Below are 230686 nucleotides of genomic sequence, written 5' to 3' on the forward strand. Positions count from 1 at the left end.
AATTAGTTAAAGTTAATGGGAATCATAAGTTAGTTCCATGTACTGCAGATGGCAATGAACATCCAGATGGTATGCCGGTTAATTTAACAGATGAATACAGGTATATAGATCCTATTTTTGCTCATACTTTTGAAATTCAGTCCTATTCAAATAAGAGTAAAAGTATTGGTTTAGTAAATTTTGATCAGTATAAGGAAGGATCTTTGTTTAAATTGCAGCATTATAGTGATGATTATCATATTGTTAAAGATGAACATGGTAATGTGATAAAATCTCCTAATTCTCATCATGCAACTAAAGTAGATTTAGTATATGATGGAAAAGTTATTGGTATGCTTTCTGATAATATTAACCAATTTCAAGGTGATGTTTTTATTGCTGTAAGTCGTAATTATAGTCATAGTGATTTTCTTGCATCTAAATATTTTCAAAAAGTAGATGTTCATGAATTAGAGCCTGGAGTATATTATGGACAATATCAAAGAGATGGAATAGGTGATCTTGGTACTGATAGAGGATATACTGATCATACTGTTTTTTATTTTACTGGTAATGACTCATCTGCTATGCAACATAGTGATTCGACAGTGCATAATTCTTCTAGTATTACTCCATATCATAATGATTTTTAATATAGTAAAAGAAGACAGCTGCAACTATATGCTGTCTTCTTTTTAATTAGTTTGTTATAGCTAAAAGTTTTTTATGTATAAAAGATGATAATAAATATTTATTTCAGGGCTTTCGGTAGTTGTATTATTTAGCATTATCCTAAAAAATAATTTTCCCATTTATAGAAACTTCAAGTTATTTATTATAGTTAGAATGTAAATCGGTACTATTAACTCAAGTTTTGTATAATACATATGGGCTAGGTTTGTGTAATTAATATTCTATTTTTGGGTAATAAAAATACATAGGACTATTGATAGTTTGTGTCATATAGTTTGTTTAGTATAGATAAAACTATTCTGATGTACTTTAATGGTTTTTTTATTGCGTAGTATTGTAGCATACGATTCCTAAATTTATGGGAAATGACAGCTATTTATACGTTAGAAGCTAGTATTATTTGTACAGTTTTTTATATGTAATATAATATGCATTAATGGAAACAATATTAATGATTGTTTTTTTAGATGATAGATAATACATACTAAGTATTTTTCATAAGTTTCTAATATAACCTTAGTATTTGGTGTATAGATAAATACTAATACTGATATTAAGTAGAGAACTATGTATTATCTAATAAATCTTAAATATGTAATTTAAGACTACTTCTTAAATGATGATATATATAATTTGGAAATAGTAATAAACTTGTGAATCAATTACTTCTTGTGGTTTTTAATATAAAATCATCATTAATATTAACTTTAAATTTTTATTATCTAGTGTAAGGGTATAAGTGATAGATTTGTTAATTGCAGATATAAGTTAAATATTTTTTATAACGAAAATAACAATTATTTATTTGTAATATTGATGTTAAAAGTCTGCTATTAATGGCTATTTGATACATTATTAATGTAATAGTAATTGACGTTGCATTTGTTTTTTGACATTGTATAATTACTTGCGTTTTTTACATTTTTACTATGGTAAAATTATGAAGAAATTACTAGGTAGTATTATTATTATTGTAGCCGTTATTTTAGGATTTAATTTTCTTAATAGGCAAGATAAAGACTTTAAGGATTCTTTACAAGAAGTACATGTTTATTCCTCTCGTAAAGAAGAGCTACTGCAAGATTTATTTGAAAAATTTACTAAGGAAACTGGTATAAAGGTAAAATATATTATTGATGAAGCTGCTCAACTAATTAATAGAATGGAGAATGAGGGGGAAGCTACATCAGCAGATGTGTTTTTAACTGCTGATGCTGTAAATCTAATTTTAGCAAAAAAGAAGGGACTTTTACAACCTATACAGTCAGATGTTTTAACTAGAGCAATCCCGAGTAAATACAGAGACCATGATGGATTTTGGTTTGGGTTGACTAAACGTGCAAGAGTTATAGTTTATAATAAGAACTTAGTTGAAGATAAAGAACTAAGTACGTATGAGCATCTTGCAAATAGGAAATGGAAAGATAAGATTTTAGTTCGATCTTCTAGTAGTCCATATAATCAGTCATTGATTGCTTTTATGATAGCAAATGATGGTATAGAAAATGCGAAAATTTGGATTAGAGGACTTGTTGATAATATGGCAAGAAAGCCTAGTGGAGGAGATACAGATCAAATCTATGCAGTTGCTGCTGGTGAAGGTAGTGTAGCTATAGTTAATAGTTATTATTTTGGTCGGATTATTGCATCTACTAAAAAGAGAGATCAGGCTATTGTTGAAGATATTGGTATATTTTTTCCTAATCAAGAGACTACTGGTACTATGATAAATATTAGTGGTGGTGCTGTTACTAAAAATGCAAAAAATAAACTAAATGCTATAAAATTATTAGAGTTCTTATCTAGTAAAGAGGCCCAGAAGGTTTATGCTCAAGTAAATCAAGAATACCCTGTCGTGCAAGGTGTAGAGCTTTCAGAAGTATTAAAGGGTTTTGGTCCATTTAAAGAGAGTAATCTACCATTACAAGAATTAGAAAAGCATCTAGCTGATTCTGTTAAAATTGCTGATGAAGAAGGTTGGAAGTAATTTATTAGTTGAGTTGTTATTTAGATATTGTGATCAGTTTGCCTATTGTTATGGTTTAGTGATCATAATTATAAGGTTTATGATATGTTTTTTGATGTTGTCTTTAAGTAGATTGATCATATAAGAATGTAAAAAATTTGTTTTATCTAGTGCTAATACAGGGTAATGTTTATTATTTAAATTAATGGTGTTTTATATTATTGTGTAATAACTTTGTGTATTTATATAAATGCAATATGTGCTGAGATAGTAGTTTATCATGAGTATGCTTTATGTTATTTAAGTGTATTTAGTTATGAGTAAGTTTTTATGGTTTTGATAGAGCAAAATTATTTGTATAATTATAGTAGAACTATCTGTAGTTAATAAGATAAAAGAGGTGTATGTAGGTCCAATACACTTTAAATATGCTTTATTGTAATAATAACATTAAATTAACGTGGCACTATAATTATATTGATTCAAAAATACCTGATATACATTAGGAGAAATACCTTATATTTTTTAAATTAATTAGTATTCTTTAAATTTAGAACACATGAAAAAAAGTAACATTCTAAGATTTTTTTTGAATTATAGAATATTATTAACTGTAATACTAATAACAAACTACCTGTTTTAATTCAATAGGTGAACAACATAAAGACAACAACAGCTTACTACAAACACCAAGAAGACATTAAGTCAACATGAAACGTATATAACAAACTACAAAAATACCTGAACCTAAATAGGGCTTATAAATTATTATCCAGCTGGAAAAATCACGCAGCTTCAGTACTGATAAGACCCTTTTTGATAAACCAAGAAATTCTTTCAGTTGGTTGTGCTCCTACACTGAGCCAATATTTTAACCTATCAACTTTTACTTTTAAGAATGATGGATGCTCTTTAGGAAGCATTGGGTTATAAAAACCTAATAGCTCAATAAACCTGCCATCTCTTGCTACCCTAGAATCAGCAACAACTACCCTATAAAAGGGGCGCTTCTTAGCTCCAAATCTTGCTAGTCTTATCTTTACAGACATGAAAATATAACCTTAAAAAGTTTTAGCATGGCATACATTTTACATGTAATAAAACTGAGAGTCAAATTGAAAATATATTTGTCATTAATATAATTAAGAACTTCCTTTAAATCTTTTTGAAAAGGATAAGAGAATTTGCAATATTCTATTAAAAATAATATGATTAGCAATATAAGGCTTGTAAACATATATATAAATAATAGAAAAATGTCCTGTAAGCAGGAGAATATATCATCAGTGAGGAGGATAGTTAAGTAGAATGAAATTGAAAAAAGCGGTATTGACTACAATTATGTGTAATACCTTGGTATGGTATGATTATGTGTTATTTGGTAATTTAGTAAGTGTTATCAGTAAGTTATTTTTTCCAGCAGAAGATAGATATTTAAGTCTTGTGATGACATTTAGTATTTTTGCGATAGGGTTTTTAATGAGACCTTTTGGTGCAAGTGTTTTTGGTTATATTGGAGATAAATACGGAAGAAGAGCAGCTCTGACTTTGTCAATTATAGCTATATCTGTTCCTATTGCTTTCATTTCTATTTTGCCTACTTATCAAGAAATAGGTATATTATCCCCAATATTACTAGTTGTTTGCAGGTTAATACAAGGTATATCTTTAGGTGGGGAGTCTGGTAATGCTACTTTTTTAATTGAGCATTCTAAAAATGGAAGAAATATTGGATTTTTAGGTAGTTTTGAGACATTAAGTGCTGTTTTAGGGTCTATAATAGCATTATTTGTGACTTTAATATGTCAATATTTTACGCAAGATAATTTTGAAGTATGGGGTTGGAGGATACCTTTTGTTGTTGGATTATTGTTAGGTTTGATTAGTATTTATGTAAGGCGTGTTACTGGTGAAAGTCCAGCATATGATACTCATAAAGAGAATGATAATTTATCTCAATCACCTTTTATAGAATTGTTTAAAAGTTATAGAAGACCTTTAGTACTGGCTACGTGTATAGATTGTATAGAAAATTGTTCTTTCCATATTTTTATGGTCTTTTTTATTACATTTATTAGAGAATTTTCTGATATTCATTTAAATTTGGATGCTAGCAGTGTTAGTATTATTGAAAGTGTCAATATAATCATTTTGGGAATTTTAAATGTATTTTTTGGCTACATTTCTGATTATGTAGGGCGTAAAAAAGTTATGTTGTATGCATCTATAACATTGTTTTGTGTGGCAGTACCAGTATTTTGGTTATTAAGTCAAAGCAGTTATGTTAGTTTAGCAATAGCATATTTGATATTTGTCATTCCATTTGCTGCTTCTCTTGGTCCTGCAAGTGGGGCTATGTCTGAATTGTTTCCTACGAAGGTGAGATATACTGGGTTTGGATTATCTCGTAATATGGCTTCAGCTATAGCTGGTGGTATGGCTCCTGTGATATGTACATGGCTTATAAGGTTTACTGGATTAAAATTTGTTCCAGGACTTTATATTATGTTTTGGGCAATAGTTGCAATTATTGCTTTATGTAAAATAAACAAAAAAGATATACATGTTGACTGGTAATAGTATAGTATATTATATTATATTAATATTTTAATATTATTCTGTGGTTAGTATATGTTACGTCGGTTTTTATGTAAGCTATGTTTTATTATTTTTGATATGGTATCTACTATTATTGCTGTAGTTTGGCGTTAATAAGCTAACTTAATTAATTATATATAGGTTATTTGGATAATCTTTAAGTTTAGGGTGTTTGTTCTATAGTTATAGGTTTTTAGGGTTGGTGTATCTATAGAAGGTAGGTTTTATCAAGTGTTAGTTTTAATGTCGGATTGTTTTTTTTAATCATCATACTGTATGTTAATAAATATATAGTTTTAGGTAGAAGTTATATTTTTTAATTTTTAATGTTTACATAAGTAATTTTGTGTATCTGTACTTATTTTATGTAAAGTACCTATTGTTCTACTTGCTATTTTCTAGCATTATCAGAGCTATTAATTGATATTAGTGGTTCTGGATGGTTGTTTATTTTAATTATTTATCTATCATGTAGGAAAGTTTTGTGTTGTGTAAACTGTACTTATGTTTTTCCTATATTGCATGAATGAGTATTAATAGTAGTAAAATATTATTAATCTATTTTCCTTTCTTGTAATTTATTTTTTTATTTCTAAGCATTATTAAGTCTTAATTGTTAATATCATTTTTTTTCTAATTGTTTATTTATAATTAAAACAGAAGGATTATGTCTTAATGAACTTTAAGCGTTTTTTTTATATTGTGATAATTGTTATTAATTTTATCTTGCCAATGTAATTTGAATTTTTTGTTTACTATGCCTTATTTATTAATGTTTTTTAAAATAGAATGTTAATTCTTCCTAATACTTTGTTTGTATAATTCGCAAAGAAATGTTTTATTTTATAGATTCTAATGAAATTTTTGTGTTTCAGTAGTAATGCAATATGGTAATGAAAATATTATTAGTGCAATTTATTAATATATTTAAATAATTTCCTGTAAAATATTTTGCTATTATAGAATATTAACTTGTTGATTGTTGTTTATTATAGTGATGGTATAAAAAATGCTTTTTATATTATGTGTATAATGTAAAATGTATGCGACCCACTATTCTAGTTTTCTTGCTTCATCTACTAGCATGATTGGAATGCCGTTACGTATTGGAAATGCTAACTTAGCTTTTTGACTAATTAGTTCATTAGTGTCTTTGTTGTATTCTAGTTTCTCTTTTGTTAGTGGACATACAAGTATCTCAAGTAATTTTTTGTCAATCATGTGTATTTTGATAAATTAATTTTGCCTATATGAAAGATTATAACATTTGAATTGTAATAGGACTAATTAAATTAGTTATTGTACGATAAAAAATATAATTTTAATCTTAAATACAAGGTTTTAATTATATTGATACTAGTTGATATTGTGGGGTCTGTGTTATTTTTAGTATTTGTTATAGATATATATTGATGTTAAAAAATTATGACATTAAAAAGGAATATAACTACTAAAGAAATGTTCTATGGTATAGTAAAGTTTTTTAACAAAATATTTGTATTAAATAATGTAACATATATATATTTAGTAATAGTTTCTGTAATAGTATTAATTAAATTGTAATTTTAGTAGTTATAATGTTAAATTATATTATATAAATGAGGTTGATAATTGTATCTTAACTATTGAATGAAAACTTTGTGTTAAAAATAAATGTTAGAGCTTATCGTTGTTGATTGGTATGTATAAGTTATTTTATGCTTAAATACTATATGTTTATTAGTGATATTTATTTTATAGTAGCAAACTATACAAGTTTAAAATAAATTTGAACATTTTTTATTATTTTAAAATATAGTTATCATAATGTGTTATCTGAAATCTCTTATTATCTAATGTCTTTTATATTAAATTAATTATATACTTGTGGTTAGTAATTTGTGAGTATTTTAGGAATATATTATGTTTATACAAAGTTAATAGTGCCAGTGTAGTTATTATTTACGTCAAGTAATTGTTCCAATTTAATCAAAACTTCTACTACTTCTTTGTTATTCATCATATTATAATAGTCAATATTATTTAAAAAGTCATTTGAGATTATTCTAGGACCTATAGCATTAACTTTGATCTGTGGTGATAATACTCCTGCAGCTGCTTTTGTAAAATCTGATAGTGATTTTTTTGATAATGTGTATGTGAAGTATTTTATAGGATTTCTTATAACCATTTCATCAATCATATTGATGACATGCCCTATGGTACTACACTTCTGTGCGAAATATTGAGTTAGAAATAATGGTGCCTGTACATGAAGATTGTAATTTTGCGTAAAAGTTTCAACTGTGGTGTTGATAAAAGTCTGTGGGTAAAAGACAGAAGCATTATTAATTAAACAATTACAATAAGGCATGAATTGAAACGTCTCATTTATCACATAACTTAATGATTCAAATTTTGTTAAATTGGCTTGTATTAAAATACACTTTTGATTGCAAAGATTTTCAATAATATCTTTAAGCTGTAAAGCATGTTCTTTAGAGCTATTGTAGTGTACAGCAATATCATATCCTTTTGTGGCTAGAAATATCGCCATAGCTCTACCTAGCCTTCGTGCACTACCTGTGATTAATGCTCCATTTTTATTAGGTTGAGTGAACATGTTATATAGTTAAATGAGTGAAGTGAAACCCGTAATGATCTAACCATTGCAGATTATTAGTGTAAAACTTACGTAAGTCACTAATATTATATTTTAACATAGTAATTCTTTCTATACCAATCCCAAAAGCAAAACCACTATATTGATTTGGGTCAATATTAACGTTTGTCAAGACATTACTATGAACCATACCACAACCTAAAATTTCTATCCAATCATTCTGATTGCATTTTATGTCAACTTCAGCTGATGGTTCAGTAAAGGGGAAATAACTGTTTCGGAATCTTATTTGAACATTTTTTCCAAAGAATTTATTCAGGAAATAATTAATACAATATTTTAAATGCCCCATATTAATATTTTTATCAATATATAATCCTTCAATTTGATGAAACATAGGACTGTGTGTTGCATCCCAATCATTTCTATAAACTTTTCCTGGAGCAATAACCTTAATTGGATAAATTCCATCATTATTTTCCATTGTCCTAATTTGTACAGAAGATGTATGTGTACGTAGTACAACCCTTTTGTTATTCACTAATGTTTTTAAATAGAAAGTATCATTTTCTTCTCTTGCTGGATGGTTTTTATTGGTATTGAGTGCATCAAAAACATGGAATTCATCTTCTAGTTCTGGTCCATCATATAGTTTAAATCCTAAAGAAAGGAATATACGTTTTACCTCATTTAAAACATTCGAAATAGGATGTAACTTTCCTATTTTTTGAGGACGAATTGGTAGGCTAATATCAACTTTATCTTGAAGTAATTGGTTATCGATCTGTATCTGATGTAATTTTGTTCTATGTGAATTAATTAAGGATTTTAGCTCAGAGTAAATCGTATTAACAACATTTCCTACAGATTTTCTCTCTTCTAGGTTTTTGATTGTTGAAATATTCCTTAAATATACTGTTATAAAACCTGATTTTCCAAAGTAAGCTGACCTGATATTTTCTAACTCCTCAAGAGAAGAAGTAGACAATATCTTATCGGTAGCTTCTTTATGTAAGTTATGTATATTATCCAACACGAGACTTAGTTAAAGCTTCCTTAGTTAAATCTACAATCTGCTTAAAGTTATCTTTATTATGCACTGCCATATCTGCTAAAATTTTTCTATTTAGCGTTATATTTGCTAAAGATAACCCATAAATAAAATCTGAGTACAAAAGCCCATACTGTCTTACAGCAGCATTAATACGCATAATCCATAAGCTTCTAAAAAACCTTTTACGATTACGTCTATCACGATAAGCATACTGTAAAGCTTTTTCTACCCTCTGTAGAGCAACTCTATAACAATTCTTAGAACGTCCTCTATAGCCTTTTGCTAATTTAATAACTTTTTTATGCCGTGCTCTTGTTGTAACACCACGCTTAACTCTAGCCATCTATAACCCCTAAGTTCACATACTTTATCTGCTATATGGCATAAAGAGCTTGATTATACGTGAATCAGACTGATTCATTACGGTAGTACCACGTTGAACACGAATACTTCTTTTACTTCTTTTTGTCATACCATGTCTTTTTGCAGATTGAGTAGACTTTATTTTACCCGTTGCTGTAACACTAAACCTTTTTTTTACAGAAGATTTAGTTTTTAATTTTGGCATCTCTATCCTAAAACTGTCGCAGAAAGCTACATCTTAATCTATTCATATGTATGAGTCAAGTATATTTTCTAGGTTCTATACTGAGAATTTTATGTGATATTATTAATAAAGTTTTAAAAGTATTGTAGTTTAATACGTAGAAACTATTGGTTGACTAATAGTTTACTAATTTATTTAAATTGATTATCAGAATAGAGGTCAGTTTTTACATAATTATTGCAAAATGCACGTCAATAATTTATAAGTGTAGGTATTATATTTTGTGATGTACTTTATTATTAAGGTGTATAGCTTTTGTTTTACAGTAGGAAATTGGAGATAGTATATATGTCAGGTAGTAATAATTCTTTAGCTTCTAATAATAAAGAATCTTCTATGCTGGAGGAGTCTGGTCCTTTAATGCCTAGAGCTGTTGCAGTGTGGTTAGTAGATAATACTATATTGACTTTTGAACAGATAGCTAAGTTTTGTAACTTACATATACTAGAAGTTAAAGGTATTGCTGATGGTGAGGTTGCAAAAGGTGTAGTTGGGTGTAATCCAATTACAATGGGGCAGGTCACAAAGGAAGAAATTGAGTATTGTCAAAATGATCCTACTAGGGTGCCTAAATTAATAAGTTATAGAAACTTTAAGAAAAATAAGAAACGTACAGTAAGATATACACCTGTTGCACGTCGTAGAGACAAACCTGATGCTGTATCTTGGATTTTAAAATATTGTCCAGAAATGCAAGATGCATGTATAGCAAAACTTATAGGTACCACAAAATCTACCATTGCTGCTATTAGAAGTAAAGAGCATTGGAATTCTAGTAATATTAAGCCTAGAGATCCTGTGTTATTGGGATTATGTACTCAAGTGGATCTTGATGAAGCGATTATGAAAGCTCAAATAGTTGCGGAAAGGGAAAGAAGAGTGAAAAATATTAATGAATTTTCTACATCTGAACCGCTGTAATTATTTAAGGTTTATACAGAACATTTTCTATGTGTATAATGTGCTTATGATTGTTACTGTTTTCTAGATAGTATAATGTATTATATTGAGAATAAGTGGATTTTATGTTATATAATAATGTATAATATTCTATTGTAGAATAATGTATGTTATTTTACTATCTTTTTCTTTGTATTTTATGAGTAATTAATACGAGCTTAATGTAATGTAGGGTGCTTCTTAAGTAAAATGTGAAGTTAAGTTCTATAAGTTACTTAGATTGAGCACATTAATTCTTAATTAAGAGAGATATGAAGATTTTGTAACTAGTGTGACATGTTACTGATTAGAAGTAGTAAAACTTAAATCTTAGTTTTCTGTCAATAATTAGAAATAAAGTATGTTTGGTATTTATAATTTTATTTATGTAGTGATAGGTTTGTAGTGTTAAGTGATAGAAAGAGACGTGTAAGACGTACTGGTAGTAGGAAAAGTAATAAAAGTGCTACTACTGAATCTTCTGTTGTTTTAGTGAAGGAAGAGGAAGTAATAGAGGGTATACAAAGTGAAGAAGAGGTTAAGGTACCTGAGGATAAAGGAGGAGAGGTTAAGGTATTAGATTTAAGTGAATTAAAGAAGAAGAGTATAGAGGATCTGCTAAAGATAGCAGAAGAGCTGGGTGTGGTCAGTAATGGAAGGATGCTAAAACAGGAAATAATATTTCACTTAATGAAAAAAGTGGTAAATGATGGAGGAGCTGCAATAGGAGGTGGGGTAGTAGAGATATTATCCGATGGCTTTGGATTTTTAAGATCTCCTGAAGCAAATTATGCTGCTAGTAGTGATGATGTATATATTTCAGCAGGACAAATAAAGAAATTTAATTTAAGGACTGGTGATATAGTAAGTGGGGAGATTAGAGCTCCAAGTGAGAAAGAAAGATATTTTACATTAGTAAAGGCACATAGCATTAACTTTACAGATATGGGGAAGCTACAGAGATATGTGCATTTTGATGACCTAATACCTTTATATCCAGAAGAAAGGATACTATTAGAGTGCAATGACCCTATAAGCTTAAGTAAGAAAGATATAAGCATGAGAGTAATAGATATAGTAGCACCGTTAGGTAAAGGACAGAGGGCATTGATAGTTGCGCCGCCAAGGGCTGGGAAAACAATAATATTACAGCAAATAGCGCATTCAATATCTGTAAATCATCCAGATATTGAATTAATAGTATTATTAATCGGTGAAAGGCCGGAAGAAGTGACAGATATGTGTAGATCAGTGAAGGGTGAAGTAGTGAGTTCAACATTTGATGAGCCTGGATATAGACATGTACAGCTTGCAGAGATTGTAATAGAAAAGGCAAAGAGAATGGTGGAGCATAGGAAAAATGTTGTAATATTATTAGATTCAATTACAAGATTAGCAAGAGCATATAACTCTGTAATACCTTCATCTGGGAAGGTATTAACAGGTGGGGTAGATTCTAATGCCTTACAAAGACCTAAGAGATTTTTTGGTGCTGCAAGAAATATAGAGAATGGAGGGTCATTAACAATAATAGCAACTGCACTGATTGAGACAGGATCAAAGATGGATGAAGTAATCTTTGAGGAATTTAAGGGTACTGGAAATTGTGAAATAATATTAGATAGGAAAATATCAGATAAGAGAGTGTATCCTGCGATAGACATTTCAAAATCTGGTACAAGAAAAGAAGATATGTTAATAGATCATGTGTGTTTAAAGAAAGTATGGTTATTGAGAAGATTATTATCATCTATGGGTTCTGTTGAAGCTATGGAGTTTTTAAGAGATAAGTTATCAATAACGAAAGATAACAATGAGTTTTTTGATATGATGAATAGCTAGTTAGCAGATAGTAAAGTATAGTTTTATATACCTGTAATTTAGGTTATATTTATCTATAGATATGTTAGCGTATAACAATTAAATTATATAAATTTTTTATTATAAGATTTGTGTTAAGTAATAATATGTTATCTTGATTAAAAAACATACTATTCTGTCATTTGATATGTGAATTGCATGATTTGTAGTTTTGGTCATACATGAGCTATGTTCTATTATATTCTTAATGTGTAAGTAGTAATTATTTAAATATGGTAAATATATATACTGATTAATATGGTTTTGAATGTAATAGATCTTCTAGTTTGTTATTTTATATTTAATATGTGAATTATATAATTTGTAGATTAAATTATATTAATAACTGATATATAATCTAGAACTACGATAATGGAGTTCTAATATTAATGGGTACTGCTTACAAGAATATGTATTTAATTAGCTATAGGTTTGTGTATTGAGCTATATACAATGTTCTAATGCTAATTTGCGATTGAAATTTTTTACTTAACTTACCTGAAATGGATTTGTAATACTGATATTGTTAAAATTACATATAGTAATTACCTGAAGCTCAAAAATTTATAGCAACTACTATATTTTTAACTAGTTATAAATTAATGATATTTGAAATCATGTTATTTTTTATACATAAACTATATCCTTGTTATATTCTTGGTATGTGAGTATTGCGATTGGTAGCTATATAACTATGGCTATGCTGTTTTGTATGTAGTACTACTTAATTTATCAATACTGTATTATGTATAAATTATATAATTGTTAGCTTTGGTTATGTGTATCTGTTAGGTAATATCTAGATAATGATTATTTAACATTAGAACTTAATTAGAGAAAATAACTTTCTTTAAGTGTAGTTTAATAATATGAGCATTTGTATATAGATTGCGTAGTTTACTCAGAGTGGAAAACAGTTATTTGATAGGTATGTATTATTGATTATATCTTATGTATGAATTATATTAGTGAATATATAACTATGTATCTATTAGCTAATCTCTAAATAATGATTATTTAACATTAGAACTTAGTTAGAGAAAGTAATTTTATTTAAGTGTAGTTTATAATACTGTAAGCATTTATGTGTGTACTGTATATTTACGTAGAATAAAAAACAGTTATTTGGTAGGTGTGTATTATTGATTATATCTTATGTATGAATTGTATTAGTTATATATAACTATGTATATATTAGCTAATCTCTAAATAATGATTATTTAACATTGGAACTTAGTTAGAGAAAATAATTTTATTTAAGTGTAGTTTATAATATAAGCATTTATATATAGATTGCGTAGTTTACTCAGAGTAGAAAACAGTTATTTGATAGGTATGTATTACTGTTTTAGTAGTGTATCACGAGCTTCATTTAATTTTTGAGCTAGGTAAGGAGAACCACCTCTGTCAGGATGTATCGATTTCATTAATTTGTGGTATGCTGCATTAATTTGTTCGTGAGTTACACCATTTTGTAGTCCTAATATTTCAAGTGCTTCCTGTCTTGATAGCTTGCTGCCTGTACTTTTAATGTTAGTGTAAGTATTTGCTTCATTTAGTACTTTTATCAAGTGAGGAAACACTATGTCATTTGTTCTTAGATATTATTATAAAAAATTACCTGTATAACAGTAAGTATGATAGAGAATATGGTACTATCAATTTTAAGTGCCTATTTAAACATCTCTTACTATGTATAAAATGTATGTGTGCTAACTATTCAGTGATTCATTATTTGATGCAAGTACTGCTTCGTGAATCATTTCTGATAATGTTGGATGTGGAAAAATAGATGAAATGATATCACGATCTGTTGCTTCTAATTGTTTGCCTATAATGTATCCATTAATCATTTCTGTTACTTCTGCTCCAATCATATGTGCACCTAATAATTCTCCAGTGGTTTTGTTAATTATAACTTTTACGAACCCTTCTGTTTCATCTATAGCTATAGCTTTCCCACTACAATTTGCATTGAATTTTCCTATTTTGATATCATATCCCATACTCTTTGCTTGATGTTCAGTTAATCCAATACTAGCTATCTGAGGTATTGAGAATATACAACTGGGTATGTTCTCTTTATTGATATGATGTATATTACGATCTGTTATTTTTTTTTCTTGTGCTGCTATATTTTCAACACATAGTATTGCTTCATGGCTTGCTTTGTGTGCTAAACATGGTGGACCTGCAACGTCACCGATAGCATAAACTCCTGATTCAGAAGTACAACAGTATTTATCTGTAATAATGAATCCTGCTTGATCGATTTGTATTTTTGTGTTATCCAGGCCAAGATTATCAGTATTAGGTTGTATGCCAACTGCTAATATGACTTTATCTACTTCTAAATCTATTGTATTTGATATTTGAATTCTGGCATTATTATTGGATTTTTCTAGTTTTGTTACAGAACTTTTTGTGTAAATTTTTATTCCTTTTTGATTTAAAATTTGATGCATTGATTTAGATACTTCGTGATCTTCAAGTGGTAGTATATTATCTCTGAGTTCTATCATTGTTACTTGAGTACCGAATGTGTTGTAGAAACTTGCAAATTCTATACCAATAGCTCCAGTTCCTATTATTGCTAATGACTTAGGAAGGATATTTGGTGTCATTGCATTTTTAGCATTCCATATTATGTTATTATCAAAATTTATGTTCGGTAAATTTCTAGGATGAGATCCTGTTGCAATAATTATGTGTTTTGATGTGATATTAATTTTATCATTATTATTATCTAAAACCTCTACTGTTCCTTCTCCTAGTAATTTTGCAGTTCCAGAGTAAACTTTTATATTGTTTTTTTTCATTAGCCCACTAATTCCATTTGATAGTTTTTCTACAACATTACGTGAGCGTTCTATTATTTTAGTAAAATTACATGTTACATTTGTTACATTGATACCAAAAACATCTGCTTTTTTTATGTTATGATAAATTAGTGCAGAATGTAATAGAGATTTTGTAGGAATACATCCCCAATTTAAACATACTCCTCCTAACGTATTCTCTTTTTCTATAATAGCAACATTATATCCTAGTTGTGCTGCTCGAATAGCTGCTATGTACCCACCTGGTCCACTTCCGATTATGAGAAACTCATGTTTGTTCATGTTTATTACTTTAAATGAGAATTCTGTAATGATAAAGAACAGAACTGTTGTTTGCAAGTGTAACATTTTTATGTAATCACTATATGATGTGATTTGTTTATTTATGAAATATTTAATAATAATTATTGATTTGTTAATTATTTGTAATAGTATTAATAATTATTAATTTTTTTTGCATAAAATCATGCTTACATCACTTAAAACTACAGTTACTGATAATAAACTAAGATCTAGTATTATTAATGGATCTAGTGTTAATTTTTTTAAAAAAGGCAACATTATTTTTTCTGTATATTATACAAGAAATAATGTTAATGGATATGATGTAATATGTGAGATTCAACATGGTGCTTCTATTTATTATATGAAAATTAATGATCATGCAATTATTGATCGTCGGACAACAAATTATCCACCAGAGATGTTATTTGTAAAGAATAGTAATGATGATTTGATATTTATTGTTATTCCTGAAGAAAGTAAAGGTCGTAAAGCTTTAGTTATCAAAATATATAAGATAAATTATAATCCTAATGTGTCTTTATCCAAATTACATGACTTACAATTAATTAGTTGCAATAACTATCTCAAAGAAGAAGTGAAATATCCTATTATTTTACATCAGGATACGGGTGGTAGGATTGTTGTTATTGCAAGAGTAGATAATGACTATCGAGGTGATGTTACAGATAGATTGTATGTGATGTGGCAATTGAGATATCATAATAATAGATTTGAAATTATAGGTTTAAGTAATGGGTATAGGCAATTTAATGCTGCCTATTTATTTAAGCATTCTGGTTATATTAATCGTGGTAAATGTCATGATAGACTAATTGTTAAATTAGGATCGGATAGTTTTATAAATTTTCTTTATGTTGGGAAACATATTTCTAGAGATTACAATTTTTTTTCTAGTATATATGATTTATCTATAAATTATAATATGCATCTTGATCCAGAAGAATGTTTGGTGGGTTCTTTTTATGGTTGTAATGCTAGTAGTGGTAGGAAATATAATATTCCTAATAGCTGTATTCATGTTATTGATATTTTTCGTGATGATGGGAATGTATATATAGCATATATTGGTACTGTATTTAATAGTACATTTAAGAATAAAAAGCAGTTGGTTATTGTTTATACTATGGGTGATGAACAATCGCCTGTGTATGATTTTATGCAGATTACAGAAGATATTAGTGCCATATATATAAATTCTACTGAAAATATTTTAGCAATAACGACTATGGGAAGTGATTATCTTGTAAAATATGAGATTTCAAAATTACAGTTAAAATTAGGGATTGTTGATCATGTTGATGTTATAAAAATTCCACGTAATGTAGTGAAAAATATTGCTAATTTTACATATGTTGTTGATACAGTTTTAGGGTTTGATAGTGTTGAACATATTAATATTCGTAATGTATTAGCTACAAAATCAACTGTTAATGATAAAGTATCTCAGTTTTTTTTAAATATTAGAGAAATGGAATTTGGTGATTTATTTAAGAGTTGGAGTGGTGAATATAATGACTTGTTAATAGGTTATACTATGCCTGCTAGTTATGGTGTAAATTATACTACAGAATATTTAAGCGATGTTATAACTGTTTCAGGTAATGCAGGTTTTGTAGAGAAGTTCATATCAACTAGTAAAATGGGTGATGTATTTAAGATTACAGATAACTTAATTAATTATACTAGTGTAAACCCTACTAATCATATGGCACATGTGACATTGCAATCAAAATTATCAGATGGTGAGGGTATTACAGAGCGTGCGGGTAATAGATCAGATAATTCTGTAAGTGAAAGTTTAGCTACAGGATTGGTTCTTACTAGTAAAAGTGATGATTTGTTTAAAAGTACGGCTAGTCCTATTAATCATGCTTTTGGTTATGTAATAAAGCCTACTATCCACGTAACGCATGTTACATTGCAACCGAAGTCACCATATGGTAAAGAGGTTGTGAGGCATATAAATCCTAAAACGGATAATTCTATACATACAAGTTCAATACCAAGATCAATACTGACTAATAGAAGCGATGGTGTATTTAAAAGTACAGCTAGTCCTATTAATCATGCTTTTGGTTATGTAATAAAGCCTACTCGCCATGTAACGCATGTTACATTGCAACCGAAGTCACCATATGGTAAAGAGGTTGTGAGGCATATAAATCCTAAAACGGATAATTCTATACATACAAGTTCAATACCAAGATCAGTACTGACTAGTAAAAGCTATGATGTATTTAAAAGTACGGCTAGTCCTATTAATCATGCTTTTGGTTATATGAAACCTGCTAGTTCTGTTGTAGTGCCATTAGGTGATACTGATGTTTCAAAGCAAGTGGAAAGTGTTAGTAATGTTCCAGTACATCTTACTCCTACAGTAAGATCAGTATTAGTAGGTGATGCGTATCATGTATCTGGCAGTGAAAAAGATAGTGTTGGACATGAACAAGATCTGGGTCATGGTGATGTTAGTACTGATGTTGTATTGAAACTAATGAGTGATAATGTATCCAACAATATTAGTAGGCATGTGAATAATTCTTTAGCTATAAAACATAAGATATTAGGTAGAAAAGTAAAGTATAATATAAGGCGTAGTACTGTTAGATCTGGTGTTAATATTCGCAATAAAAGTACAGTGAGTACAAGATATACATCTCATGGCATACAAGAGGCTAATAATATGAATGTTACATTGTTTAATCCTACACAGCATAATATTAGTAGTTATAATGGTAGTTTATTAAATAGTAATTCTGCTTTTAATACTGAAAGTTCTGTTGATTATAAAGTAGTAATTGCAGTAATATCTAGTATACTGCTTATCTTTTTATTATTAGGTGGATTTAAATGTATAAAGTGGTATTTAGCAAAGTTGAATAGAAGAAGGATGTCTAATAATGAACAGGGATTTGTGATTTTTAATTTGGATAGTATTCAAAGTAGTGTTTCTGGTGTGCAAGTGACAAAAGGTACCACATCTCGAATAGAGAGTCTATTCTAGTTATGTATGTGTTGTTTGTTTATAAAAATAGTGTTAATTTAAAAATTATTTCATGTTGTGTGTCATATTTTTGATTAATGTTTCTTTATTGATTGTTGTTTAATATTGACTGATTAGATTATTCTAACTACTGTTCATCCTGTGTTTTATGTAAAAAATCATGTTGTTTTTTTCTAAAGTGCCTAAGAATAAGATAATTATATCCGTAGGAGATCATGGCGCAATAGTGTTGAACATTGTAGATGCTATAGTGCAGGATAAATATTTTATTGAAGGAATACATGATGTGGCTATGTCAAAAATTATTTCATGTATTACTGAATATAAAAAGTCATCGATATATCTTGTGTTAAATCATTCTGATCAAGTTTATACTGAACATAAATTACCGGCAAGTAATAAGATTACTGCAAAGTCTTTAATGAAGATCAATCTTAACAAGATAATGAGTGATTATGATGTTGGGACTGCATTTTTGTTAACAGAACCAAATTCTACAAATAAGAATTGGCATTATATGTATGCAACAAGTAGACTAAATGAATTGTCTAAAAGTATACTAGATACTATTCTTAGTAATTCAGGAAATTTTTGTGGTATACTATTATTACCAATTGAAATGGCATCACTTTGCAATAAGTTGTTAACAGTTCAATGTAAGAGTTGTGATGGATGGACAGTATTTGTAGCTTATACTAAGACTAATGATTTTAAGCACATTGTTTTATATAAAGGGAAAATAGTTTATGTTGGTAATATTATGCTTTCTGATGATGATACATCACCAGGCATTATTGCAGGCAAAATTTATCAGGAAGTACATGATATACTTTTATCACTTACTAAGCTTGGAGACACTAAAGAGTCAGTAATTAACCTATATATTATAACATCTAGTAGTATCAAGACTAGTTTATTATCTTGTGATTTTAAGAATATGGATAGTAATATTTTAACACCATATGAATTATCCAAGATTTTAATGGTAAATCAATCTGCGAATATCATGAGTGAGTTTTGTGATACTGTGGTATTATCTGCTGTTATGGAACAATGTTCATTTATGATTCTTCATACTAAGTATACTCGTCTATTGTGTAAGATTGGTTTTATCAACACATATTTGATCCCATTTTTACTATGTTTTATTACTGTAATATCCTTGTTGAATGTTGGGTATATGCTTAGGATAGATAGTCATTATGATGAAAGAGTGAGTATGCTTCTTCATCATGAACAACTAATATCTAATATTGAAAAAATTGACAAGGATACTAGCCTTAGGCAAGTTAATGAGATGTATGAGACAATGGATGTATATAAGTCGCTTTTAGCTAGCGATTTTTTTTCTCTTGATTTGATATTTAAATTGCACAATGTAGATTTAACAGGATTTGTTATTAACTATATATCATTACATGTAACGGATAATGGTCTTAAAGTTAAATTATTACTTAAGTTTAATAAGGAAAAAGAATTTTTAGACTATTATAATAACTTGCAACTTAATATAAAGAATGAATTTAAAGAATATAAGGTAGAAGTCATAGATTCGCTACCTGATGTTTTAGATAATCATAAGATTGTTGTAGTTAAATTGGAGAAATAATTAGGTGAGTAGCAAATTATTAAAATGGTTGTGTGCAATAAAAGTTTCAATATGTTTAGTTTTGTTATGTATTTTATCTATTACATTATACTATCTGTATCACTCTAATGCTTCAGTAGTACGGTACAATACCAGTATTATGAATGAAAATCGTAAGTTAAGCTTTAAAATTGTAGATGTACATAAGCATGAAGCAATGCTGAATAATAGTGGAAGTTTATGGCAAGAGATATCGAATTCAAATATATATAGTACTTCTTATGAAGAAAATTTAGGTGCGTTAATTAGTAATTTATGTAAGAAATATTATTTGTTTAATTCTCAAATCAGCATGTCTACTCCTGAGGTAATTAACAATGTTTTTGATAAACAGTATATAAGTGTGATTAAAAATCGTATTAAGATTAAATTTTCCTCTATAAGTGATGAGCAAGTATTTTTGTTTATTAATGCTATACGTCATGATATTTCAGGATATGTTAAAATTATTAATGTTAGTATTGGAAAGAATACAGATATTACAAATGAAGTATTACAATCTGCCTTAAAAGGTGAGCCTGTATCTACTGTAAGAGGTAGAATTGTATTTGATTTGTATAGTATAATGGGTAAATTTATTGATGAAAATTAGTATATTGTTAGTGATAATTTTATTTACTATACATAATGTATGTCAAGCTAGTCAGCATGACTGTATTGGTCTTATATATGCTTTAAATCATTGTGAAAGTTATACTTGTGATATAGATTTTATTGATGATAAGATTCAATATACAGTGTTTGGTATGCGTAATGGTCGTTGTAAATTTTTTGAGCAGGATAGTTCTAGTGTTATGTTGTGTCATTTACCTAAAGAAAAGTTGGAATACATGTCTGAGTATTTAGTCAAGGTAGTTACTAATAATGTAAATGTGGATATTGATAAAGTTGGTAATATGTTGTCTAGTGTATGTGAATTTTATTCTGTAGTACAAGAAAGTGTAATACCAGAAAATGAAGAAGTGACTGAGGAAAATGCGTTAGAAATTGAGCGTACTGCTGGATTAAAAAAGAGAGAATCTGATATTAGGAAAATTAAGAGTATATTTTTTCCTAATAAGGATGTAGAAGCATTACATAGTATATATATGCAAAATACTAGAAAGAGCGAGCATCATTAAGATTATAAGTCAGATAAGGGTTTATGGATTATATCGGTAGTTTTATATTTTTGTTAGATTTAAAGTCACCTGTTATCTCTATATATTATATATATTTGACATAATAACATATTAATCTGATGTTGAATATGCTGTACTCATCTTTCTATATGATAAAGTTTATAAATGATTCTAGAAATTTATATTTTTGTAATAATAGGTAACAAGTAATAAAAAGTTAAGTATATAAATTTTAATATATTAGTTCAATAAAGTGTAGTTTTATAATTTTACTACGAGCTTATGTATCATATAGTAGATGTGCTAGTTTATAATGTGATCCTTGTTAACTTTATATGCAATTTAATCTAAATAATAAGATGAGTTATATAGTGCTGTAGTAAATATAATGACTTTTTTGATTAAATAAAATAAATTTTAAAGACTTACAAACAGAGTCATAGTACAATCAGTCTAAGAAGTGATATTAAACTTTTAGTATTATTAATTCTTAATGTTAAATAAGTAAAGCAACAGCATGTCCATTAAGATAAATGATAATAAGACCTTACAAAACTACTGTAGCTGTTTAGTTTGTTTTTTGTAATATGAGGTACTTTTGTCTCTTTATGTTCTTTATACAGATAGCATACTTCAAATATAAATGTATCAAATAAGTATATATATGTTCATAATACTTTAGACATAGTCTATTAAGTAAAAAGTGAATTATGCTCATTTTAGTATCATATGTGATATAATAATCTGATTTTGTGGTAGGAAAAAAGTCAAGCTGATAGTTGATAATTTATGTACTTGACTAATAATAAGACAAATGATATTGATCACATATAAGGGTATAAGTGTTTTATGAAGATAACAATTCTTGGTTCTGGTTCATCTAGTGGCGTGCCAATTATAGGATGTGATTGTAGTGCATGTAAGTCGCATTTACAATATAATAAACGTACAAGAGCTTCAGCACTTTTTGAGAATAATGGAACTAAGCTGCTAGTTGATACTACTCCTGATTTAAGGATTCAAGCATTACAACATAATTTATCATCTGTTGATGGTATACTTTATACTCATTTTCACTCAGATCATTGTGATGGTATCTCAGATCTTCAACCTTTTGTGCCTACTAACGAATTAAATACCGTACATATATATAGTGATGTAATGACTTTATGTTCACTTGTTGCAAGTAATTCGTATTTCTTTATTCGAGGAATTGTTTCTAAATGGAAAAAATGTCATTATTTAACTCCTAACATTATGTATTATTATCAGGAATATAATATCGGAAGCTTTCGTATATTGATGATAAAGCAAGACCATGGTGTTGCTGATTGTAATGGATTTATATTTAATAATCAGGTGGCGTATTGTACAGATGTTAAGTCTTTTCCAAAAAAATCTTTTGACTTGCTATATAAGATAAAGGTCCTAATACTAGGATGTTTAAAATATGAAGAATCTTTTGCACATTCTAGTGTTAATACATGTTTAGAGTGGGTAGCAGAGCTCAAGCCAGAAACTACCATTTTTACCCATATGAGTCATGATTTGGAATACTATTCTTTAATTGATTATATAAAAAGTCGTATTGATGCTAATGTTATTGTTGGTTATGATGGCTTACAGTTTGTAATATGATGTTAAATTGAAGTTATTATCTGTGTTGTATTATCTCATAATATTTATTAGTTGACACTCTATAATACGTATTTATTGTATGTATGTTATTAATTCTGCTTTATATCTAGTATAAGAGCGGAAATATTGTCAAGTTACTAAAGACCATATAATTGTGTATATGTGTTGTTATTAGGTTTCTCTGATATGATGATATTGTTTAGTTGAAAGTTTTATAGTGGATATTTGCACATAATTATTATTTCAGTTATATTTTCCTTGTAATATGTGGTGTTCCTTAATCATTGATATATTGATATTGTTTAATATTAATTATGTTAACCAAAAATCAATTTGTATAACTATAATTTGTTTGTAACGTGATTACATAGTGAATATTGGTAATAATATCATTATTACTACTTATATATTAGGATATTTTTATTGTGTTGATCTAATATCAATTTATCTGACTCTTTGTAGTACAGTTTATGTATTATTGTTTGAATTATATTATTGATATGATCATCATGTGAGAAGTATTAATGGTGGTAAAACAGTATTTATTGGTTAATTAATATAACTTTGTTTGTAACGTGATGACATAGTGAATATTGGTAATAATATCATTATTACTACTTGTATATTAGAATGATTTTTATTGTGTTGATCTAATATCAATTTATCTGACTCTTTGTAGTACAGTTTATATATTATTGTTTGAATTATATTCTTGATATGATCATCATGTGAGAAGTATTAGTGGTGGTAAAACAGTATTTATTGGTTAATTAATATAACTTTGTTTGTAATGTGAGATTATATAGCCAATATTGATAGTACTATGAATTATAGTTACTTAATGTGTTTAGGTATTATTTAATTATGTTGAACTAATGTCTATGAGGAAATTATCTGACTAGCCAAGACTTGTGTGTGATCATCACTTGGTTAGTATTAATTATGGTAAACTATATTTATGGTAGTTTCACCTAATTAATAGCTTATTTATAATAGCATTAATTAATATTGATAATAATGTAATGTTGTTCCTTATATGTTTATACGTGATTTTTTGATTATATTTTTAACTAAATATCTATTAATAAATTTATATCACTGACTCTCGTTGTTGTGTTATGTATGTATACTAATAACTTGTTGTATTGTGTAATAGTATAACAATTAATATTAGGTGAATTCTAGTGGTGATTGGTGATTGAAATTTGTGTGATGGATTTAGAATTATTATTGATGCTTTTATTTAATTATGTAGTGTAAAAAAAAAAATGAACAAGTATATACTTGATAATACTAGAAGCACATCTTTTTTATCAGATTCTAATAAACAATAGCCGTTTAAATACTATGAGATTTTAGATTGTATAGTGATTAAATATTAAATTTAATTCTGTTAATATGGTATTAATTTAATGTTTATAACTTATTAGTATATTTTCTTGGTAAAAATTTACACATAAATAGTTGTTAGAATTTTGAATCGAAAGTAATAAGAATGCATGATGAAATCTAAAATTATATATATTTATAGGTGTAGAACTTGTAATAGGAAATGTTAATATATAAGACCAAGAATTTTTATGTGAGCTTGTAATAAATGTTTAACTAATTTATTGGATTTTGATAAAAAATAGCAAAAATATGACTAGAGATCTGATTAATATATATGGCAGTGAAATTTATCAAAAGGATATTGTGTATATAAACTCAAAAAAATCCTTGTGTTGGTTTATGAGGGTATTTAATAGAAAGTAATAAGAATATGATGATAGCTATATTATTTTATGGATAATAATATAAGCTTCAAAGTTCTTATTGTAAGTCTGTAATGAAGTATTTGATTGATTCATCTAAACTTAATGGTAATTTTTCTAGGTTATATTGTAAATCTGATGCAATTCCATAGGTTCTAGGAATAGGTTGTATTTTGTTTTGTATTCCATGAATTAATCCCTGTAAAATAGAAGTGATTACTTGTTTATGATTGCAATCTGAACCAGCTACTCTGTGTTCTATTCTACATCTATTAGGATTGTTTGTAGTGTTTGGTATCCTTATAGCAGTGCTTCTATTATTTCCTCCCCAGCTGATAGTTGTAGGAGTATCTATATCAGCATGTATATATCTTAAATATGAATCACTATATGGTGCAAAAAATATCATATGTTTTTTCATTAATGTGCATAAACCTCCTATGCTGTATAACAAATATGTACTTACTTCGTTATTTTGTTGGAAAAATAGATTGTTTGCATTTTTATCAAGTAAGTTTATGTGCACATGAAATGCACTCCCTGGTTTATCTAAATATGGTTTTGCAGAAAAATTAATGGTTCCTTTATGGTTTTGTGCTGTATTATGCAAAATTTCTTTGATTGTATTAATTTCAGATATAAGTCTAGAAATATTAGTGGTATATGATGTTTGTATTTCATATTGTAATTTGCTTTTTTCTTGTATTATATTACAGTTAAAGCAAGATAGTTTATTTTTTATGTTATTAATAACTAATTTCAAATTGTCTAATGATATATGGTCAAAGTAAAACTCTAGTTCTATACCTATTACTGGAGTTATATTTAGATTATTAGTAAGATAATTTAGTGTATACTCTAACATATGTACTAATTAACTTTAATTGGTTTTACTGTCTTTTTTGTGATATGTAATGCAAGTATATTGAGAAACCATGTAATTATGAATAGGGTAAGTCCTAAAGCATATGCAGATGATGTTTGAATGCTATTGAAATTTTGATCACCTGTTAAGATTGTTGCAATCTGTACTGTAATAGTCGTGACGGTTTGCAATGGGTTAAAAGTTAGATGTGCTGTGATTCCAGCAGCCATTAATACAATCATTGTTTCTCCTATTATTCGTGAGATTGATAATATAATTGCACTAATGATATTGGGTAAAGCATATGGAATTATAATATTCCATATGGTATCTGCTCTTGTTGCTCCCAGTGCCATAGAGCCATATTTTATAGTTTTTGGTACAGATCGTATAGCATTTTCCATTAAAGATGTTATTAATGGTAAAATCATGATACCTATGACTAATCCAGCAACTAGTGCATTTTCTGATTGAGCATTAAGGTTATAATATTTTGCTAAGCTTCTAATTGATGGTGATAAAAATACTACTGCAAAGTATCCATATACTACTGTAGGGATACCTGCTAATATTTCGAGAATTGTATTAATAGTATATCTTATTCTTTTATTTGCATATTCACTAATGTAAATTGCAGATAATAATCCTAAAGGTACTGCTATCGTAATAGCAACAATAACAATTAGTAATGTGCCACTCAATAGTGGTAATATGCCAAATGATCCTGCTAGTTTTTCATTGATTATTTCTGGATTTGGTTGCCAAGTAACACCGAATAGGAAGTCTGTTAGTGGTATTTTACTGAAAAATAATGCTGAGTTATAACCTAGGCATACTACTATACATATTACGATAAGGAATAATATTCCTACAGACAAAAACATAATGAATTTCAATAATAAGAATTCTTTATCTACATATGTTACTATTAATATAACAGCTAATGTGATGAATATAATGCCAATAAATATCATGCTAAAGTTTTGTAGATACAATGAATAGCAGATGATTACTGGAGAGATAACATTCAAGGAAGTTATAATATGAAACTTATCTTCAAAAATGAGTGTAATTTTGTAGTAATTTCCTATTAGTAAAGCAATAAATAATAATATTGTAAATAGTATCATAATTATTTAAAAAATAGATTTCACAAGTTTTTACATTATATAAATTAAAAATTATACCTTTATAGTATAAGTTAATATATATGATTTTATCACTTTTATAGTGCTTTGTAATATCAAATGTGTATTTTTATTATATAGCCTGTATTTAAAAAGAATTAATGTATGATTAAACATAACTTAGTTAGTGATCTTAGAAGACTATTTATAGATTTTTTTGTTAAAAATGGTCATCAGTTTTTTCCATCTTCTCAGCTAGTAATAAAGGATGATCCTTCGTTGCTATTTACTAATGCTGGTATGGTACAGTTTAAACAGAGATTTACTAGTGTTGATGATAGAAGTATCAATACTGCCGTATCAAGTCAAAAATGCTTAAGAGTTGGTGGTAAGCATAATGACTTAGAGAATGTTGGACATACAAATAGGCATCATACATTTTTTGAAATGCTTGGTAATTTTAGTTTTGGTAGTTATTTTAAAGAACGTGCAATAGAATTAGCTTGGGATTTTGTAACTAAAGAACTGGCTTTGGATAAAAAAAGACTCTATATTACTGTGTATCATGATGATCAAGATGCATTTAATTTGTGGAAAAAGATTAGTAGTTTTTCTGACGATAAAATAATTAAGATTAAAACTAATGATAATTTTTGGAGTATGGGAAATGTTGGTCCATGTGGTCCTTGCTCTGAAATTTTCTATGATTATGGTGAATCTGTAAAAGGTGGTTTACCTGGTACTCCAGAAGAAGATGGAGCAAGGTTTACAGAAATTTGGAATTTAGTGTTCATGGAATATAATAGAACAGAAGAAGGTGAATTATCTGTATTACCAAGGAAATGTATAGATACTGGTATGGGGCTTGAAAGAATTGCTGCTGTTATGCAGGGTGTGCATGATAATTATGACATAAATTTATTTAAAGCATTAATTGCTATGTCAAAAAAAGAATCAGGTAATAGTTCTTGTGAAATTGCGCATAGAGTAATAGCAGATCATGTACGTTCAGCTGCATTTTTAATAGCAGAAGGCTTGACTCCTGGTAATGAAGGACGTGATTATATCTTACGTCGTATTATTAGGAGAGCTGCGCGTTATGTATATATGCTGAAATACACAGATTCTTTAATGTATAAAATTTTCCCTGTATTAATTGATGAAACAAGTAACGCATATATGGCGGATTATTATCCAGAGTTATTTAAAGCGAAGGATCTGATAATATCGATTTTAAAGACTGAAGAAGAAAATTTTAAAGATACTTTAGTTAGAGCATTACCATTGCTTGAAAAGGAATTAACGTATTTGTCTACTGGTGATGTATTATCAGGTGATATTATTTTTAGATTATATGATACTTATGGATTCCCAGTAGATATTACCTTAGATATTATCAAAGAAAGAGGTATTAGATTTGATGAGAAAGGCTTTTATGATAATATGGAACAACAAAAAACTAGGTCCAGACTCAGTCATTTGATAAAGTCTACAGAGCAACTGAATGGGAAAATATGGGAAGATATTAGACAAAATTATAATAATACAAGGTTTGTTGGATATGATAATTTCCAAGTTCAGTCGAAGATATTATCAATGGTTATGAATAATGATAGAAATGTTACAGTAGCTAATGTTGGAGATAAGGTTAGTATACTAATGGATATTACTCCATTTTATGCTGAAGCTGGAGGACAGCAAGCGGATACAGGACTACTTAGTGTTGTTAGAAGAGATGGGAAAGATTTATTTGGCTCTAGTAATATTGCTGATGTTACGAATACGAAAAATATTTTTGACGGACTGTATATTCATGAGTGTATTGTAAAAAGTGGGTCTTTGATTATAGGAGATATTGTTTCTGCAGAAATAAATTCTCACAGAAGAAAAGATTTATGTGCTAATCATTCAGCTACACATTTATTGCATTATATTTTGAGAATGGAAATTGATAATAATATTATGCAGAAAGGATCGCTAGTGGGCAATGATAAGCTACGTTTTGATTTTAGTTACAATATGGCATTGACTGAAAAACAAATTAAATTAATTGAGAATAGAATGTGTGATTTAATTAGACAGAATCACCCTGTAGAAACTAATATATGTAATTTGCAAAATGCAATGGATAATGGTGCTATAGCATTGTTTACTGAAAAATATGATAATCATGAAGTTAGAGTAGTGAATATAGGAAATTCAAAAGAATTATGTTGTGGTACTCACGTTAAATATACTGGTGAAATAGGATGTTTTAAAATAATATCAGAATCTAGTATTGCGTGTGGAATACGTAGAATAGAAGCTGTAACTGGTCAATATGCTATAGATTATTTTAGACAACAAGAAAAGGTTTTATATCAAGTTGCTGAAAGTGTTAAGTCTCCTGTAGAAGATGTATTAGTGCAGATAGATAAAATCAATAGAGAAAATCAAGAGTTAAAGCAGAAATTATGGGCTGCTTATTTTGATATTATTGATATGCAAGGTGTTAATATTGAAAAAATAGGAAATATAAATTTTTTACATGGTACATTGAGTAGTGTACCAATTGATGTTGTGAGAAAGTTTATTATGAAACGTCTTGTTAAAGATATGATTATGTTATTTTCTAACGTTGTGAATCATAATAAAATATATGTCGTAGGTGTTGGAAATAGTCTACATAGTAAAGTTAAGGCTGCAGATTTTGTGAAAATCATCGGTTGTGTTGTAAAGAGTAAAGGTGGAGGGAATGCTCAACTTGCTCAAATTAGTACGGAATATATAGCAGAGGTTGATGTGATACAGCACATAAAAGATGAATTAGTAAGTATTTTTAATGCCTAATCTTAATATTATGTAGACTTAATAGTTATTTTATTGTGAATTTTAAATAAGTTTTATTAGTGAGTTGTGTGTAAATATATAAAAGGTTTTTTATTATATATATTAGTTTATAAAAGTAACTTTAATGTGTTATGTGTTGTGCTGATGTTAGTATATATAACTAAGTTGTAACTTACTGTATTTTTTGTTTAAAGTGTGATTATTATATTATGATAATACTGAGTTGAAATTAATAAATGGGTGAAGATATAATATGCTCTGTGTAATTTTTTCTATTAATTAAGTATTAATATATAAAAATTATTAGTTTAAGAGTTAATAAGTATAGCATGCAATTTTTCTGCAGTTTTAACTTTACATTGTATGTTTCAGTATAAATAAAAAACTGAGTTTTTAAGCGTTATAAATGTTAGTTGCTGATCTTTATTAGTAAGTACTGGAATAATTAATTTCCATTTAGAATTTGTAATAATGTAATTAAATTATACGATAGTCTTGATTTTTTTATTAATAGTATAAGTAAAGAATTGTGTTATTGTAATAATGGGGTCTTTTTTTATTCTTTTTAACAGATCTAGATAATTAATAAAGCTTAGTTCAATGTTTTTGGTTTACTTCTTTTTATAAATTAGTATTAATTTCTCTTGTTCATTCTGAATCTAATATGAGAAATTAATGTTTATTTGGTATTTTGTATTATTAACAATGTTTGCTTTGTGGTTTGTTATAATTTATTTACTTTATATGAATTGGCATTTTTTTTTGTTCAATATGAATCTGTGAATAGTAGTTATTACTTTTATTGGTAATGCATATTTTTAGTTAATTATATTTATCACTTACATTTACGATTAGTTTTGATGCAACGCAAAAAACCTTATTGCTTTTTTACATGAAGGCTGTATCCCTCTTAACATAGGAAGTCAGTTGGCAGGACCTTGTGTATGTACTGCAATGAAGACTGTTTATTTAAAATAAACCTAATGTGAAAAATAGATGTCTATTTTTTATATTCTATGATTAAGAACACCTAATTAGATATTAAACTACAAATTTTTTGTATAAATTAGTATGTGTCTGTATTCAAATAAATTTAATATAGTAATAGTTACTGTTATTATAACTTATATTCTTTTACTACTCTTTAGAAGGTAAAAATTTAGGATGTTTAATATGAGCCTACATAAGTAATAATCATATCTATTTTTGGTAGTATGTTGTTAGCAAAACTTGTATAGAAATTAATTATAACTTATTTATGTTTTTGTTTATAGCTAATCTTATCATCTGTATTATGTTGTGAAATTTTAGTATATGTTATCTGAATCCTGAAAGAGCAATGTTAGGATAATTATTATTATAATGTTTAAATCTAAGTATTAATATACGTTGTGGTTAATGGTTTAAGCCTGTTATGGTTATTATGTTGATCATGTATAAATTACTTTATAGTCAAATTGTGCTTGACATAAATATTATGGTGAAAATTAAATTTGTATGTTTAATTAGAAACATGAGATTACATTTGTTAGTTTAGTATGTAGAAACTTTTTACTAAGTTTATATAAATTGAGCATTTCCTCTATGTTTGCCTTTCTATAGAATTTGTGATTTTACTTTTAATGTGTAGATTATTTTCAATATCTGCAATATATATTGTTTATAGCCTAACTATTAAGGAAACAATATAATCACTAAGGTATTTGTAGTCAGCTTTTTTACAACATCAACTGATATATTACAGTGTAACATGTGAAAAAATTTATAATAGATTTTGTTTCCTCAATAATAACACCTTGCATATCAGTACTGAACAGTAAATAATTGCTACTTTAATTCTTGATTGTCCATATTTATTTATGCTGTAATAATTGATTTTTTATATTAGAGCATTTTATTACATTTATCTGGTATCAATTTTGTTTATCAGAATATGCAACTTAAACTGAACTTGTTGAATAATACATTAAGTGAAAAATAATCATGAACGGACAAGCTTTATGCGAATAAGATAAGTACTAGGTAATAATAATTACATCATATTTGTTAGTAAGTGCTATTGTACATAATAATGTTATGTGTACATTTAAATATAGATACTAAAAAACTATTAATTTTTTGTAATATTACTCATGGCTTCAAACATTGTTTTACCTATTACTGCTGGAGTTTCAGCAATGATAATACCGGCACTTTTCATGATTTGTATCTTGCTTTCAGCACTACCTGAGCTACCTGATGAGATTGCTCCAGCATGTCCCATACGCCTGCCAGGAGGTGCGGTTTTTCCAGCAACAAAACCAACAATAGGTTTAGTTGTTCCTGATAATTTAATAAATTCTGCTGCCTCTTCTTCTTCTGAACCACCAATTTCTCCAATCATGATGATACCATGTGTATCTGGATCATTGATAAATAATTTTAAACAGTCTGTAAAAGACATACCGTGTATAGGATCTCCACCAATACCAATACATGTTGATTGTCCTAATCCTGCTTCTGTAGTTTGTGCTACTGCTTCATATGTTAATGTACCAGATCGTGAAATTACACCTATATGACCACGTTTGTGTATATATCCAGGCATAATACCAATTTTACACTCTTCTGGAGTAATAATTCCTGGGCAGTTAGGTCCTATTAAGATACTCTTGGAATTGCATAAAGCACGCTTTACTTGTACCATATCTAAAGTAGGGATACCTTCTGTAATACAAATAATAAGTTCAATTTCAGCCTCAATTGCTTCTAATATAGCATCAGCTGCGTACGGAGCAGGGACATAAATTACTGTAGCATTAGCTCCGACTTGTAATTTTGCCTGTTTCACAGTGTTAAAAACTGGTAAGTTAAGGTGATATGTCCCACCTTTACCAGGAGTTACTCCACCAACCATTTTTGTTCCATAAGCAATAGCTTGTTCTGAATGAAATGTACCATGAGCACCAGTAAACCCCTGGCAGATAACTTTTGTATTACTATTTACTAAAATGGACATGCTGCCTCTATTTCTTAACTATATTAACTATATTATATGCTGCTTCACTTAAATCATGTGCTGTTATGATATTTAACTTGGAATTATCAAGTAATTTTTTACCAAGCTCAAAGTTTGTTCCTGATAACCTTACAACAAGTGGAACGTTAATACCTATTTCTTGTATGGCAGCAATAATACCATTAGCAATTATATCACAACGCATTATTCCACCAAATATATTAACTAATATCCCATCAACATTGTCTGATAAGATAATTTTAAATGCTTCAGTTACAGTTTGTTGACTTGCTCCACCACCTACATCTAGAAAATTTGCAGGTTCAGCTCCATAATATTTGATAATGTCCATGGTAGCCATAGCAAGTCCTGCTCCATTAACCATACATCCAATATTACCATCCATCTTAATATAACTTAAGCCATGTTTTGAAGCTTCTATTTCTTCTGGAATTTCTTCATCATAATCTCGCAACTCTAAAATTTCAGGATGACGATATATTGCATTATCATCAAAATTCATCTTTGCATCGAGTGCAATAAAATCTCCAGATGATGTTTCTATTAATGGATTAATTTCTATTTGACTTGCATCTGTTTCCAGCATTGTTTTGTATATTTTTTCAGCTATAGAAGTAATTTTACGTGTCTGATCTACACTTAAATTGCTATCAAAACATAAATTACGTCCATGAAATCCTTGAAACCCAAATATTGGATCAATATTACATGTAACAACCTTTTCTGGAGAGTTTGCAGCTACTTCTTCTATATCAACACCACCTTCTGTTGAAAATATAATACTAATTTGTCCATGTTTACGGTTAACAATAGCACTGATGTAATATTCTTTTTTTATATCACATCCTTCTTCTAAATATACTTTTCTTACTTTTTGTCCATCTTTTGAGGTTTGATGTGTGACTAGAGTTGACCCCAACATATTTTTTATTGCAGTTTTTGCTTCATCTAATGTACGTGAAACTATAACTCCTCCTGCTTTTCCTCTACCTCCTGCATGGATTTGTGCTTTGACTACAATAACCTTTGAGTTGATCTTATTTATTGCATCATTAACTTCATTTAATGAGTGTACTATAACTCCTTCTGGAACACTTATACCAAACCTTTTTAATATTTGTTTTGCTTGATATTCATGAATATTCATACAGTATACCTTCCTGTCATAATTATTAATTTTAACATATACTTCACAGAGGAATTATAACAAACGATAGAGTGGTTGTTATCACACATTATTTTCAGTGCTCTCATTAGATTGATTAGCTTGAGAAGGTCTCTTTACTTGAAAATGCCTAGCATTGACTTGAAATTTTGTAAACAAAGGTTCATAAGGTACCTTATGTAATTTTTTTCTCCTTCTTTCACAATCATCTTTTTTCCTCGCACGTTTTTCTGAAGGTTTTTCATGATGTGTAATTTTCATTTGCCTAGGCTTGCCTTCACGTTGTAATTTCTTTTTCAGGGTACGTATACCTTGTTCTATATCTCCGTGATAAACTATAACTTCAACCAAAGAAAATCCTCCTATATAGATAAATAGAGCAGCAATAATAACAATAAGCAATTAATTATGTCAAATCCTTTTTAAGAAATTATGATTGTTATATGCCACTTACACTTGGCAATTCAATGATATCGTATTTAGCTAGCATTGTCTAATATATTAGTGATTCTGGTTCTAGTATTTTCTAGATCTTTATCTGATAAGGGTATAAACCCTAAGCTAATTAAATATCCGTTTTTACCAATAGATTCTTGTTTTAAAATTACTTTAATAAATTCTTTTAATCCAGGAGAGTTATTAAGATGTTTTTGTTTTATATATACATATATAGGTCTTGATAAAATATATTTTCCAGAGGAAATAGTTTCATATGTAGGTTCCACACCTGCAATTTTATTTCCATGTATTTTATCTTGATTTTGTATTAAAAAGCTAAAACTAAAAATACCAAAAGCAGCATTATTTTTTGCAATTTTTTGTATAATAATGTTTTCATTAGCTGCAACTTCAATGTACTTGCCATCATTGCGAATCATACTGCATGCGTGTTGTCTTTTTTTTAAGTCTGGGTATACTTCAATGAAATTTTTATGATTCATACAGGAATCCTGCATTATTTCTTCGATTAGTATATTATAAGTACCTGTGTTTTTGTATGGTCCGTAAACTTCAATATCAATATTGGGGAACCTATTATTAATTTCTGACCAATACTTAAAATCATTTGCTGGTATACTATGTGTATATTCTTCTGACGTTGCATACTTGCTTAAAGCTTTGAATAGATCTTTTTTTGTAAAATCAAGCTTATTACTATTGTTAGAGTTTGCAATAACAATACCATCATACCCTATAATGATTTCAATAATGTCATGAACGTCATTACTTTTACATAATTCTACCTCTGCATCCTTTATCTTACGAGATGACATGGCTATATCTGGTGTACTGTTTTCTACACCTTGACAAAACATACTAAAACCCATACCACTCCCCACAGACTCTATTATAGGTGTTCCATAATCTGAAAACCTCCCAAATTCTTCTGCTATTGCTGCAATAAATGGAAATGCTGTAGATGATCCAACAACATGTATATGTTCCGCATTAGAATCTTTGGGTAACATTACAAGCAGTAAAAATAAGACTAAAAGAAACTTCTTCATTAGATATATATCCTAAAGGTTAGATTCTATATAAAAGTCTGTACTATTCTATTTAATTAAGTATTAAATTAAAGATACTGCTTAATTAAAGAAAGTAATTTATCTACTTGAGGCTCTTTTGACTTTAAATCTGGTACAAAATGTGCTAAATATTCTCCTTTCTTATCTACAATATACATTATTCCAGAATGGTTAATTTGGTTATCATTGTCTGGTTGACCTACATATACTTTATACCCTTGTACTATTTGATTAATAGCTTCAATGTTTCCTGTTAACATTTGAATCCGTGAGTCAAAATTTTTGTGAAACTCTTTTAGTGTTTCTACAGTATCTTTTGTTGGATCAATAGTTATAAAGACTACTTGTAACTTGTCAGCTTCGTTGCCAAGTTGATCTAGAATTGTGGATGCTAACCCTAGTTCCATGGGGCAAATAGTTTTACAAGAAGAAAACCCAAAAAGGACTAACATATGTTTTCCAAGGAAGTCTTTACTAGATATCGTGATACCATCCTGATTAATTAAGCTAAAGCTAGTATTTATATCCGCTTTGTTCGATATATTAACATCAGGAGAGTCGTGTAACTTTGGTTGGAATATACCTTGTTTTGTTATGTAAGAATATCCCAAAAAAATTGCTGCAAATAGTAAACATAGATTAAGTATAAACTTGATAGCCTTCATGATGTGCTCCATTGTATAAAATTAGAGTTTTTTATAAAAACACGTATCATATATGCTATAACAATGTTGTGTTATGTCAAGTTACTAAAAATTTTTATAGTATGTTTTATCTTTGTAGTATTTAAATATGCAAATTGTGAATCTAAAATTTCTATATTTTGGTTAGTATTGTTTAGTTAAATAAAATTTAAACTTCTATGCTTTTTCTTTTAGTTATGTAGTAAAATTGTATATACTTACGCTATAAAAAATGATATTTTTAGTGTATAAGTAATTATATTTCAGAGTTGATTATGAATCTATTGTATATGTATTATTACAATGACTAGCATAAAATGTAGCAAGTAAATAATTTCTAGTGTAGTAGGTATTATTCTAAAAATGCTGTAGAGGAGTTTCGTTATTTATAAATTTAAACAGCTTATTATTTATATATATTAGTATAATATGTTTTAATTGTCTTTATTTATGTATTTGATTTTGTAGTAGATTTCTGGAACATGCATTGATGTTTTTTATACTAATGTTATGTAGAATAGTATGTACTTATAAATTTTTCTTTAAGTAATCATTTAATATAGATGTTGGTATTTTGTACTGAATTCTTGAAGAATTAATTTGTACTAATGTTTATTATTTTAATTATAATACTAATAATCACTATTAGATAGCTTATACCTTTTCTCTTAAATGTATGTTGTTTAATATATTACATTATAGGATTTTGTAATGAATTTTTAATATGTTAGTTGATATTTATGTGAGAGTTAGATAGGTATGATACTTGAGAATAGTTCTACTTGTTTTAAGTATATTTTATAGATGCTTTACTACGTAATAATCTTAAATTTTTTTTATCTATCAATATTTATGTAGTATGAAAGAACTTTATTAAGTTAAATATTACATATTTATATAGTATAATTTAATTCATATAATTAATTACTAAACTTGATAATTAATACAGGTATGTAACATAATGGTAAGTTTTGAAATTGCATAATGTATTAAATGAATAACTAAAAAATTACTTTACTTGTTTGTATATTATATAGGCATTAAAGCTTTAAAATTAATTATTATTATCTATTGGTATTTTAGTAAGAGTTTATAAGTTATCAAAACTATAGTGAGGTAGTTATCATATCAAGTTGGATCTGATATTTTGATATTTTTTACGGAAGTTATATATTGGCAAGCTTGTGATATAAGATTACTAATTACCTGTGCTGTAGTTTCTATATTATTTACCATTCCTACACTCTGTCCAGCCATAAGAGAGCCATTAGCAATATCTCCATCTATTACTGCTTTTCTCAATGCTCCTGCCCAAAACTTTTCAATACGAAGTTGCCCGTCTTGTTTTGAAATTTTTCCTTGATTGTATAACCTAATAATATCTTGTTGTAGCTCTAAGAATTTTACACTAGCGTCATTTTCTATAGCTCTTACTGGAATTACAGGGAAATCTTTGCTTAATTGTATAGATGAAACAGCATCTCTGGAAGAAGATTTAATGAATATTTCTTTAAAGTTCTCATGTATGCATGATTCATACGTACATACAAAAAGAGTGCCAATCTGGCAACCACTTGCACCCATTATGAGGTAATGTGCTATCATTTCACCACGTCCTATTCCACCTGCAATAAAAATGGGAATTTTCTTTAAAGATTCTTCTTGGCGAAAATACGGTAGAATTTCTTGTGCAAGTACAGACGTACTAACAGGACCTATATGTCCTCCAGCTTCCATTCCTTCTATTATTAGCGCATCTACTCCAGACCTAACTAAACGTTTTGCTATAGATAATGATGGTGCAAAACACATAGTCTTAATTTTTGCGTTCTTAATATAGTTTATCATTTTACTATTGGGAATGCCACCAGCAAGTACTATATGTGTTATTCCAGTTTCTATACAAACGTCAATTAAGTTAGTTAGATCTGGATGCATTGTGATTAAATTTACACCAAAAGGATGGTTAGTTAATTGTTTAGTAAGTATTATTTCTTTTTTTAATGTATCAGGATCCATAGAACCACATGCTAAAACACCGAAACCACCTGCATTTGATATTGCAGATACTAAATTATGATCTGATACCCAACTCATTGCTCCACCCATAATGGCAAAGCGACTCCCTAAAAATTCTGTACCTAACTTCCATAACTCTGATAGCATGATGACTCTAATTTATACTATACGATTAAAAATATTATCTTTATCTATAAACTTATGCTTTAGTGCTGCTAATATGTGTAAGATTATAATGCTAGAAAGCATATATGCACAAATATTATGACATTGTTTCGCAATGATAGCTGTATTTTTATTAATGTCAATCAGTAGAGGTATATTTAAAGATAAAATGTGTATAGCTTTACCTGAAGCTGAAGACATGATATACCCGGATATTGTCATTGTTAGTGATGCTATATACAGGCTAGCATGTATGACTTTGGATATGATAATTAGATAATTTGGGAAACTCTTAGGATATTGGGGTATTACCGATAAACATCTGCATATGAGACGTAATAGTAGTAATAGTAATAATGTTATGCCGATTGATTTGTGTACTGTATATATATTTGATAGTATTGGATAAGTATTAGCTAATAACTTCATCGAAAACCCCATTATTAGCATGAGTATAATTGGTATACCAGTTAACCAGTGCATTATTCTAAGAGAGTAGTGATATTTTTCTTTCATTAACTTAATTCAAGGTGTAAAACTTACCTATATCATATATAAGATGATATTATCAATATAAAATATATGTTTCTTAAGCATATCTGCTATGATAAAAACTATAATATATGTAGTGTATATAAAGAATAACAGTATGGTTATTTAGTATATATAGCTAAATCCTTGTATTCTAGAAAATCTTATGTAACTTTTTTATGCTTGTATTATGATTGATATACAAATAAGTAATGATGTGTTTGATAGTTATAGTCATGAGAGACTTTGTATAACAGGTAATTACAGAAAAAGTGGATAATTTGTAATAGTGTTTTAAAAAGGTGAATATTATTTATGGTTTTAGATTTTATAATTATCTCTCTCTTTATTTCTGTATTATCAAATCTAGTTAATTTTTTGAATAGTGATGTAAGATGAAGAGTAAGTTTGCGTAGTATTTAAAGGATAGATATTACATAATATCATACTTTTTACACCTATATTATTCTCTATTATAGCTATGTTATAAGGTGTAATTGAGTGTTGTGATAGTCATAATTAATAGATTTATAATAGTGTTTTTTATAGAACTAGTATGATAATTTATTATGTTGTAAATGTTATATAACAAAAATTGCTAGTGTAAAATATTGTAGAGGAATATCTAAGGCATATAGTTGTGGGTTCTTTTTAAAATTATTTCTGTATATGAAAATTGATTTATTGTAAGTGATTATAGTAATATAGTACCTAAGCGTATATTTTTTATATATTAAAATTAGTTATAGTTGTGTTTATAAGTTGCAAAAGGTAATGTGATATAATATAAATTAATATTTAAGAGATTAGTATTTTAAAATCATTGGATTAATAATAAATTACATTTTATTGGCGTATGTTTTTAATGTTGGATATTTTAATATGGAAAGGTTTTAAGTGACTGATGGAATTGTTTCTGTATAATAAAATTAAAATTAAATTTAGTTCTCTGAAACAAAGATAGTGTCGTTTATCAGTCTTGCAAGAAATGTTTTTGTATATATATCAATTGGGTTATTTGTAGCTCCAATATTTTCGTTAGTATCGATTATATTTACTGAAAGCCAAGTAGTAGATTTATTTGCGTATATTTTTTCTGAATATACAGTTAATACTGTAATTTTAATGTTAGGTGTTGGGGTTATAACGTTAATTGTTGGGATAGCAACAGCTTGGTTTGTAACTTATTATTCTTTTCCTGGACGTAAGTTTTTTGAGATAGCACTTTTCTTACCACTTTCAATACCAGGGTATATAGTTGCATATGTATATGTAAATATTTTTGAATTTTCAGGTCCTGTACAGAGTTTTTTAAGAGTGATATTTCATTGGAATAAAGGTGATTATTACTTTCCTAGTGTGAAATCATTAGCATGTGGAATTATCATTATAAGTTTTAATTTGTACCCATATGTATATATGTTAGTTAGAACTAGTCTGATAACAATTCGTAGTACTATTGCAGTTGCTACTACGTTATGTGCTTCTAAATACAAAATATTAACATCTATTGGGTTACCAACAATTCGTCCAGCTATTGCTGCAGGTATGTCATTTGTATTAATGGAAGTAATTTCTGATTTTGGGACTCCACAATTTCTAGCAATAGATACTTTTACTCGTGGTATATATAGAAGTTGGTTTCTGTTACATGATAAATATTCAGCGTGCCTTTTTGCATTAGTTGCATTGTTTTTTATATTTCTACTCATTGTGTTAGAGAAATTGTTTCGTGGTAAAGGGATATCTTATTCAACTATAAAAATGAATACCGATTACTACCATACTTGGCAAGTTAAAGGTAAAATTGCACTTGTAATGATATATTTGATATGTTTAGTTCCAATATTGATAGGGTTTGTGATACCGGTTCTTCCATTGTTATATTGGAGTCTTGAAAGAATCGATACCTTTATTACGCATACTAAATTTTATGTATCTATATTTAATAGTGTTAGTGTAGCATTTTTTACTGCTATTATTACTGTTATAATATCGATTATTATGTCATATATTGTTAGAAAGAAGGAATCCTTATCTTATGCGATTAAATTTGTTGTTATGGGTTATGCTATTCCTAATACGATAGTTGCTATGAGTGTAATGGTTTTACTTGGTAGTTTATCTAGTTTTTATTTTTCAATTGCTCTTATTGGTACAATATTTGGTTTAATGTATTCTTATGTTTTTAAGTTTCTTGCTGTATCTCTAGGTCCTATAGAATCTGGCTTAAATAAAGTACCTCGCGAGATAGATTGGTCTTCTTCTTTGATGGGACATAATGTTATCTCTACATGCATTAATGTTCATATTCCAATGATTCAGAAAAGTGTAGTAGTAGGATTTTTATTAGTATTTGTTGATGTAATAAAGGAATTAGCAGCTACGTTAATTATAAGACCTTTTAATTTTGATACGATGACTACCAGAATGTATGAACTTGTCAGTGATGAAAGATATACTGATGCAGCACCATATGCATTAATAATAGTATTAATTGGATTAATATCAGTAGTAATATTATGTAAAATATTTCAGTATGATAGAAATAAATACAATAAAGTTATTGTATAGGTTTTTATTAGTATTTATTTAAAAAAGTTTTATGTTAATCACATTTTAATAATATGTATATTGTGTTAAAAGTATGTAGTAATTATCCTTATTCCTAGAAAATGTCTTGTGTAATAAAAGTTGACTTTAATTATTATCATGTTTTTATTATAACTAATATTGTTCAATATTGTGTATGTTGGTTTGTTAGTAGTAGTGCATATATAAAACTTTAATTATATTACAATTTATAATCAAGAACGAATGATAAAAAGTACCAATTCTTTATAAGATAATTTGTTACGACATATACATGTTTGTAAAAAGAGTTATTTACTAGAGTTACATTTATCTTTTATTTAACACTTTTTCAAAGGTACTTGTAATATAAGTAAATAAATACGTAATTATGTAACAGTAAAAAAATCTCTGCTGGAATTCTAAGAGATTACCTTAGTTTATAAATTTGAACTGTATTGTATATGTGTTGATGTATTGATCAGAGTATTACAAATAGCAAAACTTTAACTGTGTTATTGTGTACTAATAAAGATAAATAAGAGTATATTACCCAATAGTGAAGAGCTAATAGATAAGTATATACAGTTTGTAAATTTGAACTGTATAATATATGTGTTGACGTATTGATCAGAGTATTACACATGAAAAACTTTAACTGTATTATTGTGTACTAATAAAGATAAATAAGAGTATATTACCCAATAGTGAAGAGCTAATAGATAGGTATATACAGTTTGTAAATTTGAACTGTATTGTATATGTGTTGACGTATTGATCAGAGTATTACAAACAGCAAAACTTTAACTGTGTTATTGTGTACTAATAAGGATAAATAAGAGTATACTACCCAATAGTAAAGAGCTAATAGATAGGTATATACAGGCGACTGTTTTGCTACGATTACATCTATCTTTCGTTAAAGGCTTTTTCAAAAGTACTTGTGATAGGAGTAAATAAGTAGTTAAGTAGAGTACGTGATTGTGTAATAATAAAAACCTCTGCTGGCATTCCAGGGTATAGTCTGAGGTTTTTAAGTTTCTTAGACTGTTCCTTTGGAATTATTACTTGTATTTTATAATAACGCATCCCGTTTGCTTCAGTTAATGCATCAGCTGATACTTGGGTGACTATTCCATTTGCTAATCCGACTTTACGTATGTTATAAGCACTAAGACGTACTTTTGCTTTTAAACCTTTGTAGTTTTCATATGATACCATATTTACTTCTTTTGTTTGTGCTGACAGTATTTCTTCTATATTTCTTGTTTGTATTTTTGCATCTACAATTAAATTATCGTTTGATGGTACAACGTTTGTAATAGGTGCTCCTGGTGGTATTACACCTCCTTCTGTATGATACTTTAATCCTGTAATAATACCAGATTGAGGAGACCTAATCACGGTACGATCTAATACGTCTTGGGCAGTTTTCATTCTTTCTTTTAGATCTGCAATTGCAGAAATTGTATCTTTGAGTTCAATACTGATCTTATTTTGTACGTTATTAGTTATATTAATTATTTCTAATTTATTTTCTCCGATTTTTTGATTTACTGATGCAATAGCAGACTCTATTTGTCCTATTTTTCCTTGAGATTCAGCATACTGTCGTTCAAGAGCAATAATGTAAGGTTTGCTAATATATCCATCTGCTAGTAAGCTTTTTTTGGCTGCTAATTCTTCATTAATCAATTGATGTTGAGTTGTTGCTGAAGTTAGTTGTGCAGATAATCCTGATAATTCTTGATGTAATTGCTTAGTACGTTGTTGTAAGATATTAATTTGACCAGATATATTTTTCTGATGGGACTCAAAGAGTTGTTGCTGGTTCTTTATAATTTGATCCCGTATTTCTTTGTTAGATAAATTGTTTATAGAATTTGGAAATTTTATGTGGTTGTAGTTATATTTTATAGCTGTTAGCCTAGCTTCTGTTGCTAGCATATCTAACATACGTTCTTTTATAATATCTAGATTAGCTTGGGCTGTAGTGTTATGTAGGTATATTATGGGTTGGTTTTTTTCTACAAATTCTCCTTCCTTAACTAGGATTTTCTCTATAATACCACCTTCTAGGTGTTGTACTATTTGTTTTTCTGACGAAGATATTACTTCTCCTTGTGCAACTACAGATCCATCTAATGGAGCAACTGCTGCCCATATTCCAAATACACCAAAAAATAACAAAATTACTATGAATCCAGTAAATAGTGGACCCCATGATATTTTTAGTACTTCATTAGATGTGTCTTTTTTATTATATTTAAATAAGAAATTTATAATACTGTCTATTATGAGTAGTGTTTTTTGTAAAACATGTAATTTTCTTGGTGCTTCATTGTTTGTTATGTGGAGTGTATTATGACCTAAAAGTTTTGGAAGAGAAAACCCAGTCTTTACTAATTCTTTGAGTTTCTTATACATATATGTGTTATCAAGTAGTTTTAACATCTAGGTTATAACATATCTCGCAAATAATTATAAGATACAATTTGTTAAATAAATGTTTTAAAATACATTAACTTATATAAAATTTTAATAAAATTCAAATTTAAACCCAATATCTTTATCGGATACACTAAGAACAACTGCTAGTTTATTCTCTAAATATTGTGATTAGTTGTTTAATAATTTTCTTAAATAAAATTGATGGTACATTAAGTAAGTCAACTTCATTAGAAAAATTCAAGATTCGTAACCTTGTGGTGTTAATGTTAATCGTTAAACTTAACTTTAAAGATATTAAACTTTTCTAATTTATCTGCTATTAAAGATTTAGCATTATGTATTTGTATTATGTTATTAATACGTCTTTCTAGAAAAAGTGTAGTATAGTTATGGTTTTCAGAAAAGTCATTAATAAAGTACATGAGAGTGCTAACATATATAGCTGCTAGTGTAGTTCTTTTTGTATAGTAATTAAAATCAGTAGACGTATCTCCTGCTAAGTTCCAGATAGCGTCTGTTATTTTGTATAAAGATGTGATAGAAAAACACATATTATATGGTGTTGCAGATAATATGTTCTTTAATAATTCTCTATAGTTTGATAAAGATGAGTAGTATATTAAACATAGTTGTACAGCGTATTGTATTTTTTCACGAACTTTAAAATTATTAATATTATCTATTTCGTTGAACTTTATGGTGATAAAATTGATTAAATCGTCATTAATATGGTTTAGTATATCATATATTCCATTATGAAATTTGCAGAAATCTTCATATAAATTTAAATCTATACATGCTTTTAATAAGGTTTCATCTGATACTCCATAAAATGGTATTAATGCAATTGTTGCTTTTATTATTGTGGAGCGACTATCCATTTATTTATGTCTTTGTATTAAACTATATGATATATTATCAAAATATCTAATAATTAGGTAAAACATTTTTTTAATATATAAAAAATACTGAAATTGTTTAATAATATTAAGTAGATGAAAAAGCATAATTGTATTTTTACATTGATGGTAGATTAGTATTGTATTGAATTAATATTTTTCATGTATAATAAGATGACAATTTTGTTGAATGATCTTCGTAAAAAGAGATTATCTGTTTTTACATTGAGTGATGTGTTTAAATTGTGGTTAAGTTAACATTTGTGTGTCATTAAGTGGTTATATTGCTAAATAGTATAAAGAGGGTATAAGACCATAATTGTTTTGATGATATCAAGTACCATAAGTGAGTAAGGTATTTTTTAATATATAACGGAATTGTATGTTTGTTATATGGTATTCAAATTAAGTAAAGTTCCTTGATACTATTTTGACGTTGTATTATATATGAATATGTGAAGATATTGTAGTTAGTAAACATTTTTATATGGTGTGCATAAACAGATTGATTTTGTTAATCTTAAAAAGATTATTATCTAATTGAAATTATATCATTTTTCAATGTTACTTAATGTATATAGTGTGTACCTAATATTAGTAGGTGTTAAACTAGTTCAAGTATGGTTAGCAGTTTAAAATACTACTTTAGTCTACATTAGTATAAGATTTAATTGGTTGAGTATAGATAAATATCTATATTATAAATGTTAAAATATACTACATTTATGATGCCTTAATTATAACATTTTGACAGCATTTCTATGTATTACATGAATAAGATCAGTACAATATTTAGCATTTTATATCGATGATTTGTCTATAATGTAATTACTAGTTAGTAATCTACATATTCTATTTGTACTTCAATAAATGGTTTGTTTTTGATATCATACCTTAATGAGTCAAACACTATGCTCTCTATGTGATGCTTAATTTTATTTTCTTTCTTAGTATGGAGTTGAGAACTGATTTTAGATGTAATTTTTTTTATTAGGAAATTATTGCTAGTTGAGTTATCTAGAACTCCTGGTGCGAAAATTCTTGGTGTCTTTAGCAATTCTTTTCTTCTATTAAGGATTAGTGTTACTATTATTATTCCTGCATCTCTCATCTTTTTTCGCATGAAAATAACATTACTTTGTGGATGATGTAGAAAATTACCATCAACACCAAAATAACCAGATTTTACAGAATTAACTTTTTTCCCGTGTACTAAGTCTATTACATCTCCTGGGTGAACTATAATTGCTTTTTCTACATTACATTGTTGAGCAACCTTTGCATGTTCATGCATATGTATATATTCTCCATGTACAGGAATAGATAGCTTAGGTCTTACTAAAGAATACATTGTACATACTTCAGGTCTAGATGGGTGACCGGATACATGTACATGTTCCATAAATTCTGTTATGACATTAACTCCCATATTAACAAATTTATTAAATATATTGTATATGCGCTTTTCATTACCTGGAATGATTTTAGAAGAGAAAATGATAGTATCTTCATTTTCTAATTTTGTTAAAGAATGAGAATTATTTGCAAGTTTAGCAGTAGCTGCTAATGGTTCACCTTGGCATCCGGTACATAGGAGCAATATTTGATTTTTTGGTAATTTGTTTGCTTGGTTAATATCAATGAATTCTGGGATATCTGTAAGATATCCACTATCTTTTGCTGCCTGTATTATCCTTATAAGGGATTTACCCAGTATTGCTATTTTTCTGCCTAGTTTCTTTGCTACACATCCTATAGTGTTGATTCTTGCAATATTAGAAGCGAATAGGGATATAGCAACTCTGTTATTACAAGTTTTGAGTATGTTAAATAAACTTTCTTCTAAATCACCTTCTGAGCCTGATTTTTTTTTGGTGAAAATGTTCGTTGAATCACATACAAGTGCTAATACTCCTTGATTTCCTAGTTCCTGTAGTCTTTTTGTATTAGATAAAGGGCTGATTACAGGATTATTGTCTAATTTCCAATCTCCTGTATGTATTACCGTTCCTTTTTCGGTGTGTAATGCTATTGCATTCATTTCTGGTATAGAATGCGTCATGTTTATGAATTCAAGAGTAAATGGTCCTAATATAAGCTTCTGAGAAGGATCTATTTGGGTAATATTAGCGTTTAGTGAGCATTCTTTCAATTTTGAGTCTAACAGTGAAGCAGTAAACTTAGTAGCGTATATTGGGCACTGTAAGTCATGCCATAAATATTGTATACCTCCTATGTGATCTTCATGAGCATGTGTTAATACTATTCCTAGTAGATCTTTTTTGTTTTGCTTAATGAAACTAATATCAGCAACAATCATGTCTATTCCTGGCATGTTGTCATCAGCAAAACCTGCTCCAAAGTCAATTATAACCCACTTGCCTTTAAAGTGGTATAAATTAACATTCATACCTATTTGTCCAACTCCACCCAATGGTATGAACAATAAATTATCTATATTCATTTATTATTACATCATAAAACTTCAAGAAGTAGCATACCTTATTTAATACTTAAAGAAAAGTATTAGGATAATTATAATTAATTTCTTAAACCTAAGTATTAAAACACATTTAGGTTAATAAAGCTAATACAAATGTAATACAACTTAATTAATAGTACATAAGCTACTTGATAAGTGATTGTATTTGAAATAACTATATAATGCAAGTTAGGAGTGTGGTTTTGATTGGAAATATGAAAAAAAATTGTATTTTGTTTAGTTTATTATGTAAAAGTCTATTATGGACTTTATATTTTAAGTGATACTTACTATAAGGTGTGGTGTGAATGAAAGTACAGGTAATGCATTTACTTGAACAAATACGGGTTATGTGCCTGTTAATGTATACTATAGGGGCAATGTTATTCATATTAAAGTACTGTAGTTTAATCAATCAGGACTTTAAGTTAGTATCTAATTGGTTGGTTGGTATATCAGTAGTTTTATTCTTAACATTATCTTTTGCTAAGTTAATGTGTGATTATTTCTGTAAATTTCAGAATCGTGAAGGAAAAGAATTATTAAATAGGAATCAAGTGAAAAATTTGATTAGCCATAAATCAACTAATAGTATAACAACTTTTAGGCATGTGGGTAACACTATACTTGTTTCTATTAGTATTTTTAGTGGTTGCTTATTGGTTATTAATAATTCTCTTAGCATGAATAAAGAGTTAATGGCTGATGTTTATGGTGTTTGGTTGATTATTGGAATTGTGTTTGTTGGATTATATATTGGATTTAGAGTGTTAGGTGCATGTTTAGGTATCTGTAGTAATTTTGCTGAGAATATGGACATGAAAAATATAGGAGGTATTACAACTGAGTTAGTAGTTCAGGAAATTGCTTCTCAATTATCATCATCATTTGATATTGTGTAAGTTTCATTGTGAATACACTGGTTATTGCATTGATAGATATGTGTTGATTGAGTTTATTTTTTTTTATAGTTATAAATTCTGTTGGTACTGGCTCATTATTTATTAGTTTTCATATTTATTATAAGCGAGTAGATAAATATCCTTTAAGCTATGGTTGTTATGATAAATGTTAATTGATAAAGTAAATAGGATTAGTGTTATTACTGTACTACTATGTTAGTATTTTAGTAATATGGTTTGCCTGTTAGTAGGATAGTACTTAAAGTGTAGTGTATACAGGAACTGATAAGATAGAATAAAAAAAATAATAATTAGTGATACTAGTTACAAAGTATTAAAAAAGTATCTATTTGATGAAATAAAATGTTCTCTGTATATTTTAATGTTAATAGCATTTAGGAATATATATGATTTTGTATTTTGGACTAGTAATCCTGTGTGTTAATTATGAAAAATATGGTGATGTTACTTATTAAGATTATTAAGTCCATTGAAGCTCTGACTGATAGGAGTATATGATTTTAATATTTGGCAAGTCAGGATTCTTGATTTTGTAATATAAGATTATGAAATTCATATAGATCTTATGTTATAGTTAGGATATTTTCTTATCCATATTTAACTCCTTACTTTTAGTATTGATGCTTTACAAATTTACAGATATTTGGCAAAAAAATTGTATCGATAATAGTGTAAGTTTCTATAGTTTATGGTGTTTTTTAAGTCATGAAAAATTTTGTAGTAATTTAAGTGTAAAAGATTTTATAAGAAATTCTTCTAATTTTTTACATAAGGTATTTATAAATTTGTATTTTATTAGTAATGTATTTCTTCAGGTGGGAGTTTTACATATTATGAGATAGATCACTGTAAGTTTTGGTATTTAGATGGGTTATTTGCTAGTAATGTTCTGTAATTTTATTTAAGACATATATATGTTATAAAAATCTTAAGTACCATAATTAAAAATGTTATGAGTAGTTGTGTTTGTAAGAACAAATTCTTAGAATAGTATTGAAATATAATGGTATTGTGATTATGGTAAGATAATAATTATAATACATACTGATGTATAGTTATTTAAGTCTATTACTCTTATCATTAATTAATAATGTTGTACTAACGTTTTATCATCAAATTCAATAAGAAATTGATTAGATAAATGTACATTAAATAGTTTATGTTATACTAGGTATTATTCGGATAGTAAACTTTATTGAGTAGAAGATATATTAGTGTATTATAAACTTTTCTGAATTGATGTGATATTAGTAATATCTGCTACTGATAGTATTATATGCTACAAATAAGGTATAATATTTTGCTAACAAAATAAGAATAGCTGAATATTAGAAAATTGATAAAAATATGTAGCTACAATTATTTTTTCATTATATATATAAAGGATACTTGCATTTTTGATAAGATTTTGTAATATTGCATTTACCAATATTGTAAAATCATTAAATTTCTATTGACTAGAATTTTTGATTCTTTTATATAGTAAAGCATGTTTCTGTAATTTAGAACATGAGATACTTTTATATCAATTTTAAACTGTCAGGTTGTTACATATATGCCAACGATAAATCAATTAGTTCGTAGTCCACGTAAGTCTCGTGCTTTATTGAATAAAGCACCTGCACTCCAACATAATCCGCAAAAAAGAGCGGTTTGTGTAAAAGTATACACTACTACTCCTAGAAAACCTAATTCAGCATTACGTAAAGTTGCACGTGTAAAAATTGCTGGTTATGGTAGTGAGGTTATAGCTTATATACCAGGTGAAGGTCATAATTTACAAGAGCACTCAGTAGTACTAATCAGAGGTGGACGTGTAAAAGATTTACCTGGGGTTAGATATCATATTATACGTGGTGCATTGGATTCTAGAGGGGTGCAAAACAGGAAAAAAGCACGCTCAAAATATGGTGTAAAGAAAAGTTAATTAATAGTGGTTATATATGTCTCGTCGTCGTAGGGCAAATAAGAGGGTTATTACTCCTGATTCAAAATATAATAGTGTATTATTGGCACGTTTTATCAACGTTATTATGCGTTCTGGTGAGAGGTCTATTGCTGAGAAAATAGTATATGGAGCACTAAGTAAGGCAGAAAATCGTATTGGTGAAAGTGCTATGTCAGTTTTTAGTTCTGCTCTGAATAATGTTATGCCACAGATGGAAGTACGTTCTCGTAGAATAGGTGGTGTCACGTATCAGGTGCCAGTTGAGGTAAAAGAAGATAGATCTGTTTCTTTGGCTTTGCGTTGGATTTCAAAGGCTGCTGCCACAGCTAGGAAGCGTAGTAATAAAATGTACATGGATTGTTTATGTAATGAATTATTAGAAGCGTACAATAAGCGTGGTGGTGCGTATAAGATTAGAGAAGAAAAATATAAAATGGCAGAAGCGAATAAGGCATTTTCTCATTTTCGCTTTAATTAGTATTAATTTTTGGAGATAAGTTAGTGAGCATAGATAATGAATTATCTAAGTGTAGAAATATAGGGATTATGGCGCATATAGATGCTGGAAAGACTACTACTACTGAACGTATACTTTTTTATACTGGTAAGCAGAATAGAATTGGTGAAGTCCATGAGGGTGCAGCATCTATGGATTGGATGGAACAAGAAAAGGAAAGAGGTATTACAATAACTTCTGCTGCAACTACATGTTTTTGGAACGATCATAGGATTAACATTATTGATACGCCAGGGCACGTTGATTTTACAATAGAAGTAGAAAGATCTTTGCGAGTTTTGGATGGTGCAGTTGCTGTGTTTGATGGTGTAGCTGGTGTTGAGCCGCAATCAGAAACAGTGTGGCGTCAAGCTGATAAATATAATGTTCCTAGAATTTGTTTTATGAATAAAATGGACAGAATGGGAGCAAATTTTTACCGTTGTGTTGACATGGTAATTGATCGATTGGGTGCTACGCCTTTGGTGTTGCAATTACCTATAGGGATTGAAAAAGATTTTGTAGGAGTTGTTGATCTTTTAGAAATGCGTTCTATTATATGGGATGAAGAATCTCTTGGTGCAAGTTTTCATTATGGAGAAATTCCAGGAGATATGATTGATATAGCTCATGAGTATAGACATAAGCTTTTGGAAAGTGCTGTTGAGTTGAATGATGATGCAATGAATTTGTATTTTGAAGGTAAGGAAGTACCTGTCTCTTTATTGAAAAATTGTATTCGTTTAGGTGTTATTCAGTCAAAGTTTGTACCTGTATTATGTGGATCTGCTTTTAAGAATAGAGGGGTACAACCTTTGTTAGATGCTGTGGTTGATTTTTTGCCTGCACCCAATGATGTTGCTATGATTGAAGGGATTGATGTTAAAACTTCTAATCCTGTGAGTATAAAGTCGTCTGTTAATGAGAAATTTGTTGCATTAGCTTTTAAAGTTATGACTGATAAGTTTGTAGGTAGTCTAACTTTTATAAGGATTTATTCTGGAAAATTATCTAGTAAGACTACAGTATTAAATGCTGTAAAAAATTCTACTGAATCTATAGGTAGAATTTTATTAATGCATGCAAATAATAGAGAAGATATAACTGAAGCTAAAGCAGGTGATATTGTTGCTTTGGCTGGATTAAAGAAAACGGTAACAGGTGATACATTATGTGCTTTAGATTATCCTGTAGTACTAGAGCGTATGGAGTTTCCTGATCCTGTTATGGAAATTGCAGTAGAACCCAAATCTACAGCAGATCAGGAAAAAATGGGGATAGCTTTAAGTAGGTTGGTGTCTGAGGATCCTTCACTTGGTATGTGTGTTAATCCTGAAAGTGGTCAAACTATTCTTAAGGGAATGGGTGAATTGCATCTTGAAGTAATTGTAGATAGGATGCGGCGTGAATTTAACGTTGAAGCTAATATCGGTGCTCCTCAGGTTGCATATAGGGAAACTATTACTAAGTCTGTAGAGATTGAATATATTCATAAAAAGCAAACAGGTGGTGCTGGACAGTTTGCTAAAGTTAATATATTGTTTGAACCATTACCTCCTGGTTCTGGTTTTCAGTTTGAGAGTAAAATTACTGGTGGTGCTATACCTAAGGAATATATTCCAGGAGTTCAGAATGGTTTAGAAGCTATTAGGGGTAGTGGTATGCTAGCAGGGTTTCCTGTTATTGATTTTAAGGCCACATTATTTGATGGTGCATTTCATGAAGTGGATTCTAGCCCTTTAGCATTTGAATTAGCTGCAAAAGGTGCTTTTAGAGATATGGTAAATAAAGCTGGTGCTATATTACTTGAACCTATCATGAAAGTTGAAATAGTTACTCCTGATGAGTATATGGGGGATGTTATAGGTGATGTTAATAGCAGAAGAGGTAGAGTTGCTGAGATGCAAGATCGCAACAATACTAAAGTGATATTAGCGTTTATTCCTCTAGCGAAAATGTTTGGTTATGTTAAAGATTTGCGATCTATGTCTCAAGGTAGAGCTCAATATAGCATGTATTTTTCTTGTTATGAGCAGGTACCTGATAATATATTGGCAAGTGAAATAAAGAAGTAAATAATGGGTGTAATATTATGGTAGATGGAAGGAAGCCGCATATAAATGTTGGAACGATAGGACATGTTGATCATGGTAAGACAACATTAACTGCTGCATTAACGACAGTATTAGCGAAGAGATTAAGTGGTGAAGGGAATAAGAGTGTCAAGTATGATGAGATAGATAAAGCACCGGAAGAGAAAGCGAGAGGGATTACCATTTCAACAGCACATGTAGAGTATGAGACAGAGAATAGGCATTATGCGCATGTAGATTGTCCGGGGCATGCTGATTATATAAAGAATATGATCACAGGGGCAGCTCAAATGGATGCTGCGATATTAGTAGTATCTGCTACTGATGGTGCGATGCCACAGACAAGGGAGCATATTTTGCTAGCGAAGCAGGTAGGGGTAAAGGACATAGTAGTATGGATGAATAAGTGTGATGTAGTAGATGATGAAGAGATGCTATCGTTAGTTGAGATGGAGATAAGAGAGTTATTAACAAAGTATGGATATCCTGGTGATGATATAGATGTAGTGAAAGGATCTGCAGTCAAGGCATTAGAAGAAGAATCGGCTGATGGTGTCTGGAGCGAGAAGATAATGGAATTGATGAATGCTTTAGAGAAGATAGATTTACCAATAAGAGAGAAAGACAAGCCATTTTTGATGTCTATAGAGGATGTATTTTCAATACCCGGGAGAGGGACAGTAGTAACAGGAAGGATAGAGAGAGGAGTAATAAAGGTAGGGGACAAGATAGATATAGTAGGATTAAGAGATATACAAAGTACAGTATGTACAGGTGTAGAAATGTTTCATAAGGCTTTGGATGCTGGTGAGGCGGGGGATAATGCTGGGATATTGTTAAGAGGTATAAAGAAAGAGGATGTAGAGAGGGGACAGGTATTAAGTGCACCTGGACAGATACATTCATATAAGGGGTTCAAGGCAGAGGTATATGTATTAAAGAAAGAGGAGGGTGGAAGGCACACTCCATTTTTTTCAAATTATCAGCCACAATTTTATGTTAGGACAACTGATGTAACAGGTAATATAAAATTACCTGATGGGGTAGAGATGGTAATGCCTGGAGATAATATAAGTATCGAAGTGAATTTAGATAAGCCAGTTGCGATTGATAAAGGGTTAAGATTTGCAATTCGTGAAGGTGGTAGAACTATTGGTTCTGGTATTATTACTGAAATTTTGGAGTAATCAATGTACGTTAGTCTTGTATAGGAGTGTAGCTCAATTTGGTAGAGCACCAGTCTCCAAAACTGGCGGTTATAGGTTCAAGTCCTATCACTCCTGCCATAGTTTTAATGGTGTTATGTGTAGGTGATTTTTATAATGAATAGTATTGCTAAATTTTTATTAAGTGTAAAACAAGAAGCTTTGCACGTCTCATGGGCTTCTAAAAATGAAGTTATTGGGTTTTTGTTTATAGTAGTATTAATAATTATTTTTATGTCTATTTTATTTTGCTGTGTGGATTTTTTGTTTTTGAGGTTAATAAAGATAGTACTTGGAGTAATTTATGAAGTATGAATGGTATATTATTCAGGTATCGTCTGGAAGTGAAGATAAGGTTTGTCAAACTATCTTAGATAGTTCTAAAGTATTAGGCATGGCAGAAAGTTTTCATGAAGTATTTGTTCCATATGAGGAAGTGACTCGCATAAAGCATAATAAGAAAGTATTAGTAAAAAGAAAGTTGTCACCTGGCTATGTTTTTTTACATATGAATTTAAATGAAGATTCAATAAACTTTGTTAGAAGCATACCTAAAGTATTAAATTTTTTAAATAATGATTTTGGGACACCTAAGGTTATTTCAGATAGTGAAATGGAGTCTATGCGCAAGAAAATGTGTCAAAGTGTAGTAGATGATACTAATGTTGTGAATTTTGACATTGGTGATGAGGTTGTTATAAATGATGGGTTGTTTCAGGACTTTAATGGTAAAGTTGAGTATATTAATGAAGACAAGAAAATTGCAGGGGTTAGTGTTATGATATTTGGTAGATTAACTAAAATAGAGTTTAAATTAGAGCATATACAGAAAGTAGAGGGATAAACGATGAGTGCTGTTTTAGTATCTAAAATAAATTTAATGATAGAAGCTGGCAAGGCTAATCCTGGACCTAAAATTGCTTCTGTATTGGGTCCTCGTGGTATACCAATGCCTAAGTTTTGTAAGGAGTTTAATGATATTACAAGTAGTGCAGGTAATCAATATAAAGTTGGCGATGTGGTTACTGCTAGGATATCGATTTATAATGATAAGTCTTATAGTTTTACAATTAGTGATTCTCCTGTACCTTATTTATTAAAAAAAGCTGCTGCAGTTGACAAAGGCTCAGTCAATCCAGGGAAAGACAGTGTGGGGAAAGTTAAAATGTCAGCTATTTATGAAATAGCAAAACGTAAGATGTCTGATATGAATGCTGATACAGTAGATGCTGCAGTTAAGATGGTGATTGGTACAGCGTCTTCTATGGGTATTATTGTAGAGAAGGATTAAGTATTAATTGGGGTTATATGAGTTTATTGGCAAATGATGAAGTTTATGATATTGTATCAGGTTTTAAGAAGGTTATAGAGTCTGCTAAAGCTAATTTTTGTGAATCTGTAGATGTTGCAATTAATCTTAATATTAATAGTTCAAAATCTGATGAGCAGGTTAGAGGTGCTGTTGTATTACCAAAAGGATTAGGTAGAGAAGTTAAAGTTGCAGTGTTTGCTAAGGGTGGACATTTAGATGCAGCGAAAGAAGCTATGGCTGATATTGTAGGTGATGAGGAGTTAATTGAAGAAATCAAGAGAAAGAAGTGTAAGTTAGATGTGGATTGGTGTCTTACTACACCAGATTTTATGTCTTCTGTCTCTTCTATTGCTAAGATTTTAGGACCAAGAGGATTAATGCCAAATCCTAAGTTTAATACAGTAACTTTTGAACTTTCTAAGGCTATTAAAGTGATAAAATCTGGTCAGATTAGATTTAAATCTGATAAAGCAGGGATTGTTCATGCAAAAATTGGGAATGTTAAATTTTCTATAGAAGATTTATTACAAAATTTTAATGCAGTAATTGGTGCTATTAAACAATCTAAACCTGCATCTGTTAAGGGTGTATATTTTAAGGATGTCTTCATTGTTTCAACTATGGGGAAATCTGTTAAAGTAGAAAGCTTAAATAATTAATTATCGGAGTAAAAGTAGTGAAGCGTAGTAGTAAGGAATTGCATCTTAGCAAAATTGAGGGGTTATTTGTAAAATTTAAGTATTTTATAGTAGCTAATTTTCAAGGTATGGTAGCTAATGATTTTTTTTCTTTGAGGAAAGAATTAAAAATGGCTAATAGTGGTTTAATGGTGACCAAAAATAGTCTTTCTCGTATTGCCTTAAAGAAAATAGGTAAGGAAGAATTATCTACTAAGTTTCATGGGTCTGTTTTTATAGCCTATTCAGATGATATAATAGTTATTTCAAAAATTCTTGCAAAATTTATGAAAAATAATAAAAGCAAGGTTAGTTTATTATGTGCATGTGATGGTGATGAAATATTAAGTAATGAGAAGGTTTTATATTTTGCTAGCTTGCCATCTTTGAGGGAGTTACATGCACAGATTATAAGTATGGTATCTTATAATATTCCTGTAAGGTTAGCGTTATGTTTAAAAGCTCTTGGTGCAAGAGAGTAATTAAGTTTGTTATTTTATGATTGGGGTTAATTATTATGAGTAATATTGATATAGATAGTTTAGTGGATCAAATTTGTAGTTTAGATTTATGTAGAGCAGCGGAACTAGTAGATAAGATGGAGCAAAAGTTAGGTTTTCCAAAAGGTGGATTGTTAACTGCAGTTCCAGCTACAGGTGGTAGTCAAGCTGAAAGTGCTGTAGAAGAAAAAACAGAGTTTTCTGTAATTTTTGATAGTTATGTAGCTGATAAGAAAATTGCTGTTATTAAGGCTGTTAGAGAATGTACTAGCTTAGGTTTAAAAGAAGCAAAAGAATTTGTTGAAAAGGAAGGTGCGAAAGAGTTGGTAGAAGGAAAGAAATATAAGAAAGAAGAAGCTGAGGAAATCAAGAAAAAGCTTGAGGATGCTGGTGCAAAAGTAACAATTAAGTAGGGAGTTTTATATCTTTGTTTGTAATTTATTAATCTTGAGGAATTTTAATGTCTTCTTCTGTAACTTCTAAATATGTATTAAATTCTTTTAGTTCAGTGCCTAGGTTATCTTATGCAAAGTCTATAGATATTAAAGATTCATTGACTGATTTAATAAAAATACAGAGAGATTCATATAATGCGTTTATTGGTATAGATCAGGATGTTGATAGTGGTATAAAAAATATTTTTCAATCTATGTTTCCTATACAAGATCTGTTAGGACGTGCTGTACTCCAATTTGTTAGTTATAGTATTGGTGAGCCACAATATGATGAATATGAGTGTATAAAAAGAGGTATTACTTATTCTGTACCTATACGTATAGTGTTGCGTTTTATAGTGTGGAAAGTTCAGGAGGTATCTTTTAAAGAAGTAAAATATGTAGTTGATGAAGAAACTTCAGAAAAGAGTATTAAATATATAAAAGAACAGGAAGTTTCTATAGGTGATCTTCCTACTATGACTTCTTATGGGACATTTATTATTAATGGAGTAGAGAGAGTAATAGTATCACAGATGCACCGTTCTCCTGGTGTGTTTTTTGATAGTGATAAGGGAAAAACTTACAGTTCTGGGAAATTGATTTACTTAGCTCGTATTATTCCTTATAGGGGATCCTGGCTAGATTTTGAGTTTGATATAAAAGATATATTATATTTCCGTATCGATAGAAAAAGAAAGTTGCCAGTTTCTTTGTTATTGAGAGCTTTAGGTTTATCTAATAGTGAAATTTTAGACACTTTTTACGATAAAATACGTTATGAGAGGTGTGAAAATGGATGGGTAGTACCATTTGTTGTAGATAGATTTAGAGGAGTTAGGTTATCTTACGATTTGGTTGATATAGATGGGAATGTGTTAGTGAAGGCTAATACGAGAATTACCTTAAGGCTGGCAAAAAAATTAGCTAGTGATGGATTAAAGAAATATTTAGTTCCATTTGCTGAGATTCAAGGATTATTTATTGCTAATGATTTAGTAGATCCTGCTAGTAATGTAATGATTATGTGTGCGGGTGAAAGTATTACTAGTGAGCATATAAATAAGTTGAAATTGTTTGATATTAATGAAATTTTTATTTTGAATATAGATTTCCTAACAGTTGGTCCATATATATTAAATACTTTATTTTTAGATAAGAATATATCGTATGAGGATGCTCTTTTTGAAATATATAAGGTCTTACGTTCTGGTGAATCGCCTAGCTTAGATACAATGAAAGCATTTTTTGATGGACTGTTTTTTGAAAAGGAAAGGTATGATTTATCTACTGTTGGAAGAATCAAATTAAATGATCATCTTGGATTAGATATTAGTGAAGATGTTACTGTGTTGACTAAAGATGATATAATTCATGTTATAAAAAAGTTAGTATTGCTAAGAGATGGGGAAGGTTTTGTTGATGATATAGATCATCTTGGTAATAGAAGAGTAAGATCTGTTGGTGAGTTTATTGAAAATCAATTTAGGATCGGTATATTAAGACTTGAAAGGATGATAATGGATTATATGTCTTCTGTAAATTTTGATAATGCGATGCCATGTGATTTTGTCAATCCTAAAGTATTAGCGACAGTGTTAAAAGATTTCTTTAGTTCTTCTCAGCTTTCTCAATTTATGGATCAAACAAATCCATTATCTGAAGTTACACATAAACGTAGATTATCTGCACTTGGGCCAGGTGGTTTAACAAGAGAAAGAGCTGGTTTTGAGGTTAGAGATGTTCATCCAACTCATTATGGTAGAATTTGTCCAATTGAAACTCCAGAAGGTCAAAATATTGGGTTAATAAGTAGTTTAGCTATATATGCTCGTATTAATAAACATGGGTTTATTGAGAGTCCATATAGGAAAGTAGATAATGGTGTTGTTACTGATAAAGTTGAGTACTTGTTAGCTATGCAAGAAAGTAATTATTATATTGCTGATGCGAGTGCTACTCTTGATGAGAATAACAGGTTTGTTGATGATATGTTATATTGTAGACATGATGGCAACTTTGTTATGGTTAAAAGGGAGCAAGTTGACTATATAGATGTGTCACCAAAGCAAATTGTATCTGTGGCTGCGTCTTTAATTCCTTTCTTGGAAAATAATGACGCAAATCGTGCTTTGATGGGATCTAATATGCAACGTCAGGCAGTACCGTTGTTAAAGGCAGATGCACCCTTGGTGGGTACGGGAATGGAATCAATAGTTGCTGCTGGTTCAGGTACTGTTGTTTTAGCAAAACGTAGTGGTATAGTTCATCGTGTGGATGGTTTATATATAGTTATTCGTGCGTTTGATAAGGAAAAAAATGAGTATTTAGGTGTTGATATTTATAATTTAAGAAAGTTTCAACGTTCTAACCATAATACTTGTATTAATCAAAAACCATTAGTAAAACCTGGGGATTATGTAAGGGAGAATGATGTAATTGCTGATGGATCTGCTATTGATCAAGGAGAGCTTGCTTTAGGGAAAAATGTGTTAGTTGCCTTTATGTCATGGCAAGGGTATAACTTTGAGGATTCAATAGTTATTTCAAGTGAAGTTGTAAAAAAGGATGTATTTACCTCGATACATATAGAGGAATTTGAATGTGTAGTAAGAGATACTGCACTTGGCCCAGAAAAGATTATGAGATCTATTCCTGATGTTAATGAGGATAGTTTGTCTCATTTGGATGATGTTGGTATTGTAAATGTTGGTGCTGAAGTTTCTGCGGGTGATATTTTAGTAGGGAAAGTAACTCCTAGACCTCCAGTCTCTCTACCTCCAGAAACAAAATTGTTGGTTACTATATTTGGTGAAAAAGTATTTGATTGTGTAGATTCATCTTTATATTTACCAATTGATGTTGAGGGAACAGTAGTTGATGTACATGTGTTTGTACGTCGTGGTGTTGAAGAAAATGATAGATCTCTTTTGATTAAGCAAAATGAAATTAATGGGTTTATCAAAGAAAGAGATTATGAAATTGATGTTGTAAGTGAGTACTTTTATGATGAGCTAAAAAGAGTTTTGGTAAATACTAATACGGAATATAATAATCAAAATATAGAAGATTATTTAAAATCTATTCCACAGAAGAGTTGGTGGGATATCAAATTATCTGATGAGTCTGTGTTGTCCCAAATTAGTGATTTAAAAGAAAAATTTGATTCAATGATTGAAAATGCTCATAGTAAGTTTGATCAAAAGATAGATAAACTTAATTATGGTTATGATCTTCCTCAAGGTGTTTTATGTATAGTAAAGGTTTTTGTTGCAGTTAAACATAACCTGCAACCTGGTGATAAGATGGCAGGTAGACATGGGAATAAGGGGGTTATTTCTCGTATTGTACCTGTTGAAGATATGCCATATTTAGAAGATGGTACTCCTGTTGATATTATACTTAATTCTTTAGGTGTCCCTTCTCGTATGAATGTTGGACAAATTTTAGAAACTCATTTAGGGTGGGCATCTGTTAATTTAGGTAAGAAGATAGGTAATATATTAGATAATATTGATGAATTAACAATTGCTCATCTTCGAAATTTCTTAGATCAAGTATATGATGGACAGGATTTGAAATATAGTATCCGCTCTATGAGTGATGATGATTTATTAGCTTTTGCTGAGAGGTTACGTGATGGTGTACCAATGGCAGCACCAGTATTTGAAGGGCCAAAAGATAATCAAATTTCTAACTTATTGAAATTAGCTGATCTGGATGTTTCTGGTCAAGTGGATCTTTATGATGGGCGTATAGGTGAGAAATTTGATCGTAAAGTAACTGTTGGATATATATATATGCTGAAGTTGCATCACTTAGTTGATGATAAGATACATGCAAGATCTGTAGGTCCATATGGATTAGTAACTCAACAACCATTAGGAGGGAAATCTCATTTTGGTGGTCAACGTTTTGGGGAGATGGAGTGTTGGGCATTGCAAGCTTATGGTGCTGCTTATACTTTACAAGAAATGTTGACAGTAAAATCTGATGATATTGTTGGAAGAGTTAAAATTTATGAGTCTATCATTAAGGGTGATAGTAATTTTGAGTGTGGTATACCAGAATCATTTAATGTGATGGTAAAAGAATTACGTTCATTGTGTTTGGATGTTGCTTTAAAGCAGGATAAAGATTTCTTGCATGATAGAAAGATTAACAATTGATAATTAAGGGTAGTAGTATATGAAGATGTTGGATTTATATGGCTATACTAGCATTGCACAGTCATTTGATAAGATTTGTATATCCATAGCTAGTCCTGAAAGTATTCGAGCAATGTCATATGGTGAGATTAAGGATATTTCTACCACTAATTATCGTACATTTAAGGTGGAAAAAGGTGGATTGTTTTGTCCTAAAATATTTGGACCAGTTAACGATGATGAATGTTTATGTGGTAAGTATAGAAAAAAACGTTATAGAGGTGTAATCTGTGAAAAGTGTGGTGTTGAAGTAACTTCATCAAAAGTGCGTAGGGAAAGAATGGGGCATATAGAACTTGTATCTCCTGTTGCTCATGTTTGGTTTCTGAAATCTCTGCCATCACGTATAGGGGCTTTGCTTGATATGCCACTTAAGTTAATAGAAAGTATTTTATACAGTGGTGATTTTGTAGTTATTGATCCTATTGCTACTCCATTGTCTAAAGGTGAGGTTATTAGTGAGAGTGCTTATAATCAAGCTAAAGATAATTATGGAGAAGATAGTTTTATTGCGTTGACTGGAGCTGAAGCTATTAGAGAGTTGCTAGTAAGGTTGGATTTGCATGCAATTAATGCAAACCTTAGGAGTGAGTTGGAATCTACAACTTCAGAGATGAAGAGAAAGAAAATAGTTAAAAGATTACGTATTGTAGAAAATTTTATTAATTCTGGTAATAAGCCAGAGTGGATGATATTAACAGTTATTCCTATTTTACCTCCTGATTTGAGACCGCTTGTTTCTTTGGAAAATGGTAGGCCTGCAGTTTCTGATTTGAATCATCATTATAGGACTATTATTAATCGTAATAATAGATTAGGTAAATTGTTAAAGCTTAATCCTCCTGCAATTATGATACGTAATGAAAAAAGAATGCTACAAGAAGCGGTTGATGCTCTGTTTGATAGTACACGTCGTAGTTATGTTTCTAATAAAGCTGGTAGTGTAGGTTATAAAAAGTCATTAAGTGATATGCTTAAAGGTAAGCAAGGGCGTTTTAGGCAGAATTTATTAGGAAAAAGAGTAGATTATTCTGGTAGATCAGTAATAGTTGTTGGGCCTAATTTAAAGTTGCATCAGTGTGGTTTACCTAAGAAAATGGCTTTGGAACTATTTAAGCCGTTTATTTGTTCTAAATTGAAAATGTACGGTATTGTCCCAACAGTAAAGTTAGCAAATAAGATGATACAAAATGAAAAACCAGAAGTTTGGGATATTTTGGATGAGGTTATACATGAGCATCCTATATTATTAAACAGAGCTCCTACTTTGCATAGGTTGGGTATACAGGCATTTGATCCAGTACTAATAGAAGGTAAAGCAATACAATTACATCCTTTAGTATGTAGTGCTTTTAATGCTGACTTTGATGGTGATCAGATGGCCGTTCATATACCATTATCACTTGAAGCACAGCTTGAAGCTAGAATATTGATGATGTCTACTAATAATATTTTGAGTCCTTCTAATGGTAAGCCAATAATTGTGCCTTCTAAAGATATAATACTTGGTATATATTATTTAACTTTACAGGATTATGTTGAGCCTGAAGAAATCTTGTTCTTTGGTGACTTTAGCCATGTAGAATATGCATTGCATAATAAGGATATACATATATGTAGTAAAATTAAATATAAGATGAATTATTGTACTGATTCATCAGATGGTAATGGTCCTACATATTATTCTAAAATTGTAGAAACTACTCCTGGTCGGTTAATGTTGTGGCAAATATTTCCAGAACATAAGAATTTAACTTTTGATTTAGTGAACCAAGTGTTAACTGTAAAGGAAATTACTGCTATAGTTGATTTAGTATATAGAAGTTGTGGTCAGAGTGAAACTGTTGAGTTCTCAGATAAATTGATGTCACTTGGATTTAGGTATGCTTCTCAATCTGGTATTTCATTTGGGCGTATGGATATGATTATCCCAGATACGAAAACAATGCATGTAGATAATGCAAGTGAGAAAATTAAAGAGTTTGCTGTACAATATCAGGATGGTTTAATTACAAAGAGTGAAAGATATAACAAAGTAATAGATGAATGGTCTAAGTGTACTGATCTTATTGCTAAGGATATGATGAAGGCAATTTCTGTATATGATGAAGAAAGTAAGTTAAATTCTATCTATATGATGGCTCATTCTGGTGCTAGAGGATCTGCATCTCAAATGAAGCAATTAGCTGGGATGAGAGGATTAATGGCAAAGCCTTCAGGTGAGATTATTGAAACTCCTATAATATCTAATTTCCGTGAAGGATTGAATGTATTTGAGTACTTCAATTCAACACATGGTGCAAGAAAAGGTTTAGCAGATACTGCTTTAAAAACAGCAAACTCTGGGTACTTGACTCGTAGGCTTGTTGATGTTGCTCAGGACTGTATAGTTGTTGAGTATGATTGTAAGACACATAATGGATTTGCTATGAGGTCTGTTATTGATGGTGGTACTGTTGTTGAAACTTTAGACAACATTATCCTAGGAAGGGTTGCTGCTGTTGATATCTATAATCCTATAACTAAGGAATTACTTGTCAATGCTGGAGAGCTTATAGATGAGGCTAAAGTAGAAAAAATTAGAATAGCAGGATTAGATGCAGTAAAAGTAAGGTCTCCTCTTACTTGTGAGGCTAAAAAAGGTATTTGTGCATTATGTTATGGTAGAGATCTTGCTATTGGTGATGTTGTATCTATAGGTGAGGCTGTTGGAGTAATTGCTGCACAATCTGTTGGTGAACCTGGTACTCAGTTAACTATGCGTACTTTCCACGTTGGAGGTACTGCTATGAGAGGTGTTGAAACTTCTAATTTAATAGCAATGTTGGATGCTAAGGTTAAATTAGTGAATAGCAATGTTGTTGAAGATAAGTATGGCAATAAGATTGTTATGAGTAGGTCTTGTGATGTAGTCTTACTTGATAGTGTTGGAAATGAGAAGATGCGTCATAGTGTTCCTTATGGTGCTAGGCTCTATGTAAATGATGGTCAACTTGTTAAGATTACTGAGAAGATTGCTGACTGGGATCCTTATACAATGCCTATTATTACTGAAAAAACTGGTATAATTAAGTATATGGATTTAATAGATGGTGTATCAATTAATGAAGTATTAGATGAATCTACTGGTATTTCTAATAGAGTAGTGGTTGACTGGAAATTGCATTTACAAGGTGCTAATTTAAGGCCTAGATTGGTTTTAGTTAATGATAATGGTGATATTATAACATTATCTAGTGGGTTAGAGGCTAATTATTTTATTCCGATAGGAGCGGTGTTGAGTGTACAAGATGGTCAGAAAGTTCACGCTGGTGATGTAATAACCAGGATTCCAAGGGAGTCCATCAAAACTAGGGATATTACAGGTGGGTTACCACGTGTAATTGAGTTATTTGAAGCGCGTCGTCCAAAAGAGCATGCTATAGTAAGTGATATTGATGGTTATGTTGAATTTGGAAAGGATTATTATAGATCTAAGAGACGTATATTTATTAAGCCGGTAGATGATAAATTGTCTCCTGTAGAATATTTAGTACCTAAGGGTAAGCATACTATTGTCAATGAAGGTGATTTTGTACATAAAGGTGATTTATTGATGGATGGAGATCCTGATCCTCATGATATATTACGTGTATTGGGAGTAGAAGCATTAGCAAATTATATGATTGCCGAAATTCAGCAAGTTTATAGATTGCAGGGTGTGCGTATTGATAATAAACACATAGAAGTGATTCTCAGACAAATGTTGCAAAAAGTTGAAATATTTGAACCAGGAGATACTATGTATCTAGTAGGGGAAAATGTAGATGTAGAGGAAGTTCTGAAAACCAATAGTAATATGGAAAAAATTGGTAAATCACCTGCTAAGTACATACCAATATTACAAGGTATTACTAGAGCAAGTCTTGATACTAACTCATTTGTTTCTGCAGCTTCATTTCAGGAGACTACAAAAGTATTAACAGAAGCAGCATTTTCTGGTAAAGAAGACTCTTTATATGGATTAAAAGAAAATGTGATTGTAGGTAGACTAATACCAGCAGGAACTGGATTTTTAATGAATAAAATCAAGAAGTTATCTTTACTAAATAAGGATGATTACTCTATGTATTATAATAGTGAATATCAAGATCTAGCATCTATTGAAGCTGGTCATGCATGTAGTGTTTCTCCTAGTCAAGGAGTATCTGACACTAGTGGTGCTGTTGATTACTAATGCATAGGTTGTAGTCTTATCTTATTTAGAATGTAGTTAAAGTTCGTGTATGTGTTTTAGCTTTGTTTATATTGGTGAATTTTTATTAGCCTGTTAACTTTAAAGGCCTCTACCGTTTTGTTTGTGTATATTCTACCTCTGTAATATTTTACATTGATAGTTACATTGTACTAAAAATATAGCTAATTTTGTATAGGGTTTACAATTTTTGATTTTCTAATATGCTTGTGCTAAGGTATATGAGCAAAGATGTTTATTATATTACTACTATACAAACTTTTAGAGATTTAGATATTTCAAAATAGATAGACTTGTTACAGGAATATAGTGTTTATTTCAAATTGAAAGTGTATGCTGATGTATTAAGCCTTTTATATGAGTTGTTATAACCTATGTTTTGATTTTCTAAGGTATAATAATATTTGGTAGTATTTAAATAATCTATGTTTATGTATAGACTTATTTGTAGTGTCGAATATTCTTCATATTATATTGCAAGGTAAATGTTTATTGTCAAACTATGTGTTTGGCTATTGTGACAGTAAATGGGTGTAGTTTTTATATTAGTATATCTGATGTGTTTTTTTTTATACAAAATTTTTTTGTGTTTATTGTAATTTTGAATACATATCTAAGTTTATATTGTATATATACTAGTGTGTAAAATGTTATGATATTCATAAGTATACGTCAATCATTTGGTGTATAGATTTATTTGTAGTGTCGAATATTCTTCATATTATATTGCAAGGTAAATGTTTATTGTCAAACTATGTGTTTGGCTATTGTGACAGTAAATGGGTGTAGTTTTTATATTAGTATATCTGATGTGTTTTTTTTATACGAAATTTTTTTGTGTTTATCGTAATCTTGAATACATATCTAAGTTTATATTGTATATATACTAGTGTGTAAAATGTTATGATATTCATATGTATACGTCAATCATTTGGTGTATAGACTTATTTGTAGTGTCGAATATTCCTCCTATTATATTGCAGAGTAAATGTTTATTATCAAACTGTATGTTTGGCTATTGTGACAGTAAATGGGTGTAGTTTTTATATTAGTATATCTGATGTGTTTTTTTATACGAAATTTTTTTGTGTTTATCGTAATCTTGAATACATATCTAAGTTTATATTGTATATATACTAGTGTGTAAAATGTTATGATATTCAATAACTGTAAAGTATAGTAGGTTATTATAAAACTAAGTGTTAAGATACTATGTTAGATCAAGTATTAGATAAAGAACTGATCGAATTAAGATATAGTGATATATATAGAGAGCTACCTAAAGTTACTAGATATGATGCTGGATATATGGTTTATCATGATGGTAAAAAGCTAATCTCTTTTTCATGTAATAATTATCTTGGGCTAATAGGTCATCCTCTATTAAAAAAGTCAGCTATAGATGCAATAAATCTTTATGGTGTGGGAGCTGGAGCTTCTAGAATGGTTACTGGTGATAATCTTCTATATTATTCTTTAGAATCTAAGTTAGCTAAATTATATGATAAAGAAAAGGCATTGGTATTTAGTAGTGGTTATTTGACTAACATAGGAATAATTTCTGCTTTAGTGAATAGACATGATATGATAATTTCTGATAAGTTGGTGCATTCTTCAATTATTGATGGAATCAAACTTTCTCAAGCTAAAAACTATAGATTTAAACATAATGATTATCTAGATTGTGAATATATTTTAAAAAAATATAGAAATTTACATAGGCGTTGTTTGATTATTGTTGAGCAAGTATACAGTATGGATGGTGATATAGCACCTACTAAACAATTAAAAATGTTGGCAGAAAAATATGATGCGTGGCTTGTTATAGATTGCGCACATAGTTTTGGATTAATGATGCATTGTGATGCTGATATATATATTGGTACTTTATCTAAAGCAGTTGGTGTTTTAGGTGGATATGTATGTGCATCTGAAATTGTGATAAAATATATACAGAATAAAGCAAGGACTTTTATATATACAACAGCATTACCACCAATGATAATTGCAGCTGCAAATTCTGCATTGGACATTATAGGTGAATCTGTTATAGATATTCCTATTAAATTAGCGAGGTTTTTCTGTAATAATTTAGATTTTCCTGAACCTAATAGTCATATAGTTCCGATAATTATGAAAGATGTAACTACTGTTTTGCATGCACAAAAAATTCTTAAGGAAGAAGGATTTTTAGTTATTGCAATACGTCCTCCTACTTCTCCTACGCCAAGATTGAGGTTTGTATTTAATGCATCTCATAAGTTGTCTGATGTAAAAAGATTATGTAAAGTTCTTAAACAAAAAGAAATAGTATAGCTTATCTTATGTGTTAAAGCATTATTAAGTAGTACTTTTTTTATAATATTATGGGTTTAAAAAAAGGTGATTTTTTAGTTATTATTGTGTTTTCTTTTATCTCTTTTAATAATATGTAGTTATTTATCTTATATCTTATCGATGGGGAGAAATTATATATATTGTAATAAAGTTTATTTATTTGATATTTATTCTAAATAAATAATTTTGATTATTGGTATTATGTTATTGTACTCTACAGTATTGATTAGTGCATAAGATATGTTCTGTTTTTAAACAGAATGTATTTATATATAGTGTTATATAAGTTTGAAAATTTATTTTACATTATATAGATAATAGATATGATTAGATCTTATATTGGGGCCGTAGCTCAGTAGGATAGAGCATTAGATTCCTAATCTGGAGGTCGTGCGTTCAAATCGCACCGGTCCCATTAAAATATAGATAGGATGTATTTATATATGCTAGAAATTTATAGCTTATTATTTGTTGATAGCTTTGTTGCTGCTCTTGTGCTTCCATTAAATAAGGTGTTGATATTTAAGATAATGAGTTATTTTGGAGGTTATAGTTATAGTTTAATGTTATTAGTTGCTACTTTAGGGGCAGTAGTTGGTAGCATTGTTAATTGGCTGCTTGGAAGGATGATAATTTTTGCACGTATGGAATATCATAAGACACAGGATGATTATGGGAAGTTAGGTCGTTATATACGTACAACTTTAATGTTGTTATCTTTAGGATGTTCATGGATTCCTGTATGGGGTGCTATTGTTAATATATTATCTGGATATTTTAAAATCAGAGTTGTAAATCTAGGTGTATTGGCTTGTTTGTCTTATTTAGGATATTTTGTTTATTGTTTAATAGTATTATGATTTATGATATTGCTAGTGTTGTAAGAAGCATTGTGATATCTAGTTAAGATATTGGTTGTAATAAAAAATTAGCAATTTCTAATATGATTACCATTAGAATATGGTAAATTATGGTTTAGTACTTAACTTTATTTGATAATTGGGTAAATGACCTTTATATTGTATTAAAAATGTTTTTATATTTTCTTATTATATAAATATTATAATTCTATGTGGCTAGTCTTTTGGAACTTGATTTTATAATATGTAATTATATTAGTGTTATAACAAAGAATTAATAATTTTTTAAAACTTATTTATAAATGTGTACCTCCATATTATATTGATCATGTATAATCCCATATTATTAGTCTTTTATAATTTTTAAATAGCCTTAAAAATACTAGTTGTCAGATGAAAAATTAACTATTTCTAAGATGCGTTTAAAAAGTGGGTTTTTTAGTATGTTGTTTCTATGATATAATGTATGGCAATTTATATACTAATACTTGGGTAGGCCTTATTTATAGGCTAATATATTGGTTATAGTAATAAAAATTATCCATTGAAAATGTATCTTTCTCAAAAGTTTCAATTGTGTTTAAGTGCTTTTATATAGAATTATGAGTTTTGAACATATAACTAATTTTTAATATTGGAGTAAATGTATTTCTGTGATATATAATTTTTCCGTATTTGTAATAGGAAGACTATGTAATATTTCATTCGATATAACCTTAATTATGTTGATTATTGTAGTGAGAAATAAGTCATTTAATGGTATGTATTTCTAAAATTTCAATTGTGTTTAGTTAGTTTTGTATAAAGTTATGAGTTTTTGAACATATAACTAATTTTTGATATTGGAGTAAATGTATTTCTGTTATGTATAATTTTTCCGTATTTGTAATAGGAATACTATGTAATATTTTATTCAATATAACCTTAATTATGTTGATTATTGTAGTGAGAAATAAGTCATTTAATGGTATGTGTTTCTAAAATTTCAATTGTGTTTAGTTAGTTTTGTATAAAATTATGAGTTTTTGAACATATAACTAATTTTTGATATTGGAGTAAATGTATTTCTGTTATGTATAATTTTTCCGTATTTGTAATAGGAAGACTATGTAATATTTCATTCGATATAACCTTAATTATATTGATTATTGTAGTAAGAAATAAGTCATTTAATGGTATGTATTTCTAAAATTTCAATTGTGTTTAGTTAGTTTTGTATAAAATTATGAGTTTTTGAACATATAACTAATTTTTGATATTGGAGTAAATGTATTTCTGTGATGTATAGTTTTTCCATATTTGTATAGAGATGTTATATGGTCTTTAGTACCGTACCCTTTGTTTTTGTTCCAATTATATTGTGGGTACTGTATATGAAGTGTTTCCATAAGTCTATCTCGTGTAACTTTTGCTATTATAGATGCTGCGGCAATTGATGTACTGATAGTATCACCTCCTATTATTGCTTGTGCATTCCAGGGTATGTTTGGTATTTTGTTGCCATCTATTATGACGTAATCTATATCTATGTGAGCATTTAGACCTGTAAGTGCTCGTTTCATTGCAATATGTGTAGCATTTAATATGTTATACTCATCTATTTCAAATATATGTGCAAATCCTATACTCCATTTTACTCTTGTAATAATTTTGTTATAGATTTTTTGTCGTGTTTTTGGTGTTAGTTTTTTTGAATCGTTAATATCTTGTGTTGTCTCATTATTATAGTTTGGGAAAAAAACTGCTGCTGATACTACAGGACCAGCTAATGAACCATATCCTACTTCGTCAACTCCCACAATTATACACTCTTTATTATTTTTTAATTTTAATATTTCATTTTCTATAGAAAAATCTGGCATAATATTATCTAAGTAATTATGCATCTATATGCATATCTTTGTAAGGCTAAACATCATTATATAATGTAATATCATTGATCAAGTAATATCAAGTGATATATGTATGCCTACATATATTGTTATCGAATTAGCATTTGATATTATTTGTAACTTTTATATGTGGATAAATGAATAATATAGTCAAGATTATTTATTTTATACTACTAAGCGGAACTATTTGATTTATGCTTAATTTCCTAAATCTGTGTTACATATTACTCAACTGTTTGGCATAAAAAATGTTAAATTATAGTAATTGATATTATATATTATTTATTAAAAAATTTATTTATTATATTAATTTTTTATATTGACTTATTATTTTTCTTACATATATTGTAAATGTTTATATATTAAATTGGTATAAATAATAAAAAAATTAATATTTATTAAGGATTGAAGATGAAGTTATTTTATACGAGGTAGGGAATGTTAATAATGTTGTAATAGTGAAGATATTCTTTTTGTATTATGCAAGTCTGTGGTGATAGGTTTATTAGGTAAGTACGTATGTTTTAACTCTATCAGGTAAATTTTGTTTTTTTTGCAATTAGTGCTGTTGCGTAGTTTTTGTGAACAGAATTGTTAGTTGAATCTGCAGTGATTAACAGATTACTTAGATAGTGTTAATAGTAATATGGGTTGTTTATGTAGGGGGTTTACAACAATGTTTTTTAAATTAACGTAAGCAGGGATTATTTATTGTAAATTAAATGATAGAATTACAGGTTAGCTTTATTTATATATTAATTTATTAAAAACATTAGTTAAGAATCAAAAAACTCAGTAATAGTATAAGATTAAATAGTATAATACTGTATTTGTCAAATATTAAAGTAATTTTGGTAAATTTTTGTGCTAGAAATTCTAGTGGTGAGGTATGCTATACTTACTATTACTACTTAACTTTTATTCTGTAATCCTCGTTACATAACATGCATCTTAGTATTTACTCCCATAGATGTAGTATATGCCAATATTAGCATATACTGTAGTTATTTTTATATATTAATACTAAGACTATATAAAGTTAAGAAAAATATTTATAAATTTAGGTATATTATCATGCTCAATAAATTTCAGGTTAAGAAATGTTCTAATTCTAGTAAAAGACGTTCTGAGCAATATAGTAAAGTAGTAGAATATACTGTACAAAGTAATACTAGTAGTTTAGATTCTAATAAAGAAGTTATTGCAAAATTAAATGAAAAGTTAAGAAAAATATACATAGTAATATACCATATTATTTCTAAACAATTTGACAAAAATGATGATTACAAAGGAACTTTTTTTAATGTAGTATGTTTGTCCTGTATTAAGGATATCTTGGATGGAGTAAATTATATTCAGAGTGTGTTGGATCTGTCTATTGGATGTCAGGTTACATCACTTAGTATACTATCTAATGAAGTGATTGTAAATCAAAGGGATGTATTTTGTACTACATGTGTAGATCGTATGATAAATTTAAGGGGTGTCTCATCTCAAGAAGAAAACAAAACAATAGTCACAAGTAAGCAAGGTATTAGTGTTGATACTACTCCAGCAATTCAGAAGAATATAATTGATCTTGGTGTTCCTTCTACATCAACTCAAGGGAATAGTAGTATAATAGAGAAGCAAGTTGTCACTTCTACTAAAGAATATGTGGTAAACAAGAAGAACAGTGAGCTTGTATTTGTTGTAAGACAGAGAAGAGTTGTTACTGACTTGGTAGGTAAGGTACAGGTTATTATAGGAAGCTTGTTACATATATTTAATTATACATCTAGTAGAAGGAATAAAGCAAAAAAAGAAAATATGATGAATCGTCCTGTGATTCTAGTAAGGTTATTTAGGCTGGATTTGGAAGTGAATAAGGTCATAACTCTGATGAGTAGGTTATGTATAATGTTAGCAGAATTGAGTAATCAATTAAATGTTACAGTATTAAATAGGGGTTCAAATCAGGCTACAGGAAGGGCTAATCTACCTTTTCATGATAGTGTAGAAAAGTTTGGTAGGGCATTTACATTAAATCGTGTTAGAGGTAAAAAAAAGAGAGCTATGCTAAAATCATCTAATAGTTTTAGTGGTGTTTGTACTCTATCTATGATTGCTGAAGAAGATAGTACTGATAAGTGTTGTGTTTTTGCACAAGAGAATATTCCTCAGAGTAATGAAGAGCATGTAAATGGAAATAGTGTTAGAGGTTCTGATACGTTTGACCCGTTTTCTCCTGATACTGCGAGTAAAATTAATGAGTTTTATATTTGGAATAGTATAGCATCAGATGCTGGTAAAGAAGCATTAATAAGAACCTTAATTTTAGAAGTAGGTAGTAAAGATCAATTACTTAGAATACTATCTACAGAGGTTGATATGGATAAATTAATTGAAATATTTCCTAAGACATTTGCATATCAGTCTAATAATATAAGGTCTACTAATCTTTGTACGGCAAAACGCCAGTTATTAAATAAAAGTTTAGATTATAGATTATATCCTACATTGCGGTCTTTTATATTCTATATCAATAATAATTACACTAAAAATTTACAACCTGTTATTCAGGATGTAAAGTCTGTAGGTAACATTGTTACTATACCATCTTCTGAAAGTAATGAAACAGTAGATCCTATATTAGTAGATAAAGGTCAGACATTAACTGATGATACTAATATAAATGATGTTATGGTTGGTACAATAGAAAGTATAAGTACTGTAAAATCTCTTGTTACTTTAGGTAATTTAAATAATATTGATGATGATACAATAGTTTTTATTGATGAAGAAGAATCTACTATTGTTCCAACTTTATCAAAAGAGATTTGTAGTACAGAAAGTACGCAAAATTATGAATCTATTTATGAAAAAAGTGGATCTGATAATGTAGAATTAAAATCATGCGTTAATGTAAAAACCGATAAAGCTAAAAAAGTTGTAAAATATGATGGTGTTATTAGTTCGGCTTCCGATGATAGTGCTGTAGAGTTATGTAATGGTGCAAAAGATGTTATTAGGCGTGTTAATAGTGGTAAAACCTCTACTAAGACTGAGAGCAGGCCAAATAATATATTATTTTCTGATATAAATACTTTAGTATTACCAAATACTTTGGACAATTTGGCTGCGAGTACAGATGATAATGTAGAATCTTTTAAGAAGTGTGTATCTAAAGTTGCTACAGATAGTAATAGTGTATCGTATGATTCTCATCGTGAACCTTGTTGTAATGATGAAGAAATTAGTACTAACTTAACAGATACTGCTTGTACAAGTTCTTGTCTAGTAGCTTCAAAAGCAGATGATCCTCAAGATTTTATTAGGAAGAAAAGTGAAGATTCTAAAAGTGTTTTTAACCTTTCTGTTGGTAGAATATCGATGGGAGTATGTAATTTTCTTGTTATACAATGTATGTTGCATAAAGAAAATAGAGAAGAATTATTAAACCGTTTGATTTCTAATGTTGGTAGTAAAGACCAGCTTATTAAAATATTAGTGGCAGAAATAGGTCGAAATATGTTACTAAAAATATTTCCTAGTATATCAGTATCTGATATTGACTCTAGTTTAAGTAATGAACTTCATGATGTTGTAGTGAAAGATAAAAATGGTATATTTGTTAGATATGATGATTCTCATAATGTTCAAATAGTTTACTTGTTACAGGTATTTATAGATTATGTTCTAAAGAATAAACAATATATTTGTGGGGAACAAGGACCCGAATCTACTAGTAAAGATGTAAAATTATCTAAGGATATGGATTGTGTTTCTTCAGATGAGATATTAGGTCCTGTAAAAAACAATTCATCTATGACTGAATTGTCTAAAGTTTTGGAACAAGATATTAGTTTTGATCATGATAAATGTTATCGTAGTAATACTTTACCGTATAAAAGAACAGGTAACACATTTGGGGTAATTAATAGGAATATTACGGAATCGAGTAAGTGTGATGATACTGGCCTACATTTAGAAGTTGTATCTCCTATTGAATATTGTGATGATAAGAATATGCCATCAACGAGTGCTATATGTAATACCGAATTATCTATGCAAAGTGTTACTGATCATGATAAATCAACTACTAAATCAAAAAGTATTAGTTCATTCCCTTACCAAGGTTTTGTATTAACAAAAACAGTAGCAAGATTATCATCATTTTCATCTATGATGGGAAAAAATAGAAGTTTTTCATCAGTTGTTACATTGGATAATAAACAAGATTCAATAGAAACTATTGGAAGTGAAGTGGTTGTTGATGGTAATGTTAGTGAAGGAGTAGGTAAGAATTTAGGTTCACATGCATGTGACATTACATCTAAACATTCTGAAAAAAATTCTTCTTCTATATTTAAAATATCAAATAGTTTCTTTCATAGAAATAAAGTTTCTAAAGATGAAGAGCTAGGAAAATTTGTGCAAGATTTAGTAATGCAACTACATAATACAGTTTATGGTATTGGCAGGTTGACTGATCATCTATCTTTACAAGGCAACTACATATTTTTTAATTGGATTATGTCATGTATAATCAGATCTTCAGATTTTGAAAAATGTGAAGCCATGATTATCAATGATATCAGGCCATGTTGTGCATATTACAAAACTATTATTTCAATTCCTAATGCTAAGATTTCAAGTTTATATATTAAAAGCTTGCATGATTTAAGTTGGATAGATTCTCAGGTAAGACCTCTACATAGTTTAGTGCATAAAGGAAAGATAGATGGTATATCTTTTTCTGTTAGTAAGGATCATGTAAGACGTGAAGCCAGAAAACATATGTCTACTATTAATGAAGAGTTGGTTATTAAATTGAGAGAATTATTTAGTGTGTTTGACATTGAATGTATAACTGAAGAAGATCTTAGTTTATTTTTGGTACAAGGTAGATTAGTCATTTCTGGAAAACATCTTTCATCTATACCTGATGGTGTTATATTACATATAATGTCTTATAAGGATATCGTAATAAAAGGTGATATTCCAAAGGGATTACAAATAGATTGTCAAAATATTAAGGTATATGGTACTGTTAAAGGTCGTCTCATATCAGCTGATGGCTTAATAGAAATTTATGGTCCAGTTTATGGGAGTATTATATGTAAAAGTGTGTGTAAGTCTGATCTAACAGGAGTGATGATTCAAGGTGATGTAGATAAATATGCAAGTATATTATGTACGAATGGTAGCATAGAAATCTATGGAAATAATGTTTGTGGGAATATTAGTGCGCAAGATACTGAAATGATAATAAAAAGTGATATGTTTATGGGTTCTATATTTAGTGATGGTGGTATATATTTATATTTCTCTTGTAAGGCTAATAATGTTTTATGGTTAAAGTTGAATAACATAAAAAATGTATTTGTTGATTGTAATCTTAAAGTTAAGTGTATGTTTGCTTTTGGTTCTAAATTTTATGTTAGAAAAGGTAAAGAATTTAGATTAAATGATAGGTGTAGAGATTGTGAGGTTTTTTCTTTATCAAGTAAGTTTTGGAGATTTGAACTCTCAGAACTAAAAAATTTGATTAAGATGAATGTTACTGGTGAAGTAGTGGATCCTTTAGCAATGGAGTTACAGCATGTTAATAATACTGTAGAAGGTGTAGTTGTAAATCCTGTAGATTCTGAAAGTGCTATTTTCAATTGTGCTCATAAATGAGGTGTATTTTTATGGGAATATATAACTATTCTTTTAATTACTTAATATGTGATGATTATGAAATGTTATAAATCTGTCGAATTAACTTCTCAAGTATTATTTAATGCTAATAAATAAAATATATATACGTGTAGAATGAAGATTATTACTATAGTAATAGTAGAATGTGTCAAAAGTTTTGAAATTATGCTTGGTTGGTTTTTATGTGATCATATTCTATGTTTTACTAATTCCTAGCAAGCATGTCTAATATTCATGATTTAAAAACATAATAGTTGCTTGTAAATAAAGAACATGGAAAAATATTCATATGTTAATATTGTATTTAGCATGGTGAGACTTATAAATTACTTATCTACCTTTTTTATAAATATTTATTATTAACTTCAGTTTGTCACTTGACCATTAGTAAATATATTACTAACTTTATTATCAATATCTGTAACACCAGACATAGATTCTTTATCTATAGCTAACACCATGATTTTATATGGTTTGTTGTTAAATTCTGGTACATCAACACTTACTGTACCTGGGGTTAATGTAATAGAATTTGCTAATAATGATATACCTACACTGCTTTTTTGTTTGGTTTGTACTAATCTAAAAACTGGTGCACCAATAGTTGCTTTAAAGTTCCATACCTTTTTGACTATATATAAGTTAGATAATGCTACCTGTAATATAATCCAAAAACAGTAGTTTATAAAGTGTAGGATAGTACCATTAAATTTTCTTGTTATTATGCTGTAAACATAGTATCGATCATGTGGTATAGCACTTTCTAGCCTTTTTGTAATAAATATTGTAAATATAGTACTAATAATACCAAGTGCTATAAAAAGTGGGTTAAAATATCCTGATAGTACTAACCATAACACGAATAAGATCAAAAACTGTTTCATTTTTTTTCAATACTTACTAAAATAATGTCTTTACTTTATATAATAACATTGGTGTAAGATACAATAATTACTTATTGCTAAATTAATATAGTATCTTATCATACATAATGAATTTTAATAAAATTATAATGTTTAAATTGTAATATGCAAGTAGTCTATATTGTTAATATAATATTAGTATTTTGTATTGGTGGGGTTTTGTTTCCATATCTTTATTATACTAATAGCAGTAAAGTTGCTAAGTTTTATGTTTTTGATAACGCTAAGTTTGTGCAAGATCAGGATAATGATGTTGTATTGGGTAATTTGACTAAAAAGGTGAAATTATTACAAATAAATGGTGAGTCAGTTTCTGTAATAGACTTAGAAAAGTCATATGATAGCTTATTAAAACAAAAAAAAGAATTGGAAGATAAAGAATTGAAATTAAAAGCAATTGAACAACATAATAAGAATCAAGCTTTACGTTTGGAAAAAATAAAAGAAGATATAGTAAAATTGATTACTCTTGATATACAGGATAATCTCCAAAAAATACGTGGTATAGCAGCAATATATCAAAATATGCCAATAGACTTAGCTGTTAAGATATTTGAACTGTCAGATATGAATACATTATTATTAATTGTCAGTTATCTTGATGAAGCAACTTTGTCACGTATATTATCACATGTAAATAAGAGTATTGCTGAAAAGATTCGAAAAGTATCTACTGAGATGTCTATTAAGTGTAATTGTTCTAATACTAGTCTATTGTCTTAGTTATATGAAGTTGATGAAGGTTTTGATAAATGACCTAGTATGAATATGTGAGTTATATAAGATAAGATGATAAAAGTTGTAGTGAATTTGTATAAAGAAAAATTAATGGCTTTTTAAATCCTAAAATGTAAACTTAGTATACTATTTATGTAAAAAAGTTAGTTGAGTTACTAGCTATATAATGATTAGTGTTGCCATATTATAATATGCGATGTTATTTAATTAAGTTTTTTACATGTAGTGCATGCAATGATTTATGTCGTGTAATTATAGTGTTATAGTATAAAAAAATTTTCTCATAATTTTAAAATATGTAATGTATTATTAAAATACTTTCTAGAAGTAATTTTACTATATGCTTTGAGACAATATAATTTAGATTATCGATTAACCTACTTATATATTTATTACATATAATATGTATAACCTTAAATATATTATTAAAGAGATAAAAAATATATGTTTCTTGTAAAGTTATTACAAATTTAGTGTATTTTGTTTAAATGTTATAAAATATGAAAAAACATAAATATACTTTATTTTAATATGAATGTTGAATGTATATTTACATTACTAAAACTATTAATAGAAAAAAATGTAAATAATTAAGGTATTATTTGTTAAATAGCATGTTATGTAAATATATCATGCCTTTCATTGTTAAATCTGGATCAATGTTCTTAATGAAATTTTTGTGATCAATAAATAAAATTGAATTTCCACCTGTTGCTACTATGTGTAAATCTTTGTTTTCCTCGTGTAATATTTGTTTTACAATCCCTTCGACCATAGCAATATATCCCCAGTATACGCCTGCTTCTATAGCGTAAAACAATGTATTATGTACTACTTTATTTACTTTAATTTGAGATATTTCTGGTAACAATGCTGTGTGTTGTCTCATACTTTGTGCCATAATATGTGCTCCAGGAGTTATGACTTGTCCGTAGATGGATCTCTCTTTACTTATTAAATTAAATACTGTTGCAGTTCCCATACTTATTACTAATAAATTTTTATTTGGGTATAGAGTAACTGCTCCTATGATACTTGCTAGTCTATCTGATCCTAATAATTTGTCGTTTAAATCTATCTTGATATTACAAATATCAGCGTGCTGATTATTGATTATTGTAGGAGTTATATTGAAATAATGTGTACTTAGCTCTATCATTGGTTTTGTTATGCTTGGAACAACACTTGAGATAATGATATGAGTAATTGTAAAATTATTAATATTTAACTGGTTTATTATTGTATTGAGAAAGAAGAAATATTCATCAGCTGTTCTTCTTGGTTGTGAAGATATCCTTAGCGTTTGTATTATTTGATTATTAATGCAAATTCCAAATTTAATATTTGTATTTCCTATATCTATTATTAACATTATTTTCTATATCAATTGTTGTGTCCTATTGCATGGCTTACTGTTGGAAAACCATCTGCAGATAATAGTTCTGCTAACTCGAGGCTAATTTTATTTGCTATATTAAATCCATGATATACTATAGCTGTATATAGCTGTATTAGTGATGCTCCAGCTTTTATTTTTTCGTATGCATGGTATCCACTACTCACTCCTCCACAGCCTATTAGTAAGAGTTTTTGTTGTGTAATTTTGTATACTTCAGATAAAACTTTGGTTGATAAATCAAATATTGGTTTTCCGCTTAGACCACCTTGTATATTTGTGTAAGAGTTTTCTAGTAATTTGTGATATTCAGATGAAGTATTACTTATTATTAGACCAGATACCTTGTATTTTAGTGAAAGATCTACAATATCTTGTTTTTCATTATCACTAATATCTGGTGAAATTTTTAACATTATTGGTACAGATTCTGCATAATCTGTAAGTTTTCTGACTTGTGATATTGCTGTTAACAGCTCTGATAGTAACTCTTGTTTTTGAAAGTTCCGTAATCCAGGAGTATTAGGAGATGATATATTTAGTGTTATGTAATTACTAAGTCCATATATTTTTTTTACTAATTCAAAATAATCTTGAACTGGATTATGTGACGTTTTATTATACCCTATATTGATGCCAAATATACAGTGATTAAGTTTTGCATCATTTACTTTTTTTATTACAAAATCTATTCCTTTATTATTGAATCCTAAACTATTAATGATTGCTTCTTCTTTTACTAGTCGAAATACACGTGGTTTCTTATTTCCTTTTTGTGGGTATCTTGTTACAGTACCTACTTCAACAAAACTAAAGCCAGTTGATAGTAAAGGCCTAATTACTTCAGCATTTTTATCAAAGCCAGCTGCTACTCCTATTGGTGTCTTAAGAGATTTGTTAAACAATGAAATGTTAAGTGATCTTGGAAGATCAACTTTTTTTATTGGAATAAAATTATTTTTTAATGCAAAGATTGCCATTTTGTGAGCAATCTCTGGAGGAATATAAAACAGTGCATTAGTAAACATGTACTATGGAACATAATATTAATGACTAGTTTATATGCTTGTACTTTTATTATGTCAATTTCTTATAAAATACTACTTGTATAACTGGTTAAATACGTATAACAACTGTTAAGATAATGAAATGTATAGAATTATACTGTAAATTGCTTATACTAAAAGTTGAGAGGAATATAATATGAATATCTTATCCGTTGATAATGTGCAAGACTTACGAAATCTACATGCTATATCTCATCCTATTGAAAAAATAGATCAAGATGTTATAGCACTAGCTGATGATATGATGAAAGTGATGGAAAATAGTAAAACTGTAGGATTATCTGCAGTACAGCTTGGCAGTCATAAGAGAATGTTTGTCATTAATATGTTTAGTGGATTATTTGATATGACACAGGATATTAAAGTATTGTCTGGGCATCACTCTTTACATGGTAAAAACATGGTATGTATCAATCCTGAGATCTTGAGTTTTTCTGCTGAAACTGTTGATTTGTTTGAAGGATGTTCATCAGCTAAATCTTATGGGTTGATTAATATTACAAGACCAAGACATATGGATTTTAGATATACAGACTTATTTGGGAATAAATGTATAATAAGAGTTTATGGATGGTTGTCTAGGTGTATACAACATGAAATGGATCATTTAAATGGCATATTACTTGCTAATGTTGTAGATAATATAAAAAATCATTGTGTACATAGTGTTTCTGAAGAAGAACATAGTGTAGTGCATATATTGCTTATGGCTAAAAAATGAAAATTATACAGATAGTGTTTATGATAGATAGTGTATTGCTGTTTGATGTTTTTACTCAGTATTGTCTGTTTAGATTAGATGGTAATCATCTATATAATCTTAATGTATGTTTTCTATTTATGATATGATTAGTTGTTATTCTGCTTATATTTTAGGCTGCAAGGCCTATTATGGGCTCTTAAGTTTTATTATGTGTGTGTTTACCATCGGCTATTTCAAGAAGCGTTTTTTGTGTTACATTCATAACTAATATAAGCAGTTTTACAATGATTTATTACTGCTAAGTTTTGTGTTGTATTCATACGTATTTTTAATAAGTATGAATATGAACCTATATAAATATTTGTTAGTTCTAATGGTGTTTAAATTCTATATATAGTGTGATGTTCTGGATCTGTAAGCTTTTTGTTAAATTATTATATGTAATAAACTATTATAAGAGTAAAGTTATTGTTAAATGTATATTTATTAAAGATACTTAATAATATCAATAATATTTGTTATGTAGCGTTATTAGTCAAAATCAGATTTAGTATTTTTAAGTTAAATAATTGATGTTAAGTTTTATATGGAAAATTTTGTCATAGTGTATGTTATTGGTTATAAATATGGACATTCTAATTTGACAATACATACTTGATAGTAGTAAGCTTTTATTTATCTATATACTTTGTAGTGAAAGTTTATGATTTTTTAATAAATTTGTATTGTTACATATGGTACTTGCATTAGGTTTTTTTGTTTAGAATGTTAAAGGTGTTTGAGGATAGCGACTAATTTAGAAAGTTTTTACTATGTATATAAATTTTTATAATATTGAAAAATTTCTTTTTGTAGTGCCTAAATAATTAATTGTGAGAAAAAATTTATAAGTATCTGATGTGTAATTTATATTAATTATTATTGTTTGATATGAATTAATGGATATTGAGTGAATGATTTTATATATAGTTGTAACTTTAGATATTTTATAATCTTAATAGTATTAGCATGTAGAATATTATTAATTTCTAATTACTTTTATTATGTTGGTAGTGAGTCAGTTATTATATGGGTAATGTGATACTAAATTATCATCAGAAATATAAATATATAAAATCATGTTTATATGTTTGTATTGTAATTTATACTATTGCTTTAATGAGTCTTATTGAAAATATTGTTTGTTAGTTGATATTACTTGTGCATTGGTAGGTATGTAATTCAATTAATACTACGGTTTGTGTTAATAGCTAGGTATTTGATAATATAGATAAGCTTATGACATTAACTTATAAAGTATAGGGTAATACCTAGTTAATGCTTTTAAATAATGTTTTTTAAGGCTCTCTTTATATAGTCAGTGTATGTGAGTAATTTTTAATGATAGGATTATTATTGATTATGTTATATATAACTAGTGTTTATATAGTATTTTTATTAATAATAATTTCCTGTTGTTCCAAGTGTATTGTGTAGTACTGTCTCTATAGATAATTCTATTAAAAATGGAATTTTTTGTTAGCATACTAAAATATATCTTTATTAATGGATAGGTTAATCTTTTTTGTTAAGTATAACAGATCATTTTATATTCTTTTTAGAGTTATTATATGTGAGAACAATGTTTCAATAAATGCTTCTACTAAATAAGGAGTAGCTTTTCATTGATGAGACTGAAAAATACGTTTTTGTTGTTGTGTTAGTTAATCTGTGTTTTCTAAGTATATCCTACCGTTTTTTATTGCTTGTAGAACGTTGATAGGAGCAGTACCTCCGTAACTAGTTCTGCTAGTAACAGAATTTTTTGCTGATAAAACTGAAAATACATCTTCGGTAATAGAAGGGATGATTTTCTGTAACTGTGTTAATGTTAGTTCATGTATTTTGCATTTATTATGTTCTGCTAGTTTTACTATTTGTCCAGTAATTTCATGGGACTCTCTAAATGATAAATTGATGTGCTTTACTAACCAATCTGCTAAATCTGTTGCTGTTGAATAATCGTGTTCTGCTGCTTTTAACATATTTTCACTGTTAATTGTGATATTATTTAGCATACTATTCATTGCTTCAATGCATAGTATTAGGTTTCTTTCTGCATCAAATAAAGGTTCTTTGTCTTCCTGCATATCTTTGCTATATGCTAATGGAAGGCCTTTCATTACAATTAGTATATGGTTAAGTGATGAAAAAATTCTTCCAGTTTTTCCTCTAATGAGTTCAGCAGCATCTGGGTTTTTTTTCTGTGGCATTATTGAGCTGCCAGTTGTTATATTGTCAGAGAGTGTTATGAATTTAAAGTTATAGCTGCACCATAGAATAATTTCCTCTGCTAATCTTGATAGATGCATTATACATATTGAAGCGTTAGATAGAAACTCTATAATGTAATCTCTATCTGAAACTGCATCTATAGAATTCTCAGTAGGACTGTCAAATCCTAGTTCTTGTGCAATAAAATGACGATCTATTGGAAAAGAAGTACCTGCTAGTGCTGCAGATCCAGCAGGACACTGATTCATCCGCTTATATAAATCTTGCCAACGTGAACGATCCCTTTTTAACATTTCAAAATATGCCATTAAGTGATGTCCTAATGTTACTGGTTGAGCGATTTGTAAATGTGTGAAACCTGGCATAATCGTATCATAATGGTTTTCAGCTATATTTAATAAGGTAGATTGTAGTTTGTGTAGTTGTTGCTCTAATTTTTTAATTGATTTTCTAATCCATAGTTTCAGATCTGTTGCTATTTGATCATTACGAGATCTTGCGGTATGTAATTTACCAGCAATGTTGCCTATCATTTTTTTTAAGCTATACTCTATATTCATATGTATATCTTCTAAGTCTGTACTGAACTCAAAATTACCAGATTCAATTTGTTTCTGTATTACTTCTAATCCATGAATGATAAGTTGACCTTCATATTTGCTAATAATTTTTTGATTTACTAGCATTTTACAGTGTGCAATTGATGTAAGTATATCTTCTTCATACAATGCTTGATCAAATGAGATTGATTCGTTAATTTTTTTCATAATATCGTTGGAGGATGTGGTAAACCTTCCTCCCCATAAAGGGTTTGTCATGTGGTTTATTATATATAAGTAACTGACGTATTATCTTGTAAATTATTAAAAATGACAATAGTATTTAATGATTTACTGTTATATGACTGAGTATCAGTTAGTTATAATTCTTTAATAAGGTGTGTTACTAAGTAAAACTTTATTCATTAATTATATCGTTGGAGGATGTAGTAAACCTTCCTCCCCATAAAGGATTTGTCATGTGGTTTATTATATATAAGTAACTGACGTATTATCTTGTAAATTATTAAAAATGACAATAGTATTTAATGATTTACTGTTATATGACTGAGTATCAGTTAGTTATAATTCTTTAATAAGGTGTGTTGCTAAGTAAAACTTTATTCATTAATTTTTTTTATATTATTGTTTTGATAAAATACATCGTATTTTCTAGAAGATATTTTATGTGGTTTATTGTACGAAATCATTGATGTATTGTCTTGTAAATTATTAAGAATGGCAATGTTATCTAGTATTTTACTATTATTATACTAGATATTGTTAGTTTAAGTGTAATCCTTTATTAGGTATTTTATTAAATAAAAATCTAATTAATTTTTTTTGTGTTGTTATTGGAAAATAAAATGCATTAGCCTTTTCTTAAAGGATTAGGTGTGTGATTTTGTATATGTAAATTATTGAAAATTATTATGATATTTAATACATTGTTATCTATATGACTTAATGTTCGTTATCTCAACTATAGTACTTTATATGGTATTCTGTTAGATGAGTTTAACACTAATTTTCCATAATTGTTATTATAAAAATATGACTGATATTAGCTTTATTTTATGTAGTAAGGATGGTCTTTATATATCATATGCTACTATTTAAATTAATATTATAAATTATTGAACATGACTGTAGCTACTTAGGTATCAATTGTTAGTATGTGCTTATAAGTATAGTGTGTTATTTTTTTATTATATTAAAAGTGGTGTTTTAGTTTAGTATGATATTTAGATATCATGTCTAATCTGTTATGTGATAGAGTTGTATTATTAATGGTATATTATAGTATGAATATGGTGATAATTATACTATAATAAATAGGCAAATAAATAAAAAATGCTCTACTGACCGTATTTCTTGAGTTTTATAATTATAATTAATAAATTAATAACAGATAAGTCTTATATCATAAAATACCTTAATAAAGTGTTTTGTCTATTTCTATCTTTAATATAACATTAATGGTATATTATAAAATGTAAGAGTGTAATTATTGCTCGATATATATTATCAATAGATGGTGGTGGAGTTAGAGGAATAATTGCAGCAACCATACTACAGGCAATACAAAAGAAAATAAATAAACCAATAGCTAACATATTTGATTTAATTGCTGGTAGTTCAGTAGGTAGTTTGATAGGGGCAGCATTATGTATTAAAGATCATAATGGGGAACATAAATATAATACTTCTGATATATTAGATATATTATTAAATAGTTCTGGAAGGATTTTTAATCAGTCAATGATCAACAAAGTTATTTCTGTGGTTGTTGGACCAATGTATTCTGATAAGAATTTAAACGCAGTTTTAAAGGAAGTATTTGGTGATTCTACAATGAATGACTTAATGGTAAACTTCATAGTGCCAAGTTATAATTTGTATTCAAATCAAACTGTAATGTTTAGGAGTTGGGTAAAAAAATATCAGAATATAAAAATACGTGATGTCGCAAGAGCTGCAGTAGCTGCTCCTACTTATTTTACACCTTATGAGTTAGTTATAGATAATAAAAAGGAGTTGTTGATTGATAGTTCTCTTGTTTCAAATAATCCTATAATAGAAGCGTATGCTGCAGCACAAGTGTTATATCCAAGTGACACTATATATTGTTTATCTATTGGATGTGGTACTGTGAATATGGATTTTTCGCATGTACAGAATTCATTGTTATATTGGGGATCCAAAATAATTTTTGTTATTATTGATGCTGGGTTAGATGCAGTAGACTATAAGATGGAAAGGCTTGTTAAGGAAGGAGATAAGTATTTTAGAATGTCAGGTGATGTGAAATATGCTACACATGATTTTAGTGATGCTACACCAATGAATATTAAAAATGTCCAAAAAGATGCTAAAAAGATTTTAGCAGATAATTTAGACAAAATAGATGAATTTTGTAAAATAGTTTTGAGAGATAAAGATGGCGAAGTGTAATATACCTTCATTGTTTGGGATTTTTCATATATTTTTATATATTAGTTATTCTATATAATTACTAATAAGAACTTATAAGTGTAAATAACGAATGCATAGTGAGAATTGATATAATATCAATCTAAAAGTAATAATGTTTGTTATTGTTACTATATGGTATAAATATTATATCCGACTATGTAAGAGTTTTATATGATTACGAAAGATCCTATTGATTTATTTAATATATGGTATCAAGAAGTGTTAAAGAACTATTCTAAAGATCCTACTGCTATGGTACTTGCTACTTGTAGTAAGGATCTTAAACCTTCAGCACGTGTTGTATTGTTAAAACAACATAGTGATGAAGGATTTGTATTTTTTACAAATATGAATAGTCGTAAAGGGAAAGAAATAAGTGAAAATCCTTTTGTTTCTTTGGTGTTTGATTGGAGACAGATTTCTAAACAGGTTAGAATTGAGGGGAAAATAGAAACTTTATCACCTGAAGATTCAGATAGGTATTATGCAACTAGGTCACGTGGTAGTCAAATAAGTGCTTGTTGTTCTAAACAATCTAACATTTTGGAAGATAAGCAAGAGTTTATTACAAATGTGCAAAAGATGACAAAAGAATTTATGGGTAAACCAGTCCCTAGACCAAGTTATTGGATGGGCCTTCGAGTTGTTCCAATGTTAATAGAATTTTGGCAGGAAGGTGTTGATAGAATTCATACTAGGTACCAGTATACCAGAACTGATAAGCATGGGTGGAGTATTGTAGAGTTGTATCCATAGTTTAAAAATGTTTATAGCGGAATTATATGATATAGGTATTGATTTTTTTCTTTGAAAGTATAAATAGATATAAAACTAGACCAACTAATATTAATGATTATATAAGCCTTGAAAGTTATTATTTGTCTGAATAAATGTTTAGGAAGGCATGTATTATAAATTTATATGATATGCTAATATATTATAGAAATAATGTGCATGAAGAGTGGGCATATTATAGCATTGTACTTATAGTGTGGAGATAATGTATTATAAGCAAGCAAATTAAGTAGTTAGGTGGTATTTGTTAATAAAGTATGAAAAGATATAGATAAAGTAAGCTAATATCTTGGTTGTATGTTTAATATGGTTTTAATTATTCAATATTAGTGGGATTTTAGAAGGTGTGGATAGGTATTACGATAGCAATATATTAGGGCTAAGAATTGATGTAATTAACATATGATGTATCATGATATGTTTGTAATGCTTGTTATTATGTATAATGATGTTTTATGACTTAAGATAAATAGAACAATAATTACGCTATATTGAAATGTTGTAGGTATTTAGAATTTTTTATATATATTCTAGTATAAACTTAATTATTTTTCTAACAAGTCTTATAAGGACTTTAAGTGTCTTATTATGTGGAAATGTACCGAATATCAATAAGTTATTTAGTGTGACACATTACATACAGCATTGTTTTATCAATAGAAGATTATTTACTAATTAAGTCGTAATATTGTTATGTTACTTAATATAAGCTAGATTATATACTGTTTAAGTAATAAATGCGTATTTTTTATTATGTTAATATATTAAGAAATTAATTATTAATGTGTTATTATATGAAATACATATTACTAACTAATAGTTTTATGCTAGGCATTATTATTATGTTCTTGTTGGGTATATAAGTAAAATGAAATTGAATGTGTAAGCTTCATTTCTGTTTCTAAGATCTGATGAAGTAGTTTTTGTCTGTTAATTTTTGTCATTTCTATGAAGTCATTTGATATTAATATGACTTTTATATGTGAAATATTGGATATAGAATGAAAATTATGTCCTTTATGTTTTATGGATTCATCAATTATTTCAAGACTTAATACGTTTAATACTGATGTAATTTTATCTTTAATTCTTTGAATTATATCCATGTTGTCTCTCAATTATCCTATAGTAGCTATTGTAACATTAATATTGTATTGTGAAAAGTTTCACTATGTTATTATATAAAGTTTTATTTGTGATACATTATTATGTAAGAAAGAAATGTTCTTATTTTGAGAAATAATTGATAGATCTTAATTTATTTACTAAATTTATTTTATTATTATAATAACATCAATATAGATACTATGTTAGTATTAGTATAATATCTAAGTAAAAATATTCTATTATATGGAGCAAAATTTATGAATTTTTACAGATGTATTTTTTATCTTTATATTTTTCTAGTGCCATTGCACTCTATAGCTGTAACTGTTAATAAAAATGCTAATGAATGTGTTGATAATGTATCTGGATTGAATTTCTTTTTTAAAAATACACAAGAAAGTAATTGTGATTTATTGGTTATGCCTGAAATGCACAAATTTGATAAAGCTATATTGGATATATGTGGTGATTGGGGACATAGGCCCAAAAGGGAAGACTTTAGAAATATGTTAGATAATGTTGAGTATAAAGAGTATGTTGATAAGATTTATGCAGCATTAGATCATCAGGTATTTACTCCAAATGCGGATCTTGACACATTTAAAAAAGAATTGGTAAAGCTCTGGTTTAAGAAACGTGGTTTTACTCATATAATGTGTGGAGAACCTAATAGAAAAAGACTAGGAGGAATGCATTTCTTTGGCCGTTATGTACAAGCTCAGCAAAATAATTGGGCTGGTAGATATTATAATTCTAGTGATGAAGTTAGTGATAGAATTTTTACAATTGGAGTTGTATATAAAAATCGTAGTAACCAGCTTGTTATTAACACGAAAAAAAGTTATGATTTATCACATGCTGATGATCTAATAATACATGCTACAAAAGCATATAAGGCATTAGCGAAAAATATCAATCTAACTAATAATAGATTCTGTCTTTATGATCATGATAATATTGCTTATGCACTAGTGGCTAGTAAGGATGCAGTTGTTACATTTTTTGCTGACTTAACACCTAATTGTAGGGCTGGTGAGGGCAAGTGTAATTGCATAAAGGATGTGGCATAAGCTTATTTAGTTAAACATTGTTTGTTATAGAAAATTGTAGAAATAAATTTGGTATTGATCTTTTATATATCTGCTAGTTTGGTATTTTGAGAATCTTCTTAGAAGTTATAAGGAGTCTGTTCTGTCTTTTTACTATAATTAGCAGGTTGTCTATATGTTTAGATTGATAAGTTTTTACTATTACTGATCTTATGGTACTACTTACTTAATTATGTTAGTACATTGTGTACTTACAAATTTTGTATATGAAATGGTCACAATGTAGTGGTTCTTAATTTTGTATATTTATTGATTAATTTGATATTTTAATGATGTACGTAATTATTGGTGATAATCATGTAATGTTTAGTTAGTAATTAGTATTAAGCAAAGCTGAAAAAGAAAAGTAATATAAATATGGTTATCTAGTAGTATTGTATGCTGTGATATACAGCTTTATTCTTAATATTATATCATTCGAATTCTATATGAATAGTTGTATGGGATTAACCTAAAAATTTTTATATATAGAATGGATTTTAGGAATATATAGTTGTTTTATATTATTAGTGTTCTAAGAATATAAATAGGGGTCTATATTGATATTTTTAATAAACATAATAGTTTTTTATCTTAATTTTATAAAAGCATATTTAGTAATGGTAGATTAATAGTTTTTTATATGAGAATAACTAGTTAAAGTAAGAATTTTATTTGTTATGTTTTAATTTTTTTTTTTACTATCCACATTGGAAATTGATGATACAAGGTTTAACAGCTCTATATCAGATATGATATTAGTCCTTAGTATATTAGAATAACCAATGGTTGATATAATCACTGTTATTGTATGTCAAGTATATGGAAGTTTTATATGTTGATGAAACAGGAATATAGAAAAATTACTGAAATTTAAATAAATCAACAATTTGGAGTGTAGTATTTGTAGCTATATTTTTTTATTAGTATCATTTGTGCTAATGACTGTTTGTACTAGGTATTTTTTTTGTGTAAATATGATTTAATGATTCGATGTCAAAGTACATAAGATCAGTTCTTAGTTATATTGAATAAGTAGATCTGAGCTTATGGTAGAAATTTCTTATATATATTATAGTTTTAAAAAGGAAATATAGAAATTTTCTGACAGCTTTAAATTGATAATACTTCCTAAAGTATATATGTTTTTTGATAATAACTAAAATTTTACTATGTTTAAGAAGTATATAACGTAATCAATATTTATTGTTATTGATATATCTACATACTATTGTAAAATTTTTTAATGTATTGTTATTAGTGTCAAACAAATATAGAAAAGTTGCTAAAAACTTAAAATAGTAGTGTAGTATATAGTTAAACAGTATTGGATAGTCTAAGTACTGCATTATCATTTCTTTTATTGGGAATAGTATTATAGTCTAATAACAGAAATATAGATGAATTTAGTATTTTGCTTATTATTGTGATTCTATCTATAAAGTAATAGTATTTTTTATACTACTGTAAATCTTTCTATTTATTATATTTAATTGTGTATATAGACATTATGATAATTTTATAAATATATTTCTAATGTTTTGACTAATATATTTACGAGTTTTTTATAGGCATATTAATTATAAATTTCTATACTTGTTAAGTTTGTATATGTGATAGTTGATGTGTGTAGTACAAAGTTTGTCTTTGAACAATTTCTATATATATCTATGATTATTTCTCGATTTTAAATTACTTATCTAATTCTAGATTTTCATTTCAATGGTATAAAAATGATTATCAATTTGTTGGATTGGTACTTTATTTATATAATTGTAGTATTAGTTATTGATCTGATAGAATTAGATTATTATTGTATGTCTATTTACGATTCGTAGTTAATATGGGTATATTTTATATATTAAAAGAGTTATGAATTATTGATTTATTAATGTATTAGGAACTTATTTTTATGTGCATGCATAGTATAGATTATTAACGTTCCTTTTTTTGGTTGGTAATTATGAATCAGATATTTGTTCATCTTAGATCTCATAGTGATTATTCATTACTTCGTGGAATGATAAAGATAGACACTTTGGTAAATTTGTGTGTTCAATATAATATGCCTGCAGTGGCACTTACAGATTCTGGAAATTTATTTGGATCTTTAGAATTTTCTGATCATGCTTCTAATGTTGGAGTACAGCCTATAATAGGTTGTAATATCATGGTGCATTATCATGGCAATAATATTGGAGAATTGGTATTGTTAGCTAAGGATCAAGCTGGATATAATAATATTATTGACCTTGTTAGTAATTCTTTTAAAGGTAATCAATCAGGCAAATTGAATAGAATTGATTTAAATAGACTGATCCAGTTAAAAGATGGTATTATTATATTAACGGGTGGGTATGAAGGATTATTAGCTCAGCTTTTATTGAGAGATGTTATACACTATAATGTTGTTAATAAATTGCTACTTGCGTTCGAAAATAATCTATACGTTGAGCTACAACGTCATGGTATTAAGGAAGAAAGTATTGTAGAGACCACACTTATTAAGTTTGCGTATGAAAAAAATTTACCATTAGTTGCTACTAATGATGTATTATTTGTGAAGAAAGAAGATTTTCCAGCATATGATGTATTGTCTTGTATATCAGATGGCCATTATGTTGCTCAGGAAGATAGAAAAATGTTTACAGCAGAACATTATTTTAAATCTTCACAAGAGATGTGTAGCTTGTTTCATGATATTCCAGAGGCAATTTACAACACATTATTAATAGCACAACGTTGTTCTTTTATGCCTGAGATTAGGAAGCCTATATTGCCGCATTTTCCATGTTCAAGTGGTAAAAATGAAAGTCAGGAGTTAATTACTCAAGCATTAGCAGGTTTGGAGAAACGTTTAAAATTAAAAAATTTGTCTGAAGAAGATATGGTTAAATACCATGAAAGACTACTGTATGAATTGGATGTTATTATTTCTATGGATTATGCTGGATATTTTTTAATAGTATCCGATTTTATTTGTTGGAGTAAGAGAAATGGTATCATGGTTGGTCCTGGTAGAGGATCTGGAGCTGGTTCTCTTGTTGCTTGGTCTTTACAGATTACTGATCTTGATCCCATAGAATTTGGTTTGATTTTTGAAAGATTTTTAAATCCTGACCGTATATCAATGCCAGATTTTGATATTGATTTCTGTCAAGAAAAAAGGGATCTTGTAATAGAATATGTAAGGAAAAAATATGGTTATGTTGCTCATATTATAACTTTTGGTAAATTACAAGCCAGGGCTGTATTACGTGATGTAGGCAGAGTAATGCAGATTCCTTATTTTCAAGTAGATAGAATTTGTAAGATGATCCCTCACAATCCTGTTAGGCCAGTTACTCTATCTGAAGCAATAGGGATGGATAAAAATTTACAAAAAGAACGCGATGATGATGAGACAGTTGCTAAATTATTAGAAATATCATTAAAACTTGAAGGCTTATATCGTCATGTTTCAATACATGCTGCTGGTATTGTAATCTGTGATAGAAAACTAGAGGAGCTAGTACCTCTATATTATGATAGTACAGCTTTTCTGCCTATTACACAGTATAATATGAAATATACAGAAAAGGCAGGATTAGTTAAATTTGATTTTTTAGGATTACGTACACTAACTGTAATAAATCAAATTTGTCAGTTAGTAAGGGAAAGGGGCTATGTTATTGATATAGTGTCTATTCCTTTGGATGATAGAAAGACATATGAGATGTTATCTAGTGGTGATTCTATTGGAGTATTTCAGCTTGAAAGTTCTGGTATGAGGGAGGTAATTAGTAAATTAAAGCCTGATAATATAAATGATATTATCGCATTGATTTCTTTATATAGGCCTGGTCCTATGGATAACATACCTGTATATATAGCACGCAAGCATGGGCTAGAAAAGCCTGATTATATACATTCAATTCTTGAAGGTGTTCTTAAAGAAACTTTTGGGGTGATTATTTATCAAGAACAAGTAATGGAAATTGCCAAAATTATGGCTGGATATAGTTTAGGTGAAGCAGATTTGTTAAGACGTGCTATGGGTAAAAAAATCAAAGAGGAAATGGATAACCAACGTAGGACTTTTATAAATGGTGCTGTTAATAATGGTATAAATCAAGAAAAAGCGAGTTATATTTTTGATTTGGTTGCAAAGTTTGCTGGGTATGGATTTAATAAATCACATGCTGCAGCTTATGCGTTAATTAGTTATCAAACTGCTTATTTGAAGGCTAATTATACTATTGAGTTTTTTACTGCTTCGATGAATCTTGATATAACTGATAAAGATAAGTTAGAGATGTTTTGTAATCAAGCTAAACTACATGGTATTAACATATTACCTCCTGATATTAATTATTCTAAGGTATTTTTTGTTATAGAAGGATCATCTATTAGGTATGCTCTTGGTGCGCTAAAAAATGTGGGACAGCATGCAGCTCATGAATTAATTAGTGATGTTAAATATAATGACATATGGGATTTTGTTGATCGAATAAGTACTAAATCTGTTCATAAGAGAATGTTAGAAAATATTATTAAAGCTGGAGTATTAGATAGTATTCATAGTAATAGAAAACAGCTTTTTGAATCAGTTATTCTTTTTCTAGATATTATTGAATATAATAAATATAATTCTAGTTTTAATCAAATTAGTTTATTTAATGATAAAAATCATTATAAACTCGTAGAAACTGATGATTGGACTAAGGAAGAAAAATTATATAATGAATTCTCTTCCATAGGCTTTTATCTTAATAATCATCCTATGCAAAGCTATCAAGATCTTTTAGATAAGTTAAATATAGGCTTTATTAATTATGATAATAAGTCAGCTTATAATAATAAGGTTGCTGGTGTAATTTCTAATATTAGAGTTCGTTCAGCAAATAGAGATAAATTTGCACTTGTGACTCTTTCTGATCCAAATAATATTCATGAGATAGCATTTTATAGTGGTAATGTAATAGAAGATAACAAAGATTTATTTAATAGTGGTGTTCCTGTCATTATTGAAATGGATAATACTTTTTATAGTACTTCAGTGAGATTATCAGGTAAAAACATATATAGTTTCGAAAGGAAAGTATCTTCAATGATCAAAAGTATGATAGTATATGTGAATGTTGAAAATAGTGTAATAGTAAAGGAATTATCTAGTTTACTAAAGGACAGTGGTAGTACTGTAATTTTTGTAGATTTATTACTTCCAGATGATCATGTTACTATTCAACTACCTGGTAGTTTTTTAGTAACCCCTGTGATTTTTATGCAAATTTTAAGACTAAATTGGGTTAGAGATATCAGTATTAATGATATTGTTACTTAAGGTAGTTGTTAAGGAAGTTTTATGTATAAAAAATTAAGAAACATATTACAGAGGGGACTATATACCTATGAATAAAGGTTAAGTCTGATTAGTATTAGTATTTGTAAATGTAAGGTAATAACATCCTAAGTGTGAATTTTAGTGATAAGTATAAAATAATATAAATATTTTTGTATTGTGTAATTATAAAATAGCATGTTATGGTAGTACATTTGAATGTTATAAATTGTTAATCTAGCCTATTAGGTCATATGTAATTGTCATGATATTGTGTAAACTTTACAGAGAAAGGATAAATGTCCTATAAAATGTAATATTACATTTTAATATAAAATGAGCTTTTATATTACATTATTTACATAAGAATTATTGTATCACACAAGAGTGTATCGTTTAGTTTTAGGTTTATTATAGCTAACATGTAACATTGGAATAATCTTTTAAGTTTTATATTTTTGGAGTATTAGGTTTTTATATGTAGTGTTATATCAAAATTTGAATTGATAAGTTTTGCAATCATTATATTCTATAGCATTATATTCCTTCTGTAATAGGATTGTGTATGTTGGTGACATCTGTGAAGATAGACCATATAAATGGTAATATTAACATGCTAAAAGATAGGTTTATATCCCATGCAGTATTGATATTAGCATCTCAGGTAGTTGGGATAACTAAAATTTATAACATTACGTATAGTGATGAAATTATGCTTACCATTAAGGCATTAAAGTCACTTGATGTGCAAATTAAATATGAGGATGGCATTTGTACTGTACAAGGGGTAGGAATAGGTGGTTTTACTTGCTCTAAAAGTATATTGTACCTAAATGATCCATCTATCTATATGATGGTAGGGAGTTTATCTACTTGTCCCTTTATATCTTTTTTTGATGGAGATTGTCATTTAAATATTAATGAAATAGTAAAACCATTGTCATTAATGGGTGCGAGATTTGTGTTAAATAATAATAGATTACCAATGGCTCTAATTGGTTGTATGGATATGTTACCTATAGAATATATAGTTGATAAAGATGAAATAAAAACTATGTTATTATTTGCAGCATTAAATGTATGTGGCACTAATACTATAGTTAATAATACTGTGGATTACGATAAGATTACTCCGATATTAAAACACTTTAATGTCTCTATAGAATGTTTTACTCCTAAGAGACATGTTAGTATATGTGGTCAGCAAGAGTTGTATTCTAAGGATATATATATACCAAGTGATTTTTTTTGTACATTAGCTGTTATAGCTGTGGCATTGATGGTAGAAAACTCAGAGATTGTGATACTAGATGTATTATTAAATGATGAGATAAAGAGTTTTTATCAGATTTTGATAAAAATGGGGGGAAATATTTTTTTTATCAATAAGAGACAAAATGTTCTTGGTGCAGAAATTGCAGATCTTTTAGTAAAAAGTAGCATATTAGTAGGGATTGATTATTTAATTAGTGAAGAGTTAAGTCTAGATGAGTGTTTGATAATAATAGTTGTTTCTTCCTATGCTCATGGTATTACTATGCTTAATGGTTTATTAAGGAGATTTATTGATAAGAGATTGAAAAATCTTATTAATGGTTTAATTAAGTGTGGGATTAGGACAGAAATAGAAGGTGATAATTTAATTATTCATGGTTGTTCTGGTAATATACTTGGTGGAGTTTTGATAGATGCATGTCATGATTTTAAAGTTGCAGTAATGGGTTTAGTTTTAGGTATGATTTCTGATAGCTTTATTGAGATAAAGAACATTAGAAAAACAAGTGATTTTATTGCAATAGTAGATTTTTTTAATAAACATGGAGCCAAGATCACATTTGCATAATTTTTTATTTGAAATTAATATTAAAAAATATATTGACATATGTATCATATTAACTGATAATCTAGCCCATGGCTAAGTGTCGTAATAATAAAGTTGTTTGAATAGTTTAATATTTATAGAATAGAAGTAAAGGCGGCGATGCATAATAGCTAATTTATTTTTTTATCATGCATTTACGTTTTTTATATTTGTTTTTTTGCATGAGTCCAAGCCATAAGTAATTATGGTTTTGTCAAACTTGAGAGTTTGATCCTGGCTCAGAACGAACGCTGGCGGCAAGCTTAACACATGCAAGTCGAACGGACAGTTATTTATAGCTTCGGCTATGAGTATCTGTTAGTGGCAGACGGGTGAGTAATGCGTAGGAATCTGCCTAGTAGTATGGAATAGCTATTAGAAATGATAGGTAATACTGTATAATCCCTGCGGGGGAAAGATTTATCGCTATTAGATGAGCCTACGTTAGATTAGCTAGTTGGTAAGGTAATGGCTTACCAAGGCAATGATCTATAGCTGGTCTGAGAGGACGATCAGCCACACTGGAACTGAGATACGGTCCAGACTCCTACGGGAGGCAGCAGTGGGGAATATTGGACAATGGGCGAAAGCCTGATCCAGCTATGCCGCGTGAGTGAAGAAGGCCTTCGGGTTGTAAAACTCTTTTAATAGGGAAGATAATGACGGTACCTATAGAAAAAGTCCCGGCAAACTCCGTGCCAGCAGCCGCGGTAATACGGAGGGGGCAAGCGTTGTTCGGAATTATTGGGCGTAAAGGGCACGTAGGTGGACTAGTAAGTTAAAAGTGAAATACCAAAGCTCAACTTTGGAGCTGCTTTTAATACTGCTAGACTAGAGGTCGAGAGAGGATAGCGGAATTCCTAGTGTAGAGGTGAAATTCGTAGATATTAGGAGGAACACCGGTGGCGAAGGCGGCTATCTGGCTCGATACTGACACTGAGGTGCGAAAGCGTGGGGAGCAAACAGGATTAGATACCCTGGTAGTCCACGCTGTAAACGATGAGTGCTAAATGTGAGGATTTTATCTTTGTATTGTAGCTAACGCGTTAAGCACTCCGCCTGGGGACTACGGTCGCAAGACTAAAACTCAAAGGAATTGACGGGGACCCGCACAAGCGGTGGAGCATGTGGTTTAATTCGATGCAACGCGAAAAACCTTACCACTTTTTGACATGAAGGTCGTATCCCTTTTAACCGAGGGAGTCAGTTCGGCTGGACCTTACACAGGTGCTGCATGGCTGTCGTCAGCTCGTGTCGTGAGATGTTGGGTTAAGTCCCGCAACGAGCGCAACCCTCATCCTTAGTTACCAACAGGTAATGCTGGGCACTCTAAGGAAACTGCCAGTGATAAACTGGAGGAAGGTGGGGATGATGTCAAGTCAGCACGGCCCTTATAGGGTGGGCTACACACGTGCTACAATGGCAACTACAATAGGTTGCGAGACCGCGAGGTTTAGCTAATCCAAAAAAGTTGTCTCAGTTCGGATTGTTCTCTGCAACTCGAGAGCATGAAGTCGGAATCGCTAGTAATCGTGGATCATCATGCCACGGTGAATACGTTCTCGGGTCTTGTACACACTGCCCGTCACGCCATGGGAATTGGCTTAACTCGAAGCTGGTGTGCTAACCGTAAGGAAGCAGCCATTTAAGGTTGGGTTAGTGACTAGGGTGAAGTCGTAACAAGGTAGCTGTAGGTGAACCTGCGGCTGGATTACCTCCTTTTAGGCTGTCTTATTTTATGTTATTTCTCAGTAACATTTATAAATAAGGTGCTGCGCCGTCTTTATTTCTATTTTGTTTAATTAAGCTACCTAGTTAATTAAAGGTTTTATTATTACTTAATTTAAGTTATTGCGGTTTTAGAGTTTTTTATTATATTAAGTTAATGTCAAAAGTTAGGCCTTTATCTCCTCATCTGCAGGTTTATAAGTTGCCGATGGCTGCAGTACTTTCTATTACTCATCGGTTTACTGGTATTTTACTATTTATTGGTTTATTACTTCTTGCATGGACTTTTATTGCTTGTGCTATATACCCTGAGCTGATACATAAAGCTTATCTTTTTTTTTCTACTTCTTATTTTGCACTTTATGGTTTCAAGTTATTTATTTTTGTTTGTTTAAATGTTTTGTGTTATCATTATTTAAATGGTGTAAGGCATATACTGTGGGATTTTGGACTAGGTTTAACTAAGTCTGCTGTTAAGATCAGTGGTATTGTAGTGTTAGTTTTGTCCTTATTATTTTCTTTTATTGTTTATAATGTTTTTTTAAATTTGTGGTAGAGGATTGTAGTGGGTAGCTCAGTTTATCATTGGTTATCTCAAAGACTTACAGCATTTATTATGTTACCTTTTTCTGTATGGTTTTTTTATAAGTTTTTACGTTTTCTTTCTATAGTGTGTAAATCTGTTTCAGAACTTGATTTAAGTTTTGTGGAACTAAATACTATTGATGTAATTGCGTCAGTATGTTTTTTTATTATTGCTTTTTATCATGCAATTTTAGGGTTACAAGTTATATTAGAAGATTATGTCCAATCTTCTGTATTAAGAGTATCTATTCTTTTATTAATAAAAGGGATTGTAACTGTAACTTTGTTATTTTTAATTTTTGCTATATTTAATATCTCGTTAAATTTCTAGAATTTGTTGTTATTTCTTGGTTCTTAACATATTATATTCTGATTATAAAAAAGTTTTATAGGTAGTTTATTGTTATTTATTATGATATAACCTCTATGGTATTACCTTTTTTATTATATATTCTTAATTTTAACGCTTTTAGTATTAATTTTTTTTACTATTTGATATATAATATTAACTAGTGATATTACGTAGTTAAATATGTTCGGTAATTTTTTTAAATCAATTGGTCGTGGTGCTAAGGCTGTAGCAGGTGCACCTATAAAATATGGGTTTGGTGCTTTACGAACACTGTATAGGAATATTGGTATTGTTCCTCTGTTAAGGACATTACCAGGGTTTGGTACTACTCAGCAGGTTACATGCAGAGCTCGTGTACCAGTCATACATAAAAACCAGGAATGTCAATATGTGTCTAGTAAATGTCATAAATCTGGTTTAGAAATTCAAGGGAAATATTTGTTGTATAAGGGTAAAAGATATCCTATTAGTCCGTTAGTGGGAAGTAATGGAGAACAAGTTTTAGATGTTAAAGGCAATAAATTATTTGCTATTAATACAGCAGGAACTAATAATTATTCAGATTTTGAGTCTAAAGTAGAAGAAAATAAGGTATTAGTTGTAGCATATGATGGAGAAAAGTGTGTTGATCCAATTCCAGGGAGAGGTAGTAGAAAAGTAATATCTGATTTTCAAGCTCAAGTTTATCCTTTTTCGTTTTCTGTTGTAAATCATGAAACTAAAAAAACAGATCTTGTATCATCTTTGTTAATGTTACCTTTTAATATGTCTGGTTTGGCAATTGGATGTGCAGGAAGATTACTAGCTAGTATCATAGATGCTTGTGCAAAATGTTGTAAAATTCCAGCTAGATATCTTGCTGATAAGGTGGACAAACAAATTATACATACTAGTTCAGGGGTATTACAAGGTCAAGGTACTCCTTATATTAGTGTAGCCTTGCTTTTTGTGCTATCTTTTATAGAAAATATATTGTCCGCTACATCTTGTATTGTAAGAAATTCTGCAAACTTTAGTGAAGCTGTTGTTAGATTTCCTAGTGCAATAATGAATGGTATTCATAATGAAAATATGCAGTGTTTAGCTGTAAAGGCAGGAATGGCAGCAATTGCGGATCCACTGAAACAGTGTGTATCTGATATGAAAGGATCAAGTTTAAGTTTATTAGAAACATGTGTAAATACTAAAGCTAGATTGTGTGCAAATGGTGATCATTTAAGAGCTGGTATTGAAGGTGCATCTGGTTTTATACGTGAGTCATCAGATAAGGGAGAACAAGAAAAACAAGGTAGTAAAAAGAAAATGAGCCGTGCTGACTTGGAAGCAGTGAGTCAATTAGGTCAAGATTTAGCATCACAAATAGCATATGGAACACGAGAAGATGTAAGTGCTGCATTAAAACGCAAAAGTGCATCTTCTAGTAAGGGTATGTAAGTTTACACTTATTATTTGTCTGTAATACTTTCTTTTTTTGTGGTTTGTATATTGTAGTATATGAATTGTTAGTAAAAAGAGAGATGTATAGATTGTATCTGTATAGGGTAGAATATGTTGTAAATATGTTATTAAGTTGATTATAGCTTCGTTATAATATGTGGTGTTTTAGCTTAAGTAATAGGGTTGATAACAGTATTAGTTAAAAGTGAGTAATAACTATACTTACATACATAGTATATGAAAAAGATTAGTTACTCATAATATTGTAATTGTGAAAAACTGGATTGTGACCTTTTCCTATTTTTGGTATTGTCTTGATAGTATTGAGAAGGTATTGTATTGCCAAGTCTATACTGTCTGATATAGGGATTTTTTGTGAAACAAAACTTGCAATAGCTGAAGATAAAGTGCATCCTGTTCCATGTAGTTCATTGTGTGGAATTCTGTGGTGAGAAAAATTGAATATTTGGTCATCTTCTGTTAAAAAAATATTATCAATAGTTTCACGGTTTAAGTGTCCACCTTTGATTAAAACAGATTTTGTACCAAGTGATTTAAGTATTTTACTTGCTTGTTTCATACAGTACTCATCTATGATTTTTGTGTTAGTTAAAATTTCTGCTTCCAATATGTTTGGTGTAATTACTGTTGCTTTTGGAAGTATGTGTTCTATAAAGTGAAATACTGAACTATCATTCATTAACTTAAAATTTGATGTTGATATCATTACTGGGTCTACGATTATAGGAATACCTGATGGAAGTGAATTTGCTACTGCTGTTATAACATCATGGGATTGTAACATACCAATTTTTATTGCATCTATTGTTATATCAGATAAAACAGCTTCTATTTGTCCTATTATGATATCCTGTGGTATATTGTGTACTTGATAAACCTGCATTGTATTTTGAACAGTTACAGATGTAATACAACTTGCAGCATAGCACCCTAGAGATGATATTGTCTTTATGTCTGCTTGAATACCTGCTCCTCCACTGGAGTCAGATCCTGCTATAGTTAATACTTTTCCTTTGTATTGACTCATTTTTCCCTATTATAGATTTTACAAATGGTATGGTTACTCCATTGTTGTAGTATGGTAATTCTCGGTATATGCATTTTACAATATTACTTAAACTTTGAAAAGAGCGCTCTGTATTATTTAGGATATAGTTTATAACTTTTAGTTCTATATGTATTTGTCTATCTACGAATAATTTTATTAACATAATTTTCAATAATTCTTCATCTGGATTTGCTAATTTTGCATTCATGGTATATAACATTCTGGATTTTAGATCTTTTATCTTGTAATTTAGGAATCTAGGTGCTATTGAAGAAGTCATTAGTAGTATTTTTTTGTTTTCTTTTATGTAGTTATAGTAATGTAAAGTCGACGATTCATTACTTATATTTTCTATGTTTTCAATTATAAAAGCATTACTACTTGATATTACATTTTCTATACCTTTGCCTGTGTTTATAAGATCGTGATTAATAAAAATAGCATTTTTAAGCTTTTGCCATATGTGTGCAAGGTGTGTTTTCCCTGAGCCTGATTTTCCATATAGGATAAAGGAACTCCACTGTTGGTTCATTAACATGTTATATGTTTCATGATTTTTTTCTAACAGTATGTAGTCATGGTAATTATAAGAATAACTTTCCTCAAGATCGAATAGTGTTAGCTGCATGTATCAATTACCGTTCATAAAATTTGTTGTTTTTATTATAATAGTAATAGGTCTGTTGATAAATTAGCATATTATATGTTTTTTGATAAATTATATTAATGAAATTTTACTAGTTACATTTTTATTGTGTGTTCATAGTATACTTATAAGTGATTTGGAAAGAGTTGATGTAATCTGTTGTTGTAGTTTGTAATGTTGAGTTGTATTTATTGTTTGTTATAACTATAAATAATAGGTTGTTATATACTGTAAATAATATGCTACAACATAGTTTATTACATTTTTTTGTAATGAAGTTATTTAGTGATAGTATGCATATTATCACGTATGTTGTGATTATATTTTATTAATAGAATTAATCATTTATAGCTTAAAACATGTCTGTATGTTGGTATTATGCTTTAAGATTATGGTATGTTGTATATTGTTCTGACAATAATGTAGTTGGGTATAGTTTTTTTAAAGTTATTGTTTAAGTAATAATGTATATTTTAGTTTTTGTGATGTAAAAGTTAAGTATGTTTTTTTCATATATTGAAATACTAGACATAGTATTACTTGTTTTAAAAAAACATATTCTGTCATTATAAATATTCTCTATGTATTTCTTATATAAATAATACTCTTTTTGGTTTTAGTTAGTATTATTGTAAAATTTGCTATTCATATATTGATTTATAATTGATTTTACAAATACTCCTACTACCGCAGTTATAGGAATTGATAATAATATACCGATAAATCCAATTTGTGATCCACATATTATCATACCAATAATTATCCATATAGGATGTATATCTATACGTTTTCCTATGAGTAATGGAGTTATCACATTTGATTCAACTAATTGGCCAATAATAAACATTGCAATTACTATACCACATGTTGTCCAATTATTAAATTGAAGCATTGTTATAATGCAACTTATTGTAGTACAAAATACTGGTCCTATATATGGAATAAAAGTCATCAAACCAGAGATGAGTCCTATTATCAAAAAATATTTTAAATTTATTATACAAAGGCATATAGTATAATATATAGCCATGATGAGGCATACGCTTAGTTGACCTCTTATATATGCGGAAATTATATTATCTATTTTTTCTGTGTATTCTATTACAGTCTTTTGATGTTTTATAGGTATTAATTCTGTTGCATGTTTGATAATTGATGGCCAGTTAGACAGTATGTAGAATAATAATATAAGAGTAATTAGTATTGTAGAAACTATGTAGCCAATATTTATACTTGAGTTTATTGCTCCGAGAAATATAGTATCTATATTTTTTAAACCAGTACCGAAGATATTAAATAAAGATTTTATATTATCGTAATTTAGTAAGCTTTCAAGTGATGATTCTGGTAATTTTATAGCTTTGATTATTTCTTCATATTCAGAAATATTATATTTCTGTAGAAAAGATGAAATATTATTCTTACTGACTATTGGTATTTTTTCTATAAGGAATTTTATTAATGATAGGAGTTGTGAATATGTGATTGGAATAAATATGATTAAGAAGGCTATGATGATATATAATGCAGATATTAGAATTATTAGTACAGATAATTGCCTTGGTAATCTAAGCTTTTCTAATTTATTGACAAGTGGATTGAGAAGATATGCTATTATTATAGCAGTACAGCATGGAATGAGTACAGGCTCCATAATGAATGCTGCTAGCAAAATTACGGCTACTGCAATACCATATGTTACATACTGATTAACTAATTTAGAAATATGATCACTCATTAGCTTTTGTACATATACTAACTAATGATATTATATCATTTTAGTACATTATGCTAGTTATTATATAGACTCCCACTTTTGTTAAACTTTGAGTAATAATTGTAGGTTAAATATACCTACAATTTTGTTAAATTATCCTTTATATAGAAAAGCTTAGCCTAGCTTACAATTATACTATCCATAAAAAACAAAACCAATTAAAACGTAAAAATCTAAACAGACACAGCTATAAAAATCACAGACAGAAAATGATTAAGCATACATTGAACTCTATGGTGCCCATGGGGAGAGTCGAACTCCCATGGCCATACGGCCAACGGATTTTAAGTCCGTCGTGTCTACCATTCCACCACATGGGCGTATGACTAACTATCTAGAATAAAATTCAATTACTAGATTTACTTCCATATTTGCTGGATATGGTACCTCATAATATTTAGGTACTCTTAAATATTTGACAGACCTTTCTTTAACGTCTACTTCTAAATAGTCAGGTACTTTTTGTTCTTGAGCATCAATTGCAGCAAGCACTGGAGGAAGATTTACTGCTTTTTCTCTTAATTTAATAGTATCACCTGGTTTAACACTATAGCTTGATATATTGACTACTTTTCCATTAACTAATACATGCTTATGCGATATTAACTGTCTTGCAGAAAAAATAGTTGGTACTAATCCTGAATTATATAAAACACTTGATAACATAGATTCTAATAACCCAACAAAATTATCACCAGTATCACCCTTTTTCTTATATGCTTTTAAGAACATATTACGCATTTGCTTACTACTGATAGCATAGTAAAATTTGAACTTTTTATGTGCTCCAAACTGCTTACCAAAATCAGATGGTTTTTTATAACCCATATTACCATGTTGACCAGGCGGATAATTTCTTGTATTAAATGGATCCTTGGATCTACCCCATAAACTTACGCCTAGTCTACGACTTGCCCTATATTTTCTCTGTATTACCATACACTCTTAATTTAATAAAAACCTAAAAAAAACAGAATTAAAAGCATGTTGATACTTTTAATAACGCAAAACAAACATCCAGTTATATCAATAAAAAACTGCATGAGTTCTAGTATTATGACTTTATTAATGCATGTCAATGTATTTTTATGCATTTATCGTAGAATAACTGTGCCGTTGTATTTGTATCTAATGAATAGGCAGTTTATTAATTTATAATGGTCATTTATTGTATGTGTGTATTGATTGGGTATCTTGTAAAACACATTAAAGACCATATTTCAAAAAAATTAAACTTTCGATCAATGAATTAAAATTACTGGAGATTTAAGCGTTTATTTGAGGATAATGCATGATGCTAGTATTTATTATGTGTAGCAAGATTTTTTTTAGATTTTAAAAAAATGATTATAGGATATGTTTAAAGAATTCCAAAAGCTGTAACATTTTGTTTGGTGTTTGTGTTAGTATGATATTATTTGAACTTAGAATGTTAATATAAGTGAGAAATTTAATTGTACTGAGTTATCAGTATTACCTCTTAATTATATTTGGGAGAGAATAATCAGTAGTAATACTAGTTACGGACATCTAATAGTGACCTGTATGCAAATTTTTGAAATTTGATCAAGTGTAATAGTAATTTTTGATGTTTATTTCGTAGTCTAAATAATGTTTGATAGATATTTTTGTATTCAATAAATTTGGTACTCACAATGTTATTAGTCTCTATTAAATCTCTGTGTATTTATTAAATAGGGTAGGTTGGAAATGTGATGTATAGTTTTAAGTAAATAGATAACAATTTATTATATACAATAGTGCTTGGCGTAATTTGAAAGTTTTTATGTATGTTGATGATGCAAAGAAATATAAGTCTAGAAAGTAAACCTTAAATAAAATATAGGAAAGGTAGATGTAATATATAATAAATTTATTTTATATCAAGTGTGTGTGTTAGTTATGTATATAATTATTGATAATAGAATAAGAAGAATATATTTAAGGTTAAGAGAAAAACATTTGTCTGGTATCCTAAATTAAGATTATATAGGTTCAAATGTGATGGTAAATGTATTTTAGTAATCTAAAAATAAGATATATATATTGTGATCTATTGATTTTATCAGTTGGTGGGTAATTAAGTATTGACTATGTAATTATAGATTTAAAAGTAGAAATAGAGATACTTATAAATAATGTGGGAAAAAATGTATATGATATTAGATATGTAAGCTATAATAAAAATAGCAATAAAGAGACTTCATATAATGTCAAAAAGGTAACATATGTAAGTAATTAATATATGATTATCAATATGAAAATTAAGTTAATATTATATAAACGTAAGTAAATATAGAGACTTTAATATTGTAGGGAAAATATATTGTATAATTAGGAAATATGTTAGTGTTAATAATATAAATTAAGGTAATAAGAAAAAGTACTTATGCAGTATGGTAGAATACATATTAATTATACAGATTTTTGTAATTTAATAACAATGTCTCTATCATAAGATATATTGGCATGTTATAAGATATTCTAAAATTCTATACTTTATTCTTACTATTAATCGTGTAAAAAAATAGGCTAATTTAACTTATGAAAATATATAATGTATTATAAGATGCAGATTAACTAGGGAAAATGCTGATAAAAATATAGTATTTTGAATTTATTTGTGAATAATTGTTTTAGTAGAAATTGGCTATAATTCTTCAGTAGATCATTATATGTAATGATTAAGATGTTCAATAAAATATGAAATGAAGGAGAGTATAACTGATAAAATAAAGAAGTCATGTAGTTTATTGATTGTGGGATAACATTTTTTTAGAATGGATTTAGGAAATGTTAGCAATGTTTATTCGTGGTGCCTATTTGTGTATGTAAAATGTAGCATGTGTTAGGTGTATATATTAAGGGCAAAATTATTAATTTATAGTAATGTTATATTGAATGGTAGCAATCTGAATTGGGTTCTAATGGACTAGAATTGCAAAAAAATGTACCTACAAATATCCTGTCACTGATGTATTAGATATTCTGTGAATTCCAATAAAGTTAGTATTAAAAAAAATATTAAACACAGATTTGCGATTAATGATTTTAAAATTATCTGGATTTGTGGTATTTATCTTTTTGTATAAGTAAGTAATATTATACCATTTTTTTAAGGCACAGCTAGTACAACTGCTATAGTAGATAGACTTTCCGTATTATTAGAAATGTGTTGTACAATGTTTTAGACAAGAGTGATGATGTTATAATTTTTGTGATCTTGTTCTTAAGTATTGTGATTGTAATGTTTTTTTCAATTATAAATATCTTGTATATTAGGGAGTTGTTCAAATTTAACAAATAAAGTGTTATGGTTACTAATTATTGTGTTTTTTGTTAATATTTACCTTAAAATAATTGCTCAATTATTATTGTTGAATTAAGTAATAATTTTGCTGGCAGTTATACTTCTTATTTATGTAATTATGCTAAATACTAATTAAGCTTTTTGGTAAATTAATGCTTGAAAATTTATATATATCATAATATTTAAAAAAGTGTATTTTCTATGGTAATATTTAGTTTTAGATCGTATTATTGGCAATTGTAATAATCTATAGTGTTATGTATTACATTTTGTATGTGTATTTAATATATGGTTTATTACTATATGTAATGTATGGGTGAGTTTTATTATGAAATGGACTGATATTGAAAGTATAGCTATTTCTTTAGAAGAAAATTATCCGGAACAGGATATATTTTATACTAGGTTTACAGATTTGCGATTAATGATTTTAAAATTACCTGGATTTGATGATGATGATCATGGGTGTAATGAAAAAATCCTTGAATCAATACAGCTTGCATGGAATGAAGAGCGTAATAAATAAATATATATATATATGCTCACTATTTATAATCATTATTTCTAAGTATTTTTTTGTGTATAAGTTAATTAAAACTTCTAAGTAGATGTTTGATTATATATAAAGGTTAGTTCTTGCTTAAAGTTGGGAATTACTATAACTTTTATAGTGGTATTATTCTTTAAAACCATTGTACCGTGATATGGTTCTGTAATCTGTTTAAAGATTTCATATTGTTCTTGTTTAATAAATTCGAATTTATCTTTATCTAAGAGTTTACTTTCTTTGTATATTTTATGAAAAATACTTAGGTAATTTGGGTGAGTGTCTAACCATGAAGGGTTTAGGTGCCAAAATTTTATGAATATTTCGTTATAGAATATAATCGAGCTATCTCTGTTATAAATAGCTATTGGATTGGGTAAGTTATTTAGTAAATTTTTCTGTAGTGTAGTATAATTGTTTAGTTCTTGGGTAAAGTAACTTATTCGTGTTATATCTTCTCCATATCCAATAAACTCTGTAGAATTTTTTATGGGTATTTCTACCATATTGTATAATTTTCTTTCATTATTAATTATAGCATATTGTACTTTTTGACTGATTTTGTTATTTTTTATATTAGAATTTTCGTTTTGCTGAATTTCTGAATTAATATTATTTTTTATCAATTCTATATACAATGAATTGTGAGCTTTTATTTTTAAATCTTTGTCTTTTTTCCATAGTGGATATGGTAAGTTATTTAATATATCTGTATAATTTATTAAATTTTCTTTTAGCCTTGCATTTTCGTACTCTAAGCTTACTATTGAAAGTTTATAATTTGTTATATTTTGTACCCAAAGTAATACACCAATTATTTGTCCATTATTGTCAACTATGCTTTGCCCATAGCATGAGCAATAAATTTCTGTTTCTTGTCCCTTAAGATCCATAGTAAACGATTTATTGACTTTTTTTGCTTCTGTGAACTCTTTTTGTAATTCTTGGGATTCTTCAAAAAAATCAGCAAATTCGTCGAAAGAATAAAAAACTGTATTTAGTAAAATTTGTAAATTGGTGGAGAATTTTTCAATACGTCGTTTTTCATCCCATAAGTAAAAACCATCTCCTAGTGTTGATAGTAAACTGTTAATAAGATTGTTATTGTGTTTTAAAGTACATATGTCAGCATTGGCCCTATAATATGCGTTAATTAATAATCCTAAAACAAATATTAATAGAAAAATAGTAATGTAAATAAACATAATACGTTATTGTTAGTATAATTTTGCAAATCTCTTAAATTAAGGATGTATATAACGACAAATTACCTAGCATTTTAAATCCTAATCTTCTGTAGAGATTTACAGAAGGTTTCATACACTGAGCAATGGCATATTTACAGGCATATTCTTTTTTTGCAATTTTAATTCTTTCTAATACCATTTGACTTGCTATTCCCTGATTACGATATTCTGGAAGTATACCATCGCTGTAAAACCCAACAACTTTATCTTGAACATACATACCACATATACCTACCTTAACATTATTATATTTTACTAAGAAAAATTTAATTCTAGGATCAATGATATCGTAATAGTTAGCCAATCCCTTAAAAAAGGTTCTAACTTCTCCAGGAGCACTGTGAAATACACGTAAGGCTATATTATCTAATTCAAGTAATTTTGCTTCATTATCTACTAAATCTAGTGTAATAGGTAAATTTGGTATGTTTGGTATAATGTAGTTTTCGATGTTGACTATGGCTTTTTTGGGAAAGCTAACACCTACCACTCCTAATTTTTCAAGTGTTGACTTAAGCTTTTTCATATGCGAATCTACTGCCCATGTAACTTCTGTCCTCCTTTGTTTTAGAAACTCTAAGACCTCTATTATAGCTTCTTCATTGCAGTCAGTTGTTGTAGTATCATGAAATGCGAAATTTAATAGCGAGCTGTGTTGATTATTTAGAATTAATATTATATTTTCAAAATTATGGCTTTCTAACTTAGATATTTTTACTACATATGTAAAATAGTTTTTCAAATTATCTATTACCAAAGAAGAAATATGAGAATTTTCCACCTAACTACCTACTTGAGTAATAATGAATATAGTACATACAGAAGACATGATACCTGCAAGTATATCATCTAGTATTATACCAAAAGTGCCAGGTATACGCTCAATAACATTTATAGGCCATATTTTTGTGATATCAAATGCTCTGAAGAATATAAAACTGATACTAAATATACTAAAATAATATAATATATACGAAGTACAAAATGTTGCAGGTATATAATTATAATACCTAAAAAAGATAATAGGAATGGTAAATGCTATGAGTTGCCCTATGACTTCATCAATAACAACTTCTTGTGGGTCAATAACATCAGGATAATCAACTAAATACCTTGAAGTTGCAAGTAATCCTATTATTAATACTAGTGTTAGTAGTAGCATACCAATTAAGTTGTTAAAAACTATAGCAGGAGCAAGTAATATTGTTGCTAAACTAGCAACAGTTCCAGGGGCTTTACTTATATTACCACAACCAAACCATGTAGCTATTATTGTATATACTTGCACATTACCTCTACGTAAACAAAATCACTTTAATCTTGTGATTATGGTTAATAAAGTGCATTACGAACTCATATATTAAATTATCAAATCCACTATTATAACCATGTGAATACTAATTAAATATTTACTTATGTTTTAACCAATAGTCATTTACATTGTACTTATAACAAGGGGCAGAGCTTTCTGTTGCATGAACACAAGGACTTCTTATTCTACGTTCTCTTTTTGAAAACATTGAACACCCAGACACAGCACACATTAACATTATAAGAAACAGTACTTGTAACAATCTCATGTAATACCCTTGACAGTTATAGTGTAAACCACATATTTGTGGTGCTACTAACCTAACAACTCTGTATTGTATGATTGATAGTATAAACAGTCAAGACCCACTATCTTAAAAAAATATGAAATATACTATATTTTTATATAATTAAAGAGATGAAGAAAAAAAAGACGATATATAATTGATGAATATCGCTCTAAAATAGTCAATCCTTATGTAGCAGCTTCTAAATGATTAAGTAAGTTATTATCCTAGATTTGAGTTTGACAACTTTTTAATAGAAGGTTAATCTTTGCTGTGTAAAGTCCCGTAGCTCAGTTGGGAGAGCAACTGACTCTTAATCAGTGGGTCGTGTGTTCGAATCACATCGGGACTACTTGAATTAAGAAACTGCTAATGTGATTATGAAAATAGTAGTTAGAAGAAGTCGTGTTTTATTTGTAAACCATGGCTTATTATACATATATATAATAATTTTATTCAATAATAAAGCCTTGAGTATTATGCCATTAATGCCTATAATTATAGCTAGTTGTTTTTTAATTTATTATACAGTGTTTTTTTTAGAGCGGATATGGCGAAATTGGTAGACGTACTAGGTTTAGGTCCTAGCGAGGCAGCTCATGGGGGTTCAAGTCCCTCTATCCGCACTTTGGTGGTCGTGCAGGGTATAGTGGTATGCTGAGTAATTATGTAGTTAAGGAAATTTTAAATGATAATAAGTTAAAACGTGAGTATGAATTTACTATTGATAATAAGTATTTTTTTAGTCAGTTAGATGCTAAGTTATTGGAAATTGCCAAAAATGTGAAAATACCTGGATTTAGAGCTGGTAAAGCTTCAATTGATTTAATTAAAAAGGAATATTTAAATAATGCGGTAAATACTTTAATTAGGAAAATCGTTGAAGATACATCTTCTGAATTTATAAAGAATGGTAAATTTGGAGAAATTATATCATCAAATGTTTCTATTATTTCCTGTCCTGATTATGGGATGGATGTTAGTAGTACAAGTGGTGATCCAGTAGGGGATAATCTTGTATATAAGCTTAGTTTTGAAGTAATGCCAGAAGCTCCATTAATAGCTCTTGATGATATAGTTCTTAGTGATATTGAGGCAGATATTCAGGATTCTGATATTAGTGAGTTTATAGAAAATTTGAAAAAGCAGTGTTCTGAATTTGTTGAAGTATCTGATTCAGAATATAGAGTTAAGATAGGTGATAAGGTAATTGTTGATTATCAGAATAGAATCAAAGGTAAGATGTTAAAAGGTGGTGATACTAAAGATCTTGCTGTAATTGTAGGGCGTGGTTTAGTTCTAAAAGATTTTGAAGATCAATTGATAGGAATGAAGATTGGAGAAAGTAAAAGTTTTCCTATACAGTTTCCTGATAATTATGGTGTTGCATATCTTGTAGGAAAGAGTGCTGATGTGTCAGTGACTGTGAAGAATATATTTATGATGAAAGCAGTTGAGGAAAATGAAAATGTCATAAAATATTATCAATTTAAGGATGAACAAGCATTAAAAGATTTTGCTAGAAATAAAATAAAACAACAATTTGATAAGATAAGTTTTGCGATAGTTAAAAAAGAATTATTTGATTATTTAGATAAAACTTATTCTATTGATGTTCCAGAGTGTGTTGTTACTCAGGAAATAAACAAGATTAATCAGGAAATACAAGATAGTGCTGGAACAGTACAAGTTGATGTAAAAGCTGAAGCAATGAAACGTGTAAAGCTTGGTATCCTATTGGTAAAGATGTCGCGTCATCATAACATTTCTATAAATAAGGATGATGTTTTTAGCTTTATAAATACTTATTATTCTGATTATGGAATTAATCTTAATGATGTGTTGAGAATGCTACAATCTAATAAGGATTTTGCGAATTATATTAGTGGGAAAGTACTTGAAGATAAGGTGATTAATTATATAATAAGGTTAGTCAAAAAAGATAAGAAAGTTATGACGACTCAAGAGCTTAACCTTATGCTTGAGAATATGTGATAAGTAGTATTAATTGACATAACGTTTATTGTAAGTTGTGGTATGAGTAAGGAGAAATCTATATGACTTTAGTACCTATGGTGGTTGAGCAGACAAGTCGTGGTGAGCGTGCCTATGATATATATTCTCGGTTGCTAAAAGAGCGTATTATTTTTATAACTGGGCCAATAGAAGACCAGATGGCAAGTCTAGTGGTTGCTCAGCTTATATTTTTGGAAGCAGAAAATCCAGAAAAAGATATATCTATGTATATTAATTCTCCAGGAGGTGTTGTTACTGCTGGTTTGTCTATATATGATACTATGCAATATGTAAAACCAAGAATTGCTACGTTGTGTTTAGGACAAGCAGCTTCTATGGGGTCATTATTATTAGCTGCTGGTGAAAAAGGAATGCGTTGCGCTCTTCCCAATTCTAGAATTATGATACATCAACCTTCAGGTGGTTTTCAAGGACAGGCAACTGATATAGAAATACATGCTAAGGAAATATTAAATATAAAAAGTAGGCTTAATTATATCTACGTAAAGCATACAGGTAGAGAGTTATCAGAAGTTGTAGCAAGTATGGAAAGGGATAATTTTATGTCTGCTGATAGCGCGCAAGATTTTGGTATTATTGATAAAGTTATAGAAAAACGTCTTGATATTGATGTGTAATAATTAGGATTGGGTAAATATGGCAGATAATGATAAAAATTCTTGTAGCTGTTCTTTCTGTGGGAAGGTACATAGTGAGGTACGTAAATTAATAGCTGGGCCATCAGTTTTTATTTGTAATGAGTGTATAGATTTATGTAGTGGTATATTACAAGAAGAAGGTAGCTCCTATAAGAAGGGTGATACTCTCGATTTAAAACCAAAAGAGATCAAGAAGGTACTTGATGAATATGTGATAGGCCAGGAACATTCGAAAAAGGTATTGTCGGTTGCTGTGTATAATCATTATAAGCGTTTATCTAATTCTGGTATTATCAGTGATGTTGAAATTTCAAAATCTAATGTCTTATTGATTGGTCCAACTGGATCGGGAAAGACATTGTTAGCTCGTACCTTAGCTAGAGTTTTACAAGTTCCTTTTGCTATGGCTGATGCTACCACTTTAACGGAAGCTGGATACGTTGGTGAAGATGTAGAGAGCATATTGTTAAAGTTATTACAAGCAGCTAATTTTAATGTAGAGGCTGCGCAACGTGGTATCATATATATTGATGAAGTAGACAAAATATCTAGAAAATCTGAGAATGCATCTATTACTCGTGATGTGTCAGGTGAAGGAGTGCAACAGGCTTTACTCAAAGTTATTGAAGGTACAGTCTCATCTGTTCCGCCTCAAGGTGGAAGGAAACATCCACATCAAGAATTTATACAGATAAATACTGATAATATTTTGTTTATATTTGGTGGAGCATTTGATGGTTTGGAAAAAATTATAGAGTCTCGTCATCAAGGTAGTAATATGGGATTTGAAGCTAATGTACAAAAAGCTTCAAAAGATAAAGATATTTTTTGCTATACTGAACCGGAAGATTTAGTTAAGTTTGGTCTAATACCAGAATTTGTTGGTAGGATACCTGTTATTACATCTTTGGGAGAATTAGATGAAGCTACTTTATGTCGTATTTTGGTTGAACCAAAAAATTCTTTGGTAAAACAGTATAAGAAACTTTTTGAAATGGATAATATAAATCTTGAATTTGATGATAGTGCATTATCAGAAATTGCGAGAAAAGCTGCTGTAAGAAAAGCTGGGGCTAGAGGGTTAAGAGCAATTTTAGAAAATTTACTACTTGATTTGATGTTTGAAACTCCAGGAACTTTTAATGTTGATCAGATAGTAATTAGTAAGCAAATGGTTGAAGAATCGATGGTGAATTCGCGGTTGTTTTTGAAACATTGAGGGTATTATATGAAAAATAAAGCTTTGCTACCAGTACTCACTTTACGTGATACTATAGTGTTTCCTCAAGTAGTGATACCATTGTTTGTTGGGAGAGAAAAGTCTATTAATGCGCTAGAATATGCTGCTCAGCATAATAATTATAAAATTTTATTATTAACTCAAATAGATGGTTCTGTTGATAACCCTACTGCTGATGAGTTATATAAGGTAGGTACAGTAGCAGATATTGTACAATTATTAAAACTTCCTGATGGTGCTGTAAAAATACTTATTAAAGGAGAAAGTAGAGCTAAAGTAGTAAAGCTTATTGATGATAAAATGTTTTTTAAAGCTCAAGTATCAATTGTCTGTAGAGATGCAGCTTTAGTTGTAGATGATAAACTTGAAGCTTTAAAAAGATCTGTCATAAGTGAGTTTGATTCTTGGAATAAGTTAAGTAAGAAAATACAAGCAGAAGCTGCATCATCTATTTACGATATGAAAGAATTAAGTAGTTTAGCAGATATTATAGCATCACATTTAGGTATAAAAGTTTCAGAAAAGCAACTTATTCTTGAAACTTTTAATATTGTTAAAAGATTGGAAAAAGTATACGACTTTTTAAAGTTAGAGATAAGTGTATTAAATGCACAGAAAAAAATTCGTAATCGTGTAAAGTCTCAAATTGAAACAACTCAAAGAGTTTATTATTTGAATGAACAACTGAAAGCTATACAAAAAGAATTAGAAGAAAGTGATGGTAGTACTGTTGATATAGATTCTGCTAGTGAATTTGAAAAGAAAATAAATGCAACAGCTTTGTCTGATGAAGCTAAGGATCGTCTTATGACAGACTTAAAGAGATATAAGAAGATGAATTTTATGTCTCCAGAAGCTAATATAATATCTAGTTATCTTCATTGGGTACTTGATCTTCCATGGGGAAAGTATTCAGATGCAAAGATTAATATGAATAGTTCTCTTAAGATTTTAGATAATAATCATTATGGAATGAGTAAAATTAAAGAGAGAATATTAGAGTTTTTAGCTGTCTTAAAACGTATTAAAAAACCCAAAGGTCCAATATTATGTTTGGTAGGACCTCCTGGTGTAGGTAAAACTTCGTTAGCTAGGTCAATTGCTGAAGCTACAGGTAGAAATTTTGTTCATGTTTCTTTGGGTGGGATACATGATGAATCAGAAATAAGAGGTCATCGTAGGACTTATGTTGGGGCGATGCCAGGTAAGATAATTAAGCAAATGAAAAAGGCAAAAACATCAAATCCTTTATTTCTTTTAGATGAGATAGATAAGATAGGTTCAGACTTTCGTGGTGATCCCACTGCTGCGTTACTTGAGGTTTTAGATTCGGAACATAATAAGCATTTTGTAGATCATTATATAGAAGTGGAATTTGATCTTTCAAATGTTATGTTTATTGCAACAGCTAATACTTTAAATTTAAGTAAGCCACTGATTGATCGTATGGAAATAATAAATATATCTGGATACACAGAAGATGAAAAATTGGAAATAGCTAGAGCACATTTAATCCCTAAATTATATAAGGATCATGGTTTACAGGAAAAAGAATGGAGTATTTCTGATGAAGCAATATATCATTTGATAAGGTTTTATACCAGGGAGAGTGGTGTTCGTAGTTTTAAGAGAGAACTTGCTAGTCTTATGAGAAAGGCAGTTAAAGAGGTTTTAGTTGAAAAAGTTAAAAGCATCCATATTGATATGGATAATATAGAAAAGTATGCTGGAGTACGTAAATTTAGTTTTGGTATAATTGAAAAAGAAGACTTAGTTGGTATGGTGACAGGGTTGGCATATACTGATACTGGAGGAGATATTTTAACTATAGAATCAGTATTAATGCCTGGAAAAGGAGAAGTAAAATATACTGGTAAATTAGGTGAAATAATGCAAGAATCTGTTAAAGCTGCATATAGTTATGTGCGTTCTAGGTGTACAAGTTTTGGCATAAATCCTAAGAGATTTATAGAAAATGATATACATGTGCATGTACCAGAAGGTGCAGTTCCTAAGGATGGTCCATCAGCTGGGATAGCTATGTGTACTTCAATTGTATCATTAATGACTAATATACCTGTTAAGAAAACTGTTGCTATGACTGGAGAAGTGACATTGAGAGGTAGAGTACTTGCTATTGGTGGTTTGCGTGAAAAATTATTAGCTGCATTGCGTAGCGGTATAAAGACTGTAGTGTTACCTTCTAGGAATGAAAAAGATATTGTGGAAATTCCAGATAACATTAAATCGGGATTGGAGTTAGTTTTTGTTTCTAATGTTGATGAAGTAATTAGTGCAGCATTGACTAGACAGATTGTAGATGTAATGAAACAAGATCATATTGTAACACAAGATATTGTTGAGGTTGATGATCTTGATGCAGTGCAACACTAAACTTATTTTTTTGTAGTGTGTTACTGTATTTTCTTAATATGGTTTTTTAGCATGTTATAGTATTAATATTTTTTTCTCAATGTAATTGTGTATGTAACATTACATTTTTAGAGATAACATATATACAAATAGTATTAATCAATATGGAAAGTAAATCATTATAAAAACATTTGTGGTAGCTTAATTTTTTGTTAACTATCGTTTTATATAATGACGGTTGTTTTATAATAGAAATATGTATAGCTATATATTGTTATAATTTGTATTCTTTATTACGTATCTTTTATTATCAAGAGTAGTATGATATTCCTACGTATTTTAATTTAATGGTATCTAGGTTAACGTATGTACTGTATTAAATTAATATAAGGTTTATATATATATAATATTTAGCTTATTTATATTTTATAAATAAGCACTTTATATATTAGTGTGTAATAGTGTAAAAGTAGCGTTTTTGTTGATTATTTTTTAGTATTTCCTTGTAATAAGACTATTTTACTTTAAGTAAACATTATTATGTACTTATAGTATCTCTTGGTGGAATTGTAATTCTGTATGACAAAAATCATAGAGCTATTGTAATATATATTATTACTCTAGGGTAGTATATGATGTTTATCATATATATGAATTATATGTAGTTTTTTTATTTTAATCATTATTGAATATAAATATCATAAGATTGGCTTATAATTATTTATGTGTTATCAGTATTTTTTCATAATAAAATTATTTTTTGCTCTTAGTTAAGATTGTATGTTGAATGCTTTTAGTATGTTCTTTTCAACTCTTGTTCAATATTATTAAAAAGCTATGTGGATAGTTGTATTAGTGATAATGTTTTGTTTTTATCTTCTAATAAATAAGCATTATGTTAATTAGTATGTGTTAATATTGAAACTGTATCTCTTTTTTGTGAAAGTTTTGTATAGATGATTTTAGTAAATATAGTAAGCTATGTATGTGTTTTCTATTATGCTGTTTAGTATATTGTGATGTTGTTTTATGAATAACTAATAATCTGATATTCAGTATAATGTTTGATAAAAATCACTCTGTAAATTTTGTTAATATTGTTTGCACTATAGTAGTCTTAACTTTTTATTGTAAATTGTTATTATGTGTGATACATAATATAACTTGTAATATGGTAATACCTGATGGGGCTGTAGCTCAGTTGGTTAGAGCAGGTCGCTCATAACGACAAGGTCGTAGGTTCAAGTCCTACCTGCCCCACTCTTACTCATGGTATCTTTGTGTAGTAATTATGTGTAAATATTAATACGTATAGTGGTGCTACTATTTTTAAATAGTATTTCTTATAAATTTGTTAAATAATTTAACTATAGAAAACGCTACGTTAGCATTGATTATATATATGTTTTCATTTTACTGTTATATATCATATAGTATTTGTGTAGCAATTTAAGATTATTCTAATATTAGTGATATGTTTAAAATTGTTCCTTGACTTTATAAGTTGTAGCATACGTATGTATTATAATACTTTCATCACCAATAAATACTAAGCAAATTATTACTGTATTGTTTTTGTGTTGTAGTAATATTATAGGTTTGAAGACAACAGTATCTTGAGCATACGTAATAAAATATGAGTTTTAGAATATTCATTATTTCCTTGTATGTTTAAGTATTTGATTACGAATTTTGTGTTATAACTCTCATAAATGTTTAAGCTTAGTGTTTATCTCATATAATCACTAAAGGTTATGTGTTTGTTTTAAGTGACTTTAAGCATATTTTTTTACCTTGTACTAATTAATATGTTATTAGTAAAATATGCATTTTAAATACGTAATATGGATACAATATTAATCAAACTTGAAAATGTAAGTTATTATTTATATATTCTAAATATTTAGTTACAAGTTTTATACTAAAAGTATTATAGGCTGATGTATATATATGTATACAACTTATACATTTTAAATATTATATATTTAGTATTTTGTAGTGATTGTTAAGGATATTATTCTATGTTGCTACAATCAAGAGTATTTCTTTTACTTGTGTATAAAATAGTACATACATTTTAAATGCATAATATAGGTATAATGTTAAACACTTGTTAAAATGTAAATTATATTAGGAATATTATAAATTCACAATAGTGCAGTATAATCTTAGTATATTATGTGAATTTAGTACTTTCTTAATAAATGTTTAGATGTAATTTCTTTTTTGGTAGAGATGAGTATCTTTTTTTACTTTATATAATTTTACTTTATATAAATGTAATGCTATAGGATTAATGGTATATATGTTTTAAATACTTAATTTAGATACAACATTAATCAATTTTAAAAATGAGAGATTCTTTTTATATTTTTATAGATATTTATAAAAAGTTATAAAGTAATTTTCTGTATTTAGCATATCAAAATTTATATAATGCTTTCAAATTTTCAATTTTATGTATTTAGATTTATTTATTGACAGATTAACAAGTATCAAGCTTGCTTTATTGGTAGATTTGGTATACATATGCTTATATGTAACTGAGGTATTTAGTTATTATGAGAATAATATTTATGGGGTCTCCAGAATTTTCTGTAGTTGCACTTTCATCTATTTTAAACAATACAGAACATAAGATAGTTGGTGTTTATACAAGAGTGCCTAAACCTGCTGGTAGGGGTAAAGTACTTACTAAAACTCCTATTCATACTGTTGCTGAGATGCATGGTTTAACAGTTTATACTCCGAAATCTTTAAAACGTATTGAAGAACAGGATAGGATTAAAGAGTTAAATCCTGATGTTATTGTTGTAGTTGCATATGGTTTAATTATTCCAAAGGAGGTATTATCTATACCTAAATACGGATGTATAAATATTCATCCTTCATTGTTGCCACGATGGCGTGGAGCAGCTCCAATACATTATGCAATTCTGCATGGTGATAGTCAAACTGGAGTGACGATTATGCAGATGAATGAAGGTTGGGATGAAGGTGATATTCTATTACAAAAAAAATTGTCAATAGATGAACAGGATAATATTGAAACTCTAAGTAGTAAGTTGTCTAATTTGGGTGGGGCAATGTTGGTAGAGGTATTAAATAATATAGATAATTTAGTACCTGTTGCACAAAATGAAGATAATGCAACTTATACAAACAAAATAGAGGATTTTCATATAGATATTAATGAAACTGCTGAAGTTGCTTGTAGACGAATTAGAGCTTTATACCCTAGGGCATTTGTATTTTTTAATGGTAAAAGATTAAGAATATTACAAGCAAGTTATTATTATGATGATAATATAAGTAGCCTAAAACCTAGTAGCATTCTTAACTCTGGTATGCATATAAAATGTAAAGGTAATACAATATTAGTTCCTCTTGTAGTACAGATGGAAGGTAAGACTTTATGTAGTATTAAAGATTTTGTTTGTGGTTATAATGTTAAGGATTATTCAATTACTTAATAGTTTATAAAAAATATAAGAAAATATTCTTGAATATACAATAAAGATATAGATGATTTATAGGTTTTAGTTTCTATAGTTTAATGTAGTGTTGTTTGTATTTTATAACAATAAATATGGTGTTCTATTATTTGGTAATTTATCTTAGTATCAGTTAATTATTAATCTTCTTAACAGTATCAATTAGAAGTATTTATAGCTTTATTACATGTCTTACTTAAATTTTGTATGTAAAAATATGTATATATCTTTCTATCTAGGTTTAACTGTTTTTATTCTAGAATAGTTGAGAATTATGTGGGTTTAGTTAACCGTGCTTAATTGACAGTATTGTTTTTATAAAATATATTAAAAATATTGGAAAACAAGAGAAATTCAGTATGGGATACGTTGTTTCAACTTTTTATCGTTTTGTACATTTGTCTAATTATTATGATATACGCCCTGTATTGAAAGAATTTTGTGTACAGAACAATATTAAAGGTACTATAATTTTAGCTGAACAAGGTATTAATGCTACAATAGCTGGTAGTCAAAATTCCTTAGATAAATTTTTTTCTTTTTTAGATTTGGATAGTAGGTTGTGTAATCTTCAGTATCATAAAAGCTTTTCTAGATGTAATCCATTTTCTAAAATGAAAGTAAAGTTGAGGAAAGAGTTAGTATGCTTAGGTATTGAAGATTTTGATGATTCTGTAGGTGGTGAATATATTGATCCAGAGAATTGGGATAATTTTATTTCTAGGTCTGATGTTTATACTATAGATACTAGAAATTCTTATGAAATTAATTTTGGAAAGTTTAAAAATTCGATAAATCCGGAAACAAATTGTTTTCGTGATTTTCCAGATTGGGCTATATCTTGGGCAAAGAATAAAATTGATGACGACCCTATTATAGCGATGTATTGTACTGGTGGTATACGGTGTGAAAAATCTACTGCCTTTATGAAAGATTTAGGATTTAGTAAAGTATATCATTTAAAAGGGGGAATTCTCGAATATTTTAAAAGTACTGGTAATATAAATAATCTTTGGGAAGGATACTGTTTTACTTTTGATGATAGAATTATCGTTGATGATAAATTAGTTCCCGGAGATGTAAAATGTATATTATGTGGTGCTCATGTAATGTTGGAAGATATGAAATCAATATCCCGAGGTCATGTATTATGTTTTAGCTGTAAGGATCATGTATAACTATTCGTTTAATACTCAGTCTGTTTTTAAATATGAGGAAATATTAGTAATGTTATGAATTGGCTTTTTAGCAAGGTGTGTTACATGAAGTAATGATGTTATTAGGATATATAAGTTGCTAGTTTGATATAATTTAATATTAATGGGTCTTTTTAATTATTAGATGTTATAGTGTTTTAAAATAAGTATAAATGTAAGATCATTTTTAGGGATAATGCTACTGTATTTAATAATGGCTATGAAATAATACTGATGTAGTATTTTTTGAATAAAGAATATGTAACTAATGAATATAATATCTACTCGTTATTTTTTGAGCCTCATAGAATAAAGTGTTATATATGTCAAACATTTTAGTAAAAAAATTTATCCTAAAATTTATTTATTTTATAAATTTTATGTGCATATACTTGAAGTAAAGCAATTTTTTGCAGATTTTATTTTGTATCATTCATATATATTTTATGAGCAATCCTGTTGTTTTAAATTTACATTTAATATCTGACTCTACGTGTGAAACTGTTGCTGCTGTTGCAAGATCTGCACTTGAGCATTTTAAGTCTGTAGAAGTTAATGAATTTGTGTGGTCTTGTATTAATAGTTACGAGCAAATAGATAAAATTATGTTAACAATTGAGAAGGATAAATATAATTTTATTATGTATACAATGTTTGATGATGATATCAGAAAATATTTAAAACAGAAAGCAGGAATACATGAAATACCATGTATTCCTATATTATCGCATGTTATTAGGGAAATTTCTTGTTATTTAAATATAAAAAAGGATCCATATATTAATACTAGTATTGGATTGGATGATGAATATTTTACTCGTATTGATGCGATTAATTATACTATTGCTCATGATGATGGACAGAATCTTTGGGATATAGATCAGGCTGATATAATTATTTTAGGTGTCTCTAGGACTTCAAAGTCTCCTACTAGTATATACTTAGCTTATCGTGGATATAGGGTAGTGAATATACCTTTAATAAATTCTATAGAATTATCTGTAGATTTGTCAAAAATGAAGAATAAGCTTATTGTAGGTTTAACAATTGACATTGATAGGTTAATAGAAATACGAAGAGCAAGACTAGTTTCAATGAAAAATCAGAATAATTATGGATATGTTGATTATGAACATGTATTAATGGAGATTAGAGAAACAAAAAAAATATGTGCTAAAAATGGATGGCCAATTATAGATGTGACACAAAAATCTGTTGAAGAAATAGCGGCAACGATTATACAATATTTCACTAAAATGCAACATTAAGAGGATATCTTCACCTAGATGATAGATGACCAATGTTTTTATACGTTATTGTTATAATACGTAGTTACTTTATAAGTAATGTTATCTTAAGCCTGTTATATGAAGAAGTTTGTTGTTGATATTTCTAATACAAAATGTTGTCATGTATATAGATGTATTATCAGAATATTATAACAGTTAATATGTTTGTAATGTTGTTGATGAGAATAATGAAAACCAGTGTACTATATAATATTATCTTTATTATATAAATAAATTTTGTGAACGTATTATTATGTTAATTTGCAAATACAATGTAAGTGTGTAAAGTAGTCTTTTGTAAGAAGGTGATATGACATCAGTTGAGATTTGTTATATGTGAATTAAGGTTCAATTAGTTTTTATGCATCAATGTAATTGTGATGAGATATATATTGTAGATCAAGCAGATCTCATAGAATTTTGTGCTATTCAATTGAAAGAACCTGCGGATGTGATAAATAGTGTAAATCTTTTGTATAATGTCAAGAAAAAGAACATATATGTAGTTGATGTGATCAATACAGATAGTAATTTGTGTAGGGATTATTATTTTGATGGGGAAAAAGGGTTTTGGTTATTTTATAATAGAATAGAATCTAATACTAAAACAGAATTTATTTCTATATATAAGAAGACTAATACATTAGCTAGTAAATGTTTAAGTTGCTGTGATATTCAAAAAGATTCGCTAGTATTAGCTAGAGCATTTATGAATCAAATTGTAAAACAATGTACTTCTTTTTTAGATGAAGAGTGTTTTCCAACTGTTGTATATGATAATCATAGTAATAATTTTGCAAAAATAAAATTCTCCTCTATCTTGGAACCTATAGGATTTTATCAAATAGTGCCAAATTTGTCATGGTTGAAATATGTAATTAATTGTGGCGTGAAAGTAATTCAATTGAGAATCAAAGATGAATCAATGGATAAGGTAATACAGGAAGTAGAAGAAGGTGTTTATATTGCAAATAAGTATGGTATAAAATTATTTATTAATGATTACTGGGAGCTTGCAATAAAATATAAGGCATATGGGGTTCACCTTGGGCAAGAAGACTTACAAAATGCCAATTTTCAGGAAATATTTAATGCAGGTTTAAGATTAGGTATTAGTACTCATTGTTATTATGAATTAGCAATAGCAAGATATTTATCACCTTCATATATTGCTTTTGGCCCTATTTTTCCTACAATGTTAAAAAATATGAATTTTATGTCACAAGGAGTAAGTTTATTAGCTAGTTGGGTTAAGCATTTACATTACCGTATTGTAGCTATCGGCGGCATTAATTTATCAAATTTAGATTCTATTATTAAAACAGGTGTAGATGGAATAGCAGTGGTTTCTGCAGTAATTAATAGTAAGTATCCTGATAAAGCTATTAGAGAGTTTCTAGACAAGTGTAGTTAGTAATAATATGTGTTTGACTATTATTTCTCATAACTTACTAAATTTAGATATTGTAGTGTATAATTTTGTATGTTAGCTAAGTTTACATTTATACGAGAGAAGTAATTAATAGCTACTTTTACATGTATAGTAAACTACAATATTTATATTAAGTTATTTTAGCATTTTATAATGATAATTTTATGTTGAATATCTATTATGTACTAAATTTTTTATGAAGTCTGTCTGTATATTCAGTATCATAAATTAGATAAAAGTAGTAAATGATCTTTAGTAAGAAAAGTATAATATTATATATTAAGTTTTTATTCTTTATGAATTTTGTCTATCTATTCTCATATTATAAGTTCAATATACTTGTGAGATAATGACTTAACAATATGGCCTATATTTTAATTGACTACACTTTGTATTTTATATTAATTTTATTGTATATATATTATTTAATATTATCAAAGTGTCAATGTTTTAATAGATAAAATATGTGTATATTATGTTGTTATTAAGGTTGTCTTTAGTGTTATGGTGTAAAAACATTTATAATTGTAATGAATATTGAATAATAGTAATCAACTTATGTATATTGAATTTCTTCATAAGGTTTTGTTATCATAGAGTTGTAGATTCGGCAGTGAAATTGTATATACTAGTTTGATTTTTTAACATAAGTTTTTAAATTTACTTGTATAATACAAACGATGTACACTAATTAGTAAATGTTTTAATTCTTATAATTTTTTAACAGAACATTCTGTAAACCAGATATATTGTATGAATTATTGTAAATATAAAGTTTTTGCTATAGCATTATAGAGTATGTAGAAACGTGTTTACAATTGATGCTGAACTTATACTGACAAGGTATACCATGAAATGAAGTATGTTATTTTTCATCTAGTTGTGTTATACTAGTATTTTCTGGTGATACATTTACTTGAATTAAAGAAATAGTATGTCCATTTTTCTTTAGTATTTTAAATAATAAACCGTATAGTGAAAATTCTTCTCCTTCTTCAGGTATACGCTCAACTTCGTATACAATTGCACCTGCCAGTGTAGATGCATCTTCATCTGGTAAATCCCAACGTAATTGTCTATTAATGTCCCTAATAGATGTATCACCGTTAATATGATATGTAGTATCAGAAATTTTTTTTATAGGAGCTTCTTTCGTAATGTCATGTTCATCAGTTATGTCTCCTACTATTTCTTCAATTACATCTTCTAATGTTACTATCCCTTGTAAAGCTCCATACTCATCTATGACTAAAGCAAGATGTTTCCTACTTCTTAGAAAGTTGTGTAATTGTACGCTTAATAGTGTGCTATCTGGTACAAACCATGGTTTTGTCATTACTATATGGAGATCTTCTTGAGTTATATTTTTGCCTTTTTCTCTGACTAATGTAATTACATCTTTAACATGTACTACTCCTACAACTTGATCTTCTTGATTTTTCCATAATGGTATTCTACTGTGGGGACTTGATAGTATTTTTTTTATTAAGTCATGTATATTTGTATCTATGTTGAAAGCTAATAAATTTTTTCTATGTGTCATAATTTGTGAAATTTCAGTTTCTGCAAGATCCAATATACTGCTTAGCATATCTAAATCTTGTTTAAGCATTGTTCCTTTACTATCATGTAGTGATATTAAATTACGCATAGCATCAGCTGCAGAAATGATTTCTTTATCTTTATGCATGTGCAATATTTTGAGAATACAGTCTATTATGTACTGTATAGATAAAGTTATTGGCGAAAGAATTAACACACAAAATGATAATGGGTATGATATTAGTAACGCAGTTTTTTCTGGATTGAGTATAGCATAGCTTTTTGGTAATGCTTCAGAGAAAATTAGTATGAAAAATGTCATAGCTACTGTTGAGAACAATATTCCTTGTGGTCCTAGAGCTTTTATTGAAATAGCTGTAGCTATTGAAGAAGCAGTGATGTTAATAATGGTATTACCTATTAATACGGTATTGATTACTACTTTCTTTTTTTGGCTAAGGTTATGAATAATTTTAGCTCTTTTATTTCCTTTTAACATTAACTTATGTACAAGAGAACTGCTCAGTGAAGTAATACTTGTTTCTGCAGCAGAAAAAAATGCTGATAAAATTAGTAGTATAAATATACTAAATGTTGCAATTACTAATAAACCCATCAAGGATCAAATATTAAAGTAAACTATATATAATAAATAACAATATTGTATTTTTCAAGTTCAAATTTTCTCTTTTAATTAACTGTGATTTTAGTGTATTATACCTTTTAAAGTTAGTTTTATAAGTAAAGAGCTATTAATTATGCATCCTATTGTGTATTTGCTTGATACATTATTGAGTATTTATAACTTTTCTTTAGTCTTGTGGGTAATACTTGGTTGGTTGATAGGATTAAATATTGTAAATAGGTATAATGAGTTTGTTAATAATGTTTTTTTATTTTTGTCAAAGGTTATGTTTCCAGCTGTAAATTTTGTCAGGAAGCTTTTTCCTTTTATTGTGTCGTATAATTTTGACTTATCTCCTCTTATACTATTAGTATTTATTAACTTTGTAAGGTATGCTTTGCGTTACTACTTTGGGTAAAGAGTTACTAATATGAGGCTTACATTTAATAAATTTATCTTCTTTTTTAGAGCTTCTTTATTATCTTTTATTGCAATATTTCTTTTTCTATCATTTATAACCTATTCTAGTGAAGATCTATCTTTCAATGTGGCAACTAGTGCTTCTGTAAAGAATTTATGTGGGATCATTGGATCACATATGGCTGATATCTTTTTACAATCACTTGGAGTGTCAAGTTTTATTATTGTATTATTGATAGTACTTCCTATATTGTTTCGTCGGAATATTTACTTGTATCTATTATATGGGTGTAGCATTGTAATTGGTATTAGTGGGATTACATCTAATATTTCCTTTAAATTTATGGATAGGTATTATCAAGGAGGTGTTTTAGGTATTTTTGTTCAGAAATTACCAGTGTCTGTGTTGTGTTGTGTGACAATATTGGGTTTTATAGGAATTATTGGATGGAAACGAGTTATTATGTATTTTTATAACACTATGCTTGTAGTGTATTATAAAATAATTTGTAGACTTAATAATAATGATACTACTATTCCTGTAGCAGCAATTTTGTATGATGCAGATCAATTACAAAATTCTTATAATGTGGAACATGTGAAATTAAGAGATCAGGATTTAGGTAATGAAGGTTTAGCAAACGAAAGCCGATTAAGTGAAGGTTTGACAAATGAAGGATTAGAACAAGGCTTGAAAAATGAGCTATTTGTTGTAAATGAGGATCTGTTAGATAAAGAATTAGAAACTGGGGATTTTGTAGATAAGGACTTATCAGATCAAGATTTTGAAGATGAAAGTTTTGCAGATGAAGATTTATCAGATCAGGATTTTGAAGATGAAAGTTTTATAGATGAAGATTTATCAGATCAAGATTTTGAAGATGATGGTTTTACAGATGAAGATTTATCAGATCAAGATTTTGAAGATGATGGTTTTACAGATGAAGACTTATTACATCAAAGGTTGAATGACGAAGAAGTGGTGTGTCCACATGTTGGAGATGCAAACTTAGTAAAAGAAGAAATACATGTTTCAAGACATGATAAAGAAGTTGTATCTTCTAGTAATGTTAATATGGTTAATAGAAGGCCTTCTAGTTATAAATTTGAGTTACCTAGTATTGAATATTTAGCTAAGCCTGTTTCAGTAAGTGGTAAGAAATATTGTCCAGATGATAGTACTGCTATTTTACTTAGCAAAGTACTAAAAGATTTTTCCATACATGGAAGGATTGTCAACATTAGGTATGGTCCAGTAGTTACATTATATGAATTTGAGCCGTCTGCTGGTACTAAATCGTCAAGGGTGATAGGTTTATCTGATGATATTGCTCGTTCAATGAGTGCTTTATCAGCACGTATATCAGTTATTCCTGGAAGAAATGTTATGGGAATAGAGTTGCCTAATCATTATAGAGAAATTGTAATGTTACGTGACTTATTAGAGAGTAATCAATATAAAGATTCTAATCTTAAATTACCTATAGCTTTGGGTAAGGGGATTGATGGTGAAGTGATTATAGCTGATTTAGTTAAGATGCCACATTTGTTGATTGCTGGTACTACAGGTTCTGGAAAATCTGTTGCAATTAATACTATGATCTTGTCGCTCGTTTATAGTTTAAGCCCTGATCAGTGTAAAATGATTATGATTGATCCAAAAGTGTTAGAGCTATCAGTTTATAATTCTATACCACATTTATTGACACCAGTAGTCACTGAACCTAAAAAAGCTGTTGCTGCTTTAAAATGGGTGGTTAGTGAAATGGAGAGTCGTTATCGATTAATGTCAGATATTGGAGCACGAAACATTATTGGTTATAATGACAAGATTAATGAAGCTATTTCTCAAAACAGACCATTAGAAAAAATATTACAGACTGGATTTGATAAAGAGACAGGTGAAGCAGTTTTTGAGAAAAGATTAGTAGAGCTTCGTCTTTTTCCGTATATTGTAGTTATAGTTGATGAGATGGCAGATTTGATGCTTGTTGCTGGTAAGGAAATTGAATCCTCAATACAAAGGTTATCTCAGATGGCTAGAGCTGCTGGTATTCATATAATTATGGCTACTCAACGTCCTTCTGTTGATGTGATTACAGGTGTAATAAAGGCAAATTTTCCTACTAGGATTAGTTTTGCTGTAACTTCAAAAATAGATAGTAGGACAATTTTAGGTGAACAAGGTGCTGAGCAATTACTTGGTATGGGTGACATGTTATATATGGTTTCTGGAGGAAAGATAATACGTGTTCATGGAGCTTTTGTAAGTGATGATGAAGTACAAAATATTGTTGCGTATTTAAAATCTCAAGGTATTCCTGAATATGTAGATGGTATTACACAGATTCAACAGGATTATGAAGATATTATAGATGATAGTGGTTTTGATAGAGATGATGATTTATATAGACAAGCTGTATTAATTGTAATGAGAGACCGTAAGGCTTCTATTAGTTATATACAAAGACAATTGAGAATAGGATACAATAGAGCTGCAAACTTAGTAGAGCGTATGGAAAGGGATGGTGTGATTGGTGTTGCAAGTACTGGTAAACGAGAAATATTGCTTGATTAGTTTACTAGTATTATTAGGATAATATTTTGTATTATAGTTTTTATTATGTTATTTGTCTGAATATTATTATATGTATTACGTTATGTTGTAAGATTTGTAACTTACTGTGTGGTTAGTTAAGTTTATATAGAAGTAGTCATAAGTTTCATTCCTTATTGTATTTTTATGATTGTATTCCTTTAATTTTTGTTTAATATTTAAGTCACATAAAAGTTATGCTGTTTTTTATTGTTTTAGCATAATATGATGTCATTACAAATGATATTTTAAGTTACATGTGAGGTCATATTAATTCCTTATTTATACTATTATTTTTTACACACAAAGGTAGTATTAGTTTATTGTTATACTACATAGTATCAAGGTAGGAGAAATTCTATTGATTGTATAAGTATTAAATGTGGTTAATACTGTAATAGTGAAATGTTAAATACATAAGTGTGTAATGGTGTTATAGATTCTTATTATGTAAATTAATAACTATAGTTTATCGGTTTAAAGAACATAAGTAGTTATTAAATTAAATTTTTTTATTATGGATTAAGCTAGAATTGTGTTTTAGTAATAGAAAGTACTCTATCATAAAACCAACATATCATTAATAATGGCGATATAGACCTCTAATAAAACGCAACTCTCATATGTTATGAGAGCTACATTGTGGATATTTTATACAGATTTACAATGCTGCATAGGCTTTAGAGTTTCAATTTCCTCTACTAAAGGTACAGTAACTGGAGAGCTAGATTTTTCAGCTTCTTCTTTGGAAGGCTTATTAAGACATTGTTCTACAATAAGTGCAAGTGCAAATGCAAATATTGTTGCCAATTCTATAGCAAGTACAGGTAAGTTTGAAAAATCATAAATATCTTGCATTCTTCCTTCTAGTGACATTGCTTCAATTATATGACATGCACAATGAGCTATTTCAAAACATAAAACAATACCATACAAGATTGAAAGCCACTTAGCATTCCTTTTCTGATCAAGTGGAGAATCTGGATTCTTATGTCTAATTGTAGAATCTGATAACCTTAAAACACAAGAAAGTACACCTAATAAAGGAGCTAAAACCGATATGTATAATAAAGCTTGTTCTAATTGTGAATTACTAGACATGTATAGCATTACTAACGATGATACACAAACTATAATCCATAATACCTGTGATATAATAGTTAAAGAATTTTCAGAAATTTGTAGATTATTTGAGTGCATTTCATAACTATTACATGAAATTTCTTTCTTATTTTTGCGTTTAATATCTACTGCTTGTTTTATTGCAAGTGCTGAATTTACAATTGCGCAAATAGTAAGTATAGTATGAATTATGTAGAAAGTAATAGCGAGTGTACGCTTAATATTTTCTGCTACACTGACTTGTGTTGATACTAAATTGAATATAGATGATGCTGCTTCTACTACAAGAGAAATAAAGGATATAGCAAGAAAGATTCTATCATAATCAATTGTTTGTATTGGAGAATCCCCATTTGATGATTGATTATCACTTTGGTCTTCTTGTAATTTTTTAAAACCAATAGATGAAGCATGTTGCTTTTTTGCATCATCTTCAAAACCTGAAGTTAACATAATATTACCCCCATAACTTTCAGATAAATAATAAGAACTTTTTCAAGCAAACTTAGTAAAGTATAAACCAATTACTTGCTGTCTACAATTTATTCTTATTTTCTTGTAGATAGCTTTCCAAAAGGCTAATACCTTCATCAATTTCTTGTTGGGTTATTATTAAAGGTGGCATTATTCTTAAAACATTGCCAGATGCGGTACTGAGTAATAACCCATAATTTAATAAATCTTTCATTAATGCTCTACTATCGGTATTAACTTTTACCCCGATTAGTAGCCCTTTTCCTTTTATTTGTTCAATTACCGAGAATTTGTTAGATAAGTCTTCTAGCTTTTTATGTAAGTACTGACCATTTTTCGTGACATTCTCTAAGAATCCATCCTTTAAGATTTCATCAACAACAGCTCCTGCAATAGTAGTAGCTAGAGGGTTTCCTCCAAATGTAGATCCATGCATTCCAGGTGTCATAAATTGAGAAGCATTATTAGTTGATAAACATGCTGATACTGGGAAACCGCCACCTAATCCTTTTGCAAGAGTACATATGTCAGGGGTTACATTGATATGTTCGTGGGCAAAAAACTTTCCTGTCCTTCCAGCTCCACATTGTACACAATCAAAAATTAATAATATATCATTTTGATCACAGATTGTGCGTAGCTCTTTAATAAATGAGGCATCAAGTACATTAATTCCTCCTTCTCCCTGAATGGGTTCTATTAATATTGCACCTGTATTCTCAGTCAGTGCATTTTTTATAGAGTTGATATCAGGTTCTGCACTATCAAACCATTCAACGTATGGTTTTAACAGAGGAGAGAAATTATTTGGCTCATTTGCTGAACATGCAGTATAAGTTCTACCATGAAAAGAACGCCTTAGTGTTATAAACCTGTAACGTTGAGTATTACCTTTACCACATTGGTATGATCGTGCTATTTTTAGTGCACACTCTACAGATTCGGCTCCTGAGTTATTGAAAAAAACCTTATCTGCAAAGCTGATATCTACTAGTTTTTGTGCTAGCTTTATAGCTTCAGGTATTGTGTGTAAATTTGATAGATGCCATAATTTTTCACCTTGTCTTTTTAAGGTTTCAACTAATACAGGATGTGCATGCCCTAAGGAACTTGTTGCAATTCCTGAATGAAAATCTATATATTTTTTCCCATCATGACCATATAAGTACACTCCCTTCCCATGTGAAAAAGTAACGGTTGAAGGATCATAAACCTGTAAGATTGGTGAATTATGCATAAAAACTACTCCTAAAAATTTTTGAAACCTGTGAGATAGTGTACTAAAATATCAGCTAACGCGTAATTTAGCATAATATTGTTATATGTCAACTAAGAAAAAGTTTATAAAAATACTATTATATAAATAGTATTATACTAATGATACAATTAGGTTTATGTATGAAGTCTTTGCGAATTCTATTGTTGATATGTCTATTGATTACTTTGTTTTCTGCGATTGGGTATACACATGTATATTTGAAAAATGATTACTTATATGAAGTTTCAAAAGAAATCAATGTTAATATTAAAGCAATATTAGTTAATTCTGTAATCAATAAATATGCTCAATTGTTGGCTAAGGCTCCAAGTCATGTAGGGACTAATGCGTATTATATGGATTTGCTAATTAGATTGCGTGCTGAATTTTTAAAAGCATTGGATGGGGTAGAAGATTTTCATGTGATTTTGTATAACGTTGATGGAAATGTGATATTTTCTAATAAAAGTAGCGATGAAATTTCAGAACAGGATTTGTTACTTCGTTCTAGTGATATGAATTCGTTATTAAGGGGGGAATATATAGACCATAAGGTTAAAAGTAGTGCAAATGTTGTATCTATATTTCCTATATTTCCGTTAGGTGATAAGAGTCATCATCCTTTGATGTTTTTAAAAATTATTAAAAACTCTGAGAACTTGTCTAGTTTTATTGTTGATTTCTATACTATCTTTTTAGTAATAGTTGTTTTAATTATTATCATATTTGTTGTTGTGACTTGGTGTATATATTATAGAAATACAAGAATGCTTAGTAAACAATATGATGTAAATCTTAAATTGAAAGAAGCAAAAGAAATGGCAGAGCAAGAAAATATAAGTAAATCGCAATTTCTTGCAAATGTTAGTCACGAGTTGCGTACTCCTTTGAACTCTATTATTGGATTTTCAGAAATGATAAAAAGTGAGTCTCTTGGACCTATAGAAAATTCTGATTATAAAGAATATATAAATGATATACATAGTTCTGGTGTACATTTATTAAGCTTAATTAATGACATTTTAGATTTTTCTAAAGCTGAAGCAAATAAATTAGTAATAGAGTTTATAAAATTTGATTTAGGTAAAATAGTATCATCGTGCTTTAACATGATGATACCAAGAGCTGAGCAAGCAAAGGTACATCTAGAAAAAGTTTTACCTTCTGATAAAGTAGTAATGGTAGCTGATCCTAAGAGGATAAAGCAAGTAATAATTAACTTGTTATCTAACTCAATAAAATTTACTCCTGAAAATGGAACAGTAAAGCTTGTTGTAAGATATAATCTTGAAGATAAGCTGATTATTATTGAAATTACTGATACTGGAATAGGTATAGCACAACAGGATTTATATAAAGTAATGTCTGTTTTTGGACAGGTGGATAGTAAACATTCGCGTAAGTATGAAGGTACAGGGTTAGGATTGCCTTTAAGTAAAAAATTAGTTGAGCTTATGAATGGTATTTTCAAAATAAAAAGTGAACCAAATTCTGGTACTGTAATTACATTAACTTTTCCTTATACTGAGGATTTGAAAGAACAGGGATTCTAGTATTATAAATTCATTAGTGGATTTTTTACATTATTTAGTTAGCTATAGTGGTATTTCATTAAAGATTATTTGTTAGGGTATTGATAGTGTTTTGTATTTTTTGTCCTAATAGTTCCTGGAGTATTATAGTAGATTTTAAATATATATGATTATTATCAATGAGATTATGATTCTTCTAAGGTTATTTAAGTAAGTTATGGTATTAACTAGGAATAATATATTGATTAATATATGCTGTGATAATTCTAGTTGTTTTTTATACTAAAAATTCTCTACAATATTGTATTGAGTTTAAATATATATCCAATAACGTTAATTGAATCGTGATTATCAGGTAAGCTATGATATTGGGTAAGGATTACTAAGTTGACAGTATATAGTAATTCTAGCTGTTTTTTATTCTGACGATTTTCTAGGATATTATGTTATATTTAAAATTATTGTGATGTTTATGTAAGTAAAACTATCATTTGCTTAAAGGTGTTTTTTATATACTCTAAACATGAATTCATGTTATTGATTAGACGATATACATAAGATTGTATCATTTATATGTTCATTAGAGTTGTTGCCAGTAATACATTCCAATTATGATAATAGTATATATATCCATGTAAGCAATGCAATGTATTAAATGATCTGGTTTTCTATATTAAATTGATTCACTAGTTCTTTGTTTTGTTATATTGAAATTTTATGTATGTTATGATGATAGTTTAGTATTGTAACTTATGAGATAATATTTTGTGTAGTATTATTAAATCAATAAGTAGCATATAATGCCATTCTTACATTGATAATATATTGTGTAATTTGAATACTGTTTCATAAAGTAAGTATTTTATAGTTGTGAAAATCGTGTGTTGTTGTTATTTCTTAATATATTGTAATTGTATTGAAATGTTAGCATATGTCTATTGTACTATTAGATTCTAGAACAATTAATAGAATTGCTGCAGGTGAAGTTATAGAATGTCCTGCTAGTGTAGTGAAAGAATTAGTTGAAAATTCAATAGATGCTAAAGCTACTACTGTTAGTATTACAATAGAACGTGGAGGACGTAACTTAATACTTGTTTGTGATGATGGTATTGGTATTAAAAAGGAAGATATGGAAATTGCATTTGTTCGTCATGCAACATCTAAACTTCCTGATGGTGATTTAACTAAAGTAAAATCTTTGGGATTTAGAGGTGAAGGTCTTACTTCTATTGCAGCTGTTAGTAAAGTGAAAATGGTATCGAGATGTCAGGGTTCTGATACAGCATGGTCAATAGAAATTGAAGGTGGGGAGAAGGTACAGGAATTGATACCAAATCCTCTTTCTTGTGGTACTTATATAGAAGTACGAGATTTATTTTTTGCTACTCCTAATCGACTAAAGTTTTTAAAAACTGAGAAAGCGGAAGTACAATCTATTATTGATATGGTGAATAAACTAGCAATGGTGAATCATGATATTAAATTTTCTTTATGTGTTGACGGTAAGCAAGTATTTAAATATTTAAAGCAACAATCAGAAATTGATAGATTAGCTGAAATTAAAATTTTAGGTACGGGGTTTTATGAGAATTCTTTACCAGTACATTTTGTTGAAAGTATGATCGCTTTGACAGGTTATATTGGTATTCCTACTATGAGTCGCGGTAAGTCTAGCCTTATATATACATTTGTAAATGGACGTCCTATTTACGATAATATGCTCGTGGGAGCTGTGAGATATGCTTACAGTGATTTTATAGAAAGAGATAAATATCCAATTGTTGTGTTATATATTAACATGCCATATGATCAAGTAGATACTAATGTTCATCCGAATAAATCTGAAGTAAGGTTTCAGGATAAAAGATTAATATATAAAGTTGTAGTAAATGCAATTAAAAATGCATTAGCTGTTAAAATGAATAACAAGTTTAGGTCTGATAATAATTTTAGTGAGGATCCTTTTGAAAAAGATAATATTGCTAAAGTGAAGAATTTAGGTGTTAATTCTCCTTCTTTTCAGTTTGTGGCACCTTCTTCACATGAACAATCTTCTAAGGATAATAAGGAACAATATTCATGCATTAGTGACTTTGGAATACCTAATTCAGATAAACAATTGTTTATTAGAAATAATTTATCTGTAAAAAGTGATCAAACGTTAAGCAATACATCTGATATCAGTGTTAATGATGATTTAAAAGAATTTTTTGTTCTGCAAGATAAAACTCAAATTGAAGATTATAAGATTGATACATCTATTCTGAATCAGGGTAATGAGTGTTTTAAATTAACTGGTAAAAGTCATGATATAATTTCTAATGTTGATAATAAAAGAGAACATGATACACATTTGAGTTTAAATGCTGTGCCAAAATCGATTAGTCATAAACAAGAGAATACTTTGGTTGATTGTTATCCGTTGGGATATGCAATATGTCAAGTACATAGTAGGTATATTGTAGCTCAAACAAAAGATGGAATCGTAATTGTTGATCAACATGCTGCTCATGAGAGATTAATTTATGAATATATGAAACAGGTTATGGAAAAAGAAGGTGTAAAACGTCAAATATTGCTTATACCTGAAGTTGTTGAAATGAATAATGGTTGTGATTTAGAGTTATTGATGGAGTATAAAAACAAGTTGTTAAAGCTTGGATTACTAATTGAGTCACTTGGTGATTTGTCAGTTATAGTTAGAGAAGTACCTGCAGTTTTTGGTAGTTTTGATGTAAAAGCATTGATTTTTCATATACTTGATAGTATTGCAGAAGTAGGAGATACTTTGTTTTTAAATAATAAAATTAAAGATATATGCGGTACAATAGCGTGTTATAGTTCTATTAGGAGTGGTAGAAAATTAAAAATTGAAGAGATGAATGCTCTTTTAAGAAATATGGAAAATACTTCATATTCTGGTCAGTGTAATCATGGTAGACCAACTTATATAAAACTAAGTTTACTTGAAATAGATAAGCTATTTTTGAGAAGATAATATCAGTGATTTTATGCATGCAGTTATAGTTTTGTATCATATGAGTTTATATAATATGCGTTGTTGTGGGGTTAGATATATTTCAAACATGTTATCATTAAGGATTTAAGGTGTTATATGTGTGTTTATTAATGGCGTAATCTTTATACACTTATAGCATTGTGGGGTTCTAGACTTTAGTTATATCTAAGATGTTGCTTGCTGATGAGTGTTTTGTCAGCACGTATATCAATTGTGAGTTTATATGATATACGTTGTATTGTGGGTTAGATATATTTCAAATATGTTATCATTAAGGATTTAAGGTATTATATGTGTGTTTATTAATGGCATAATCTTATACACTTATAGCATTATTGAGTTCTAAACTTTAGTTATATCTGGTGGATATTGCTTTCTGATTGGTGCTTTGTCAGCACGTATATCAATTGTGAGTTTATATGATATACGTTGTATTGTGGGTTAGATATATTTCAAACATGTTATCATTAAGGATTTAAGGTATTATATGTGTGTTTATTAATGGCGTAATCTTTATACACTTATAGCATTATTAAGTTCTAAACTTTAGTTATATCTAAGATGTTGCTTTCTGATGAGTGCTTTGTCAGCACGTATATCAGTTGCTCTTGAAAGAAATATTATGAGAATAGAGTTGCCTAATCATAATAGAGAAATTGTAATGTTATATGACTTATTAGAGAATGATTAATATAAAAATTCTAATCTTAAATTACCTATAGCCTTGCGTAAGGGGATCGATGGTGAAGTTATTATTAGTTAAGATTTTTTAATATATGTAAAATTATTATGGTATAAGTAAAATTGATATAGATGTTACATGATATAATAATCTTTTTAAATGCATATGATTATTTGGATATTCTAGTATATTTGTTTTTTTAATGATATGAACTTGTTATACTGTGAATTATGTAATTATATGTATTCTATTGTATTATGAACATTAAGTCGTTCTAAAATTTATACTTAGTTATGTATATTAGTTCCTTAGTATATATGAAGTTGCTACAATCTATGTAAAACTGATATCAATGTTTTGTTGGTTGGTAATTTTTTAAAAACATATGGTTTATTTAATATTTTACGTTTGTAAATATTTGATACAATATACATATTGTATTACTGTAAATTTTGTAGAGCATTTATTCTATATTATGTACTTATATAGTATTAACAAAATTATATTTAGTTATGTATAAGCATAACCTTATTGTTAGGTAGTCTTTCTATTTTATGTGACGTTTCGAGCTCCATTAGTGCTATTAAAGTAGTACTAATGCTTAGATTAGTTGAAGTAATAATCTCTTCGATTTTAACAGGACTATGAGTTATGTGTTGTAGAATAAGATTTTTTGCGTTGTCAATTTCTGTTGTGCTTTGATAATTTGTTATAATATTATCGAATAAGGAATGTTGTATATAATTATAAGTGTTGAACTGTAGACTTTCTATTATGTCATTTGTGTGTTCTATAAGTTTAGCTGATCCTGTTTTAATTAAGTAATTACTTCCTTTACATCTGTAGTCAAATGGTGATCCAGGTACTGCAAATACCTCTCTATTCTGATGGATTGCAAAGTTTGCTGTTATTAATGATCCTGATTTCATTGATGCTTCAACAATTACTACTCCTAGTGATAATCCAGAGATTATACGATTACGTTGAGGAAATAGTTGTGCTTTTGGTAACGTAGCGAATGGGAATTCTGTTGCGATTAAGCCTCCATTATCTGTTATTGCATTATATAATGTTGTGTTTTCTTCTGGGTATACTATGTTAATACCATTGCCCATTATAGCAATTGTAGGTAATTGTTTAAATATGATGCTGTGTGCAGACTTATCTATGCCTTTGGCTAGTCCTGATACAATTGTAAACCCTGAATTTGCTAATTCATAAGATAGCTTATAAGCAAAGTTTTTTCCGTTAATTGATGGATTCCTACTGCCTACTATAGCTATGATTTTTTGTTTGAGTAGTGATATATCTCCTAATATTGTCAATACAGGTGGATAATCATGAATGTTGCGTAGGTTTTCTGGATAATCTTCATCAAATACTGTAATTATTCTACCTCCTATTTTATAAGTATTTTCAATTTCTTGTTCTGCTGTTTCAATAGAACATATAGTATTGATTTTGTCATAAGCTTTAGATTTTTTTATTAATTCTGGTAGAGCTTCTAATACGTTATTACATGTTTTATATATTTTGATTAATGCAGAAAATGTTGATGGGCCAATATGTTGTGTTCTGATGAGTCTAAGACATGATACAAGTTCTTGATAAGACAGTTTATGTTGAATTTGCATAATTAATTTATTTTATACTTAAGATATAGGTTAAAATATTAATTAAAAACAATCAAACAATTAATAGACACATTGTAGAAAAACACTTAGGAACTACTGATTTGCTATACCAAAGATTATAACATTTTGATATTAATATAGCTTACTAAATACTAGTGATACATTTGTTCCACCAAAACCAAAAGAGTTGGATAACGCATAATTTATTGTATGCTCTTGTGCAGTTAATGGAACAAGATTTAGTTTTGGATCCTCAGATGAATCATATAAATTGAGAGTAGGTGGAACAATTCCTGTATTAATAGCAAGTATACAAAATATAGCCTCAACACTTCCAGCAGCTCCAAGTAAATGTCCTATGGAAGATTTTGTTGAAGATATTGGAATCTTATATGTACTATCTTTGAATACTTCTTTTATTGCGTGAATTTCAGTACTGTCTCCAATTGGAGTAGAAGTACCATGTGCATTTATGTAGTTTATAGAATCTGGACTTAATTGAGCACTACTTAATGCTAATTCCATAGATTTTTTTCCACCTTTCCCTTCTGGATGAGGTGCTGTTATATGATATGCATCTGCCGTCATACCATACCCTATTAACTCTGCGTATATTTTTGCATTACGCTTTTTAGCATGTTCGTAGTCTTCAAGTACAATTATTCCTGAACCTTCTCCCATAACAAAACCGTCACGTTGTTTATCCCAAGGGCGTGATGCTAATTCTGGAGTATCATTGAACTTTGTTGATAAAGCCTTTAATGCAGCAAACCCTGCAACACCCATACGACATATTGCACTTTCAGCTCCACCTGCTATTATAACATCTGCTTCTCCAGATTTGATTATTCTTGCTGCATTACCTATGGTTTGTGCACTTGTTGCACATGCAGTTACTCCTCCATCATTAACCCCTGCAAACCCATATTTTATAGATATGTGTCCAGGTAATAAATTAATCAAACTTGCAGGAATAAAAAATGGGCTAATTCTTTTTGGTCCACGATCTTGTAAACAAATAGATGTTTTCTCTATAAACGCTAATCCACCTATGCCAGATCCAACTATTACTCCTACTCTATTATAATCAAGATTACTATAAGCTAACAGGTTTGAGTCATTAACTGCTTGAATGGCAGCTGCTATACCAAAATGAATAAAAATGTCCATTTTTTTAAGTTCTTTTTCTTCTATCCAGTTTGCAGGATCAAATGTGTGTATTTCGGAATCTGACTTCATTATTATTTGACCACCGATCTTACAATCAAGGTCAGACGCATCAAACCTATTAATTTTCTTTATTCCTGAAGTTCCTTTACATAAAAGATCCCATACTGTTTTTATATCATTTCCTAGTGGAGTTACTAACCCTAACCCAGTAATAACGACCCTTTTTCCTGTCATAGATAAATAACCTTAGTTAGTTTTGTCTGATAATTTATTACGTATGTACTCCTCTATTTTATCTATAGTTTCAAGTTCTTGTGCTTCTTCATCAGAGATTTCTATAGAAAAATGATCTTCTAAGCACATGACAAGATCTACAAAATCAAGACTATCAAGATTTAAATCTTTTGCCAAGTTAGTGCTACCAGAAAGGGTAGCTTGTTGTTCATCTTTGAGTTTTAAACAATCAATTACAATTTTAATAACAGTATCTTTGATAGACTCTGACTGTGTATCGTTGTTTCCCATAATTTATCCATTAAAAATTGAAACCGCATATACTAAACATAAACCTGTAAGTAAATGAATATTACACACCACATTAACATACATCATGTTAAACTTACAAAAAATTAAATTCAGCAAAACAATAAAGTAAAATTTTTGCAATGCTTTTATCAGTTGAAACAAAAACCATACTTACTATTGTGTAATATATAGCATACGTCTATAAGAATCAACCTATTTGTTAAATATCAGGTAGTAGTGTATATAGAAACATTATGTCATTAATTTTACTTATGGTTAATGTTAATTTGCATTAGTATACGGGAATATATAACCATCTGAAAAGTTATATTAAGTTATATTAAATTAATAGTAATAAAGATATTATTATTAAGAATATACATAATGTTTTATTATGACGTATAATAATTGTTAAATCAGTATATATTATTTTTTAATCATGCCTCATGATTGTTGAGAATTATTTATTGTATAGTTTTCTCTAATTTTAGATTAATACTGACTTAAATAAGATAGTATGTATATTTTTAATATGTAGAAATATTGATTATATAAATTTGTGTTATTTAACAGTATAAAATTGCTGTTTAGAATGTTTATTATAAATGAATGTCATATAGGTAATGATTATTTGTTATTAAGAGTTGTTATTTATAATTTTTAGTAGTTAGTTATTACCTGTAAATATTTACTAAAAGTTGAATTTATAGTGTATTATTAATATTTATAGCCTAATATAAATTTTTAGCTCAATTTTAGAATTTGCAAATTGTTCCTGTTATTACACATAAGAATAGAATACATTGATGTCGAGAGAGTAAAGTTACTATATCAAAAATTAGTATAATCATCTTCTTAAAAGGTTTTGTTGTGTTGATCTGCTATATGGTGTTGTCGGCATCTTCTTATGTGAAATTCTCATTTTATAACTTGGAGAAGGAGGGCATGTTGTTCTAGGTATGTAGTTATTTGTCAAATCAAGCGGTGTGTTGCTTGATAATGAATCTTGAGGACTTGCATGATGATACACACTACTTATTTTAAGTGCTGTATTAGTAGTCATTGATTGGTGTTCCTCTATTGAACTACTTATTGGTTGATTAATGTCTTCTTGATCAAGGTAATTTTTTTTGAATTGTTCAATACTTGATGAGTTGATTAGTTGAAATTCATTTATTTGAGAGAAAGTTGGTTGACAAAGAGTCTGTTCAAAATATGTTGTAGTTGATGTGTTTGTCATATTAAAATTTATTGTGTCATCTTTTTTTGTATATGAATGGTCTGTTTGTTGATTTTCTTCATTTGTTGAGATGGTATCTAGTTGTAAGTCAGAGTCTTCTTCATCAAGATAAATCCTTATCAATTCTTCAACACTTAATGCATTAAGTGATTGAAATTCATTTGTTTGAGTGGAGGTTGGTCGACAAGGAATGTGTTGAAAGTATGTTGTTCTAGTTGTCTGTGAACTTATTACTCTATGTTCTGTTATTAATAAATTATTTGTTTGTTGTTTCCCTTGAAATGATTGTTTTGTTATATTTTCCCTGTTAGCTATACTAGGTGAATAATTTTTTGTTGTGGGAATAAAGCTTGAATTATAAGGATCTTCTGTAGATTGTGTATTATGTAATGAAGAAGCTGTACTTACATTACTTATTAGTAATTTTTCTACTTGTTGATGGTGTGCTATGTAAGCATTATTTTTTGTTGTGTTAGTTGGTAGTCTGTTTATTTTTTTCATGGAATTTTCTCTAGTAGTTGATTCTTGTTGTGGTATTGATATGTTACTAGAAATATTATCTAGTATTGTGTATTCTGGGGTACTAATTTCTATGTTGTAGGATATATGTGTAATATCAGGACTTTTTAGTACATAATTTGTAATTAAAGACAAATCAAGGTTTTGATCTTGTATGATTTGATTAACGTAGAATTCGACATTGCTATCTTCTTCAGGTAAATCTGTTGATGTACCTTCTGTAGTAGATAAACTGTCAAATGCAGTATCATTATCAGATGAGTCTGTTGACATGTTTTCTGTAATTGGTAAACTAAATTGATGAAAAGGGCTATAATCCTGATCGTCTGCTACATCCATACTAGTATCATATAGGTTTGTATTATTAGGATTACTGTAATTAAGTGTTAATATGGTAGGGAATCTTAATAAATTATCTGCTGTATCATGATCTGAGGTTTTATCAAATTTAAGATCACTTCTTATAATATCAGTATTGTGTGGACTTGTTCTATTGGAATCATTACCTGAAGCTTGTAATGTAGTAGTGTCTGTTGTTGCACTATGTGAAGCATGATCATCTTGAATATTAACATGTGCTTGTTGATGGTCAGGAGTAACGTTAGGCGAACTTACATTATTAGAACTGGATATATCAAGTGCTGATGTGGTGGAGGATGTTGCTAAATTGTGAGAATTATTATCTTGTGTGTTATGAAGATTATCTATGGTAATATCTGATTTAGCTTGAGGTAAGTTTATTCTACTGGAATCATTATCTGAAGCTTGTAATGTAGTAGTGCATGTTGTTGCACTATGTGAAGCATGATCATCTTGAATATTAACATGTGCTTGTTGATAGTCAGGAGTAACGTTAGGCGAACTTACATTATTAGAACTGGATATATCAAGTGCTGATGTGGTGGAGGATGTTGCTAAATTGTGAGAATTATTATCTTGTGTGTTATGAAGATTATCTATGGTAATATCTGATTTAGCTTGAGGTAAGTTTATTCTACTGGAATTATTATCTGAAGCTTGTAATGTAGTAGTGCATGTTGTTGCACTATGTGAAGCATGATTATCTTTAATATTAACATGTGCTTGTTGATGGTCAGGAGTAACGTTAGGTAAACTTACATTATTAGAATTGGATATATCAGGTGCTGATGTGGTGGAGGATGTTGTTATGTCATGAGAATGGCCATGTATAGTCTCGATTATGGGTTGAGCTTGATCTGTATTTCTACAATGATATTCGTTGAATTTATATGGTACTGTATTTAATTGAACATTGATTAGTGTATAATTTGGAACACTTTGAGTTATCTGTTTTATGGTTTCTGGGCTTTGTGACTTATCTAGTAATATTAAAGTAGTATTGTTATACTTTTGTAAGTGAATAGAATGTATGAATTGGTAAGCATAAGTATTTAATGATATGTTATCTAGAGTTGTGTTATAATGGGTTTGTAGTTTCACAGAATACATGTTATTAGTGATGCCACCTTTTTTTATTTTAATATTCCTTAAATTATATATCACTGTGAAATTGTGTTTTGGATGATGGTATATTGCATTATTACCTATTATTTTGGTGTTAATTAATGATAGAGTATTTAGAGTGATAGCATTAGGATGAAAGTACTTATGTAGATCTAGTGTATACTTTTGAATAGTTGAATCATAGATTTTGTTTGAAATTTGTAGAAACTTGAGTTTTGGGAAATATCGTATGATTCTAAGTGGATAACAGTTTAAAAATAAATATTCTATCTTAGAATTAGCAAAAACACCTGTAAACGATAGTGTTTCTTTTGTATTGGTATATGTTGACAGTTTAGGTTGTGTAATATTACTTAAGGATAATATCCTTAAGTTATCAAACATGTTAAGTTTTTCAATTAAGGGTTCTGGGCGATCTGTCCATTGTGCATTTGCATAAAATTGTAAGTATATTAAGTTTTTTAGAGTATTAGCCATACAACTTAGTTGTTGTAAAAATTTACTTTTGTAACGAAATTTAACATAATCATTGTATGACTCGTGGCATGCTAGAATAAAACTGAGGAACTCTTCTTGAGGATTTTTTGTAAGTTTACTGCATATGTAAAATAATAAGACAGCATGATCAACATGTGTAATTGTTACAGATTGGAGATTTGTATATTGTGCTATGATACGTTTGTAACGATTGTAAATTTGTGGCTTATTTACTCTGTGAAAAAAAACTTCTATATCTATTGTATTGTTAAAGTAAAATGAAGGAGTTTTTCCTAATATTTCTTTTAGTATTTTTTCTAAAGTTATGCTCATAGGTGTATTGATCATGTGGATTAAAGTTTTTTTATAAACGTAGTTATAAAATTAACTAATTAATCATCTTTAATAAAAAATTAATAATTGGAAGTAATATAATTATTATTAGTTTAGTTTGTCAATATTTTTATTCTTAATATTTGTTTATTACTATATAAAGTGGTTGATGTACTATGAAAAAGTTTACTTTTAATCACTTTAAGACTATATTATTAAGTATTATTATAAAATACTTAATAATATAGTTAATCGTATTATGGATAGGTATAAAGACATATTTTAAATATGTAATAAATTCTATAGTGATATACAAATAAAAAATTCCTTTTTTATTGTTTGGATACTGTTTGATTTATATCATATGTGGTTGGATCTATATAAATAATGCAAATAGCTGCAACTTAACTATTTATATAATATAAGTTTATATAAATATTCCTTAAATATTTATCAGATAAGTATAAAATTAAGGAGAATCTCACGTATTTGGTATTAATATTATTTAATACAAAAAACATAATTATCTAAAATATACTGTTTATACTTTAAATCTTAATACTATTAGTAGTATTTTTTATTTCTATTTTAGGTATATTTTGTTTAAAAATCTCTTTAAGAGTGTAAAATTAATCATATAACACAATTATTAATATATCTTTCATAGTATTGGCTTATGAATATCCTAAAACGAGTATAGAGATTCTAGTATGTTAGGAAATGATACTAAATTGACGCAGCGAGGAGGCAATCTGTTATCAAGAAATCTTAATTTATTAAATAATGAATGTGTACAAAATATAGTGTTATCAGAAAAAGATATTGAAGAATTAAGATCTGTAAGAACACATGGAATATCGTCTAAAAATTTTAAAATATTAAATGTATTATTAGCAAATTCTTCAAAAAGTGGAGATTTTTCTGTTTTTTTTGAGGAACTTTTATCACGTTTAGGACGTGGTAAAAGTAAGCGTATTAGACGTGAGAGTAGTTTTCTTATCTTACAAGATGCCGTAGGTAAATATAGTATAGAGCGCTCTATTAATGCAATATGTGAACGCTATAATGGTCAAGGTTTGTTATATATCTGTGATATTGGTACCTTACCTTTAGTATTTTCTCATGAATCTTCTGAACGTGCAGCATTTATATCATCTATTGCTAATAGTAATTTTGAGATACAAGAATCAAAGATAAGTAAAATATCAATAATATGTGCTAATGGCAAATTAAAGTATAAGCCAGTATTCTTTAAAGTTACACCGTTACAATATGCTGTAGAAAATGATGATATTCAAACAGTTGGAATGTTATGTAATGTACTAATGAAGTATGAAGATGGTAAACAGATAGTAAAAGAAGTAACAAGATATGTATTGTCTAAAATAAATAGGAAGCAAGATAATGTTACCGATAAAGTATTAGAGTGTATAGATTGTTTATTAGAGTTACAGGATGAATTTAATCTTAATTATGTACTAGATCTATTATTAGTAAAACAATTAAAGTCTTTTACTCATATTGTATGTACTAATAAGGAATTGTTAAAAAAAGTATGCAAAACACCTTATGAAAACATTGTCAAAATGATGTGCTTGCTTGAGTTAAACGAAGTTGAACAACGAGAGCCTATAAAGTCTATTAAAGAATGTACAAGAAATAATTCTCAAGTTATTAGTGATGATGATGTATTGGATCAGAATATAGTATACAAAGTGTATGGTCCTGATCAAGATAATATTATATTTCTGATGATGCAATCAGATAATATTGGTATTGTAGAGCAATTGTTTGTTAATTATAACATTGATGTTAATACGCAAAATATGTATGGCTATACAGCGCTACATTTTGCTGCAATGTATAATGCGAAAAGATGTGCAGAGTTTTTACTTAAATGTAATAGTGGTAAATCTGTAGTTTTAAGAAAACATGTTAAATCTTCTATAACACCATTTCATTTAGCTGCAGCAAGTGGTTCAATAGATGTTCTTAAGTTATTGGTAAAGTATAATCCAGATGATATAGAAAAGAGAGATGCTATGGGACGAAGTATAGTGCATCATGCTGCTATGAGTAATGATAGTAGTACTTTGTCGTTTTGTATTGATCTTGGTTTGAATGTTAATGATCAAGTAATGTTGCATGTTGATAACGACCTTGATGAAGGTATAAATGATAGTGAAGGCTGTACAGCATTACATTTTGCAGTGGAAGCTGGTAACTTACCAATAGTAGCATATTTATTATCGTGTAAAAATATTGATTTATCAATTAAAAATGCAGAAGGAGATACTCCTATTAATAGCACAATGAGAACTATGAATAGTAAAGGGAATACTCTACTGCATCAGTGTGTTGTTTGTGATGATGCTAAGTTGTTACAGAAGGCTATTAATGTAGGGTGGAAGAGTAGTATTTTAGTATGCAATGCTGTTGGTAAAACTGCACTTGATATTGCAATTGAAAGGCATAGGGTAGAATGTGCTGAAATACTATTAAAGTATTATAATGAAAAATATCAAGATGAATCAGGTAATACCGTTTTTACAATGTCAGATTGTGAAGGTAATACATTAATCCATCAAGCTGCAGCTTTTGGTAATAGCTCAATAGTAAAGTCCTTATTGCTTTATGATGCTATTAGTCTGGCACGTGTAAATTGTCATAATGAAACTCCATTAGATATTGCAATAAAAAATAATAATAGGTCTGTAATAAGTTGCCTACTTGCTGATAAGAGACAGAAATTATTTGATGTTTATGGTAGTAGTTATGTTATGAAATTAATCAGTAAAGGTTTAATTACGGAGGAAATGTGTAGAATTATTAACAATAGGTATTTCAATATCCAAAGAAGACAGTATGTTAGATCTTTTATGTTGTCTACATTAATATTCTTGTTACTTGTTGGTATAATAGTATATGTATTTGTGATCTTTAATGACAAAATCAGTCTCGTATTAGATACATTTAATGCTAATTTGTTAGTTGTTAAAATGTTTTTGTGTGGTTTATTAATCTTTTTAACAGCTGTTACTTGTACAGTATGTTGTTTATTGTGTCAACTAAATCATGATTTGGTAAAATATAAAAAACTTTTACCTATGAATACTAGTAATATGCATTTATTTGCTGCAAATATACCAACTGAAACCTCATCTTCTATTAGTAGTGATTATATACGGATGTACAACAAAAAAGAACCCACATTAGAAGGATCTTCACTAGAAGATGAAGAAACTATAGGACTAGACGAACACAGAACACTAGAAAATACAAACAATACCATAATTACGCAATTATCTATAGAAGACTACAGAACACTACAACTTACCTAAGCTTCTCTTCAGTAAACAACACATGCTTCCTTGCGACAGGATCATACTTACGAAAAGATAGCTTATTAATTAACTTTTTTGGATTACGTTTTTTTACATAAAAGTAACCAGTACCTGCACTGCTTGCCAATTTTACCAATAAAGTAGAGCCCCTTTTAGCCATAAATAACAAGTAACTTAAGTAATAACTGAGTAAGCATAATAATATATTTTATATCAGTCAAGAATTTAATATGAATCAATAAAGTATTTAAATCAGATAATTTTATGTGTGTATATTGAAAAAATACTTTTGAGTATCATATATATTAATATTATATGTTCATTTTATATAATTCGTAATATAATAATGATCTTATATATGCTTAACTTGTTTAAAAGATAATTTATATTTTTGTATTAGCGTATGTTAACTTCATGGTGTCAAATTTTAGTCAAACTAATTGGTAAGATATTACCTGTTAAATTAATTAGTACTTTTATGGGTACTGGGTATTTACCAGCATGGCAAAGTCATTGGGCAGCTCTTTTATCTCTAATATTGGGATATGTATTTTTTTACCTGGTTTATGGTATGTCTTATATGTCATATGGTTTAATGGTAATGGCTTCAATGATAGCTGCATTTTTTTTGAAGATATCATTAGTTCTGTTGATAATAGGATTAATATCAATATTTGTTTTTCAGTCTAATAGTTCTGCGGATGATAGAAGTGATACTATAGTAGCACAGATAGTAACAGGACAGTTTCTTGTTGTTGGATTAGCAATGCCTGCAATAGTTGCAATATATAATAGCTTATCGATATTATATAATAAAATATGTCATGGTGTCTTTATATGTCCTGCTTGGTTTAATGATTTTATGCATTTTTTGATGTTTTTTTTGGTACCATTTGTCTTTTTTAACATGATTGAAGTAATAAAACCTTGGCCAATTTCTAGTATGCAGATATTATATAATAATTGCTTCTCGATAATGTCTGAAGGGTTAATATTGGCCATATATACGTTAATAGTTATGTATCTTGCTGCATTTATATGTTTTGATTTAACTATTAATAATGCATTGATTTTTAACAAATATATTTTTACTTTGATGAAATTCAGGTAGAATGATGAGGGTACTTAGTAATTATAGTGTAACTTTCCTTTTTATAGCTAGTATTATTGCGTTAGCTGTTGCATATATTTCTCAATACTTATTTTTGATGCTTCCATGCAAGTTGTGTATGTATGAACGGGTACCATACTTTATTACAATAGGTTTATTTTTTGTATATTTATTGAAACCTTCTAAGGTTATTTTTTTCTGTATGTCTTTGTGTTATATATGTAATATTTTTATATCTGGTTATCATGTTGCTTTGGAGCATAGTTGGGTTGCAGATATTTTTGGATGTGCAGATACTCTACAATCTGTAACATTTGATGATATTAAGAATGCTTTGTTAGATAAAAATATAGTCGTATCCTGTAACCGTCCTACTTTTCTATTTATGGGATTATCTATGGCTACTTGTAATCTTATATATTGTTTATTGTGTTTAATTTTTAGTATTCATTTATTTTTTAAACAGTATGTTGCGAGAAAATAAATTTTTAGATCAAGTTATTAGAGTAAATCATGCTGGGGAGTATGGTGCAGTTTGTATATATCATGGTCAAGAGTTAGTCTTACGTAAGAAGTTGGTTGGTAGAAAGATTATGGAAATGAAAAAACAGGAACAAGGACATTTTGCTTACTTTGATTCTGTTATGAAAGAGAAAAAGGTACGTCCTACAGCTTTTATGCCTATATGGCATGTTATGGGAGTTATGTTAGGAATTACAACAGCTATGTTAGGGGAAGGTGCAGCTATGGCATGTACTGTTGCAGTTGAAGATGTAATAAGTGAACATTATCAAGATCAAATATCAGTTTTAGGAGATGGTGAATTGAAAGATAAAATAGTGCAGTTTCGTGATGAAGAGTTAGAACATCATGATATAGCTGCATCTTATAATTCTGAAAGCTCTCAGGAGTATAGGGTTTTATCGTATTTAATAAAAAATATGTGTAGAGTAGCTATTGGCATTTCTAAAGTGATATAATACAAAAAAATAGCTGAAAAAGTTTGCTATAGGTAGATTTTATATTTTAGTACATGAATTTGCTTATATTTGTTTAATTTGTTTTTGAATAGACCTGCTAAAGTGGGGAATAGGTTATATGTGTTGTGTAATAAGTAGTTACATGAGTTTTTATAGAATAAGTTAACTGTATTTTTATGGAATAGACCTACATATTAAATATACATGCTAGTTATTGTAAAATTCATAAGATATTATCCTGCGATTGTAGAATATTTAGTTGTTAGTTAGTTATGCAGTTTTTTTATCTAAGCAATTTGTTAGATATTTTTGCGATTGATTACTACCAGTTTTAGGTATTGTTTTTGATAATATGAGTGATTAATATACGACAAGCTACTTTCTCTATGTAATACTTTATCATCTTACATTATGTATATATATATTTATTAGTAATTTTTTCACAGAAATATTACTAATACTGATTATTGGTAATTCTGTATGCTTTTTAATTATGTTTTTTGATCAATTTAATATTCATCTTTTTCTTATCTGTATTTTTTTTAGTTTTATATAGTGTTTTAGAAATTAGTTTCTGTAGTTATTATTTGTGATAAACATACTTTATTAATACAAATTGTTGGTTATGTTTATTATTCTCTATTATATATGCTTGAGTTATATGTTGTTCATCAAATTCATTAACATATCCAGCCTCCACCTAGCATTCTGTCATGATCATATATTACACATGCTTGTCCAGGAGTAACAGTACAGTAACTGTCTTGTAATAATATGGTTGCTGTATTGTTATTGTTGGGGAAAATGGTAGCAGGACTACCTGAATGAGATGATCTTAATTTAACTTTAACATTTAACCCATTATGCGGAATTTTTTCTTTTGCTAACCAGTTAATTTCTCTGATATATAACTTATTTTGTAGCAATGCAGATTTTGGTCCAACTGTTACTTCATTAGTATCTGGATTTAGTTTTATAACATATAATGGGGCTTTAGAAGATATACCTATCCCTTTTCTTTGTCCAATGGTAAAATTAACTATACCATTATGCTGACTTAGTATATTTCCATTAATATCTATTATATTACCTTTTTTGATTGTATGTGGTCTTAATTCAGCAATTGTTTTTTTATATGTATCTGTGACAAAACATATATTTTGGCTATCTGGTTTATTAGCAACTTGTAAATTAAAGTATTTAGCTAGTTTTCTTATATCTTCTTTATGAAAATTGCCTAATGGAAATCTTAATAACCTTAATTGTTCAACTGTAGTTGCAAATAGGAAATAACTTTGATCTTTTTTTGTATCTTTACTTGAATATACGTATATGTCATCATCTTGTTCTATTTTTCTAATGTAATGTCCAGTTACTAATACATCAGCACCAAGTGATTTTGTTGCATTAAGTAGATCTCGAAACTTAATAACTTGATTGCATTTTATACATGGTATAGGTGTTTTACCTTGTGTATATGTATCTATAAAATCTTCTATAACTTCTTCTCTAAAAACTTTTTCATAGTTCAGAGTATAATGAGGGAATCCCATGCTTGATGCTACTTGTTTTGCATCTTGTGTATCTAAACTGCCGCAGCATGCACCTTTTGTATTACTATTGTTGTTGTTATTATATAGTTGTAAAGTTATCCCAATGACTTTATATCCTAATTTATGCAGTAGTGCTGCTGCTACTGAGCTATCAACTCCACCAGACATTGCAACAACTGCAGTTGTTGATGTAGGTGGTTTATTTTTAACTAATAAATCTATTTTAAAATCATCTAGCATTATTAGAATAAAGTGTATTTTTAGGATTATAACACGTAAATTTAATATATAAAATGTGTAATTATTTTGGTCTGATATTTGGGAGTAAAGTTTATTTGTTATTTTATGAATGGTGATATCTGTATAAATTAATAATGCATTTTTTTATAATATATACATGTTAATGACCTAGGTATTAACTGGTCTATTAGATCTGGTATTTTATGTGAAGCGCTGTTAATTTTTGTAAATGTAGATTAATTGTATTTATTGTATTAAAAGTTATATGATGTTAAAAAATAGATTCAATGGGTTTATAGTATTAAATTTAGTTATTACTCATCGCATAATGTAATACTGTAATTTTTTCTACTAAGAATTACCTAAACCTTTTGATTTAAGACTATAAAAAATGATTCAAGATAAATTAAAGAAATATTATCCTATAGGATTAGAGTATTATTTTTTGTAGTTTTATAACTATTCTATAAATTTTTTATGATTAAAAATTGTATATGCTATTTAAACTAAGAATCTGCTATATAGTTTATTATACCATAAGTATATTAAATATATTTATGGGGCGAAGTGCAGTTATTACTTCTTGTGATATGGATCTGTAATTTTTTGTTATTAGAAATTATCTATATTTCCCTTAAAATATACAGTATTGTAAGTAAGTTGCAGTATTTATAATATAAATGGAATTGCTATTCATTATATATAACTATGTTGTAAGTTTTTTTATGGTTAAGTATGATATATATTCTAGTTAAGATTATATAAGTAATTGTAAGTAGTTAATCATAAAAAATAATAGTACTATTTGTAGCATTATCAATTGCTTACATTAAAATGCTTGTATTTTATACAGAGGATACTATATGTTCTATAATGTATCAGGTTTTTGTCTTGAACAAGATCCACTACATGTTGTACTATCTAAATAAGTATGAGCATCTTCTTGAGCATAATATTCTGAGATTTTGTAATCTCCTTTACTTTGTAGGTATGCTGAATGAGGTGGTGACTTAAAATTAGACATTCTTAATATTACTTTATTTATACCGTTTTTTATTGATACAATAAACTTATGACCATTTTTTATATGTTCGCGTGTCCCAGTACTGAAATATTTTGATAAAGGTTTAGGTTTATTAAATTTTATCTGAACTTGACTGTACAAGATAGGACTTGTAATGTTGTTTGGTACTGATGACATTACAAAAGATATTTCAGGATTAATAGTATACTTTGGTTTATCTATTAGGTTGTAATCACTGTCAAAAGTCTTAACATTTAACTTTTGCTTTATATTTAATTGAATAGAATGACGGTTGAGTACTTTGATTGATACTATAGAATCTTTGCTTATTATGTGTTCGTTATGTTTAGCAATATGTTCTATAAGACTATCATATATTAATATAAGCGGTTGTCCTATGTATGCTCCTTGATGTAAGTAAGTAACTAATTCATGTATGAGATTTCTTTGAGGTATTTGTCCATGTTCTTTAAATATGTGTTCAAGATATGCAGCAGCTTTAATTCTATGATCTAAAGCTGAAATATCACTATCAGATCCTATTAAGCTATATACATATTGTTTATGAAGATGCTCAAGGCTACTAAATTTGTAAGAATTTTTGCATTGTACTTTTTCTATTGTATTAGTACCATCATTTTTTTCATCCTTGTTGTGAATTATGTGTCCATTAATTTCTATTTTGGTACGTGGGATATCTATAAAAGCAGACGTTCCACGTATAGTGTCTTGACTTAGCTTTTCAGAAATTATCATTTCTGGTAAGTGATTGAATTGAAGACTTGATATGTATTCCTGGAAGATAAGTTTCTTTTGATCAAGACTGCTTTTATCTTTACTAAAGTATATTACTCTGATAACTATTAACATGAGTAAAAGTAATGATATAAGTGTTACCATTGTGATAAAAAGATACTTGTATGTACTTTCAGATTTTAATAGGAATAAAAACATTATAGTGACCTTAGTAATCGGATTAATAAACTTACTAGTCTCTTTATATAATAATGCATTAATTATGTTAATTTTTCAAGTAAATTATTTAAGAAGAGATTAAAAACTTAATAATACTAATTATTCTGTGTATGAAATTTACTGTAAATTTATATAATACTAGTACTTATTACTTAAAAAGATAGTTTTTGTTAAAATACTATATAGTATTAATATTTTAATTATATTATGTTAAATCAAGATATATTATATACTTTGTAATGATAATATTTTATAGGAAAATCTATTAAATAGTACATAAACTACCTTGCCATTACTTTTTTTCCTATCAAAGAACACACTGAAGTAAAATCACTGTTCATTTTTATGATTTGTATGTAAAACATTTTATTGAATACTATTATTTAATAGTAAAGTATTGTTATTAATATATATCTTTTGTGTAAAGGAGTATGTACTAGCTATTGTGAAATTATGTTAGGTAAAGATTTTTATAAATTTTTTATTAGATAAGTGTAATTAATGTGATGTATGCTTTAAAACACACTTGATTCAAAAGCATATAATTAAAATTAATATACCAGTATATAAATATCTATTTATTTTTATAGTTTGTAGGTGAAGCATTAGTAGATTTTTAATACTTTGTTGAATAAAGTGTGGGTCATGTTATTCATTAATACTACTTATCTATTTTTATAATGCAATAAAGTGATTGCTAATTGTAGAATTATGTTATGTAAAGGTTTTGTGTAAGAATTTTGTATTATGATTATAGTGGCATTTACATGGGATATGTTAAAAAAAATTACATGTATGGTTATTGAAAATCGTACAATATTTTTTAACCAGTATATGTATTTTAGTAAGTTTAGTGAATTGTTATGTACTTACTATTAAGGTTTTGTAACTTTATGAAACTTTTTTTATAATTATATAACTAAATTATATTATCTAATATAGCTTACATTATGTTTAGAATGAAATTGTAGGAATTTGTATATACTAAAGATTGATATTAATTTAATTATATAATTAACCTATATAATTTCAATTGTAGTGAATTCCTTGAAAGTATGTATTATAAGTATATAGTATCAATTTTTCTTTTTTTGGGTATTAAACAAGATTACTTTGTTTGTAATACACAAAACTTGTATAATAAAAATATTATCTAATGTCTTAGTATGTGACTAGTGTTTTATTAATGCTAGTTGTAATAAAATGATCAGTTTTTACTTATTATGTAGAATGCAACGTTGTTTTTGGTGCTGATGAAGTTTATTATTATGTAGTTAGTATAGTTTTGTATTATTTATTATTAATAATGTATAAGCTAATATTGTAACTATCATTTCCTAAATCCTGATCTATTGATTTCATATGTTCCACATTATAAGAATTTTGTCATTGATCTGTCTTTATAATTATATAATATACTGTTGGTATTTATTGATAAAATAATAAATTTTTGCTTTTGATATAGAATTACAATTTTGTTTTTTATTTGGATAAGCTTAGGTTATAGATTCTTATATATTTTTTACTAATAGTGTAAATTTGTACTATAGGTAAGTAATTATAAGCTTATTGTATAATAACTATATAATACTGATATTTATTAAAAACTATTTTTATTATGTATAGAAATTTCTAATCTATATATGTAGCAGTATTATCTACACAATAAATAAAACAGGAATATATTTAACGTTGCCTTGTGCTGTTTTCTAGACTAGGTGTATTTGTTGTATTATGTGTTATCAACATATCTTCTGATATTTGTTCTATAGATGAGGTATGTTGAGTTGTAAAATCTGGTAAGTCGTATATTATTTCAATATCCTCTTTTGATATATTACATATTGCTGGTCTGTAAACAGCACGCGACATGACTCTATATGGTATGTTGGAAAAATTTAAAAAAATTTTTCCTCTTGAGTATTGTGCAGGTTCACTTATATCTTGTGGTAATGATATTATAAACCTTATTCCTGCAATAATTGGATATATGCGAGGTTTTTTCTCTATTGTTTTTAATGATCTTTCAAATATTACATTAAGTGAAAATTGATCTGGTTTTAAAGTATTATAAGAGATGATGATGTCTGGGCGAGCTGCAGTATTTATTAGTCTATATCTTGAGGGATCATTTAGTATATTGTTTATTATATTGGATAATGCATTAATATAACTTGTAGTATACATATAATTTATCATGTGATGTATTATATGTATATTTGGTTCTTGTCCTCCTGTATATAGACCGAAAGTATTGTCAAGAGATACTCCTAATATAGCCCTATCTATTTCGCAGAAGTAGGAATTGCAATGCGCTATTGATTCTTCTAAGTATGATACATGTGTTGTTAGCAGTGGATTGTGCTCTTGATTATCTACTATCGTTTTGTAACATTTAATAAGGTATTTTATTGTCTTGAAACTTACAGCCGTATTGTTTATATACAAGTACAGATTTCCATTATGAGGACTTATAGTGCTTTGTACTGTAGTATCTGCAGAAGAAATTATTTGTGATAAATTGCTTTGTGATAGACCTGGTATAACTTGAATGGTTGGTGGGATTGTTTTAGAACGTACTACACTTGAGAGTTTTTTATACATAAGTAACGTAAGATAAAAAACTGTGATCGCAATAATTACTATGGTGAATGAAGTAATAAATGCCCATATTGTTAAACAATATTTTTGGCTCATGCTATTATAAAGTTGTAATACTATGGGTAACATGTTATAAAAATTAATATGTTAATGCTTAATGTGTTAAAATACTTATTATATAAATAAACTCTCAATTATTATGTAATTTTTAATTAAAATAGTCAATAATTCTAGTATAGGTTAAATTAAAAAATTATAATATATTATTAATATATTCGTACAATTATTATTTTATTTAGAAAAGTAAATTCATATTTTATAAATTAATTATTATAAGATTATTACTTATTTAAGTTTTATGAGAAATATTTTGATAATAAAATTTCTTGTAATATGGTCGTTGTAAAATCGCTTGTATAGTGATAACATAAGCAAATACATAATTGGACTATAATATTATCTTTTATAGGGTAGTTTATAACCAAGTAATGTTATGATGGTAGTATTATAGGTAGGTTTATTTAATAGTCACTATTATATTTATGTTATCATCTAGTATAATTTGTTTAGTCTAAGTAGTGAAAATACCTATTAAGGTATCTATGATTTATTTAGTTGTGTATACAGTTCATAATTGAATTATGTGATTTTTTGTGAGTTTAATATTTGCAATTTCTATAATTCCTGCTTTAAAGTTTAAAAATTATAATTGTACGTGATTTGACTAATGATCAAATATGTTTGAATTTTCTATTTGTTACTAATTTATGAACTTTTATATTATTTTTTATAGATTAAAGCATGGTATTTATTAGTAATATAAATACATAGTTTTTGTATTTCTTACATACTGTAAGTTATTTGTAATATTTTTATGATACTCATGTAATAAATATAGAACTTGAAGATTTGTATTAATAATATATTTTACATAAAGAGTATCTATACTGTTTTTTTGTAAACTAAAGTTGTCTTTATTAAGAACATTAATATATACATATTATCAGTGTAGGTTATTTTATATTCATTAATACAAATTTTTTTACAGTAATTTTTGTTATATCAAATAATAAATATAATGAAAAATTTAATCTTAACTTTTAGTATTCAGCCTCCAGTCTTAATAAATATGTATGTATATTTATTAACGGATACGTTGTTGAGTATCACATAATTGCTGTATGTGAGACTCAGATGCATTGTGCTGAATTACAAAATTTGGTAGTATGTATTTTGCCTCTATAGTAGAGTATTTTGATATATTAGATGATGTTTCTTTAGTAGTAGTAATAGTAGTATGTATTGGTTGTGATGTATACGTGTCTATTACCCCTGATGAGTAATATAAAGTTGTATTGTCATTATGTGGTAATGATATTAGGAATCTAATATTTGCGTTAAGAGGTATAAGGAGTTCAGGATTCTTTTTTGAAGTTAATGTTTTTTCTAATGCTATATTGATGAGAAATTGATTTGGCATAGTGTCAGGTAAATTTTTAATTTGAATTTTTATAGGAGTTGTACTATGAGCTGTACAATAATCTGACTTTTTTTCTATTGTATCATCCAGCATATTATATAATGAATGTAAATAATCTGGTGCATAGATATAGCTTAACATATGATGTATTAGGCTTATATCTGGTACGTTAGATGTATGTCTTATGAAAATCTTTTCAAGGGCTACTCCTAGCTTTATTCTTTCTTGGATGTTCTGGTAAGTGGTTTTATTTTTACCAGTAGTGTTTTCTTCTAGATATTGTGTATGTTTTTTTATAAGTTCATTGTTTCCTTCACTATTGTTATCATTATATTCTTTTATTATATCTTGATCTGTAATAATAGTCTTACCTATACATATTTCTACATTCTTATATGCACTGGAGGTTTCTTTTATTGTACTATCTGTTAAAGTAAACTTTTGTCCTAATTTATCAAATGATAGGGTTGATATTTTTTTTACAAAAGGTGCAATGTCATATTTATTGTTGTAGTATAATCTTATGTAAAAAACAGCAACAGTGAATAAGATAGCAATTATGGCTATTGTTGATATTAAAATGTAAGTTAAAAGATTATTATTCATATGATTTTTTATATAAGTTTATATATAATAATTCAATTTTAACAGAAAAATTAATATATATAAATATATTTTTAAAAAAATTAAAATTTTTTTAATCTTTTATTACTTAATTGTATTTTTAAATGTTTTTTTATTCATTAAAAGGTAATTATCCACATGGACTTGTAACTATGAAAATTGATATCATTGATATTTATTACTGCTATTAGTGTAGATATTAAAGTACTACTGTAGAGAGGCTCATTAGTTGAAAATAGTTTAAAAAAAATTAATCATTAATGATAAAGTATTTTGTATATTAATATTATCTAATATATTGATTGTAGATTATATAAAATATTTTGATTATCTATAATAATATATTTGTTATAAAGAATTATTGTTTTTGTAAAATAACTTTTTAAGTGTTTTGATTACAAAAACAATAACCATTCTAGCATTAGTATTTAGTAGTCTATTGTATATTGGTGCATTTATAGTAGTAACACCAGATATTCTAGTTGAAGATATGTAAAGGATAAGTTGATAAGTGATATATTATATATGTAAAAGGTTAAAGTGAATTTGTATTTATGTAAGAAACTTTGCTTGTGTGAAATATTATAGGTTGTTTAGTTTATCGATAATGTTGAGTTATATACGTTGAGAGAGTACTTATTTATTAGGTTACATATAATACTTTAATGAAGACGTGTAAAAATATACTCAATGGAAACATTGTTATCATTTGAAATGGTAAACATTGAATGAATAAGACTATAAAAATTCTTTTTATATTTTTATTGTGCTGTTTTAATTAGTTTAAAAAAGTGTATCAATAACACTTTTCTAGTTAAAAGTTCTATAGCATATTGTGATGATGAATGTTTTTATTACCTTTTTTTGTGAGATGGATTAACAACAAAGTGCGAAATACCATCTGTTTCAACTTGTAAGTGTAATGCTTTTCTTTGTTGTTGAGAAGGTTTTGTTGTAGTACTAATGCTTTGTTTAGTAGATTCTCTATTTTCTGTCGAATTAAGCTGTAGTTTTGTTAATGAGTGTACTGTTATTGGACATGGTAGTTTATACTGTGTAATAAACTGGTTATTATAGTCTTGAGTGTGAAAAATGAGTATAGGATAATTTGCATTTTCTTGTAAAAATTTAGTGGAATTTTGTACTGTATAATGTCCTTCTATATTAATAAAGTGTCTCATTGTTTTCGGAAAAAATAATGTAAAATACATGTTAGTATATGATATGTCACTGTTATATGTTTGACCTAATTGTGAAATATTGAAAGAATATATAGTACTTACATTATATTTTATGTTAGGGTTACTACGTTTACAAATTGACATGTTTGTAGAAATATTAACTCCAAGTCTATTAGATGTATTAGTTAGTAGAAATTCTATATTTTTGTTAGTCATTGTTATTGTATATTTTTTGTTATCTTTTAATATATGTGTCAAAGTATTATAGCTTAAAGCTTCATATCCTGTGTGATGAAGATGAGTTACTAATTCATGTATTATGTTTAAACTTGGAGGGATAAACTTTGTAGATACAACTGTACAAAAAATTGAGAATGTTGTGCTTAAAAATGTAGCCAAATTAATTCTATTTGTATAATTATTAAACTTTTTAGTATTAGGTGCTATGTTTAATACTTGTGATAAGTATTGAGTGTGCATATTTCTTATAAAATGTAAAAGTTCTATATGGTTATTGTGTTGGTGATGTTGTTGTAATTTTTTTTCTAATGTAGTAAGGTCTATTGAGTTGATTAAGATATTTAAGTTAAGTGGATTGCTCTCTATGTTTTTTCCTGTAATGGTGTGTTCATTGTTTTGAGATAGCATTTTTTTTATACTGTCCTTTGATAAGGTATGTGGATATACTTTTAAAGTTATTGTATTAGCTCTATAACTGTTATCTTGATTAATAAGTAATGAAAATATGTGAAATAATACGATGTTTAATACGATAATAATGGTTAATATTGTAGTTACAGTAATAATTATATTAGTAATATCATGCATAATCTATAGTAAAAATTTATTAATATGTTAGTGATTTAAGTAAAATTATATACTCTTATAACGAGACGTAAAGTGTTAATATATATAATATTAGTATTTAGAGTAAAAGAAGTCAGGAGTGTGATTTTTTAGAATAATTGCTATTTAAACCTACGAGTTTATTAAATGTAATATATTTTATTATTACTTGTAGGTCATAGTATCTTTTATGTTATAGCATATGTACTTATATAATAAGTTGTGTGTTATCTATGTAAATTAAAGTAATATGTATTATAACACTGATGTTATATCAGATAATTGTACTAAATTGTGTATTTTATGGTTAGTTTGTTATTTTAATTTATGTTTATTATTGTTGAAAGAAATTAGGGTGTATGTTTTTTATCCTAAGTAATAGTGTTATTCTAAATTAAATATCATCTAGTATTTTTAAAACATTCGTTATAGGAAGTACATGTTTTAAATGTTGAGAATCTTATAAGCTAAGATCGTATTGTACTTTTATATTATGAATATACCTTTTTAATATGATATTTATGGTAGTATTCTTTATATTATTTATACATAACACAATGCGTAATACCTATACCATATAGGTTTTGTATAGTAGGTACATGTTTTAAGTATTGAGAGTCTTACAAGATAAGATTATATTGTACTTTTATATTATGAATATACCTTTTTAAGGTATGTTGTATTTATGGTAGTATTCTTTATATTATTTATACATAACACAATGCGTAATACCTATACCATATAGGTTTTTTTATAGTAGGTACATGTTTTAAGTATTGAGAGTCTTACAAGGTAAGATTATATTGTACTTTTATATTATGAATATACCTTTTTAAGGTATATTGTATTTATGGTAGTATTCTTTATATTATTTATACATAACACAATGCATAATACCTTATGTCATATCAGTTTTTTATAGTAGGTACATGTTTTAAGTATTGAGAGTCTTACAAGATAAGATTGTATTGTACTTTTTATGTTATGAATATACCTTTTTAATATGATATTTATGGTAGTATTCTTTATATTACTTAATATATAACACAATGCGTAATACCTATACCATATAGGTTTTTTTATAGTAGGTACATGTTTTAAGTATTGAGAGTCTTACAAGGTAAGATTATATTGTACTTTTATATTATGAATATACCTTTTTAAGGTATATTGTATTTATGGTAGTATTCTTTATATTACCTAATATATAACGCAATGCATAATACCTATGTCATATCAGTTTTTTTTATAGCATTATAGATTTATAGTAACTTGATATTTTGCAGTGTAGTCTTTTTAAAAAGACCTACTTAGTTGTACTAAAATGAGTAGTGTAAAATTCTATAAACGTACTCAGTTTTATACTGTGGCGGCTATTGATATTGCCTACTTATGATGTTGTAATATGTGATATTCTTAGAGAACTTAGTTAGTTATGTTGAACTCAATAGTTTATGGTTTGCATAACATACTTAGTTTTTATATTATGACGGTTATTGATGTTACCTACTTGTGAGGTAATGTTTATAATATAATATTTTAGAAAAAGACCTAATTAGTTATTGTGCATAGCATTCAATTTCTGTATGGGATAGTGTTATTTCATAGACTTATTGTATTTAAATATATTGATGATTACTAATGTATAAAGTAATGCTTGAAGTTATAATATTTTCTAAATAAAGATGAATTGTTCTGTTATGCTAAATCTAATAATAGTTTAAAATTTAATGTAGAATATTAAATTATGTTTTATAGATATATTCTATTTATTATAGAGTTATTGGTATTATCTTTGGAAAGTAATATTTTGACTATGTGATATTCTAGATGAATGGTTACTTAGTTGTGCTAAATTTAATGGAGTAGGATTTGGCATAGCATATTCAATTATATAAGGATATTGCTTGTTTGTACTAGATTTGCCTTTGTAATTTAATGTAGCAAATTTTAGTTCTGCTGGTATAGGATTGGTTGCCATGTCTATAGCAGTTCTTTTTTTGTTTGTCATATGATGTTTTATTTCCTTAGGAAGATTGAATGAAAACAGTGTTTGGGTATATGATAATTTGTTATTTTGAAGTAGTATGCAAAAAGATAAGTTAGTATTAAAAGAATATTTCTTTTTAGGATCTGTAATTTTATGTATAGATACATTATTTGTAATATGAATCACAGTTTCACATTGACTTGATGGGATGATATGTATTTTTTTATTATTATTTATTATACGGTAAGTTGGTTTAGAGTTTGGATTTAAAATATTATCTAAAATTTTGTCTTTAAAACCTGTATATCCGATATGGTTTATTATATCATGTGTTGTACGTGGATCGAGCGTTAAGTTTGGTTTTAGTGTTGCTATTGTTTTTTCAAAAGCTGCAGCTAAAATTATTCTTTCTTTATATATGTCAAATAGTTTTTCATAGGATGATATTTTTAAGTGGTGTGATAGGTATGTTAAATGTTTTGCTATAATTGGATTTGATATATTTTCTGATTTGTAATCTGCTAGTTGTTTTTCTAATTCTTGCTTAAATTGGGTATCTGTTGTTGGTGGTATATCAATATGTAAAGTGTGGATGTTGTTAAATGCTCTCTTCCCTGTAGATATTTGATTTTTTATGTTATCTGGTGGATATAACATATTTTGTACAATGTCATGCGAAAGATTTTTTAAATGATAGCTGAAAATTGGTTTTTCAGTCTTTTTATTAGTATATTTTGTATACAGGAGTAATAACAATGTAAGTAGTGTTAGTAGTGCTAATAACACTATTGCAATTATTTCAATAATAGTAGTACTATCTATCATATATTATAAAAGTATTTCATTTATAAATAAATATATAAAATTGTTTTAAATAGTATTAAAATAATTATTAATATTAATTATACTATTTACTTTATAGCTTTTTGTATATTCTGAATATTAGAGATATTTATTGCCGTATAATTGATTTATGAACTTGTGAGCTATATTTATTTTAAGTATACTGTTGGGTCCTATTATTAAGATTTATCATGGTGTAGTTTAGTATTAAGTGATCTTTTAGTAAATTAAATAATAAAAAAATTACTATACTACTTATGATTTTAAGAATTAGCTTTTAAAAAGATTAGTGTTGTTATGTAATAGCATATTTAATCCTTGAATTTCTTGATCACTTAATGAGGTAGATACAGGGTTTGGTAATTTGTATTTTAAATAGCAATATTCACAATTTTTTTTAATTAGGTTAGATTTTCTATTGTTTTTGAATACCATAGTAGCACACTTGATATCTTCATCCACTTTTGTTTTGTGTATGGATTTTTGTGTAATATAGTTTTTTATTTGATTGGGAATTCCTAGAGTTAGATTTGTATCTGTGTATAATACTGATGTGAAATTTGGTGTTAAATTTACTAACGATAAGTTAAATGTAGTATTTGTTTTAATTTTAGTATTATGAATAGGAGTATTTTCTGCAGATATCAGCATATCTGTATTGATGGATATCTGAACTTTGTTAGTATTGATAATAGTAAAATGTATAATATTACTAGTGATTTTTATATTTTCAGGGTGATATCCTTGTTCACGTAAGATTTTCTCTAAGAACTTGTGTCCTAACTTTTCATATCCTTGATTGTGTAAGTGATTTACTATTTCATATGTGATACTAGGATCTGGAATCATATTGTTGTAGTATTTAAAAAGTTCATCCAATGTTGCTGATATAATGATTCTTTTAGAATATGTTTTGTAACATTGATTAAGGCATCTTATATTTAATAGATCAGAAATATATTTTGTATGCTTCATTAGTTCTATGTTTGATAGATCTTGTAGGGTATAATCCCTTAGTTTTGTACGTATGAATGCATCAGCGATTACTCCTCCATCATGGAACATAATTTGTAGATTTGGAATATTATCAAATGCGTTAGTTGCTGTTAATATGTCTTGGTCTATATCGTCTGATATAGAAAATATCTTTGTTGTAGTTTTTTGTGATAAACCTGTTAAGTGTGTGTTGAAAATTGTTTTTTTATTGGATGTTAGAATATATCTTTTTCTTATGCAATGTATAATAGCAGTAAATAATACTACTAATATTATCATAACATAGTTAATAAGATGAAACATGCTACTGTTGATTTAGTGTTGTGTAGAGATACTAATCCATTGTAATATAAAGGATGATTAAATTATGATTTAATCATATAATATATTAATAAAATATTATTAATTTTTTATGTAAAATATATCTAGGTTACATTTATATATTTAGTATAACATAATATAAAGATAAAAGGTAAGGTATAAAAAAATATTAGGATTTTTATTATTTAAAAAATTTTGAAGATTCTTTTTTATATTAATATTTTAATATACTTATATATAAATTTTATAATATTATTGTTAATAGTATAAAGATTTACTAGGCGCACTATTTTGTTAGGAATGGTTAGAGTTATAAGCTTATGAATTTATTTTTAGCCGTTTATTATTTGTTATAGAATGTATGTTGTTGCTATATATTGCAGAAAAATTGCAATTCATTTTTTATTAGGTAATAAGGTTATATTATCTATCTATGATAAGAAGAGCCTGAATTTCTGGTATTTCTTAACTCTAATATCTCATCAGAATATTGTGTAGTGTTATCATTATATAATGATAGAGAATTAGAAGATTGCAAATCTGGAAAATCGTATAAAAAATGTATTCTGCTATTATATGTATCTATCTCACTTAATACGGCATGGTTTTTTGATTTTGTTCCTAAATTTCTATAATATGTTTTTATGGTATATTTCTTGAGATTAATAGGAGTGCTCAATTCAAAACTTATATTTTTATATGATATGTCATTTTTTTGTGATTCTGCATCTATTGTAAATGTGAGTGATGAAATAAATGACCTTGCTTTGTCTAATATAAAATATTTTTGGTATTTTTCTGGTATTTGTAGTTCTTCTGTAATATTACATACTATAGTGTTGCTATCTTGTGGTGTAAATAATATCGTATCTAGTGATATTTTAATTTTAGAGTATCCATGTTCTCTCAAAAATAAATGATGTTTTATATTGAGTATATTACCGGTAATATATTTAGGTGCGTTGAAGTAATTTTCTGTATTGCATCGTGTTATTATCTCATGAATAATTTTTGGATTAGGTTTAGGGTAAGGTATGTTATCAGTTGTTTCGTGTTTGTATTCTTCTATAAGTTCTTCAAGTATTAACGCTAAAATGATTCGATAAAAAAATTTCTTTTGAACTTGTTCATATGTCATATTACATTTTTTTGATATGTATTCTATATGAGTTAACATACGTCGTGGTACGTTTCTCATATTTCTATAATTGATATATTCGTTGAATTTTGTTTGTATATAATTGATATCAATTTCATAGCCATTTATTTCAATACTTATATTTTGAATGTCTATTAATGTTTGTAAGCCTGTTTTTATTGAATAACTAACATGTTTAGGTGTTAAAATTGCTTTTAAGTTTTTTATAGAAAAGGATTTAAAATGTTGTTTGAAAATATTGCTATCAAATATGTGGTTAAGTACACTATATAATGCTATAATTGGTATTAATAATATTGGAAATACAGAAATTATTAAAAAAGTGATAATTTTGACTATAGTAAAACTATTAGTTATTTTATTGTAACAAATTGATAACATTATTTAATAAATGTTAATTAGTGATAATTTAATTATATAGAATAATATAATAGATAGTATATTAATTAATATTACTTTAATTTTTTTTTTTTAGAAAGTTGTAGAGAATAACAATTATATATTAGTATAGTATATAGTTAATAGTATTACAAAATACTCTGATATTGCTATTAAAAAACTACTGTAGAAAATTATTATTTAATTAACCTAATATATATAGATATGATTGTTTGATATTTTTAACACAGTTTATATTTTTGTTTTATGTGATTAATTTGTCATTACTTTAGTTAAGTTTAGCTTTTATTTTTAATATATTGTGGTGGTATATACAATATAAAATTGGTAGTTAGATATCATGCTGTTTAGGAGATTACATTATTTATAAGAATGAAGGTATGGTACTATTTTATATAGTATAAGATTTTATCTATTATTTTAAATTTAATCATTAATATAAGTTTATAATAAAAAAATCTTTTATTTGTTAATATACTATGTTATACAAGGTTAACCATTGTTACTAGAAGTATAAAACAATGAAAAGTTCAAACATTGCATTGTTATGTTGTATAATTGTTGCTATTCTTTTAATAGCTATTGTTACTACTATTTGTGTAGTACCACATATTTTGGAGAAAAGGAGAAATGAGCGTTTATTACAAATTGAGCTATCAAAAATGGTGGATACAGCAGATACTACTATAAAAGAAGTAATATGTCGTGATAATAGTGTTTCTTTTTATATAAATGGTGTTAACAGTAAAGAGCTACTTACCGATAGGTTGGGTTATTATAAGCAGAGATTGGATGATGAATTGGTAAAAAAGCATCTTAAATATGTAAGGAGTCATGAGCTATATAAATGTCATGCTGACAGTGATAAAATGATAAGAGCTATGATAGGAGCATCTCTTGAAAGTGTTATTATGGAAAGTACAGTGGATAAACCAAATATCTGTTTGGTTTATCATGCTATGAATTATCTTTTTTCAGAAGGTTATAGGCGTTTATTGTTAAATATGGTGTCTAAGATAGTTGGAGAACATGAAATATCAGGGTTGAAGAAATATTTACCAGAATATAGTGATAGTAGTACTGATATAAAAATGGTTATAAAGTACGATAGTAAAATGTTGCCAAATCAGCTTTGTATTGAAGTAACATTGAGAGATTCTTTTGAAATAAATGTGTGCGGGGAGATACATTCTAATATATTGTCTTCAAATATGGAATTATTAATATCACCGACAAAGAGTGATGATAAAGTTTTACAATATTCCTTAAAAAAAGATATTACTTCTGTTGTATCAGATCTGTTTAACGTACATGCTATTGCGAATTTTGTGCAATCTTCATGTAGTATGCCAACTTTTTTTGTTAAACAACATGTATGTTCTTCAGAACGACCGTCTGAGGGCAAGTTATGCATCCCTGAAGAGGGAACAACACCATATTGCACATTTGACGGCATTACTCGTATGACACATTAATTAGTTAATTTGATGAAGTTTTTTATAAGAGGTTGAGAGTAATATACTTACTTTTGTTTATAAAGTTTTAGTTAGTATCTATGTATTGTTATTAGATTTTTATAACAAAAAGTTAATAGTAATTTATTTAGGATAGAATTTTTGTATTAATATTTCGCATGAATTAGAGATTTATTTTAGCTTATGTTGTGAAGATATGGAATTTATATCTATAGTAGTCACTTATCATTTATAATATGGATTAGTATTTTCTATGAAGGTAGTTGTTAATTATAAGGTTATCTGTCTTAGAATATGGTATGAAAAAATGTTGTACTATTTGTATATAGTATAGAATTTTAGCTATAATTATAAAATTGTTAATGAATCTTTTTAAAAAAAATAATAAATTTATTTAAATTAGAAAATATTTTATGGTATATTAGTTAAGTAATTATTTAATTAGAAAATAAAAATGAATAATTTAAATTTTTTACAAATGTGGTTATTGGCTGGTTTGGCTTGCATTTTAGTTGGTGCTCTTATTGCTCCTATAATTGCATATGTCATGTATAGATACCGTATGAATTTATGTCGTCGTGATTTATCAGGTATGATGAATGTGCTGGATACTAAATTGAAAGGAGAGTCCTATGATGATTGTAAAGTCTCTTTTTATATAAATGGTGTTCATGCTAAGGCAGTATTTGTAGAAAAATGTCTTTATTATAATGATGGTATGGCAGAATGTGAATTAGTACAAAAACATCTGGAATATGTCAAAAATAATAGCAATTATAAGAAAAATGGTGATGATAATAACTTAAGAAGAGCAATAGCGGGGGCAGCACTTGAAAGTATAATTAAAACAGCTGATACACATGGTAATATAAATATGTGTTTGATACATCATTTTGTAAGTTATCTCTATTCCGAAGATTATGAATGTATATTAAGACATGTTATGTCACACCTAATTAGAAAACAGGGGACTCAAGAAATAAAGAAGCATAGGAATGGTATGAGTATTCAAAAGGTAACGATTAATTATAATACTGAAGGACCATCACATAAACTTTGTCTTAGAGTTTCTCTTAGTAATAGTATTACAGCGGAGGATAGTGAATGTAATTCTGGTAAAGAAGAGTCAGACAACTTAAGCATGGAATTCTTAGTATTGCCTACAAAAAATAATAGTCATGTTTTGCAATATTCATCAAGAAAAGGTATCGTTCTAACAACTAGTTCATTTACTAAACGTGTTCTTAATGTACCAAGTTTCCTTGTTACAGGAAGAAAAGAATTACCATGTATTGAATATGACAGGAAATCTTCTCAAGAATTTATCGATACAGTAGTACGTCAAATGCAGGAAAAGCCTGTTGGACACATAAGATAGGAATAATTGATATTAATAGATTTGTAAGATTTACTTTGTTTGATAGTATGTTAATTAATGTTAGCTGTCAAATTCTTAAAGAATCTAAGTCATAGTTTTGGTAAGTTCTTATTAGAAATAACACGTATTTATTATTTAAATATAGTGCTTAGTGTAAATTAAAAGTTCTATTTGTTATGTTGAAGAAAAACAGGTGTTGTATCAATACTGTAATGAAGTTCATATTACACGTAAAAATGTGATATTAAATTAATCATATTAAAAATACTATTGTTTATGCAATCTAGAATTTTTTAATTATTATTAAAAATTATTAATAAATCTTAATAAAATAAAATTTTATTAAGATAAATCTATTATCTTATTAATACATATGTTATACAGTATTAGTTTATTAGTTTACTAAAAAATAAAAGTGGGTGATCTGGGTTTCTTATTATTGTGTTACATAGCAGTTATCTTTTTTTTATTGGCTGTTGTTATGATTTTTTACTCAATATTCCATATTTTATGGAAAAGAGACAATCCGAGTTTATTACAAACTAAATTATCACAAATTGTTAGTTCAGCAGATACTACTATGAAAAATGGTAAGTGTTCTTATAAAGGTAGAATAAGTTTTTATGTAAATGGTATGGATGTTGTAACATTACTTACAGACAGATTCTATTATTATAGGGGAAAACAAAGTGATAAGTTAGTAATGAAACATTTGAAATATGTTCAGAATACTATGAGTTATAATGGTTATAGTAAAAGTGATCAAACTATAAGGGCTATAATGGGAGCAGCTCTTGAAAGTATTCTTATACAAAATGTAAAAGAGAAACCAAATATGTGTTTAATACATCATACTATAAGCTATCTTTATGCTCAAGGCTATGACAACTTGTTGCTAAATATAATAGACAATGTAGTATCTCAAAAAGAATATATGAATGAAACTACATTGTATTCTTTACCACGTTATTACAGTAGTAAAACTTTGACGTCAGTAATTATTAAAATGTTTCCAAATCAGCTTTATGTTAATATGACACTTAATGATCCAATTATGAACGAAACAGCTTTGGGTATGGAACATAGTAATACGTTCTCTTCAATGATGGAGTTATTTATATTACCTAAAAAACATAGTAGTAGAGTTTTACAATATTCCGGAGAGTTTGTATCTCTAATTGCTCAGGATTCTGGATGTTCTATGAAAGTACATACTGTACAATATAGTATACCAACTTTTTTCGTTAAGGAGTGTATACCTACTGTAGAACAAGTGCAATACAGCATACCTTTACTTGACAATGTAACAGCAAATACTGCAACGCTTACAGCATAATAGTTGTATGTAAGTAAAAGCTTTAGCTAAATATATAAGTATCTTTACTTTTTTATGAGGTTTTGGTTGCTATATACTACTATTAAACTTTGAAAAATTTATCACAGTTTGAATGGTTATTTGAATTGAAGTACTTATTTGTAGTATTACTATATATATATTTTTTTTATCTATTATAAACAATCTTTAGTTAATAGAAATATTGCTTATGTTCATATAAAGATTATATTCTTTTAGAACAAGAACTTGATTTATCCGAATAGCATTAAATTTAATACTGTACTATGTATTGCAGAGTTTTTGTTGTTATTTTAAATTTTTAATAAATGTTATATAGTAAATCTTGTATAATAAAGATGTTTTATATTATTAATATTAATGTTATATTATTAATTAATGTTAAGATTAATCGGATAAAAGTATATGATAAAAGATGATAAGCTACTTATAATAGGAATAGGTGTCATAGGTATTATGGCGTTTATTATGATTGTTTTTAGAATTATGTATTTAATACAATGCATATCACGTATAAGACAAGGTATATCATTATTAAAAAATAATTTATTAACAATGGTTAATACAGCAGATACTACTATGAAGGAAGTTAAACCTTGTTGTAATGATAATGTATGTTTTGTAGTAAATGGTATTCATGTTGGAAATTTACTTATTAGCACATTCAATGATTATTGGAAGAAACAAGATGATCCATTAGTAAAAAAACACATGGATTATATAAGAGGTGATGTAAGCTATAATAGTAAGGATGAACATGATCAAATGATAAGAGCTACAATGGGAGCAGCTTTTGAAAGTATTGTTATACAAGATATAAATTCTCAACCAAATATGTCTTTAATACATCATACTATAAGTTACCTTTATGGAAAAGGATATCAAGATTTGTTGCGTAAAATGATCTGTGAAATAGTCACTAAGAAAGAGTGTATATATATGATGCTTAAGCCTTTTCGAGAAGATAATTGGGCTGATAGGGCTAATTTACATATGATGGTTAGGTATGATAGTCATAATGTAGGTGATGATCGAGTGTATATTGACACGTATCTTTTAGGTTTTGCAGGAAATGAGTCTGGTATTCCGTCAAGTATGAAGTTATTAATATCACCTGAAAGAAGTGATAGTAGGGTTTTAAAATATTCATCTTATGTATCTTGTATATTTATTCCAAAGGATGGTAAGGTAAAATCTTTAAAAAGGATACGTTGTGAAAGTACTCTGTTTAAGGAAGGAGATAATCCTGTGAAGGAGGTAATATATACATATGATATGCCAAGTTTTTCTATTGGACAAGATATACCTATAAAACCTGTAAGAGGATATCTTCAATCCTGTTGTGAAGAGACACAGATGCTTGCGCGTACCAATGGAATGGTATGAGTTGATATAGTATATAACTTTTAGCATATCATTTTTACTTTTATTTGTAAATTTTAGTTATGTGTTACTATAGGATTGTTAGAGAAGTTAAGACTAATTTGATTAGTACTTAAATGAAAATATTTATTTAATTGTAAGTATAAGTAGTAGAATAATTATTGGTTGAGCTTTAAAAACTTTAAACTAAAAGTTTTATTAATCTCATTGTTTATGAGATGGGTTTTGGTTAATATTAGTTATAAGTGGTATATCAAGTTACTAGAAATAAAAAAAGTAACTTATGATTTTGTAAATCTTTGATTTAAAATATTTATTCTTCAATATATTATGAGCAATATTCAAAAATGAAATGAAGTATTGTATGTGTGTAGGCTTATATATTTCTTGATAAAATTCTTAACTAATCATATTAAAAATTGTAATATAAGGTGAAAAATTACTGTTTTATATGTTATGATGTTTCAATTATTATTTTAAATCATTAATAAATATTATAAAGTAAATCCTATTTGATAAAAAAAATACTTTATGTCCTAATATTTATATTATATAGTATTTAGTATAAAAACTCTTTATTGGAGAGAATATGTTTACTAAGCGAGGTTTGATATTCCTTGGAGTGTGTTGTGCTACTATTGTAGTATACCTAATTCTTTACCGTGTTCTACGTTTAGTGTTCCATAAAGAAATAGTAGAAATCTCAACCTTTGAAAATAATTTATTAAAAATTATTAACTCTGCAGATACCACTATAAGAAAAGCTGGATCTTCAATTAATCCAGTATGTTTTGTTATCGATGATGTTGAAGTTGAAAAGCAACAACTTATTGATAAATTTAATTATTATCAACAGGGACAAGATGATCCATTAGTAAAAAAACACATGGATTATATAGAAGCTAACAAAAGCTATAATAATAAAGATGAAGATGATAAAACTATAAGAGCTATAATGGGAGCAGCTCTTGAGAGTATTATTATGCAGGATGTAGATGCTAAACCAAATATGTGTTTAATGCATCATGCTATAAACTATATTTATTCAGATGGTTATAAATGTTCGTTGCTACAGATAATAGATGAAGTGACAGCATATGTGAGAGACAAACAATGAGGATTGCCTACACCTTATTTATTAGATGATACCAATGAAATTATACCGAAGATACTTGTTAAGTATCGTTCTAAAGAATTACGGAATGAGCTTAATATTGAGCTAACATTTCAAGTTCCTATGTTATTGGCTGGAGCTGATGGTCAATATGGAAGGAAAGAAGTTTGCACGTGTATGAGGTTTGCAATTTTACCTAAGGGAAAGTATGGTACAAAGGTATTCTATTCATTAGCAAAAAGCTTGCCTTCTTCAAAAGTATCACATGTTCACACGGTAGATATGTTTTTTCCACTTGAACCAGAAGAAGATGCCTATTGTGTACAACAAGGGAAAGATATACCACTAGTTCAATACTGTAGAAACGAGTAATACATAGTTACATTAGTATAGTAAAAGTTAAGAGCTTTCACAGAACTTTATATACTTAAAATGAAATTTTGATTTTTTGTTTATTGATAGTTGATATGAGCTAGGTGCTGCTACCTAGTTCTTGTAATTAGTGGCCTTTTGATTATTTAATTAAATATTTGTTTCAATTACAGGTGATAGTGTAATCATTATGTTGGACTTAAAAAGTTTATATCGTTTTTGCTTTTTTCTGCTATCATATACTAGCTATATGCTATTGAATTATTAAAAAAAACTAGTAATAATGTTTACTACCATTGTAGATGGTGTAGTAATTGCTTTTTGAAATTGGAAAATTTTATACTCATGATTTATGTATGTGCTCTTACTTTTGTTTTAAAGTTTTATCTCACATTAACTACATACTTATTTATGTATAAAAAAATGAATCATAATTTGATTAGTTCTTAGTATATATGGATTTTTCTTAAAGGCTCATTTTATATTAAGGTAATATTGTTTGCTGACTCTTATTAGTGAAAGGGGTTTAATATTCTTTTTGAAAAAGCATACAGTAAAAAAATCCTAATTATAGCATGATAAAAAGCTTTTAATGAGTTATCAAGTAATGAGTTTGTTAAATTTTATAGTATTGTTTTAATAATGTTAATAGGTTTTTATTTGTAATAGGGTAGCTTATTTATTATGACTTAATATGAGAAAGATTGTATTTAATTATCTAGGAACAATATGTTGTGGTTGGTAATTATATTATAGCATTTCTATAGGAGCTTGTATTATTTGGGTATATGATATTTATACGTAAAAAATTCGCTATAAAATTTTTCTAAATTTTAATTTGTTGAGTGACGGTTCCTTTATCAGCTAATATGCGTTAATATTTATTCTAGTTATACTATAATAGTAGTATAGCACATAATTGATGGTGGGAGTGAAGTTGTTATATAAAAAACTTGGACCGATTTTTTATAACACTTATATATCAAGAATTGCTTACACGCTTTATAAATTTATAAGGAATTACATTGAGATTTACATTTGAATATAAGCTGGGTATATTTATTATACTATGTGCTATACTTGATGCTTTGTCGTTATAACCTATTTATAATAGTAAAAATTTTGCAGCTATTTTATAATTAGCTATTATTGTTATAATATTATACTATCAAACTAATGTTATAAATATTAATTATTATAATTATATCAATACCTGTAGTATTGTTGGTAGACTGAATAATTTTCTGTATTGTTTTAAATTGTATAAATAGCTCATAATATAATTTCTTGTGATTATTTTTGTACAGTGTATTTTTAATAGTACAATACATTATAAAAATGTTATCGAAATGTAATAGAATATTCAATAGGTTTAAATGTTGAAATAAATATACTAGTAAGATAATAATTTATTATATAAAATAAATTACTATGTGTAACTAAAGTTGTTATGTATTACATATCAAACTCTTGATATATGAATAATATTTTTATGTTATAAACTGATTTATTTATGCTTGAATATGTGTGAATTTATATAATAAATGTTTATACTTATTCTTGTTCTTAAAAAGTATCGGTTGAAAGAATGCTAAAATTGATAAGTAAAATCAGTTAGTGTATGTTTGATAGATTAGCTTTTTTGGTAATATCTTGCTAATTTGTAAGGTAAATATCTATATGTTTTACTAATACATTTGGCCTATATTAATATGAATTGTCTATTTACATTGCTGTATGTTGTTATCTTTGTGGTGATGATGATCTAGAATTAGGCTTTCCTTCTTTGTCTTCTTTTCCACCTACTATAGGTTCTGGTGCAAATGCATTATGTAATTCAGCAAATGTAGTGAAAGGAGAGAGTGGTATATTATCTTCTCCTGTACATTTCCTGTTATTGGGATCATCAGGTGTTTCGGAGTCAGATTTAGGATGTAATGTTGTACCGTCATTTGTTGGATCAACTCTAGATTCTAGTGTATCCACTCTGTTGTTTTCTGAAGATGTTTGCAAATTTAAAAAAGGATTATTAGAACTGAGTATAGCATCAATTTCAGATGATAAGCTTGACTCAGAACAAGGTTGTGATTTATTTTGGCTTGTTATTTGTTCTGTTTTAAATTTTTCAAAAGCTTGTCGAAAGTCACATATATGATGACTAATTTCTTCTTGAGATCTTTGTGCATTTACTGAAAAATCTTGTAAGCTACATTCCAATGTAGATGTTGATTGTGTGAATGCTGTTTTTTTGAATTTTGATTGTGGTGTATAGGTTCTTCTAGTAAAAAATGAAGTTACTTTATTTACAATATTCTGTATAGTTATTCTGCAATTTACTTTAAAAATATCCCAGTTACTCAAAAAACTACAGTTATTTATTGTTTTTGGTAAAGTCATTGTGAATTTGGTACGACTATAGTTAATAGTGCCATCAGGACAAGCTTCTACCATGAATCTGATTTGTATTTCTGTAGATGTAGATGGTTGCGAAGAATCATTTGCAAAACTTACATGTTGAGCAAAAGAAACATGCATTATGTTTGGTTGACCTGGATCACAATTAATATTAATGTTGTTATAACATTCTTGTGGAAAATTTGTATGATCTGAAGTGTTTTTTCTGATTATTGTAAGCAGACTAGAAGTAGTTTTGTTGCCTATGTTAAATAAGTTGTCGTTATTTAGTATGGTTGCTAGTTCATCAAATAGTACTGTATTAGGTGTGGTATGGGCATATTCAAAACAAAGCTGTGATAGTATGGATAGTAAAATTGCACGTTCTTTATGTTGAAATGGAAACCCTGAATATCGTGCTTTACGTTGTTTTATATTTGTTGATACATCAACATATATGCCATTTATACTTAATGACAGACATTTGTTGCACAATTCTGATATAGTGCCATGTGAAGTATTATTTATATCAGTTGTATTGCGTATGAAGTTAGCGGGTTTAAGTTGTTTTATAGATAATAAAAAAGGTAGAATGTTTGGCATATACTTAATTTTATTAGTAAAAGATATTTTAGTTGTATTAATTATAGTGAACGACTTTGTTGTTCTGGGAATCTAGTACTAACATCTTGAGTTGTCGTACTAGATAAGCAGTGCTGTGGTTGTTCTGGTGATTCATTTTGGTTATCATTTGATATGCCATAAGCACCTACTGCTTCTTTCTGTTGTAATATATCTTTGCTTGTTACAGTTGTAAATTCTGTGTTTGATGGTGTAGACAATAGGAGTACACCACCTTCTGAGGTATCTGCTATTCTACATATACCTTCTTCTTGGTTAGAGTGTCTAGTAAGGTCATTGCATTGCCTATGAACAAATGATCTAATTCTAGCGCAGATATTTGATAAGCGAATTAATACACGTTGTAATAGAACTCGTGCAAGTGATTGTGGTAGTAATACGTTTATGTTAGCATCATGGTATGAAACAACTCCTGTAGAATTAGAAGTTATATTAAATGAGATTTCTCCATTTATGCCATCATACATTATATTACTTTGAGATGCATCTTTTATACTTACTTGTTCTGAGTACTTTACGTATAGCTTATCTGGCGATAATACCACAATATGAGTTGAAAAATTATTAAGTGCTGCTATAGGATTCGTATTATGATTCTCTGGTATATCTTGTACATCTCTTGCAATATTAGACATTATTGATGTATATAATGTGCCGTGCAAGCATGCTTGATGTAGAAGGGTTATTAGCTCATCTATAAGTGATGGTTTTACAATTATACCAGAATTTTCAAAAATTGTTTGTTGTAATATTGTATGTAAAACATTACGATAATCATTATTTTGCAAGAATGGATTATGTAATTCATAATCTTGAATAACCTGGTCAAATTGAACAAGTGAATTGTTGATCCTTATAGTACTTCTAGGTAAGTCTAACCATGCTTGGTAACCGTTTCTGCATTCAGGATATAGTGTATTTCTCAGCTGAGAAAGAGAGAAGTTTTTTAATGCTAATATGCCATGAGACATGAAAAAGCAGCGTTTGAGCCTATATAACATAATAATTCTACTAATAATATATATTAATATGTGTAATTATATCACATGTGGTGTATTATAACAATTAAATTTTTCATGGTTAGTGAACATGTTTGGTGTAAATATATATTATTAGTGTAAATTTGTTACTAATTTGTCTATTTAACTTAAAGTATATGATTTATTTATTTATTATTTATAGTGATTAATATACTTAGATAATTGTCAATCTCAATTAGAGTGGATAGAAGTTATTGAGAAGTATCAGAAGCATAGAATAACATTATATAATAAGTTAATATTTAGAAATAAATACGTCTTATACATCTTAATGTAATTATATAGAAGATTGTAAGTTATGCTTAAAATTTTTTAGTGGTAATTTGATATATTTTTTATAACCTGTATATGTTCTATAGGTAATTCTTTTATAAAGCGTGATATTTCCATTTGTTGACGCCAATTGTTTATGTCTCTTACCGCTACACATGATATAAATAACTGTTCTCTTGCTCTTGTAATTCCAACATATGCTAATCTTCTTTCTTCTTCCAAAGCTTCTCCTGTTCTATCTTGTAAAGATTTTTCATGTGGAAAAACTCCTTCTTCCCATCCTGGTAAAAAAACCACAGGAAATTCTAGCCCTTTTGCTGCATGTAATGTCATTATACACGTATAATTGTCATCATCATTTGATATATCCACTTCTGTTACAAGACTAATATGTTCTAAAAATGCATTTACATCATTGAAATTTAGTAATGCAGAGAATAATTCTTTTATGTTTTCTATACGTGCTAATCCACTTTCTCCTTCATTCTCTAGCATATCTATGTATCCTGAATCATATGCTATCATCTTCACAGTATTTGATATTGAATCTGATAATAAGGATTCCTTCCAAGAATTGATCTTGTTTAGCAGGTTATTTAATGATCTTGATGTTTTTTCTGAGAGCTGATTATCTTCAATTAATATTTTTGTAGCATCTAAAAAGTGGGTATTATACTGCTTTGCATATGAGTATATTTTATTTAAAGTGGATGCTCCAACATTTCGTTTGGGTTTATTAATTATTCTATCAAAAGCAATGTCATGCTGAGGATTTACAGTAATTTTTAAGTATGCAATAATATCTCGAATTTCTTGCCGGTCATAAAATCTTGTACTTCCAATTATTCTATATGGTATATTGTACTTAATAAAATATTCTTCAAATATTCTAGTTTGAAATCCTGCTCTTACTAAAATAGCTGTTTCTTTAAATTGATAATCGTGTAAATTCTTTATATATTCGCATATATATTGTGCTTCTATTCTACTATCCCAAAACTTCATCAAATTAACTTTGTTTCCTTCTTGATTTGTTGTCCATAATTTTTTTCCTAACCTAGACTTATTATTATTTATTATTGCCGTAGCAACTTCTAGTATATTTGATGTTGACCTATAATTGCATTCTAGACGTATAGTTTTTGCATTAGGGAAATCATCTGAGAATTTTAATATATTTCCTACTTCTGCCCCACGCCAACTATATATTGATTGATCATCATCTCCAACACAACATAAGTTCTTATGTTTTTGTGCTAGTAATCTCAACCATAAATATTGAATCGTGTTGATATCTTGGTATTCATCAACCATGATGTATTTAAACTGTTCTTGATAATGTGATAAAATATTATGCTGTTTGGTAAATATTTCGATGTTATATAATAATAAATCCCCAAAATCAGCACAGTTAAGAAACTTTAGTCGTTCTTGATAAATGTTATAGGTACTTAATGCTATTGTATTGATGGGTTTGTTTAATTCTGTATCACTTATATTTGTAGGTACTAATCCTCTATCTTTCCATCTCTGTATTTTGTTTAAAATAATTTTATAAGCATCTGATGCATATTCAGGATGCATGTCATTAACTATAGTCTTGATTACTTGCAATTGATCATCTGTGCCAATGATGGTAAAATCACTTTTTAAGCCTACTGCTTCAGCATGTTGTCGAAGGATTTTTGTTGCTATTGCATGAAACGTACCCAGCCATATGTTTGATGCACAGGTTAATTCATTGATTCTTGAAAGCATTTCATTAGCAGCTTTGTTAGTAAATGTGACAGCTAAAATTTGACTAGGAAGTGCAAAATTGTTGTTAAGAATATATGCTATTCTTGATGTAATAGTTCTGGTTTTACCTGTTCCTGCTCCAGCTAATATTAAAATAGGTCCATTAATATTAGTAACGGCTTTCTTCTGATCTTCATTTAGTGAAGTAATGTAATCTTCCATAATGTAATAGGTTTATCATTATTAATATGTAGTATGTTATATTTTAGTAATACAGTCAAAAAAAGATAGAGATTTAGTCGAATACAAATTACTTCTTTATACATAATAATATTATTTTGTATAATTGGTATAAAACCATCATGTAGATTTGAGTTTTGTTCAGTAGATTCATTGTGAATGAATCTATAAAGATTGATAAATAGGTTTTTTATCAAGTAGCTATTCTATATTGTATATGTGACGATAGAAGTTTGTATTAAATTTGTGAAGATTTTAAAATTATAACGTATGGTCCTTATAGTCAGCATTTATATAATGAATGTTTAAGTAGGTTTTTAGCTTTATTTTCGTAAGTTTAGTGTATTAATGTCTAGGTTTTTCATAGTAAATAGATAATGGTATTAAAAAGTTTTTTATTAGCTATTTAAATAGTTTTTATATATAGCTATCGTTAAGGACTTATTAAGTATGTTATTACATTTTTTAGATGATATTTACTATTATGATTACAATTACTGAGTAGTACTTTGTTACAATAAAAGTAATGTTTTGTATTTATATCATTAGATAAGAATCTGTTTCTCTATTATGTAGTGTAGTTGTGGTAATTGTGTCAAGTTGAGGTATATTATCATGTATTTGTTCTGCAGCATGGGTATAAACAGTGAAACTTGGTAGAACTAATATTGTTCTATTACCTTGTTGTTGGGTATCTTCTTTTAGTTCATTTAATGTATTATCAGATGTGAGAAGTGTTTCTGCTTTTAGGTACTGTGATTTAGTGTCATCCTCTGATTGTGGTGTGAAAGTGTGTTGTGTTTCACTATCAGATTGTTTAGTATCTTTTTCTGGTTTATTTGATGTATTATTAGGGATGAATGATACTTCTCCTTCTGAGTATTCTAATAACTCAGGATTATCTTCTGATTGTGATACTAGGAAATGTATATTTCCAGTAAATGTAGAGTGAAATGTATTATCTTGTGTTGTTGTTAACTTTTTGTAAAACTCTACATCATCGATAAAAAATTTTTTTGGTGAGCTACTTATATACCGTAATGTAATTTTTGGCGAGAAACTAAGGGGTTTTACTGTGTATTTTTCTTTATCAGGTATACCTTGATCTACTATGTTAGATAATAAGTCCATGAAATCTTTAGTATATATGTGATTTATCATATGATGTATTAAAGCCATATCAGGCTTGTTCTTTCCAACATATTTAGAAAATATACCTTCAAGAGATGCTCCTAATATAGCTCTATTAATAGTGTCAGGAGTATTATCATTTCTATTTTTTTGTAAATATTGTATATGTTGTTTAACTAGTGGATTATTTTTTGCATCTTTTTTCAGTCCTTCGTATTTTAATTGTATTACTGAACCGACAACCATAGTGTTATCAATATGTAAGATTATGTTATATTTATAAGGACTATCTATTTCCTGTAGTTTAGTATCTGCTGAATTAAACATTTCTGATAAATTGTGTTCCGATAAATCTGATTTACTATATTCATAAGGACTATCTATTTCCTGTGGTTTAGTGTCTGCTGAATTAAGCATTTCTGATAAATTGTGTTCCGGTAAATTTGATCCACTTGTAGTAGCAGTAGTTGTACATAAACTTTTTTGTCTTGTAATATACTTAACAATGAAGTTAATGAACATGTATAATATTAGGCACGATACTATAAAAGCAATTAATAATGAAAACCTTAAATCGTACATTTCTTATCTAGTTAAAAATTATTTAAATCGATATAAATATATTAACACAAAAATTAATAAAATTCAACTAATATTAATAACTAAAGTAATATACTGATATTAAAAATTTTACTTTTTATATAATCTTTATAAGAATACTTAAAACTATATTTCATCATAAACTATATGTACGTATTTGTACGATTAATAAAATAATTTCATGGATATTAGATGAAGATATTTGGGAAATAAAATAGCTTATTTATAATGTTAGGGTATTATTTAATTTGATTCTAACTCAATATGGTTTTTAAGTAAAATTTGTGAATATTTACTTATTAACGATATGACATGTATTTTAATGTGAAGGTAGTTCTTGAGTTGGTGGTAAAATAGTAGTTGTGACTGTATCGAGTGTAGATGTGTTATCAGGTAGTTGTGCGGTAGAATGATTATTTACGGTAAAATTTGGTATAGTGTATTTTCTGACTGTAGACGGTATGGAATATGATTTTGTAAATTCATGACAGATTAATAATACTTTTCCTTCTGAATATTCAAGGATTTCAGGATTATCTTCTGATTGTGATATTAAAAAGCTTATATTCCCAGTGATTAGATTATGGATAGATGGGTTATCTTGTAATGCTACTTTTTTGTGGAAGTCTACATCAATAGAAAATTGCTTTTTTGAGTTAGTATTATAACATAATGTCATGCCTTTGTATAATATAGAAGTTGTTTCCATTATGTATTTTTCTTTATCAGGTATACTTTGGTCTAATATATTAGATAGTAAGTGCATGTAATCTTCAACATATATATGGTTTATCATGTGATGTATTAAAGGTATGCTAGGTGTGTTATCTAAGCATTTTTTTGAAAAAATGTTATGAAGGCATGCACCTAATATAGCACGGTTGATGTGATCATCAGTATTGTCGTTTCTATTGTTTTGTAAATATTCTATATGTTGGTCGATCAAAGACTCAGGTAATTCATCTTGTTGTTCATGATCATCACTTGTTTCTATTATTTGTGGGGAAATAGTAACGTTATTTATCTGTAATTTAGTGTTTATCTGATTTATATCAGGAGCATTTATTTCATCTATTGCAGTATTTATTGAGTTAAACATATGTGATAGATCATCTTGTGATAAATTTGGTATGTTTGTAAAGGGGATATGTGTTAGTTTGTTTTTCTTATTGATAATGTAACGTGCTATCAAAGCTATTATTGCAATCAACGTACTCACTATAATAAATATTGCTATAACAATTGTTGCTATACCTAGAAGATGCATTTTTATTCTCCTAACATCATAATGACACAGCATATTAACATAAAAGTTAATAAATTAATAGCTTTTTTTATTAAAAATTTAATCTTTATTATTTATTTTATAATGTTTTTAGTTTAAGAAAGTCCAAAATTGTATATGTATTGTAAAAAATAATAGCTTATTATTGGTTCTTCCTGATCTTATATCCAATATTAATATGTTCTGGTAAATGTATGAACTAGACATCAAAGTTGTGCAAAGTCAGTTATTACAACCAATTAAATTTAGGTATTGATGTTTAAAAAAAGCATAATTTATATATTTTTGTAATGCATGAAATATCCTTAAATACTTTAGTTTTATATTAGGAATTTGCTAAATTAGTATTTTTATAGCATGTAGCTGAATAATAGTATAGAATTTGCCCAAAAGACTTATAATTGTAATTTTCTGTAGAATTTATGATTTGAAATGTATAGTTATGAATTCTAAATAGTAATTATATAAAATTATCATAATAAAATTAAAGTAACACTAAAGTGATATTAAAAAAACTATATCAAGAAAAAAGAAGTTGATGATAATAAACATTACTTTAAAAAAACTAAATTGTATTACAAGTTTCTGTGGAGTATTTATTAATGAGTATTCAGTAGTAGTAATATTTAAATAGTTTATATCTTTGTGTATTTGTAATGTATTTATGGTTTGAATTAAACTTAACTAAAAATGAGAATTTTTACGTAATGTTTAGTTTTTTCTCGTATATTTGTCTAATTATTACTGAATTTTATGTGTTTGATTATTGTTGACTCTATTAGTCTTGATACCTTGTCAAGATCTTTAGATAATATGATATTAGTAGTAAAATTTAATAAATATATTTTAATTAGTATTGAATTCTTAATGAATCATATTTAATAGATTGGAATATAGTTAATAAGATTTTTCCTGCTAAATATATAGAATTTTACTATCTTAGTAATGATATTAAAAGTATGTATATCGTTATAGTTCGCTGATTTTATAAGGTTTATTTGTGTTTAAAATTTGTGTAATACCTATGAGCATGATTATAACTTTGTATTATTTAATATTTCTTGTATGTAGATTTTATGTGTATTTGTATAATATTGGAACAGTAGATTACTGTTACTATTGTTATAAAGAATACGAGAATAATATAGCAATATTGTGATAGTTTTTGGTGCTATATATTATAGATCTTCAGATGTTTGTTAAGTTACCTTTAACATATACTTATTATAGTACTTCGTTGTTGATTTCTAAGTATTAAAAGTTGATAATATTTTACTGATGTATTTCATATATTGTATTATATCACCAATCAAATGGTATTGTATTATCTAAAACATAAATAGTTACTTTTAAATATTCTGATCGACATAATCTAATACTGCTATATATAAATTTTATGTTATATTGCATAAGGGAAGCTAGCAACAATCTGTAAGGGTCTTTTTATATCTTAAAATTTTATTTCTGTTGTTATAAGTGTATTGATTTTATGTGATATAACTATATAGATGATACATTACTTAACTTATAGTCTTGATTTTTGATAAATATTTAATATTGCTAAGTAAACGATAGGAATTGAGGTTAATAAATTGAATGTTATAACTATGGTATTATTAGAGTTTTATAATGCTATGTAATTCATTTTTTGATTTTTAAAATATCAATTAATTAAATGTATTAAAATGAATAGGTCATCTAGTTAATAATTTTTTTAATTAGTGTAATATAAGTTAAGTGATTGAATCAATAATTATAAACACCTCATTCTATAGTTATGATGTTAGTAATATATCATCTTGTTGTATTCTGTTACCTGTTTTATAAACAATTACTTGACCTAGATGTGTCTGGTAATTAAGATGTATGGTATATTTTTAATGTTAATTAATAAGTGTTAGATGAGTAATCTGAATAATGTCATACCTGTTTCCATAGAACAAGAATTAGAAGATTCATATTTATCTTACGCAATGAGTGTTATAGTTAGTAGGGCAATACCTGATATACGTGATGGGTTAAAACCTGTACATAGAAGGATTTTATATTCTATGTACAAATCTGGTTATGATTACAGTAAGCCTTATAAAAAAGCAGCACGTGTTGTTGGTGATGTTATGGGTAAATATCATCCGCATGCGGATGCAGCTATTTATGATTCTTTAGTGAGAATGGCGCAAGATTTTTCTTTGTTATTACCATTAATTGATAGTCAGGGAAATTTTGGATCAATAGATGGTGATCCGCCAGCTTCTATGCGTTATACAGAGGCAAGGTTAGCAAGAGCAGCACACTTTTTATTAAATGATATAGATGAAGATACTGTTGATTTCCGTCCTAATTATGATGGTAATGAATCTGAACCAGTAGTTCTACCAGCAGAATTTCCTAATATATTAGTTAATGGAGCAGGTGGGGTTGCAGTTGGTATGTCAACTAATATCCCTTCTCATAATTTAGGTGAGGTAGTAGATGCTTGTATAGCATATATTGATAATCCTGATATTACTTTTGATGAACTAATTCAGATTGTACATGGTCCTGATTTTCCTACAGGAGGTACTATATTAGGTGATGCTGGTATACGTTCTGCATTTATGACTGGAAAAGGTACTATAATTGTTCAAGGAAAAACACATGTAGAAGATTTACCATCTGGAAAACAAGCAATAATTATTGATGAGATCCCTTATCAGGTTAATAAAGCAAAGCTTATTGAGCGTATTCATGAATTAGTAAAAGAGAAAAGAATAGAAGGTATATTGGATTTACGTGATGAATCTAACAAAATGGGGATACGTGTTGCTATAGAATTGAAAAAACAAGTATCTCATCAAGTAGTATTGAATCAAATTTTAGGGCTAACTCCTTTAAGGACAAGTTTTAGTATTAATACTCTTGTATTGGATAATAATAAGCCAAAAGTGATGTCATTGCTTGATATCATATCAACGTTTATTGAGTATAGAAAAGAAGTTCTAACACGCCGTACGCAATTTAGGTTAAGAAAAGTTCGTGAAAAGGCTCACTTATATATAGGCATGTACATTGCTGTATTAAATATTGATCAAGTGATATCTATTATTAGGTCATCTCGTGATACAGCAGAAGCTACTAAGAGGTTGTTGGAGTGTAAATGGAGTGCTTTAGCATCTGTTAAAGAGATGATAGAACTTGTTGCAGATAGTAAAAGTATAGTGGTGAATGATGTTTGTCAGCTTACGGGTGTCCAAGTCAAGTCTATATTAGAGATGAAATTGCAACGTCTAACAAGTCTGGAAAAAGAAAAGTTAGAACTTGATTTGAAGTCTATGGTATCCATGATAAAACAGTATACTGAACTTCTTGGTAATAAAGAATCTTTGCTTAAACTGGTAAAAAATGGGCTAGAAGAGATAAAAGCAAAATTAGCTGTTCCTAGAAAAACTACTATAGATTATTCACATTTTGAAACTGATGTTGAAGATCTTATACCAAAAGAAGATATGGTTGTTACTGTAACTATGAGTGGTTATATTAAGCGGGTTAAACTTTCTAATTACCGTGCTCAAAGAAGAGGTGGTAAAGGAAGGATTGGACAGGCTATCAGGGAGGAAGATGTAATAACTAATCTTTTTGTTGTAAATACTCATACTAGTGTACTTTTCTTTTCTAATATTGGTAGAGTATATAAGTTGAAGGTATATAAACTTCCGTTGGGTGATCCTACATCTCGCGGTAGATCTTTAGTTAATATTTTTCCTCTAAGTGAAAATGAAGTAATCACTAGTGTCATGCCATTACCTGAGAACCAGGAAGATACAGAACAACTAAATATTTTATTTGCAACTGCATCAGGCAATTTAAGGCGTAATGCATTATCAGATTTTCAATATGTGCCGAGTAATGGAAAAATAGCTATGGTACTAGATGAAGGTGATACCTTGATATCTGTTAAAGTATGTACAGCAGAGAATCATGTTCTTATATCTACAAAGTTAGGAAAAAGTATTCGATTTGCTGTTAGTAATATCCGTCAGTTTAAGGGTAGAATTTCTGATGGGGTACGAGCAATTAGATTATCTTCAGAGGAAGATCAAGTAATATCTATGTCGGTGTTGATTGCTATGGAGGTAGACTCTGAGACAAAAGATCTATATTTAAAAGTTCCTTTAGAAAAACGTCTTCTTGTAAAAGAGGATGGCGTTATAAATCAAGGTGTAGCTAATATGTTAGTTGATCTAGGACTTAGTCAAGATGTGTTTATGTCTATGGTACAGAATGAAGAATTTATTTTGACAGTTACTGAAAATGGTTTTGGTAAAAGAACTTCTGCATATGAATACCGTACTACATTAAGAGGTGGAGTAGGTGTTGTCAATATTTTGACAACTAGAAGGAATGGTAATGTTATAAGTAGTTTCTCAGTTGAATCTAATGATCATATAATGTTAATTACAAATAAAGGAAAACTAATACGTATTGCAGTTAACGATATTAGAATTGTTGGTAGAAGTACTCAAGGTGTAACTTTATTTAAAACTGATAAGCAAGAAAAGGTTGTATCGGTAGCAAAAGTAATTGACCATAAAGATGAGTCTGACATTGATGATGTATAAATTCTGATAATTTTGCGTGATGGATGAGAACAAAATAAATTTGTTATTTAGTAAGTTTCAAGAACATAATCATTATCCTAAAATAGAGCTTAAGTATTCTAATGAGTTTACATTGTTAGTGGCAATAGTTTTGTCTGCACGTACTACTGATGTTAGTGTTAATAAGATTACAAGTAAATTGTTTAAAATTGCTGATACTCCACAAAAAATGTTGAATCTCGGAGAGGAAGGGTTAAAAAAATATATTAATACAATAGGATTATATAATGCAAAATCTAAAAATATAATTGCGCTTAGTAGTATTATTATAAACCAATACCATGGTATGGTACCTTTAGAGTTTGATGCACTTGTTGCATTACCGGGTGTAGGTAGAAAAAGTGCTAATGTGTTTTTAAATACATGGTTAAATTTACCGACTGTTGCTGTTGATACTCATGTATTTAGGGTTAGTAATAGAGTAGGTCTTGTAAAGGAGAATAATGTGTTAAAAACAGAAAGTGCATTAGTTAATGTAATACCAGAACAATGGTTATTGTATGCACATCACTGGTTAGTATTGCATGGTCGATATATATGTAAATCAAGAAAGCCGCTATGTAGTAAGTGTATAGTACAAGATTTATGTGAATATGAAAGTAAAAGTATCTAGGATTTGTAAGATATTTATTATTATGTGAAGTACAAATGTTATTGGAATTAATATTAAAAGTATGACTATTTGTATAAATTATAACCGCGATATATATACTTTTTGTTAGTAATATCTAGATTAGTTTTGTGATTTATAAAATTCAGTACCATCTTTATTTATGTGAAAGCTATTAAATTTAATAATACATGAGTAAATCTTGTTAATTAAATATTTATGTAGTTGTATATTAGTAATGTATTTATTGTAGTTAGTTCCTAAAATGATTGACTATATGCATTTATTTTTTTACAGTACTGGTATCTGTAGGATTGTTTGGATGTTTTATGAAATTAAACATAGTTGAGACTATTGTCAAGTTAAAGTGGGTAGGGCTGTTAGTACTTTTATTGTTAGTGATATCTGCAGGGGTATTATCTTGGATAAACTTGCAGAATCAAAAGACATCACAGCGTGTTGGTGACATGATGTACAACATACTAATGAATGATGTTGGAAATGATGAAATGGTCAAGATTTTAAATGATATTATTAAAGGTGAGAAATCTAATTATCAATATCTTGCTAAATTTAAATTGGCTAGTATTTATAGTGAAGATAAAGTTGAAGAAGCACGTGTGATATATGCTGAATTAGCTAATGATGAAAAGCTCATGCCTGAATTGAGAGAATTTGCACGTTATTTAGAAATTATAACATTGCTTAAAATGGATGATTCTGGTTTATTAAAGGATAGGATACAAAAATTGCTATCTCAAAAGTCAAATGTATATAAATCTTCAGATAAGGAAATTGTAGCAATATCTATGATTAAAGATAATGATGTAGAAAAAGCTGTCGGTGTAATAAAAGAAATAATTGGTGCTTCAGATTCTGATGCAATGGTATATAAGAATGCTATAGATTTATTGCAAATTTATGATAATTAATATGAATAAGGGCTTGAAAATTATTAGTGTAATTATTACTTATTTTCCTATGGTAGTTTAAGAGGGGTTGAAATGCAAGGTACTGTAAATTCTGAAAGGTTGAAATTTGATGCTGAAGTGGGAAAGGTATTAAAGCTTGTTATTCACTCTCTTTATACTAATAAGGATATTTTTTTAAGGGAATTAATCTCTAATGCTTCAGATGCATGTGATAAACTACGTTATCAATCTTTATCTAATCAGGATTTAATGGATGCAGGCTCTGAATTAAAAATTGTTATAAGTGTAGATAAGGATAAGAATAGACTATACATTTCTGATAATGGTATTGGAATGAATAGAGAAGATCTTATCAATAATTTGGGAACTATAGCACATTCTGGTACACAAAAGTTCTTGGATGCGATAAATAGTGGTGCTTCTTCTCAGCAGGGTGTTGTTGAATTAATAGGAAAATTTGGTGTAGGTTTCTACTCGGCATTTATGGTAGCAAGTGAAGTTATAGTTGAATCATGTAAAGCTGGTGAGTCAGTAGGATATCAGTGGAAGTCTTCTGGTGATGGTGAGTTTGTTATTTCTCAATTAGAAAGTGATCAAGTATCTCGTGGTACTAGAATTACTTTGGCCTTAAAACCTGAAGAATGTGAGTTTGTTGATAAGTTCCGTATTGAACATATTGTAACTACATATTCTTACCATATTAATTATCCAGTTTATTTTCTTAATGATAAAGGAGAAGAAGAGAGATTAAATAGTGAGGCTGCTATATGGACAAAAGCTAAGGATGAAATATCTGCTGAAGAACATCAGAATTTCTTCCGTACAGTAGCTCATGTAGGTGGTGAGCCATGGATGATATTACATAATAAGAATGAAGGTGTAATAGAGTATACTAATTTATTATATATACCCTCCATTAAGCCGTTTGATTTGTTTCATCCTGATAGGAAATGTTCAGTTAAGTTATATGTAAATAAAGTATTTATTACTGAAGATAACGTGCAAATTATACCACAATATCTAAGGTTTTTAAAAGGTATTATAGATTCTTCAGATTTACCTTTGAATATTAGTCGTGAGACTCTACAAAATAATAAAATTATTGAAAAAATAAAGCGTTCGCTAGTTAAACGAGTGTTGTCTGAATTGAAGAAAAAAGCCGAAAGTAATATAGAAGATTATACAAAATTTTGGGATAATTTTGGTTCTGTATTAAAAGAAGGATTATGTGAATCTATGAATACAGAGTTTCGTGAAGAGTTGATATCTGTATGCCGTTTCTATAGTACACATAGTAATGACTCATTAATTAGTTTAGAGGATTATATTGAGAGGATGAAGCCAGAGCAGAATAATATCTATTATTTGACTGGTAATGATTTAGATTCTATAAAGAAGAGTCCACAATTGGAAGGTTTTGTTAGTCGTGGTATAGAAGTTTTGCTTTTGGTTGATCCAGTAGATGATTTCTGGACTAATGTTGTTACTGATTACCAGAAGGTACCATTAAGGTCTGTAATACGTGCAGATGAAGACTTAGAAAAGTTTTCAGATGTTGAAAAGGATGATGAATCTAAAGAGAGTCAGAATGAGGATGCTCAGTCTAAAGAAAAAGTAGATAAATTTATTAGCTATGCTGCTCAAGTTCTTACTAATTTGGTTAGTAATGTTCGTGTTTCAAAGAAATTAACAGATAGTCCAGTATGTTTGGCTGTAGCAGATGGTTCTATGGATATTAGAATGGAAAGGTTTTTAAGGGAACAGAAACAGTTGAATTATAAGAGTACAAAGATTTTAGAAATTAATTCAAAGCATCCTATTGTTAGTAAGATGATAGATCAATATGCTGAAAATGGTGAGAATGCTGTGTTATGTAACATGTTACATCTATTATTAGGTCAGGCATGTATTCTTGAAGGGGAAGAGTTACAAAATGTGAGTGATTTTGCTGAGAGAATGAATAATGTGCTAAGTCAAATTAATTAATGAGAAAAAATGTAGGACAGCACGTTATATTTAGTAATATTTTTCCTTATGTGGTGTGTTTATAAGTTTAAAATGAATGGTTATTCTATGTAGAAACTGATTGTAATTTCTTATAAGAAGTTATATAATTAACTATTAAGTGCCTTAAAATATTTGGCATTTTATATTAATGGAGGCCTTGTCTTACCTGTAAGATAAAGTGTGTGTTACCTAATGGTTATGCATTGATAGTAAGACAAGGCCATATTTATTAACATAATCAGTTAATAATACTAGTATTGTAATTAAAAAATAGTAAATAGTCAATAGTAATTATTTAATAATTTTAATATAAGTTATATTTTTTATAATTTTAGTTAATCTATACTTAATGTTATTTAATAAGTTTATTAATAAATAACTGATATTTTCCGATACTTAGTTAAATAATCTTATGTTTATTTTTAATTATTATCGTACAAAAATACAAGTTCAAATAATGTAAAAATTAGTTTTATTATATAAATATAATAAATATTGTTATCTCGTGGTATGTATATTATAAGATTTATTCATTGAATACTTTCTCGAATATTTTGTCTATATGTTTGGTATAGTAATTAAAATTAAATAGTGATTCTAATTCTTTATTGTCTATATATTTTGCTACTTGAGGATCATTTTTTAGTTCATCTAAAAAGTTACTGTTGTTATCCCATACTTGCAATGCTCTACTTTGAATAATTTCATATGCTTTTTCTCTTGTTAGTCCATGTTTCACTAGTTCTAATAGTATTCTTTGAGAAAATACTAAGCCTTTAGATAGATCTATATTTTTCTTCATATTGTCTGGAGATAAAATTATATTTTGAAGTAAATTTGCCAACCTAACTAATGCAAAATCCATAGTAATACAAGCATCTGGTGCAATACATCGTTCAACAGAAGAGTGAGATATGTCTCTTTCATGCCATAGTGCAACGTTTTCTAGTGCAGGGATTACATAACTGCGTATTATTCTAGAAAGTCCTGTCAAATTTTCACTAAATATAGGATTTTTTTTATGAGGCATTGCTGAGCTACCTTTTTGCCCTGATGAAAAATATTCTATTGCTTCCATTAGTTCAGTTCTTTGTAGGTGACGAATTTCTATTGCTAGGTTTTCTATAGAGGATGCAATTACTCCTAATGTTGAAAAAAATATTGCATGTCGATCTCTTGGTATGACTTGTGAAGATATGGACTCGGATTTTAAACCTAAGGAATTTGCTACATATTCTTCAACAAATGGATCAATATTAGCAAAGTTACCCATAGCTCCTGAAATTTTACATACTGATATTTCGTCTTTTGCGATTTTTAATCTGTTGTAGTTGCGTTTAAACTCTGCATAAAATCTTGCAAATTTTAAGCCAAATGTGATTGGTTCTGCATGTATGCCATGACTTCTTCCCATACATAGCATGTATTTTGTTTCTATGGATTTTTCCCTTAGAATATTTAGTATAACTTCTATGTTACGTAGTAGTAGGTCACAAGATTGTTTTAGTTGAATAGAGAGGCATGTATCTAATACGTCAGAACTTGTCATTCCATAGTGTAGATATCTGATGTCTGAATTGGTTGATTCTGCTATATATGTTAGAAATGCTATTACATCATGTTTTACTACAGATTCAATCTCATTAATTCGGTCTATATCAAAGTTTTCAATTTTATTTTTTAAATTCTCAAGTATATAACTTGGAATAATACCGAGTTTTACTTGTGCTTCACATGCATAATATTCTATATCCATCCATATTTTAAATTTATTGTTTTCTTCCCAGATTGCTGACATTTCAGGTCTGCTATAGCGTTTGATCATTATTTATCTCCAATATTTTTAATTATTTTGCGAACGTTAAAATATTATTGCTTGTGTAAAAATATATATAACATGTTATGTGTAAAGCATTATTATAATTGCTGAGTAAATTTGTACATCTTATACATTTTAAGCCTACAAACATTAAGAGTGTTTATAATTTTTGTATACTTTGCAATAGATTTATTTTTTATAATGAGCACGTAAGAGGATGATATAAATTTCTTGCACTAAGATAGTTATTGTTTTACAATCTAGCCTCAAGTACAGCTCTAGTATTAAGCGGGAATGGCTCAGTTGGTAGAGCGCTACCTTGCCAAGGTAGAGGTCGAGGGTTCGAACCCCTTTTCCCGCTCAGTTGCTTTGAATTTTCGTAAGTTTTACTAGTAGTATTTTTATTATTTTGTTTGTATGTCTTTATTTATATAGTATTTATATTGTAAAATTAATTATACTTTTTAGAGATATAGTGCTTTTAAATAGATGTAAAACTTAGTAATAATCGTGTTTTCTCATAAATGTAAAATATTGGTAATGCTTAGAAAGTTAATCTTTAATTTTTTTAAAAGAAAATTAATATAGTATCAGTACTTACTATTGTAGTAATTAATAGTAATAAACTATTTGTAAATATATTTTTTCATAAAATTAAGAAGAGAATTATATATGTTATTTGTTAGTGCTATATTAGATATGAGTTTTTTATATATAAAACATTAACTGGTATTTCTTTAACATTGTCTTATTTTTTTATTTTTAATAAATCATGCTATAAGTTAATGTCTGAATATTATTTTTTCTTTCAGTATTTTTATTGTTATGGTAAAAAACAGAAGATTGTTGCATTTTTTTATCTAATATTCATTTTTGATCTCTAATATATTATTTTCTACATAATATTTAGTTGTAGTTCTGTATTTAAAAAAAACGATGTTTTATAAAAAATATAATAATACATTTAGTCCAATCTCTTGATTTATTAGTGTGATGATTATTTCAAGATTATATTTATTTAATAGGGTCATTATACATTATAAGTTGGAAAGTACTTTTGTATTAAATATTTGATGTTTTTGTACTACAATGTTTGTAGAAGGTAGATTTTTTGTATGTTGCATTAGTATTACATAGGTGTAAAGAATTTTTTAGTAATATTAAAAAGGAATAGTACGCTTAAGTAATATAGAGCATGATGATCGAGCAAACTATAAAGATATGTAAGCAGAATCATTATGTGGTATTCAGTATGTGAATACAAATCTATCAATGTACAATTATAATATTATTAGTTGTTCTAATATTGGAATCAGTAATAAATTAGTTTAGTATTGTCAGTTGTGTAGAGTTTTTATTGTATGTAAACGTAAAAACAGGGTACATAAATATGTATGCTGTATACAGTTTATGTGATTCTTCTGTGTCCTATTATCTTACTCTTATAGAAATTATAAAAGATTTAGGTTTTTACTGCAATATGTGAGCTAGCATTATATGATTTAGTAAATAATATTAGATTTTATTGGCAATGCATTAAATACTTACTCTTAAATTATAAAATTAGGTAGTGTTTCTTCTTAGTAATTGCTATTAAGAGGTGTTCAATAAGGTTGTAAATACTGTTAATATTAATTTTTAAAGAAATATGTAAAAGTTTTTAAAATAAGTATTATATGTTAAATAAGATCAGAATTATTATAAATGAAATATAGCAAATTCTACTACGGGTAATAATGTTATGACTTATATTGATTAGTAATGATCATGAGTATGTAATACTATAAAGCAGTGTTATATGTCCTAAAGTGTACCAACTTACTTTGTCATCTTTAGTTATAGTACTATAATACTGGTGCGTATTAATATAACCTATCAAGATACTACATTTATATTTGAATAGTAATTTGAGTTATTTCATATTGGTTATGTTAAGTATTTTTATAAAACTTAGTTATATTTTTAAGTAGTTTAATATTTCTATTTATGAGTCAGTTTTAAAAAACTATTATACATGATTTGGGATATTATATAATGTCTAACCAAAATATTAGTAAAATAATGTTTGTTAAAAGTATTTGTCAATAAGTTCTGATATCTAGAACATAAGATTATCATGAATCATAACACAAGAGTATTTATTATGAAATGATCAACTAATAATATTATTATTAAAGTTTTTTAACTATTGTCAGTTAATTAAAAATAGTAAGTTCAAGAAGAGATTATATTTAGATTTATTAAGTTTCTATATAGACATTGATTTATATATATTAATATGTTAAATTATTTATTAATAGCTGGTATTGTGACACATTTTTATGTTGATTATTAATGAGTATGTTAGAAAAAAATTGATACCATATAAATCTTATATTGGATTATTTCCTGAAGCTAATAAGGTAAATAGTAGTTTGTGGTTATTTCAGAGAAGACAGAATATACTACTTGATATGTCTTATGGTATATACTCTTTTGCGATAGATTATGTGGATTATGTTTTTAAAAAACGTAGTAAGAAAGATCAAATTATTTGTGCTATAAAAACTAATATACATATTTTTATTTCTAATACTCTGTTTTTCATGATGATTTATCTATTGATTCATTCTAAGATTTTAGGAGTATTTATTAAAAATAATACAAATATTGTGCTTGATGCTTTCCTTACTTCAGTACTTTTGTCATCTATTTCTGTTATTTTAGGCTGTATTGTACACGCTATTGTTTTAAAAGCAGAAGGTAAACCTATTTCTGATTTTGCTTCTACAGGAGAATTGGAAGATAAGTTATTATGTACAGATTTTTTTATATGTTTATCGGCAATATCGCTGCGTATTTATAAATTATTATGTGATTTTGTTAGTAAATTCATATTTAATACGAGTAAAGTAAAAAATTCAGTATATTTAGAACGATCATGTCACACAATGTTATATTTGAGGTATGTATGTACGTCCTTGTATAATAACATTGTTTTATTAACAAAGTTCTGTGCTGATAAAGATTCACTACCACTTAGTGTGAGATCTTATTTTGAGAGTTGTATAGATGATGTAAAACACATTCAAGAACAGTTAAACAGTAGGTGTGAAAAATTTTCTTATTTAGTTGATGTATGTCAAAGAAATCCTGATCTATACGTAGGTGAGGAACTTTATTACATGCTTAATCAGATTGAATATGATATTCGGAATAATGAATTTTCTTCTTTGTGTATTTGTATAAAAAATATGATGGAGGCTTTACCTGATAATCTTACGTTACAGAAAATATTACTGGATATTCAGTATATAACTTGTGATTTAGGATACAAAGTACAGGAATGTATATATGAACCAAGAGTAAAACAGGTAAAAAGTAGCAGTGATAAGTATGTTTGTCAGTCAATTTCCTAGGTATTCAAAAGATCTGTTTTCTCTAATAGCGCTGCAAAGGTTTTTTATACTAGTGATAGTTATAGGATATTTTACTGTTAAATGATGAGTAAATGGGTAGAACATGAATTTCCTTATCGGTTAATTAGTATTTGATAGTGTTTTTAGTGTATATGATACGTTTTTAATGTGTAAGTTAATACATTTATAAAATAGTTTTTTGGTTATAAATAGTGTAGATGATAACAGTGTATAATAATGGGACTTTGATTCTATAAGGAAATAACTATATGTAGAATAAGTAAGAATTATTTAGTTATATGATAGTATCTGTGTTGTGAATATGCTGTTTTGTAGTTCATATTAATTGTTGTAGTACTATTTTATAGAAAAATTATATATTATTATGAATTATACATATTCTGATAGAATGTATTATTTTGAATATATAAAGTGAAAATTACTTTATAGTATTATTTTAATAAAATACAAGGATGAGTTATCAATATAGATTATTATTTATAATATATGAAAACTATGTAAATAAATTAGATATAAAATTGTTTTTCTAGTGTAATAGGTAATTTATATAAATTGTATTATCAATGAGATTTAATTAAGAAATCTATTATTAATATATATATATTAAATCAATAAAAACTGTATTGTAATTTTATGATATTTTGAATATTAGATAAGTCTGATTTTTTTTAGATGTAGGTTAAGTACTTACACAACTAACAATGTATTATTTTAATTAAAAAGTATCATGCAATATTAATTGTATGTTGTGAATGATAAGTTTGTAAGTGTTATATATCTAATTTACTTTACGTAACGAATAGTTATATTTCTTGAGGTATATATTATTTTGTATACTGTAAATGTAGTGGCTTACATAGTTAATAATTTTGTAGTAATGATATTAGTTAATTAAGTAGTTTACGTTATAAAATTGTATTTATATATGAAATTAAGTCCAGTACTAATAAGTAATGTGTTGTGTATTTTACTGTTATTAATATACAAGTAGTAGGAACTTTAATGATAGAAATTTAGTTATGATAATTAATTACAGTATGGCTTGCATGAGTGTTATGTTTAAGTAGGTACTTATGTGAATTCTCGTATGATTTATTTATATATTAAATAAGTATATATCCTTTATAAGATAAGTAATAAATAGTAGTATGTACATGATAAATAAGTCTTGATTAATAGTTAACTATTATGTTAATATTTTAATATATAGAATGTTTAATTTAAGTACTTGTTTATGATTACGTAGTTAGCTAATTTGGAGGATATAGTGGCTATTGTCAATGACTGTGTTAGGGATAAATTTTTATTATATAAGAAATTAATTTTAATTCCTTCAGTAATTGTTTTATCTACTATTATTCGTAATAAGCATGATAAATTTTATGTTGCTAGTAGTTATGTTAAGTATCTTTATGCTAATCGTAATGCAAAAAGTAAGGTAATCAGTATTGTTGCGGTTACTGTACATGTTTTTATTTCTAATATTGTTTTTTTCTTTGTAGTTTTTAATTGTACTGCTAAATTTTGGCAAACAGTATTTAGTAAACTAAAAATTAATACACTTATTCCATTACTTAATTTATTTATTGGAGCAGTCATTTTCTCAAGTGCATACCTTCTTATTGGATATATTATGCATGCTATTGTGTTGAAAAAACGTGGTTTGTCTTTTAAGGATTTTGTAGCAAATGGAGAATTAGAGGATGAGCTATTGTGTACAGGAATATTTTCATTACTTTTTGTGATATGTGTACGTATCTGTACGAAATTTCTTAGGATATTTAAAAAATTGATATTTAGTACATTGGAATTGGATACACGTATGCCATTACAATTGATAAAATTGAGGATATCGATGGTAAAAAATGTACTTGGTAAAATTGAAGAAATGTTATCAAGGTTTAATGATATATGTAATGATTTTCAAGAATTATCAGAATTAATGGGTAATGCCTTTGTCATGAGGTTGAATTTACAAAGAAATGCTATTATAGGGCAGTGTGGATATTATTATGAGCAATTTGAATTTTGGGAAGATGTATGTGATAGGTATGGTAAAAGATATATGGATAGATCTCATATGTTTGTAAAATGTGCTGATGATATTCTTCAAGATTTAAGAGGCATTGAAGATCAATTTCGTAGTATTATGGGAGATTTAGTAGATAGTCTAGAAATGCGTAGAAGTAAACGGTGTAGTATCTGTAGAAATTGTAAAGTATTATCGAAAAAAGAAAAAGAATTAAATAAATTTATCAATGGGATTAGAACTCTACTTGATGAACCAATGATAGGGGCTGTTAGAATAGATATTATTGTTGGATATAATTCAGGTAGTATGCCGTCTTTTATAGAAAAGTGCTATTATGGTTAAATAACTAAAGTTATATACTATTAATATTTATTACGTAAATCATTAAAATTGTATAGATAAACAATAAGTCATTAATAATATATTTTTATATATTGATATTTTTCTTAAAAAATCAAGTAAACTTTAAAATAGTAGGATAAGATATCCTAGTTAGTATAAAGTTAACAATATTTTTCTCTAATTATATTTAGGTTTACAGTTTTTGAAATATATGGATGATAATAAACAGTTTGAAAAGCATATAATAGAAGAATTAAGTTATTTTTTACAGCAGTGACATATATATAATTCTTGTCGAATTATTACAATTACGTTACGGTAGTCATGTCTTTCCTACTCATGATGAAGAAAAATCTTTAGAAGCAGACCCTCGCATTCCTATGTCATCAGAAGCTACAGAAGATACCCCTTTATCAGGTGTAATAGTAGAATCAAATTATGTGTTTGTTATATTCTTCAGGTTTTGTTGAAAGGTTTCATATATGGTTAGGTAATAAAAATACTGAACTATCCAGTATAACATCATATTTATGAAACTGATATAACAGAATAATATTTGTTATTATTGGTTTACATAGTGAATTGCTATATAAAAAATCCAAAGTAGATATTTTTATATAGCATGATAATAAAAAAACGAGAACAATACTATCAATTCTTTGATGACTATTAATCATCACGGTCTGTTAGTATAAAATATTATGTGGTTCTTGGTCTATCTCTTGCGGAACTGGTAGCTTGATTACAGATTATACTACTAAGATCTACACTACTTAGTTGTCTAGGGATAGTTTGTCCTTCTTGTCTTGATTCTACTACTACACTTGATAAAGGGGTACCTTCTGTAGTTTCTGATGATATAGGAATATTGTGATGGTCTTCTAAAGATCTTTCTTCATTATTATGACTAGAAAAGACATAACTACCGTAACGTAATTGTAATAATTCTGGAGTATTACGGGTGGATGATTTTTTACTTTTTGATTTAGTAGTACGGCTACTTGATTTTTTAGTGGATTGTGATTTAGTAAAACATAGTTCTATTGATGGGCAACAACTTCCTGTAGCTCCTTCTGGTTGCTCTGGTGCATTTAAGTCTGACCTCTGTTGTCTTCTTGATCTACATGCGTTTTGTTCACGTATTATTTGTTCTGCTTCTTCATCTGTAACTTCTCTAATAGAGGGGGAGCTAGATACTTCTTCTTCCATAACACGTACTTCTTCATTAAGTAATGCCATCATTTCTTCAACTGTTAGTTGAGACATATGCCTTAAATGTCCTCTTTCGGCTAGTGGCATAATAAAAATATGGCTTCTATTCTGTTGTATACTATCGTCTATTAGATCTTGAATTGTAGCTATATTAAGTTGTACAGTACTGATACTATCCATTACTTGACCACATACTATATCAGCATACACGCTTAGTACGACATCTATTCCAGTTGCTAAACTTAAGTAACGTAGTTTATCACCTAATAAGTCAAACATTGGTAACACTACAAGTGAAGATGTGAGCCTTGTTAAAGAAGCACATGTGTATCTTTCCATGGAACGAGAATATAATACTCTACCCCTATTATAGCATAATGCCATAAGTAGTGAAAGTGGCCTTAAAGCTTTTATCCCAGCAACAAGCAGTGTTTTGTTAAGAGATGCACCAACGTATTCTAGTACTAATGTTATTGCAAAACTAGTGTACATATAAGGAGGACGTAGAAGTACTTTCTTTCTTGAACGATAACTACTACGTGCAAGAGCATTTGCAACTGACTGAAGCTTTGCTGGTTCCTCAATGAATGAAGATGGTAAAAAGAACCTAAAAATACTGAATTTAAGGGCTGTATCTTTTATATCATGAGTAATTAGATCTGAAGGTTGTACAGCAACATTACCAACCCAGCGAAATATCATTGATCCCATTAGATGAAGATCCTCATGTCTTCCTCCTAATGTAAGGCTATTCTGTGATAATCTATCTAGTATGTATCGATTTCTCATTTCTCCACACATAGTAGCTGGCAGTGCACAAAATAACTGGGTAGCAGAGACTATAGTTGTTAACACTGCAGGTATGCCATTCATGATTCCTGCGTATTCTGGAAAATATTCAGATGAATGTTCAGGAGCAAAAACAACAGTTACATTAGTCCCATTATTAGATGAACTATTAGTATGTAGTTGTGCGAAAGTAGTAGCATTGTTACGGTATTGTGTAATGTATTGTTGGTAGAGAGTACGATTGTGTTTGATAGTAAAATTAGAGCCAGTAAAAGCCTTTACATCATTTCGTGATCTGTCAACAGCATATTCTGAATGAGTACGTGTTACAAAACCACATAAGATACCCATTACGTATCCAAATGAAAGAGCTAAGACATTTGCGTTAACAATACCTGCGAAATTAATAAACCTGTTTATATTTGGATGCTCTCTAGCAAAATCCTCTCGTAGTGTTGATAAAGTATTATCTCTATGATTTGTTGTCAAAGCAGTAAGAATTAGACTGACAGCAGTACAGTACTCTGTTTTAAGTTGTTCAGCTGCATTTTCAGTTAATGGAAAATCATATCCATTATTATTAGCTATACTAAGTATTGCAAGTGCTAACCCTCTGAGTAATACATTTTGAGGAGTAAGAAGAGATGTAGTATAAATAGTTTTAAGTGCTTCATTGCAAAGTACACGGGTATTACTATTGTTCAAATATCTTTGCACAAATAGTGTATAATCCTCTAGTAGTTGTGGATTGAATGTATGATTATTTGGTATACCTGAGAATGTACTATCTTCAGGATGAAATATATGTTCTTGACTTAGTGCTTGATTACTTTGATTTTGATGAGCAATTAAGGACACTAAGTTTAAAAATATCTTATACAGAAAAGACGTCTTATTGTTGTTACACTCAATTTGATCTGATACTATAACTAAATCGTCAAGTGATAATGAATTCTCAATTATATAAGAACGTACCTCTTCAGTTACAAGAAGAGATGCTTCACTGTCATTACCTTGTTTATTAAGAAATCTTCTAGAAAACTTATCAGAGAGATAAAGTATAGGATGATGAAAAAATGAAAAACGTTGTGGTCTATAACTTGCAATTAATGACTTAATATAATCAAGAAGTTGCTTTTGTCTGGTGTTTAATTTTACTTTATTCATAGCATGTTGCCCTCCTGTAAAAAGCATCTAACATGCCCAACCTTACTAAGGAAGTCATTATAATGACTATATTAATAATTCCTTAATAAAACCTGCATAACCAGTACAGCTTCTATATTAAAAAATTGACTTAGTCAACGAAAATTTTTGTATTCACACAATTTGCTGTAGAAAATTTGGATTATAACTCACTAATGTAGTGAAATATATATGTTAAAAAGTTATTATTTTTATTATCTATCTTATGTAATTCGTAATTAAAAAATGTGTATCACGTGTTTACAAGAACACGTTTATCCAATTACAAGAAAAATGTTTTGTAGTTATAAAACTAAGATCAATCCATGTAGATTTGTGCTTCCTAATGTAGCAGGTTAAGAGCAATATAATATGTAATAGTGTATCATATAATATTTCCTAACTTGTATTAAAAACAATATAAGCAGGTATATTACTTAAAGAGATATATTTAATCAATTAGTTTGTACATAATTTAATAAAGAATATTTACTGTATATACTATTATGCAGATTATAATATAATTACTATAAAATACTAATTAATATATCAATACACATCTTTAAAAAAATACTAAATACTATGTCTACGTTGTTGCGTTGGTGTAGTAGGTAAACCTTGATGTGTTGTAGAAGCAGATACATTTGAACTTGGAGCTCTATTTTGTAAAATGAAAGAACCAAGCAGCTGTATATTATTACTTAGCGCTGATGCTGTGTTATAGATAATACTTGTAATTGTTCCTGTAGTAGAACTACTGTTTTCTTCAGCAAAATCTTCTTGTAGTTCTGATAAAATACTACTTCTATAACTTGTTGTCAAAGAAGCAGTAATTAGACTGACAGCAGCACTGTACTCTATTTTAAGTTGTTTACCTGGATCATCACCTAATGAAGAATTACATTCATTACCAGTTATAATGATTACTGCACGTGCTATTCCCCTCAGTAACACATTTTGTGGAGTAAGAGGAAATACAGCATTAAGAATTATCATTGCTTCATCCTGAAGTACTTTAGCGTTACTCATGTTCACATATTTTGACACATATATTAAATAATTATTTAGTATACGTGGATTGAACTGATAACCATATATATTAAATTCTCCACCTATTACTAAATTACCTTGATTTTGATCAACAATTGAGGAAAGTAACTTAGAATGTATCATATTTAGAAAACACGTCTCATTGTTCAAATTATTGAAAGCATTTGATACTTTAATTAAATCATTATATGAAATTGAACACTTAATTATATAGTCATGTATATTTTGAGTTAGAAGAAGACATGCTTTATGGTGATCATTTTGTTTATTAAAAAGTAGTGCATTAAACTTATCATGAAGATAACGCATAGGATGACAAATGGGTGACAAATGTTTGGAATTATGACGTGCAACCAATAACCTCATATAATCGAAAAAAGCTTGTTGTCTTTCGTTTAATCCTACTCTATCCATAGCACGTTGCCCTCCTGTAAAAAGCATCTAACATGCCCAACCTTACTAAGGAAGTCATTATAATGACTATATTAATAATTCCTTAATAAAACCTGCATAACCAGTACAAATCCTATATTAAAAAATTGACCTAATCAACGAAAATTTTTGTATTTATACAATTTACTGTAGAAAATCTGGATTATCGTCACTAATGTAGTGAAATATATATTTAAGAAGTTATTGCTTTTATTATTTAATTCTAGTGTAATTCATAATAAAAATGTATATTGTGTGTTTACAAGAACACGTCTATCCAATTACAAGAAAAACATTTTATAATTATAATACTAAATCAATCCACGTAGGTTTGCAATTCTTATGTAACAGGTAGGATATGTAATAATGTGATTATTAGTATACTAATAGTATTTCATATGATATTTTCTAACTTGTATTAAATAACATATAAACGAGAGTATTATTTAAAGAGATATATTAAAATAAATTAATTTTTACATAACTCTTAATAAAGAATGTTTACTGCATATGCTATATACAAATCATAATATAGTGGCTATATGAGATACTATTAGTATAATATCAATACACATCTTTAAAAAATACTAAATACTGTGTCTACGTAATGTTAGTGCTGTAATACATGGGTTTTGATATACTGTAGGAGCAAATACATTTGAGCTTGGAGTTCTATCTTGTGCAGTACTTACTGTCGCTTGTGTCGTATTAGTAGTACTTATATCGTCTTTTTTAAGACAACTACTGCTTGAATATTGAGTCAATGATAATAATGCAACATTTTCATTACTGTTACTTGGTGGTAAATCTTTGTGTTTTCTGTGTTTTTTGGGTTTATGCTTGCATTTGTCTGTAAATTTTACTACCTTACACTGATGATTACCTTCTTCTTGTATAAATTCTATACTAACTTCTCCTGATGATGCATTTAAATCTGATCTACTTTGTTGTCTTGTTTGCTGTGTTGCTTTTTGTTCACGTATTATTTGTTCTGCTTCCTCGTCTGTAATTTCTACAATAGATGCACTATTTCTGCGTTGCTGTTGTTTTATTATCAAGTCAACTTGTGCTTCTAGTAATGCTGCGGCTTCTGCAATAGATTTCTCATATTTCTCCCTGTTCTGTCCTTGCTCAATAACAGGTAATAAAAGCATAATAGATCCATGATTTTGTGTAGCTGCTATAACCATAGGATTAATAATTGCTAAGTGTACTTCTACAGTATTTAATGTGTTCATAACAGCACCAATTTTTCTATCAGAATATACACTTGCTGCTTGTAAGAGTGCACTAGTTAGGCTTTCCCAGTGTAGCTGACCACGTGCGAAATCAAAAATTGGTAATAATGCGCCTGTTGCTCCAAGTCTTACCATACTAGCCAATGCTACTGTTTTGATGGCAGGAGAAAATTGTACTCTATTACGATTCAACACTAATGGAAGAATTAATGCTCCTGGCCTGATCAATTTTGTAACAATGGTAAGAGCTTGTGATGCAGGTAAGGATGCTGAGCTGATAGATATGCTTATATATTCTAATGCTAACGATATTGCACAACAAGAATATATTGTACTGATAGGTGTATGAAATCTTGGGGAACTGGTATTACGGTAGCTTAATTTATAATGGGAATTTGCAACAGTTTCAATTTTAATAGCTTCTTCAATAAATGTTGCTGGTACAATAAACCTTAAGACAGACCATTTAAAAAATTGATCATTTAATGTACTAGTGACTATTTTACCAGGTTGCATACTAGCGACACAAGCCCAACGCCATGCCATTGACAGTACTAAACTTCTATGTGCAAGCTTTTGTTGTGGTGTAAGTTCTATTGACTTATAATGTTGTAATATGTAATTTTTTCTTATTGGTGATAGAAAAGCTCTTGGTAATACAAAAAGTAATAGAGTCATGCGTAGAGCACATGGTATCCATTCAACCATACCATTAAACCATCCCTCATTTTCAGGAAAATATTGAGATACGTGATCTGGAGCATAAACAGTAATGTTATTATTATCAGTATTAAAAGTACTATTACCTGAATTAATAAATCTCTCATACATAGTACGATTTTGACAGATAGTTATATTTTGTGTATTGTTGAGTGCTCCTTTTATATCATTTCGTGCTTTTTCAACAGCATAGTCAGCGTGAATACGTGTTATAAAAATTGCAAATGCAGCTACCATTGATGCATATAAAACTGAATCACTGTACTTAGTATTAAAATGGTTAGATGTATTAAGAAGCCAGTTAATTATTGGATGGTCACCTGCAAATTGTTTTAAAATATTTCTTATTGTGTCTTCTCTAAGTGGCCTTGTAGATGCAGTTGTATTTAGGGAGATAGCAGTACAGAATTCGGTAAATTGTTCACTTTCTAGACTATTTACCGTGCGACTGTTGTAATTAACTATATTTATAACGGCACGTGCTAACCCTCTTAACAAGATGCTTTGAGGAGTGAGTAGACATGTGATTGAGAGTACTTTTTTTGCTTCTTGATATATTACCTTACTATTACTTTGATTTATATAACCGTGTATAAAGTCTGTATAATTCCCTAAAATTCCTGGGTTAAAGCTGTTGGTGGCGGTTAAGTAAGAAAATATCTCTTCTGTATCACCGAAAGCTTCTGTAGCTCTTCTATAGTTCTCCTTAGTTTCAGCACTAATGTTCTTTTCTAATTGTAAACATAGGTTAATAAGAAAAGATTTACCGCCAATTTTGTTTTTAACTTCCTGATCAATTGAATCAATTACTGCACTATAATCCTCAAGTGAGACCGAACTCATAATAATATGATTTCGTACTTCTTCAGTTACAATTGTAGATGCTTCATGTACAGTATTTTGTTTACCAAAGATCTTAGTATCTAGTTTGTGTGATATATAACTCAAACAATTGCGTAAAAAAGGACGAGGTTTAGGTGTATGAGTTGCTATTAATAAATTGATAGATCCAAGAAGAGTTGTTTGAGTGTTAGTTAATTTAATTTTGCGCATACTGCCCCCATAATAAATAGATAAAAGAGCTAGCTATCATGCTTATAAAGCAAATGGTAGTAGGAAAAAAATTATGTAAAAAAACAATTAACAGAATTTTAGGTAACTTCGTCATTGTTGCTTTAAAACTTGATCGAGTCAATAAAAAATTTGTGTTATTTTGTTTGAGTATAACTTTTTGATATATAGTAGTTTTTATAAGACAGTAGTTTTGTTATGTATAATTATTACATATAGATAGGTGTATTAATATAAATCATTATCAAACAATTAAAGTTTATTATACCACATATGTGACTTTATGTTTTGTATGTGTGTAATCAGTGACATTATGTGGGATTTTTATTTGTAGTTGTTACTTGGTAAATCATATATATCATGGTTTCAAATTTTCAAAGTATAATAGTAGGCTGTTTAATATGTTTTTATAATGATTGTGAGATGTGTTATGCTATTTAAATATTAAATATTTCGCCTGAAGTAATATGTACAGCTTGTCCATCTTGTTCTATAACAAGACTACCATTCAAGTCTAATGTTACAAAATTTCCTACATAAATGTTATTACAACTTTGGATGGTGATTTGGTCGTTAAAATTATGGTATGTATTCTTAAGCCATAAATTGCGTATATTTGAAAAACCATTGTTTAAGTAATCTTTTCGCAATTTATCAAAATTATAGATTATTTTTTCTAATAATTCCAAATTTGATAGACTAATATTTGGTATATTATTCTGTATAGTTGTAGCATATTCTGGAGCATGGTATATGTTTACTCCAATTCCAATTACTACCCATTCTTGAGATTTGTTATGCTCTATATTACTTTCTAATAATATTCCTGATATTTTTTTGCTATTCACTAATATATCATTAGGCCATTTATATTGTACTTTTGCATTCGTATTGTTTTCTTTATTGAGTATTTGTTCAAGTGTTGTACCAACAGATAATGCAGAGATAAATGGTAAATGAAATACTTCTGATAGCTCTCTTATTATAATACTAAAATATAGATTTCCTTGTGGAGAATACCATGTACGATTGTTTCTACCTTTTCCTTTTATTTGTTTATCAGATATGATAATTGTTCCATCATTACCACCACATTGTGCAAGTTTTATTGCTTCATAATTTGTGCTGTATAACACTTCATGATGTTCTAAGGAATATCCACTAGGTAGCTTTATGTGTTGTTGCATTGTTTTCATATGATGTACTAATAGTGAGAGTCTTCATATATTAAATGAATAATTTTTTATTACCCAGTTTATAATATGCTGTACACATATTTTTTTATATTACGTTTTAAAAATCTAATAGTTGGTAGTGTACTGGAGGTGTTATCTCAGTAACTTTGTCATTTAATATTTCGCTAAGTGATGGTCTAGATTTTACTAAAGAATATCATTTTTATTACCCAGTTTATAATATGCTGTACACATATTTTTTTATATTACGTTTTAAAAATCTAATAGTTGGTAGTGTACTGGAGGTGTTATTCCAGTAACTTTATCATTTAATATTTCGCTAAGTGATGGTCTAGATTTTACTAAAGAATATCATTTTTATTACCCAGTTTATAATATGCTGTACACATATTTTTTTATATTACGTTTTAAAAATCTAATAGTTGGTAGTGTACTGGAGGTGTTATTCCAGTAACTTTATCATTTAATATTTCGCTAAATGATGGCCTAGATTTTACTAAAGAATACCATTCTTTTAATGTAGGTAGTAAATGCCATGGTAAAATGTTTACATAATCTAATACTGAAATATGTGCTGCTAAAGTAATATCTGCTAGTGTAAATTCGTTACAGGCAACCCAACTGGTAGTTTTTAATAATTTTTCTATGTATCTAATATGAGGCAATAAATTTTGTCTTGCTGCTTGGATAAATCTAGAATCTGGACTTGCATTTTTTATATAAAGTTTTGATATTTTTTCATTTATTATATATCTTGTAACTTCATTATAAAACTTATAATCGATCCAAAATATTAATTTCCTTACTATAGCTCTGATATATAATGAACTGCTTAGCATAGGTATACTATCGTATAACTCTTCAATGTATTCACAAATTGCTTGACTATCTGCAATGACATATTGTCCACTAATTAATACAGGTACTTGGCAAACGGGGTTAATTTTAATAAAATCCTCACGCTTTTTCCAAGGATTCTCTTCTATTTGGTGAAAATTGAACTTTTTTTCTTTAAGGAAGATACGCACCTTCCTGGAAAATGGACAAAGTGGAAAATGATATAATGTATCCATAGTGAATTTGGTGCATACAAAGTAGTTTATGTGTATAACAAACTTTGCAATCCTATGCAATAGTAATATTTTTCAATATTTCTAAGATTTTGTATATATACTGTGGATTTGGTTTATAATGATGCTTTTAGGTAAGATTCTACATTTTAATGTAACGTGAATTGAGATATAATATATGTATATAGTTGTTTAGTATGTTTATGTTATATTAAATAAAATTGGTATCTTTTGAACAACACTTTTTATAAACATATGACCATGTTTTGTGTGTTTTATGGTTATTTTGATAATATTTTATAAGTGTATATTAATTATAAAGTGATTTACTATGAATTTGTAGATTAATTTTTTGGTATAGTGAATCATGTGTATGCATTATATAAAAATTAGTCAAAATATCATTATTATAGCTTTACTAACGTATTATACTATATAAATATACCGATAACGGTATTATTAACTCGTGAAAAATGTGAATGTTTTTTAGTGTAATGATTACACTATTAAATAATATAAAAATAGTTTTGTATAACTTGAAATTAAATAATGCTTCTAAGTATTTAGTAATTTAAGATGATTTACTTTAGGCTGATAAGTTAATTTTGAAGTAAAGTGTTCAATATGTACATATTGATTGAAAGGTCATTCCTAATATAACTTAAGTGAAATATACAAGTATTATTTGAGGTAAGTAAATTTTTGTTTCAGTATAATATGTTATAGTGATAGTCATATATTGTAGACATATATAATCTGTAATGCCTTTACTGGTGTGTTAGTAGTACTGGTTTTTGTAATCTCTATAAGTGATAGGATAATATTTTTAGCGAATATGTATACTTCTTTCAATATAGATAATACGGATAGAGTTGTTATTATAATATGAACTCTACTAGCATATTGGTATTGTTGGTATTTTATAAATATGTTCTTAAAAAATTGATATTTTTTAAGAAATATATATTTGCTTTGATAAATAGTGTTGTAGTTATGTTGTTGTTTTACTAAACGTATTGTGTGTAATTAGTCTTATTACTCTTTAGAGTGTTATTTTTTTTTCCAAAAATTTATTAATCCTAAATTTTCTTGATTAACGTAATCCTGTAAAAAACGATTTAATATAATAACTTTTTCTTGGGGAATACATACATCCTTGCATACTGCGTATTTGATACGTAAACTAATACTTAGTTCTTTAGTGTTTAGGTTGTCATGTTTGAGAGCAAATGAAATAGGGAACATTACAATGTCTTTGTAAACATTGCTATGGAAGATGTTGTTACTTGTTGTATCTGTATGTTGTATAGGTTGTGGCCAGTGTATTTGTACATCTTTAAAAATGTTCTCTTGCCATTGAAATACTGTTGGCAATCCAAGATCTCCTGGTGATTTATAATAAATATGCCATCCATCCTGAATTCTAAATTCAACTCCTATGTTGATAGTTCTATTTTTCATATCCATTGATCCTACTATTAGTTTTATGTTCACAGGATCAGGGGATTTTGCAGAATACCCATTCTGGTATGTAAGTAATGTGATTAACACTATAAATATAAAACTAAGTCTCAACATGATCTCCCTAAGATTACATGCTGTTATGATAACTCATATTATTATGTTCTTCAAGATCGAATCTATTGTGGTTTTTATTAATAGAGTTCTATATACCTAGTTAAGGTTTTTATATTCTTCTTATATTAATCTTGGTATTATGAGTTGCTCTTTTTGAAAAGAAAATGAAGTATATTAGTATGTTAATAGGATAAGTTGAAATGTAATGTTTATTAAGAATATGTGAAACCGTTTCTGATAAATTAAGTAATGTTTTATTGTATTGGAATTTAAAGAAAAAGAGCTTGATATTGTTGTGTTACTTGCAAGAAAACTAAAAAAAGGTTAACATATGAATTGGTGTACTTTATGTATCTCTGATATATCTTGTAAAATTTATTCATGCTTTACGTGGATTATACACACCTTTTTTGTATATATTGATTTCCTAAAGGTCTGTTATAATGATAGGTTTACAGTTGGAAAATGTTTCTTATAAATATAAAAAAGGTCAATTTTTATTAAGTGATGTTAATATAATTTGTAAAAAAGGAGAAGTAATCTGTCTTCTTGGCCCTTCTGGATGTGGTAAATCTACTGTATTAAAGCTTATTGCTGGGTTAGAAAATCTCAGCCAAGGTTCTATATATATTAATGATAAAGTTATCGTTAATAATGACTTTTATGTTCCAACAGAAAAACGAAATGTTGGATTAATATTTCAGCATCCTTCACTATTTCCACATCAGACAGTTATTGAAAATGTTATGTTTGCTATTAAAGAACCGCCTAAAATGCAAAAATTTCAGGTTGCATTAGATATATTACAGTCTGTCAATATGGGAGCTTATAAAGATATGTACCCTGATATGTTGTCTGGTGGGCAGCAACAATTGGTTACTATTGCTAGAGCAATTGCTCAGAAACCTGCTATTATATTATTGGATGAACCATTTTCTAATCTTGATACAGTGTTGAGACTTAATATCAGGAGAAATGTATTATCTCTGTTAAAATCTAAGGGAATTACTGTATTGCTTGTTACTCATGATCCTGAGGAAGCGTTAGAAGTTTCAGATGTGATATATGTTATGCGTGATGGACATGTAGTGCAGCATGGTACACCGCATGAGATTTATTATAACCCAAAGGATCACATGCTTGCTCGCTTTTTTGGTGAGGTAAATCATTTTGTAGGTATAGTACGAAATTCTTATATAACATTACCGATAGGAAAGATACCAGCACAATCTTTTAATGATGGTGAAGAAGTAGTGGTATGTATAAGACCTGAAGCTATTATTTCTGATCCTAATCGTGGAATTAAAGGTATAGTAGAACATATAAAATTTTTTAATAATATGATATCTGTATGTGTAGAAGGGCATTCATATTGGATGAGGTTTAATAATGTAATGTTACCACAAATTGGTGATACGATATTTATCTTGCTTGACTTAAATAAAATTTTATTATTTAAGATATAGTTTTATTATTTTATAACTTATACGGGGTTTTATTATGGCATTAGGTCCTTGGCAAATTTTTTTAATTTTGGTGATAATTTTAGTTCTATTTGGAGCAGGTAAATTACCAGATGTGATGAGTGATTTAGGAAAAGGTATTCGTAACTTAAAACAAGAGTTAAAAGATAATAAATTGGCATCAACGGAAGATGAGTCAAATCTTTAGCTCTGTATACTATTTTAATATGTCTAATTCCATAATGTATTTATCATGTTAATTTTGTGTTGCTCAGGTTTAAGTATAATTTTTTACTTCTTATTAATAATGTACTGTAGAAACTTATGTGTAAGTTTTAAAATATTGTGTATTTTTTGTAGGCTTATGTTAAATAATCTTGTAAGTAGTTCATGTATTTATTAATTTTACTAGTTATTCAGGGGAAATAGCATGGATATTAATAAATTAATTAATATGTTTGCAAAATTACCAAATTTAGGGTCATCTTCTTCTAGGAGGATAGTACTTTATTTACTTCGTAATAGAGAAGAAATAATGTTACCTTTAGCATCAAGTATTCAAGAGTTGGCGCTTAAAACCAAGGAGTGTTCTATATGTTTTAATATAGATGTAAAGTCTCCATGTAGTATTTGTTCTGATGTTAAGCGTGATCAGAAATTATTATGTATAGTTGAAGAATTAGGAGATTTATGGGCATTTGAAAAGGGTAAAATATATCAAGGGGTATATCATGTTCTAGGAGGTACTTTATCTGCTATTTATGGAATAGGTCCAGATCAATTGAACTTTAATAATATTATTGCAAGGATACAAAACTCTGGGGTTCAGGAAGTGATAATAGGTATTAGTAATACTATGGATGGGCAAGTTACTACACATTATATAACACAAATGATAAAAAAATTAGGAGTTAAAGTTACTAGGTTAGCATGTGGTATTCCTATGGGTGGAGAAATAGATTATTTAGATGAAGGTACATTAAGTGCTGCATTATCTTCTAGGTATGTTATTTCTTAGTGATGATAGATTGTGTTGTAAGTTGTTCAATTGTTATTTTAATTGTTTTAGAATTAAAAAATTATAAAATTTCTTGGTGTGCTTATTTAAGTTAAGATTCTAATTCATTTTTAATTTTATCAAGAAATTTTTAGATATAGTTTCATAAGCACTTAGCTTCTTATTGTTAATGTAATCACTATGTTTTATTCTAGCAAATGTATGTATATGAAAATTAGGAGTATTATATTTATTAGTATGAGCATCGTGTAATAATGATCTATAAAAACGATATGATTTTAATTATAAGAAGAGAAACATTTATAATGAATCCTATATTAAGCACATATAACTGTATTGTTTATTAAAGAAAGGTAATTACGAGAAGGTTACTAATTTGTATTTAATATATAATCAATATTGATTATATATTGTATGGTATTAACTCATGTTTACATGTAAAAGACTTAGATATATGTAAAAACTCAATTAATGGTAGAGATATATAATTAGATTTTAAGTAAACATAATAGTATATAATTTAAAAATGAATGATTGTAGAATATTCCCAACTATATATTGATACCAATATAAATTATTTGTAAGACTATTGAAGTTGTGTTTAGATGTAAAATTATGTAGTCTTAGAATACATAAAAACTCAGTTATATGGTATAAAAATATATAGTTAGATTTTAAGTAAACATAATAGTCTATAATTTAAAAATGAATGATTGTAGAATATTCCCAACTATATATTGATACCAATATAAATTATTTGTAAGACTATTGAAGTTATGTTTAGATATAAAATTTATGTAGTCTTAGAATACATAAAAACTCAGTTATATGGTAAAAATATATAATTAGATTTTAAATAAGTATAATATCTATCTAATTTAAAAATAAATCTACGTATCAATTATTTGTAATACTCATGAAGCTGGACTTAGATGTAGAAATCTATGTAGTATTAGAATCTATAATATCACAGTATATACTAAATATTCACACTATATACTGATATTATATAGTATGATTAAAATATACAGTATTGATTATTAATACTGATGATACATTCAGCATTACGACTACATTATCATTGGTAAAATATTATGATTTATTTAATTTTCAAAGTCTAGTTTATGTAGTTGATAGACAACTGAAAAAATTATTAGCAATGTTTTGCATAATGTCAAAGTACGATTCTTTTTGTGCAATATTCCCTATAGGATCCAGTATTTGAAATGTTACTTTATGTTGAGAAAATAAATTTCTAATTTTATCATTTTGAGACTCAGAAAAAATACATGATATATTGTTTTTAGTGATAACTTTTTGTATATGTGTTAACTTTTTAACACTAATATTTGTATTATGACTTGAAGAAAGTGATGTTATAAAATTAAGTCCAAAATACTTTTCAAAATATTGATATGCATCGTGGGTAACAACATAAGGTTTTGTTTTAACAGTATTAAGTAATTGCTTAATTTTCTCTGCTAGTTCTGTTATTCGTATTATTGTTAAACGAGCATTTTTATCATATACTTCTGCGTTCTCTGGATCTATTTTACATAGTACTAACTTTATGTGTTCTACTATTTTTTTTGCATTGTCTGGACTTAACCATATGTGTAAATCATTTGATGTTGTGTGAACTTTGTATGAGAAATGAGAGTCATATCTTGATGGTAGTAATGCTACTACATCAGATAACTTAATTAGAGTTTTATCTTTTATTTTGTTTATAAAAGTTTCTAGATGATCATCTACATAAAAAATTACATTACTACTTCTTATTTTTCTTTTATCTGAGGGTTTTAACATATAATCATGTATAGAAATTTGCTGATTGATTAATAAGACTGGTTTTGTTACACCTTCTGTTACTGCGTCAACTAATGAATATATTGGGTTTATAGTTGCTATAATTTTTGGTACAGAATATCCTGTAATAGGGTATAGTGATATGTAAAGAAATAAAAGAAAGATTATATGTTTCATAATTTACTCGGTAAAAATAAAATTTTTTCACATCATGATAGATACGTCAATGACTATATTATAAATGTTAAAGATTTGTCATTTGCTTATGCTAAGAAAAAAGTTATTGATAATGTCAGTTTTCAAGTTAAATTTGGTGAAATTATTACGATTTTAGGACCAAATGGCGGAGGAAAAACAACGTTGATTCGTATTTTGGTAGGAATATATAAAAATTATCTAGGAATAGTGGAATATGCAAAAAATTTTGTGATAGGATATTTGCCACAGAATTTTAGTGTAAACTCTCTTATTCCAATGACTGTTGAATATTTTTTAGTATCTAGTTATACAAAACAGAGAAAAAAATTAAATCTAAATAGTGTGTTGAAAGATGTGAATGTTGTAAAAATCTTGAATAGGCAAATGTCAGAAATATCTCATGGGGAATTACAATTAGTGTTACTTGCTAGATGTTTAATGCTTAATCCTGATATTATAATTTTAGATGAGCCTGTGAGTTGTATGGATATTAATGCAAAAGATAGTTTTTATAAGTTAATTAATCAGCTGATATTGAGATATAATCTAAGTGTGATTATGACCTCTCATGATTTGCATTTTGTTATGGCTAACTCTTATCGTGTGATATGTATCAATAAGAGTATCTATTGTGAAGGATCTCCTAGTGAAATTGTAAAAAATGAAAAATTTTTAAAAATGTTCTCATCTTATGCTTAATGTGTTTTCTCATATTTTTTCAATATTAGGTATATTCAGTGTTTTAGTACGGTATAATGTATTACCTTATACTTACCTATTAGCCAAAAGATCAGTTAGAAAAAGACCTAAAGGAGAGAAAATTACAATGGCTTTACAGAAGTTAGGTCCAATTTTTATTAAATTTGGTCAATCTATTTCTTCTAGAGGTGATATTATAGGTGAAGAAATTGCAAATCATCTTTTGTTTTTATGTGATAAGTTACCTGCTTTTTCTTATTCTGATGTTGTTAGAACGATAGAAGAAGATTTTAAGTGTGCAATAAGTGAAATATTTTGTGAATTTGATGAAGTTCCAATTGCTGCTGCTTCAATCTCACAAGTGCATAAAGCGAAAGATATTGATGGAAATATACGAGCTGTAAAGATTTTGAGACCGAAGATTGATCAAATCTTTGAAAAGAATATCAAATTGATGTTTTGGATAGCAAAAATAGCACAACATTTTCAAAGCTTACGGCGTTTTCAGTTATTGGAACTTGTTCAAACGTTTCATGAAATATGTAAAATGGAAATAGATTTGCGTTTTGAAGCAGCAAATGCTGATGAATTAAGGGGTAATATGCAAGATGATTCAGCTTGTTATATTCCTCAGGTAGATTGGAATAGGACTACCAGAAGGGTATTAACTTTAGAGTGGGTAGATGCTATTCCTATATATAATTTTTATAATTTGGAAAATAATGAAGCTCTAGTGAAAAATTTGATATTTTGTTTTTGTAATCAAGTCTATAGAGATAGATTATTTCATGCAGATATGCACCCAGGAAATCTTATGGTGGATACTAATGGCAAAATTGTAATAATAGATTTTGGTATTGTTGGAAGGTTAGATAAGGCTACATGTATGTATGTGACAGAAATACTAGTAGGATTTATAAAGAGAGATTATCAATATGTTGCTGATGTTCATTATAGGGCAGGTTATGTTGACGCTAAATATAGTAGTTTTATTACAGCATGTCGTGCTATAGGTGAACCTATTGTTGGTAAAAATACTGATAATATTTCTATTGCTGCATTATTAAGTCAATTGTTTAAAGTTACTGCTGATTTTGATATGAAGTTACAACCACAACTTTTCTTATTACAAAAAACTACAGTATTAGTAGAAGGTGTATGTAGGCAATTATCTCCTAGTATTAATATGTGGAAGGTGGCTGAGTTATGGATGGAAAAATATGCTGTTGATAAGAATAAATATCTTAAAAAATTGAGAAAATCTTGTTTATATCAAACTATGTATGATGTTACTTCTTTTATGAAAAAAGTTGATAGAAGTTTAGATATCATTAACAATTATGATGAAATTAATCATTCTAAGTATAGCATCAGTAGGGATCTAATGTGGGCAATAATAGTTATTGTATTAGTTATCAAAATAATTATTGGATAGAGAGTGAGTTTTGTTCCTGCTATTAATTGGATTATAGGTGTATTAGTACTTGTTTGTGGTAGTAATTTTAGATAGCTTACTCTATAATGAACCCTGATATTGCTTAGGATTTAAATATAAGCTTGTCGTATATTGGATTAGCAGCATTACTTGCATGAGTAGAGATCTAATGTGGGTAATAATAAGTTATTGTATTAGTTATTAAAATAATTATTGGATAAAGAGTGAGTTTTGTTCCTGCTATTAATTGGATTATAGGTGTATTAGTACTTGTTTGTGGTAGTAATTTTCAGATAGCTTACTCTATAATGAACCCTGATATTGCTCAGGATTTAGATATAAGCTTGTCGTATATTGCATTAACAGCGTCAATTCACATGTGGTGTTTTTCGATTTTTCAGCTGTTTACTGGCATAATATTGGATTATTATGGGATAAAGAGAATACTACCAATATCAATATTGTTTATATTTACTGGTACTTTTTTATTTTCTTATTCTGATTATAGAATATGTTTTTTTATTTCGCAAATTTTCCTATCTTTTGGCGCATCTTTCGGTTTTGTAGGTGCCGGATATATTAGTTATAAGTTTTTTTCATATTTGAAATCAGGTATTATGTTTGGCTTTGTGCAAGCTGCGTATAGTATATCGTCTTTATTAATGGAGTATACATATATATTTTTGATTTCACATGGGATTTCATGGAGAGATTTAATACGATATATAGAGTATCTTGAGATAGCTGTGTTTATTTTAACGTTATTATTAACAGATTGCAAATGGTCAGCAAATTTGAAGAGAAATAGTATTAGTATACGAAAATTATTGTCTGAAGTATTTTATAACATTATTGAATTAATATCACTAAGGGATATATGGTTCTCTACAATAGTTGGTAGTTTGATGTTTGGTATATTTTTATCAGTAGCAATATTATGGGGGCAGAAATTATTAATAGCTTTAAAATTAAGTACGTATTATTCAGGATTAGTACATTCTGTTATTTGGATAGGATTTGCTATAGGATCTCCTCTAGTTAATTTTGTTTCTCGTATTGTAAAGAATAGAAAGTACGTTTTTATGAGTTTTTGTGTTTTGCAATGTATTAGTTTGATGTTGCTATTATGTAGTAGTAACCTATACATTTTATGTATTTTGATGTTTACATTTGGATTTGCATCTGGAGGACATATGTTAAATTTTTCTATTGGAACAGACATTGTTGATGAAACTAAGGTAGGAACTGTTTGTTCTATTATTAATGGATTTATGTCTATTTCAGGTGGTATCATTATATTTATAATAGGGTTAGTATTAGAATACCAGAATAAATATAATATTATAGAAATAAGCTTTTTTATGCCAATAATTACTTTTTTATCGTTAGTTTTCTTGTTTTTTTGTCGTGAAACATTTCATATAAAATAATATTTTTTTCAGTTAATGTAATAGTTTTTTATATAATGCGGTGTTATGGTATTAAAACTAGTATGAATAAGTAATTAATAGTAGTTAAATTTCTAGTACATTAAATCTTATAAAGCACTTCATAAATAATGTTTGTATATTTACATGTATGCTAATTTAGCAATAACAATACTGGATCAGGTAGTAATGCTAATAAATACAGTATTAAATAGGTGATTAATGTTCATTCAATTGTATTTAGTGTGGTGTAGTATAAGTGTTGATATAGTTATGATATTAATAAATCTTGGTTACCTTATATTTTTAAATATTTTCAGAATAGGTAATATTTATTATTGATGCATATGACGGGTCTTTAGTCTGATATAATGTATATTGCTAATATGCTTGATACTAGTGAACGCTTGATAATTGATGATTACAAGCATTTAAGGTTGATATTTTATGTCATGTGGTAATTTTTAGAAAGATTGAATAAATATGCTAATTAATTTACTGGTGTGACTAATCATAGAACTTTTTAAGACAAAATTTTCTTAATTCTGTAATACGTTATTAGTTATAATGTTATATCTATATTAGTTTTTACCGATATTTATAATGAATTAAGTTCTCCTAAACAGGAAGTGTGTTCGGTATTATACCAGTTAAATGGTTCTTATGAGCGTCTGTTATTTTAATAGGAACTATTTTATTGTAATATAAATCTGGATTTTCTGTATTAATATAGCATGACTGCATATATGGAGTTTTCCCAATAATTTGGTTATCAAACTTTCCTTTCTTATAAAAAAGTACAGGATGAGTTTCACCAATCATTTTCTTATTAAATTCAAGTTGTTGTTTGTGTACTAATTCTTGTAATTTAGTGAGACGTTGTGACTTTATTTCGTCTGGTATCTGACTTGTATATTCTGCACTTGGTGTTCCTGGTCTTGGACTATACTTAAAACTATATGCCTGTGAAAACTTTACTTCTTCTATCAACTGTATTGTATTCTCAAAATCTTCATCTGTTTCTCCTGGAAATCCAACTATGAAATCAGATGAATAAGCAATATCACTACGGTGTTTACGTAGAGTTTTGATTATATTTATGTATTCCTCAGCGGTGTGCTTTCTATTCATTTTTCGTAATATTTTATTTGAACCTGATTGTACTGGTAAATGAATGAATGGTATTAACTTTTTTTCAATTCCATGTGCTTCATATAAGGATTCATGCATATCACGTGGGTGTGATGTTGTATAATATATACGTTCTATACTTGATATTTTTGCGATGTGTTGAATTAATCTACCTAAATCCCACTCATTACCTTTGTATGTTCCATGGTATGCATTTACGTTCTGTCCAATTAGTGTAATTTCTTTTATTCCGGAATCTGCTAAAATAAGTGCTTCTTTAAAAATTGCCTCTACTGTTCTTGAATACTCTTCTCCTCTAGTATATGGAACTACGCAGAATGAACAAAATTTATTACATCCTTCTTGTACTGAAATGAAAGCAGAAACTTTTTGATTTTTTGTATATTCTTCTACTGCAATCGCATCAAATTTTGAGATTACAGGAAAATCAATATTAATGATCTGTTTTTTTATTTTACGTGCTTTGACGATTAGTTCAGGTAGTGTATGTATACTTTGAGGGCCTACTACTATATCTACAAATGGTGCTCTGGTGAATATTTCTGTTCCTTCTGCTTGTGCAACACATCCAGCAACTACTATGGTTAAGTTTTTGGTCTCTTGTATTTTTCTTATCCTGCCTAATTCTGAATACAACTTTTCTGCTGCTTTCTCTCTTATATGACAAGTGTTTAATATTACAATATCTGCTTCTGATGGTTCATTTACTATACTAAAGCCAAGAGGCTTAATAATATTTTCTATAATCAGAGAGTCGTAAACGTTCATCTGACAGCCGTATGACTTTATATATAGACCTTGCATTAGTTTTACAAACAACCATTTTAGTTTGTAAGCATATAATAATTAATAAATCAAAACAATAGTTTTTGTTATGTTAACTTCCTGAATATTTTATAATCACGAGAAATTATGTATACACTCATAAATTTGTAGGAAGAGGGATTATGCAATAAAAACTTATACATAAGACATATATTATTTAATTAGAGTTGTGAGTAATAAACAAGTTGTAATGGTTAATATTAGAGTGTCTTTGGTGTGTAGAATTTGTATTAACGTTTATGATTCTCTGATTATAGAAAATATTATTAAGCCTCTTGGCTTTAGTATAGTAAATGAACTATCAGAAGGAAATAACGATGGAACGCCATTTAAGATAACTGATATATGGTATGTTTTTTTATTATTGCCAATTTGTTAAAGATGCTGTTATAGTTGAGCTAATGGTTTTTAAGAGATACCAGAATAATCAATAAACTGTTTTTCCTAAATTTTCTATGTAATGTCCAGAAATGTCTAAGTTGTATCATAGTTTGATATATTGTTACTGTTAATTTGTATAAAGATTACATTATGATAGAACTAGATATTTTACAGTACTGGCTTGTTCATTTGTATTTAAGTAATCTATCTCAATAATAAATTGCAACCAATTATATATGACATGGTGTTATAGTTAATGATTTACGATAGAATAGATGTTCAATAAATACCAGTTTATTTATTGGTATGAGAAGTATAGTATTTGGAGTTAAAGTACTAATGTTTGACTAGTAAATGCTTAACCTAAGTTTTTATACCGTAAATATATAATATATTTGTAGACAAAATTAAATTTTAACAGTTTTTTGTTAGGAAAAGATAAATTGATATTTTATAATGTTTACATCGTACAAAAGATTAGGTATTAGGTTTTTTATTTTAGTATATAACATATTTTTAGTAGTGGAAATATGTAATATAGTACTTAAAAGCTAAATTATTGTACACAATGTTACAAATCTAGTTTGTATGATTTTTGTATTATATATGCAAAAAAAAAGCAGTATTAGATTTTAATTAGTAATGTATTGAAATATACTTTTCCTCATAGCAAACATGTAACAATAAAGCGCATTTTCAAAGGACCTAGTTGACTATTTTGTAAATAAACATTCATACGTACTATTTATAAATAGTATCCATTTAATTGAGTGTAGATTTTTATATTTTATTTGTAGGTTGTTTATTTATAAAAGTGCTGTATAAGCATTTTTTCTTTATAGTGTCTTAGGTCTGATATAGTCATTTAGATTTTTTTTGTATAGATGTAAAGTATATGTGTGATTATTTTATGGAATATACAAATGTATGTATATTTTTTTATTAAGCGTAAGTTTTTGATATTAATACTTATTTTACTAGTAAATTATTACAGGATTGCTGCATAAGCATGTCTTCTACCTACTGTGTTGTAGTTCTGATATATTTTAACTTTAGATTTTTTTTGTATAGATGTAAAGTATATGTGTGATTATTTTATGGAATATACAAATGTATGTATATTTTTTTATTAAGCGTAAGTTTTTGATATTAATACTTATTTTACTAGTAAATTATTACAGGATTGCTGCATAAGCATGTCCTCTACCTACTGTGTTAGAGTTCTGATATATTTTAACTTTAGATTTTTTTTGTATAGATGTAAAGTATATGTGTGATTATTCTATGGAATATACAAATGTATGTATATTTTTTTTATTAAGCGTAAGTTTTTTATACTAATACTTATTTTACTAGTAAATTATTACAGGATTGCTGCATAAGCATGTCTTCTACCTACTGTGTTAGAGTTCTGATATATTTTAACATTTAGATTTTTTTGTATAGATGTAAAGTATATGTGTGATTATTCTATGGAATATACAAATGTATGTATATTTTTTTATTAAGCGTAAGTTTTTGATATTAATACTTATTTTACTAGTAAATTATTACAGGATTGCTGCATAAGCATGTCCTCTACCTACTGTGTTAGAGTTCTGATATATTTTAACATTTAGATTTTTTTGTATAGATTTAAAGTCTATGTTTTGTTGTTCGATAGAATATGTAAAAGTTGATGAGTTTCTTATTGTGACAGTGTGCTTTATTATGTTTTGATCATCTAAAATTTCTACATCATAACTTTCAATTTCTTCATCTAGTGGTATGTCAGTATTGTCTATCCATTCTCCATTAATACGTGCTCTGCGTATCCAGGTAATTGTTAAATTATTATGTATGTCACGTGTGCCTTTAACATGTACTACAGATAATGGTTGTAAGTTGTTAGCGTAGTATATGTGAGTTAGTTCTTCTTCAGAAAATGGTGACTTATTAAATATGACTTTATACATTAAAGATTTTTTTATTGATGATTTACTGATTTTGATATAAGGCAGATTATCTAATAGTACAAAAAACTCTCGATTTTTATGTTTGTTAATATATGGTTCTGTGCCAAATCTTCCCCTTAACATGTGACTTATTTGATAAAGATTTTCTCGTATATGTTTTGCATTTTTAAATTGAATTATCTCATTTCCAATTAATGCAAGGTTACTCTGATTATTTATAAATAATGATGTTATTGAATTTAATTGTCCTGTTTTTAATAAAATTGTGAGTGTATTTGCTGTGTCTGGTATAGTGATTGGTCCATTATCTAAAGTATCAATTGTAATTCCAACAATAGCTTCTGTATTTATAGATAATGCATGTTTATAGTGTTCAGTATCGTCTTGTGAATATATAATACTTCCATTCCATTCTGCTTTTTTCCTGATAACCATAAAATATAATACATTATCTATATTCTGAAAGCATGGTAGATCAAGAATACGTATTGATGTAATATCTGTTGTCTCTTCTTGTATTGTAGTGTTTTCAAAAGAAAAGGGTTGATAATTAAGTAATTCAGTATTACTTATTCCTTCTATATTAATAAAAAGATTATCTAAATAAATATTGGTAATTTTTATTTCAAAAGACAGATTATTATATTCTATTTTAATTGTATCATTGACATCTAACCAGATATATTTTATTGGTAATGTTAAATAAAAAGTGTATTGATTATTTAATTTTTTATTTAGTATATTTTGTGTGATAGTTTTTGCTTGATTATTATTGAGTACAATAGGTATATGAAAGTTTCTTACTATTGTATTTTGTATAAATGGTAATCTTGCATATTGTAGGCTAACTTTATAATCATCATTTTTATTAAGATACATGAAATTAATTCTGTTTATTAAATTAGATGATTTTGTTTTTGTGATTTTTAGATAGTTACTTTTATGATTAGATATAATATCATTTGTTGGAATATTATATATAGATGATAGATTATTTGAAGTAATGACTAATTTTCCATCTTTTTCTATGAGTTCAAAGTTGTATATATTTTGTAATGTATTCAGTATGGATCTAGCAGATTGTGCCTCAGTAATTGCATATCCATCTACTGCATTGTGTAAGTTTTCGATTTCTATCTTTGAGTCTTGTAATCCTATATTTGTAAGAATGTTGTGGATTATATGTGATATACCTAATAGAGATAATTTCCCTTGTATCCAATAGCCAATTTGCCAGTTTTGAGCATCTTGCCATATATTTTGTAGTTGAGGGAAATAAGGGTAAGGTCTTGCATCCCATTCCTTAAGAAACATATGCTCTACCATCTCAGAATTATGCCATGCGTTGATAGTGCCTATTAATGCTATTTTTTGTGCATAGAAATCTATAGATCTTTGTGAAAATGCTGAATATTTGTTATACTGTGGATAGTCTATGAAAACACTAGGCTGGCTTGTACAGTTATCTATACTTGGAAACCCGTATTGTGTGAACCATATTTTTTTTGATCTTGGTATCCATGTAGTCTTACTGTTATCTTGATTAAAATGATACTGGCTCCACCATTGTTTTATGTTTTTCCAAGCATATTGATTATTGTTTTGTTTATACAAGACTTTATCTTGTTTTTTTTCATCGTCTAGATAAAAATAGTCATATCCTTCACCTGAATACCATCCATTAATTATGTCTTGTTCTGTAAATCCTTGTATAGGTTGTTGCATGTCAGTTAGTGGAAAGTATGCATTTATACCTATGACATCTATGTATTGTGACGACCATAATTCATCGATGTTATAGTTCCCATTATTGGAATGATATTCTCTCCAATTTGCTGCATATGTGACAATAGTATTACTTCCTACCTGAGTTTTGACATAGCGTGCTAATTTTATAAGTTCATGTATTGCTGGATAATTATTATGAGTGTCTGTTACTCTAGTTAATCCTATAAGATCAGATCCGATAATAAAAGCATCAACCATATCTTTTGTAAGATCACAGTAATGCTGAATAAATGGATTATATTGATTTTTGAAGAATGCACTAATATATTGAGCATCTCCGGTTAAGTTTCCTATCCACGATATTTCTTCTTTATCTATTTGTAAAATAGGATATAACATCACTTTATATCCTCTTGCTTTTAGTTCACTTATATATCTGATTAAAGATATGTCATTAGTAGTACCATTGTAGCTAATTGTATTATTAATATTTTTATAAGTTTGTCTTGCTGTTTTTCTATTCATTCCTGCAACATGCCAATCATCAGGTGTTGTTATAATGTTAAAGTTAAATTCAGTAGCTGGATAAATATTACAATCTTGTATGTTTAAGCTATCTGCATACCAGGTTACAGTTACTGATACCCATGATATGTTTGGTAAAGTATTTTGTAATTGATCTAGAGCAATTAATGCATCTGCTTTGTTATAAGTAGTATTATTATTAATTTTTTGTGCTATTCCATATGGAATATATTTACTGCCAATTTTCTGTTGAGAAATTCTCATTTGTATTTTTGTATCATATGTAAATTCTCCTGGTCCAGAGATATGTATACACTTAATTTTGTGTGTTATTTGTTCTTGTTTTAGGTAATTGTTAGGATATGCTGTAACTTCGAATGTAAAGTTAGGTATATGATTGTTATAATCTGTTAATGGAAAATTTTCTATTACTATATATGCTATTCCACGGTATGCTGGTGTATTATTTGTTATTTTAGATATTAATGGATCTGGTTCTTGATCTTCTGTTCCTGGATAGAATCTATATGTTAATGTACTTAAATCTAATAACTGTGAATTAACCCATATTTTTGAGATTTCTTTTACATACCCTGTCGCTATTGCTATTGCCAAGCTTATATGATATTGGTATTGCACAGAGTTTAAATGCTCAGCAGCCTTGTGAGGTTTTTGTGTAATTGTTACATCTTGATGTACTGTTTCTTTTATTTTATCCATCCATATTATATTACCTGCTATACGCATTGTACCATAGAGTATAGGTATCATTTTGCCATAAGTTGATGTTTGAGTTTTTAAACTGTGTATTTTTGATTTACTTATAGTATTTTTGCTTAAGTACGTATTATTTTGTGTATCTTGATTAATGATATTATATTTTTCTGAAAGAAAATTTTCTATAGATTCTTTAATACTATTAATAATGCTTGATAATATAATGAGAGACATTAAGTAACCTATTAGTTTTGAAAAAGTGTATCATAATTTCACTATGTGCTGATAAAGTATCTATAGTGCTTATGTATGATCAGCTTGATGTTATGTGTATATATTAGTATTAGTGAATTTATTTTACAAAAGAGTAGTCAATAATTCATTGTATAGTATTAGTAATGTTTAATGTGTAGTTAGAAATACCTAATGAATAAGCTTTTAGATTAAAAGTTTTTCTACATGTTTATGTATCATCAGATTGATGTTATGTGTATATATTATGTATTAGTGAATTTATTTTACCAAAAGAGTAGTCAATAATTCATTGTATGATATTGGTAATGTTTAATGTGTAGTTAGAAATACCTAATGAATAAGCTTTTAGATTAAAGTGAGTTTTTCTACATGTTTATGTATCATCAGCTTGATGTTATGTGTATATATTATGTATTAGTGAATTTATTTTACCAAAAGAGTAGTCAATAATTCATTGTATGGTATTAGTAATGTTTAATGTGTAGTTAGAAATACCTAATGAATAAGCTTTTAGATTAAAGTGAGTTTTTCTACATGTTTATGTATCATCAGCTTGATGTTATGTGTATATATTAGTATTAGTGAATTTGTTTTGTCAAAAGAGTAAGTAATCGTTCATTGTATGATATTAGTGATATCTAATGTATATTCTAAGTAAAGGATGTAACTTGTCAGTTTTACGTTAAAACATGTATTGATTTGAGCTATGTGTTTTCATAGTGTATACAGTTTTAATATGTTTGTAGATATATTGTTTAACAAAATTCATAATAGTTTACATTTTAGTGACTGATTTTATACTATTCAGTACTGTAAAACATGTCCTTTTCTAGTATGGTAACAGTCATCTGTAGAAACATATGATATTACTTTAAAATTTATAATGTCTACTAGATTCAACTTTGATCTTATGTGTTATGTAGTAATAATATAGGTTTTTAATGAATATTAGTTAATATGTTACAATACTAAAACTCTGTTTCAATGGTTTATTGTATTGAGTATTATTATACTAATGTAATTTAGACAGTAAAAACTTTAGCATTGATACTTTTATATAATTTGGTGGTAAGAGTTTAATTGTAATTTTTCTATAACTTGAGTTTATTACTAAGTTTATGATACTTATATTGTACTCAAAATTATATTATTGAAAAATTTATTATGTATATACATATGTAAGCATATTGGATATTATGTACTCAATTTAGTATTAAAGGTATTTCTTAGATCATATAGGACTGTAATTCAGGAATATGAGGTTCCCCCCTAAAATTTTTGCTGTTGTTAAATTTGTAGCTACATGTGTTAAAGCTTTTATCACAACCAGCTATTATAGAGAATTTATCATTGATGTTCATGTCATGTGGTAATGGATTATAAAATTGAATATATGACTTGTTATGTTTCCTTACCTCTAATGTAGAATTACTATTCTTTCCTGTAATAAATGTTACTGATCCATATGTGTAATAATTTTTAGTATTTATCAAAGTGATACATTCAAATTCTTGTTTATTTATTACTTTAGTTATATAGTGAGAGCTAGTGAAAGGTTCTTTGTTAAGTTTACATTGAGTGTCACAAAATTGGGCTCTGCATGAAGATGAAAAAAAGTTTCCTAGATTTCTTGATAGAAGATGTGATAAACTATTAAGCTCTGCTATTAACTTGTTATTTGTTAGTGTTACTTTCTCTATACTTCCATGGAATAATATTATATTCTCCTGGTTTGGATTTGTATAATTTACCAGGAATATTGTTACTGTAGTGAAGTCATACATTCCAAGCAGTACATCTTCTTCTTTTATTGTATTTCCATCTATTATGCTTTCTATTTTTGTGCTATTACCAGAAATAGTATTGTATTTTAAGATATCTATGTTTAATCCAGGTGCTGATTGATAAGTAATATTATCAACAACTAAATCTTGATCAAAGTCAGTCAAACAAATTACTTTGTTATTTTTTAAAGTAAGTTGTAGACAGTATGCAATAGTAAGGATTTCTGATGATAGATGTTGTTTAAATTTTGTACTAATGTTTTTCATGTATATTATAAAGTTAATTTATGATAGGATAAAGATGAGTTCTATCTTGCAACCATAAGCTTGAGATAGTGTGTATTTAATGTCGCGTATGAAATGTTACTGAGAAACATTTAAGATGCTTTATAATGTGTATATTAATTGAGTAAAAGCAATCTTGAAGAATATATATTACCTATAGTATAGCATGTAGTGGTTATATAAATCAAGCATATTATTAACATATAATGTATATATTGAAGTTTTTTTGTAATAATTTGTTTATTGATGTGTTTAAGTTGCTATTAATTATATTTTATTATGATATTAATTCATGTTTTAAGTACAATATTTTTTAATTATTTTGTATTTAGGCAATAATTGAATATTCTTGATATAGTATTAAACTTTTGTTTAGGTTAGTGAGTAGGATAATGAAAAAATATGTAGGTAGTATGTATCAATTATAATACGCTAAAGTATTTGTATAAAATAACCACAATACGTAATTTCAGTAATTGTAAAATGGTGTAGTTTTTATCTAAGCTACTTACAAAATTCAGTATGATTTTTTGTTCTAATAGTGGAAATTTAAAAGTTAATAGTACTGAGTATAGTATAATTGTATTATTATTAGGTATTTTTGTATTTCACGAATACATTTTTTTGAATTATATTGTTATAAATGTTTTAATCTAAGTAGTATAAAGTCCTGCAATAACTTTAGATTTTTTAAAATTTTGATATGGTAACAACATGAAAAATATAACTTGTTTATTTACTGGAAATGTGGATCTTATAGAAGATATTTATAAAAAATATCAAAAAGATAATAATTCTGTTTCTTTGGGATGGCGTAAGTTTTTTTCTAGTGAGTTATATACTCAAAGTATTAGTGTAACTAATAATAAATCGAGTAATATTGATGTTGCCCCTAATAATTCTGAATCTAAAATTATAGAGCTATTAAATTTTTTTAGGTCTTATGGACATACTGTTGCAGACTTGGATCCTTTAGAATTACATGTAACAAATGAGTTAGAGTATCGTAAACATGTTGATTTAAGTAATATTGAATCTTGTCAGACATTAAATTCTGTTTTGGGTTTAAATAATCCTACTTTAGATGATGTTATTGGTGCTTTAAAAGCTACATACTGTGGTAAAATTGGCTATGAATTTATGCACATCAGAAATCATGATGAAAGGCTTTGGCTACAGGATAAGATTGAAAATATATCTAATGAGATATCAGATGAAGAAAAAAAGGATATATTAAAGCATTTAATGGAAGTAGAAAGTTTTGAACAGTTTATTCATACTAGATATCCTGGATATAAGAGATTCTCTATAGAAGGTGGCGATTCCTTAGTTGTTGCTTTAGAAAAAATAATTGATTTATCATCTGAGTTTAATCTACGTGAAATAGTAATAGGTATGTCACATCGTGGTAGATTAAGTGTATTAACCAAGGTTATGAAAAAATCTTATAGGGCTATGATGCATGAATTTAAAGGTGGTACTGCTTATCCAAAAGGTTTAGAAGTTTCAGGTGATGTTAAATATCATTTAGGGTATTCTTCTGATCGTCAATTATTGCCTAATAAAATTGTACACTTATCTTTGTCTCCTAATCCTTCTCATTTGGAATCTGTTAATCCAGCAGTAATGGGGAAAGTTAGAGCTAAACAGGATATTCTATCACCTAATGATAAGCCATCTGTAGTTGGAGTTTTAGTACATGGTGATGCTGCTGTAATTGGTCAGGGGATTGTTGCAGAAACATTAACTTTAAGTAATTTATTTGGATATAAAGTGTGTGGTGTGATCCATATAGTAGTTAATAATCAAGTTGGATTTACTACAAATCCGGAAGATTCTAGATCTTCTTTGTATTGTTCAGATATTGCAAGGATTATAGATGCTCCTGTATTTCATGTAAATGGAGATTCTATGGAAGCTGTTACTACAGCTGTGAAGTTGGCTGTTGAATATAGACAGAAATTTAATAAAGATGTTGTAATTGATATAGTGTGTTATCGTCGTTACGGACATAATGAAGGTGATGAACCATTATTTACTCAACCTGTTATGTATAATCGTATTATAAAGCATAAAACACCTATGAAACTCTATGCTGAACAACTGATAAATAATAAAGTGATTACTCAGGAAGATTTTAATGTTTTGCAAGATCAATTTCATAGTGTGCTAAGTGAAGAATTTGCAAGTTCTGAAAATTATTTTCCTGATCAAGCAGATTGGTTTAAGGGAAATTGGAAAAATTTTCGTAGACCTATACCTGGTGATTTTAAAGATTATTTATCAAATACAGGAGTGAGTGAGCAGTTATTGTTAAAGTTAGCTAGTTCTCTATCTAATATTCCTGAAAGTTTCAATGTTAATAAAAAGGTATTGAGAATATTAACTGCTCGTTTTGATGCAGTATCATCAGGTACGAATATTGATTGGGCAACAGGAGAAGCGTTGGCGTTTGCATCTCTATTATCAGAAAATGTGAGAATTAGATTGTCTGGTCAGGATTGTGGAAGAGGTACGTTTTCACATAGGCACGCAGTATTAGTAGATCAGGATACAGGAAGTTATTATATTCCTTTAAATAACTTAGGTGTACCACAAGAGGTTTTTGAAGTGTTTAATAGTCCATTGTCAGAATATGCTGTTCTTGGTTTTGAATATGGATATAGTACAAATTCTCCTAGATCTTTAGTAATATGGGAAGCACAGTTTGGTGATTTTGCAAATGGTGCACAAATTGTTATTGATCAATTTATTTCCTCTGCAGAAACTAAGTGGTTACGTTGTAGTGGACTAGTGATGCTACTTCCTCACGGATATGAAGGACAGGGACCAGAACATAGTTCAGCAAGAATAGAGCGGTATTTACAATTATGTGCAGAAGATAATATACAAGTTGTCAATTGTACAACACCTGCAAATTA

141 protein-coding genes, 7 tRNA genes, 1 rRNA gene and 2 pseudogenes (2 of these 151 cut by a window edge) are annotated in these 230686 nt (G+C 28.0%); 83 read left to right on the forward strand and 68 right to left on the reverse strand.

What is annotated here, in order from left to right:
* Together ERUM_RS00720 and ERUM_RS00725 are read left to right on the forward strand one after the other, a co-directional pair.
* A protein-coding gene (locus tag ERUM_RS00720; protein WP_231837227.1) for a hypothetical protein crosses the window boundary here: on the forward strand, positions 1-632 show its 3' portion. Its footprint begins 3334 nt before the window's first position; 632 of the gene's 3966 nt are visible here — the last part of the coding sequence; its start codon lies beyond the left edge, outside the window; the stop codon is at positions 630-632.
* 980 nt (positions 633-1612) lie between these two features.
* Complete coding sequence (locus tag ERUM_RS00725) at positions 1613-2659, forward strand: Fe(3+) ABC transporter substrate-binding protein (protein ID WP_011154815.1); 1047 nt, start codon at positions 1613-1615, stop codon at positions 2657-2659.
* A 764-nt stretch (positions 2660-3423) separates the two neighbouring features.
* Here ERUM_RS00725 and rpsP read toward each other — a convergent pair.
* Complete coding sequence (gene rpsP, locus ERUM_RS00730) at positions 3424-3687, reverse strand: 30S ribosomal protein S16 (protein WP_011154816.1); 264 nt, start codon at positions 3685-3687, stop codon at positions 3424-3426.
* Between the two features lie 259 nt (positions 3688-3946).
* Between rpsP and ERUM_RS00735 the strand changes: the two genes are divergently transcribed.
* Positions 3947-5215, forward strand: a complete 1269-nt coding sequence (locus ERUM_RS00735) for an MFS transporter (RefSeq protein ID WP_011154817.1) — start codon at positions 3947-3949, stop codon at positions 5213-5215.
* Between the two features lie 1074 nt (positions 5216-6289).
* Here ERUM_RS00735 and ERUM_RS04850 read toward each other — a convergent pair.
* The 5 genes from ERUM_RS04850 to rpmI form a co-directional block, all read right to left on the reverse strand.
* Entirely contained in the window at positions 6290-6457 is a 168-nt protein-coding gene (locus ERUM_RS04850; protein ID WP_011154818.1) for a Trm112 family protein, read from the reverse strand.
* A gap of 685 nt (positions 6458-7142) precedes the next feature.
* Positions 7143-7838 (reverse strand): SDR family NAD(P)-dependent oxidoreductase, encoded by a 696-nt coding sequence (locus ERUM_RS00740; protein ID WP_011154819.1) that lies wholly within the window; start codon positions 7836-7838, stop codon positions 7143-7145.
* 1 nt (position 7839) lies between these two features.
* Complete coding sequence (gene pheS / locus ERUM_RS00745; RefSeq protein WP_011154820.1) at positions 7840-8874, reverse strand: phenylalanine--tRNA ligase subunit alpha; 1035 nt, start codon at positions 8872-8874, stop codon at positions 7840-7842.
* The gene (gene rplT / locus ERUM_RS00750) at positions 8864-9235 is read right to left on the reverse strand and encodes a 50S ribosomal protein L20 (protein ID WP_011154821.1); all 372 of its coding nucleotides are present in this window, start codon (positions 9233-9235) and stop codon (positions 8864-8866) included. The genes pheS and rplT overlap by 11 nt, the downstream gene beginning before the upstream one ends.
* A gap of 24 nt (positions 9236-9259) precedes the next feature.
* Positions 9260-9460: a 50S ribosomal protein L35 gene (gene rpmI, locus ERUM_RS00755; RefSeq protein WP_011154822.1), complete on the reverse strand. Its 201-nt coding sequence runs from the start codon at positions 9458-9460 to the stop codon at positions 9260-9262.
* Positions 9461-9787: 327 nt separating this feature from the next.
* Between rpmI and ERUM_RS00760 the strand changes: the two genes are divergently transcribed.
* Together ERUM_RS00760 and rho are read left to right on the forward strand one after the other, a co-directional pair.
* Positions 9788-10420 carry a cell cycle transcriptional regulator TrcR gene (locus tag ERUM_RS00760; protein ID WP_044148603.1) on the forward strand — a complete coding sequence of 211 codons (633 nt, stop codon included), beginning with the start codon at positions 9788-9790 and terminating at the stop codon, positions 10418-10420.
* Between the two features lie 423 nt (positions 10421-10843).
* Positions 10844-12280 (forward strand): transcription termination factor Rho, encoded by a 1437-nt coding sequence (rho, locus tag ERUM_RS00765; RefSeq protein WP_011154824.1) that lies wholly within the window; start codon positions 10844-10846, stop codon positions 12278-12280.
* A 1358-nt stretch (positions 12281-13638) separates the two neighbouring features.
* Here the strand turns inward: rho and ERUM_RS00770 are convergent.
* Positions 13639-13881, reverse strand: coding sequence for a DnaJ domain-containing protein (locus ERUM_RS00770; RefSeq protein ID WP_011154825.1), 243 nt, complete (start codon positions 13879-13881; stop codon positions 13639-13641).
* A 129-nt stretch (positions 13882-14010) separates the two neighbouring features.
* Positions 14011-15420, reverse strand: coding sequence for a dihydrolipoyl dehydrogenase (lpdA, locus tag ERUM_RS00775; protein WP_011154826.1), 1410 nt, complete (start codon positions 15418-15420; stop codon positions 14011-14013).
* Positions 15421-15604: 184 nt separating this feature from the next.
* Here lpdA and ERUM_RS00780 point away from each other — a divergent pair, with 184 nt between their 5' ends.
* The 5 genes from ERUM_RS00780 to ERUM_RS00800 all read left to right on the forward strand — a co-directional run bounded on the left by ERUM_RS00780 (position 15605) and on the right by ERUM_RS00800 (position 22855).
* Positions 15605-18448: a hypothetical protein gene (locus tag ERUM_RS00780; protein ID WP_231837228.1), complete on the forward strand. Its 2844-nt coding sequence runs from the start codon at positions 15605-15607 to the stop codon at positions 18446-18448.
* 160 nt (positions 18449-18608) lie between these two features.
* Entirely contained in the window at positions 18609-20057 is a 1449-nt protein-coding gene (locus ERUM_RS00785; RefSeq protein WP_011154828.1) for a hypothetical protein, read from the forward strand.
* A gap of 139 nt (positions 20058-20196) precedes the next feature.
* Positions 20197-20688 (forward strand): hypothetical protein, encoded by a 492-nt coding sequence (locus ERUM_RS00790; RefSeq protein ID WP_231089403.1) that lies wholly within the window; start codon positions 20197-20199, stop codon positions 20686-20688.
* Positions 20678-21217, forward strand: a complete 540-nt coding sequence (locus ERUM_RS00795) for a hypothetical protein (RefSeq protein ID WP_231837229.1) — start codon at positions 20678-20680, stop codon at positions 21215-21217. The genes ERUM_RS00790 and ERUM_RS00795 overlap by 11 nt, the downstream gene beginning before the upstream one ends.
* 849 nt (positions 21218-22066) lie before the next feature.
* Entirely contained in the window at positions 22067-22855 is a 789-nt protein-coding gene (locus ERUM_RS00800; RefSeq protein ID WP_011154831.1) for an MBL fold metallo-hydrolase, read from the forward strand.
* Positions 22856-24667: 1812 nt separating this feature from the next.
* Here the strand turns inward: ERUM_RS00800 and ERUM_RS00805 are convergent.
* Both ERUM_RS00805 and pstC read right to left on the reverse strand, forming a co-directional pair.
* Positions 24668-25474: a type I glutamate--ammonia ligase gene (locus ERUM_RS00805; RefSeq protein WP_011154832.1), complete on the reverse strand. Its 807-nt coding sequence runs from the start codon at positions 25472-25474 to the stop codon at positions 24668-24670.
* 5 nt (positions 25475-25479) lie between these two features.
* On the reverse strand, positions 25480-26604 hold the full coding sequence (gene pstC, locus ERUM_RS00810) for a phosphate ABC transporter permease subunit PstC (protein WP_011154833.1): 1125 nt from the start codon (positions 26602-26604) through the stop codon (positions 25480-25482).
* Between the two features lie 162 nt (positions 26605-26766).
* On the opposite strand from pstC, the gene alaS reads away from it, so the two are divergent.
* Positions 26767-29430 carry an alanine--tRNA ligase gene (gene alaS, locus ERUM_RS00815; protein WP_011154834.1) on the forward strand — a complete coding sequence of 888 codons (2664 nt, stop codon included), beginning with the start codon at positions 26767-26769 and terminating at the stop codon, positions 29428-29430.
* A gap of 2110 nt (positions 29431-31540) precedes the next feature.
* Here the strand turns inward: alaS and sucD are convergent.
* The 7 genes from sucD to ERUM_RS00850 form a co-directional block, all read right to left on the reverse strand.
* On the reverse strand, positions 31541-32428 hold the full coding sequence (gene sucD, locus ERUM_RS00820) for a succinate--CoA ligase subunit alpha (protein WP_011154835.1): 888 nt from the start codon (positions 32426-32428) through the stop codon (positions 31541-31543).
* A gap of 7 nt (positions 32429-32435) precedes the next feature.
* Complete coding sequence (gene sucC, locus ERUM_RS00825; RefSeq protein ID WP_011154836.1) at positions 32436-33596, reverse strand: ADP-forming succinate--CoA ligase subunit beta; 1161 nt, start codon at positions 33594-33596, stop codon at positions 32436-32438.
* Between the two features lie 81 nt (positions 33597-33677).
* Positions 33678-33965: a 30S ribosomal protein S21 gene (rpsU, locus tag ERUM_RS00830; protein WP_011154837.1), complete on the reverse strand. Its 288-nt coding sequence runs from the start codon at positions 33963-33965 to the stop codon at positions 33678-33680.
* Positions 33966-34093: 128 nt separating this feature from the next.
* Positions 34094-35122, reverse strand: a complete 1029-nt coding sequence (locus ERUM_RS00835; protein WP_011154838.1) for a substrate-binding domain-containing protein — start codon at positions 35120-35122, stop codon at positions 34094-34096.
* Positions 35123-35190: 68 nt separating this feature from the next.
* The gene (locus ERUM_RS00840) at positions 35191-35808 is read right to left on the reverse strand and encodes an SCO family protein (RefSeq protein WP_231089412.1); all 618 of its coding nucleotides are present in this window, start codon (positions 35806-35808) and stop codon (positions 35191-35193) included.
* A 1146-nt stretch (positions 35809-36954) separates the two neighbouring features.
* Entirely contained in the window at positions 36955-37992 is a 1038-nt protein-coding gene (locus tag ERUM_RS00845) for an NAD(P)H-dependent flavin oxidoreductase (protein WP_011154840.1), read from the reverse strand.
* A 12-nt stretch (positions 37993-38004) separates the two neighbouring features.
* The gene (locus ERUM_RS00850) at positions 38005-38526 is read right to left on the reverse strand and encodes a cytochrome b (protein WP_011154841.1); all 522 of its coding nucleotides are present in this window, start codon (positions 38524-38526) and stop codon (positions 38005-38007) included.
* Positions 38527-39504: 978 nt separating this feature from the next.
* Here ERUM_RS00850 and ERUM_RS00855 point away from each other — a divergent pair.
* On the forward strand, positions 39505-41115 hold the full coding sequence (locus ERUM_RS00855) for an ABC transporter permease (RefSeq protein ID WP_011154842.1): 1611 nt from the start codon (positions 39505-39507) through the stop codon (positions 41113-41115).
* A 906-nt stretch (positions 41116-42021) separates the two neighbouring features.
* Here ERUM_RS00855 and ERUM_RS00860 read toward each other — a convergent pair.
* The 3 genes from ERUM_RS00860 to ERUM_RS00870 all read right to left on the reverse strand — a co-directional run bounded on the left by ERUM_RS00860 (position 42022) and on the right by ERUM_RS00870 (position 46926).
* Entirely contained in the window at positions 42022-43566 is a 1545-nt protein-coding gene (locus tag ERUM_RS00860; RefSeq protein ID WP_011154843.1) for an HlyD family type I secretion periplasmic adaptor subunit, read from the reverse strand.
* A gap of 263 nt (positions 43567-43829) precedes the next feature.
* Complete coding sequence (locus ERUM_RS00865; protein WP_011154844.1) at positions 43830-44444, reverse strand: COQ9 family protein; 615 nt, start codon at positions 44442-44444, stop codon at positions 43830-43832.
* Between the two features lie 853 nt (positions 44445-45297).
* Positions 45298-46926: a ribonuclease J gene (locus ERUM_RS00870; protein ID WP_011154845.1), complete on the reverse strand. Its 1629-nt coding sequence runs from the start codon at positions 46924-46926 to the stop codon at positions 45298-45300.
* Between the two features lie 326 nt (positions 46927-47252).
* Between ERUM_RS00870 and ERUM_RS00875 the strand changes: the two genes are divergently transcribed.
* The 17 genes from ERUM_RS00875 to ERUM_RS00960 all read left to right on the forward strand — a co-directional run bounded on the left by ERUM_RS00875 (position 47253) and on the right by ERUM_RS00960 (position 68171).
* Complete coding sequence (locus tag ERUM_RS00875; protein ID WP_011154846.1) at positions 47253-47846, forward strand: hypothetical protein; 594 nt, start codon at positions 47253-47255, stop codon at positions 47844-47846.
* 1576 nt (positions 47847-49422) lie between these two features.
* Positions 49423-49794, forward strand: a complete 372-nt coding sequence (gene rpsL, locus ERUM_RS00885) for a 30S ribosomal protein S12 (protein WP_011154847.1) — start codon at positions 49423-49425, stop codon at positions 49792-49794.
* 16 nt (positions 49795-49810) lie between these two features.
* On the forward strand, positions 49811-50293 hold the full coding sequence (gene rpsG / locus ERUM_RS00890; RefSeq protein ID WP_011154848.1) for a 30S ribosomal protein S7: 483 nt from the start codon (positions 49811-49813) through the stop codon (positions 50291-50293).
* A gap of 23 nt (positions 50294-50316) precedes the next feature.
* Positions 50317-52386: an elongation factor G gene (gene fusA / locus ERUM_RS00895; RefSeq protein WP_011154849.1), complete on the forward strand. Its 2070-nt coding sequence runs from the start codon at positions 50317-50319 to the stop codon at positions 52384-52386.
* A gap of 17 nt (positions 52387-52403) precedes the next feature.
* A complete protein-coding gene (gene tuf / locus ERUM_RS00900) occupies positions 52404-53591 on the forward strand; it encodes an elongation factor Tu (protein WP_011154850.1) in 1188 nt (395 codons plus the stop codon).
* A 22-nt stretch (positions 53592-53613) separates the two neighbouring features.
* Positions 53614-53690 (forward strand) — tRNA-Trp (locus tag ERUM_RS00905).
* Positions 53691-53726: 36 nt separating this feature from the next.
* Positions 53727-53924, forward strand: coding sequence for a preprotein translocase subunit SecE (gene secE, locus ERUM_RS00910; RefSeq protein WP_044148607.1), 198 nt, complete (start codon positions 53727-53729; stop codon positions 53922-53924).
* Positions 53914-54453, forward strand: a complete 540-nt coding sequence (gene nusG, locus ERUM_RS00915; RefSeq protein ID WP_011154851.1) for a transcription termination/antitermination protein NusG — start codon at positions 53914-53916, stop codon at positions 54451-54453. The genes secE and nusG overlap by 11 nt, the downstream gene beginning before the upstream one ends.
* Before the next feature lie 3 nt (positions 54454-54456).
* Positions 54457-54900: a 50S ribosomal protein L11 gene (gene rplK, locus ERUM_RS00920; RefSeq protein WP_011154852.1), complete on the forward strand. Its 444-nt coding sequence runs from the start codon at positions 54457-54459 to the stop codon at positions 54898-54900.
* A gap of 17 nt (positions 54901-54917) precedes the next feature.
* Positions 54918-55580, forward strand: a complete 663-nt coding sequence (rplA, locus tag ERUM_RS00925; RefSeq protein WP_011154853.1) for a 50S ribosomal protein L1 — start codon at positions 54918-54920, stop codon at positions 55578-55580.
* A gap of 17 nt (positions 55581-55597) precedes the next feature.
* Entirely contained in the window at positions 55598-56080 is a 483-nt protein-coding gene (rplJ, locus tag ERUM_RS00930) for a 50S ribosomal protein L10 (protein WP_011154854.1), read from the forward strand.
* Between the two features lie 35 nt (positions 56081-56115).
* Positions 56116-56511, forward strand: a complete 396-nt coding sequence (gene rplL, locus ERUM_RS00935; RefSeq protein ID WP_011154855.1) for a 50S ribosomal protein L7/L12 — start codon at positions 56116-56118, stop codon at positions 56509-56511.
* 47 nt (positions 56512-56558) lie between these two features.
* Positions 56559-60701, forward strand: coding sequence for a DNA-directed RNA polymerase subunit beta (rpoB, locus tag ERUM_RS00940; RefSeq protein ID WP_011154856.1), 4143 nt, complete (start codon positions 56559-56561; stop codon positions 60699-60701).
* Positions 60702-60720: 19 nt separating this feature from the next.
* Positions 60721-64956, forward strand: coding sequence for a DNA-directed RNA polymerase subunit beta' (rpoC, locus tag ERUM_RS00945; protein WP_011154857.1), 4236 nt, complete (start codon positions 60721-60723; stop codon positions 64954-64956).
* A gap of 1230 nt (positions 64957-66186) precedes the next feature.
* Positions 66187-67290, forward strand: coding sequence for an aminotransferase class I/II-fold pyridoxal phosphate-dependent enzyme (locus tag ERUM_RS00950; protein ID WP_011154858.1), 1104 nt, complete (start codon positions 66187-66189; stop codon positions 67288-67290).
* Between the two features lie 362 nt (positions 67291-67652).
* Positions 67653-67726 (forward strand) — tRNA-Arg (locus ERUM_RS00955).
* Between the two features lie 28 nt (positions 67727-67754).
* Positions 67755-68171, forward strand: coding sequence for a YqaA family protein (locus ERUM_RS00960; RefSeq protein ID WP_231837230.1), 417 nt, complete (start codon positions 67755-67757; stop codon positions 68169-68171).
* A 1015-nt stretch (positions 68172-69186) separates the two neighbouring features.
* On the opposite strand, the pseudogene rnhB reads toward ERUM_RS00960, so the two are convergent.
* Positions 69187-69276 (reverse strand): annotated as a pseudogene (rnhB, locus tag ERUM_RS04990) (ribonuclease HII); the annotation flags it as partial.
* A gap of 118 nt (positions 69277-69394) precedes the next feature.
* On the reverse strand, positions 69395-70057 hold the full coding sequence (locus ERUM_RS00965; RefSeq protein ID WP_011255348.1) for a ribonuclease HII: 663 nt from the start codon (positions 70055-70057) through the stop codon (positions 69395-69397).
* Between the two features lie 1080 nt (positions 70058-71137).
* Between ERUM_RS00965 and ERUM_RS00970 the strand changes: the two genes are divergently transcribed.
* Positions 71138-75727, forward strand: coding sequence for a hypothetical protein (locus tag ERUM_RS00970; protein WP_011154861.1), 4590 nt, complete (start codon positions 71138-71140; stop codon positions 75725-75727).
* Between the two features lie 386 nt (positions 75728-76113).
* Here the strand turns inward: ERUM_RS00970 and ERUM_RS00975 are convergent, their stop codons facing one another.
* Positions 76114-76632 carry a Na+/H+ antiporter subunit E gene (locus ERUM_RS00975; RefSeq protein WP_011154862.1) on the reverse strand — a complete coding sequence of 173 codons (519 nt, stop codon included), beginning with the start codon at positions 76630-76632 and terminating at the stop codon, positions 76114-76116.
* A gap of 144 nt (positions 76633-76776) precedes the next feature.
* Here ERUM_RS00975 and ERUM_RS00980 point away from each other — a divergent pair, with 144 nt between their 5' ends.
* Positions 76777-77394: a MotE family protein gene (locus ERUM_RS00980; protein ID WP_011154863.1), complete on the forward strand. Its 618-nt coding sequence runs from the start codon at positions 76777-76779 to the stop codon at positions 77392-77394.
* A 613-nt stretch (positions 77395-78007) separates the two neighbouring features.
* Here the strand turns inward: ERUM_RS00980 and ERUM_RS00985 are convergent.
* Both ERUM_RS00985 and ERUM_RS00990 read right to left on the reverse strand, forming a co-directional pair.
* Complete coding sequence (locus tag ERUM_RS00985) at positions 78008-78781, reverse strand: type III pantothenate kinase (protein ID WP_011154864.1); 774 nt, start codon at positions 78779-78781, stop codon at positions 78008-78010.
* An 11-nt stretch (positions 78782-78792) separates the two neighbouring features.
* Positions 78793-79833, reverse strand: coding sequence for a quinone-dependent dihydroorotate dehydrogenase (locus ERUM_RS00990; protein ID WP_011154865.1), 1041 nt, complete (start codon positions 79831-79833; stop codon positions 78793-78795).
* Positions 79834-80008: 175 nt separating this feature from the next.
* Between ERUM_RS00990 and ERUM_RS00995 the strand changes: the two genes are divergently transcribed.
* Positions 80009-80593 carry a peptide deformylase gene (locus ERUM_RS00995; RefSeq protein ID WP_011154866.1) on the forward strand — a complete coding sequence of 195 codons (585 nt, stop codon included), beginning with the start codon at positions 80009-80011 and terminating at the stop codon, positions 80591-80593.
* Positions 80594-82278: 1685 nt separating this feature from the next.
* Here ERUM_RS00995 and argH read toward each other — a convergent pair.
* Positions 82279-83667 (reverse strand): argininosuccinate lyase, encoded by a 1389-nt coding sequence (gene argH, locus ERUM_RS01000; protein ID WP_011154867.1) that lies wholly within the window; start codon positions 83665-83667, stop codon positions 82279-82281.
* A 1251-nt stretch (positions 83668-84918) separates the two neighbouring features.
* Here argH and ERUM_RS01005 point away from each other — a divergent pair.
* Positions 84919-85842 (forward strand): patatin-like phospholipase family protein, encoded by a 924-nt coding sequence (locus ERUM_RS01005; protein WP_269085641.1) that lies wholly within the window; start codon positions 84919-84921, stop codon positions 85840-85842.
* 192 nt (positions 85843-86034) lie between these two features.
* Positions 86035-86619: a pyridoxamine 5'-phosphate oxidase gene (pdxH, locus tag ERUM_RS01010; RefSeq protein ID WP_011154869.1), complete on the forward strand. Its 585-nt coding sequence runs from the start codon at positions 86035-86037 to the stop codon at positions 86617-86619.
* 866 nt (positions 86620-87485) lie between these two features.
* Here pdxH and ERUM_RS01015 read toward each other — a convergent pair.
* A complete protein-coding gene (locus tag ERUM_RS01015) occupies positions 87486-87764 on the reverse strand; it encodes a BolA family protein (protein WP_011154870.1) in 279 nt (92 codons plus the stop codon).
* A 258-nt stretch (positions 87765-88022) separates the two neighbouring features.
* On the opposite strand from ERUM_RS01015, the gene ERUM_RS01020 reads away from it, so the two are divergent.
* The 7 genes from ERUM_RS01020 to ERUM_RS01050 all read left to right on the forward strand — a co-directional run bounded on the left by ERUM_RS01020 (position 88023) and on the right by ERUM_RS01050 (position 100133).
* On the forward strand, positions 88023-88835 hold the full coding sequence (locus ERUM_RS01020) for an EndoU domain-containing protein (RefSeq protein ID WP_011154871.1): 813 nt from the start codon (positions 88023-88025) through the stop codon (positions 88833-88835).
* Between the two features lie 1981 nt (positions 88836-90816).
* On the forward strand, positions 90817-94176 hold the full coding sequence (gene dnaE, locus ERUM_RS01025) for a DNA polymerase III subunit alpha (RefSeq protein WP_011154872.1): 3360 nt from the start codon (positions 90817-90819) through the stop codon (positions 94174-94176).
* A 562-nt stretch (positions 94177-94738) separates the two neighbouring features.
* A complete protein-coding gene (locus tag ERUM_RS01030) occupies positions 94739-96016 on the forward strand; it encodes a 3-phosphoshikimate 1-carboxyvinyltransferase (RefSeq protein WP_231837232.1) in 1278 nt (425 codons plus the stop codon).
* A 234-nt stretch (positions 96017-96250) separates the two neighbouring features.
* Positions 96251-97756, forward strand: a 16S ribosomal RNA gene (locus tag ERUM_RS01035).
* Between the two features lie 163 nt (positions 97757-97919).
* Positions 97920-98318: a succinate dehydrogenase, cytochrome b556 subunit gene (sdhC, locus tag ERUM_RS01040; RefSeq protein ID WP_011154874.1), complete on the forward strand. Its 399-nt coding sequence runs from the start codon at positions 97920-97922 to the stop codon at positions 98316-98318.
* Between the two features lie 9 nt (positions 98319-98327).
* The gene (gene sdhD, locus ERUM_RS01045; protein ID WP_011154875.1) at positions 98328-98678 is read left to right on the forward strand and encodes a succinate dehydrogenase, hydrophobic membrane anchor protein; all 351 of its coding nucleotides are present in this window, start codon (positions 98328-98330) and stop codon (positions 98676-98678) included.
* Positions 98679-98879: 201 nt separating this feature from the next.
* Positions 98880-100133 (forward strand): hypothetical protein, encoded by a 1254-nt coding sequence (locus tag ERUM_RS01050; protein ID WP_011154876.1) that lies wholly within the window; start codon positions 98880-98882, stop codon positions 100131-100133.
* Between the two features lie 250 nt (positions 100134-100383).
* On the opposite strand, the gene thiD is transcribed toward ERUM_RS01050, so the two are convergent.
* The 5 genes from thiD to rpsD all read right to left on the reverse strand — a co-directional run bounded on the left by thiD (position 100384) and on the right by rpsD (position 104567).
* On the reverse strand, positions 100384-101184 hold the full coding sequence (gene thiD, locus ERUM_RS01055) for a bifunctional hydroxymethylpyrimidine kinase/phosphomethylpyrimidine kinase (RefSeq protein WP_011154877.1): 801 nt from the start codon (positions 101182-101184) through the stop codon (positions 100384-100386).
* A complete protein-coding gene (locus ERUM_RS01060) occupies positions 101141-101833 on the reverse strand; it encodes a P-loop NTPase family protein (protein WP_011154878.1) in 693 nt (230 codons plus the stop codon). Before ERUM_RS01060 ends, thiD begins: the two co-directional genes overlap by 44 nt.
* Before the next feature lie 634 nt (positions 101834-102467).
* Entirely contained in the window at positions 102468-103589 is a 1122-nt protein-coding gene (locus ERUM_RS01065; protein WP_011154879.1) for an AI-2E family transporter, read from the reverse strand.
* A 273-nt stretch (positions 103590-103862) separates the two neighbouring features.
* Positions 103863-103948 (reverse strand) — tRNA-Leu (locus ERUM_RS01070).
* Between the two features lie 10 nt (positions 103949-103958).
* Positions 103959-104567 carry a 30S ribosomal protein S4 gene (gene rpsD, locus ERUM_RS01075; protein ID WP_011154880.1) on the reverse strand — a complete coding sequence of 203 codons (609 nt, stop codon included), beginning with the start codon at positions 104565-104567 and terminating at the stop codon, positions 103959-103961.
* A gap of 2699 nt (positions 104568-107266) precedes the next feature.
* Here rpsD and iscX point away from each other — a divergent pair.
* Positions 107267-107464, forward strand: a complete 198-nt coding sequence (iscX, locus tag ERUM_RS01080) for a Fe-S cluster assembly protein IscX (protein ID WP_044148613.1) — start codon at positions 107267-107269, stop codon at positions 107462-107464.
* A 74-nt stretch (positions 107465-107538) separates the two neighbouring features.
* On the opposite strand, the gene ERUM_RS01085 is transcribed toward iscX, so the two are convergent.
* The 4 genes from ERUM_RS01085 to ERUM_RS05050 form a co-directional block, all read right to left on the reverse strand.
* Positions 107539-108690, reverse strand: coding sequence for a hypothetical protein (locus ERUM_RS01085; RefSeq protein ID WP_011154882.1), 1152 nt, complete (start codon positions 108688-108690; stop codon positions 107539-107541).
* Between the two features lie 34 nt (positions 108691-108724).
* A complete protein-coding gene (locus ERUM_RS01090) occupies positions 108725-109513 on the reverse strand; it encodes a GNAT family N-acetyltransferase (protein ID WP_011154883.1) in 789 nt (262 codons plus the stop codon).
* Positions 109514-110020, reverse strand: coding sequence for a phosphatidylglycerophosphatase A family protein (locus ERUM_RS01095; RefSeq protein WP_011154884.1), 507 nt, complete (start codon positions 110018-110020; stop codon positions 109514-109516). It lies immediately after the preceding gene.
* Positions 110021-110141: 121 nt separating this feature from the next.
* Positions 110142-110312 (reverse strand): hypothetical protein, encoded by a 171-nt coding sequence (locus ERUM_RS05050; RefSeq protein ID WP_155720566.1) that lies wholly within the window; start codon positions 110310-110312, stop codon positions 110142-110144.
* 297 nt (positions 110313-110609) lie between these two features.
* Between ERUM_RS05050 and ERUM_RS01100 the strand changes: the two genes are divergently transcribed.
* From ERUM_RS01100 to thiE, 11 genes are all read left to right on the forward strand, one after another.
* A tRNA-Lys gene (locus ERUM_RS01100) sits at positions 110610-110682 on the forward strand.
* A gap of 192 nt (positions 110683-110874) precedes the next feature.
* Positions 110875-110956: transfer RNA gene (locus tag ERUM_RS01105), tRNA-Leu, on the forward strand.
* A 28-nt stretch (positions 110957-110984) separates the two neighbouring features.
* Positions 110985-112325 carry a trigger factor gene (gene tig, locus ERUM_RS01110; protein WP_011154885.1) on the forward strand — a complete coding sequence of 447 codons (1341 nt, stop codon included), beginning with the start codon at positions 110985-110987 and terminating at the stop codon, positions 112323-112325.
* A gap of 62 nt (positions 112326-112387) precedes the next feature.
* Complete coding sequence (gene clpP, locus ERUM_RS01115; protein ID WP_011154886.1) at positions 112388-112984, forward strand: ATP-dependent Clp endopeptidase proteolytic subunit ClpP; 597 nt, start codon at positions 112388-112390, stop codon at positions 112982-112984.
* Positions 112985-113003: 19 nt separating this feature from the next.
* A complete protein-coding gene (gene clpX, locus ERUM_RS01120) occupies positions 113004-114224 on the forward strand; it encodes an ATP-dependent Clp protease ATP-binding subunit ClpX (protein WP_011154887.1) in 1221 nt (406 codons plus the stop codon).
* Between the two features lie 9 nt (positions 114225-114233).
* Entirely contained in the window at positions 114234-116639 is a 2406-nt protein-coding gene (gene lon, locus ERUM_RS01125) for an endopeptidase La (protein WP_011154888.1), read from the forward strand.
* A gap of 1165 nt (positions 116640-117804) precedes the next feature.
* A tRNA-Ile gene (locus ERUM_RS01130) sits at positions 117805-117878 on the forward strand.
* A gap of 1301 nt (positions 117879-119179) precedes the next feature.
* Complete coding sequence (gene fmt, locus ERUM_RS01135; protein ID WP_011154889.1) at positions 119180-120091, forward strand: methionyl-tRNA formyltransferase; 912 nt, start codon at positions 119180-119182, stop codon at positions 120089-120091.
* A 380-nt stretch (positions 120092-120471) separates the two neighbouring features.
* Entirely contained in the window at positions 120472-121290 is an 819-nt protein-coding gene (trhO, locus tag ERUM_RS01140) for an oxygen-dependent tRNA uridine(34) hydroxylase TrhO (RefSeq protein WP_011154890.1), read from the forward strand.
* A gap of 464 nt (positions 121291-121754) precedes the next feature.
* Positions 121755-122576 carry a pyruvate, water dikinase regulatory protein gene (locus tag ERUM_RS01145; protein WP_044148616.1) on the forward strand — a complete coding sequence of 274 codons (822 nt, stop codon included), beginning with the start codon at positions 121755-121757 and terminating at the stop codon, positions 122574-122576.
* 382 nt (positions 122577-122958) lie between these two features.
* Entirely contained in the window at positions 122959-124011 is a 1053-nt protein-coding gene (gene thiE / locus ERUM_RS01150; RefSeq protein ID WP_011154892.1) for a thiamine phosphate synthase, read from the forward strand.
* Positions 124012-124894: 883 nt separating this feature from the next.
* Here thiE and ERUM_RS01155 read toward each other — a convergent pair.
* Complete coding sequence (locus ERUM_RS01155; RefSeq protein ID WP_044148617.1) at positions 124895-126187, reverse strand: HlyC/CorC family transporter; 1293 nt, start codon at positions 126185-126187, stop codon at positions 124895-124897.
* A 142-nt stretch (positions 126188-126329) separates the two neighbouring features.
* On the opposite strand from ERUM_RS01155, the gene ERUM_RS01160 reads away from it, so the two are divergent.
* Positions 126330-126614 carry a YggT family protein gene (locus ERUM_RS01160; RefSeq protein ID WP_011154894.1) on the forward strand — a complete coding sequence of 95 codons (285 nt, stop codon included), beginning with the start codon at positions 126330-126332 and terminating at the stop codon, positions 126612-126614.
* A gap of 12 nt (positions 126615-126626) precedes the next feature.
* The gene (locus ERUM_RS01165) at positions 126627-129194 is read left to right on the forward strand and encodes an FtsK/SpoIIIE family DNA translocase (protein WP_011154895.1); all 2568 of its coding nucleotides are present in this window, start codon (positions 126627-126629) and stop codon (positions 129192-129194) included.
* A gap of 669 nt (positions 129195-129863) precedes the next feature.
* Here ERUM_RS01165 and ERUM_RS01170 read toward each other — a convergent pair.
* Together ERUM_RS01170 and ERUM_RS01175 are read right to left on the reverse strand one after the other, a co-directional pair.
* Positions 129864-130787, reverse strand: coding sequence for a hypothetical protein (locus tag ERUM_RS01170; protein ID WP_011154896.1), 924 nt, complete (start codon positions 130785-130787; stop codon positions 129864-129866).
* An 82-nt stretch (positions 130788-130869) separates the two neighbouring features.
* Positions 130870-132045: an aspartate aminotransferase family protein gene (locus tag ERUM_RS01175; RefSeq protein ID WP_011154897.1), complete on the reverse strand. Its 1176-nt coding sequence runs from the start codon at positions 132043-132045 to the stop codon at positions 130870-130872.
* A 140-nt stretch (positions 132046-132185) separates the two neighbouring features.
* Here ERUM_RS01175 and ERUM_RS01180 point away from each other — a divergent pair, with 140 nt between their 5' ends.
* From ERUM_RS01180 to ERUM_RS05235, 3 genes and pseudogenes are all read left to right on the forward strand, one after another.
* Positions 132186-133619: a sensor histidine kinase gene (locus ERUM_RS01180; protein ID WP_011154898.1), complete on the forward strand. Its 1434-nt coding sequence runs from the start codon at positions 132186-132188 to the stop codon at positions 133617-133619.
* Between the two features lie 910 nt (positions 133620-134529).
* Positions 134530-136599 (forward strand): DNA mismatch repair endonuclease MutL, encoded by a 2070-nt coding sequence (gene mutL / locus ERUM_RS01185; protein ID WP_011154899.1) that lies wholly within the window; start codon positions 134530-134532, stop codon positions 136597-136599.
* A gap of 595 nt (positions 136600-137194) precedes the next feature.
* A pseudogene (locus ERUM_RS05235) lies at positions 137195-137380 on the forward strand (hypothetical protein); the annotation flags it as partial.
* A gap of 428 nt (positions 137381-137808) precedes the next feature.
* On the opposite strand, the gene dprA reads toward ERUM_RS05235, so the two are convergent.
* From dprA to ERUM_RS01205, 4 genes are all read right to left on the reverse strand, one after another.
* Positions 137809-138936: a DNA-processing protein DprA gene (dprA, locus tag ERUM_RS01190; RefSeq protein WP_011154900.1), complete on the reverse strand. Its 1128-nt coding sequence runs from the start codon at positions 138934-138936 to the stop codon at positions 137809-137811.
* Between the two features lie 132 nt (positions 138937-139068).
* A complete protein-coding gene (fabF, locus tag ERUM_RS01195) occupies positions 139069-140340 on the reverse strand; it encodes a beta-ketoacyl-ACP synthase II (RefSeq protein WP_011154901.1) in 1272 nt (423 codons plus the stop codon).
* A gap of 12 nt (positions 140341-140352) precedes the next feature.
* Positions 140353-140631, reverse strand: a complete 279-nt coding sequence (locus tag ERUM_RS01200; protein ID WP_011154902.1) for an acyl carrier protein — start codon at positions 140629-140631, stop codon at positions 140353-140355.
* An 847-nt stretch (positions 140632-141478) separates the two neighbouring features.
* Entirely contained in the window at positions 141479-144700 is a 3222-nt protein-coding gene (locus ERUM_RS01205; protein ID WP_011154903.1) for a hypothetical protein, read from the reverse strand.
* 695 nt (positions 144701-145395) lie between these two features.
* Here ERUM_RS01205 and ERUM_RS01210 point away from each other — a divergent pair.
* Positions 145396-148026: an ankyrin repeat domain-containing protein gene (locus ERUM_RS01210; protein ID WP_011154904.1), complete on the forward strand. Its 2631-nt coding sequence runs from the start codon at positions 145396-145398 to the stop codon at positions 148024-148026.
* Here the strand turns inward: ERUM_RS01210 and rpmG are convergent.
* Positions 148019-148189: a 50S ribosomal protein L33 gene (gene rpmG, locus ERUM_RS01215; RefSeq protein ID WP_011154905.1), complete on the reverse strand. Its 171-nt coding sequence runs from the start codon at positions 148187-148189 to the stop codon at positions 148019-148021. The genes ERUM_RS01210 and rpmG overlap by 8 nt on opposite strands.
* Before the next feature lie 243 nt (positions 148190-148432).
* Here rpmG and ERUM_RS01220 point away from each other — a divergent pair, with 243 nt between their 5' ends.
* Genes ERUM_RS01220 through ERUM_RS01230 form a run of 3 tightly spaced genes read left to right on the forward strand, consistent with a single transcriptional unit; the run spans position 148433 to position 150120 of the window.
* Complete coding sequence (locus ERUM_RS01220; RefSeq protein ID WP_011154906.1) at positions 148433-149140, forward strand: phosphatidylglycerophosphatase A; 708 nt, start codon at positions 148433-148435, stop codon at positions 149138-149140.
* A 4-nt stretch (positions 149141-149144) separates the two neighbouring features.
* Entirely contained in the window at positions 149145-149624 is a 480-nt protein-coding gene (locus tag ERUM_RS01225; RefSeq protein ID WP_231837233.1) for a disulfide bond formation protein B, read from the forward strand.
* Positions 149608-150120: a demethoxyubiquinone hydroxylase family protein gene (locus tag ERUM_RS01230; protein WP_011154908.1), complete on the forward strand. Its 513-nt coding sequence runs from the start codon at positions 149608-149610 to the stop codon at positions 150118-150120. The genes ERUM_RS01225 and ERUM_RS01230 overlap by 17 nt, the downstream gene beginning before the upstream one ends.
* 680 nt (positions 150121-150800) lie before the next feature.
* Here the strand turns inward: ERUM_RS01230 and mnmA are convergent.
* The 8 genes from mnmA to ERUM_RS01270 form a co-directional block, all read right to left on the reverse strand.
* Complete coding sequence (gene mnmA, locus ERUM_RS01235; RefSeq protein ID WP_011154909.1) at positions 150801-151913, reverse strand: tRNA 2-thiouridine(34) synthase MnmA; 1113 nt, start codon at positions 151911-151913, stop codon at positions 150801-150803.
* 868 nt (positions 151914-152781) lie between these two features.
* Entirely contained in the window at positions 152782-153807 is a 1026-nt protein-coding gene (locus tag ERUM_RS01240; protein WP_231837234.1) for a hypothetical protein, read from the reverse strand.
* A gap of 1791 nt (positions 153808-155598) precedes the next feature.
* On the reverse strand, positions 155599-156642 hold the full coding sequence (locus tag ERUM_RS01245; RefSeq protein ID WP_011154911.1) for a hypothetical protein: 1044 nt from the start codon (positions 156640-156642) through the stop codon (positions 155599-155601).
* A 1015-nt stretch (positions 156643-157657) separates the two neighbouring features.
* On the reverse strand, positions 157658-158599 hold the full coding sequence (locus ERUM_RS01250; RefSeq protein WP_011154912.1) for a hypothetical protein: 942 nt from the start codon (positions 158597-158599) through the stop codon (positions 157658-157660).
* 872 nt (positions 158600-159471) lie between these two features.
* Positions 159472-160626, reverse strand: coding sequence for a hypothetical protein (locus ERUM_RS01255; protein WP_011154913.1), 1155 nt, complete (start codon positions 160624-160626; stop codon positions 159472-159474).
* 1807 nt (positions 160627-162433) lie between these two features.
* Positions 162434-163459, reverse strand: a complete 1026-nt coding sequence (locus tag ERUM_RS01260) for a hypothetical protein (protein WP_011154914.1) — start codon at positions 163457-163459, stop codon at positions 162434-162436.
* 288 nt (positions 163460-163747) lie between these two features.
* Positions 163748-164776 carry a hypothetical protein gene (locus ERUM_RS01265; protein ID WP_011154915.1) on the reverse strand — a complete coding sequence of 343 codons (1029 nt, stop codon included), beginning with the start codon at positions 164774-164776 and terminating at the stop codon, positions 163748-163750.
* Positions 164777-165221: 445 nt separating this feature from the next.
* Positions 165222-166334: a hypothetical protein gene (locus ERUM_RS01270; protein ID WP_011154916.1), complete on the reverse strand. Its 1113-nt coding sequence runs from the start codon at positions 166332-166334 to the stop codon at positions 165222-165224.
* 539 nt (positions 166335-166873) lie between these two features.
* On the opposite strand from ERUM_RS01270, the gene ERUM_RS01275 reads away from it, so the two are divergent.
* The 6 genes from ERUM_RS01275 (at position 166874) to ERUM_RS01300 (ending at position 173428) form a co-directional block, all read left to right on the forward strand.
* A complete protein-coding gene (locus tag ERUM_RS01275) occupies positions 166874-167827 on the forward strand; it encodes a hypothetical protein (protein WP_011154917.1) in 954 nt (317 codons plus the stop codon).
* 454 nt (positions 167828-168281) lie between these two features.
* The gene (locus ERUM_RS01280; RefSeq protein WP_011154918.1) at positions 168282-169205 is read left to right on the forward strand and encodes a hypothetical protein; all 924 of its coding nucleotides are present in this window, start codon (positions 168282-168284) and stop codon (positions 169203-169205) included.
* A 481-nt stretch (positions 169206-169686) separates the two neighbouring features.
* Entirely contained in the window at positions 169687-170541 is an 855-nt protein-coding gene (locus ERUM_RS01285; protein ID WP_231837235.1) for a hypothetical protein, read from the forward strand.
* A gap of 423 nt (positions 170542-170964) precedes the next feature.
* Positions 170965-171945, forward strand: a complete 981-nt coding sequence (locus tag ERUM_RS01290; RefSeq protein WP_011154920.1) for a hypothetical protein — start codon at positions 170965-170967, stop codon at positions 171943-171945.
* A 586-nt stretch (positions 171946-172531) separates the two neighbouring features.
* On the forward strand, positions 172532-173059 hold the full coding sequence (locus ERUM_RS01295) for a hypothetical protein (protein ID WP_011256029.1): 528 nt from the start codon (positions 172532-172534) through the stop codon (positions 173057-173059).
* Positions 173060-173062: 3 nt separating this feature from the next.
* A complete protein-coding gene (locus ERUM_RS01300; RefSeq protein WP_011256030.1) occupies positions 173063-173428 on the forward strand; it encodes a hypothetical protein in 366 nt (121 codons plus the stop codon).
* 1743 nt (positions 173429-175171) lie between these two features.
* Here the strand turns inward: ERUM_RS01300 and ERUM_RS01305 are convergent.
* The 5 genes from ERUM_RS01305 to ERUM_RS01325 all read right to left on the reverse strand — a co-directional run bounded on the left by ERUM_RS01305 (position 175172) and on the right by ERUM_RS01325 (position 182752).
* Positions 175172-176425 (reverse strand): hypothetical protein, encoded by a 1254-nt coding sequence (locus ERUM_RS01305; RefSeq protein WP_011154921.1) that lies wholly within the window; start codon positions 176423-176425, stop codon positions 175172-175174.
* A 41-nt stretch (positions 176426-176466) separates the two neighbouring features.
* Positions 176467-177435, reverse strand: coding sequence for a hypothetical protein (locus ERUM_RS01310; protein ID WP_231837236.1), 969 nt, complete (start codon positions 177433-177435; stop codon positions 176467-176469).
* A gap of 381 nt (positions 177436-177816) precedes the next feature.
* Positions 177817-179736 (reverse strand): ATP-dependent helicase, encoded by a 1920-nt coding sequence (locus tag ERUM_RS01315; protein WP_011154923.1) that lies wholly within the window; start codon positions 179734-179736, stop codon positions 177817-177819.
* A 555-nt stretch (positions 179737-180291) separates the two neighbouring features.
* Positions 180292-181407 (reverse strand): hypothetical protein, encoded by a 1116-nt coding sequence (locus tag ERUM_RS01320; RefSeq protein WP_231089440.1) that lies wholly within the window; start codon positions 181405-181407, stop codon positions 180292-180294.
* A gap of 397 nt (positions 181408-181804) precedes the next feature.
* Positions 181805-182752: a hypothetical protein gene (locus ERUM_RS01325; RefSeq protein WP_231089441.1), complete on the reverse strand. Its 948-nt coding sequence runs from the start codon at positions 182750-182752 to the stop codon at positions 181805-181807.
* Between the two features lie 1919 nt (positions 182753-184671).
* On the opposite strand from ERUM_RS01325, the gene gyrA reads away from it, so the two are divergent.
* From gyrA to htpG, 4 genes are all read left to right on the forward strand, one after another.
* On the forward strand, positions 184672-187368 hold the full coding sequence (gene gyrA, locus ERUM_RS01330) for a DNA topoisomerase (ATP-hydrolyzing) subunit A (protein ID WP_011154926.1): 2697 nt from the start codon (positions 184672-184674) through the stop codon (positions 187366-187368).
* Between the two features lie 19 nt (positions 187369-187387).
* Entirely contained in the window at positions 187388-188020 is a 633-nt protein-coding gene (nth, locus tag ERUM_RS01335; protein WP_011154927.1) for an endonuclease III, read from the forward strand.
* A 326-nt stretch (positions 188021-188346) separates the two neighbouring features.
* Positions 188347-188949, forward strand: coding sequence for a hypothetical protein (locus ERUM_RS01340; RefSeq protein WP_231837237.1), 603 nt, complete (start codon positions 188347-188349; stop codon positions 188947-188949).
* A 72-nt stretch (positions 188950-189021) separates the two neighbouring features.
* On the forward strand, positions 189022-190935 hold the full coding sequence (htpG, locus tag ERUM_RS01345) for a molecular chaperone HtpG (protein WP_011154929.1): 1914 nt from the start codon (positions 189022-189024) through the stop codon (positions 190933-190935).
* 547 nt (positions 190936-191482) lie between these two features.
* Here htpG and purB read toward each other — a convergent pair.
* A complete protein-coding gene (purB, locus tag ERUM_RS01350) occupies positions 191483-192781 on the reverse strand; it encodes an adenylosuccinate lyase (protein WP_011154930.1) in 1299 nt (432 codons plus the stop codon).
* 282 nt (positions 192782-193063) lie between these two features.
* Here purB and ERUM_RS01355 point away from each other — a divergent pair.
* The 3 genes from ERUM_RS01355 (at position 193064) to ERUM_RS01365 (ending at position 198568) form a co-directional block, all read left to right on the forward strand.
* Positions 193064-193136: transfer RNA gene (locus ERUM_RS01355), tRNA-Gly, on the forward strand.
* Positions 193137-195096: 1960 nt separating this feature from the next.
* The gene (locus ERUM_RS01360) at positions 195097-196173 is read left to right on the forward strand and encodes a hypothetical protein (RefSeq protein WP_011154931.1); all 1077 of its coding nucleotides are present in this window, start codon (positions 195097-195099) and stop codon (positions 196171-196173) included.
* A gap of 1288 nt (positions 196174-197461) precedes the next feature.
* Entirely contained in the window at positions 197462-198568 is a 1107-nt protein-coding gene (locus ERUM_RS01365; RefSeq protein ID WP_011154932.1) for a hypothetical protein, read from the forward strand.
* 699 nt (positions 198569-199267) lie between these two features.
* Here the strand turns inward: ERUM_RS01365 and cpg1 (ERUM_RS01370) are convergent.
* The 6 genes from cpg1 (ERUM_RS01370) to ERUM_RS01395 form a co-directional block, all read right to left on the reverse strand.
* Positions 199268-201763, reverse strand: coding sequence for a Cpg1 family polymorphic protein (cpg1, locus tag ERUM_RS01370; protein WP_011154933.1), 2496 nt, complete (start codon positions 201761-201763; stop codon positions 199268-199270).
* A gap of 564 nt (positions 201764-202327) precedes the next feature.
* Entirely contained in the window at positions 202328-203245 is a 918-nt protein-coding gene (locus ERUM_RS01375; RefSeq protein ID WP_011154934.1) for a hypothetical protein, read from the reverse strand.
* A 578-nt stretch (positions 203246-203823) separates the two neighbouring features.
* Entirely contained in the window at positions 203824-206247 is a 2424-nt protein-coding gene (gene cpg1, locus ERUM_RS01380; RefSeq protein WP_011154935.1) for a Cpg1 family polymorphic protein, read from the reverse strand.
* A gap of 455 nt (positions 206248-206702) precedes the next feature.
* Positions 206703-207461 carry a biotin--[acetyl-CoA-carboxylase] ligase gene (locus ERUM_RS01385; RefSeq protein WP_011154936.1) on the reverse strand — a complete coding sequence of 253 codons (759 nt, stop codon included), beginning with the start codon at positions 207459-207461 and terminating at the stop codon, positions 206703-206705.
* Positions 207462-207868: 407 nt separating this feature from the next.
* Complete coding sequence (locus ERUM_RS01390; RefSeq protein ID WP_044148622.1) at positions 207869-208534, reverse strand: glutathione S-transferase family protein; 666 nt, start codon at positions 208532-208534, stop codon at positions 207869-207871.
* A gap of 1047 nt (positions 208535-209581) precedes the next feature.
* Positions 209582-210109: a protein-disulfide reductase DsbD domain-containing protein gene (locus ERUM_RS01395; RefSeq protein WP_011154938.1), complete on the reverse strand. Its 528-nt coding sequence runs from the start codon at positions 210107-210109 to the stop codon at positions 209582-209584.
* Between the two features lie 443 nt (positions 210110-210552).
* On the opposite strand from ERUM_RS01395, the gene ERUM_RS01400 reads away from it, so the two are divergent.
* The 3 genes from ERUM_RS01400 to recR all read left to right on the forward strand — a co-directional run bounded on the left by ERUM_RS01400 (position 210553) and on the right by recR (position 212590).
* Positions 210553-211575 carry an ABC transporter ATP-binding protein gene (locus ERUM_RS01400; RefSeq protein ID WP_011154939.1) on the forward strand — a complete coding sequence of 341 codons (1023 nt, stop codon included), beginning with the start codon at positions 210553-210555 and terminating at the stop codon, positions 211573-211575.
* Positions 211576-211609: 34 nt separating this feature from the next.
* Positions 211610-211780: a twin-arginine translocase TatA gene (tatA, locus tag ERUM_RS01405; protein ID WP_011154940.1), complete on the forward strand. Its 171-nt coding sequence runs from the start codon at positions 211610-211612 to the stop codon at positions 211778-211780.
* Between the two features lie 222 nt (positions 211781-212002).
* A complete protein-coding gene (gene recR / locus ERUM_RS01410; RefSeq protein ID WP_011154941.1) occupies positions 212003-212590 on the forward strand; it encodes a recombination mediator RecR in 588 nt (195 codons plus the stop codon).
* Between the two features lie 1122 nt (positions 212591-213712).
* Here the strand turns inward: recR and ERUM_RS01415 are convergent.
* Entirely contained in the window at positions 213713-214576 is an 864-nt protein-coding gene (locus tag ERUM_RS01415; RefSeq protein WP_011154942.1) for a zinc ABC transporter substrate-binding protein, read from the reverse strand.
* Between ERUM_RS01415 and ERUM_RS01420 the strand changes: the two genes are divergently transcribed.
* The 3 genes from ERUM_RS01420 (at position 214568) to ERUM_RS01430 (ending at position 218161) form a co-directional block, all read left to right on the forward strand.
* Complete coding sequence (locus ERUM_RS01420) at positions 214568-215296, forward strand: metal ABC transporter ATP-binding protein (RefSeq protein ID WP_011154943.1); 729 nt, start codon at positions 214568-214570, stop codon at positions 215294-215296. The genes ERUM_RS01415 and ERUM_RS01420 overlap by 9 nt on opposite strands.
* Complete coding sequence (ubiB, locus tag ERUM_RS01425; protein WP_011154944.1) at positions 215289-216731, forward strand: 2-polyprenylphenol 6-hydroxylase; 1443 nt, start codon at positions 215289-215291, stop codon at positions 216729-216731. The genes ERUM_RS01420 and ubiB overlap by 8 nt, the downstream gene beginning before the upstream one ends.
* A gap of 224 nt (positions 216732-216955) precedes the next feature.
* Positions 216956-218161 (forward strand): MFS transporter, encoded by a 1206-nt coding sequence (locus tag ERUM_RS01430; protein ID WP_011154945.1) that lies wholly within the window; start codon positions 216956-216958, stop codon positions 218159-218161.
* A gap of 615 nt (positions 218162-218776) precedes the next feature.
* Here ERUM_RS01430 and miaB read toward each other — a convergent pair.
* Positions 218777-220114, reverse strand: a complete 1338-nt coding sequence (gene miaB, locus ERUM_RS01435) for a tRNA (N6-isopentenyl adenosine(37)-C2)-methylthiotransferase MiaB (protein WP_011154946.1) — start codon at positions 220112-220114, stop codon at positions 218777-218779.
* Positions 220115-220304: 190 nt separating this feature from the next.
* On the opposite strand from miaB, the gene ERUM_RS01440 reads away from it, so the two are divergent.
* Positions 220305-220514: a hypothetical protein gene (locus ERUM_RS01440; RefSeq protein WP_011256038.1), complete on the forward strand. Its 210-nt coding sequence runs from the start codon at positions 220305-220307 to the stop codon at positions 220512-220514.
* Between the two features lie 1552 nt (positions 220515-222066).
* On the opposite strand, the gene ERUM_RS01445 is transcribed toward ERUM_RS01440, so the two are convergent.
* Positions 222067-225675 carry a glycoside hydrolase/phage tail family protein gene (locus ERUM_RS01445; RefSeq protein ID WP_011154947.1) on the reverse strand — a complete coding sequence of 1203 codons (3609 nt, stop codon included), beginning with the start codon at positions 225673-225675 and terminating at the stop codon, positions 222067-222069.
* Between the two features lie 1247 nt (positions 225676-226922).
* Positions 226923-227747, reverse strand: coding sequence for a DUF2163 domain-containing protein (locus tag ERUM_RS01450; protein ID WP_011154948.1), 825 nt, complete (start codon positions 227745-227747; stop codon positions 226923-226925).
* Positions 227748-228479: 732 nt separating this feature from the next.
* On the opposite strand from ERUM_RS01450, the gene ERUM_RS01455 reads away from it, so the two are divergent.
* Positions 228480-230686, forward strand: the 5' portion of a protein-coding gene (locus ERUM_RS01455) for a 2-oxoglutarate dehydrogenase E1 component (RefSeq protein WP_011154949.1). It continues 535 nt past the right edge of the window; the window shows 2207 of its 2742 coding nt (coding positions 1-2207); the start codon lies at positions 228480-228482; its stop codon lies off the right edge, out of view.

Source organism: Ehrlichia ruminantium str. Welgevonden (assembly GCF_000026005.1).
Lineage (GTDB): Bacteria > Pseudomonadota > Alphaproteobacteria > Rickettsiales > Anaplasmataceae > Ehrlichia > Ehrlichia ruminantium.

What these genes read in the sequence shown, in the direction of transcription:
- ERUM_RS00725 (WP_011154815.1), top strand. Translation starts at nt 1,613, where the DNA reads ATGAAGAAATTACTAGGTAGTATTATTATTATTGTAGCCGTTATTTTA.
- rpsP (WP_011154816.1), bottom strand. Translation starts at nt 3,687, where the DNA reads ATGTCTGTAAAGATAAGACTAGCAAGATTTGGAGCTAAGAAGCGCCCC.
- ERUM_RS00735 (WP_011154817.1), top strand. Translation starts at nt 3,947, where the DNA reads ATGAAATTGAAAAAAGCGGTATTGACTACAATTATGTGTAATACCTTG.
- ERUM_RS04850 (WP_011154818.1), bottom strand. Translation starts at nt 6,457, where the DNA reads ATGATTGACAAAAAATTACTTGAGATACTTGTATGTCCACTAACAAAA.
- ERUM_RS00740 (WP_011154819.1), bottom strand. Translation starts at nt 7,838, where the DNA reads ATGTTCACTCAACCTAATAAAAATGGAGCATTAATCACAGGTAGTGCA.
- rplT (WP_011154821.1), bottom strand. Translation starts at nt 9,235, where the DNA reads ATGGCTAGAGTTAAGCGTGGTGTTACAACAAGAGCACGGCATAAAAAA.
- rpmI (WP_011154822.1), bottom strand. Translation starts at nt 9,460, where the DNA reads ATGCCAAAATTAAAAACTAAATCTTCTGTAAAAAAAAGGTTTAGTGTT.
- ERUM_RS00760 (WP_044148603.1), top strand. Translation starts at nt 9,788, where the DNA reads ATGTCAGGTAGTAATAATTCTTTAGCTTCTAATAATAAAGAATCTTCT.
- lpdA (WP_011154826.1), bottom strand. Translation starts at nt 15,420, where the DNA reads ATGAACAAACATGAGTTTCTCATAATCGGAAGTGGACCAGGTGGGTAC.
- ERUM_RS00780 (WP_231837228.1), top strand. Translation starts at nt 15,605, where the DNA reads ATGCTTACATCACTTAAAACTACAGTTACTGATAATAAACTAAGATCT.
- ERUM_RS00785 (WP_011154828.1), top strand. Translation starts at nt 18,609, where the DNA reads ATGTTGTTTTTTTCTAAAGTGCCTAAGAATAAGATAATTATATCCGTA.
- ERUM_RS00790 (WP_231089403.1), top strand. Translation starts at nt 20,197, where the DNA reads ATGAATGAAAATCGTAAGTTAAGCTTTAAAATTGTAGATGTACATAAG.
- ERUM_RS00795 (WP_231837229.1), top strand. Translation starts at nt 20,678, where the DNA reads ATGAAAATTAGTATATTGTTAGTGATAATTTTATTTACTATACATAAT.
- ERUM_RS00800 (WP_011154831.1), top strand. Translation starts at nt 22,067, where the DNA reads ATGAAGATAACAATTCTTGGTTCTGGTTCATCTAGTGGCGTGCCAATT.
- ERUM_RS00805 (WP_011154832.1), bottom strand. Translation starts at nt 25,474, where the DNA reads ATGTTAGAGTATACACTAAATTATCTTACTAATAATCTAAATATAACT.
- pstC (WP_011154833.1), bottom strand. Translation starts at nt 26,604, where the DNA reads ATGATACTATTTACAATATTATTATTTATTGCTTTACTAATAGGAAAT.
- alaS (WP_011154834.1), top strand. Translation starts at nt 26,767, where the DNA reads ATGATTAAACATAACTTAGTTAGTGATCTTAGAAGACTATTTATAGAT.
- sucD (WP_011154835.1), bottom strand. Translation starts at nt 32,428, where the DNA reads ATGTCCATTTTAGTAAATAGTAATACAAAAGTTATCTGCCAGGGGTTT.
- sucC (WP_011154836.1), bottom strand. Translation starts at nt 33,596, where the DNA reads ATGAATATTCATGAATATCAAGCAAAACAAATATTAAAAAGGTTTGGT.
- ERUM_RS00835 (WP_011154838.1), bottom strand. Translation starts at nt 35,122, where the DNA reads ATGAAGAAGTTTCTTTTAGTCTTATTTTTACTGCTTGTAATGTTACCC.
- ERUM_RS00840 (WP_231089412.1), bottom strand. Translation starts at nt 35,808, where the DNA reads ATGAAGGCTATCAAGTTTATACTTAATCTATGTTTACTATTTGCAGCA.
- ERUM_RS00845 (WP_011154840.1), bottom strand. Translation starts at nt 37,992, where the DNA reads ATGCTATCAGAGTTATGGAAGTTAGGTACAGAATTTTTAGGGAGTCGC.
- ERUM_RS00850 (WP_011154841.1), bottom strand. Translation starts at nt 38,526, where the DNA reads ATGAAAGAAAAATATCACTACTCTCTTAGAATAATGCACTGGTTAACT.
- ERUM_RS00860 (WP_011154843.1), bottom strand. Translation starts at nt 43,566, where the DNA reads ATGTTAAAACTACTTGATAACACATATATGTATAAGAAACTCAAAGAA.
- ERUM_RS00865 (WP_011154844.1), bottom strand. Translation starts at nt 44,444, where the DNA reads ATGGATAGTCGCTCCACAATAATAAAAGCAACAATTGCATTAATACCA.
- ERUM_RS00870 (WP_011154845.1), bottom strand. Translation starts at nt 46,926, where the DNA reads ATGAATATAGATAATTTATTGTTCATACCATTGGGTGGAGTTGGACAA.
- ERUM_RS00875 (WP_011154846.1), top strand. Translation starts at nt 47,253, where the DNA reads ATGAAAGTACAGGTAATGCATTTACTTGAACAAATACGGGTTATGTGC.
- rpsL (WP_011154847.1), top strand. Translation starts at nt 49,423, where the DNA reads ATGCCAACGATAAATCAATTAGTTCGTAGTCCACGTAAGTCTCGTGCT.
- rpsG (WP_011154848.1), top strand. Translation starts at nt 49,811, where the DNA reads ATGTCTCGTCGTCGTAGGGCAAATAAGAGGGTTATTACTCCTGATTCA.
- tuf (WP_011154850.1), top strand. Translation starts at nt 52,404, where the DNA reads ATGGTAGATGGAAGGAAGCCGCATATAAATGTTGGAACGATAGGACAT.
- secE (WP_044148607.1), top strand. Translation starts at nt 53,727, where the DNA reads ATGAATAGTATTGCTAAATTTTTATTAAGTGTAAAACAAGAAGCTTTG.
- nusG (WP_011154851.1), top strand. Translation starts at nt 53,914, where the DNA reads ATGAAGTATGAATGGTATATTATTCAGGTATCGTCTGGAAGTGAAGAT.
- rplK (WP_011154852.1), top strand. Translation starts at nt 54,457, where the DNA reads ATGAGTGCTGTTTTAGTATCTAAAATAAATTTAATGATAGAAGCTGGC.
- rplA (WP_011154853.1), top strand. Translation starts at nt 54,918, where the DNA reads ATGAGTTTATTGGCAAATGATGAAGTTTATGATATTGTATCAGGTTTT.
- rplL (WP_011154855.1), top strand. Translation starts at nt 56,116, where the DNA reads ATGAGTAATATTGATATAGATAGTTTAGTGGATCAAATTTGTAGTTTA.
- rpoB (WP_011154856.1), top strand. Translation starts at nt 56,559, where the DNA reads ATGTCTTCTTCTGTAACTTCTAAATATGTATTAAATTCTTTTAGTTCA.
- rpoC (WP_011154857.1), top strand. Translation starts at nt 60,721, where the DNA reads ATGAAGATGTTGGATTTATATGGCTATACTAGCATTGCACAGTCATTT.
- ERUM_RS00950 (WP_011154858.1), top strand. Translation starts at nt 66,187, where the DNA reads ATGTTAGATCAAGTATTAGATAAAGAACTGATCGAATTAAGATATAGT.
- ERUM_RS00960 (WP_231837230.1), top strand. Translation starts at nt 67,755, where the DNA reads ATGCTAGAAATTTATAGCTTATTATTTGTTGATAGCTTTGTTGCTGCT.
- ERUM_RS00965 (WP_011255348.1), bottom strand. Translation starts at nt 70,057, where the DNA reads ATGCATAATTACTTAGATAATATTATGCCAGATTTTTCTATAGAAAAT.
- ERUM_RS00970 (WP_011154861.1), top strand. Translation starts at nt 71,138, where the DNA reads ATGCTCAATAAATTTCAGGTTAAGAAATGTTCTAATTCTAGTAAAAGA.
- ERUM_RS00975 (WP_011154862.1), bottom strand. Translation starts at nt 76,632, where the DNA reads ATGAAACAGTTTTTGATCTTATTCGTGTTATGGTTAGTACTATCAGGA.
- ERUM_RS00980 (WP_011154863.1), top strand. Translation starts at nt 76,777, where the DNA reads ATGCAAGTAGTCTATATTGTTAATATAATATTAGTATTTTGTATTGGT.
- ERUM_RS00985 (WP_011154864.1), bottom strand. Translation starts at nt 78,781, where the DNA reads ATGTTAATAATAGATATAGGAAATACAAATATTAAATTTGGAATTTGC.
- ERUM_RS00990 (WP_011154865.1), bottom strand. Translation starts at nt 79,833, where the DNA reads ATGTTTACTAATGCACTGTTTTATATTCCTCCAGAGATTGCTCACAAA.
- ERUM_RS00995 (WP_011154866.1), top strand. Translation starts at nt 80,009, where the DNA reads ATGAATATCTTATCCGTTGATAATGTGCAAGACTTACGAAATCTACAT.
- argH (WP_011154867.1), bottom strand. Translation starts at nt 83,667, where the DNA reads ATGACAAACCCTTTATGGGGAGGAAGGTTTACCACATCCTCCAACGAT.
- pdxH (WP_011154869.1), top strand. Translation starts at nt 86,035, where the DNA reads ATGATTACGAAAGATCCTATTGATTTATTTAATATATGGTATCAAGAA.
- ERUM_RS01015 (WP_011154870.1), bottom strand. Translation starts at nt 87,764, where the DNA reads ATGGATATAATTCAAAGAATTAAAGATAAAATTACATCAGTATTAAAC.
- ERUM_RS01020 (WP_011154871.1), top strand. Translation starts at nt 88,023, where the DNA reads ATGAATTTTTACAGATGTATTTTTTATCTTTATATTTTTCTAGTGCCA.
- dnaE (WP_011154872.1), top strand. Translation starts at nt 90,817, where the DNA reads ATGAATCAGATATTTGTTCATCTTAGATCTCATAGTGATTATTCATTA.
- ERUM_RS01030 (WP_231837232.1), top strand. Translation starts at nt 94,739, where the DNA reads ATGTTGGTGACATCTGTGAAGATAGACCATATAAATGGTAATATTAAC.
- sdhC (WP_011154874.1), top strand. Translation starts at nt 97,920, where the DNA reads ATGTCAAAAGTTAGGCCTTTATCTCCTCATCTGCAGGTTTATAAGTTG.
- ERUM_RS01050 (WP_011154876.1), top strand. Translation starts at nt 98,880, where the DNA reads ATGTTCGGTAATTTTTTTAAATCAATTGGTCGTGGTGCTAAGGCTGTA.
- thiD (WP_011154877.1), bottom strand. Translation starts at nt 101,184, where the DNA reads ATGAGTCAATACAAAGGAAAAGTATTAACTATAGCAGGATCTGACTCC.
- ERUM_RS01060 (WP_011154878.1), bottom strand. Translation starts at nt 101,833, where the DNA reads ATGCAGCTAACACTATTCGATCTTGAGGAAAGTTATTCTTATAATTAC.
- ERUM_RS01065 (WP_011154879.1), bottom strand. Translation starts at nt 103,589, where the DNA reads ATGAGTGATCATATTTCTAAATTAGTTAATCAGTATGTAACATATGGT.
- rpsD (WP_011154880.1), bottom strand. Translation starts at nt 104,567, where the DNA reads ATGGTAATACAGAGAAAATATAGGGCAAGTCGTAGACTAGGCGTAAGT.
- iscX (WP_044148613.1), top strand. Translation starts at nt 107,267, where the DNA reads ATGAAATGGACTGATATTGAAAGTATAGCTATTTCTTTAGAAGAAAAT.
- ERUM_RS01085 (WP_011154882.1), bottom strand. Translation starts at nt 108,690, where the DNA reads ATGTTTATTTACATTACTATTTTTCTATTAATATTTGTTTTAGGATTA.
- ERUM_RS05050 (WP_155720566.1), bottom strand. Translation starts at nt 110,312, where the DNA reads ATGAGATTGTTACAAGTACTGTTTCTTATAATGTTAATGTGTGCTGTG.
- tig (WP_011154885.1), top strand. Translation starts at nt 110,985, where the DNA reads ATGCTGAGTAATTATGTAGTTAAGGAAATTTTAAATGATAATAAGTTA.
- clpP (WP_011154886.1), top strand. Translation starts at nt 112,388, where the DNA reads ATGACTTTAGTACCTATGGTGGTTGAGCAGACAAGTCGTGGTGAGCGT.
- clpX (WP_011154887.1), top strand. Translation starts at nt 113,004, where the DNA reads ATGGCAGATAATGATAAAAATTCTTGTAGCTGTTCTTTCTGTGGGAAG.
- lon (WP_011154888.1), top strand. Translation starts at nt 114,234, where the DNA reads ATGAAAAATAAAGCTTTGCTACCAGTACTCACTTTACGTGATACTATA.
- fmt (WP_011154889.1), top strand. Translation starts at nt 119,180, where the DNA reads ATGAGAATAATATTTATGGGGTCTCCAGAATTTTCTGTAGTTGCACTT.
- trhO (WP_011154890.1), top strand. Translation starts at nt 120,472, where the DNA reads ATGGGATACGTTGTTTCAACTTTTTATCGTTTTGTACATTTGTCTAAT.
- ERUM_RS01145 (WP_044148616.1), top strand. Translation starts at nt 121,755, where the DNA reads ATGAGCAATCCTGTTGTTTTAAATTTACATTTAATATCTGACTCTACG.
- thiE (WP_011154892.1), top strand. Translation starts at nt 122,959, where the DNA reads ATGCATCAATGTAATTGTGATGAGATATATATTGTAGATCAAGCAGAT.
- ERUM_RS01155 (WP_044148617.1), bottom strand. Translation starts at nt 126,187, where the DNA reads ATGGGTTTATTAGTAATTGCAACATTTAGTATATTTATACTACTAATT.
- ERUM_RS01160 (WP_011154894.1), top strand. Translation starts at nt 126,330, where the DNA reads ATGCATCCTATTGTGTATTTGCTTGATACATTATTGAGTATTTATAAC.
- ERUM_RS01165 (WP_011154895.1), top strand. Translation starts at nt 126,627, where the DNA reads ATGAGGCTTACATTTAATAAATTTATCTTCTTTTTTAGAGCTTCTTTA.
- ERUM_RS01170 (WP_011154896.1), bottom strand. Translation starts at nt 130,787, where the DNA reads ATGTTAACTTCAGGTTTTGAAGATGATGCAAAAAAGCAACATGCTTCA.
- ERUM_RS01175 (WP_011154897.1), bottom strand. Translation starts at nt 132,045, where the DNA reads ATGCATAATTCACCAATCTTACAGGTTTATGATCCTTCAACCGTTACT.
- ERUM_RS01180 (WP_011154898.1), top strand. Translation starts at nt 132,186, where the DNA reads ATGATACAATTAGGTTTATGTATGAAGTCTTTGCGAATTCTATTGTTG.
- mutL (WP_011154899.1), top strand. Translation starts at nt 134,530, where the DNA reads ATGTCTATTGTACTATTAGATTCTAGAACAATTAATAGAATTGCTGCA.
- dprA (WP_011154900.1), bottom strand. Translation starts at nt 138,936, where the DNA reads ATGCAAATTCAACATAAACTGTCTTATCAAGAACTTGTATCATGTCTT.
- fabF (WP_011154901.1), bottom strand. Translation starts at nt 140,340, where the DNA reads ATGACAGGAAAAAGGGTCGTTATTACTGGGTTAGGGTTAGTAACTCCA.
- ERUM_RS01200 (WP_011154902.1), bottom strand. Translation starts at nt 140,631, where the DNA reads ATGGGAAACAACGATACACAGTCAGAGTCTATCAAAGATACTGTTATT.
- ERUM_RS01205 (WP_011154903.1), bottom strand. Translation starts at nt 144,700, where the DNA reads ATGATCAATACACCTATGAGCATAACTTTAGAAAAAATACTAAAAGAA.
- ERUM_RS01210 (WP_011154904.1), top strand. Translation starts at nt 145,396, where the DNA reads ATGTTAGGAAATGATACTAAATTGACGCAGCGAGGAGGCAATCTGTTA.
- rpmG (WP_011154905.1), bottom strand. Translation starts at nt 148,189, where the DNA reads ATGGCTAAAAGGGGCTCTACTTTATTGGTAAAATTGGCAAGCAGTGCA.
- ERUM_RS01220 (WP_011154906.1), top strand. Translation starts at nt 148,433, where the DNA reads ATGTTAACTTCATGGTGTCAAATTTTAGTCAAACTAATTGGTAAGATA.
- ERUM_RS01225 (WP_231837233.1), top strand. Translation starts at nt 149,145, where the DNA reads ATGAGGGTACTTAGTAATTATAGTGTAACTTTCCTTTTTATAGCTAGT.
- ERUM_RS01230 (WP_011154908.1), top strand. Translation starts at nt 149,608, where the DNA reads ATGTTGCGAGAAAATAAATTTTTAGATCAAGTTATTAGAGTAAATCAT.
- mnmA (WP_011154909.1), bottom strand. Translation starts at nt 151,913, where the DNA reads ATGCTAGATGATTTTAAAATAGATTTATTAGTTAAAAATAAACCACCT.
- ERUM_RS01240 (WP_231837234.1), bottom strand. Translation starts at nt 153,807, where the DNA reads ATGTTAATAGTTATCAGAGTAATATACTTTAGTAAAGATAAAAGCAGT.
- ERUM_RS01245 (WP_011154911.1), bottom strand. Translation starts at nt 156,642, where the DNA reads ATGTTACCCATAGTATTACAACTTTATAATAGCATGAGCCAAAAATAT.
- ERUM_RS01250 (WP_011154912.1), bottom strand. Translation starts at nt 158,599, where the DNA reads ATGAATAATAATCTTTTAACTTACATTTTAATATCAACAATAGCCATA.
- ERUM_RS01255 (WP_011154913.1), bottom strand. Translation starts at nt 160,626, where the DNA reads ATGCATGATATTACTAATATAATTATTACTGTAACTACAATATTAACC.
- ERUM_RS01260 (WP_011154914.1), bottom strand. Translation starts at nt 163,459, where the DNA reads ATGATAGATAGTACTACTATTATTGAAATAATTGCAATAGTGTTATTA.
- ERUM_RS01265 (WP_011154915.1), bottom strand. Translation starts at nt 164,776, where the DNA reads ATGTTTCATCTTATTAACTATGTTATGATAATATTAGTAGTATTATTT.
- ERUM_RS01270 (WP_011154916.1), bottom strand. Translation starts at nt 166,334, where the DNA reads ATGTTATCAATTTGTTACAATAAAATAACTAATAGTTTTACTATAGTC.
- ERUM_RS01275 (WP_011154917.1), top strand. Translation starts at nt 166,874, where the DNA reads ATGAAAAGTTCAAACATTGCATTGTTATGTTGTATAATTGTTGCTATT.
- ERUM_RS01280 (WP_011154918.1), top strand. Translation starts at nt 168,282, where the DNA reads ATGAATAATTTAAATTTTTTACAAATGTGGTTATTGGCTGGTTTGGCT.
- ERUM_RS01285 (WP_231837235.1), top strand. Translation starts at nt 169,687, where the DNA reads ATGATTTTTTACTCAATATTCCATATTTTATGGAAAAGAGACAATCCG.
- ERUM_RS01290 (WP_011154920.1), top strand. Translation starts at nt 170,965, where the DNA reads ATGATAAAAGATGATAAGCTACTTATAATAGGAATAGGTGTCATAGGT.
- ERUM_RS01295 (WP_011256029.1), top strand. Translation starts at nt 172,532, where the DNA reads ATGTTTACTAAGCGAGGTTTGATATTCCTTGGAGTGTGTTGTGCTACT.
- ERUM_RS01305 (WP_011154921.1), bottom strand. Translation starts at nt 176,425, where the DNA reads ATGCCAAACATTCTACCTTTTTTATTATCTATAAAACAACTTAAACCC.
- ERUM_RS01310 (WP_231837236.1), bottom strand. Translation starts at nt 177,435, where the DNA reads ATGTCTCATGGCATATTAGCATTAAAAAACTTCTCTCTTTCTCAGCTG.
- ERUM_RS01315 (WP_011154923.1), bottom strand. Translation starts at nt 179,736, where the DNA reads ATGGAAGATTACATTACTTCACTAAATGAAGATCAGAAGAAAGCCGTT.
- ERUM_RS01320 (WP_231089440.1), bottom strand. Translation starts at nt 181,407, where the DNA reads ATGTTCATTAACTTCATTGTTAAGTATATTACAAGACAAAAAAGTTTA.
- ERUM_RS01325 (WP_231089441.1), bottom strand. Translation starts at nt 182,752, where the DNA reads ATGCATCTTCTAGGTATAGCAACAATTGTTATAGCAATATTTATTATA.
- gyrA (WP_011154926.1), top strand. Translation starts at nt 184,672, where the DNA reads ATGAGTAATCTGAATAATGTCATACCTGTTTCCATAGAACAAGAATTA.
- nth (WP_011154927.1), top strand. Translation starts at nt 187,388, where the DNA reads ATGGATGAGAACAAAATAAATTTGTTATTTAGTAAGTTTCAAGAACAT.
- ERUM_RS01340 (WP_231837237.1), top strand. Translation starts at nt 188,347, where the DNA reads ATGAAATTAAACATAGTTGAGACTATTGTCAAGTTAAAGTGGGTAGGG.
- htpG (WP_011154929.1), top strand. Translation starts at nt 189,022, where the DNA reads ATGCAAGGTACTGTAAATTCTGAAAGGTTGAAATTTGATGCTGAAGTG.
- purB (WP_011154930.1), bottom strand. Translation starts at nt 192,781, where the DNA reads ATGATCAAACGCTATAGCAGACCTGAAATGTCAGCAATCTGGGAAGAA.
- ERUM_RS01360 (WP_011154931.1), top strand. Translation starts at nt 195,097, where the DNA reads ATGTTGATTATTAATGAGTATGTTAGAAAAAAATTGATACCATATAAA.
- cpg1 (WP_011154933.1), bottom strand. Translation starts at nt 201,763, where the DNA reads ATGCTTTTTACAGGAGGGCAACATGCTATGAATAAAGTAAAATTAAAC.
- ERUM_RS01375 (WP_011154934.1), bottom strand. Translation starts at nt 203,245, where the DNA reads ATGCTTTTTACAGGAGGGCAACGTGCTATGGATAGAGTAGGATTAAAC.
- cpg1 (WP_011154935.1), bottom strand. Translation starts at nt 206,247, where the DNA reads ATGCGCAAAATTAAATTAACTAACACTCAAACAACTCTTCTTGGATCT.
- ERUM_RS01385 (WP_011154936.1), bottom strand. Translation starts at nt 207,461, where the DNA reads ATGAAAACAATGCAACAACACATAAAGCTACCTAGTGGATATTCCTTA.
- ERUM_RS01390 (WP_044148622.1), bottom strand. Translation starts at nt 208,534, where the DNA reads ATGGATACATTATATCATTTTCCACTTTGTCCATTTTCCAGGAAGGTG.
- ERUM_RS01395 (WP_011154938.1), bottom strand. Translation starts at nt 210,109, where the DNA reads ATGTTGAGACTTAGTTTTATATTTATAGTGTTAATCACATTACTTACA.
- ERUM_RS01400 (WP_011154939.1), top strand. Translation starts at nt 210,553, where the DNA reads ATGATAGGTTTACAGTTGGAAAATGTTTCTTATAAATATAAAAAAGGT.
- tatA (WP_011154940.1), top strand. Translation starts at nt 211,610, where the DNA reads ATGGCATTAGGTCCTTGGCAAATTTTTTTAATTTTGGTGATAATTTTA.
- recR (WP_011154941.1), top strand. Translation starts at nt 212,003, where the DNA reads ATGGATATTAATAAATTAATTAATATGTTTGCAAAATTACCAAATTTA.
- ERUM_RS01420 (WP_011154943.1), top strand. Translation starts at nt 214,568, where the DNA reads ATGTTTCATAATTTACTCGGTAAAAATAAAATTTTTTCACATCATGAT.
- ERUM_RS01415 (WP_011154942.1), bottom strand. Translation starts at nt 214,576, where the DNA reads ATGAAACATATAATCTTTCTTTTATTTCTTTACATATCACTATACCCT.
- ubiB (WP_011154944.1), top strand. Translation starts at nt 215,289, where the DNA reads ATGCTTAATGTGTTTTCTCATATTTTTTCAATATTAGGTATATTCAGT.
- miaB (WP_011154946.1), bottom strand. Translation starts at nt 220,114, where the DNA reads ATGCAAGGTCTATATATAAAGTCATACGGCTGTCAGATGAACGTTTAC.
- ERUM_RS01445 (WP_011154947.1), bottom strand. Translation starts at nt 225,675, where the DNA reads ATGTCTCTCATTATATTATCAAGCATTATTAATAGTATTAAAGAATCT.
- ERUM_RS01450 (WP_011154948.1), bottom strand. Translation starts at nt 227,747, where the DNA reads ATGAAAAACATTAGTACAAAATTTAAACAACATCTATCATCAGAAATC.